Origin of the sequence: Coprococcus sp. HCN-4056, assembly GCF_037892645.1 — a bacterium.
GTDB lineage: Bacteria > Bacillota > Clostridia > Lachnospirales > Lachnospiraceae > Coprococcus > Coprococcus ammoniilyticus.
This window is the reverse complement of the sequence record NZ_JBBKBL010000001.1, coordinates 173,014-403,699: the sequence shown is the minus strand read 5'-3', so window position 1 is coordinate 403,699 and position 230,686 is coordinate 173,014. Positions and strand designations below refer to the sequence as shown.

Genomic DNA, 230,686 nt, shown 5'->3' with positions numbered 1-230,686 from the left:
GTGTCTTTATTCTCTTCATAGGTACACTTCTCCTTTTTATGTCATATAGCGAAATTATAACACAACATGCTTTAAAGTCAAAGTATTTTTACGAAAAACTTGTCTCTAACCCAGCATTCCGCCAAGCATTCCGGCTGCGAGACACAGGATCACATTCGTCAATGTCCCTCCGGCAGAGATGTGGATTGTACCGTTCATAATGAAAGATACAATACCGATCACCAGCACATAGCACACTCCGAGCATCAATCCCCAGATATATTTTTGCTCCTTTACCATCTTGCCGGTAAGAAAACCGCCAAGGAATACAGAGATGCCATGAATGATGATAATACTCAGATGAATCACCGTCTCACCCAGTCCCAGCTTGTACATGAGGAATGCCGTTACAAGCAACAGGATTGCCGTTATTATGTAAGATACCGCAAGTGCCTTTAACAGGCTGAAAATTTTCTGTCCAGTAATCATAAAAACCCTCCTGACACTACTATATGCCGGAAGGGTTTCTTTCATTCCAGAGATCATTCTCTATTCTGCTATATCGATCATTTTCAGATGTCATTTTCGAAGTCAAACTGCTTCATCAGTCTTCAAATAATTCCGTCAGCTCAAATATATCGTTGCTGATACGGTCTGCTTTCTTCTTCGTTTCTTCGTCCGGCTGGATCAGATCGATCACCATGAGAGTATACAAGCCTGCCGCATGGGAGGCGGTCACACCATTAATGGAATCCTCTACCCCAACTGTCTCCTCCGGCTTCGTACCAAGCTTCTCACAGGCTTTCAGATAGATGTCCGGATATGGTTTTCCGCGCTCGATCTCATCCCCACAGATCACATCATCAAAATACGGAAGCAATCCGCTTCGAACCAGTTTATCCTCTGCCCGTTCCCGATCCGTCGAAGTTGCAACCGCCATCTTGATTCCTCTTTCCTTTAAAGTCTTTAGTGTCTCGATCACGCCATGCTTTAATTCAACGCCATGCTCATTCATATATGCTTCGACCATATCCACTGTACGTTGTCTGAATGCAAGATAGTCAAAATCTTCGCCCATCTTTTCTTTCATCACATGTGCATTTGTCTTCTTGGTTCCACCTGCCATCCGGTCACAGATCTTCGACATCTCATTCTCCGGGATACCGATGGACAATCCATTCTTCAACCAGCACATTCTGTATACCTTCTCGGAATCAATCAGGACTCCATCCATATCAAATGCTACCGCTCTTAATGCCATTTATGTCACCTCATTGAAAGACCACGCCTGTTCGGGCGTGGTCCCTTTCTTTCTATAGTCATGTTTTATTTACTGCTGTGGCTGTTTCTTCTTTTTTTGATGATCAGAAGAAGGATCACTGCCACAACTGCAAGAATTGCAAGAATAATGATAACGATCAGGATCGGTGATGTCTTTTCCTTTAACTGGAAGGAGAATACCTCATCTGTTGCACTGTCATAGGTCGATGTAACATTTCCCGCTGTATCTCTTGCAGATACCCGAACCTTATAATTACCATAGTTCTCAACCTGGAACTCATACGAATTCGTATCCTCATACAGTGCCGGATCAATAGTATCTCCGTTGATCACGATCTCTGTCAGCATATCATCTGCATCTTCCAGACCGATCTTCATGGTAAACGGATTTCTTACAACGCTCTTATCATCAACGCCTGTGATAATGATACGAGGTGCTGTTCCATCATAGGTAAAGTCAAATGTTTCAGTTGTCACATGACCAACCTCATCGGTAACGGAAATCGTCATTGTATGATATCCATCTGTCAGATCTGAGAAATCTACAAAATCAATACCATCCAGCTTTACACTTGCCTTAAATACAGATGTATCATTAACTGACCAGAGTGCATCATATCCCTTTTCCTTGATATCCGCAAAATCCTGACTGTTCAGAAGAAGTTCTCCATCTTCTGATCTTCTCTCAGTAAATTCAGCCATCTTTGCAGTCTTGTCAATTGTTGGCGGTGTATTATCTACCGTAAATACCATGTTGTAATCATCTGCCTTGTTGCCAAGTGCATCTTCTGCTGTAACTGCTATGGTATATACACCATCCTCATCAAATCTCTGGCTTCCACGGCTGACTGCCGCATTACTGCCAAAGTTTGTAAAGTAAGAGGAAGATACGTCCTCGCCATCCTTCTGTACAGATATATTTACCTTATTCGAAGCAAAGAAGGACTCTGTTACTTCTATGTTCATATCTACATAATCTGTGTTGTTTACAGAGCTTCCACCAACTGTCTCATACTCATTTACGACACCGTTCTTGCTGTTCACTGCTGATACCTTAAGCTCTGGTGCTGTCTTATCTACCTTGAATGTCTTAGTAACAGCCGTTGCAACATTACCTGTCATGTCCTTTGCATTAAAAGTGATTGTATATTCACCATCTTCATCAAAGGTATAGGTCGCAGTATGCGGATTACCGGATGAAAAATTACCGGTATTTAAGGTTGCAACTGTTGATGCTCCTGTTCCATCCGTCTTTTTGGTGATCGTTGCCGTAATGTCAGCACTGTTCATTGCTTCTCCATCATAAGAGAATGCAAATGCCTCATTTACTGTCAGTGTCGCCGTACAGGATGTATTCTGTGAATCTGCAACACCTGTTATCGATAATACAGGTGCTGTCTTATCAATCCGGAAGGATACATTCTCTGCGATCTGTTCATTACCAGCCTTATCATCCGCAGAAACAGTGATCTCATAATCGCCCTCATCTGAGAATACGATCTCCGGATTTACAGAAGTGTTATTCCATTCTACTGTTCTGTAATCTCCGTCATATGCAACTGCACCGGAAGCATCCTTCCGTTTTACATGTACGGTATAGGACTTTCCTTTATAATTATCTGCAAGGTTCACATTAAGTGCTACATTTCCATTATTCAGCTTATTCACAGTTGCAATTCCGATCGTAGGCTTTGTCTTATCAATTACAAATGCAGCCTCATCCTCTGTTACATTTCCAAATGCATCCGTAACTGTAACCTTCAGATTATAAATTCCCTGTGCATTCCGTTTCACTGTATAGGTTCCGCTCGTTCCCTTCATTGTGAAAGTGTCATCCGCATCACCATTTGTATCTTTATTCTTATCGGAAACCACGATCTTGTGTGTTTCAGCAAACTGTTCTTCTACTGCTATGTCAAATGCGATATCTTTATTGTAATAACCGTCATTTGTCTGCTCCAGCCGTGGTGTGATCGTTACCTTCGGCTTTGTTGCATCTACCTTGAAGCGGGAACCTGCTATATCGTATGAAACCTTATTGCCTGCCTTATCCGTTCCTGTTACCTTGAAGTAATAGGAGCAGGCTTTTCCCTTCTTCTGACCGCAATATGCAGAAGCCTCCAGTGTCTTGCCATCCACCTTCTTGATCGCCAGCTTCTTCTGTGTATATTTGCTTTCATCAAAGCATTTGTAATACTCTGTGATCTGGAAATCCTTCAACAGCAGCTTCTGATTATCTGTAACTGTGATCTTCACATTTGTACCCTGTGTCAGACCATTCTCCGGTACACCTTCAATTGTCGCTACCGGGCTTTCCTTATCGATCACAAACTTAATATCTCTTACATAGTTTACATTTCCAAATGCATCCACTGCCTTGATCGTCAGGTTATATACACCAGGTGTTTTTCTCTTTACTGTGTAAGTTCCGGTTGTCTCATTCAGAATGTATGTCTCATCTTCGTCTCCATTCACGTCCTTGTTCTTATCACTTACTGTGATCTTCGTTTTTAATGGAAACTGCTCTGTTACTGTGAACTTGAAGCTTACATTCTTGTTGTAGTAACCATCATTCTCAGAATCCGGATAGCGATCCAGCACGATATCCGGAAGTGTGGAATCGACCTTGAATCTGGAATCATTGATTTCATATTCCACATCATTTCCGGCTCTGTCTTTACCGGTTACCTTAAATACATAAGAACATGCCTTGCCGCTCTTCTGTCCGCAGTATGCAGATGCCTCTAATTCCTTTGCACCTACCTGCTTGATCTTGAGTTCCTTCTCAATGTATTCTGTACCATCAAAATATTTATAACACTCAACGACTTTAAAGCTTTCCGGATCCAGTCTCTCATTATCTGTGATCACAACACGGATCGTTGTACCGGTTGACTTCTTGTCATCCGGAACACCTTCAATCTCGACCAGAGGCTTCTCTGTATCGATCGTGAACCGGATATCGGATACTGTTGCTGCATTTCCGGATGCATCTACTGCTACAACCGTCCATTTATACCGGTCAGCCTTTGATACAGTGAAACCAAATGTTTTCTGCTTTACATCTTTATAAGAAAATGTCTTATATGCTTTTGCAGCATAATCGGCTTCTGATTTACAGTTCTTATAGTCGTCTGTATTTAACACATATACATTTGCGCCAAGTTCAAACTGCTCTGCCACTGTAATATTGAATCTGACCTTGTCATTATAATACTTTGTTCCGGTACCTGCGATTGCCGGTTCTACCGTTACTTCCGGTTTATATGGATCATAATAGAAGGTCTTGCTTCTCTTTTCTGAGCTGTTGCCGGATCTGTCAGTTGCACTTACCGCAATGTAATATTTCATTGGCTTTCCATCAATAACCTTACAGTTTTTGATCGTAGCTGTAACTGTCTGATCCGAGCTGTTCTTTGCTGTGATGATCTCTTCACCCTTTACTCCGGCACCTGTCGTTGCATCATAGTCGTAAGTTTCATACACTACCTTCACAACCACATCGGAAGCTGCGATGCCATAATCATCTGCTGCCTTAACTGTAATCGTCTGTGTACCATCATTTTTATAAACACCACTTACCGGAATACCGGAGAAGCTGATATCTGCCAGTTCATTGTCGATAACAAAGGTACACTTTGCAGTCTTTGTGTTGCCAACCTCATCATATGCTGTTACTGTAACTTCATATACACCGGCTTTTTTGTAAATAAAGGATGCATTCATGGTCTGGCCGATCGTTTCATCCTCCAGATCCATCTTCTGCTCCTGATCTGCAACAGCCTTACTGTCACAGGTTGCTGATGCAGTAATCCTGCTGATCAGAAAATTATCAGATGCAGACGCCTTTACTGTTACATCTGAACCATTCCAGTACTGCGTAAGCTTCAGACTGTCTGTGGATTCTTTATCTGCAATATCAACCGCTGGCTTTTCAGTATCAACCGCAAACCGGTATGCAACCCCATTTTCATTGGATTTTGTTGCAATATTTCCTGATTTATCACTGATATAGAATATGATCGTATAAATCTTATTCTCTTCAATTCCATTTGTTAATACAAGTGTTTTATCAAATGTTTTATCCCCATTCGCAGCTATATTTCCTGTAAGAATGGTATTTCCCACCTGATCTGTGACCTTGTAATCACCCAGTGAAAACGCATCCTCAGCCGTTATATGAATGGAAGGATCTTTACTGAAATAATAAATACCATCTGCTGATGCCTTTGCTCCGGCAAATTCCATTGCTGCTATTGATGGAGCTGTCTTGTCATATAACACCTGAATGGATGCATCCGTTGTGTTTGCATCTTCATTCGCAGCCACATAATGATGCTTTGATGTAAAGTGGAATGCATACACACCCTCTGTCGTCAGATCATAGGTCAGTGTAACGGTTTTCAGATTTCCATTTGCTGATATATCTGTTCTGGACGGTGCTACTTCAATACCGGCAGCAGACGCTGCGGAATCCGGAGCCTTTCTTGTTACCGTCTTTACAATATCATCGGCATCCAGATCCAGACCTGTTACTTTATATGTAACCGTTGTTGCACTTCCATTATGTCCGGCATATACCAGTGCCTGATCCTTTGCATCTATTGTTTTCCCCTCGGAGGAAACTGTCAAAGAATCCTGTAATGTTTCTTTATTCACATAAACGGTTACCGTTTTCTTTGTTGTATTTCCGGCACAGTCATATGCGTCAAGTGTTACTTTATACACACCAACATCCGGCAGTGACAGTTCATCTCCGGTCAATGTAACTTCCTCACCATTTACATAGACCTTTGTTTTAGCCGTATCGATCTGACTGTCAGCATCAGAAATCCGGAATATCAAAGTCTCTCCTGTCTTGGCTGTTACAGTATATTCTGCCTGATCCTGCAGTGATACACCACCATTTGCCTGACTCAGGATAAGTGCCTGTGGAGCTTTTGTATCCAGATTAAATGTGATCTCTTTGGTACCGGTCTGACCAAGACGGTTTACTGCTTCATATAAGACTGTATGTTTTCCTGCTTTATCTGTCAGTTCGGAAATCGTAATATCATCATATATATAAGAATACTGATTTGCATCTGCTGATATATCTGTTACAGTTTCAATGATCTCACCATCAAGGCTGATCCTTGCCGTATCGATCGGTGCATAATCCTCAACTGCCGCTACTCCTGTCAGTTCTGCACCACTGAACCATGTATCTGCATCATATGTATAATTCTGGATCGAAATCGTTGCACTATCGTTTCCCTTTATGCCACGGAAAGAGCCCTTTGTAATTTCTGGTGCTTTTTCATCGATATATACAAATGATCCATTTTCATCAAATTTGTAAGTACCGATAGATTCATATATATGATCTGTGACTCTGAAGATTACTTTATAATCCGCACCTGCTACAGACGATTTCGGAATCAATACCGTTTTACTGCAGATACCGGTATCTTCATCTTTATCCATACATACCGACTGCCAGTTATTCATGGTCGTTCCATTCACAAAACAATATTCCAGATCCAGATCTGCAAAATTACTGTCGCCTATATCCTCAAGCGCCGATACCGTTACACGAATACCATCACCCTTTTTATTCAGGAACTCACCAAGTATCCCTTCCGTAATCTTTAATTCAGAATCTTCATCTACCGTTACATCCTGAATCCGAATATCTGAAGTATACCGGATCGTCACCGGAATAAATACCTTTTTTCCTTCCCTGCTATATGCTGTAAATACATATGATCCGGATTCCGGAACCTTTACATCAAAGGCTCCACCATCTTTACCGATTGGTATTTCTTTCTCATTTCCACCATTTAATGTATATGTAAGTTTAACAATATCCGCCGGATCTTCCGGTGTCTGTTTTATATATCCGTCAACCTGTTCCGTTCCATCTGACACATACCCCTTTACAGACACAACATCCCCTTTTTCAGCATAATAAAAACTATCTCCATTTTTATCATTTATCTGTGGAATGCTTTTATTTCCCGCCTCTGCTGAAATATGCATAGTTGGTCCAGCAACAGATAGATTATCCCCATTTTCAGCATTTTCTCCATATACACGTATTATCCCCGCAAATTCATAAGTATCCTTCTCATCTGCTGCTTTATACACTGCATACTGATATTCATCCTCTGAATCTGTGATCCGAATCTCCTCGATCTCCGAAGCCTGCTTTGTGGTCTTCTTATCAGATGCATCACAGGATGTTGCTATAATCTGCTTCTTATCAGATGCATCCAGTTCCTGCATCAGGTAGTCACCCTTAAATGTGACAGCAGTCTCTTCCGGAACAGAAATCTCAACCTCTTCTACACTGCCTGTCTTTACGCTTCCATCTTTATTTTTCTTATATGTAACTTTTTGGGGAATATACGTTTCAAGATTGATCACTTCTTTTGTATATTCGTCTTCTGCTTTCATTCCGATTCTGTTATCAATTACCACCAGTGATAACAGCATAACCGCCGTCATGACCAAAGCCACAAAACGATGTAAATATTTGTTTTTCTTCATTTTGGTCACTCCCTTCTATATCGATTCATCCGTATGAACTACAACAACATCAACTAACAGTGGGAATTTCTCAGCTTCTTCACCCTGTATATCGGTCTCACTACTGTCAGAAGCTTCTGTATCCATAGTGAGAACATCGGTTGCATCATCATCGGTGCTTAATACGTCTGTTGCATCACTGTCTGTACTTAAGACATCCGTTGCCGCATCTGCTTCATCCTCTGATGTCAGAATATCAGTCTCACGCTCATATTCATCATCCGCCCGAAGAACATCGGTCTCTTTTTCATAATCCTCCTCTGATCTCAGGACATCAGTTTCTTTCTCATAATCCTCTTCCGGTCTCAGGATGTCGGTTTCTTTTTCGTAATCCTCTTCCGGTCTCAGGATGTCGGTTTCTTTTTCGTAATCCTCTTCCGGTCTCAGGATGTCGGTTTCTTTTTCGTAATCCTCTTCCGGTCTCAGGATATCGGTTGCTTTCTCAGAATCTGCTTCTTCCAGTCTGGTATGATGATGGCTTCTGCTCTTATTCAACTCATCCACAGCCTTCTTATATCTCTCATTTCCTTTCCTGGAAACTTCTTCGGATGCTGACTTGCCCTTGATATCACGCACCTCGATCTTACTGGTACTGCCCTTTGATTTGATCGCATCTTTTTTGGAAGCACCGCTTCCCTGTAAGCTTTCATAACCCTTTTCGCGGATCTCTTTAATCTGTTTTCTGGCTGTGCTTCCGGAAAGATCTCCGATCACCTTCGGGATATCCAGTTTTACAAATAATATAACTGCTATCACTGCAAAGACAACTGCAAGAGCTATACCGCCGAATAACATTACATTACATATCGTTTCATTCATTGTTATCACTCCTCACTCCCTGTCACTGCAGTATTTCCATTTATAATATCAGAAATTGCAGAGTTTACGATCAACGAGTTCCATTCATTATTACCACGGGAGGCAAGAATATTGATCTTACTGCCCGCATCGTATACCGCTTTGATCTTCTGGATGCCATCCTGCTTCCAGCGTTTCGGATTGGATCCGTATTCTCCGGAATACCGGTCATACAGATATGTCAGATGACTGACATAAATATCGGCTGCATTATCAACCGTTCCCATGCTGCTCTCTGCGGAACTGTATACCTTTTCAGCCTGATCATAATAATCCTTATTGTCGCTGATCTTTTCAAGCGCTATGTAAGTTTCCGCTTCTTCCTTCATATATTTTACATATGATTTCTTTGTTGTATCCGGAAGATTTGGATCCGTGATATCGATACTTGCCAGATAACGGTTAAGTGAGTCGATTGCACTCAGATAATAGTTTTCCTTCTCTGCATCTACATTTGTATTCTTTGCCTGATAGGAATATACGGAATACAGGATTCTCGCATACTGTGCCGTGTAATATTTTACATTACGATCCTCCGGAAGTGCATTGGAAAGTGCTGTACTGTTTTCATCCAGCTTTTCGTTTGCCTCCGTCAGCAATGCAATCGTTCTCTGCGGCATATCTGCCGTATCACTTCCCAGATTATCAACATAGATAGAAGCGATATTCAGATAATTTACATATTTGCTTGGATTTGTATCTTCCAGTTCCTCACTGTTATAAGTTTCAAAATTAACCAGATTCTCTTTACTGTTTGCAAAATTGGAATTCTTCTTGATCTTATTCTCGCAAATTGCCGAATAGTATGCAGCCTGTGCTGTCTCATCCGGGAAGTTTGCCGAATCATTTACCTGATTAAAATACTGCATTGCAGCTTTGTAATCCTGGATTTCGTTGTAATAAATGATCGCAACCTCATAGACAACATCTGCATTTACCTTGTCAATATACTTGGTGACGTAACGTACACCTAATTTTGCTCCACTGTCCACGTTCTCGGACACAGTGTCAGTGTTCTGATCCATATCATAATAATATGCATACGTATCAAGAAGTCCCAGATAGGCATCTGAGGATGATTCATCCAGAGCAATTGCTTCTTTATAGATCTTGATTGCTCCATTTATATCATTATCCTGCAGCGCATCCTCTGCCTCCAGTATCTTGTTGCTGTAGTTCTTCTCCTTGATCTCATTCTTCTTTACCCCGCCAAAAATGGCACAGCCAACAGACAGAAGGGATAATCCTGCCATCACGCCAAATGTGACCAGCTTTTTCTTTGCCTTTGCTCTGTACTCATTGTCCAACTCATTGTAATGATCCAACGCATACAGAAGTTCTGAACAGGACTGATATCTGTCATTTGGATTAGACTGGCAGCACTTGATAATGATCTGCTCCAGACCAGATGAAAGCATTGGATTCCACTGACGGATCGGTTTAATCTCATATGGTGGCTCACATGGATTCTTTCCGGTTACCAGATGATATAGCGTCGCACCCAGATTATAAATATCCGTTCTGGCATCAGTATTATAGATACCACGTCCCTGCGCATCACCGAACTGCTCCGGTGCTGCATATCCTCTGGTACCCAGTGCTGTCGTATCTGCGTTATTTTCAATTATGTACTCTTTTGCTGTTCCAAAATCGATCAGCTTTACTGAACCATCCGGCTTTAACATAACATTGGATGGTTTCATATCTCTGTATATGATCGGTGGATTCATGGAGTGCAGATAATCAAGTGCACTGGCAAGCGCACGACCCCACTCAATTACATCGGACTGCTTCTGTGCACCCTCTGCCTTCAGAACTTCATTTAACGGCTTACCTTCTACGAAATCCATGATTACATAAATCGTTCCATTCTCATTTATGATATCAACGATTCGAGGCAATACCGGATGATCCACATTTTTCAGGATGTTTGCTTCGCGCTCCAAGCCTTTTAAAAGTGTTTCTACACTCTTGGAACCATCATTCTTTATCTCTTTTACAGCCCACTGTTTATTCAGACGGTTATCCATCGCCAGATAAACAATTGACATTCCACCCTGACCAACTTTTTTCAGTATTTCATATTTTCCATCTAATACTGTTCCTAATTCTGTCATCTTATCTCCCCACTACTCAGCCTTGACCAGCAATACTGTTATATTGTCTGTTTCCTTCCTGTACTTTACAAGATCTGTTAAAAAAATACAGCCCTCTTTCATCTTATCTTCATCTGGTGCTGCCAGCGGACTGAGTTTCGCCATAATCTCATCTCCGCTTATCTTATGTCTGAATCCATCCGAACATAACAAATAAGATGCATTTTGTGTAATATAACCTCTGATAAAATCAGGTTCCACTACCGGTGATGCGCCTACACACTGTAACAGTATGCTTCGTCTGCTATCTGTTTCTGCCTGCTCCGGGGTCAGTCTTCCTGCTGCGATCTCCCTTGCAACCAATGTCTGATCCTGTGTAAGCTGCTCCATTTTATCTGTCAACTCATATACCCGGCTGTCGCCCACATGTATAATATAATATCTGTCCTCATACATAAGAATGGCTGACAACGTGGTTCCGATCATAATTCCCCGGCTTTCACCATATGCTTTCAGCTTTTCATTCTCTGTTACAGCTATGCGATCCCACTGCTCCTTCAAGATCGCTGTATTAAATGTTCCTGTTCTGACCAGTTTTACAAAATCATGTTCAAACCAGCCACAATATGCATTTATGACCTCTTTGCTTGCAAGCTCTCCTTTTGCCAGTCCGCCCATGCCATCACAGATAATCGCAAAGGCTGCCTGTCCATTCGGAGTCTCTGCAATCTTGATTGCAAGAGAGTCCTGATTATTTTTCTTTTTTATACCCACATCTGTGTGATATGCCGCTCTATATTTCATACGCTTCTCCTGATTATTATCCCCATATCCTTATCTGACAAAATAAATGAAACCTTCATCACCCAGAGAAACCTTTGCATTATTTGTCAAAAATACATTTTCCTGTCCAGCTATGTTCTGTCCATTCACAAATGTACCATTTGTGGAGGCATTATCTCTGATATAGCTGACACCATTCTTTCTCTCAATGATGCAGTGGATCCGGCTGACATCTGAATTGTCTGTTACTGTATAATCTGCTTTGGTTGCAGATCTTCCTATTGAAAATTCCGGTTTATTTATATATATTTTTTCATTTGTTGCTATTCTTAACAGATACGGCACTGGCACCTGAGGCTTCTTCTCCTCAACCGGCGGTACCGGTGCTGCCTCCGGCTTCTTCTCCGGCATCGGTGGTACCGGTGCTGCTTCCGGTTTCTTCTCCGGCATCGGTGGTACCGGTGTTGCTTCCGGTTTCTTCTCCGGCATCGGCGGTACCGGTGCTGCTTCCGGTTTCTTCTCCGGCATCGGTGGTACCGGTGCTGCCTCCGGTTTCTTTTCCGGCATTGATGATGCCGGACGATTTGGGATTGGCGGCACAATTGGTTTGCCATCCGGTCCCATCTGCATTGGCATTGGTCGTCCCGGCATTGGCCGACCGTTCATTGGCTTGCCATCCGGTCCCATCTGCATTGGCATTGGCCGTCCCGGCATCGGCTGTCCGTTCATTGGCTTGCCATCCGGTCCCATCTGCATTGGCATTGGCCGTCCCGGCATTGGCCGACCGTTCATTGGCTTGCCATCCGGTCCCATCTGCATTGGCATTGGCCGTCCCGGCATTGGCCAACCGTTCATTGGCTTGCCATCCGGTCCCATCTGCATTGGCATTGGCCGTCCCGGCATCGGCTGTCCGTTCATTGGCTTGCCATCCGGTCCCATCTGCATTGGCATTGGCCGTCCCGGCATTGGCCGACCGTTCATTGGCTTGCCATCCGGTCCCATCTGCATTGGCATTGGCCGTCCCGGCATCGGCTGTCCATTCATTGGCTTGCCATCCGGTCCCATCTGCATTGGCATTGGCCGTCCCGGCATTGGCTGTCCGTTCATTGGCTTGCCATCCGGTCCCATCTGCATTGGCATTGGCCGTCCCGGCATTGGCTGTCCGTTCGGCATCGGTGGTACCTGACGGTTTGGCATTGGTGGCACTGATCCTCTGGCAGAAGCACCAGGCTGTACCATCTTTGCATTATTCTGCATAACACCAATACGGCTTACCTTGTCGTTTGCAGTTTTTTCTTCTTTTTTCTCTGTTTTTTTCTTTTCTTCCTCTATGTGGATTCCCATATCAATCAGAAGCTGATTGACAAATTCTTTCATATCACCAACTGAGAATGTTCCAAGTTTATTCGTAAATGTGATCAGTCTTGCTACATAATTATCCCGATCCATCTCAAAATAATGTGCATTACAGATAACATCTTTTACAAAATTGCGAACCTCATTCAGATCCGTGATCTCCTTATCGACACCTGCAACAATAAAATAAACATTCAGGCTCTCAGGAGCAACAAACACATACTGGATATCCTTGGCAACATAGCTTAATGAGATCATATTCATTCCAAATGCTTCCAGACCGCTTAAAAGGTTATACAGTAATGTCAGCATCTGCTTCTTGTTGATCTCTTTCTTGAGGAACTCGGTCAACTGTACCTTGTTGCCAATCTCATAAATAAATTCTCTCTGATTATCTTTCTCTTCCAGTCTGCACGGTATGATCTGTGGAAATTTTCCACTCACACCCTTATCTACCTTTTCATCAATAATATCAGTCTGATCCAGCACATATCTGCAGTTATATGTATCTCCCGTTTTTGTAAGTAATACTTTGTTCTTCTTCATGTCCCTCTCTCCATTCATGATCCGGAAATCCCAATACTGTCCGGATAATTATTTTCCATGTATACACCAAAAGCAGGTATTCCTACCTGCTCGTGTTCACCCGATCCGGGTGATAATATATATTAGCTTAATTTGAAAATGAAATCTTCTCCGCCGATTGTGATCGTCGCATCATTCTTAAGCTTAACTTCCTGACCTTCTTCCAGCTTCACGCCATCTACCAGTGTAGCATTTGTCGCTTTGTTATCCTTCAGGTAACAACCGTCATCTCTCTGATAAATGATCGCATGTACTCTGCTGATCGCACCGTTTCCGTCAATTGTGAAATCAACACCACGGTTTGCCTTACCAAGCTTAAATACTGCCTTATTTACCATAACACGTTCCTTTGTGTTTACACGGATAATATATGGCATTGCCTTCGGCACACCCGGTGCAGGTTTCTTCTCTTCCTCCGGTGTCTGATCCTGTACAACACTCATGCCACCTGTAAGTTCAACCGTTGTTCCGGTCGCTCCTGTTTCAGGCTCTTCCTTTTCTTCAACAGGAACCGGTGTTGTAAGAGTTTCAGGCTCTACTGCATCCGCCTCATCTACGTCACCCGCTCCCCGAATCTGCTCCGTTGGATTATCAATAACCTCATCATCCTCCATCTCAACAGAAGCCTTCTGAATGATCTTTGCACGGTTGATTCTTATGTTCTTCATAACCGGTGGTTTCTCGATCAGATTATCCAGATCCTGAGTATCGATCAATACCGGTTTTTCTTCCATCTTACTTTCAGCAGAAATCTCTGTCACACCCTCAGCAGTATGTGCAATCTCCTTGATATTAAATGCATGTGGCTTTTCTTCACCGATGTCCGCCAGATCAGCACCCGTCAGCATCTCTGTCATACCTTCTGACTCTTCTGTCTCCTCCGGTGTCTCTATCGGAATCTCTGTCGCAGGCTTAATATCTTCTGCCTCTGCTTCTTCTGTTTCCGGTTCTGCCTCATCATGAGCCGTTTCTTCTAACTCTGCATCTTCATCCAGTGTAAGCTCTTCCAGATTACTCTCATCGAACAGATCCATATTTACAGAATTCAGTGCGCTGTCAACATCTGCATTCAAATCCAGATCTTTGAAGATCGTATTCTCTTCTGTCGGTTCTTCCTCGTACATCTCAAGGCCATCATCGTCATCATCGTCAAATGATATATCCTTAAATTCCGGAAGATCATCCAGAGAGGTATCACCCTGTGGAATATCCACACCCTGAGAAACCTCCACGCCGGAATCTCCAACATCCATAAATTCTTCTTCTACCTGTAATCCGGCAGCCTCCATCAGCTCTGTGATCTGACTTACAAAACCACGGATCGTGAACTTCTCTACATTCAGCATATTTATAAGCTTAGCAACATAATTACAATCTTCATCGTCCGCATATGTTGCATTCAGAATCAGGTCTTTTACAAAAGCCTTAAATTCCGCATTTGCTGCCACATCCGATCCTACCGGAATACAGATCATCTTTACATCAAATGTCACCGGATTTACATATGTAAAATCCTTATTCAGAATAACATATGAAACAGGGATTCCCAGATCACGCATATTCATAATTCCTGATGCAACCCCTCTGATTATACCCAGCATCATCTCTGCATGTACCGTGCCTGAAAGGAGTGCTCCAACTGTTGTTCTGTCCGTTATATTGTATGTAAGATAATCATTCTCATCATCTTCTTCATAAATGATATCAATGAGTTCTGCAATTTTATTATCATCAAGGTAATCAAGCAACTCTTCATCCAGATCTGTCTCATCATCCAAAACATAAGACAAATACTTTTCAGAGCCTATATTTCTTACTTTGAAATTCACTTTTCTCATCAAACAATCCTCCTATCACACGTTCTGCTGTGCATATAAGGTAACAAATTATCCCATTGTTCATGCATACTCTATAAGTATATATAATTTCACCATATATCGCAAGTCTTTTTAAAAAGAAATCGGCAATCTGCCCAATACATTACTGCGTATTAATATGTTCATCATATGTGGATGAGAAGATATGGCTTCCATCTCCGGCATCACTGGTATGATAATATAGATAATCGTTCTCATCCGGATATAATACAGCCTCTATCGATGCCTGACCCGGATTGCAGATCGGTCCTACCGGAAGTCCGGTATTTTTATAAGTGTTGTATGGTGATTCGATCTCCAGATCATCATAAGTAACCTCTGACTTATCATACATTCCGTCTGTCAGAGGGTACAGAACCGTCGGACACATCTGAAGCATCATATCGATCTTTAAACGATTATAGATAACACCTGCAATGATTGGTCTCTCACTGTCAATCTTTGCTTCACGTTCCACGATTGATGCCATGATCAGGATCTGATAATCTGTATATCCAAGATCTGCTGCCTTGGCACTGTATTCTGAGGTATAAACGCTCCGGAATTTTTCCAGCATCGTATCAATCAGACTTGCCGCAGTCGTATCTTCATAAATATCATAGGTTGCCGGAAACAGATATCCCTGAAGGTCATACTTCACACCATCTGTATTCATATCTCCGGTACTGAACGGGATCTGATGGTTCCCATTCTTTACTTCATTCAGGAACTCATCTGCACTGCAAATACCATGTTCCTCGCATTTTGCTGCGATCTGTTCAATACTGTAACCTTCCGGTATTGTCAATGTATCAACGACTTCCTTGACAGGTTCTACATAACAAAGATCCTCTATCATTTCAAGTGTGCTCATTCCGGTATTCAAAGTAAATGTCCCAGGCTGGATCCGTCCTCTGTATTCTGATTCTTTCACTCGTAATACAAATGCATATTCATACTTGATCAGTCCGGCGTCATGCAGGATCGCTGCCACCTTCTTTGACGATGCTCCTTCCGGAATCTCGATCGTTACATCTGTTCCCGATGCGCTCTCCGTCCCCTTGTACTCATCCATAAATCCATCATAGACATTTTTAATCTTTAATCCGCCTATCACAACAAGGGCAATAACGACGACCAATACAATAATTACCTTAATACCTTTTCCGTTCTTCACTCTGCGTTTCTCCTTTTTCTGTTTGTAACTTTTTATTCCCCAATAAAAAATATACCCCAACCCAAAACAATGCATCCAACATTGACTTTGTAAAGCCTGTAATGATATGATAGCCTCATCATAAATGAAAGGATGCGATTTATTTTGGCAAATCCAATAGTAACAATTACAATGGAAAACGGTGATGTTATAAAGGCTGAGCTGTACCCGGACATTGCTCCTAATACAGTTAATAACTTTATCTCACTCGTAAAAAAAGGCTTTTACAATGGTTTGAACTTTCACCGTATCATCAATGGTTTCATGATTCAGGGCGGATGCCCGGAAGGAACCGGAATGGGCGGACCAAACTATAGCATTAAAGGTGAATTCTCACAGAATGGTTTCAAGAACGACCTGAAGCACACTGAAGGTGTTCTCTCCATGGCTCGTTCCATGCGACCGGATTCTGCAGGTTCCCAGTTTTTTATCATGCACAAGGCCGCTCCTCATTTAGACGGTGCATACGCTGCATTTGGCAAAGTAATCGAAGGAATGGATGTTGTAAATAAGATTGCAACAACCCGAACAACTTACGGTGATCGTCCTGTAAAAGAACAGAAAATGGCTTCCGTAACTGTTGACACATTTGGTATTGATTACCCGGAACCTGAAAAAGCCTGACTAAAATTCAGTATAAACTAAAACAGCCATTTTGGAAACACATATTTCTCCAAAATGGCTGTTTTTTTATGTTTTTTCTATGACCGTCACTGCAACTTTCAGCAGGCTTAAGCACTCTTATTTTTCGTTCAAATCTACATCCCAGAAACCGTCTAATGTAGCAAAATAATCATCCGGTGTCTCTGCCCTGCGGATCAGTTTGGTACTGCCGTCTTCACAGAGGAGAACCTCTGCGGATTTCAGTTTGCCGTTATAGTTATATCCCATTGCAAAGCCATGTGCACCTGTATCATGAATTACCAGAACATCTCCCATATCGATCTTTGGAAGCATACGATCAATCGCAAATTTATCATTATTCTCACACAGCGAACCTGTTACATCGTATTTGTGGTCGCATGGTTCATTCTCTTTACCAAGAACTGTAATATGATGATATGCACCATACATGGCAGGCCGCATCAGATTAACTGCACATGCATCTACACCGATATATTCCTTGTGTGTATGTTTCTCATGAATCGCTGTTGTGATCAAATGGCCATAAGGAGCCAACATGAATCGTCCAAGCTCTGTGTAAAGGGCTACGTCACCCATTCCTGCAGGAACCAGGATCTCCTCGTATACCTTTCTTACGCCTTCGCCGATCGCAAGGATATCATTCGGCTCTTTATCCGGTGTATACGGAACACCTACGCCGCCTGACAGATTGATAAAGTCAAGCTTTACGCCTGTCTTTTCCTTAATCTCAACTGCTACCTCAAATAAGGTTCTTGCAAGAACCGGATAGTAGTCATTCGTCACTGTATTGCTTGCAAGAAATGCATGCATTCCAAATCTCTTTACACCTTTGCCCTTCAGGATACGATACGCCTCAATGATCTGATCCTTGGTCATGCCATACTTGGCATCTCCGGGGTTGTCCATGATCGTTGTGGAAATAGAGAAGGTTCCACCCGGATTATATCTGCAGCAGATCTTCTCGGGAATTCCTGCTGTCTTTTCAAGGAAGTCAATATGTGTGAAATCATCCAGATTGATCGTTGCACCAAGCTTCTTTGCAAGGATGAATTCCTCTGCCGGCGTATCATTGGATGAAAACATGATCTCGTCTCCGGTAAATCCCAGTTTATCTGACATCATAAGCTCTGTCAGTGATGAGCAGTCTGTACCGCATCCTTCTTCCTTTAAAATACGAAGAATAGTAGGATTTGGGGTTGCCTTTACCGCAAAGAACTCCTTAAATCCCTTATTCCATGAAAATGCCTGATATAACTTTCTTGCATTTTCTCTGATTCCTTTTTCGTCATAAAGATGAAATGGTGTTGGGTATTTCTTAATCATCTCATCAACCTGTGCTTTTGTTACAAATGGTGTCTTCATGATCATCTTACCTTCCTGTTGTATTTTGTAATTCCGACTATATATTTAAGCACACACATCTGGATTTGTAAAGAATACATATCAGGTTCTGCATTCTTTATCTGTATAATACCACGATCTGTGATCTCTTTATGCATTATTCTCGGCTGCAACAAGGTTATCGCTCTTATGCTTCTTACGAAGGAGCGGCTTCTCGATCTTACCGGTTGCATTTCTCGGTACATCCTCAAAAATAATTCTTCTTGGTCTCTTGTATCTTGGAAGCTCCTTGCAGAATTCATTGATCTCATCTTCGGTACATTCCACACCGTCCTTTGTCTCGATGATCGCTGCCGTGATCTCACCAAGTCGTGGATCTGCAAGTCCTATAACTGCTACGTCTTTGACCTTTGGATATTTACTCAGGAAATTCTCGATCTGTACCGGATAAATATTCTCACCACCGCTGATGATAACATCCTTCTTACGGTCAACCAGATAGATGAAGCCATCTGCATCCTGCTCTGCCATATCTCCGGTATACAGCCATCCATCCTTTAATGTTTCAGCCGTTGCTTCCGGATTCTTATAATAACAGGTCATAACGCCAGGTCCCTTTAATAGCAGTTCTCCAACATCTCCCTGCTTCACATCTTTACCATCTTCATCTACGATACGCACCTGCCAACCATATCCCGGCACGCCGATTGCACCAACTTTATCGATATTCTCTACGCCCAGATGTACCGCACCCGGTCCGATAGACTCTGACAGGCCATAGTTTGTATCATACTGGTGATGTGGAAAATATTCTTTCCAACGTTTGATCAGGCTCTGTGGAACCGGCTGTGCTCCGATATGCATCAGTCTCCATTGATCCAGCTTATAATCTGATAATTTTACTTCACCTGATTCTAATGCCAGCAGCAGATCCTGTGCCCATGGTACTAACAGCCATACAATGGTACACTGTTCATCGGATACAGTTTGAAGAATCGTCTTTGCATTAACACCCTTTAACAGAACTGCTTTTCCGCCTGTGATCAGGCTTCCGAACCAATGCATCTTTGCACCTGTATGATATAAAGGCGGAATACATAAGAATACATCATCCTTTGTCTGTCCATGGTGCTTCTGCTCAACTGTAGCTGCATGCATCAAGCTCTCATGGTTATGTAAGATTGCCTTTGGAAAACCTGTTGTTCCTGATGAGAAATAGATCGCTGCATCGTCACTGTCTTTAATATCTCTCTTTTCAAAGGTACTGGAACAGTTTGCTGTCAGCTTGTCGTAGTCCTCTGCAAATGTTGGGCAGTTGCCACCGGCATATAACAGAATACGCTTCTCTGCGATCTCATCTACAACTGTCTCAACTCGCCCGATAAATTCAGGTCCAAATACAAGTACATCCACATCCGCAAGCTCTACGCAGTATTTGATCTCCTCTGCATCATAACGGAAATTAAGCGGCACTGCCAAAGCTCCTGTCTTTAATGCTCCAAAATAGATTGGAAGCCATTCCAGACAGTTCATCATCAGGATACCGATCTTATCTCCTTTCTGGATTCCCCTGGAAACCAGAAGATTTGCAAAACGATTGGCTTTCTCGTTAAATACATTCCATGTGATCTCCCGTCTATACTGACAGGTTGGATTCGCCTCGATCAGCTCATATTCTCTCCATGTCACTCTTCTCGTCTCTGTGACATCCGGATTAATCTCAACCAGCGCTACATCATCCCCAAATTCTCTGGCATTTCTTTCCAGATAATCTATAATTGGCATACCTATATTCCTCCGTATATTACAACTTTTTCGCTCAAACGCTTTAACGCGTTAAACATCCATACCCTTTAGTATACTCAATCTCATCCGAATACACAAGCAGTTTTTTCTATAAATAATATCAGCTCGGGATTTATCTCTTTACATCTCCGGGTTCATTGCTGCTTTCAAGAAATCAATATACCGGTTCATGAGATTATTTCCACAGAATAATGTAATAGCCAGACCTACGCTTAAGAAAGGACCAAATGCAAAATGATCGTTTTTACCATGGCTTCTGCGAACCAGACAGATCACGCCATAGATTCCGCCAAGGATCAGTCCGATAAAGAAACCAACTACTGTTGCCTTCCAGCCAAGCAAGAAGCCGGCAGCAAACATCAGCTTGATATCTCCGCCGCCAAAGCCTTCCGGAATAATAAGAACGATCAGATATAACGGAAGACTGATACAGATCATACCGATCAGTCTGGATACGATCGTAACCCCATCCATTGCAAGGAACTCAGATCCCGGAGCTGCATCGGACACGAACTGAAGGATCAGAGATACCACACCCATCACGAAAATAATGACATTCAGTATAAACGGGATCTCCATGGTATCCATATCTATAAAGGTCACTACCGTAAGAACCGCCAGAAACAGGAAATAAATAATCCCCTGTAACCCCATTCCGAAAAATCCGGTAAATAAAACTGCTGCCAGACCACCAAATATAACGATCCCTGCATTTCTGAACTTTCCCGGTTCATGCAGCCGCTCTAACTGCTGTTTCTCCGGTATCCGGTAGATCACCTTTGTCAGCAGATAGAAGATCACCATACCTGCAATAAAAAATCCAAGGCAGGCTGCCACCCTGCCAACTGTTCCTGATATCTCCAACCACGTCATATGCTTATACCCCTTTCACCTTTCATCTGTTTATAATTGCCTGCAAATCACCATTTTTATCTCACATGATTCATTCCGGCATGAACTTTACAACTATTTATTTCTATCGCATAACCACATTATATACTTCACGCTTTGGAACGCCACGGTCTGCTGCCGCCTGTTTGATCGCATCCTTCTTCGTCATGCCCTGTTTCTCATACATGGCAACATGTTCTTCTATCGTCATCGAAAGAAATTCCTGCTGCTTTTCTGCTTTTGCCGCAGCCACATCCATGCCCTCGATCACCATCACATATTCACCTCTCGGCTCATGCTCTGCATAATAAGCGATCGCTTCCGACAACAGAAACTGTTCGATTGTTTCATGCCGCTTCGTAAGTTCCCGGCAAAGTGTGATCCTGCGGTCACCAAGTGTATTAAATAATTCCGCAAGTGTCTTCTGCAGCCGGTGTGGTGCTTCATAGATCACCATCGTTCTGGTCTCATCCTTTAATCCTGCAAGAACCTCTGCCTTTTCTTTCTTGTCCTGTGGCAGAAATGCTTCAAATGTAAACCGTCTGGTCGGCAATCCCGATGAGATCAGCGCCGTGATACAGGCGCATGCCCCCGGTACAGCTGTTACGGTTACTCCTGCTGCAAGTGCCTGCCGTACCAGCTCCTCGCCCGGATCCGAGATACCCGGCGTTCCTGCATCGGTTATAACAGCAATATTTGTTCCTGCAAGAAGCTTGTCCACCAGAACCTTCGCCTTATCATATTTATTAAATTCATGGTAACTGGTCATTGGCGTTTTAATCTCAAAATGGTTTAACAGCTTGATACTGTTTCTCGTATCCTCTGCTGCGATCAGATCCACTTCGGACAGTGTACGCACCGCCCGGAATGTCATATCCTCGAGATTCCCGATTGGTGTAGCGACCAGATATAATATACCCGCCATGTAGATTCTCCTGTTCTGTCTGTTTTATTTCTTTGCTTCTCCTTCATACGTGGCAAGAAGCTGTTCCGTGTAAACGCCCGGTTCTTTATAGACGATCAGCGGCGGCTCGATCTTGATTCTGGAATTACCGCCCTTTACGCCCTCTACGATCACCATATTCGGTTCTTTATCAATATATGGATGAATGAGCTGCATCCGCTTCGGTTCCAATCCATTTGCAAGCAGCCCTTCAAAGATCTCCGCCAGCCGGAATGGTTTGTGTATCATATAGAAACTGCCGCCCGGCTTCAGCAGATATGCTGCTGCTTCGATCACATCCGAAAGCGTCACGCAGATTTCATGTCTGGCAATATTCTTCGGTTCATCCGGATTCGTCAGTCCATGATTTCCGCTGATATATGGAGGATTCGATGTCACAATATCAAAAAAGGCCTTCCTGTAATTACAGGAGACCTCTCTGATATCTCCATGATCGATTCGAACCTTTTGTTCCAGATCATTTAATCGGACACTTCTTCCAGCCATCTCTGCACAGGCATCCTGAATCTCCAGACCGATAAATTGGCAGGTGCCGTCAGACGGCTCTTTTGCCGCCAGCAGGATGGGTATCACACCGGTTCCTGTTCCCAGATCCATGTACATGCCATCCCGTCTGTGCTTTACAAAATTTGCAAGCAGCACCGCATCCATACCAAAGCAGAACATATTCGGATTCTGTATGATCTGATGTCCCTTGCATTGCAGATCATTGATTCGTTCATCAGGGAGAAGATCAATCATCAAACTTGGATTTCCCTCCCTTATCTTCCAGTGCTTCCAATGCCTTATATTCTTCGTCGCTGATACGCTCTGTACTTCTGCGTTTCTTCGGCTTGAATTTTAATTCACTGACCGGATATTCCATAACCTCTTTATTGTCATCCTTATCCGTAACAACAATTCTTACCTTCTGGCGAAGAACGCTTACAGATAAGACTTCACCTTTGTTTCCATCTGTTGTACGGACAAAATCGCCAACATTTGGAAGTTTTTCATTCAAGTATTCATATGTGTCCTGTTCATGCTTCAGACAGCACATCAGCCTGCCGCACACACCGGATATCTTTGTCGGATTCAGAGACAGATTCTGTTCCTTTGCCATCTTGATCGATACCGGAACAAATTCCGAAAGATGCTTATGGCAACACAGCTCCCTGCCGCAGATACCGATACCGCCGACCATCTTGGTCTCATCACGGACACCGATCTGCCGGAGCTCGATCCTGGTCTTGAATACAGATGCCAGATCCTTTACCAGCTCACGGAAATCAATTCTTCCATCTGCTGTAAAATAAAACAGCACCTTGTTATTATCAAATGTATACTCCGCCTCGATCAGCTTCATATCAAGCTTATGCTTTGCGATCTTTTCTTTACAGATCACAAATGCTTTTTTGCTCTTTTCCTTGTTATCTTCATTTTTCTTCTTATCTTCATCTGTAGCTACTCTTATGATGGTCTTTAAAGTAGATACGATCTTGCCATCGTCTATATTTCTCTTTCCCAGAACCACTTTGCCGAATTCAACGCCACGGGCAGTCTCCACGATAACAAACTGTCCACATTCTACATCATGATTTCCCGGTGAGAAGAAATAAATCTTGCCGTTCGGTCTGAACCGGACTCCTATGATCTCTTTCATTATTTATTCTCCTTTATAGTCAGAAGCATAAGTTCCATAGCCACATCAAAATTAACATTTGCTTCCAGACGGATCTTCGCCTTATCCATCGCCTTTAAAACATTCTCGATACCCTCATAGGAAATATGAGCTGACTGTTTGCGGATATCTGTATAATATTCCTTAAACATCAGTCGTCCGGCATTTCCTGTGATCTTTAACATCAGGATGTCACGATACCACATCATCATCAGATCAATATAATCACTGATCTTCAGCTTATGATGGTTCATATTCTTGATCGCAAATATAATATCATCGACTGTCATATCCGGGATCCTGCGGAGAATTCCTGTTACATCCTCTATGATCTCTTTATATTCTTCACTGGTCGCAAGCCGGATCGCCTTACCCAGATTTCCCTGCGCAAAGTCCATACAGAAATCTGCTTTTTCCTTTGGAAGCTTCAGCTCATTCATCAGGTAATCCAGTACATCCCGCTCTCTGACAGGCTTGATATTCAGTACGATACATCTGGAAATGATCGTCGGAAGGATCTTGTCAATATTGCTGGTCAGCAGGAAAATGATCGCATACTCCGGTGGCTCCTCGATTGTCTTGAGCAGAGCATTCTGTGCATTTGCATTTAAAAGCTGTGCATCGTCGATCACATAGATCTTGTACCGGCTGCTATACGGTTTGATCGTTATATCTTTATTTACCTGATCACGAATCTCCTCTACCGAGATCACATTTGGCTTGTCATGTGTGACCCATGTAACATCCGGTTGATTATCCGTATCCATCTGCTTGCATGATTTGCACTTGCAGCATGGTTCCGTTCCGCCTTCTTCACACTCCAGAGTCTTGATTATGGCACGCGTCAGAGTCTTCTTTCCGCTGCCTTCTTCTCCATTTATGATATAGCCCTGGGATACCTTTCCCATCTCTATACTTCTCTTAAAATGCTGGATTATATCCTCATGTCCGATAATTTCAGAAAATTCTATCATGCTATTCTCCTTGCTTATGCTATGGTCTTGCCAGCCATTTTTCTACATACGAAGTTATTATATCATGTATTGCCTCTTTTGGCAAAGCTGCATCGACTTTTACGATACGATCGGGACTCATTTCTGCAAGACTTCTATAACCCTCAACAACCTTCTTATGGAAGTCCAGACTTTCCTGTTCCATACGGTCAAGCTCTGCCTGATTTTTCTTTCTGGCAATACCGACTTCTGCATCCAGGTCCATTAAAAATGTCATATCCGGCAGGATGCCCTGCAAGGCAAATTCATTTACTTTATAAACGGTATCAATTCCAAGTCCCCGTCCGATTCCCTGATATACGGCTGATGAATCCACAAAACGGTCTGCGATAACTGCTTTGCCTGCAGATAATGCCGGCTTGATATTCTCCTTTACAAGCTGTGCTCTCGCTGCTGCATATAATAACAGCTCTGTCATATATCCCATCTCTGTAAAATCTTTATTCAAAATGACCTCACGGATCGCTTCACTGACAGCATTTCCGCCCGGATCTCTGGTGATAAGTACATCATATCCCTTTTTATTCAGATAATCCTTTAACAGTTCGATCTGTGTTGTCTTACCGGCTCCGTCCGGACCTTCCATCGTTATAAATATTCCCTGCATATATTCCATGCTCCTTTATGTGTTTAATCATATTTGTAAATGAATGATCGTCATCTAAACATCTGAACTTTTGATGTTTTCTTTACCGCACAGGTTCTGTAACCGGAATATAGATCCCATCCGTCTGATATTCGACTCCGATCATATTCAGACCAGTTTCCACCATCTGCGTAATATCCCGGATCACCTGCCCGTCGATCTTCTCGCCCGGTGTTATAACTGCAATTCCAGGTGGATATGCATATACATAATCTGCCGCTATGCTTCCTTCCGCCTCTGCCAGCTTCTCTCTGCTGCTATCCAGTCTCCACGCTGCTCCCGGCGTCATAACCTGCTCCGGCAGATGAAACCCTGTACTACATAAAACGGCATTCTCCATATCCGGTAGCACCGACATGGAATCTGCATGGTTCATCTGATCTGCATTTCTTCCTGCTTTATCCGCTGCTTCTGTCAGCTCCGAATCTATATGTTTCAATATCTCATAGAGATGCTCAAATGCCTTTTTCTTATCTGCAAATGAGGTCATCAGGATCACATGATGCGTTCCTGCCATCTCAACCACCTGCTGATATTCCGCCGCTAATACATGCGCAAGCCACGGTCCTGTAGCCGGAATGTCGTTTCGGCTGTCCGTTCCCGGTTCTGCCGGGTGCACACCTGATACAGTAAACACAAGCTTACCTTTATCATAAGCATAACATGTCTGCTTCGGTTGTAACAGTCTGATATGCCTTAGTTCCTTACATTTTTTTCGAAAATGCTTTAGTCGTTTTCTATATGCATCAAATACTTCCGGATGATTCCCCGCATATACGACTGCTTTCTCCATGCTCTGTGTGAACAGATAAGAGGGTGATGATGTCTGAAAAATATGCAAATACCGCTCCACCTTCGGAACCAGCTCCTTCCGGTTCACATGAAGAAGTGCTGTCTGTGTCAGTGAAGGAAGCGTCTTATGCGTACTCTGTATGACCAGATCTGCTCCTGCTGCGACCGCTGACAGATTTCGTTTCGGCAAAAACGGGAGATGTGCTCCATGTGCCTCATCTACGATCAATGGAATATTATATGGCTCAAGCACATTTTTAATCCCACAGATATCTGATATCACGCCCTCGTACGTTGGGGATGTGATAACAACCACAGCCGGCAGCCTATCCGTTTTTTTTAGTTCATTTAATGCCTGTTCCATCTGTTCCGGTGTGATATCTGCAAATATATCCGTTCCCGGCAGCAACTCCGGTACGACATATTCCGGCTTCAGATTCAGAAGACTGACTGCATGGCAAACCGATTTGTGACAATTCCGTCCCATCAACACAGATGCCCCCTCCGGTGCACAGGCATACAGGGCTGTCAGGATGCCCCCGGTGGCTCCATTTACCATCATATAGGTTTTCTCCGTACCATAAAACCGCCGCATCTGCTCCAGACTGTCCTTCATGAACAGCTCCGGTTCATGAAGATCGTCCAGCCCTTCTGCTTCCGTAAAATCCCGGAGAAACATATTTTCCCAGAAATCATCTTTAAATACATCCTGCCTTTTATGTCCCGGCATATGCCATGGGTAATAATCCCCTTTCCTGTATCTGTCCAGATATTGATTAATATATTCTTTCAAGCTGATCTCTCCTGTTCTATAAGAAGAAAGACCGGAGAATCTTATCTGCAAAAAAATCCCTGTTCTCTGCAAATAAAACCATCCAGTCTCCATCCTTCATCTTTAGCTGCCAATTATATTATGTATCATTTCCAGCTGACTGCGAAGTGCTTCTACATCGATCTGCCCCGGTGCAGAAGGGATTCCCGCAGTTGCGAATGAGATACAATTTCCGTACATTTCTCCGGTCGTTCTTGTGGATACACCAAGCTCACCCATCGAAATAACGATCAATGGTGTCTGATTTCCAGATTCCTGAAGCTCCTTTGCAGCCTGCATCATATCAACAACCTGCGAGCCATCTTCCGGCATCATTGCAATCTTTGCAATATCTGTTCCGGTATTGATCATATCTTTAAACCGGTTTACGATCTGCTCCATCGGTAGCGTAGTCTTAAAATCATGATTCGATACGATAACCTTTACGCCATGTGCATGTGCTGTCTCGATCACTTCCGTCACGAATGGAATATCATAGAAATATTCTACATCGATCAGATCCGCATATCCGCTTTTGATCACATGCAGAAGCATTTCCCGGTACTGATCCGGTGTAATATCATGACTGCCGCCTTCACTTCTGGTACGAAATGTGAAAATGATCGGGAACTCAGATAACTTATCCTGAATCTTTTCCAGCGTCTTTGTTAATATATCCATATCCAGACAGTCCTCAAAGCAGTCTGCCCGGAATTCTACCAGATCTGTCTTAGATCTTTTGATCGTACGGATCTGCGCATCTACATCATAGTCTGTCGGTGCAACCATCGGTACGCAGATCTTAGTTGCGCCCTCACCGATCCTTACCCTTTTCACTTCTACTACATTCATATCATCTGTGCTCCCGGAATTCTTTTCTCCTGCTATTTCTGTATATCAATGACCTGATCATTTACAAGCTCATCTGCTATGGCTGTTATATCTGCCTTTACTTCTTCGCCTTCTCCGTCTGCCCATACATTGACATTTACAACCAGGTAATCCTTGTCGTTGACAGGATAGAAGTAATAATAATCACGGATATTTGTTCCGTAAACTTCTGAATTTATTACATAGCAGTCCAGTGTCTGGCCATTTGCACCTGTAACCTGCTCCATCTTCTTATCAACTACTTTGCCATCTTCTCCAAGATAATCAAAATATGCTTCAAAGTTCTCGCATTCTTTTTCTTTATCACAGTCCGGTGTCAGTGTGTAGTATACATTGTACTTATCATTGTAAATATCAACTTCAGAATCATCTGCATATCCACGGTCATAGCCGGACGGATCCTTGATCGCGATCGTATAGCTGTCGCCTGACATCTTGATGCCGGAATAGTCCTGATCATCAATATCAGCACTGTCTACGACCATCTCAGAATCATCCTCAATGTCTGAGATATCTCCAAGATCAATATCAGAAGATGTCAGATCTCCAAGACTGATATCATCCTTTATATCTGCTGATGAACCAAGTGCCTTTTTCCATGCAGATACGATCTTTTCCAGATTGTCTGTGTTCATATTATTCTGCATGTAATCATCTGTCATTTCTGTATAATCGATCACATTCTTGGAAGAATCCGGTGTCTTAATCTCAGTACCAAGATCACCTAATTTAATCTCCCCGCTCAAATCTGCATATACAGTAGAATCACCGTTTGTTACCTTCAGGGAATCTATAGCAACTGTATAAGACTTTCCTTTGTTGATATCCTTCAGGCTTCCTGTCAGATCATAAGCAAATACAGGCTGTTCTGCTGCTGAAACTGTCATATGGCTCTCAAATGCATTTGTTGATTTTACAAATGAACTGTTCTGTGTAAGGGTTGCGGTCGTTTCTCCATTTACAACAACTGTCTCTTCCAGCTTCTTTGTATATGAACCCTTGCCATTCTCACTCTTGTCACTGATCGTAACAGATGCAAGTTCTTCTTCATCCTTTGTAACAGAAAGTGCTGCATAGATATCATCAGCCGGACTGTCTGTACCCATAAAGTCAACTGCCAGTGAGGCCTCCGCATTAAGTACAGTAAACTTGTAATCCATACCCAGTTTAACAACTTCATTATGCTTTACATATACATTTAATACAAAATCTCTTGAGAACAGCATACCATAATAGGTTGGTACATAATTAAATATCTGTGCAAGATCTGATCTTGTTATGTCAGCAGACTCAAGCTGCTCATCTGTTATAAATTCAGATGCATATGCATTCAGATAATTACATAATGCGGTAACATATGCCTTTACATCTGCAGTTGGAAGTGTAACTGTATACTGTTTACAGGAAACAGAATCTCCATTGTGATTCTCTACTGTTGCATTTCCGACCTTATCAAAAGAAATTGCCTTCTTAAGATCCTCATTTGCAGGAGTCATATATTTCTCATACAGCTCCTTCACTTTATTCTGTGTATCTGTATCAAGATCAGATGTATCAAGTGCATCCATCATAGATGCCAGATCCATCTTAAACACATCATTGTATAATTCCGGCAATTCAAAATAGATCACCCGGTCAACACAATACACACTTGCGGATAATGCCTGATCTGCGATCGAAAGAGAACCATTCAGATTCATATTATATGAATTGTCACTCTGCTTCTCAAATGCACCATTCAGATCCAGATTAGATCCTGCGATACCATCCATCTGATAGATACTATTGACTGTCATATTGACATCAAAATCCATCTTGTCATCACTGAATTCTGAAATACCGGTTGCCTCCTCCACCGGAGATTTATCTACCGTATCAGTAATTGTTTTCTTGATCGAACTCTTGATCACTTCTTCCGGTGTTTTTCTTACAAGGAAGAATACAACAGCAACAATTGCAGCAACTAATACCACTGCGATAAGTGAGATCAATGCGATCTTGCCGCCTTTTTTCTTCTTTGGTGCAGGAACCTGATATGGAACCTGATCTCCATATGCATTCATTTCCGGCTGTACATAACCGCCATTGCCTGCGTCTGCATTATAGTCTGCATAGCCACCCATATTCGGATCCGCATTATAACCGCCATATGCATTTCCATTTGGATCTGCGTTGTAACCGCCATATGCATTCCCATTTGGATCTGCGTTGTAATTGGCATATTCCCCATTATTCGGAGCTGCCTGATAACCGTCTGGATTTTCTGGAAATCCCTGATTCATATTATTTTCGTCCATTTGTCTTTCCTTTCATAATAAATATGTTACAGAAATCAGCTTTCTGTTTATATTTGTCTTAAGCCCTGACAAATCTTACATTAGTAGATATCTCCGGATTTGTCAAAGCATTTGCCTGATTTTAATTTACTTTTAATACCTCTATATTCCTTTAATCCTCATCAGACAAGCCAAGCTGCCCGATCAGGCTCTTCGGAACATACGCCTCCACGAAAATGCCATCCTCCAGATATTCTTCTGTGATCATTTCGCCATATTTTCGGATAAGCCCCGGTTTTCCCGCTTCCTGATAGGAAAATGTATGGCGGATATAGGTTTTCTGATCCCGGAGAACTTCTTCGATCACCGACAACAGCTCCGGTATACCTGCTCCGGTTCTTGCCGACATATAAACCATACGATCCGCTCTCAGATCCTTGATCGATGACTGATCGGCATCCTCCGGCAGCTTATCGATCTTGTTAAATACCGTGATCACCGGCCGGCCTTTCTCGTCATCAATATTCAACTGTCTGAGCGTTGTATATACTGTAGCAACATGATCATCCCAGTTCGGATCCGATGCATCCACCACATGAAGGATCACATCACTGTATCTGGCTTCTTCCAGTGTTGACTTGAATGCCTCTACCAGATGATGCGGAAGTTTTCGGATGAATCCGACTGTATCCGTAAATAACACCTGCTGCCCCGCCGGAAGCTCCGCATTCCTTGTTGCAGGATCCAGTGTTGCAAATAGCTTATCTTCCTCCAACACTCCGGCATCCGTCAGTTTGTTCAACAGGGTGGATTTTCCTGCATTCGTATATCCTACGATGCTGATAACCGGGATTCCGGTCCGGCTTCTCTGCTTTCGCTGTTCCGTCCGTCGGTTTTCCACCTGCCGCAGATCCGCTTTCAGCTTGGATATACGGTCTCTGATCACTCTTCGGTCAATCTCCAGCTTTTTCTCACCAGGTCCTCTGGTTCCAATTCCGCCACCCAGACGTGACAGGGAATCCCTCATTCCGACCAGTCTGGTCGCACGGAACTTCAACTGTGCAAGCTCGACCTGCAGCTTGCCTTCATAACTGCCTGCATGTGCCGCAAATATATCAAGGATGACCATTGTACGATCCATAACCTTGATCTCCAATGCATCCTGCAGATTCATCAACTGTGCCGGCGACAGCTCATCGTCACACACCACTCCGGTCGCATCATACATTGCGATCATGCTCCGAAGCTCTTCTACCTTTCCTCTTCCAAGATACAGGTCACTGGCTGCCCGGTCCCTGCTCTGGATCAGACGTCCAACCGACTGTGCTCCTGCTGTCTTTAACAGCTCCTCCAGTTCGTCCAGCGACTTTTCTGTTTCAGAAACCTCCACACCATCCATCGCTGCAGCAAACAGGATAACCCGTTCCTCTGTTTCCGCCAGAACCTCGTAGCCGGGTTTCTGTTCATTTTCTGACTTAATCTCCAATTATGCTTCTCTCCTTTATATCAGGATATCTTCAACCATTGTTTATTCCAGTTCGATCCATATTGTATAACTTTCGGATCGGTTGCCTGCCGCATCTTCTGCGTAACAGGATATCTCATAGCTTCCCGGTATATCCTCCACCCTGGAAAGATCTATAACAAGCTCTGCATCCTCTGTTGTATCCTTCTCTGGTGTCCATCTGTATTGGATGATCTGTTTCTCATTGTCATAAGCAGTAATATTTCTGGCGATCAGGTCTGCCAGTTCTTCTTTATCTCCATGATATCCGGCCAGATATAACCGGTCTGGCAGCATCGTAATAACCGGAGCTTCTGTATCAACAACCCGGATAAATATATCCCGCTCTATTTTCTTTCCATTGTCATAGAAAGAATACGCTAACTTATATTCCCCCGGTATCTGATTATCCACCGTACCATCTACCATAAGCCGGTCTGTTACATTCTGTCTGTCCGATGAAAATGCCATGACACCTGTTCTGCTGTCAAACGGTTCACCAATCTTGATCGTATGATCCTCTGCGCCATAGATCGCTGCCGTTCCTTCATACGGGCTGCCATCTGCCGTATCTGTCGGATCCCATCCGGTTTCAGACACATCTGCAAATGTATATGGCTGCTGCGGTCTGCCAAGCGGTCCCGGATAGTCACTGTTAAACAGATAAACCTGTGTCCCCGGCAGACAGTTCTCATAGATCCACTTGACATCTGCCACACATAACCGGATACAGCCAAGGGATGCACCCTCACCAAGCTTGTTATATTCCCATGTTTCCAGCTTATCATGTTTATTTTCTGTATATGGCACAGAATGGAAATAAATTCCTCCATGAATCTGATATGCATATTGTCCATATACATTTCCCTGCAGAAATGCCCATTCCAGACGCTTCTCTGTCGTCGTAAACAATCCGACCGGTGTTGTATCATCCAGTGAGATCGAGCACCGCATTGCTCTTACCGGCACTGTATAATATCCCTCATCATCCAGACTGTATACCGTTACGATATTCAGTGTCCGGTTGATCCTGATCGCATAAGGCATCCCGTTATCATCCAACCGCAGACCATTATATTCCTGTTTCTGCGGAAGCTCTGCAACTTCAAGGATCTCTGCCTCTCTTGTCAGATGAAGTACCTCCTGCAAGGTCTCTGTTCCCTGCCCGGTTCCATCCTCCGGTGTTGCCTCTTTATATATGGATATCTTTCTTCTGCTTGTTTCTCCTGCTCTTGTAACAGCCATCACTCCGATACCCACCAGTACCAGAATATAGACTACAAAAAATAAAAAGCCTTTTTTCTTCATATGTGACCAGACCTTCCAGTTATTTTATTCTAGCATATAACTATTTTATCAAATCTAAATTTATCTTACATATCCGGTTACCCGGTTTTGCTGCGCATTTATTTTCCTGCATCAGAAATCATTTTCTTCCGCAAACCGTCATTTTCACTAAATTACCTCAATCATTTTCTCCATACCTTTTTGCCGTATAAGCTATTTACACTTTTACAAAAATGTATATAATTCTATAAAGCAGAAAGGAGGATGCAGCAATTTTAAATGCTGCCGTTTATATATATGAAAGATTTAACCGAAGGAAAACCAATAAAAGTAATCTGGCTCTACGCTCTTCCAATGATCCTAGGTCAGATCGCACAGCAGCTTTATAACTTCTGTGACTCCGCTATCGTCGGAAACTGTATCAATCCGGAAGCACTTGCCGCAGTTGGAGCGACCAGTGTTATTTCCAACACCCTGATCGGCTTCTTAAACAGTGCCACTCTGGGTCTGTCCATACCGATTGCCCGATATTTTGGTGCGCAGGATAAGAAAAATATGAGAAAATGCATCGGTGTTTCTGCCATTCTCACACTTGTCTCCGCCATTGTACTTACCATCGTAGGATTACTGTTTATCTATGACCTTTTGGTGCTTCTTGATACACCTGAGGAAATTATACATATGGCTGACAACTACGTCAAATATATTTTAGCCGGACTGATCTTCTCCGCTGTTTATAATTTTGGTGCAAATCTGCTGCGTGCTGTCGGTGACAGCAAAACACCGCTTATCTTCCTGAGCATATCCGTTGTATTAAATATCGGTCTGGATCTGCTGTTCATTCAGGTCTTCCAGTCAGGCGTTGCTGGTGCTGCCATCGCAACTGTCATCTCGCAGGCAGTCGCAGGAATTGCATGTTTTATCTATATATTTACAAAGTGTCGTTTTCTGATTCCGGAAAAAGACGAATTCCGTGTTGCCCGTGCAGATTTTAATGATCTGGTACAGTCCGCTCTGGCTATGGGCTTCATGAGCTGCATCGTTAATTTCGGTACTGTCACCTTACAAAGCTCGATCAATAAATTAGGAACAAATATCATTACCGCACATACGGCTGCCAGAAAGATCTTCGACATTCTGGATGTCGTTCTCTATATCATCGGAAATGCAGTTACAACATTTGTCAGCCAGAACCTGGGTGCAAAGCGGATCGACCGTGTAAAAACAGGTGTCCGTGCCGGCATCATTATCAATACGATCGCAACCACGATCATCATTCTGATCGGATTCCCTGCTTCCCCGCTTCTGATCCGGCTGATCGCAGGAACAAATGACCCGGCAGTCATCGATCCGGCAGTTATGTATATAAGGATCAGCGTCTGCTGCTTCTATGTCCTTGGGCCTTTATTTGTTCTCCGCTGTGCAATGCAGGGTATGGGAAGAAAGATCGTACCGGTTCTTTCCAGTACCATGGAAATGGTAGGAAAAATCCTTGCTGTTCTGTTCCTTGCTCCTGCACTTGGCTATCTCGGTGTTGCGATCACAGAACCGATCATCTGGGCAGCCTGCACGCTCATGCTTACGATCATGTACCTGTCCAATCCTCCGGAGAAAATGTTTGCTTCTATTTTAGGATCTTCTTCAGCATATGAACACGATTAAATGGGAATGAGAAATAATATCCGTCTGCAAAATCATCTGTCACCGCCATGAATTCTCTGGCGATCTGGACACCACAGGCTTCTCCTTCTTCCCGGCTCATATCTTCCCGGTATCGTTCTATGATCGTATCCGGTATCTCAATACCGGTCATTTCGTTTTTCATAAATACCGCATTTTTGCGGCTGACAAGGGGCATCAATCCAACCAGGATCGTTGCCCCGGTTTCTTTTTTCATCTTCCTTATAACATCTGCCTGCTCGGCTGAAAAGATCGGCTGTGTCATAAAGAAGGTCGCTCCCGCTGCCATTTTTCTTCTGATCCGTTCTGTTTCTGCCTTGGTATTCATCCGGTTGTGATTGATCGCCCCGCCATAGGTAACCGGATGGTCGGTAAATGTATCACTGTTCATCTCCTGAACAATCTTCATCATTCCAACCGAATCAAAGTTAAATACACTCTTTGTTGTCTGACGGAACAGTACCGGAACCGGATCCCCTGTCAGCAAAAGGAAGTTCGTGATGTGGTTCAGACTTGAACCAAGGATCGTAGAACGGATCGCAATCGCATTCTTATCCCGACAGCAGATATGCGGCATTACACATAATCCGGTCTCCAGCCTGATCTTCTCTGCCATCAATACGGAATCCGCTCTGGTTCTTCCGGATGGGGAATCCGGGAAAGTTACAACATCGACCTCTGCATTTTTTAATATATGCGCCGCATCTAATAGCTTTTCATCATTTGCATTCAATGGTGGCACCAGTTCAACTGCGATCAGTTTGTGGGCAGGCTCTTTCACCCGGCGTTCCATAAATCCATATGCCGGATGCTCAGAGACAGTAATCTTCTCTGCCTCTGTTTCTGTTTTCCTAACCGGATGATCGGCTGATATGCCTGCTGCGATCCTTCGGATATACTCCGGTGTTGTACCGCAGCAGCCGCCAAAGATACCGACATCAAGAGCTGCGATCTCTTCCATCTTCTCAGTAAAATATTCTGCATTATCTGTGAATGTCAGACGATTGTTCAGATACTTCGGGTATCCGGAATTTGGAAACACCGACAGAAATGTCGTATCGTCCGGTACGATCTTCCGGATCAGCTTCTCCATATGTCCGGGACCGACACCACAGTTTAAACCGGTACCATCAATATACGGGCAGGCATTTGCCTCTGCGATCAGACGTTTTGCAGACAGCCCTGTATTGCTGTAACCAAACTGATTCACGCTGAAATGTACCAGGATCGTACAGTCATGGTTTTCTTTCAGATATGTAACCGCCGGAAGGATCGTTTCGAGCTCCGGGAAGGTCTCAAATAACAGGATATCGATTCCCTGACTGAGCAATGTTTCTCCAATCGCAATATATTCCTGTGTCAGCCGGTCAGAATGCAGCATACCTTCGACAGGAATCGGTCCGATATCACCTGCAAGATAAATTTCCCGATCCACTTTGCCCGCTGCCATTTTTGCACACATAACCGCTGCACGGATATTCTCTTTCACTTTTTCCATATCAGCAGAAAGACTCTTTGTATTTGATGCAAATGTATTCGTCCGGACAAACTGTGCGCCGGCCTCTATATATTCTGTATGGATCCCGATAACACGCTCCGGCGCTTTTATATTAGCAAGCTCCGGAAGATTGGAAAGTCCTGCACCATTTTCTGCCCTGCTCCCATCCCCATATAACGATATATAATAAGTACCAAACGCTCCATCTGCAATGATACGTTTTGTCTGTATGTATTCCTTTAATTTCATAAAAATCTGCTTATCTCCTTGTTCGTTTCAAAATCCGACTTGCACAACATTATAAATCAAAAAATGATCTGCATGCAAGTCTGTCATTTCTGACTATCCTGCCTACAGATCATTTCATTTAATCAGAACATTATGATACCTTTATCATCTGCTCTTTTTCAGCAACGTACTTCATCATCCGAAGCACATAGGATGGCATCTTTCTTTTTCCTGCCTCCCAATCCTGCACGGTACGATATGGAATTCCATAATAGTCACAGAACTTTTTACGGTTCATTCCCATACTGTCTCGAAGTTTCCGGACTTCATTTCCATATACTTCTCTCTCATCCATTCTTGTTTCCTCCTTAACCCATTTGTATTCGTCCCCAAAACCAATACAGCATCAGTTTACAAAAATACCGGTCAATTTGCAATAGTCCCTGCAAAAATGTCCCGTTTTCTGTCTTATTTTACCGTTTTTTAGTCGTTTCAGGAATATATTGAACCCAGACTCCCTTATCAGAGTCAGATCAACTGTCTGTTTTTTGCTTCCAGTACTGCACCAGCTTTATCTTTTACACCTAACTTTTTATACGCCTGTGCCATATGATATTTTACATTTGCTTCCGTCATATCGAGCTGCTCTGCAACCTGTATTCTGGAATATCCTTCTGCCAGAAGTTTAATGATACGGATACCGGTTTCATTTAACCGGACCTCAGCCTTTCCTGCTTTGAGATACCCCGGATACGACTTTGCAACATTCTCCGTTTCCTTCATTACCTGTCTGTAATACTGGCGGTGTGTTTTCACCAGTTCTGCATCCTCCTCTGCCTTACCCTCGTCATCCGGAAATGCCTGTAGCAATGGATATATAGCCGCTCCTTCTCTGGATATCACCCTTACAAAATGGTACTCTTCCGCTTCTGCAAGACCTTTCTGAAGAACCACTTTCCAGTCATCATTTCCCATCCGGTACAAAGTAACCGCCATCAACAGATTACATTCTATCCGGATATAAGTACGCTTCATGACATCTGCATAATATTGCAGCTTTACTAGCAGATTATATGCCTGATCATATTTTCCACGCTGGATATATACCCGCACCTTCGTTATATATAAGAAACGCTCATAGATCGAAAATTCCACATTTTCATCTGCCGTCTGTTCCATCCATCGGTTCACTTCTGACCACTCGCCCTTGTACAATGCACACCGGATCAGAAATGCCTGTATATTCGGAAGTAGCTTTTCTGCACCTTCCTTTTCTGCTTTTTCATAAAAGCTGCGCAGAATCTCTTCCGCCTCCTGAACTTTTCCATTTATGATATGCAGCCATGCCAGGATTCCATCTGCTACAAAGCACTGCTCGATCTTGCCGCCTGCTTCTGCCTGCATCCGTCCTTTATTTGCAAGGACAGCAACCTCGTAATTGTCTTCGCCTTTTTCAAAAAAGCTCTCTGCCAATGCCAGATTGACCAACCCTTTGCCGTATTTGCCAAGAACAAATTCCACAAGCTTACCTATCTTGCCTGCCAGTTCGCGGTCTTTTTTACTCCATTCACAGAAATCCTTGCCGCCGTTCATCATCGATGGCTGGTTGGATGTAACTGATAATTCTCCAAGCGTTGCCTGCCGGTCAAATACCAGCCGGTATGCCTGCTTCATAATATTGACCATATCCACAGAACCTCTGTGCGGCAATCCGATCTCCAGATACAACAGATTATTTTTTGCGATTCTCCGGCTACTGCCCTGATGACTGTCTGCATATGCCCGCAGTTCCTGATACCACCGTTCACTTTCTTCCGGATTCAGCAATAGCGATTGCAGCATACTCATGCCACACATAAGCTCCGGACTTTTTTTCACGCTCTCTTCCGGCAGTGCGAGATAATATTGCTTCAATTCATAAAAATATGCGCTGTTTGGTGATTTTCTTGCATTGTCGATCAGGATAGAAAGCATCCGTTCTGTTGAACCTGCTTTCTCATACATTGTAAGTGCCTGCATTGGATCACCAGCTAACTGATAGAACAGTCCGGCATTTTCATATACATTTTTTATCTGTTCCTTTGTGTACTTTCTGTGCATCCTGCGCTGCATGGATAACCGCATATGATCTCGAAGCTTATAGATTTTTTCTCCGTTTGCTCCCATCTGTTCATCTAAGAAATTACCCATCCATCTTGCATGTTCGATCAGATTTTCTGCATCATTTGTTCCTGTGATCATCTCTGCCAGACGAACCGTAAATGTATCCACGATCGATATCTTCATCAAGAATTCCTGCATACGGATATCCCACTTGTCGTATACATGAAATTCCAGATAATTCCACATCTGCTCTGTTACTTTTCTGGAATATTCATCATACTCTGAATCAGTCAGTCCATTTGTATATCCCAGTTCATAATACATGGACATTGCCACGCACAATGCAAATGCCATACCTCCGGTTTCGCGTGACAGACGCTGCTTCTGGGCTTCTGTTAAAACCATCTGTGTCTGTTCCACATATTTTAATATAGCCTGCATGTCCATAATAAGCATGGTTTCATCTATGATATAGAAGCCTTCCCGAAACCGGATCGTGGTAAGCCACGGCGGAACCGGGCATCGTCCTGACAAGATCACCCAGACATCTTCCCTCACGATCAACCGGAAAATAGCATCCTGGATTGCATCATCTTCTTCCCAGATCAACTCATGCAGATCATCGATCACTATGATCTTCCGCACCGCTCCTTCCGGAATCTGAAGTTCCTCCAGTGTTATCGTTCCTGCATGAAGCATTTTGTATTTTCTCTTTCCAAGATAGCGAGTGATCAGGGTGCTTTTTCCTGTTCCACTGACTCCATATATGTACGCGGTTACATTCTCATCATCTGCTGTCTTTAATAACCGCCACGCTTTTTTCGGTTTGATATAACAGTCTTTTTCTATTAATCTTGTTCCGTTCATAACCGCTGTCCTTTCGTTTGTTCCTTCTTCTCCGTGAATATCTGCGATTTCTCCGTTCTTCGAACTCCCGAAATCGCCACAGGCATTCGCATTCCGGACTTTCGTCCTTCTTGCTCATGTCTGTTTGCCCGGCAAATAATTACACAGCTTCGCCTGCTAGCAGGCATGCTGTCATTTGCATATTTCTTCTCCGTGAATATCTGCGATTTCTCCGTTCTTCGAACTCCCGAAATCGCCACAGGCATTCGCATTCCGGACTTTCGCCCTTCTTGCTCATGTCTGTTTGCCCGGCAAATAATTACACAGCATGCCTGCTAGCAGGCATGCTGTCATTCGCTTATTTCTTCTCCGTGAATAACTACGATTTCTCCGTTCTTCGAACTCCTGAAATCGCCACAGGCATTCGCATTCCGGACTTTCGTCCTTCTTGCTCATGTCTGTTTGCCCGGCAAATAATTACACAGCTTCGCCTGCTAGCAGGCATGCTGTCATTTGCATATTTCTTCTCCGTGAATATCTGCGATTTCTCCGTTCTTCGAACTCCCGAAATCGCCACAGGCATTCGCATTCCGGACTTTCGCCCTTCTTGCTCATGTCTGTTTGCCCGGCAAATAATTACACAGCATGCCTGCTAGCAGGCATGCTGTGTAATTGCTTGCCGGGGTTATTCACTCATTATATCACTTGTTTTGGTACACTGTACACTGGACAAACGGCTAGTGTTGCACGCTTTTTTATAATTTTTAATTCTTTCTAACAAAACACTTGCTTTTTTCAGGAGAAATATTTATACTAATACAGGTGTTGGGAACCATACATTTGAGTATGGATTTTCTTTCGGCGCGTGGCTCAGCTTGGTAGAGCGCTTCGTTCGGGACGAAGAGGTCGCAGGTTCAAATCCTGTCGCGCCGATTTTTTTGTGCTCTTTTTTACGCACAGTTATAAAACAATCCGTTTTTCCAAATCTTAAAAATGGAAGAACACATTACCCATTATTACGCAAGACGTTTGCACTCTATTCTAACGCAACGGTGCTAAGTTCCCCGCCTTTGGCGGCTCACTAAGAACCGGCGTTAGAAAAGGCTTGCTGCATAATAGTAATGTATCCTTCCATTTTTGTATTTCAACACAAGAAACGGATTGTTTTATAACCGCACATACAGGTAAGCGAATTTTTAACAACAGAAGCTGTTGCATCCACGGATGATAGTTCAACAGCATCTGACGCTTCTTCCGGTCAGTCTGGAGACCAGAACGCTCCATCCGATTCGAATGGTACTCCACCGAAAAAACCGGACGACGACAATGCACCGGAAGATTCCAATGGCACTCCTCCTGATAAGCCGGATGGTGACAACGCAGGTCAGCTCGGCAGTGGATTTGGCGGTTCAAGCGAAGTAACTCAGTGTAATAGCGCAAATACGATTGATTCCGCCGGAACCTACAGCAACGAATCTTATACCTCTACCGGCGATGATGAGAACGCTCTCCGGGTGGATGGTGCAACTGTTACGATCAAAAATGCAACCGTCACTTCTTCTGCCCAAAACGGAAACGGTGTTGAAGTAAATTTCTGAAACTATATACAGTACGCAAAGTATTTTTTGCTCAAATTATATACAGTGCGCAAAATAACCCGCTTCATAATTTAACCAGCTTGGAAGCGCTACATTTCTTCTAACAGTTCTTGTATCAATTTTTCGTCTATATTCTGCCGAATCAACATCCACAAAAGAAACAATGGTCTCACCTTCTTCAGCAAATGTTCCACTACTAATATCTAACTCTGTTATTCTGGATGGATCAGGAATATCCTCTTTATCATCCTCCATGGATATACATTTCAATTCAATAGCATCACGAGCCATATCAATGGCTTCGTTCATATCCCTTCCCTCTGTCAAAATATCGAAATCTGGAACTTCAACTAATATATTTTTTTCTGTCTTTGTAAAATAAACTGGATATACATTTCTCATCCTTATTGCCTCAAGTTGTCTAATTAAATCCGATCTTTTCACCCAGTATTATCCCTCCTTATAATATTATTTATACACAACAATTGTGTAATGTTAATATATTTTCGTTCGTTCAATTCTTCCATCCTCTATCCTGTACCGGATCGGACACCGCATCGCAACCTTTGGATCATGCGATACGATAATGATCGTTATCCCCTGTCTGTTTAGTTCCAACAATAAATCCATAAGACTATCGGTATTTTCAGAATCTAACGCTCCTGTCGGTTCATCTGCAATGATTACTTTTGCATCCATTACCAATGCTCTGGCGATCGCAACCCTCTGTCTTTGTCCACCGGATAACTGATTTGTCTTTTTTTGCTCTAACCCTGAAAGCCCGACAGCCGACAATATTTTCTTTGCTTTATTTTCAAATTTGCGATTATATCGTCCTCCGATCACTTCGGGCAGACATACATTCCGCAGAACTGTATCGTTTCCAAGAAGTCCAAAATCCTGCATGATCATCCCTATCTTTTGATTGCGTATTCTGCATCTTTCTTTATCAGACATATCAGAAACCAGTTTCCCACAAAAACGATATTCCCCTGAACTCGGCGAATCAATTCCTGCAATAATATGCAGCAGAGTTGATTTTCCGGAACCGGAAGGTCCGGTAATGGCAACCATATCCCCCTCTTCTATTCTCAGATTAATATCCTTTAATGCATGCGTCTCGGTTGCTTTTCCTGCATTATATATTTTTTCAATCTTTTCTAATTCGATCATATCAGTCACCACCCTTTAATAATTCGATCTCTGCCTGTTTTCCGGTTTGCCGGAATCCCATCCATATGCTCAATAGCAGAATGAACAAAAGCACACCTGCTGAAAATCCATAACTAAATATCCCTGTGTATCCGTAACTCTCCTGTATTTTTAATACCGTTTTTGTAAACCATGGATATAAAAGTGCCGCTATTCCAAATGACACTGCCAGCAAAATTGCACCGGATGAGAAAATAACCGCTATCATCTTCTTTCTTGTCATTCCTAATATATAAAATACTGCAAACTCATTTTTCTTCTGTGCGATCATAAGATACAGATACCCGCCATATCCAAATACTGCGATCAAGGTCAATAAAGCAAATGCAAGCACATACCATGCATTTTCTTTCAGCATATTCTTAAAAGCTCCTGCTGCTATCGTCCGATAAGTATTTAAAGTTCCATAATTTCTCATTTTGCTTTGCAAAGAGGTTGCCAGATTTTCTCCCGATATATGTTCATCCGGTTCTATCAGGAAATTAACATTTGTCAAACGAGCAAATAATTCATCCATAGCCTTGCCAAATACAATAAATCTGTATTCCGATAAATCTTTCGACGGAACTGCCATATCTCCCAGTTCCATGATATCTCCATAACTGAAAACCACAGGAACCGCACTGTCTTCCTGTAAGATACCTGCCACCTCACACGGTATTTTTATCGTATCATCAAAAGCAAGATTGATTTCTGTCTTTGTTCCAACCGGTAATTCCTCTGCCATAGAACTGCTGACCAATATCGGAACATATCCTTCCGATACATTTTTCAACGCCGCCGATTCCGTATTTAACCGGATAACATCTAACATTTCACTCGAATATAAAACCAGATTTGCACTGCTCATCTTCCCATCCGTCTGCATATAAGTACCATTTTCAAATGCACAACGATCTACTTTTTTCACACCGTCCGACTCCCGCAGCAGCTCATAAATCTCTTTTGCCGCAGCTCTATTTCCTTTCATCTCTTGTTCATATATCAAATTATTTTTACTAAAATGCACCATAGAATCGAGGTCTGATACATATGCCGCCCTTAATTGTTTTTTCTCCATTAAATATGAATCAACCGGTTTTAATACAACAAACGACATTTCTAACATACATATTAATTGAACAAATAAAACAAACTCCCCCCATAACCTTTTTGTATATAAATACCTGCATATCCGAAGAAAATTCATACGATCTCCCCCTTTGTATATAAACGAACGACTTTTCCCATTGGTCTTAACGTACATAATATCGAAAATCCAAACATAACAGCTAATATATATATCAGGCTGTCAGACATTGGGAATGCATTTCCATAGACATATTGAAGTAATGGAAATGTAAGATATTGCAGAATAATCGCAATGATACTGCCAACGCCATAATATAAAAGCCAGTGTCCATATATCAATAACATGCACCGTACTTTTGGCATCCCGCACAACCACAAAACGGTGATCTCTTTTTTATAAGTTGTGATCCACTCTGCCATGAGTCTGATCACTGTTATCCCGGCGATCATACACAAAAGAAATGCAAGTATTTCATATTGCGTCCGTCCTTCTTCCAGCACATCATCGGAATTGCTATCGGGTAAATATACCTGCATCGATGGAAACATATCCTGTATTTTTTCTGCATATTTCTGCAAATCCTCATAAGATGCATAATTGAATTGCGCCAGTATCTGTTCCGGTTGAAATTCTTCTTTATAACATTTATATGGGATCAACATATATTGCATTTTCTCACCGGCTTCTTCCCCTAAAATGTCGATCTGTGACTGTGATGATCTGGCTGAAGCGAAAGACCATGGAACGATCCAGCCCATACCAATTACTTCATATGTATGCTCTCCTGCCTCAAAACTTCCGCTTCCGGCTATTGCATTTTTCATATTATCAGATACAAAACCAACATATTCACCTGCTACCTGTTCCTCTTTGTTAAAAAAATTTCCTGAAGTGATTGGAAACCAATTGTTTCCTTTTGTTCCATCCCAGCCTACCAATATTTTTTTACTTTCCAATCTTGTGAAATATAATACATTTACCATTCCTTTTTTTGAGATGCTGTTCAGATATGCAGACAACTCATCCATATTTACACCGTTTTTCCCGTCTATATCGATCGTCAGAGATGCTTCCGTATTGCTGCAGGTAGCCAACTGATATTGTCCAACTGCCAACCCCAGCATGATACTGATGCAATATACACATATGACAACGCCTGACAATAACAACCCGGATATGACAGGATTCATGCTTATGTGTTTCTTTAATACATGTCCGAATATCATAGATATGCCCTCCTTCCTAAATAACCATGCAAGTAAATGATTTTGCAGCCACCTCTCACCCCGTACACCTGAAAGATCATCCCTTGCAAGTAAATGATTTTTCATCATCATACCATCTACATTCCCCTGTTCAAGGCACGCCGGCGCAAACAACATCCTGCCGGATGCAAACAACATACGGAAATGAAATTATAGTCTTCACAGCAAAGGCTGGTATGTTACAATAAATATTGTAGAAGTGTAGATTTATCGAAAATGAACACAAACGATATGGGAATGCGAGGGGATATTTTTGAGTGACTATATTGTAGAATTTATTATAAATATCTGGGTATCATTTCTTTTTCTGATACTTGCAAATGGAAAATTAAACCGACGAAACTTGAAATATTCTTATCTGTTACAGATCCTGTCGGTTCTCGTATTGGCAGAATGTGCCTTATTACTGGATGTTATGCAGGCTCCCGTTATCATCAAATCCCTGACTATACTATTGGTCTTACATTACCTGTATACCTGTATATTCTTTACGTTCCAGATCAGCAATCTGTTCTGGGTCGTTATATTCTGCATAGTAGAACTTGCTTCCAAATTCATAGCGACCATATTCCCTGTAGAATGGCTGCACACAGATGCCGATGGGATGCTGACGGATCATGCAGTACAAAGCTCGGTTACGATCCTGTATCTTCTGACCCTTACGGTATTGACATCCATTCTGCTCTGTTTCTCATCCAGAGCCTTCAAGCTCTCACGAACAGAAAAAATAATCTTCGTTCTGTTGTCAGTCTTATGCATCGTGATTGAAAATCTTATCGTTGCCGGTCAGGTAAATATCCATACCGGAAGCCCGGAAACCTATGCAGATCTTCTGTCTGCCATCTGTTTCCTGATCTTGATCTTATTTGTCTCCCTGACAATATACCTGTACCATCTCGGCATAGAACGTGAGAAAAATATCCAGTTGTCCAGACAACAGCTCCTATCAGAAATGGAGCGTAAGCAATACGACCAGATCATCAGCTCCATATCAGAGCTTCGCTATCTGAAGCATGACATCAGCAATCATCTGGACACCCTTCACGCCCTGATGGTAAATCATGCATATCCGGAAGCAGAGGCATTTATCCGGGACCTGACCGCAACCGTAAATAACAACCACTACATTCTTGCGAGTGGCAACTCCACGGTAGACAGCATCCTCACAAATAAACTGATCCAATGTAAATCTGCACAGATTCAGGTTGAATACTCGGTATTTCTGCCGGACAGCATTCCGCTATCGGATATTGAATTATGTTCCTTACTTGGTAATTTATTTGACAATGCCATCGAAGCATGTGAACAGCTTCCGGAAACAGAACAACGCTCGATTGATTTTTCGATGAAACCATTTCAGAATATGCTTTCCATCGTCATAAGCAACCGGACAAATGGAAATTACAGAATAGATAAGAAGAATCATTTCCTATCAACGAAAACCATAGAGGATACACCCGAACATGGATTGGGGCTGTCGAGAATCCAAAGTATTGTAAACGATCATAACGGTATTTTTAACATTCAACCAACGACGGATACCTTTATGATCCAGATATTATTACCACTTAAATGAAAGGATGAACCAATCGGATGAATATAAATATCGCTGTACTGGAAGACATTCCAAAACATTATAAACAATTAGCGGAAGTTATACATAACTGGGCTGAGAAAAAGGAATATGCTGTTTCTGTCAAATGGTTTCACGATGAAACTTCTATTTTAGGATCAGCATTTATGAAAGATTGTAATTTGCTGTTTTCCGATATTGAACTGAAAAATGCCGACACGAATATACCTGCCGATGATCACATCAAAAATGGAATCGATATCTGTACACAATTAAGGAAAAACGGATATCAAGGAAATATTATTTTTCTTACAGCCTTCCGTGAATATGTCTTTGACGGATATCAGGCACAGGCGATCAACTATTTATTAAAACCTGTTTCACCTGAAGCGATCGAGCGTTGCCTGGATCAGTATATTTCACTGCATTCTTCAGACTACTATTGCCTGCATAAGGACAATAACATCACACGGATTCCGTTCAATGATATCATTTCCATAAGCAGGCTGGGGCATGACTGCTGTATCACAACACCTTCCGGCCTATACACAGAACGAACCTCGCTGAAAAACATGGAACAGCATCTGCCCGAACCATTTATACGGTGTCACAAATCCTGCATTGTCAATATAAATCATGTCACTTCCTTATCCGGCTCCACGATCTATCTTGCAAATAAACAGACCCAGACGGTCGGAAGAAATTATCTGGATGACATACGAAAAGCATTGCTGCGAATCGCACAATAAAACAGCACCCTATAAGCATGATACCTTTCAAGCAGTCAATGAAAATAACCAATGTCTGCTCAAAAACGTATCACTGCCCACAGAGTGCCTGAAATAATACATCTTCTACTGATTCTTCACATTCTCCACAAATCTCAGGATCTTCTCCCGGTCTTTGCCGATTCCGGTGTCGTTCTCCACACCGGAGCTGGTGTCTGCACCATCCACATGAGTTGCGGCAAATGCCTCTGCCACATTGTCAGGATTTAAACCTCCGGCAAGAAGGGCAAACTTCTCATCATGTGGAATATCGGAAAGTACAGACCAGTCAAAGATCTTCCCACTGCCCGGTGTCTGTGCATCAAAGATATATCCTTTTACTATATCAGCCTGATGATATTTCTCATAGGAAGACAGATCATGTACATTAAATGCTTTGATAACAGGAATATGGATCTCCTGCAGCAGTTCCTGGCTGATATCCCCATGAATCTGGATCATCTGGATTCCGGCAGCTTTGATCTCCCGGATCTGATCGAGCGTCGGTTCTACCGTTACCGCTACGGATGTGACCGCAGGGTTCAGTTTTTTTATAAGGGAAGATGCTTTTTCTACTGTGATATTCCGCTTGCTTTTCGGAAAGAACATCACCATTCCCATAAAATCCACGCCGGCTTCATTTACATATTCAACTTCCTGTTCTTCTGTGATTCCACAGATTTTTACCAGACTCATAGTTTCTCCATTCTGTCATTTATATGTACGACCTCTTTATCATAGTGGTAGAACAATACTTCTATATAAGAATCGATTATTTACACAGTTCATCTGCCAGTGCATCGATCTGTGCAAGGCTTGCGTCATTTAATGCCGCCTTGATCTGAACTGTTGTATCAGTAAATGTCAGATTCTTGCTGTTTTCAAACATACCCTTCATAACCTTTGCAGCCATTGGAGCCCATGCGCCATTCTCGATCAGACCGATCGTGCGGTTCTGGAAATTACGCTCTGTCAGGTGATTGATGAACTCTCTCATAAATGGGAAAATGTCACCGTTATAGGTCGTTGTTGCAAGCACCAGTTTGCCATAACGGAACGCATCCTCTACTGCCTCTGCCATATCACAACGGGCAAGATCATTGACTGCTACCTTTGGGCATCCCTTCTCGGTCAGCTTCTTTGCAAGAAGCTCTGCTGCTTCTTTTGTATGTCCATAAACAGATGTGTAAGCGATCACTACGCCATCCGTTTCCACTCCATACGATGACCATGTATCATATAAACCGATGTAGTATCCGAGATTCTCTGTCAGAACCGGTCCATGAAGCGGACAGATGATCTGGATATCCAGTCCTGCTGCCTTCTTCAACAATGCCTGAACCTGTGCACCGAACTTTCCTACGATTCCGATGTAGTAACGGCGAGCCTCACATGCCCAGTCCTCCTCTACATCCAAGGCTCCGAATTTGCCGAAGCCGTCCGCGGAGAATAATACCTTATCTGTGCTGTCATAGGTCACCATAACCTCCGGCCAGTGTACCATCGGAGCCATGACAAATGTCAGCTCATGCTTTCCAAGTGATAAGGTATCTCCCTCTTTCACCATCATTCTTCTATCAGCATAATCTTTTCCAAAGAAGTTCTTCATCATGTTAAATGCTGCCGCTGTTGCAACAACTGTTGCTGTCGGATATTTCTCCATGAAATTTGCAAGATTCGCCGAATGATCCGGCTCCATATGCTGAACTACGATGTAATCCGGTGTCCGGCCTGCAAGCTCCGTTTCCAGCTTTGCAAACCATTCATCTGTAAAATTCTGATCCACCGTATCCATAACGGCAATCTCCTCATCCATGATCACATAAGAATTATATGCCATGCCATTTGGCACAATATACTGTCCCTCAAACAGATCGATCTCATGGTCATTCACACCGATGTACTTAATATCATTTGTAACTGTCATTCTTTTCTTCCTCCTGTCATTTCATTTATATATTTTCTGCCTGCAATCACTCTATACACCTGCAGTTTTCTTATAACATATGGTATCAACACAGAACCCGATACAATATGTTCTTTGCATTTTTATCTTATCCGCTTTAATCCACAGACTTCAAGGACTCCGCCATATTGATCCGCTCCAGTCTCACCGACATGAACAGGTTGACACAGCCATTAAAAGCAAACGTCAGGATAATGCTGTACACATAACTAAGCGGTGAAATGTAAGTGTCAAATGAAACCATATCCACACGAATCTGATCCATAACAAAGCTATGCAGAAATACTCCGAGCACCAGACCGACCGCTATTCCGATTGCCGTCAGCACCCAGTTTTCACGGAACACATAAGATGAGGTTTCATTTCTGAAAAATCCAAGCACCTTTACGGTTGCAATCTCCCGGATTCGTTCTGTAATATTGATATTTGTCAGGTTATACAGCACGATAAATGCCAGTGCTGCCGCCGACAGGATAACGACCAGAACGATATAGTCCAGACTCTTCATCATATTGCTGATACGTTCGCGCATATCTCCATTCACGACTACTGCAGAAACTACATTTCCTTTCATAAGATCGGCAGCCACTTCATGTGCATCCATATCAGGCTTCAGATTGAAATAGACGGAATGATATACCGGAGCTTCTCCCATCTGATCCATGTATGTTTCCGGCGACAGATATACATAATTATATACATAATTTTCAAAGATGCCGGAAATCTTTGCCTTGATCTCTTTCATATCACTGTTCCGGATCGTAATGGTATCTCCAACGGACAGATCATACCGGGTTGCCAGAGCACTGTTGATAATCGCCTCATCCTTGCCCGGATAAGCGACCTTCTCATTCTTACTGTTGTGAAAATCCATGTATTTGTCCGAATGCTCCGGTTCCTTCATAATAACCAGATTAATGCTCTTAATGCCATCGGACTCTATCAAATCCCAGCTTGTCTCACCAACAAAATCATAGTCCTGCATATATTTGTCTAATTTATCATACAGATCACCGGCTGCCGCTGATTCCGAACCCGTCTGCGTTGCTTCCTGCTGATCCTTCTGATTTTCCTCAGAAGCTGCATTCGTTTTCTTCACATCATCAACACTCTCTGCAAGGGTCATCGTTCCGTCTGAGATCTGGATCTCATCATACTGACGATCTGCAAAGCCGGCGATCGAATCATTGATACCAAATCCGGTCAGAAGCAGGGCTGTGCATCCGCTGATTCCTATTACCATCATAAAGAAACGCTTCTTATACCGGAAGATATTTCGAACCGATACCTTATGCAGGAATTTTAACCGTTTCCATACAAATGATATTTTCTCAAGAAATACACGTTTGCCCGCCTTCGGTGCCTTCGGCCGCATCAGACCTGCCGCAGTCTCCGACAGCTCATACCGGCAGGTAAACCATGTCGTTCCTACCGAACATGCCAGAGATACCAGCATAGCAATTCCTGCCAGCTTCCAGTCTACAATATATTTTAAGCTAATATTCAGATACATCATATGATATGCTTTCCAGATTACCCGTGGGAATGCATACGTTCCAGCAAAAAAGCCTCCTATACATCCGATAACTGCTGCCAGCCCTGAATAGATCATATATTTGCTCATGATCGTATGCTCACTGTATCCAAGTGCCTTTAGCATTCCGATCATTGTTCGCTGTTCCTCGACCATACGATTCATCGTCGTCATACAGACAAGCACAGCAACCAATACAAAGAACACCGGAAATACCTTTGCTACACCATCCACGATATCGGAATCACTCTCAAAACAGACATAACCGACATTCGTCTCCCTGCCAAGAATATAATAACTGACATCCGGTGCGTCATCTATGGTTACGCCGGCAACCATATCTTCGGTAAGCCCGGTCTGCATCAAAAGCGCCTGATATCGTTTCGTAACACGCTCATGACAGATAGCATCCCATTCATCCTTTTTCTCGTCCATATAGGTATCGTACGCATCATTGTATAACGCATAGTCCTGATCAAACCTGACATAGACGTCAGTGTAGCATTCACAGTCGAATGCTTCCGGCTTCATATATACAAATCCACTTAATTTACCGGTCCCGAGAGTAGTCGTTCCACGTTCAAAATTAATATAAAGGGAGGACTGTACGGTTCCGGTAACCGTAAATTCCCTATAGCGGAGCTTTGTCTCAGTGGCATCACCATTCGTATCTGCCACGGTAATGACATCACCGATTCTCACATCTGTCAGCTTGTCATCCACTACGCATTCATCATCCTCTTCCGGCAGTCTGCCATCCACCAAGCGGATGTCATTCACATGCTCCGGCAATGACAGGGTTTTGAGTGCACGTTCATTATCACCCATACCATCATAAAGCACATCAAATGAATAGCTGCCCTCTGCATACCGGACATCATCCTCACCCGCAAATGCTTCCACATCCTCATCTGTATAGCCAAGAGTAGACACCAGATGCAGATCATAGAATTCCGAATCACTGAGGAAATCCGTAATCGTCTTCACCATAGCCGGCTTGGTCATCTTCAGGCCTGAAAAGAAACCAACACCTAACGCTATGATTGCGAGAATCGCTGCAAACCGTCCAAAACTGTTTTTAATTTCTCGAAATGTCGTACGACGCATCATTGATTTCATAAGACATACCTACCATTCCAGATCTTCTACATTTTTAATGTTATCATTCAGAACAACCTTCTCTACTGTTCCGCTCTTAACTGTGATCACACGATCTGCCATTGCTGTAAGTGCCTGATTATGTGTGATAACGATAACCGTAGTTCCGGTATTCCTACAGGTATCCTGAAGCAATTTGAGTACGGATTTTCCTGTATTATAGTCCAGCGCACCGGTCGGTTCATCACATAAAAGCAGCTTCGGATTCTTTGCAAGTGCTCTGGCGATCGCTACCCGCTGCTGCTCTCCACCGGATAACTGTGCAGGGAAATTTGCCATACGATCCTCAAGCCCTACCTGCTTTAATACCGTTGCCGCATCTAACGGGTCCTTACAGATCTGTGCCGCAAGCTCTACATTTTCCAGTGCCGTCAGATTCTGCACCAGATTATAGAACTGAAATACAAATCCTACATCATATCTCCTGTATGCCGTAAGCTGCCGCTTGTTCAGCCCGGAGATTTCTTTTCCGTCCAGATATACACTGCCGCCGGACAGCGTGTCCATTCCGCCCAGGATATTCAGAATCGTTGTCTTTCCCGCTCCTGACGCTCCAACGATGACACAGAATTCTCCTTTTTCAATCTCAAAGTTCACATCCCGCAGAGCATGGATTTCAACCTCACCGGTCTTATATATTTTCTTAACATCCTTAAACTCAACATATGCACTCATGCCGCCTCGCTCCTTTCTGTTATTCACTTCTAAGTGCTATTACAGGGTCTTTCTTCGCTGCCATCTTAGATGGGATAAGACCGCCGATCAGAGTAAGCACAACACTAATGACCACAAGGATCACCGCACCCTTTACCGGAAGTGAAGATACATTTGGCACATTTACAAATTTCTCTATCACCTTGCTGATCGGGATATTTAACAGCACCGTAACCAGAATACCGATCGCACCGGATACCAGTCCGATAATAAATGTCTCTGCGTTAAACACACGGGAAATATCCTTTTTCGACGCTCCGATACTTCGAAGAATACCGATCTCCTTCGTTCTCTCCAGTACAGAGATATAGGTGATGATTCCGATCATGATCGATGATACGATCAACGAGATAGCTACAAATGCGATCAATACATAAGTGATCGCATCGATGATCTTCGTAACGGAAGATAGCATCAGCCCGATATAATCGGTATAAGTGATCTCGCTGTCTGAATGTGAATCATTATATTTGTCGATCAGATCTGTCAGCTTATCCTTGTCCGCGAATTCTGAACAATACAGGCTGATAACGGACGGCTTTGCCAGATCCGCAAATCCAAGCTTCTCGATATTATCATCATAGGTTGCGGTAGACTGTGCAAAATAGCCCTGTTCCTTTAACATTTCAAATAACTGCTCATCAGACATCTGTGAAATATATGCCTGCTGTTCCTCTGACAGGTTCATAGATGCAACGATCTGCTGCATGTCCACCTGACTCATGTCGATATCTTCTCCGTTTGAAAACGGAAGTCCTGTAAATACATCGGTATCCGGATTGTCAAGCTGTCGTTTTACGATCTCCGATTTTTCATTTTCGGATACAACATACTCTGCAAGTTCAGCGGTATAACCGATCATTCCCGCATCGATCGATGCTGCATAAGAGGATTCGCTCTGACGGATGATACCACAGACCTGAATATCCAGACCTTTGCTGATCACATCTGCCATATAATCTTCATCGGAACTCTTGTCTGCCCATGTTCCGTCTGCATTTTTTTGGTAAATGTCACTCGGCAGAATGAGCTTGAATTTGAGATTTAAAAGATCATCATAGGAGAAGCTCATTTCCTCCGGTGCATCGTAATCTTTACCTGCCATGATCTTCGGAACCATCTCTCCAAGATCAGAAGCATTTCTGACACCTAATGTATATAAGGTAAAATCACTGATCTCGTTATTCTTATCAACGACCAGTACAACTTCATTTTTATTCTGAGGCCAGTGTCCTGCAAGCACATCGTACTGCTGTTCCAACAGCTCCCGATTACTCATTAACTGCTTCCACATATCCATGGAATTATTTCCGTAACTGAATGCCGACATGAAGCCTGAAAGGGATTTCTGGGATTCTTCCATATCGCCAAATCCCATCTCTCGCATCATGATACTTGGATTTACCTGCTGTGTACCGCCTGCTGCATTTTCGTTAAATACATACATCGGAGTATCATAGGTATACTTGATATCACTCACGATATCCTTGAATCCATTTGTATCATCTTCAATATATTTCTTAAATGTTTCCAGATCGTTTTCCTTTACCTCTGAGAGCATGGACACCATCATATCGCCCATGACATCACCGGAGTATACACGATCCGGGTCATGATCACTCAGATCTTCTTCCTTTGTATTACCCGCCATTTCCGAGATCAGGTCAGAATAATCCATTGCCTTTTTCTGGATCTCGATCGGATAGGATGACAGGGTTTCCTCCTGCACATCATTGATATAGCCCTGGAATCCACTGGATAATGACAGGATCAGCGCGATACCGATGATACCGATACTTCCGGCAAATGCCGTTAAAAGGGTTCGTCCTTTCTTCGTCAGCAGGTTATTAAAGCTGAGGGAAAATGCCGTAAATACAGACATAGATGTCTTTCTCGGTGCATATGCTTCTTCTGATTCTTTCGCTTCGTCTTCATCTGAAAATGGTGCGGAATCATCTATGATCTTACCATCTAACAGCTTCACGATTCTTGTAGAATATTTGTCTGCAAGCTCCGGATTGTGTGTTACCATGATGACCAGCTTTTCTTTTGCGATCTCCTTTAACAGCTCCATAATCTGGACACTGGTTTCGGAGTCCAGGGCTCCGGTCGGCTCATCTGCAAGCAGGATATCGGGATCATTGATCAATGCTCTGGCGATCGCTACCCGCTGCATCTGTCCACCGGACATCTGATTCGGCTTCTTATAGATCTGATCGCCCAGACCAACCTTTTCCAACACCTCTTTTGCACGTTTTCTGCGCTCGGATTTGGATACACCGGATAAGGTCAGCGCTAGCTCGACATTTGCAAGAACCGTCTGATGCGGAATCAGATTGTAACTCTGGAATACAAAACCGATCGAATTATTCCGGTATGAATCCCAGTCTCTTGCCTTAAATTCTTTTGTTGATCTGCCATTGATAACCAGATCACCACTCGTATACTGATCAAGTCCGCCTATAATATTAAGAAGCGTTGTCTTACCACAACCGGACTGACCAAGTACCGATACGAATTCATTCTTTCTGAAATTAATGGAAATGCCTTTTAACGCCTTTACCACTTCATCTCCAGTCTGATAGTCCTTCACAATCTTCTTTAACTGAAGCATATATTGTTTCCTCCATGAATTATATTATAAATAATTTTACCATCCCGGTTTTAGCATTTCAAGGAAATGGCGGATTCTTTTATAAATGTTTTACATAATGATAAAATACTACGCCGCGATATCAGGGTTATTATGGCGCAGTATTTTTTTATTTTTATCAAGTTTTTGTAAATGGCTTTTATTTTGGAAATAAATAATGTATAATGGCGACAGAGTAGGGTTATCTAACCGGATTTTTACATTATAAATGTGGACAATTCGGGCAGATGAAAGCCCAAAATAATTTTTTTAATGGAGGAATTTATAATGTTAGTTTCAGCAAAAGAAATGTTGGAAAAGGCTAAGGCTGGAAAATATGCCGTTGGCCAGTTTAACATCAATAACCTTGAATGGACAAAGGCTGTTCTTCTTACAGCTCAGGAACTTCAGTCTCCTGTAATCCTTGGTGTTTCAGAAGGCGCTGGAAAGTATATGACTGGATTTGAAACAGTTGCAGCTATGGTTAAGGCTATGCACGATTCTTTAGGAATTACAGTTCCTGTAGCTCTTCACCTTGATCACGGAACATATGAAGGATGCTACAAGTGTGTTAAGGCCGGATTCACATCTATCATGTTCGATGGTTCACACTATCCATTCGAAGAGAACCTTGCTAAGTCAACAGAGCTTGTTAATGTTGCTCATCAGCTTGGTCTTTCTATCGAGTGTGAAGTTGGTTCAATCGGTGGTGAAGAAGACGGTGTTATTGGTATGGGCGAGTGCGCAGATCCAGAAGAGTGTAAGATCATCGCTGATCTTGGCGTAGATATGCTTGCTGCCGGTATCGGTAACATCCATGGTAAGTACCCAGCAAACTGGAAGGGTCTTTCATTCGAAACACTTGATGCTATCCAGCAGAAGACAGGTACTATGCCATTAGTTCTTCACGGTGGTACAGGTATCCCTGCTGACATGATCAAGAAAGCTATCTCACTTGGCGTTTCAAAAATCAATGTTAACACAGAGTGCCAGTTATCATTCGCAGATGCTACAAGAAAGTACATCGAGGCTGGTAAGGATCTTGAAGGTAAGGGATTTGATCCTAGAAAGCTTCTTGCTCCTGGTTTCGAAGCTATCAAAGCTACTGTTAAAGAAAAGATGGAACTTTTCGGATCAGTTGGCAAAGCTAACGACTAATTTCTTTCGTAATACGAATATCGTATAACAACAATATGCCCCATATGGATTTATTTCACAGACCACTTGTGTTCTGTTGTATAAACCATACGGGGCATATTGCTTTTACCAGATTCCCATAACATGCTGCATAAGCAGGCTAACCAAGGTAATGCCGATCCAACAGCATGCACCTAACAAAATCGGCTTGCCACCGGTTTTGATCAGCTTAATAACATTGCTGTTCAACCCGATTGCCGCCATAGCCATGATAATGAAGAACTTGGACAACTCTTTCAACGGTGCAAATACATCCGCATTTACGCCCAGACTGATACAGATTGTTGTGATTATAGATGCGATCACAAAATACAGAATAAACATTGGAAATGCTTTCTTTAAGCTAAAGCCATTTGTCTTCTGCTCTATCTTTGCCGCCTGTCTTGCACGAACTGCCGCAAGCACTAATGTGATCGGTATAATTGCCAGTGTTCTGGTCAGTTTTACCGTTACTGCCTTATTGAGAGTCTCACTTCCAAGATTCCACATGCTGTCCCATGTTGATGCCGCCGCTGTTACAGAAGATGTATCATTGATGGCTGTTCCCGCAAATATTCCAAATGCATCACCGGATGCCGTGTCAAATCCTATTACTTTTCCAATGATTGGGAAGAAGATAGCCGCAAGCACGTTAAAGAAAAAGATAACAGAAATAGCCTGTGCGACTTCATCGTCATCTGCATCTATAACCGGTGCTGTTGCTGCGATTGCGGAACCACCACAGATAGAAGATCCAACACCGACAAGAATCGAAGTATTTGCCGGAACCTTCATCACCTTTCGAAGGATCCATGCGATCAATAAGGATATACCGATCGTACAGATAATGATCGGAAGCGACTGTTTTCCTGTCTGCAGGATTACTCCGAGATTCATGCCAAATCCTAATAATACAACGGCTGTCTGCAAAACAATCTTTGATGTCCATTTGATACCGGCTTCTGCCTTTCCCTTATCCGTCCATACAAGTGCGATCAACATACCGGCTAATATCGCAATGATCGGTCCGCCGACAACCGGAAACCGTTTTCCAATTAACCATGAAGGAACTGCTATGATAAAACACACCAGAATTCCTATCCAGTTTTTCTTAATAAAATTCATTTATTCCTACCTCACTGTGTTTTTTGCGGATGCTATTATAACACCCGCATACTAAAAATGCCATAAAATTGATTGACATTTTCTATCAACTTGGTATAATAGGCACGAATCGGACGGTATATATGATATACCTTGCAAGGTGTTCTGAATGTTATTCAGGATTCCCGGATGGACATGAATGTTATGAGCCAGATAAGATTATCTTATCTGGCTCTTTTTTTTGTGAACAGCACAGCATAGGAGGACTTATAATGGATTTATTAAAAGACAATCTGAAAAAATTATACTTCAAATTCCTGATACCATCACTTGGAAGTGCCATGGTTATGTCTATTTATACACTGACAGATGCGATCGTCATTGGAAAAGGTGTCGGCGCAGATGCTCTTGCTGCCCTAAGTATTACAACACCACTTCTCTGCATCCTGATGTCAACCGGAATCCTGTTTGGTGTCGGCGGCTCTGTACAGATGAGTGTTCACAGGGGAAGTGGTAATCATCAGAAATCCAATCGTTATTTTACGATTTCTTTTTTCCTGATTACGGCTGTTACTGCCCTTTTATGGCTGATCTATGCCACCTGCATGCCTAAGCTGCTTCATCTGATGGGAGCAAATGACACCTTATTCCCATACGCCATGTCCTACATGCGTTATATCAACATTTTTCTTCCGGTTGCTGTATTTTCAAATTATGTAGCAATCTTTATCCGTGCCGACAATGATCCAAACCGTGCAATGGCGGGAGTTCTGCTTGGCGGCGTCGTAAATATCGCACTGGATATCATTTTTGTATTTCCTATGCATATGGGAATGGGCGGTGCCGCATTCGCTTCCGTTCTCGGTATGACTATCCAGGTAATTGTCGGTGGCTCACACTTTTTCTCACGCAAAAACGGTCTTCATTTCATCCGACCGATTCACACGATTCCCAGTATCCGTCATATTATTGTCGGTGGTATCCCAAGTTTTTTCAATGAATTTGCAAATGGATTCATCGTACTGCTGTTTAATATCCAGATCCTGAAATATTGCGGTGAAAATGCACTCTCGATCTACAGCGTGATCTCAAACTGTGTAATCCTGTTCAACTCCCTGTTTACCGGAGTCGGTCAGTCGATCCAGCCTGTTATCTCTACTAATTATGGTGCAGGAAATGGGGTCCGAATCAAAGGAATAAAAAAGATGGCATATACCACTATCCTTATAATGGGTGCCATCTTCTCGCTTAGTGGAATCTTATTCCCGACTGCGGTCTGTCGTATTTTTATTAAAATGAATCCAACACTGACTGATATTGCAAATCTGGGTGTACGAACCTACTTTTTTGCATTCCTGCCATTTGGCATTAACCTGCTGACTTCTTACTATTTTCAGGCGATACTGCAATCTGCACAATCCCTGTGCATCTCACTGCTCCGAAATATCATCTTAAGCAGTATCTGTATCCTTGTATTTCCATTGTGTCTGGGTGCATCCAGCCTGTGGTTTGTTATGCCGATCGTTGAAGTCGTAGTGTTATTTGTCAGCCTTGGCTGCCTGAAAAGCAAATCTATATAGAACATAAACGCTAAGATATAACTGTAACTCTATCTGCAGTTCTGCTCTTAAACAGTTTCGGCTATATTATGGAAGTCGCTCATTAAAGACTCGTATGCAGCTTCGTCCATGCCATAGGAAAAGCATGCAAGTGCACGGAAACAGACCTCAGGTAATCTCTTAAGATTTCCGCTGTTATACTGTTCTGCCACCTGCTGTAATTCATTGATTATGTCATGCTTACGCTTCTGTTCTTCCAGGCTGCCATTCCAGAAACAGCTCATATCATAATCAGATGTATTCCCGCATGGAGCCGTACAGGTGGAACACCCGGGAGAAAGTCGGTATTTCTCCCGGTGTATTTCCTCTATTGTCTCATCATTGTCTTCCTGTAATAACGCACTTGCGATCGTCTGATCTGTTTTCTCTGTCCAGCCGGAATTACCGGCCGCACCTACAAGGCCGATCAATGCGCCAATGATCTTATCATTCCTCATGTTGCTAATTCCTTATGTTTCCAAATTTCTATATCTCTAATTCCTCTATATCAATTCTACACATTCTATAAAACTGATATCTATATAAGAGCTTAATTGTATTCTCTATCTTCACACTTTATAAATACCGCTTCAGATATTGTCCGGTATATGAATTCTCACATTCTGCGATCTCCTCCGGTGTTCCCTGTGCGATCACTGTTCCACCGCGAACACCGCCTTCCGGTCCCATGTCGATGATATAATCGGCAGTCTTTATAACATCCAGATTATGCTCGATAACAACTACGGTATTTCCACTGTCACTAAGTCTGCGAAGAATATCCACCAGACGATGAACATCGGCGAAATGAAGTCCGGTCGTCGGTTCATCCAGAATGTAGATCGTCTTTCCGGTTCCACGTCTGGCAAGCTCCGTCGCAAGCTTTACTCTCTGTGCCTCTCCTCCGGATAAAGTGGTAGATGGCTGTCCCAGACGGATATAGCCCAGACCAACATCCTTTAACGTTTCGATCTTTCGCAGAATGCTTGGAACATTTGCAAAGAACTCGCAGGCTTCATCCACAGTCATATCCAGAACATCATAAATGCTCTTACCTTTATATTTTACTTCCAGTGTCTCACGATTGTACCGCTTGCCACCGCATACCTCACAAGGAACATAGACATCCGGCAGGAAATGCATCTCGATCTTGATGATACCATCACCACGGCAGGCTTCGCATCGTCCACCCGATACATTGAATGAAAATCTTCCCTTCTTATATCCTCTTGCCTTGGCATCCTTTGTATTTGCAAACAGGTCACGGATCATGTCAAATACACCTGTATAGGTTGCCGGGTTCGATCTCGGGCTTCTTCCGATTGGAGACTGATCGATATTGATCACCTTATCAAGTGCATCGTAACCCACGATGTGATCATGATGTCCCGGTTTGATACGGCTCTTGTTCAGTCTTCTCGCCAGCTTCTTATATAAGATCTCATTTACAAGTGAGCTCTTTCCCGAACCGGATACACCAGTCACGCATACCATAATACCCAGTGGTATATTCACATCGATATGCTTCAGGTTGTTCTCATAAGCATTCTGAACGGTCAGCCAGCCCGTTGGCTTTCTTCGTACCTCCGGTACCGGAATCTTTTTTCTTCCGCTTAAATAATCACCGGTGATCGAGTTCTCATTTTTCATGATCTCCTCTGCCGTACCTTCCGCAACGACATAACCACCATTTTCACCGGCTCCCGGACCGATATCTATAATATAATCCGCAGCACGCATCGTATCTTCATCATGCTCTACTACGATCAGAGTATTTCCAAGATCACGCAAATGCTCCAATGCTCCGATCAGCTTATCATTATCTCTCTGATGCAGACCGATACTTGGTTCATCCAGAATATAAGCAACGCCCACAAGCCCAGAACCGATCTGTGTCGCCAAACGGATTCGCTGTGCCTCGCCACCGGACAATGTGCCTGTAGAACGATAAAGTGCCAGATAATCAAGGCCTACATCGATCAGAAAATGCAGTCTCGCCCGGATCTCCTTTAAAACTGCCCCGCCGATCAGCATCTGCCGGTCTGTCAACTTAATATTATCCATAAAGTTTGTAAGATCCTCGATCGACATTCTGGTCAGATCATCAATATTCTTATCGGCGATCGTAACAGCCAGTGCTGTCGGTTTCAGACGTTTTCCTTTACATTCTTCACATGGCGTGATCGTCATAAAAGTCTCATACTCGGCCTTGGTCGTCTCACCTCCGGTCTCCCGGTATCTTCGCTGGACATTCTTGATCAGTCCTTCAAATGTAATATCATAGACGCCTTCTCCACGCTGTCCTTTATAGTGAACCTTTACCGGACGGCTGTTCTTGCCATATAATAACAGATCTTTGATCTCATCACTGTAATCCTGAAATGGTGTGTCCAGTGAGAAATGATATTCCTCTGCTAATGCACGAAGCACTGCATTTGTGAAACTCTTTCCATCATTACAGGACTGCCAGCCCAGCACAACAATTGCCCCTTCATTGATCGACAGCTTGGTATCCGGTATCATCAGATCCGGATCAAATTCCATCTTAAATCCCAGACCGGCACAACATGGACATGCGCCAAATGGATTATTGAATGAAAAACTTCTGGGCTCGATCTCATCAATGCTGATTCCACAATCCGGGCAGGAAAAGCTGTCAGAGAAATTCAAGATCTCATTTTCTCCATCTGCATTTATAACCTCAATCTTCATCAGACCTTCTGCCATCCGCAGAGTTGTCTCTACAGAATCTGTCAGTCTTCGTTCCATATCAGGACGAACGACCAGACGATCCACAACGATATCAATATTATGCTTCTTATTCTTATCCAGCTTGATCTCCTCGGATAACTCATACATACTGCCATCAATGATCGCACGGACAAAACCGCTCTTTGCCGCCTTCTCCAACAGCTTCACATGTTCCCCTTTTCTGCCTCTTATAACCGGTGCGAGTACCATGAATTTTGTCCGTTCCGGCAATTGCATGATATCGTCTACCATCTGATCCACGCTCTGTTTGCTGATCACTTTTCCACATTTCGGACAGTGTGGGATTCCTGCTCTTGCATATAACAGACGGAAATAATCATAGATCTCTGTTACTGTTCCGACTGTGGATCTCGGATTCTTATTCGTCGATTTCTGATCGATCGATATCGCAGGCGACAGGCCCTCGATCTTCTCGACATCCGGCTTCTCTGCCTGTCCAAGGAATTGTCTTGCATAGGAAGATAAGGACTCCATATAGCGTCGCTGGCCTTCGGCATAGATCGTATCAAATGCCAGTGAGGATTTGCCCGAACCGGACAGACCTGTCACAACGACAAATTTATCTCTCGGAATCCTCACATCTATATTCTTCAGGTTATGTTCTTTTGCACCTTTAATCGTAATATACTTAATATCACCCATTTCGGTTGACCTTCTTTCTGCTCATTTTATTTGAATCTTATAAACATGTATGATCATTATATTTATTATTACTTTTATACAATATGAAAGATACATTACATATTATTCCGTAAGACGCTTCCGCTCGTATCCTCGTGCAGCGGTACATAAAGTTGCAAAAAACGCAACTTAAGTACCGGCCTCGGATAAGGCTTACTTCATAATAGTAATGATATCTTTCATATTAGTTTAACAACTAATATTCAAACAAATAATATTATGATCATACATGTTTATACACTTTCAATTAGTACGACAGCATGATCTGTATTGTATTTTCTACTTATCATAGTCCCGAAGTGCTTCTTTATACTTCTTCAGCTCATCACGGACGATCGCTGCCATTTCAAAGTTCAGGTCCGCGGCTGCCATGTTCATCTTCTTTGTCAGCTTATCGATCATTGCTTTCAGCTCTTTCTTCGTCATGGATTCAATATCTTTCTCAGCATCCACAACCGGTTTATCTTCTGTGACTTCATTTGTAATAAGATCACGGATACTCTTCTGGATCGTCTTCGGTATGATCCCATGTTCCTTATTATAAGCATCCTGAATCTTTCGACGACGATTTGTCTCCGAGATCGCACGTTTCATGGAGTCTGTCATCATATCTGCATACATGATAACGTGACCTTCTGAGTTTCTCGCAGCACGTCCGATCGTCTGGATCAACGATGTCTCCGAACGCAGGAAGCCCTCTTTATCTGCATCCAGGATAGCCACCAGTGTGATCTCCGGAATGTCAAGTCCCTCACGAAGGAGGTTGATACCAACTAATACGTCAAATACACCCATTCTGAGATCACGCACGATCTCTACACGCTCCATTGTATCAATATCGGAATGAAGATATTTGACCTTAATGCCATTCTCACGCAGGAAATCTGTCAGATCCTCTGCCATACGTTTTGTAAGTGTTGTAACCAGAACCTTGTGTCCCTGTTCTGTCTCTTTCAATATCTCTGACATCAGGTCGTCGATCTGTCCTTCTACCGGACGGACATCCACCGGTGGATCCAGCAATCCGGTCGGTCGGATGATCTGCTCGGCCCGGAGCAGCTCATGTTCTGCTTCATATTTGGATGGTGTCGCCGATACAAATAACACCTGATCTAACTTCGATTCAAATTCTTCAAAGTTTAACGGACGGTTGTCCAATGCGGATGGCAGACGGAATCCATAATCCACCAGATTCTGTTTTCTGGAACGATCGCCTGCATACATTCCTCCGACCTGCGGAATCGTCATATGCGACTCATCTATGATCAACAGGAAATCATCACCGAAGAAATCCAGCAATGTGCTCGGAGTCTCCCCGGATTCTCTGCCGGATAATGGCCCTGAATAATTCTCGATACCGGAACAGAAGCCTGTCTCCCGCATCATCTCTATATCAAAATTTGTCCGTTCTTCAATCCGCTGCGCTTCGATCAGCTTATCATTTTCCTTAAAATACTGTACCCGTTCAGCCAATTCTGCTTCGATCTTTGTAAGTGCACGTTCCAGTTTCTCATGTCCGACAACATAATGAGAAGCAGGAAAGATACAGGTAAAATTCAGGCTGCGCCTGATCTCCCCGGTCAACGGATCAAATTCACAGATACGGTCGATCTCATCACCAAAAAATTCAACCCGCACAGCATCTTCAAATGTCGATACCGGAAGAATCTCCAGCACATCCCCGTGTACACGAAATGTTCCACGGTGGAAATCCATATCATTTCTGACATACTGAATATCCGTCAGTTCATCGATCACCATATCCCGATCCTTGATCATGCCGACACGGAGCGACAGCATCTGCTCCCGGTATTCATCCGGATCACCGATACCGTAAATACAGGATACCGAGGATACGACCACAACATCTTTTCTGTCGATCAAGGCCGCTGTTGCACTGTGACGCATCTTGTCAATATCATCGTTGATCGCAGAATCCTTCGCTATATAAGTATCAGTCGATGCCACATATGCTTCCGGCTGGTAATAATCATAATAAGAAACAAAATATTCTACCGCATTTTCCGGAAAAAATTCCTTCATTTCCGAATATAACTGTGCCGCCAGCGTTTTGTTGTGCGCAAGCACCAGCGTCGGTTTATTCAGTTGTGCTATTACATTTGCCATGGTAAATGTCTTACCGGAACCGGTTACACCTAACAAGGTTTCAAACTGGTTTCCCTCTTTAAATCCATCCACCAGCTCTTTGATCGCCTGCGGCTGATCACCGGTCGGCTGATATTCTGATACTAATTTGAAATGATCCATTATGTTCTCCTGATATATCTATCTAAATACAATCAATATTCTTATTATTGTTCTCTGTCTAATATATCATTCCATTTAAAAAAAGTACAGAGCAAATCGAATATTTGTTCTTTATTCTATAAGAACCTTCCGCTTCCCACTGTGTCATCCGCAAAGCGGATTTAAAAACCATGCCATCCATGATATACTATGTCTTATCAAAAAAATGAACGAGGTGTAACATGAGCGCAATCGTAACATTAAAGAAGGGCGAGGGCAGAACCATCAAAGCCGGCGGCGCCTGGATTTATGACAATGAAATAGATACCATCATGGGGAGTTTTGAAAACGGGGATATCATCATTGTAAAAGACTTTGACGGATATCCGATGGGAAAGGGATTTATCAATACGAATTCCAAGATCACTGTCCGTATGCTGACACGACACGTCGATACCGAGATCAATGAAGATTTCTTCCGCATGCGTCTGCAGGCAGCATGGGATTATCGTAAGAAAACCGTGGATACAAGCAGCTGCCGTATCGTATTTGGTGAGGCAGACTTCCTGCCCGGTATTGTGATTGACAAATTTGAAGATGTGCTGGTCGTTGAGTCACTTGCACTTGGAATTGACAGAGTTAAAAATTTGTTAATAAATATTTTAAAAAATGTCCTTAAATCGGATGGTATAATAATCAAAGGTGTTTATGAGCGTAGCGATGCTAAAGTTAGAATAAATGAAGGGATGCAGCCATTCAAGGGATTCATTGGGGATGAATTCGACACGAACGTGGAAATTATTGAAAATGGCGTACACTATATTGTTGACGTAAAAGACGGTCAGAAGACCGGCTTCTTTCTTGACCAGAAATACAACCGACTTGCGATCCAGCGTCTTTGTAAGGATGCAAAAGTTCTTGACTGTTTCACACACACAGGCTCTTTTGCGCTGAACGCCGGAATTGCCGGTGCCGCAAGCGTACTGGGTGTAGATGCTTCCGCACTTGCGGTCAGACAGGCACAGGAAAATGCAAAGCTGAACCATCTGGAGGATTCGGTTACATTTATCTGTAAAGATGTCTTTGATCTGCTCCCTGAACTGGAAGAACAGGGCGAGAAATTCGACGTTGTAATTCTGGATCCACCTGCATTTACAAAATCACGCAACTCAATTAAAAACGCTGTAAAAGGTTATCGGGAAATAAATCTGAGAGCCATGAAGCTCGTTAAAGATGGCGGCTTTCTTGCCACCTGTTCATGCTCCCATTTCATGGACTATGAACTCTTTACAAAAACCATCGGGCAGGCTGCTTCCAACTCTCACAAACGACTGAGACAGGTTGAATTCCGTACTCAGGCTCCTGATCATCCGATTCTGTGGGCTGCAGATGAATCATATTATCTGAAGTTCTACATATTTCAAGTAACCAGCGACAAATAGCTGGAGTTTCAGAGATTGGTCCTCTGTCATTTATCTTACTTGTAATACTTTTGGGAGGTAAACATGAAGCTAATACAGAGAAATAGGGATGCAGCATATCTACAGTATGATAAATATGTCGATTTCGACAATCCCATGGTTATGGAGAAGGCTATGGATCTTACCAAAAACTGCAGATCTGTTTACGAAAAAATAGAAACCATATATTATTTTGTCAGAGATGAAATTGATCACACCTGGGACGCCAAAGATTCCACGATCACGATCTCTGCATCAGATGTTCTGGAAAAGAAAACCGGTATCAGCTATTCAAAGGCAAATCTGTTAGCCGCACTGATGCGTGCAAATGGTATTTACACCGGATTCTGCTACCAGAGGATCAAACGATTCACATATGATAACAAGCTGGCACTTCATGCACTGAATGCAGTATTTGAACCGGATGTCAAGAAATGGATCCGCTTGGACGCCAGAGGAAACAATTACCAGTTTCAAGCTGATTTCTCGATCAACGAACGAAATCTTGGATATGAGATCCGACCGGAGCTTGGTGAATTTGAATTCGACGATCTGATCGCGGTTCCTCTTCCATCGACAATGGCAGTTCTGGAAAAGAGCACAAATGCGATCAAAATGTACTATAACGATCTGCCGGACTACAACGATTAATATTATATTTTACAAAATCATCGGTCCTGCCGACCGACAGTTTTTCCTGATCATTCTAAAAACTGTTCTGTTGGCGCGGTCGATGATTTTTTATGTCTGTCTGAAATGATTTCCGTTGATTTTTCCGGTATCGCAGGGTTTAATTTCCTGTTGTCTTATGGTAGAATTATACACAGTTAAAAATTTTACGAAAAGGGGTTACCGATATGAGTAATGTCACAATTATGAATCATCCTTTGATCAAACACAAAATATCAATGTTAAGAAACGAGAACACCGGAACAAATGAATTCCGTACACTTGTAGAAGAAATCGCTATGCTTATGGGCTACGAAGCACTTCGTGATCTGCCTACAGAAGATGTAGAGATCAAGACTCCGATTGAAACCTGCAAATCTCCTATGATCTCAGGTAAGAAGATGGCAGTTGTACCGATCCTCCGTGCCGGGCTTGGCATGGTAAGCGGCATCCTTGCTCTGGTTCCATCAGCAAAGGTTGGACACATCGGGCTCTACAGAGACCCGAAGACACACGAGCCGCATGAATATTATTGTAAACTGCCGGATCCTATCGAGCAGAGAACAATCCTTGTTGTTGATCCAATGTTAGCAACCGGCGGTTCCGGTTCCGAAGCTGTTTCATTTATCAAACAGCACGGCGGCAAGAATATCAAATTCATGTGTATCATCGCTGCTCCCGAAGGTCTGGAAAGACTTCAGAAGGATCACCCGGACATCCAGATCTATGTTGGTCAGCTTGACAGATGCTTAAATGAAAATGCTTACATCTGCCCGGGTCTCGGTGATGCCGGCGACAGAATTTTCGGAACTAAATAACAGGAAGGCTTACATTATGAGATATATACACGAGCTTCGCGAAGGCGAAATGGTTTCAGAGGTTTACCTCTGCAAAAACAAGATCACAGGAAAGACAAAATCAGGTAAATCCTACTATTCTCTGCAGCTGGTAGATGCCAGCGGAACAATGGATGGTAAGATCTGGGAACTAAACAGCGGAATTGGACATTTTGAATCCATGAACTATGTTAAGGTTGACGGTCAGGTTACCTCATTTAACAACACTCTCCAGTTGACAATTAAGAAGATCCGTATCGCTGAAGAAGGGGAATACGATATCAACGACTATATGCCATGCACGAAGAAAAATGTCGATGAAATGTTTGACAAGCTGCTTGGCATTATCGCAACGATCGAAAAGCCTTACTACAAAAAGCTTCTGGAAAGCTTCTTTGTAGAGGACAAAGCTCTTGCAAAAGAATTCAAAAAGCATTCGGCTGCCAAATCCATTCATCATGGATTTGTCGGTGGTCTGTTAGAGCACACTCTGGCAGTTACCAGCATGTGTGACTACTACACTACATACTACCCGATCTTAAATCGTGACCTGCTCCTGACTGCTGCCATGCTTCATGACATCGGCAAGGTCTATGAGCTTTCAACATTCCCGGAAAACGATTACACAGATTCCGGTCAGTTACTTGGTCACATCGTAATGGGTACTATGATGATCCGCGACAAGATCCGTGATTCTGTTCCGGAATTTCCTGCAAAGGAAGCAAACGAACTGGAGCACTGTATCCTCGCCCACCACGGCGAACTGGAATACGGCTCTCCAAAAAAGCCTGCCCTGATCGAAGCACTTGCATTATCATTTGCCGATAATACAGATGCCAAGATCCAGACATTCATGGAAGCATTAGACAGCAAGGACGAGACCGGCTGGCTTGGTTACAATAAAATGATAGAAAGTAATATCCGCAGATCTACAAAATAAAGGATACGATATTTATTTTATGGAACTTAAAAAAAACAGTATATATACAATAGAAATAACGGACATGGGAAATGAGGGAGAAGGCATCGGCCATCTCTCTCTTTCTGATGTAGCAAATAACAAAACAGGCACAGACATTTCCACGAAAGCTTCATCCGAAGATGGAAATAACGTGCAGAATATCACTGTATTTGTCAAAGATACAGTGATCGGTGACGTAGCCGAGATCTCGATCATGAAAGCAAAAAAATCGATCGCCTACGGACGGCTGGTTCGCCTGATCACACCATCCCCTTACCGCGTAACTCCGGTCTGCCCGGTCGCAAAGAGCTGTGGCGGATGCAGTCTTCAGCACATTTCCTATGAGAAGCAGTTAGAATACAAATGGAACAAGGTAAGAGAATGTCTGCGCCGGATCGGCAAGATTGAGAATCCCGATACTCTGATGGAACCGATCTATGGTATGAAAGAACCATACCACTATCGAAACAAAGCACAGTTTCCGGTTGGCAGAGACAAAAACGGCAATATCGTGATCGGCTTCTATGCCGGCAGAACCCATTCGATCATCGATTCCGATACCTGTGCGATCGGTGCAAAAGTAAATGATCAGATTCTGCCGATCATCCGCACATTTCTCACGGAATATAACATTTCCACTTATAACGAAACAACCGGACAGGGTCTGGTACGTCACATTCTGACCCGTGTTGGTTTTACAACCGGCGAGGTCATGGTCTGTCTCATCATAAATGGGAAAAAACTACCTCATGCAGATGAACTCATCTCCCGTCTGACAAAGATTTCCGGAATGACTTCAATCTGCCTGAACATCAATACAGAAAAAACAAATAAGATTCTTGGACCAACCTGCAAAACACTGTGGGGCAGTCCATACATCACAGATTATATCGGAAATGTAAAATACCGGATCTCACCTCTGTCCTTCTATCAGGTAAACCCTGTGCAGACTAAGGTACTTTATGAAAAAGCATTGGAATATGCAGATCTGAACGGCGAGGAAACCGTCTGGGATATGTACTGCGGCATCGGAACCATTTCCCTGTTTCTTGCTCAGAAAGCAAAACAGGTATACGGTGTGGAGATCGTTCCTCAGGCAATCCTGGATGCCCGTAAAAATGCGGAACTTAACGATATCCATAACGTCGAATTCTTTACCGGAAAAGCGGAGGAAGTTGTTCCTTCCATTTACGAGAAAGGGGGCGACGGGTCCCATGCAGATGTTGTCGTTGTTGATCCACCAAGAAAAGGCTGTGACAAGATACTCCTTGACACCCTGATCCGGATGAATCCAAAACGACTCGTCTATGTAAGCTGCGATCCCGCAACCCTTGCCCGCGATATCGCCATCCTCACTCCCGCCGGCTACCACCTGAAAAAAGTCGCTGTCGTCGACCAATTTGGCCACACCGGTCATGTTGAGTCCGTAGTTCTGCTGTCACGAGCATAGCGAAGTGAGAGCAGATTACGGAGGACCATGCAAGGCACGCCCAAGAGAACGAGTTGAAAACGAAGTTCGATTGGATGCGGGCTACTGCTGAAACTTGCGTTCTCTTAGAGAAGACAAGTGCAACGCACGAAGTCTGAACTTAGAAACGCAGTTGTTCTGGTGAGCGAAGCGAGAGCAGAACTTCCTTGAACCTTGTCAAGGAGCGTTAGCGACGCAGAGAAGCATTAGCACTGACCATGCGATAGCTGTCCACGATTGGCGAGCACGAAGTGCGAAGACAGCGTGGGAAAGAGGAACGTGTAATGCTCCAGATTATGTCCTTAGGCTGTTGGCATACTATATTAAAACGGAAAACATGGTGAAAGATAAGAGCAACGCGAAAATATGAGAAATTTGGAAATGATACAGTCTGGTTATCACTTGACCAGATGGCAGAACTGTTTCAAAGGGATAAATCAACTATATCGAGACATATCAAAAAGATATTTGAGGAAAGAGAATTGGATGATTGTCAGACATTCGGAAGATAAAAAATTATATCTATAGGAGATACAACAATGTTATACATCATGCGACATGGAAAAACAGACTGGAATGCCATGCGGAAACTACAAGGTCGGACAGACATTCCATTAAATGAAGAAGGACGCCAGATGGCGGAGCATGCCAGAACAGAATATGCCGATATCCATTTTGATATCTGCTACTGCTCTCCCCTTATCCGAGCAAAGGAAACAGCCGAGATCGTATTAAAAGGGCGGAACATTCCGATCATAACGGACGACCGGTTAAAAGAAATGAGTTTTGGCAGCTATGAAGGAACCGCAAACTGCATAACTACTCCCGGCTGTCCAATAAAAGATCTCTTTCTTGATCCGGCAAACTATAAAGTTCCAAAGGATGGTGGAGAAAGCTTTGAACAGCTATTTGCGAGAACAGGAGAATTCCTAAAAGAGGTTGTAAAACCACAATTAGACGAAGGAAAAGATGTCCTGATCGTCGGACATGGAGCTATGAATTCCAGTATCATCTGTCAGGTCAAAGGGATCCCGCTGTCAAAATTCTGGAGCGCAGGAATCGAGAACTGCAAACTGAAACGCATACTATAAATATCATTTATAAATCCAAACAAAGGCAACACATTTCATTCAATAGCAAATGAGGAGATATTTGAAAATGAAGACCTACAACTTCTACGGTTGGGAACAGGCAACCGTTTCTGCCATAACAAACAAGTATAAAGGAATCCATACACCACAGGATCTGTATGACAGATTATCTGATATCTGGTGCGCTGATACTTGCGCACCAAGACTGCGTGATGGCTGGACACCGGAGAATAAAACCTTGGGGCAATGTTCTATCACAGCATTTCTGGTTCAGGACATCTTTGGCGGCAAGGTGTATGGCATCTTGCGTCCCGGCGGAAACTATCATTGCTATAACGATATCGACGGTCATATCTTTGACCTGACAAGTGAACAATTTGGTGACGAGGTTCTTTCTTATGAAAATAATCCGGAACAATTCCGGGAGATACATTTTGCAAAGGAAGAAAAATACCAGAGATATGAATATCTGAAACAGCAGTTGGAACGCTCGCTTGACGATTCCTGTGAAACCAAGTATGCTAAAGGAACAAAAATACCACAGAAAGGAACCCGGACTATGATAGGTTTAATCGTTGCTCGTTCAAAAAATAATGTAATTGGAAAAAATGGACAGATCCCATGGCGGATCAAAGGAGAACAGAAACAGTTTAAAGAACTGACAACAGGGAATACTGTGGTTATGGGACGTAAGTCATATGAAGAGATCGGACATCCTCTCCCGAACCGAATGAATATCGTTGTATCAAATACTGTCAATTACTCCGGTGAAAACCTGCTTACCGTTCATTCTTTACAGGAAGCTCTTGATTCTGTAAAAGAGGGAAATGTCTATATCTCCGGTGGATATGGTCTGTTCAAAGAGGCACTTCCACTGGTTGATACCATGTATATCACAGAAGTTGATACTGTCGTTGAAAACGGAGATGTCTTCTTCCCAGAATTCAACGCAGATGAATTCGATATTACAACCGGTGAATCCGGCGGTGACGACATTACATTTACCCGTATGACCTACACCCGCAAGAAACTGTAAACAGGGACAACCCACATGAATACACAGACAACAAATGAAAATCCTCTCGGCTCTCAGCCCGTAAAAAAATTATTAATGCAATTTGCCATTCCAAGTATAGTAGCCATGCTGGTTAGCTCTCTTTATAACATTGTTGACCAGTTTTTCATTGGGCGAAATGTCGGCGAACTTGGTAATGCTGCGACCAATATTTCATTTCCACTTTCCATATCCTGTATCGCGATCGCTCTGCTGTTCGGCATCGGCGGCGCATCTGCTTTTAACCTGGCTATGGGAAAAGGAGAAAAGGAAAAAGCTGTTTATTATATCGGCAATTCCGCTGTTATGCTCTTTGGCTGTGGTGTGATTTTAACTACGATCACCCTGCTGTTCTTAGAGCCTCTGCTCCACTTCTTTGGATCTCCCGACAATGTACTTTCCTATGCAAAAACTTACACAGGCATTGTTGCAATCGGATTTCCTTTTCTGATCCTCACAACCGGAAGCGGTCATCTGATCCGGGCTGATGGGAGACCGAAGATCAGCATGATCTGTAACCTCACCGGAGCCGTGATCAATACGATCTTAGATGCACTGTTTGTATCCGTTCTCCAGATGGGTATGGCAGGTGCAGCCATCGCAACCGTTATCGGTCAGGTAATCTCCGCCGGTCTTGTCATCTGGTTTTTATCCCACTGCAAGACTGTAACGATAAGAAAAGAACATCTCCGCATCAGCAGATCGATCATAGCGAGAGTCTCATCCCTTGGTACTGCTCCTTGCAGCAACCAGCTTGCCATGATGATCGTACAGATCATTATGAACAAATCTCTCAAATACTATGGCTCCCTTTCTATCTATGGCGAAGCAATCCCTATCGCCTGTGCCGGAATCATCACAAAAGTAAACCAGGTATTCCTATCCCTGATCATCGGTATATCACAAGGCTTACAGCCAATCACCAGCTATAACTATGGCGCAGAAAAATACAAACGGGTAAAGTCTGCCTATCTGTTCGCCTCTACCTGTGGATTTGTGATCGCGCTCATTGCATTTCTGTTGTTCCAGTTTGTGCCAAGGCAGATCATATCCATTTTCGGAAATGGCTCCGAAAGCTACTTCCAGTTTTCGATCAGCTATTTTCGTATTTTTCTGTTCTTTACGTTTATAAACTTTATGCAGCCGATCACTTCGAACTTCTTTACATCGATCGGCAAACCGAAAAAAGGAACATTCCTGTCATTAACCAGACAGATCCTGTTCCTTCTCCCATTATTAATTATTCTGCCGCTATTTATGGGCATTGATGGCATTATGTATTCCGGCCCTATCGCCGATGGACTTGCCGGAGTGGTCGCCATTTTCATGGTCTGGAATGAATTTCGCACCAGACCTTTCCGCTAAAAAGATTAAACCGCCTCCAGCCCTTTATTTATCAGGGTTAAAGACGGTTTTATCAACACATTTTGTCCTATAGCTCGGTCTTTATATATGATGATATCCACAGCCATTGTTCACACAGGCAAGTTCACTTTGTTTACTCACACATCGGGAAACGGACAATAAAACGGGTGCCGATCTCCGGACGGGATACAACCTGGATCGTGCCGGAGTGAGCATCAACGATCCATTTGGCTATGGAAAGTCCCAGGCCGGAACCGCCGGTCTCGCCGTTTCTCGCTTCGTCCGATCGGTAGAATCGTTCAAAGATATGAACGACATCTGACGATTCCATTCCGATGCCCTCATCCTGGATCATATAACTGACATAACCGGATTCCAGCATAACTCCTAATGTAATATCCGCACCATCCGAAGAATACTTTGCCGCATTCTGTACAAAGATCCGGATGGACTGTTTGATCATGGCTATATCACCTGTCATATATGCAGGATCTGTTCCACGGAACAGATAGCGGTGCTTCTCATCGATCATCTGGGATTCCTCCCAGACCTCACTGACCATCTGATTCAGATCCAGTTTCACTTTATTCAGAGTATTTCTTCCGCTGTCACCCCGCGCAAGGAACAGAAGCTGTTCTACCAGCTCCTTCATGTGCTGAGACTCATTCTTAAGGGCTTCGATGGATTCTGTCAGAACCTTTTCATCCTCTTTTCCCCATCGATCCAGCATATTCACATATCCCTGGATCACAGCAATAGGTGTCCGAAGCTCATGTGATGCATCCGATACAAACCGTACCTGCCGCCTTTCGTTTTCCTTCATATTCCGAAGCAGGTTATTCAACGCGATCTCAATACTTTTCAATTCCTTGTCTCCGGTATGGACTCCCTGTTCGGCATCATCCGGAGAAATATGTGATATTGCCTGTTCCAGATGATCCATCTGATTCTGGTCAAACGTCTTTGCAGACTTCTTATCGGAACGTTTCTTCTGATCCTCCATACCATTTTGCTCAAATGACATCTTACTGATCTGTTCTGCCTTTACCGCCAGATCATTTAACGGCTTCAGCTTTCTTCTGACAACAGAAGTCCGGAATAACGCAAAAAACAACACAAATCCTTCTGCCGATAACAGTATGATTCCCGGTACAGCTACCAGATCCCTTACATCCCGGAAATCATATGCATATGATTTCCGGTCACTTCCATCGATCACATATTCCAGTGTATGCTTTTCTTTATTGACATTAAAATAATAATGCTCACCTGTTACCTGATCCGGAAGCTTTGTTGTACACCAGTACATCCAGGTTCCCATAATAAGAAAGGCAATGATAATATTGATTCCTATTACATTGCCTACTTCCTTCAGCCAGAAGCTGATATTTATTTTTCTGGCGATCGAGGTCATCCTCTTATTTTCATTCATCCGTGATACCTCTTCTTATACATTCTTTCAATCTTGCTCTTGTTTCTGCATCTACCCTTATCATCAGACTGTATACTCTATCCCGTTACACCTTCCTATGATTCCCTGATCACATAGCCTACGCCTCGTACCGTTGTGATCAGCTTGATACCGAACCGGTCATCGATCTTCGTACGCAGATACCGGATATATACATCTATGATATTTGTCTCACCGACATACTCATAACCACAGACAATATTCATCAGCTTTTCCCGATCCATGACGATATTCTTATTCTCCATCAGCGTATGCAGCAGTTCAAATTCCCGATTGGTAAGCTCCACCGGTTCTCCCGCCACCATAACCTCGTGCCGGTCAGTATCCAGGCTGACTCCATGGATCTCTAGCTTATGTGTCTCCTGCCGGTCTGTGCTTTTCCGCTTCAGCGCTACACGGATACGAGCCAGAAGTTCTTCGATCGCAAATGGCTTTGTAATGTAATCATCCGCTCCCGCATCCAGCCCAGACACCTTGTCCATTACCGCATCCCTTGCAGTAAGCAGCAGGATCGGTACAGTATTTCCTTCTTTACGAATACGGCGAAGAACCTCCAGACCATTTAGCCTTGGAAGCATAACATCCAGCACGATCAGGTCAGCATGTTCTGATAGTGCCAGATCCAGACCTGTCCGCCCGTCAAATGCCTTTATTACTTCATAGCCTTCATGAACCAATTCCAGCTCTACAAATCTGGCAATCTTTTCTTCATCCTCTACAATCAAAATCTTCCGGCTCATCTCTACTCCTTGTTGTGACGATTTATTTTAAGGGAGTATCTTGAGTACCTATGTCCATATTCTGACATACTATTATTCCGCAAGACGCTCTCGCTCTGTTGCTCATGTAGCGGTTCTAACCGCTCCACTCCGTGGATCGCTAAGTACCGACATTCGCAAAGGCTTGCTGCATAATAGTATATCAGAACATGGACAATGTATTTTCGTTTCATGTCCCTTAAAATAAATCTGTGTATTGTAAATTAATCTCTCGAATTAGTGCTTATTGATATCTGTTTTAAGTGTGTCTACAGTATCTGCAACCTTGTCGCAGGCACTGTTCAAGTCTACATTGATATTGTCGATTCCTGCGAAATGGTATCTACATTCACAGAATAAACCGACCACTAATAATGGAATCGTGATCCAGAATGCGAAGATGATCGCAAGTATCAATACCAGAACAGGTACATTCACCATAGTGCTACCGCGTCTTTCTATGATGAACTTGGAATCCACGCTTTTCTTTAAAAGTCTTCCACACCAGGAAAAAAACTGATCCATCATCTGACCAAAGGTCTTTTTATTGCAGTCTCTGGTATATTCCTGCTGTGCCTGTTCAAATTCTGTTGATGTCTGCTGTGCCTGTTCCGTCGTGTAACTGGTAACCTCCGGTGCTTTTACCTTACCGTTCTTTTCCAGATAAATGATCGCATCCAACACATCATAATTCGTTGCTTCCAAAGCGGCCTTGGCTTCTTCATAGCTGACACCTGTTTTTTCTCTTAACTTCTCTACTTTTTCTAAATTATCCATATCTTTTTCCTTCTTTCTCTATTCTCTCCTCAGCTGATGGTATTACTATACCAGCCACGAATTAATCTAAAATAGGAGAAAGATTAAAATCAGATTAATAAACTAACCTTCTATTTCAATGCAGCTTTCTCGATCGAATAGCTCCCGATCAACTCATCATCTTCATCATAAACAGTAAATTCACCAGTCAGCGTTGTCATTGCTTTCACGTCGGACACGTCACAGAATAAGGTTGCATATGTATGCCCCATTGCATCTGCCACATAAGAAATTTCTTCTTCTTTTCCATTTACAAGAACTGTGTCAAATGTTGCCTGTATCTTTTTATCCGTTTTATTGTAAACCTCAAATGCCAGTACTTGTTCTGCGTCATCGCCATCACTGTCATTCTCAATTCCAATATAAGATACTGTAACCTTGTCATTATCAAGAATCGTTACAGCTCCCTCTTTTACAGTATATTCCTTTGTATCATCTTTTTCATTTGAAAGGGCAACGTCATCGATCTCATATGTACCGATCGTATAACCTTCCATGTCATCCACACATACAATACCAGTCAAAGCAGCCGGTGCTGCATCACAATCCACCAGACAAATCTGATCCTCACTTGTCTGTGCTTCCACATCCAGTCCAAACATTGGCTGAAGCGTCTCTCCATCAACCACTACATCACTGAAATACACATTTACCATCTGATCATCCGATTTATTTGTAATCGTAAACATCATTCCATGAACTTCCGGATCATATCCATTATATACCAGTGCAATCTGATCATTATCCAGCACTTCTACTGCAACCGTTCCATCCTCTGCCGTTGTTATCTCTTCGGAGGTCTGCTGCTTTTTATCTCCGCATCCGGATACAAGCCCTGCCAGAATACACAAACCTGCCGCCAGAATACAATGTCCTCTTTTCATAATCATTTATCCTCCACATTTCTTTCAAAACCAGAACCCATCCGCTTTATCTTTAACCAATGCGCCCTATTATAAAACAAAACCGCACCCCGTATATCCCAGGCAGTCACCATAACCCGGTACAAACACAGGTTCTGGTTCGTTGCTTACACACAATAAGGATATACAGTGTGCAGTTTCATTATTTTTTATTCTTCCGTCTTCTGTTCGTCTAAAACTGTAATGTCAATACCAAGCTCTTTGAGCTGAGCCTCATCCACATAGTCCGGAGCATTTGTCATCAGGCAGGATGCATCCTTTACCTTAGGAAATGCGATCACATCACGGATAGAATCCTGTTTTGCCATAAGCATGACCAGACGATCCAGTCCATAAGCCAGTCCTGCGTGAGGTGGTACTCCATATTTGAATGCGTCTAACAGGAAACCAAATCTTTCATACGCCTGTTCCCTTGTAAATCCAAGACATTCAAACATCTTCTCCTGAATATCATCCTGATGGATTCTGACAGATCCACCACCAATCTCGTTACCATTTAATACGATATCATAGGCCTTTGCACGAACCTTACCCGGATCTGTATCAATGATCGCCAGATCCTCTTCCATCGGCATAGTAAATGGATGGTGCATAGCTGTGAAACGGTTCTGTTCATCTGACCACTCAAGAAGTGGAAATTCTGTGATCCATACGAATTCAAATACATTCTTGTCAAGCAGTCCCATCTGGTCTGCAAGGTGGCAGCGGAGTGCTCCAAGTGTATCCCATACAACCTTGTTCTTATCTGCTGCAAATAACAGCAAGTCTCCCGGTTCACCGGAAAGTGCTGCTACGATATTGTTCATCTCATCTTCAGTCATAAACTTTGCAAAAGATGACTTGTAAGTGCCATCTTCATTAATGGCAATATATGCAAGACCTTTTGCTCCGTATGTCTTTGCAAATTCAACCAGAGCATCAATCTTCTTACGAGGCATTGCTCCCTGTCCCTTTGCATTGATACCACGGACAGATCCGCCATTTTCAAGTGCACCTGTAAATACGCCGAATCCACAGCCCTTAACAACTTCGCTGATATCCTTTAATTCCATACCAAAACGAAGATCCGGCTTATCAGAACCGAAACGGTTCATTGCTTCGATCCATGTCATACGGCGGATTGGAAGTTTTACATCTACATCCAGAATCTCCTTGAATAATTTTGCAAGAAGTCTTTCATTTACATCAATAACGTCATCCACATCTACGAAGGATAACTCCATATCCATCTGTGTGAACTCCGGCTGTCTGTCTGCACGAAGATCCTCATCACGGAAACATCTTGCGATCTGGAAATAACGGTCATAACCGGAGCACATCAGAAGCTGCTTGTAGATCTGTGGAGACTGTGGTAATGCATAGAATGTACCCGGATGGATACGGCTTGGTACGAGATAATCTCTTGCGCCCTCCGGTGTTGACTTACATAACATAGGTGTCTCAATCTCAAGGAAACCTTCATTTGCCATGAACTGTCTGGCAATAGTCATAACCTTGCTCTTCATAACCAGATTTCTCTGAAGATCCGGTCTTCTCAGATCCAGATATCTGTATTTCAAACGTAATTCTTCTTTTGTCTTGCTGTTCTCTTCGATCGGGAATGGAGGTGTCTCGGCCTCTGATAAGATACGAAGGGAAGTTGCCACAACTTCAATATCTCCGGTTGTCAGATTCTCATTTACTGCACCGACACGCTTGCAGACGGTACCTTCGATCGCTGCTACAAACTCACTCTTAAGCTTTGTTGCTTTCTCAAAGCACTCGTTTCCGCATTTGGATTCCTCAAATATAATCTGAAGAATACCGCTTCTGTCTCTGAGATCGACAAATATGATTCCACCTTTATTTCTGCTCTTCTGAACCCAGCCCATTACGGTTACTTTCTGTCCTTCAAGAGCGTTTGAAACCTCTGCACATCTGTGGGAACGCTTCAATCCCTGCATTGATTCTGCCATTTTTCTATATCCTCCTATGGTTCTTATCTTTCTTCTAATACACTTGCAAGCTGATCCAGCGCAATCTCGGTCTGCTCGCCCGTTTCCATATTCTTGATACGACCGGTATTGGTCTCTAATTCATTATCACCAATAATGATCGTGTATCTCGCATTTAATTTATTTGCATATTTCATCTGCGCCTTTACGCTTCGATTCATGTAATCTGTCTCTACGATATAACCGGCCAGACGAAGATCATATACCAGCTTGTACGCTTTTGCCTTTGCGGAATCACCCATGATGCCGACATATAAATCAATCGGTTTTTCCGGCGCGAGATTGATATTTTCTTTCTCAAGGAAATACAGGATTCTTTCAATTCCCATACCGAATCCAACAGATGGCTGTGCCTCTTTTCCATCAATCTCATATACCAGATTGTCATATCTTCCCCCACCGCATAAGGTGAAGCCCTCTTTATTTACGAATTCAAATACTGTCTTTGTATAGTAATCCAGGCCACGAACGATTCCGGTGTCAACCTCAAATGGAATCTCAAGCTCTGTCAGAAGTCTCTGAAGCTCCTTGAAATGAGCATCGCATTCCTCACACAGATAATCAATTGTTCTTGGAGCATCCTTTACGATCGCCTTACAACCCGGCTCTTTACAGTCGATTACACGAAGCGGATTCTTAACCATACGCTCTTTACAGGTATTGCAGAGTCCTTCTTCATGACCTTTCAGATAAGAAATCAGTGCATCATTGTACACTTTCTTACATTTTGGACATCCGATACTGTTAATGTGAAGCTTTGCATCTGACAGACCAATCTGTTTGATGAGAGTTGATACCAGTGTCATAACCTCTACTTCTGCCATTGGATTTGGAGATCCGACAAACTCAACACCAAATTGATGATGCTGACGAAGTCGTCCGCTTTCCGGCTTCTCATAACGAAATGCCGGTGTAATATAGAACATCTTGACCGGCTGTGGTTCTGCATATAATTTATTCTCAACATAAGCACGGATCGCACCTGCTGTACCTTCCGGCTTCAATGTGATACTTCTTCCACCCTTATCAACAAAGGTGTACATTTCCTTCTGTACTACATCGGTTGTCTCTCCAACACCACGCTGGAACAGCACCGTATGTTCAAATACAGGTGTGATTACTTCCTTTATATTGAATTTCTCACACAGATTTCTCGCCATTGCTTCTACCTGTGTACGTGTTCTCATCTTGTCACCGAACCAGTCACTGGTTCCTCTTGGTGCCTGGGTTATCATATTCCATCCTCCATCTATTGTTCATATTTTTATACTATACATCAACTGATCCGTGATTCATAGCTCCCTTTTAAAATTAACTGAACCTCATCTAAAATATCAGTTGTATTTATAATTCTCTGAAATGCGAGAAATACTTTCATGTCAAAATGCCGCACCTCATCGATCACCATCAATAATGCGATCTTTGGTTCAAATGCTTTCCGGTATGCACGGTCACTGATCAGCGCGACAAATACATCACACACACGAATAATCCTTGCTCCGATCGGGATCTCCTCTCCCTGAAGACAGTACGGATAACCGGAACCATCATAGTTCTCGTGATGATACAAAATAATATCTGCAATATCATCCCCGTAGCCTTCTTGCCTTGCGATATCTGCCCCAAGCTTCGCATGAAGTCTCACATACCGCATTTCCTCAATCTTCATGGAATTGCCACGGCCATATATATACGGTGTGATGCGGAGCTTTCCGATATCATGGATCATACCGGCAACTGCGATCTTATGAATCTCTTCTTCCGGGAGCCCCAGTTCTCTGGCAAGCTCCGAAGACAACCGGCTGACACACATTCCATGACGGATGGCATCGTCCAGATCCTGTTCATAGTATTCTATTTCTTTATCTGTGTCTAAGTTTATAACTTTATCTGTCATTTTGCAAACGCCTGCTTTTTTCTGTCAATCATTTCATCAATTCTTGCGATATAATCGTCTACACTCTTACAATTTTCCACACGGTCGATCCGGTTTCCTATAACCGTCTCTCCTGTAACCGGATCCAGATCTCCCTCCCGGCGGATCAGCTTGCTGGAGCTTCCCGCACCGATTCCTATAATGTCTGTCCGTTCTTCCATGATCAGAATATTATAGAGACATTCCAGTCCATGTCTTGCATATCCGACATTTTCCAGATTTCCCGCCATATTCTTCTGTCTGTACAGATAATATGGTGCAAGTCCCAGTTCTTCTGCGGCCTGTCCAACCAGTGATAACTGCTCATCTACATCACCTGCAAAGCTGTATTTGTCCATCTCCTGTTTCAGATGCGCTGCCCGTTTGATTGCAAGTGTGTGAACCGTAAGGCTCTCCGGTGCAAGCTTCTTCACCTTTTCCAGTGTCCGCTTCACCATCTCTGCATCTTCACCCGGAAGACCTACGATCAAGTCCATATTAATATTGTCAAAGCCAGCTTCTCTGGCTCTCATAAATGCTTCTTCTGCCTGCTCCGGTGTATGTGCTCTTCCGATCAGCTTCAGTGTCTCTCCATTCATCGTCTGCGGATTGATACTGATACGATCAACGCCATGCGCTTTCATCACCTGCAGCTTATCTGCTGTTGTACTGTCCGGACGACCTGCTTCGATCGTATATTCCCGAACCTGCGACAAGTCAAAATGCTTCTCGATCATGCTGCACAGACGATCCATCTGCTCTGCACTGATCGAAGACGGCGTACCGCCACCAATATAAATGGATGCCAGTTTCTTCTCGGTATAACTTTCCGCAATATACTCCATTTCCTTTTCCATTGTATCCAGATAAGCATCGACCTTATCCTTATAAACACCGATCGGATAAGAGGTAAAGGAGCAGTACAGACATCTCGTCGGACAAAACGGTATGCCGATATACAGGCAGTATTCATTTCGCTCATCGATCGTCTCGATAATTGCTTTCTCACGTCTGGCGATCTTCACACAGGCTTCTGCCTTTTCCCGGCTTGCCACATAAGTTTCCTGATACAGCTTTTGTATCTCCTCATCTGTACATCCACGTTCTACCGCTTCCATTGCAATCTTCACCGGACGTACGCCGGTCAGACTACCCCATGGCAGAACTCTTCCGGTTCTCTCTGACAACATCCGGTACATGGCACGCTTCAGAACATTACGGAATACCTTTCTGTCATGATAATCCTGATCGATCACGATATCCGGTTTTCCACAGACTTCTCCCGCAGACCAGTCCTGCTGTTTATCCTCAGAAGCTCCTTCTGATTTCACATCCAGACCGCCGTCCTTCATCCAGATCTTTGTCTGACCTTCTGCAAATTCTGCCACAAGGGTTGCAGCAACATCTGCCCCAAGTTCAGGCTTCTTTTCTATATTCTCCGGTGTGATGATCTTCACACCCATGTAAAACGCCATGAGGATCACTCTCAGGTCATTATTATAATCTTCTACATTCTGAATCAGACAAATCATGTCAACCAAGTTCCTTATCGTTATTTATGAAAAAAATGGATTGAATTTTCTTTCTCTGCCAATCCTTGAAGTTCCGTTATGTCCCGGATACACAGCTGTTTCCTCCGGTAATACAAGAAGCTTCGTCTCGATCGCCTCTAACAGATCCTGTTCATTTCCGGTTGGGAAATCCGATCTGCCAACTGACGATGCAAATAATGTATCTCCGGTAAACAGCAGATGTTCTTCTGCGAAATAATAACACATGCCACCTATCGTATGTCCCGGCACACTGATACACCGTACCACAGTTCCTAAAACTGCAACCTCCTGTCCATCCTGCAGATAAATATCCGCTGATGTTTCAAGCGGATGGCCAAACACCGCAGACAGATTTCCTGTCCTGCTCTCAAGCACCTGCTTCTCGTTCTCGGAAGCATATGCCTTTACTCCTGTCAGTTTTCTCAGATCATCCAATGCTCCGATATGATCATAATGTCCATGTGTCAGGAAGATTCCTACACAGGCAAGTCCTGCATCTGTCAGACTCCTATAAATAAAATCTGCATTATCTGCCGGATCAACTACGATTGCTTCCTTTGTTTCTTTATTACTTACGATATAACAATTGGTTCCCAAATCACCCAACTGATATAATTTCACTTCTAATTCTGCCATCCGGATCTCCTATCCCACTGTTCTCTCTATATCAATAATGCTCTCCACATTTCGTATCTTTGCAATGATCGTATTCAACTGGTCGACCGATTTGATCGAGAAGCTGATCGTGATTGTCGCCTTACCCTGCTTGCTTGTACGGCTGTTAATACTGTTTACACTGATATTTGCCTCACTTAAGATTTTCGTTATATCAAAGAGGATTCCGCTTCTGTCATCCGCATAGATATTGATTTCTGTAAGGTAAGTATTCTCTGCAACTGCATCCTGCTGCCATTCCGCATCAATGATCCTGTTTCTGTCTTCCTCGCTCATACAGAGCACATTAACACAGTCTGTACGATGGATCGAGATGCCTCGTCCTCTGGTGATAAATCCGATGATCTCATCACCCGGTACCGGTGAACAGCATTTGGAGAAACGAACCGCTACATCATCTGCACCCTTTACGATGATTCCACCCTGTCCGTGGGAGGAATGCGGTGCCCGCTTCAGTGCATATGCCTCCAGAATTTCCTTGTCATCCGGCTGTTCCGTATGATCCTTGTTGTATTCCTCGATCAGCTTGTTGACAACCTGACCTTCCTTGATTCCCCCATGACCAACAGCCGCCATTGTAGCTTCCCAGTCATTGAAATTATATTTTTTATAGACACGTTCCTGATATTCCGGCTTGGAATACAGGGAGTAATCCAGTCCCTTTGATTTACAGTATGCAAGGATCAGTTCCTTACCGCGGCTGATGTTCTCATCCTTAAACTGATGCTTGAACCACTGATTGATCTTCGTCTTTGCCTGTGCACTCTTTACGATATTCAGCCAGTCTCTTGATGGTCCTGCCGAATTCTGGGATGTTATGATCTCTACCCGGTCACCATTATTTAACTTGGTATCGATTGGAACCTGTCTTCCGTTAATCCGCGCACCCACCATCTTATTACCGACTGCCGTATGAATGGCATAAGCAAAATCGATCGGTGTCGATCCACTTGGCAGATTCTTGACATCACCTGCCGGTGTAAAGCAATATACCTGTTCTGCAAACAGATCCAGGTCTGTCTTAACGAAGTTCATGAACTCCTTATTATCTGAAGTATCTCTCTGCCACTCCAGAATCTGACGAAGCCATGATAACTTCTCCTCTTCCTTCTGCATAACCGTACCGGTTATGTTCTCTTTATATTTCCAGTGTGCAGCAATACCATATTCAGCCGTCCGGTGCATCTCAAATGTACGGATCTGTATTTCAAATGGCTGTCCCTCCGGTCCGATCAGCGTTGTATGAAGGGACTGATACATATTGGACTTTGGCATTGCGATATAATCTTTAAAACGTCCCGGAATCGGCTTGTACATCTCATGGATGATTCCCAGTGCCGAATAACAGTCCCGGACGGTCTCCACTTTAATCCGGACTGCAAAAATATCATAAATCTGATCCAGTGTCTTGTTCTGGTTCTTCATCTTCTTATAAATACTGAACAGATGCTTTACACGACCGTCGATCTCTGCATCCAGATGCGCATTGTCAATATGCTTCTTTACATCCGCAACGATACGTTTGATATAGGCTTCCCTTTCATGCATTCTCGCATCGATCTGTGCTGTCAGATCCTTATATACCTCCGGCATCAGATACTTCATGGACAAGTCATCCAGTTCTACCTTGATCTTGCTGATACCAAGACGATGTGCGATTGGTGCATAGATATCCATTGTTTCACGCGCTTTTTCCACCTGTTTCGCAGGAGACTGATACTGTAATGTTCTTAAGTTATGCAGTCTGTCTGCCAGCTTGATCAGGATAACGCGAATATCTTTTGCCATCGATAAGAACATTTTTCTCAGGTTTTCTGCCTGTACCTCAATCTTATCCGTTGTCATCTTCAACTGGGTCAGTTTGGTAACACCTTCCACCAGAAATGCCACTTCTTCCGAGAACTCTGCTGCAATCTCCTCTGAAGTCATGACCGTATCTTCTACTACATCATGAAGGATTCCGGCAACGATCGTCTCCTTATCCAGCTCCAGTTCTGCAAGAATAATAGCAACACAGAGTGGATGCATGATATATGGCTCTCCCGACTTACGAAGCTGTCCTTCATGCGCCTTGGATGCCACCTTATATGCCTTCTCAATCATCGAAATATCTGTTGATGGATGATAGGTCAGGATCTTTTTGATCAGTTCCTTATACAGATCCTCCGGCGGAGTAAAATCCGCAGGTGTAGACAGATCGATATCCCGTTTTTCCCGCATTGGTTTATTCTCCATTGCACCCGCCTTTGCCGCAAGCTCTTTTAATTCATCCATGCTTCCTGCTTTATCTTTTACGTTTTCCATGATCTTCACCACTTTTCCCAATTCGAATTTTTCTATTTCAGACCCATCTGAAGACCAGATGATCATTTTTATTTGCCATCATAGCAAATAACAGAAGCTACATCATATTTGGCAAGCTTCTCTCTGCCCTTTAAACCTGCAAGTTCGATCAAGAATATGATCTTTACCACTTTACCGCCAAGTTCTTCAACCAGCCTTGCAGCGGCTTCCATGGTTCCTCCGGTTGCGATCAGATCATCTACAAGGACAACCTTCTGTCCCGGTTTGATCGCATCCTTATGCATCTCGATCGTTGCACTGCCATATTCCAGATCATAAGATGCTTCAATCGTCTCCCTTGGTAACTTGCCTTTCTTTCTTACCAATGCAAATCCTTTTCCATTCTTATATGCAAGTGGTGTTCCAAAGATAAAGCCTCTGGACTCTGCTCCGGCTACTACGTCATAATCTACGCCTTCAAGCAGGTCATCTAATGAATCAATCGCCAGCTTCAATCCATCCGGATCTCCGATCACGCTTGTAATATCTCTGAAAATAATTCCCGGTTCCGGAAAATCCGGTATACTTGTAACGTATTCTTCTATCTTTTTCATAATCTTCCTCCTGCATATATATGTATATTCTACAATTATTTACATTTTCCTTTTCTGCCCACATGATATCAAACTATCAGCAAAGCCTTTATTCCTCATGTTTCCGATATTCCAGCAACCGGATCTGCAAAATTCTTCTTCCCGCAAATTCATTGATATCCGGATAATAGGCAACATCCAACACCACATGACTGGGCATTCCTTTTAGTATTTTATCACATTCATTTGTTCCAAACCACTGTTTTATGTTAGAAATAAACACTTCCGGGTCAAAACTTATGCCTTCGATCGTACCACCGTTCTCCATCAGGAACGAAACCCGCAGAACATTCTGTCTTTTTCCCATGATCCTTGCGCTTTTTACACGCACACCACTCTGTGCAAATACCGGCTTCTCGTTGCCTTTTCCAAATGGCTCCAGAACCTCCAGTTCTTCGGTCAGTGGAATACTTACATAATCGAGCGGCATCGGCACATCGATCCGGAGCTTCGGTGTCAGAAGTTTTTCGTCAAGCGTACAATTCGCATTCATTTTTTCCCGAAGTCTGGCCAGATTCCGCTTCTCCATGGAAAAGCCCGCTGCCATCTCATGTCCTCCGAACTTCGTGAAATAATCACTGCATTTATTGATCTCATCATACATATTATAGCCTTCGATCGAACGACCGGAGCCCTTGATGATTCCTTCTTCTTCGCTGTCCGTAAATAACAGCACCGGACGATAATACCGTTCCTTGATCCTGCCTGCGATAATCCCGACCAGACTTTCATGCAGTTTCGGAATATACATAACAAGTACCCGGTCCGACAATGCCGCAACTCCTGTCTCCGGAACTGCTCCCATAAGCAGATGATCCGAAGTTTCAAGCAGCCCGATTGCCGTTTTTGTTCCCTGCTCTGTCATATCTTTTCGGGTATTATTGATATTTAACAGCTCAATCGCACGCTCATTTGCCTTAAAGCTGTCTGTTTCAAGCAGGAATTCCAGGCTGGTCTTCGCATCTCCAAGTCTGCCCGCTGCATTGATACACGGTCCAATGATAAATCCCAGATCAAATGCTGACAGCTTCTTACCATCCCTGCCGCTGTTTGTGATCAGTGCCTTCAAACCATAATTACTACTGTCAGATAACCGGTGAAGTGCCTCTCTTACAATGATACGGTTCTCATCTACCAGATTCATAACATCACATACGGTTGCAATTCCAAGGATCTCTATAAATGCCTCACACTCCGCTTCCGGTATCCCGCACATCCGATATAACAACTGGATAAATTTGTATGCCACACCCGCTCCGCACAATTCCTTGCACGGATATTCACAGCCCGGCTGCTTGTGATCGATCACCGCATCCGCTTCCGGTACTTTGTATACCCGAATATCATTTTCATCTGTATCATATGGAATATCATGGTGATCCGTCACGATTACCCGCATCCCATATTCTTTTGCTTTTCTCACCGCATCAAATGCCGCAATCCCGTTATCACAGGTAATGATCATACTGACCTGATCGGCTGCCGCCGCATCTACCATACGGATATTGATTCCATATCCATCATAGATCCGGTGCGGAATATCATAATCGATCCCGTCTCCTGCAGGCAAACCATTTTCATGCTCCCACACACGCTGTAAGCCTTTATACAATATGTAGTTTGAACTTACACCATCCACATCATAATCCGAAATGATCCGTATCCGGTTCCGACTCCGGATCTCCTCCAGCATAAGGCTGCAGCCCTTCTCCATATTCTTCATCATCACAGGATCATGCAGCCGGTCAAGCCCCCCATTCAGATAGGTATCAATCTCTTCATCTGTTATCACATCCCGGTTCCGAATCACCCTTGCAGTTACCGGATCAATATGAAAACGCTCTGCGATCCCAAAGAAATCAGCCCGCTTTCCATACATTGTCCACACCATATCATATTTTATCGGAGGTTTTATCTCTGTTGCCATTTACTCTTACTCCCATCCATATCTATTCTTCCGCTATTCCTGATCGCAAAGGAATTATACACCAGTAAAAAATCGACCGTCAACTTCTTACATTCCGCCGCATTGCTGTAATACCGTAATTCACCTTTCAGGTTGTGTTCTTATACACCTCACAGGTTGTTTATTTGTTTTTTTATTCAAAATATAATGTAGTTTGGAGGTATTTTTATGGAGAACTTATACGCACAGATCGGTCAGAGGATCGTACAGATCCGGCGCTCAAATAACCTTACGCAGTACCAGCTTGCAGAGATGCTCGATATCTCTGTCAAACATTGCAGCGCCATAGAACGGGGAAAATCCAGTCTGTCCCTTGAAAAAATGATTGATTTCTGTGATCATTTCGGCGTAGATCTTGATTATCTGATCCGCGGGATCAAAAAATCGGATACAATTTTATCCTGCATTCCACATACCGTAGTCGAGATCATGACTTCTGACGACGAAAAAAGAAAGCAATTATTTATAGAATACATAGAAATGTTCAATTCCATTTCCAATTCTGATTAACAGCTATTCCTATTGATATAATGGCATATTTCCATATCATAACAAAAAACGAATCTGAAAGCCTTTTGCTTACAGGTTCGTTTTTTATATCTGTTATTTGAAATATTTGTTGATGATCTCGTTTGCCTTATCCGTATCATCTGTTACACAGTATACAACATAATTTCCGTCCTCTTTTATGATCGCCTTGTCAAGACGTCCGGTTTCGGATGGCTTGTAATCTGCATATGATGTTGTCTGTTTTTCTTTTCTGTCTTCACAGGCTGTTTTTACCTTGTCAGCCGCATCTGAATCTGCTGCCTCGAATACTGCAATCTCCTCAGCAGTTGCTCCGGTCGATACGATTATCACGCTGTCTTTTACGCTGTCTGCATCAATTCCGTAATATGTGAGTGCCATGCCTGTATCAAGTTCTGAAAGCGTATCTTCAAATGTCAGCCCGCTCTTCAGTTCATTTGCCATGTCCTTAACATTTATATTCAGATCTTCCTTTGAACCACCTGCTCCACCAACCGTTGTTCCACAGCCTGCAAGCATTCCTGCCAGGCTAAAAATTGCACATAACTTTACTAATTTCTTCATCTTGTTTATTCTCTCCTATTACTTCTGTCTGATACTGTTATGATGATCCGAATATCTCTATCCGGGCATTTACTTCTTTATATATACATTCTGTCGGATGTAATCCAGCCATTTCTCGCAATATTCCTGATTGCAATGTCGTCCATCGGTACTGGCATCTGCCGGGAGAACTCCGTCTACCGTCACACTGCTTGCAACATCCAGATAAATGATATCGCCATAATCCTTACACATCCGTTTCAACAGCTTGTTGAATGCTTTAATGTTGGAGTTATTATAAATCTCATCTTCATCTGATAAAGCCTTGGATACCGGAAGAATATTCTCAACATAGATCGTTGCATTTGGCTGTATCTCTCTTATTGCATCAATAAATGCTTTATAGTCTTCAATGAATACATCCTCATAGATCCATCCAAGCTCGTTAATACCAAATGAAATGTATATATTCTCATAATCCTTCTGTTTCAGTGCTTCCAGTGCCGTCAACATTCCGTCACTTGTAGAAACAATCGGCTCTGTCATGACCTTTTCGATATTCAGCCCCTTAGAACAGAACGCGTCCAGATTCGACATTCCGGTATAAAGACTAAGTCCCTCGGTTCTTGAATCACCGATCAATACCGCTGTATCAAAATAAGCATCATCCGTTACATTTCCCGGCGTATACAGTTTCTTATCGTACCAGTCATTTCCCTTAGATGATGTATCCGGGTCCTCGATATTCACATATTTTACTGTTGAACCGCCTTCCTCGGATGATGCGGCAGTCGTTGTTTCTTCCGTTTCCGATGCTTCCGTTGTTACCTTTTCCGTAGTCGGTTTCTCTGTTGTCGCTGCTTCCGTTGTTATCTTCTCCGTCGTTTTTTCCTCGGAAGCCTCCTCCGATGCATCCGATCCGGTCGCAACATTTTCTATCTGATGGTCATTTCCATTTTCTCTGTCAAAGTTCCATATATCCTGTCTGTATCTTGTCGCAAATATCGCTATCGAACATACCAGAAATACGGCAGCCACACTGCTGATCTTTATCTTATCGCACCGCTCACTTTTTATCCTGGTGCTATATCTTTTCTCATTGTCCATTCTCTTATTCATTCCTCTTTTTGCCTTACATTTTATAAAAGGAAAGGGTCTTATCCCGTTAGCTTCGATTATAGCATACCACTTTACATAAGTGTACAGATTTTAAAATTTCTACATAATTCGCAGTTTTAGTCGTTTTTCGACTTTTCTGATTGTTGAAATTAACAAATCTTGTTTCATTTTTATGGACACTTTTTAACTTAAGTGTTACTATTCTATTAGATTTTTGAGATGGGTCTGTTTTCACACTTACACATACATAATATTATCTTGCAGACTTTTTCCGTTTTATGTATCTTAAATACAAATACTTATCACTTTATATGGGAGGCTACTATGAGTTTTAGCGCAAAAAACTATGATTTTAAAGGCGAAACCTGTATCGAACTTATCGCAGGAGATTTTCGTGCATTGATCGCACCTTTTAACGGAAGTAATGTAATGAAGCTTGAAAACACAGCTCTTAATATTGATATCTTAAGAAATGATCTGTCACTTTCACCGGAAGAACTGAAGGCTGCTGCCGAGGTATACGGTATGCCTACTTTATATCTTCCAAACAGATTATCTCATGGAAATCTGAAAACCTCAGATGCCATGTATCATTTTCCTTGCAACGATCCGCTGGGCAACCATCTGCATGGTTTTCTTCACAAACGCTGCCATACAATTGATGACATGTATGTAGAGGGTGAAAGTGCTGTTGCAAAGACTTCTTATGTATATGATGAAAATGATGAATTTTTCGAAACTTTCCCTGTCAGCTTCAAGGCAGAATTTGTCTTTACACTGACAGCAGACGGACTGGATTATTCCTTTACACTGACTAACCTTTCCAAGGTTCAGATGCCTTATGGTGTATGTAACCATATCGCATTCAAAGCACCGTTTACAAATGGCGGAAGCGGCGCAAATGTGCGTCTGCAGGTTCCGATCGGTGACAAATGGGAACTCAGCGACACCTGTATTCCAACCGAGAAAACACTGCCGCTTACCAGATATGATATGATGTACAAAGAGGGTGACATGGTTCCTGTTCTTCAGGACATCGACAACGACCTCTATACCGCTGAAATGAACGAATTAGACGGCAAGCCATTCTATGGTGTCATCGTAACCGATAAAGTTACAGGCGTCCGTGTCTGCTACGAAGTATGTGATGTTATGAAATACTGGATCATGTGGAATGATCACGGCATGAAAGAATTCTTCTGTCCGGAACCTATGAGCTGGAACATTGATGCTCCAAACCTTTCCGGTGATCCTGCCGTAACCGGCTACACCGAACTGGCTCCCGGCGAATCCAAAACCGTAACCGAGAGAATTTTTGTAAGATAAAAAAGTCTATCGGGATATGTATTCTGTGTAAAGAATAGCATATGCCATGTTTTCATATAAGGCTCGGTCTTATTCGGTCTCTACCGTTCCACCGAGATACCATTTGCCGCCCTTCTTGTAACAGATCAGTGACATCTTGTCATCCTCTGTCTCTTTCTCTCCAAGGTAGTTTATTGTCATGGTATAATCAACATCACAGATATAAGCACATCTTACTTTGCTTGCTACAGATGTATCACCATACAGACCTTCGCACATATTCTTGATAGTTGCTCTGTTTGCCTTCTCTGTTGATGTGATCTTGTAATCAATAGAATACTCAACCCCCATAGAGGTCAGAAGCTCGAAGCTGCTGGATAATGTTGCCACATCATTGTCTGCAACACATTCTTTATCAACAAGTGATACGATCTTATCTGTATCTGCTTCTTCAATTCCGGTCATAAACTGATCTACTAATTTCTTGCTCTTCTTGGCTCCCCCAAGCGAACCTGAAAACAGGAATATAACTGCTGCTGCAATTACTGCAAGTGCAACAATGATTCCAATAACTGCTCCTGCGCCGGATTTCTTCTTTTTTGGTGGCTGCTGATAACCTACGCCATTATCAAATCCCGGTGTACCATATGCATTTCCCGCATAACCATTCTGCATTGGATCTCCCTGATACTGTGGTCCACCATACTGTGGATCCATCCCCATTCCCTGCTGTGGTTGTGCACCATATGCTGCATTTTCCGGCTGCTGTGGCTGATCATTCCCTGCAAGTGCGAATCCACCACTTGTACCTACTGCTGCCCCACATACAGGACAAACAGATTCATTTGTCTCTGCTCCGCAATTTGGACAATTCATAATCTCTCCTCCTAAAAGTAAAAAATAATAAATAGTATTTGTGAACTTTTTGTGTCTGCTCACATTTTGAGTGTATCAGATGAAGCTTCTTTTTACAATGATTAATTTTCTACTGTTCCACCAATATACCATTTACCTTCCTTCTCGTAGCAGATCAATGACATCTTATTATCTCCTGTCTCTGTTTCGCCAAGGTAGCTCATGGTTATAGAAAAATCAACATCACAGATGTAAGCACAATTTATCTTGTCTGCTTCAGATGCATCATTATAAAGAGTTTCACACACATCCTTTATATCTTCCTCATCTGCTTTTTTGGATGAAGTGATTTTATAATCTATCGTATATTCTACACCCATAGACTGCAAAACTTCAAAGCTGCTGGATAACGTCTCAATATCATTATCAGAGACACATTTACTATCAACAAGGGATACGATCTTATCTGTATCCGCTTCCTCTATACCTGACATGAACTGATCAACTAACTTACTGCTTATTAACTCTCCACATTCAAACCCGTTATCATCAGAACAGTATATGTACCATTTGTCCCCTTTTTTATAACATACAAATGATAAATTTTCCGTATCAGACCTTGTCTCATCTGTATATGATATTGTGTATTCCGTTTTACAAACAAATGCAGATTTTATTTTATCAGAAACTTTTGATTCCTCATATAGATTATCACACAAATCCTCAATGGTATCTTTGTCTGCCTTTTCAATGGATTGAATCTCATAATCGAATGAATAATGAATCCCTATTGATTCTATATATTCCAGATTCTCAATCATATCAGTTACCATATTAGTACCGGTTCCTGATTCATCTATACATTTTAATACATTGTCAATATCCGCATCATTGATGCTCCCATAAGCTGTCATTACTTCATTGACCAGGCGTTCACTTTCCTTTGGACCTATATAAAAATCACTTTTAAAATATATGATCACCGCTGCTATAACCAAAACAAGAATACCTGCTGCAAATCCTATTATCAGACCTGCTTTTGATTTTTTCTTTTGTTTCTGTGGTTGATTTCCGTAATCCGGTATAATCTGCTGTGCTGATGAATTTTCATAATACATAGCTGCCTGCTGATTTGGCTGGCTGTTATAATACATCCCTGCCTGCTGATTTGGCTGGCCGTTATAATACATCCCTGCCTGCTGATTTGGCTGGTTGCCATAATACATTTCCGCCTGCTGGGTATAAGTCTGTGGCATTTTCATTCCACATACCGGACATACCTCACCTTCTATTTCTGCCCCACAATTTGAACAATACATATAAACTCCTCCTCATATGTAAAAATAATACTTATATTGTATATAAGCCTATCAAACTGTGCTTCTTTTTACAATGATTATTTTTCCACATTTTATCATGGGTTTTGTTGTCAAATATCCTATTTTATTATATAATATGTCTATATGGCTGTTTTTATAAAGGGCGTGTTATGTCCTTTGTAAGGGAGAGATCATGGAGCAGTGGATACTGCCTGATAACGGCAGACACTACTTATCTTAATACACATGAAAGGAAGGTATATATTACATGAAGTTTGGTTATTTTGATGATGCCAACAAGGAGTATGTCATCACATCTCCTAGAACTCCTTATCCTTGGATCAACTACCTTGGAACACAGGATTTCTTCTCACTGATTTCAAATACAGCGGGAGGTTACAGCTTCTACAAAGATGCTCGTCTTCGTAGAATTACAAGATACCGTTATAACAATGTACCTATCGATATGGGTGGTCGTTATTTCTATATTAACGAGAATGGTACAATCTGGAATCCGGGCTGGTCACCGGTTAAGACAGAGCTTGACGAATATGAATGCCGTCATGGTATGGGTTACACAGTGATCACCGGTAAGAAGAACAACTTAAAAGCAGAGGTTACCTTCTTCGTACCTCAGAACTACGCTGGTGAGGTTCAGCAGGTTGTTCTTACAAATGAAAGCTCAGAAGAGAAGACTTTCTCATTCTTCTCATTTGAAGAGTGGTGTCTCTGGGATGCACAGGATGACTGCACAAACTTCCAGAGAAACTTCAGTACAGGTCGTGTAGAGGTTGTTGGTTCAACAATCTACCACAAGACAGAGTACAGAGACAGACGTGATCATTTCGCATTCTACACAGTAAATGACGAGATCGACGGTTACGATACAGACAGAGATTCATTCATCGGACTTTACAATGGGTTCCACAACCCACAGGCTGTTGAAGCCGGCAAGTCAAATGATTCATTTGCAGATGGATGGTCACCAATCGCTTCACACTACAAGAAGATCACTCTTGCTCCGGGCGAGACAAAGACTCTTGTATTTATTCTTGGATATGTTGAGATGCCTGTTGACCAGAAGTTCGAAGCTGATGGCAAGACGATCAACAAGGTTAAGGCTCTTGAGATGATGGAGAAATACAACACTCCTGAGAAGGTTGCAGCAGGTCTTGCAGAACTCAAAGAGCACTGGAACAACCTCTTAAGCATCTTAAATGTTAATACTCCTGATGATAAGGTTAACCGTATGGTTAATATCTGGAATCAGTATCAGTGTATGGTTACATTCAACCTTTCACGTTCAGCATCATACTTCGAATCCGGTATCGGCCGTGGTATGGGATTCCGTGATTCCAACCAGGATGTACTTGGATTTGTTCATCAGATTCCTGATCGTGCAAGAGAAAGAATTATTGATATCGCTTCTACACAGTTCCCGGATGGTGGATGCTATCATCAGTATCAGCCACTTACAAAGAAGGGTAATGCAGATATCGGTGGTGACTTCTCAGACGATCCATTATGGCTGATCCTTTCTGTATCTGCATACATCAAGGAGACAGGCGACTGGGGTATTCTTGATGAGATGGTTCCATATGACAACGATATGTCCATCGCTAAGCCAATGCTTGACCACTTAAAGGTTTCCTTCTACAAGATCGTAAACAACCTTGGACCACACGGACTTCCACTTGCAATGAGAGCTGACTGGAACGACTGTATCAACCTTTCATGCTTCTCCGATACACCGGGTGAAAGCTTCCAGACATACACCAACCCTAAGTTCGCTGCTGAAGGCGGATACTCAAAGGTTGCTGAGTCAGTTATGGTTGCTACACTCTTTACATATGCAGGTCCTAACTATGTTGCTATTCTTAAGCACCTTGGAATGGACGCTGAAGCAGAAGCTGCTCAGGCTAAGATCGATAAGATGAAAGCTAACATCATGGAATCCGCTTGGGATGGTGACTGGTTCTTAAGAGCATACGATGCAAATGGTGAGAAGATGGGATCTAAGGAATGTGAAGAAGGACAGATCTTCATCGAGCCACAGGGCTTCGCTATTATGTCAGACATTGGTAAAGATCAGGGCTGCGACAAGAAGACACTTGCTGCTATTGATGAGCGTCTGAATACACAGTACGGACTTGTACTTAACAATCCTGCATTCACAAAGTATTACATCCAGTATGGTGAGATCTCAACATACCCAGGCGGATACAAAGAGAATGCCGGTATCTTCACACATAACAATGCATGGATCATCTGTGCTGCTGCTTACGCAGGCGCCGGCGATCAGGCATTCAAATATTACTCAGAGATCGCTCCTGCTTTCACTGAGGAGACATCCGATATTCACAAGACTGAACCATATGTATATGGTCAGATGATCGGTGGTAAGGATGCCGGTTCCGATATTGGAAAGCCGGGTAACCACTTTGGTCAGGGTAAGAACTCATGGCTTACAGGTACAGCAGCCTGGAACATGGTCGCTATTTCACAGTACATCTTAGGTATCTCAGCAGACTTCGATGGTCTTAAGATCGATCCATCTATTCCTGCTGCATGGGATGGTCTGAATGCTACACGTCAGTTCCGTGGTGCTACATATGATATCAAGGTTACAAATCCGAATCATGTAAATAAGGGTATCAAGAGTGTTACTGTAGATGGCAATGCTATCGAGAGCAATGTTCTTCCAGTATTTGGTGATGGCAAGACTCATACTGTAGAAGTAGTAATGGGGTAATCCATATATCAGATATTGATATAAAAAACGAGACACATATGACTGTATATTGCAGATCATATGTGTCTCATTTTTATTTCTATTCATCTTCCGTTTCTGTAATCTCAACTGCCATTGGATCCAACCGGCTTCGGTCATAAGCTTCCGTATTGATATTGGTCTGATCGATCTCTTCATATCCATCATCCAGATAATCATCTACAACCCCATCTGTTCCAAGATCTCCGGCAAAGGAAGATACCCTGTAGCGAATCTTTCGATATATCTTTTTAATTACCTTGATCACTAATACGATGCACCAGTTAATGATATAAGCCAGAATGATACTGATAACTATATCCTTACCACTGTCTCCAAATCTCTTCTGGATCGGAGTTCCAATATAACGGATCACAAAATACTGGGTCAGGTAAAAATCAAATACCATAGAGCTTAAGATTCCAAATGGTGATAATGTAAATATATGAGAAATCATTCCACCGTCATAAGAAAATACCATCACGATCAGCACATACAACAGCAATCTCAGAAGTGCTGCAGGAATTCCATATTTCCCAACTGTTCCCAGATAAATGAGAACCGCTGCCACAAGCACTACCAGCTCTGCTCCGGTCAGAAGATTTCTTCCAGCGGAACGATCTGTCTCGATCCGAATATTCAGTCTGAAATTTGCAAGCCAGACACCAATACAGAATAAAATAAGATTCATCAGAAACAGATATGGCATATCCTGCTTCAATACCATTGCATCAGCAAGTGGTCCTGCAACAATTATATATACAACGATCAGCCCGACTATCACCAATCCGCTTCTTTTCAGATCCCGCTTCATTCTTGCCGCCAGCATACCGATCACCGGAGCCAGAAGATAGATCAGAAAGATTGCTGATACAAACCAACTGACCGGATTCAGTGCCATATAATATCCAGCCTTCGGTATCATTGCCTGAAGCATCGGTATACTGATGATATACTTCACGATCAGTGTTTTAATTTCCTGTGAACCGGGATGGCTGCACAATGCGAGGATCAGGAATACTGTCTGCATGATCATATAAAGCGGATACAGAATCCCCAGCTTCTTTCCAAGAAATTCCAGATAATTCTTCTTGTTCAGATTGATAAACTTCTTATGATAATGAATACCGATTCCAAATCCTACCAGAACAAAGAAAAATGCCATTCCAAATATCCCATTATCCAGATATTTGTCATAAACTGCCTGCGCTTTTTCTCCTGGCATCATCCCCACACAATATGATAAAAAGACAAGGGTAATCATGATAACCTTCCATGCCTCAAATGATTTTGCTTTTACCTTCATATTCCTTCTCTCCTGTGCAATAAAACTTTTTTTGCTCATTTGGATTTATTATAGCATCTAACAACATACATATGCAAATCTTATATTTTCAAAAGCACTGGCAGATTCCTTGACACTCCATTCTCCCTGAACTAAAATTAAAGAATACCGTTTTGCCAGTTCATATGGCAGCGGCACAAGGAGAAGTTATATGAAAAAAGTGAATCTGATCGTTCCCTGTTACAATGAAGCGGAAGCACTTCCTTTATTTAAGGACGAACTAAACAAAGTAATCCAGACTCTGGATCAATATACATTTGAGATACTTCTGATCAATGATGGTTCTACAGATACAACCCTTTCCGTCATGAAAGAAATCTGTGATACGGATTCTCATTACAAATACATATCATTTTCAAGAAACTTTGGAAAAGAAGCTGCCATGTATGCCGGCTTCTGTAATTCAGATGGTGACTATGCCGCCATCATGGATGCAGATATGCAGGATCCCCCTGCCCTACTGCCTGATATGCTCCACTGTCTGGAAACCGAGGATTATGACAGCGTTGCCACCCGGCGGGTATCGAGGATCGGAGAACCAAAGATCCGTTCCTTCTTTGCAAGGAATTTTTATAAGCTTATCAACAAGATCTCGGACGCAGATGTTGTCGATGGTGCCAGGGATTTTCGTCTGATGAAGCGTGAAATGGTAGACAGTATCGTCGCCATGTGCGAATACAACCGATTCTCAAAGGGTATCTTTGGCTGGATCGGTTTTAAGACCAAATGGCTGGAATATGAAAATGTAAACCGCATTGCCGGAGAAACAAAATGGAGTTTCTGGGGCTTATTCAAATATGCGGTCGATGGAATCATCAATTTTTCCGAAACCCCGATGTCCCTTGCATCCGGGCTTGGCATTTTTCTGACGATCTTTTCCTTTCTTATGGTTATTTTCATTATTATAAGAAAAGAAATATTCGGAGATCCGGTTGCCGGCTGGCCATCTCTTGCCTGTATCATCATCTTTATTGCTGGACTTCAGTTCCTGTGCATGGGTATTATGGGTAAATACATTGCCAAGACATATCTGGAAGTAAAAAACCGGCCACATTACATCGTATCGGAAACAAATAAGGATCATGTAGATCCGATCCATTAGGAATAAAAACAAAGAAGGCGTATATATAATGAAGAAACTTACATATATTATTTTGCATCTGCTGATTCTTCCATTGCTCCTCTACGGATTTTCTTTTTCTGTATCTGCGGAAGAAACCAGTTCCGAAGACACTGTTATACAGGTTACTGCGGAAGACGGCAGCGACATATCCCAAAAGCTGAACGAAGCGCTGATCAATGCCAGAGATCTTGCCGAAAGCTCCGGGCAGATTGTTACAGTCAGGGTTCAAAAAGGTAGTTATCTTCTTTCCGCTGCGCTGCATATTTACAGCAATACAACGCTGGATGTCACGGATGTTCACTTTACATTTGCCGGTTCCCATCGGTTCAATATGCTGATCACCGGTCCATCATCAACAGAAAATTACAAAGACTATGACGATTACAACAACAGTGAAGCCTGCTCCGGCTATGATGCCTATAAGAATATCACGGTTCTGGGCGGAATCTGGGAAAGCACCGAAGCCAATCTGAGTTGTATCGTTCGTATCTTTCATGCTACTAATATTACCCTTGACGGTCTTACTTTCACGGGCGGCGGATGCGTACATCAGCTAGAGGTTGCTGCGATCGACGGCTTTTATGTCAGAAACTGCACATTTAAAAACCACGGCAAACGTGCTGACGATACCAAAAACTTTGAAAAAGAAGAAGCCATACAGCTCGATATGCCATACAGTGAACTGGTATATCCCGGCACTTATCCGGACGGAACCCCTATGAAGAATGTGGAGATCACACACAATACATTCCAGAATATTGCCCGTGGTGTCGGAACACACACCATGCTCTGCGGTGCATATCACGAAAATATCAAGATCAACAATAACACATTTATCAATGTGCTGGAAGAATGTGTTGTCTGCTTAAACTATGTAAACTGTGAAGTAAAGAACAACACGATCACCAACTGCGGCGGCGGTATTCTGGTTCAGAATGCCAAGGAATACGAAGTATCCATGAACACAACGGTTTTAAATGGCGCAAAGAAGATCGACAACGCTGTTATCAACAATGCAGTAACAGAAGTCAGCGGCAACACCTTGAAGCTGACCTACCATCCGACAACATTAAAAACTGCCGGAATCTTCGTTTATGGAAGAAAGCTGAACAGCAACATCACAGGAGGAGATGGATTTCCTCTGCCGGATGAAGATTTCTATATCAGCTCCGTTATTATACGAAACAATACGATCATCACACCGGGAGACGGTATCACCTTATCCGATGCAAGAGATTGCGAGGTATCCGGTAATACAATCAATGGATATAATTTCTCGCCGGATGACAAATTACGAACTTCCAGAGATGGCATCCGTATTGATCAGTCCAGTAAGAATATCTCCGTAACCGGAAATGAGATCAAGAACATGCCGCGTTATGGTCTGTATATTACGGACAACAGTACCGCCTCTGCGATTGAAAATAACACCTTTAAAAACTGTACCGGAACCGGAATCTTTCTGACAGACTCCAGTGCATGTATCTATGATATTGCAAACAACATTGTAAAAAACTGCAAAGCCGGCGGTATTCTGGTTGGGAACAACAGCCGTGTCACGAACATAACAGGAAATGCCTTTGGTGCTGTCAGTGGCAATCCGGCGATCAAAGTATACAGCAACAGCCGTACCGGGCTGATCTCGACAAACCGGGTACGTGACATGGGTGATAAAACAAAAGCAACCGTTGCAAATGCAATTGAGATTACCGGACGCTCTTTTGCAAAAGAGATTTCATCCAACCGGATCTATGCATCAAAAACGGACGTCTCCTCCGGAATGGGAATTCTGGTTGATAAGGCCTCCAAAATTGCAGGTTCCGTAAAAAACAACACGATCTCGGATGTAGCCCTGTATGCCGTATCTATTGCCAATCATTCCAAGGTTGCAGAGCTGGTCAGTGAAAATGTGCTCTCTTCCATTGGCAAAAGTGCGATCGCAGTAAATGGAGCCAGCAGCATCGGTCAGAACATTGAGGGAAACTCTATCAATGGAAGTGGAACCAACGGTATCCTTCTGGAAAAAGAAGCAACGGTCTGTGGCGGCATCAACAATAATACAATCAGTGAGTGCAGCAATTACGGCATCAATGTCCAGAGCATCAATAACGATACAACTATCTCGTATAACTATATTTCCGCAAAAGGCAATGCCCCAATCAACATTGCTGCACACAGTAATTACCTGCTGACAGTTGTCAAAAATACCTTATGTGGATCTGCATCATTAAATGGTATGCAACTATCCAAATGTAATGTAGCTATTTCTGACAACGATATTACTGATTTCAAATATGGTATTGCTGCTTCCTCATCCGTATCCGGTGCGATCAGCAATAATATATATAACGATATAGCAAATAAAGATCTGTCGATTAATGACACTGACCAGAAAATATGCGGTACGGTAACGGATCTCACCTGTTCTATGAATACAGCACGCAATCAGGCAACCTTATCATGGAAGAAGGTCAAAGGAATCAGTGGCTATGAAGTACAATACAGTACAACCGATCATTTTTCCGGCAAATCTACAAAACAGCTTGGCAAGGGACAGACATCCTATGCTTTACAGGATCTTCCAAAGGGCAAAACAATCTACTATCGTGTTCGTGCCTATCGTTCCTTTGGAAATCTCAGCATCTATGGTTCCTATACAAGCGGAAACTTTACCGCCTGATCCTGTCAGGCAGATACTTAGTGGCATCTGTTTTTTTAACAGTCAACCAGAACATCTGATATTTTTGAAAGGGGAAGTTTTATGAAAAAACATCTTATCTCATGTATGGCGGGAGCAGTCCTTGCATCCGGTCTTATCTTCGGAACTGCATTTCGCTCAAATGCTGCAATGCCGGCTTCCGGTTTTACAACAGCGCCGGTCTTTGCCGCCGCATCGAATGACGACATGCTTATCTCTGACAGTGTGATCACACTGACTGTTAAAAACGGAACTGACATTACAACAGAATTAAACACAGCTTTAAAAACTGCCAGAGATATGGCAGATCAGACGGACAGTATCATTACTGTAACCGTTCCTTCCGGTTCTTATACCCTGTCATCGACAGCCCGTATTTTCAGCAACACCACATTAAATCTGAAAGGTGTTACACTGACCTGTGCAGACAATGGTAAATTCAACATGATCATATCTGGTACTCCCGGCTCCTACAAAGACCAGACAAACTACAACAAAAGTGATCTCTGCACCGGATATGATGGATTTAAAAATATAACGATCAATGGCGGAACGCTGATCGGAAACAGTGAGAATACTTCCAGTATGATCCGTCTCTTTCATGCAACAAATGTGAATCTGTCCGGTATCACCCTGTCGGGCGGCGGCTGTGTGCATCAGATGGAGGTCTGTGCGATCAATGGCTTCTATGTAAAAAACTGCACTTTCAAAAATAACGGACGGGAAACCGGTGTGACAAATGCTCACGTCAACCAGGAGGCCCTTCAGCTTGATACTCCGTGTAAAGAAGCCGCATTTCCGGGTGTCGTTCAGGATGGCACAACAATGAAAAACGTTGAGATCACCGGATGTAAATTTCAGAATGTCATCCGTGGCATTGGCAGCCATACACTTCTTCTGGGTGCTTACCATGAGAATATCAAGATCAATAACAATACCTTCAATAATGTTATGGAAGAATGTATTATCGGACTTAACTACCGCAACTGTGAGATCAAAAACAATACGATCACAAACTGCGGCGGCGGTATCCTGTTCCAAAATTTCAAATCCTACGAAGGCTCTGTTATTTCTACCATTCTGGACAGTAAACAACCATACAAAGGAAAGATCATCTACGATCTGAACTCTGTCATCAGCGATAACACAATCACCTTAAAGTATTCTCCATCCTGTGAAAATCCTGCAGCTATTAAGGTATTTGGCCACAACCAGTTGAAAAAAATGAAAGGTGCGGACGGTAAATATTTCCCTACCGGAAATTATTACATTACCGGTGTAACCGTATCCAATAACAATATCACAACAGCCGTTACCGGCATCCACATCACTGATGCCTGGAACTGTACCTTTACAAACAATACCGTTACCGGAAAGGGATTCAGCACAAAGGATCCTCTGAAAAATGAACGAGACGGCATCTTTATTCAAAGCTATGCAAAAGGACTTGTCCTGTCAAACAACAAGGTCTCCGGAATGACCGGACACGGTATTGCCATTCATTTCTCATCAACGGCTAAGAATATTATCAGCAACACAATTTCCAACTGCGGCGGTTATGGTATCCACATCTATCAGAACAGCGGTTGTACCGGTTTATTATCCAAGAATAAAATAAAGAAATGTGCAAGCGGCGGCATCAGTCTCAGTACAAACTCTACGGTGGCAGATATTCTATCCAATACCATCACCGGCGGCTGTACAGATACAGGTATCAGCCTGTACAATAACTGTGAAGCCGGAAAGATCAAAAACAACACGATCACAGCCATCGGCAAAAATGCTCCTGCGATCAAGCTGTCTCAGAAGTCAGCCTCTAAAACCATAACCGGAAACAAGATTCAGGCAGGAACTGCAAAATATTCCTGTGGAAGAGCAATCTTCCTTTATAACGGTTCCAAGGTTCGCGGTTCCATTATAGGCAACGCTATGGAAAACAGCAGCGATACTGCGATCTGCATCTCCACAAAGTCAACCGTAACCGGAGGAGTTACAAACAACCAGATCCTGTCAGCCGGAAAATACGGTCTTCAGGTCTTCAACGCATCGACTATAAAGAAAACGGTTTCGGGGAATACGATCAAGAAGGCAGCAACAAGCGGTATTAATATATGCAGTACCAAAAATGTGCTGACCATCGATAAAAATACAATATCCAGAAGCTCCAAGGCAGCCATCTATGTACAACCGGCTTCCACACAATATAAAGTGACAGTTAAAAACAACACTATTACCGGCAATAAAAAAGGTCCTGGTGTCTCAGCTCTCCAGGCAAATATCAAAGTGACCGGCAATAAAATATCCAAAGTGACCTTCGGTGTATATGCAGACCAGAAGTGCAAAGGCAACATCTACTCAAATAAAATTTCCAAAGCCTCCCGCCGCAAGATATACACTGCCACTAAAAAAGTGAAGCTAAAAAAATAACCCCACTGAAAATGGAGATATCACTTATTGAAAGCCCCCTATAATACATTTATTCCGCAGAACACTTTCGTTCTATTCTCACGTAGCGGTACTAAGCTCCCGCCATTTGGCGGGTCGCTAAGGACCGACGTTCGAACAGGTCTGCTACATAAAGTATATAGGGGGCTTTTCTATAAGTGATATCTCCATTTCTTATAGAGCAATTAACTCCCATTCTTTATATATTAGTTCTACTCCATAAAAGAACACCGCCTGCCTAAAACAACATAAAAATATTACTATTCCTATATGTAAAAACAGACCGGCGATCAATATATAAATACACTGTTATGTAGCAAGCCTTATCCGAGGCCGGTACTTAGGTTGCGTACTTTGCAACCTTATGTACCGCTGCACGAGGATTAGAGCGAAAGCGTCTTGCGAAATAATATGTGTATTATATACTGGTCGCCGGTCGTTCGTATATTATATATTAGTCTAATGTAACTTTAACCTTTTTGAGGTTCCAGATCTCTTTTGCATACTCTTCGATTGTTCTGTCTGATGAGAACTTACCGGAGCATGCTGTATTCAACATAACCATCTTAGCCCAGTTCTTCTCATCTCTGTAAAGAGTATCGATCTTTCTGTGAGCTTCTACATAAGAAGCAAAATCCTTAAGGATGAAGTATACATCTTCGTTGATAAGTGAATCATACAGATCTCTGAAACGATCCGGATCATCAGAAGAATACATACCATTGATAAGCTGTGTAAGAACAGTTCTTACTGCTGCATCATTGTTGTAGATATCCTTTGGATTGTATCCACCTTCACGCTCATACTTCATAACTTCTTCAGCTCTTAAACCGAAGATAACTGCATTTTCTTCACCAACTTCTTCAACAATCTCTACATTTGCGCCATCCATGGTTCCAAGTGTAACTGCACCGTTTAACATGAACTTCATATTACCTGTACCGGATGCTTCTCTGGAAGCTGTTGAAATCTGCTCGCTGACATCTGCTGCTGCGAAGATCAGCTCTGCATTGGATACTCTGTAGTTCTCGATGAATACAACCTTGATCTTACCCTTGATAGATGCATCATTGTTGATAACATCTGCAACAGAGTTGATCAGCTTGATGATAAGCTTTGCTCTCTTATAACCGGCGGAAGCCTTTGCACCAAAGATATATGTTGTTGGATACATATCATATGATGGATTTGTCTTCAGCTCGTTGTACTGATACATAACATGTAAAATGTTAAGAAGCTGTCTCTTGTACTCATGAAGTCTCTTAACCTGTACATCAAAGATAGAACGAGGATCTACATCCACGCCATTATGCTCCTTGATATAATTTGCAAGACGGATCTTGTTCTGGTACTTAATATTCATGAATTCCTGCTGATACTTCTCATCAGTAGCATATACTTTTAACTTCTTCAGATTTGAAAGCTTAACGATCCATTCATCACCGATCTTATCTGTGATCCAGCTTGCAAGAAGCGGATTACCATGAAGAAGGAAACGTCTCTGTGTAATACCATTTGTCTTATTATTGAACTGCTCAGGTCTCATCTCATAGAAGTCCTTCAGCTCTCTCTCTTCCAGAATCTTTGTATGAAGTGCTGCAACACCATTTACAGAGTAAGAACCTGCGATAGCAAGATGTGCCATCTTAACCTGACCATCATAAAGGATAGCCATGTTCTTAACCTTATCCTGGTTGCCCGGATACATAGACTGGATCTTCAGTACAAATCTTCTGTTGATCTCTTCTACGATCTGATAGATACGAGGAAGTAATCTTGAGAATAATTCGATCGGCCATTTCTCAAGAGCTTCAGCCATGATCGTATGGTTAGTGTATGCACATGTTCTGGTTGTGATATCCCATGCGTCATCCCACTCAAGACCTTCTTCATCCATAAGGATTCTCATCAACTCTGCTACTGCAACTGTTGGATGTGTATCATTCATCTGGAACGTGATCTTTTCCGGAAGCTTATGGATATCACTGTTCTTCTCCTTGAATTTCAGGATTGCTCTCTGAACAGACGCTGAAATGAAGAAGTACTGCTGTCTCAGTCTTAATTCCTTACCTGCATAGTGATTATCATTTGGATAAAGAACTTCAACGATCGTCTTAGCAAGGTTCTGCTGCTCAACAGCCTTTTCATATTCACCCTTATCAAATGAATCAAGACAGAATTCCTGATCTGCTTCTGCATCCCAGATACGAAGTGTATTTACAACATTGTTGCCATAACCGACAACCGGAACATCATATGGTACGGCACGAACTGTCTGATAACCATCCTGAATAAAGTAATTTCTTCCATCTCTGTTCTCAACTCTTACATAACCGCCAAATTTAACTTCTACAGCATACTCCGGGCGCTTGATTTCAAATGGGTTGCCATCCTTTAACCAGTCATCCGGCAGCTCGATCTGATAACCATCCTTGATCGCCTGCTTGAACATACCATAACGATAACGGATACCACATCCGTATGCTGGATAACCAAGTGTTGCAAGAGAATCCAGGAAACATGCTGCAAGACGTCCCAAACCACCGTTACCAAGTGCTGCATCCGGCTCCTGATCCTCAATCAGATTCAGATCAAATCCAAGTTCATCTAATGCTTCTTTTACTGCATCATAGTATGTCAGATTAATCAGATTGTTTCCCAGGGCTCTACCCATCAGGAACTCCATGGACAGATAGTAAACTGTCTTAACGTTCTTCTTCTCATATTCCTTATGTGTTGCTATCCATCTGTCTATTATGTCATCCTTAACAGCGTAGCTGACAGCCTGGAATACCTGCTGTGGAGTTGCCTCTTCGATTGGTCTTCTGTACAATGTTTTCACATTTGTAATAACCTCTTTTTTGAAGCCCTCTTTGTCGAAATCAATCAACTTTTTCATTTATCGTATCCTCCTTGAAAATTGCACGCCAGAATGCATCCCTGACGATTTTTCTATTATCAGATGCCGGTATTATCCGGATCCTTTATATCTCTTTCGTCCTGATTCATCATAATAACCGATTTTACCATGAGAATTTTTGGAAGAAACCTATATTATTTTAACAAAAAAACATGTATTTCTCAATACATGTCTTAATTTTTTGTAGAAAAATACATATTTTTTAGACCAAAGTCTAATTAATCTTGCAATTTTACAATGATTTTTCAATTATTTTCTGTTTTTATAGTTATTTATACGCTCTTGCCCTATGCAACATACCAATATCTTAACAGTTTCATAAGGGTTTTCCCTTCTAATAACCGCCTGAATAATAGCCGCCACAAGGGAAACAGCACATATTTCCACCACAGCAGGAGAGACAAAGCAGGGTAGTGCAGAATGTATTACAGCATTTTGTCATATCCCGGCCTGACATATCCATGCCGTAGCCCTGTCCCTGATCCATATACCATTTCGATCCGCTCTTGATCTGTTCGTACGCCTGCTTGTATTCCATATTATCCGGCTCTAACTGTATCGCTCTCTGAAGCATCTCAAGCGCCCGGATCTGATTACCAAGTCCGGCATTGCACACACCGGAATAATAATGCCATTTTGCATTATGATCCTGAATCTGGTTCAATACTGTTCTTGCTTCCTCATAGCTGCCTGACCGCAGATAGTTTCTGGCTGCCTGAAAATATCTGGAATCCTGATCGTTTGGATCATATTCCTCCCGTCTTCCGCCGGTATAACCGCCGAACCCACCAAACGGTCCAAAGCCGCCATAGAATCCGCCAAACGGATCTGACTCATCATAAGTCGTTCTTCCACCGCTGTTGCTGTTTCGGTAACTGCCTGAACCATATGAACCATTTCCATATGGGCTGCCATATCCACCTGCTCCGTATGAATTTCCATAACCGGTATCACCATCCATGATCGCCTTATATGCCTGCTGGATCTCTTTGAACTTCTCCTCAGCCTCGGCTTTATTTGGATTGTTGATATTCGCATCCGGATGATATTTTCTGCTCAATCGTCTGTATGCACTTTTTACTTCATCATTACTGGCACCATGCGGCAATCCCAGTACTTCATAAGGATCTTTCATTTATTCTCCATTCTGCCTGTTATCTGCTTTGCTACCGCATCTTTCGGCAGTTGCTTTATAATAATTATTCCATATGCCAGAATACACGATATTCCTGAGAATTTCCACATTTTTTATAATCGGAAGCTTCTCAAATTCTCTGGCACATTCTGCCGCCTGCATCATCAGGACTTCTTTTACCCAGTCTGCAAGCTTCTGCCATTCCTCCACCGGAATGTCCTCTGTCTTCATTTCTTCACTACATGTAAGCTTGTGTATCAATGGATTAAAGCTGTGTTTTTTTCGGTCCTTTTCAATATCATCGTAAGCGTCCAGAATATATACAAATCTTCCAAGATAATAACCGATCTTTCTCAGATTTTCTTCCCATGCATCAGCTCTTACGGCAAATATCTCTGCCAGCACTTCACCAAAATATCCTGATAACCGATCCAGATCTTCACTGTTTTCTTTCTCAAGCCCGCTGATCTTTGCAAGCCGATCTGCAATAGTATCAATCTTTTGTCTGTAATCATATAATCGGCTGTCTTCCTTTTCCAACTCTTTCTTCGGTATTAAAAGCTCCGCATACAGCTTACGAAACAGCTTCTTATCATCTGTCCAGTCATCCATGCATTTGTAATATGTAAGTATACGGTTCATATCCGCTGCATAATCGGAGTACAGATTTCTGGCATATTCATGCTTTGTCATCGGATGGACCACACACCTTTTTGTACCCCGCTCCTCTGACGGCTCATACAATCCGGTAAGCAGCAGCACCAGAAATGTCATATCGTAGCTTAATGACAACTGGCCTTTTGCGCCCTGATCTTCTTTTAATGCCCTGCACAACCCGCAGTAATACCTGTGGTATTCGTCAAATTCTTTAAATTTCATTTCCTGCTGGTTTACTACTATATATCCAAACACTCGCCTGTCTCCAATCAGCTTTTCTTAATAAAAGTATTCCCACATTTCGGACATCTTATCTCGATCCTGCCCTTGCCTCGTGGAATCCGGATCATCTGCTCACAACGTGGGCAGGTGAAGATCTTATAATCTTTTCCGGCTTCTTTGCTTTTCTTCATCCGTTTAAATACATTTCGAACGCCTGTCGTGTGGCTTAGAAACCACTTATTTTCTGCCGCACGTTTGTCATATTTCTTAGAAAAGATGCGCACATATCCATAGATAAAAGAAGCAAGTCCAAGGAAATACAAAACTCCTGTCTTCGCCCAGACATCTATGATGATCAGGATCAGTCCCATCCAGGTCAGAAATGATGAAAACTGATCATTTCCATATCTTGTTCGCATAAAGTTGTAAATCTTATCTCTCATATAAGCACCACTCTTTCTTTACCCTGCAGATCTGCTGCCATTTCAGCACCTTCAAATCATGTATTCTATCTATATATTTCCGATCCGACGATCGTAATATTCTGCCTATCCAAGGATCATTGCAGATTCCTGTAACTGTCTGTAAGCACCCTTTATATTGCCCGCTTCTATATCCGTGATCCGGTCAGCATCCGTCCGACATACCAGTTTCTTTAAGTATTCCAGATCTCTCCGAATCTTCTTGATCTGAGCCTTATCCAGATTCTGACTTTGTACCTCTAACTGATTTTCTACTTTATATACATATGCTTCAGCTTCGTTCCAGATATCCATATTTTCCTTGTTGCCCTGAGTCTCTTCCTCATACCGCATGGCATCTTCCCTTGCCCGACGGATTTCTTCCTCTGAAAGATTCGTGCTGGATGTGATCACGATCTGCTGTTCCACGCCTCTGCCAAGATCCTTTGCAGATACCTTTAGGATACCATTTACATCAAGGTCAAATGTAACCTCGATCTGCGGAACTCCTGCAAGTGCTCGCTTGATTCCACTCAGGCGGAAGTTACCAAGCAGCTTATTATCTCTGGTATATTTGCGTTCGCCCTGATACACCTTTACCTCTACATCACGCTGGAAATTTCCGGCCGTCGTAAAGATCTTGGATACCCTGGTCGGAATTGGTGAGTTTCTTGGGATCAGTACATTTGCAACACCACCTAAAGTCTCGATTGACAGAGACAATGGCGTTACATCCATCAGCAAAATATCATTTACCTTATTCGTAACGGTCAGACCACCACTGAGCTTTCCTCCTTGAATCGCAGCTCCCATCGCAACGCACTCATCTGGATTGAGATTCTTCGAAAGCTCTTTTCCGGTTATCCTCTTAACCTCGTCCATAACGGCAGGGATTCTGGTTGACCCACCAACCAATAATACCTTATCTAAACTTCCGGCTGATATACCTGCATCCCGAAGTGCCTGATTGACCGGACCGTCTGTCCGTTTTACAAGATCATCTGTCAGCTCATTGAACAACTCTCTGGTTATGAGCATATCGAGATGCTTCGGCTCGTTCTTTACGACCGTGATAAACGGAAGATTAATATGAGTCTGCAGCGTACTGGATAATTCCTTCTTTGCCTCTTCGCATGCTTCCCGGATACGCTGTACCGCTGTTATATCTTTCTCCAGATTGATCCTTGTTTCTTTCTTAAATGACTTTATCACATACTGCACCAGACGCTCGTCAAAATCATCACCACCAAGATGATTGTCGCCTGCAGTTGCAAGAACCTCGATCACATGATCTCCGATTTCGATCACGGATACATCAAAGGTTCCGCCACCAAGGTCATATACCAGAATCTTCTGTGCCTCTCCGTTATCCAGACCATAGGCAAGTGCCGCTGATGTCGGCTCGTTGATGATTCGAAGTACATTTAACCCTGCGATCTTTCCGGCATCCTTCGTCGCCTGTCTCTGACTGTCATCAAAATACGCCGGAACCGTGATGACCGCATCATGAACCGGCTCACCTAGATAGTTTTCTGCATCCGCTCTTAACTTTGACAGAATGATTGCCGATATCTCCTGTGGTGAATAATCTTTTCCATCTATTCTTTTTCTATACGCTGTTCCCATTTCTCTCTTGATCGATGCAATGGTTCTGTCTACATTTACCGTAAGCTGTCTCTTTGCAGCATCCCCCACCAGTCTGTCGCCATTTTTCGTAATGGCTACTATCGATGGTGTGGTACGGTTGCCTTCGACATTCGGTATGATTGTCGCCTGTTCGCCTTCCAGAACGGCCACGCAGCTATTTGTCGTTCCTAAATCTATTCCTATTACCCTGCTCATGTATGATCTCCTTTTCTATCCGGACGAAGATATCTATACTGATATATCCTGTATTGTGTAATATCTATATAAATAGTATCTACTTTGTTTTTTCTAAAAGTATGATAGACAAGTTTTTTGAATAAATTGTGTATAGTTTATAAAGCAAGTATAAAGTGTTTCATAAAACTTTGGCTGGCTTTTGAGTTAAGAAAGAGCTATGATATCTAAAGAGTTTTACAGAAAGTGGTGTTTTTATATGCGAGAGAAAACAAAAGCAATTCTTTATATAATTCTGGCCGGTGTCGGTTTTTCTTTTATGAACGTATTCGTACGATTATCCGGCGATCTTCCTACGATTGAAAAAGCATTTTTCCGCAATCTGGTCGCAGCATTCATCGCGCTTGTTGTCCTGATCCGAAGTGATCTCGGACTGCATTATGAGAAACGGCACATTCCGATGCTGTTTATGCGGTCGATCTGCGGCACACTCGGTATCATGTGTAACTTCTATGCAGTCGATCACATGAACATCGCCGATGCTTCGATCCTGAATAAGCTGTCACCGTTTGCCGCCGTTATCTTCTCGATCTTCCTGTTAAAGGAAAAGGCAAGTCTGAAACAATATGCTGCTCTGATCGGGGTATTCATCGGTGCTTTATTTGTTATCAAACCATCCCTGAACTTCGCTGATTTTGCTCCGGGTCTCATCGGTTTTACCGGCGGTATGGGTGCAGGCGCTGCTTATGCGGCAGTAAGATATCTAAGCAACCACGGTGCAAAAAATCCACAGATCGTATTCTTTTTCTCCGCATTTTCGACTCTGGTCATGCTGCCATTTGTGATCGCCTTTTATAAACCGATGTCATTTTTCCAGTTGTTCTGTCTGTTCATGGCAGGTGCCTCCGCTGCTGTCGGTCAGTTCTCGATCACGGCTGCTTATTCACATGCTCCGGCAAAGGAAATATCGATCTTCGATTATTCGCAGATCATCACCTCGGCAATCCTTGGTTTCATCTTCTTCAGCCAGATACCGGATGCATTGAGCTTTATCGGGTATGCCATTATCATCGGCATTTCTTATCTGAACTGGCGCGCAGGATTAAAAGCAGATGCAGCCGGCAAGTAAATTTAGATACTTTTTTATAATTATTACTATAATATTTCTTATTATTTATATGGCTAACAGATTTGTATTAAACGAAACATCTTATCATGAAGCAGGTGCGATCGCTGAGATCGCTACAGAGGTCATCGGCCGTGGCTTCAAGAAAGCATTTGTCTGCTCTGATCCTGATCTCATTAAGTTCGGTGTTACTAATGTTCTGGACAACGCTGGTCTTGCATATGAGATCTATTCCAACATTAAACCAAACCCAACCATCGAGAATGTTCAGTCAGGTATTGCTGCTTTTAAGGCTGCAGAAGCTGATTACATTATTGCGATCGGTGGCGGATCATCCATGGACACAGCAAAGGGCGTTGGTATCGTGATCGCAAATCCGGATTTTGCTGATATCAGAAGTCTTGAGGGCGTTACTCCTACCAGGAATAAATCCGTACCTATCTTCGCTGTACCTACAACAGCCGGAATTCCAGCCGACTTAAAAGATATCGTAAAACCGGAGGATATTCCTTTCCTTGCTCAGTCTGCATATGATGATGCATGCCGCCCAGGCAATCTAAAGGAGACAAGCGTAGAGGATATCACCAAGCTGTACGAGTCATTGATCTAGGATTTATATAAAAACAGGGATGTTACATCGAGGGCATCATAATCATTATGATACCCTCAACGTTACATCCCTGTTTTTTATTTTATCTACATCTCACGGAATCTCTTATATCTTGCAGCAGCAATCTCCTCGCCGCTCATTCCATCGAATTTCTTCAGGAATTCCTTGGCATTCATTTTAATGAATTTACCGATATATGGAACGGATTCTTTATCTGCTCCGCCATACTCAGGAATAACCTTCTCGATCACACCAAGTCTTGAAAGATCCTGTGCGGTAAGCTGCATAACCTCTGCCGCCTCCTCTGCACGGTTACTGTCCTTCCAGAGAATTGATGCATAGCCTTCCGGTGAAAGAATGGAGTATACTGCATTTTCAAGCATCCATACTTCATTACCAACTGCCATAGCAAGTGCTCCACCGCTGCCGCCTTCACCGATCAGGATACAAAGTACAGGAACTTTAAGGGCTGACATCTCGTAAAGGTTTCTTGCGATTGCTTCACCCATACCACGCTCCTCTGCTTCCAGTCCACAGAATGCACCGGGTGTATTTACAAATGTGATGATAGGACGGTTGAACTTCTCTGCCTGTTTCATCAGACGAAGAGCCTTACGGTATCCATCCGGAAGCGGCATACCGAAGTTACGCTCCATACACTCTGTCATGCTGGAACCCTTTACCTGTGCGATCACGGTTACAGGCTGTCCATCGATATGACCGATACCACCAACAATCGCTTTATCGTCATTCATTGTTCTGTCTCCATGGATCTCATGGAAATCTTCACAGATATAATCAATATAATCAAGTGCGCAAGGACGAGTCATCTGTCTTGTACCACGAATTTTCTCCCAAGGAGTCTTATTCTCAACAGAAGTCAATCTCTCCTTTAAGATCTCGCTGATATCAAACTTCTCGTCTTCTTCCTTATCGAAGTTTGCATAACCGGTTCTCTGTTTATGCGTAACGATCAACTGATACATGGTATCCTTCATCTTATCTCTGGTGATAATACCATCAATAATACCATGCTCTACCAGGAACTCAGAACGCTGGAAGCCTTCCGGAAGATCCTGTCCGATCGTCTGTTTGATAACACGAGGGCCTGCAAATCCAACCAGAGCACCGGGCTCACCTAAGATGATATCGCCAAGCATTGCAAAGCTGGCTGTTACACCACCGGTTGTAGGATCTGTAAGGATCGATACATATAACAATCCGGCTTCTGAATGTTTCTTCAATGCTGCGGAGGTTTTTGCCATCTGCATCAGGGAAATGATACCCTCCTGCATTCTGGCACCACCGGAACAACAGAACATGAATACAGGAAGCTTTTCTTCTGTCGCACGCTCAACCGCTCTGGCAATCTTCTCACCAACAACATAGCCCATACTGCTCATCAGGAATCTGGCATCACAGATACCGATCATAGCCGGCTCACCATTGATCAGAGCCTTACCGACTGTAACCGCTTCTTTCAGTCCTGTCTTTTCCTGCGCAGCCTTAACCTTATCTTCATATCCGGCTGTATTTAACGGATTTGACATCGGCATATCTTCAAACCATGGTTCAAATGACTTTGGATCTGTTACCATCTTGATACGGTTCTTTGTCTTAACACGGAAATAAGAACCACATTCATAACAAATATATTTTGCCTTTACAACTCTCTGCTTATCAAGCTCAGCTCCACATTTCGGACATTTTACAGTCTCCGGTTTTGGCTGTTCTGCTTCGACAGCCTTCATTTTTTCCATCTCGGCTTCTTTTGCCTTTTTCTTTATAAATAACATTTCTTTTTACTGCTCCTTATATTTCTGTAAAAGAATACATGCGTTATGTCCACCAAATCCAAGAGAATTGCTGATCGCACAGTCAACCTCCTGCTCATATGGCTCCTTACAATAATCAAGATCCAGTTCTTCTTCACTCTCATGAAGTCCACGGGTTCTGTGGATATAGCCTTCTTCGATCGTCTTTGCTGTAACGATACATTCGATTGCACCTGCTGCACCAAGAAGATGTCCTGTCATAGACTTTGTAGAATTGATCTTGATGTCCTTTGCATGATCGCCAAATGCTTTCTTGATCGCTCTGGTCTCAACCAGATCGTTTAAATGTGTACTGGTTCCGTGTGCATTGATATATGCAACATCCTCCGGTGATACGCCCGCATCCTTTACAGCATTTAACATTGCTCTTGCAGGGCTCTCGCCTGAATCTTCCGGTGCTGTGATATGGAATGCATCACTGGAGCATCCGTATCCGCTGATCTCGGCATAGATCTTTGCGCCACGCTTCTTAGCATGTTCCAGTTCCTCAAGAATAACGATACCGGAACCTTCACCAAGAACGAAACCATCTCTCTCTTTATCAAATGGAATTGAGCATCTGTCTGGGTTATCAGATGATGACAACGCTGTTAACGCATCAAATGTCGAGATACCGATTGGTGAAACTGCTGCTTCTGTACCACCGGCGATCATTACATCTGCATCTCCATACTGAATTGTACGGAATGCTTCACCGATACTGTTTGTACCGGATGCACATGCTGTAACAACATCAATACTCTTTCCCTTGCAGCCAAGCTGGATCGCAATATTACCTGCTGCAATATTGCTGATCATCATAGGTACTGTAAATGGGCTTACACGATTCGGTCCTTTTGTCATGATCTTCTCATATGCACTTTCAAGCTCCTGAAGACTTCCTACACCGGAACCGACACAGGTTCCAACCATGTATGGATCTTCTGCTGTCATGTCAAGCTTTGCATCTGCAACTGCTTCCTTTGCTGCTGCAACCGCGAACTGTGAAAATCTTGCCATTCTTCTTGCGGCCTTTGGATCAATATAATCTTTTGCTACAAATCCTTTTACTTCACCTACAACCTTGCACTTATATTCTGATGCATCAAACTGTGTAATCGGTCCAAAACCATGTCTGCCTTCTTTTAAGCCATTCCAGAACTCATCCACATTCAGACCAAGTGGAGTAACCGCTCCCATTCCTGTAATCACTACTCTTCTACTCATATTCAATAATTCTCCTTAATATAAAGTATGATTTCCATTTTCTTCCATATATATACCATCCAGATTATCTGTGAAAGATATAGAAGAAATCCTGCATTGTTAAATTCTATAAAAATTTACTTTGTCAGCTTATGTATAAACCACACAGAATGCATGGTTACGCCGATATTGTACTACATTTTACAAAAATATGGAAATAAATCTTGTAAAGTTTTTATTAATTATCTCACGATTTCGCGGCATACTTCGTCTTCCGACAACATTTCTCCGCTATTTTTCTTTTCGTATTGAATGGAAAAGATGAATTTCTTACTGATGAAATAATTCAAAAAGATCACAAGGATAGATGTAAATACCTTCACTCCCATCGCATTCCATTTCAGTCCGGTAACAAGCGCAAAGATAATCCCCGTTTCGATCAGAAGTGTAGATATCCGGCTCAGATAGAATAATCCCAGTTCAATAAAATATGCCTTTATCGTTGCAGCCTTTGTGTGGAATACAGATTTGCGGTTTGTCGCAAATGACACATAGTTGTACAGAATCCACGACATATAATTGGCATAGATCTCATTTATCCCGCATTTGTACATAAAAACCCAGGCAGACCCTAAGTTCACTGCCCCTACGAGTATGCCCCATGCGATATATATGTATATTTCCTTTGGTATTTTGCGTAAAAGTTTCATACCATTCTCCCTATAGTCCTGATATCGGAAGCTGCTTGAGTGTCGTCTCTTCTTCCGGAAATTCCCGGACGATGCGATCATACATTTTACGGTTAAAAGCTTCCCTTTCTTTATAATTGAATTTTAGAATGTTCTTATAGCCCCATAAATGTGTGAATATATCCTGGTTCTCGATCTGTGCCGAACCGGGAAAAAAAGATGATATCTGCTTTCCCTGCTTCTCTGCACACATCGCAAGAAGCCGCTGTTCCGCAAATACCATATGACAGAGATTCTCCTCTGTCTCCAGACAATTCTCCATAAATGTGATTGAACTGTCAACATAATAATTCTTAAACGCTTCATCCGCGATATATAACATACAGGTATTGACCGGAAGAACCTCAAAGCTCCAGTCCGGGTCAAACCGATACTCCGGCTTCATATGGAAAAACTCTTTTCCCGGATACACATCAGGGAATATCCCTTCTCTGTGTATTGCACAGATATCCGTATCTTTTATAATATTCCGTATATCCTTCCAGATGATCAGATCCAGATCCACCATGACCGCAGGCATCTGCATTTTTTTCAATGAATATAATTTGCCGGCTGCCCAGAACACCTTTTCCGGTACCGCTTCCGGCACTGTAATTTCCTCGATTCCGAGATTCCAGATGTGCGCAAGTCCCAGCTTCTCGATAAATGCTCTTGCCTCTTCATCCGCACACAAACGGATCCCCCCATTGTATTTTCTCCACATCAATGCCGAAAGAATCATCGTAAGGACTTCATAGTCCTGCATCCAATATTCTTCCGCTTGTTTTCCCGCCATATATGGTTTTGACCATAAGGAATGAAATCCGTCCATATGTTGTCCTTTCAAGATAATTGAAAACCGACTAAATATTGATTAGTTACAGGCTCTTGACCTTCTCAGCCAAGGGACGCTTCCGCTCTATATTAAATCCAGCCCATAGCCAAATGTGCTGTTTCCGCCTTTTCTGCTGCATGGTCGTTTTGACCGGTTTATAAGCTGCCATTCCGGCGGCATGTAATACCAATGCGGAATATCATAATCATCTGCTCCACCATCTGTTGCCTGATAAAATGTCGGTGTGTACCGGCTGCCTGCTAAAAATCCACGCTGACTGCCATTCTCGTATTCCCACTCATACATCCAAGGTCGATTACTGCTTGTCCAGAATTCACGATTGCTGCCCGTCAGATAGCCTCGGTTGCTGCCATAGAAAAAGCCGTTCCGGCTTCCAAAAAAGAAGCCCCGATTGCTACCTGTCAAAAACTCCCGCTGACTTCCAAAAAGGAATCCCTGCTGACTTGTCCCCCAAAATCTACCTTGACTTCCAAAGAAATTTCCACGTTGACTTGTACTAAACAGACTTCTCTGACTACCACCGAATAGACTTCTCTGGCTGCCATTCTCATATTCCCACTCATACATCCAAGGTCGATTGCTACTCGTCCAGAATTCACGATTGCTGCCCGTCAGATAACCTCGGTTACTGCCAAAGGAAAAGCCATTCTGACTTTCAAAAAAGAAGCCCCGATTACTATCTGTCAAAAATCCTCGCTGACTGCCAAAGAAGATTCCACGCTGGCTTGTGCCAAACACCCCTCTCTGACTGCTCATCTGACTTCCAGATACATCCGTACGATTTCCTTTACCGCCATTCTGCGAACCCTGTATCCTCACGTTCTCTGCTTTCTTCTTATAATCAACCGGGATTAATATATTTCCGTTAAATTCCACACTAAAAGGCCTGCCATTCCACATCACATATGTGCGATACGGATACAGCCTGCCCTCATGTGCGATCAACTTCATATAAACAGGAATTCCACCTGTTTTTTCTTCCAACTGTCTTGCCTGTTTTCCTGTTGCCTTTATAAAATAACCACCCGAAGGCAGTCTGTCATTCAGGATGGAATTCAATTCCTCATTCCACTCTATATAAACATTAAATTCCCCATTATCATTACGATAGTTTCGCATATCAAAAAAAACCAGACCGGCAGCCACTGGAAGCATGTTAGAAATTCTGTTATCAAATTGTGAAAGTTCCTCTCCGGCTCTCTTCAAAAACAATGAATACACGAAACTCATTCAAATCTCCATTCTGACACCCACAAATATGCTGTCCCAATTTTTCTGTCTCACAGGCGTCATTTGTTCGCCCTTCACGCTAAAAAAACGCTACAATCCCATACTAAATACTCATGATATTATGGTAAACCATTTACCCATTTATTTCAAGAAAAATCACACTTTCTTGCAATGAAAAATCAGCAGAATCAGGACTTCAAAAGCCACAAATATTAACAGCCGCAGAATTCCTGCAAATAGAATAATCATCTTTAGACAATAGACAAAAGCCGGACACTATCTCTTTAAACCAAAGATAGTGTCCGGCTTTTATCTATCTACAATTTATGCATCTTTATTATCTGCTAATGCTGCTGTGATGATCGCCATAGAATAAACCTCATCTGCTGTACATCCTCTGGACAGATCGTTGATAGGAGAATTAAGTCCTAACAGGATCGGGCCATATGCTGAGAAGTTACCCATTCTCTGTGCAATCTTATAACCGATATTTCCTGCATTGATATCAGGGAAGATAAAGGTATTTGCATTTCCTGCAACCTCTGACTGTGGACATTTCTTCTTTGCAACTCTAGGTGATACGGCTGCATCGAACTGAATCTCACCTGAGATCGGAAGATCAGGGTTACGCTCCTTTGTCTTTCTTGCTGCATTTCTCATCTTATCCACATCTTCGCCCTTACCAGAGCCATAGGTTGAATAGCTTAAGAATGCAACCTTTGGATCTACACCGAAGATTCTTGCACAACGAACCGTCTCCTCTGCGATCTCAACCAGCTCATCTTCATTTGGCTTGATGTTGATACCACAGTCACCCATAGCGAACACTTCATTACCACCTGTTGCAAACGGACGTACCAGAATGAAGCAGGATGAAACCAGTGTGTTGCCCGGTCTTGTCTTGATCAGCTGTAAAGCAGGTCTTACTGTATCTGCAGTTGAATATGTAGCACCACCGAGAAGCGAATCTGCAATTCCCATCTTAACAAGCATCGTACCAAAGTAGTTGTTCTGATACAGGATCTCTCTTGCCTGCTCCGGTGTCACACCCTTGCTCTTTCTGAGTTCACAGAACATCTCAACCATCTCATCCATACGATCAAAATTCCTTGGATTAATGATCTCGGAACCTCTTATATTAAAACCGCTTTCCTCTGCAACTTCATAAATCTTATCAGGATCTCCTACAAGAATCGGATGCAGGAAGTTACTTGCAAGAAGTCTTGAAGATGCTTCCAGAATACGGGGATCAGTACCTTCAGTCAAAACAATTGTTTTTGGATTTTTCTTCAAAATATCGATCAATACACCGAAACCAAAATTTTTACGTTCTTCCACGATTATAGTCCTCCATTGATTATTTATACGAATCATATATCATGCATTACATACACGTTCCGTATATTTTCAGTATTAAAAGCTATACTTGCGCATAGCGAGTCATCTTACTTTTATTATAGTGATTTTTAACGAATAAACAAGGTTTTCCATCGAAATAATTGTACCTTTTTTTGAACAATTATAAAATTAGTTCTTGACAAATATATCATACCGGTGCAATATGAATACAATAAAACAAACCAATGAGCAAGAAGAGTAGCTTATGAACAACATGTCCAGAGAACTGCAGGTGGTGAGATTGCAGTGATGATTTCTTAAGTGAATGGACTTGCGAGGGCAAACCGAACGAGCGAATCTAGTAGGGGCGACGGAGACTTCCCGTTATAGAAAGTACATATATGTTAGTATATGGTTGAGTGCATCAGATTTTGATGAATATAGGTGGCACCGCAGGAGTGTTGTATTTGTATCTTGTCCTATAAGCGTTTTGCTTTTGGATGAGATTTTTTTATGCAATCTTCTGATGGTGCTTTTTCTTTTTATAAAAAGCAACTTAGGCAAAGCGCACCTCACCATACATCAACAATTTCAAACAACTTATTAAACTATTATTTATGAACGAGGTGAAACATATGATACGACCAACACTTAGCGAAGCAAAAGAATACGCCGAACAGGGATACCACATGGTTCCGGTCTGTTATGAGATGCTCTCCGATATCATCACTCCGATCAATCTGCTAAAGAAACTAAAAGCGGAAAATGAGCATTGCTACATTCTGGAAAGCGTGGAGAATCAAGAGCTCTGGGGAAGATACACTTTCCTTGGATACAGTCCAAAACTGGATATCATCTGTATGAACGGAACCCTGACATTAAAGGATGAGAACGGAGCAGTCATCAAAGAGACCTCCGGCATCCATCCGGAAATCTTCATCCGTGAGGTTTTAAAAGATTATAAGAGCCCTAAGATCGAAGGCTTCCCTACTTTCACCGGCGGACTGGTTGGATATTTCTCTTATGACTATCTGAAATACAGTGAAAAGAAGCTGGTGCTTGATGCAAAGGACGAGGAAGGATTTCAGGATGTCGACCTGATGTTATTTGACAAGGTGATCGCATTTGACAATGTAAGATCCAAGCTGATCCTGATCGCAAATGCCGGCACAGCAAATATCGAAGAAGGATATCAGAAAGCCTTACAGGATATCAAAGAAATGAAAGAACTCATTCTCCATGGCGCAGAAGCCGATATTCCTGCTCCTGTTCTTAAGACAGAATTCAAACCATTATTTGACAAAGAAGCCTACTGCCGGATGGTAGAAAAGGCAAAGCACTATATATATGAAGGAGATATTTTCCAGGTCGTGCTTTCCAACCGACTGGAAGCCGAAATGGAAGGAAGCCTGTTCGATACCTACCGGCTGCTCCGAAGCACAAACCCATCTCCTTACATGTTCTACTTTGACGGTGACACGATCGAGGTTGCCGGGGCTTCCCCTGAAACTCTGGTCAAGGTAGAGGATGGCGTTCTCCACACATTTCCTCTGGCAGGCACAAGACCAAGGGGAAAAACAAAGGTCGAAGATCTGGAACTGGAAAAGAGCCTGATGGCAGATGAAAAGGAACTTGCAGAACACAATATGTTAGTGGATCTCGGAAGAAATGATCTCGGAAAGGTCAGTCAGTTTGGAACGGTCGAAGTCGAACGATATATGTCCATCCAGCGTTATTCACACGTTATGCATATCGGCTCTACCGTACGCGGAACACTCCGTGAGGATCTGGATGCGATCTCCGCTGTCGATGCGGTTCTTCCGGCCGGAACCTTATCCGGTGCACCGAAGATCCGGGCATGTGAGATCATCAACGAGCTTGAAAATAACAAACGAGGTATTTACGGCGGCGCGATCGGTTATATCGATTTCTCAGGAAATCTGGATACCTGCATCGCGATCCGAATCGCATACCGCAAAGGAAATAAAGTATTTGTCCGTTCCGGTGCCGGCATTGTAGCCGACAGTGTACCGGCAAATGAATTCCAGGAATGCATCAACAAAGCAAAAGCCGTAACGGACGCATTGATTAATTCTCAGAAAATACGAGGTGACGAAGCATGATATTACTGATCGATAATTATGACAGCTTTTCCTACAATCTGTATCAGCTTGTAGGAAAGATCAATCCTGACATCAAGGTGATACGAAATGACGAATATACCTGTCAGGAGATTGAAGCAATGAATCCGGATAAGATCATCATTTCACCGGGTCCCGGAAGGCCTTCCGATGCAGGTATCTGTGAAGAAGCCATCTCCTATTTTGCCGGCAAGGTTCCGATCCTTGGTGTCTGTCTCGGACATCAGGCAATCTGTGAAACCTACGGTGCAACGATCACATACGCCAAAAAGCTGATGCATGGCAAAATGTCCGTTGCAAATGTCGACATCAACTGCAAACTGTTCAAGGGACTTCAGAAACGGATCGAGGTTGCCAGATATCATTCTCTTGCCGCTTCCGAAGAAAACTTCCCGGATGTTCTTACCGTTATTGCCCGAACCGACGATGATGAGATCATGGCAGTCAAACACAAGGATTATGAAATATATGGTGTCCAGTTCCATCCGGAATCGATTCTGACACCAAAAGGAACGATCATCTTACGAAACTTTTTAGAGGCATAACCAGACATTTGCAGGTTACAATACACTACTTAGATTAAACATTTTTGCCATTACCAACCAGGGAACGCTTCCGCTCATTTCCACTCTGTGTAACTTCGAACTAACCTCGGCTTAAGCCTCGCTAAGGTCTCAGTTACCCCTGCAGCGGTACTAAGATGCTGCTAATGCACCATCAAGTACCGACGGACTCAAATGTCCCTGTCTTGGTAAGTCAAAATGTTTAATCATAACAATTCTATACAGAACCTGCAAATGTCTTATTAAAAGATAATATCAAGGAGAATTTCAATATGATTACAGAAGCAATTGCTAAAATAGTTAAAGGCGAAAATTTAGATAAAGAAATGGCTGCGGCCGTTATGGATGAAATTATGAGTGGAGAAGCAACACAGGCACAGATTGGAAGCTTCTTAACAGCACTTCATATTAAAGGTGAAACGATCGATGAGATCACAGCATTTGCTGAGATCATGAGAAAACACTGTGGTGAATTTACACCGGATGTCGATGAGGAGATCGACATCGTAGGAACCGGTGGAGACTGCGCAGGAACCTTTAACATCTCAACTGTTTCCTCATTAGTAACAGCCGCAGGCGGTGGTAAGGTGGCAAAGCATGGCAACCGTGCAGCATCCAGCAAATGCGGAACAGCCGACTGCCTAGAAGCCCTTGGCGTCAACATCGCAGCAGACTGTAAAGTCAGCGAAGCCTGTCTGAAGGATCTTGGTACCTGCTTCTTATTTGCACAGAAATATCACACAGCAATGCGATTTGTCGGCGCTCCAAGAAAAGAGATCAAGATTCCTACAGTATTCAATATCTTAGGACCTCTTGCAAATCCGGCAAAAGCAAATCTACAGTTACTTGGTGTCTATGATGCCTCCCTCGTTGAACCGCTTGCAAAAGTACTCAGCAACCTCGGTGTAAAACGTGGTATGGTCGTTCATGGAAATGACGGTCTGGATGAGATCTCAGCGGTTACAACAACAACTGTATGTGAATTCAACGATGGCACATTTAACACCTATACCTTAGACCCAACCGCATACGGCTTCACCCTCTGTGACAAGTCTGAGCTGGTCGGTGGCACACCGGAAGAAAATGCACAGATCACAAAGGATATCTTATCCGGCAAGATCACAGATGGCAAACGTACAGCCGTTATCTTAAATGCCGGTGCAGCTTTGCATATCACAAACCGGATCTCACTTGAAGAAGGCTTCGCCCTTGCAGCCGATATTCTGGCAAATGGCAGCGGTCTGAAGAAGCTGGAAGACTTTATCGCAGCAACAAACGCATAATTATTGGTAAATGCAAAACACATAACCGGCTCGAAATCTTCAATCTCCGGGCCGCTATGGAGGAATATATATGATCTTAGATGAAATAGCAGCAAAAACAAAAGAACGGGTTACCGGATGCAAAGAACAGATTCCATTTGAAGAAATGAAGGCAAAAGCTCTTGCGATCGTAGAAAAGGAAACAGAGAACGGAACAAAACCTTATACCGTTTTTCCTTTCCGTGACAATCTGGCAAAGCCGGGAATCTCCTTTATCTGCGAAGTAAAAAAGGCTTCCCCTTCCAAAGGACTGATTGCACCGGATTTCCCATATATCGAGATTGCGAAAGAATATGAAGCCGCCGGTGCTTCCGCCATATCCGTGCTGACCGAACCTTTTTATTTTCAGGGAAGCAACGAATATCTGACAGCGATCCATGAATCAGTATCCACTCCGATCCTGCGGAAGGATTTCACCGTCGATCCTTATATGATCTATGAAGCAAAGGTGATCGGTGCCTCTGCGATCCTTCTGATCTGTGCGATCCTTACCGACGAGCAGCTCAAAAGCTATTACGAGCTTGCAACAAGCCTCGGGCTGTCCGTTCTGGTAGAAGCACATGACGAAAAAGAAGTCAGACGGGCGATCGCGATCGGCGCAGACATTATCGGTGTAAATAACCGCGATCTGAAGACCTTTACCGTTGACATTATGAACAGTGTAAGACTTCGGACATTGATCCCGGATTCGATAAATGGTAAACCGGTCGTCTATGTATCCGAAAGCGGCATCCGCACACCGGAGGACATCGACCGTTTAAAGGGAAATGGCACAGATGCAGTATTGATCGGAGAAACCTTTATGCGAAGCCCTGATAAGAAAGCCGCATTTGCATGGTTACGGGGGTGAAGATGTAGAATAGAACCTAATCCTGTTTCTGCAGGAACAACGGACTTTATTAGAAAGCACTGAAGATATTTTATAATATAGAAACAACACATACAGGAGGAAACATATATGTCAAAAGGACGTTTTGGAATCCATGGCGGACAGTACATACCGGAAACACTGATGAACGCCATGCTTGAGCTTGAAGAAGCATATAAGAAATACAAAGATGACCCGGAATTCAACCGGGAGCTGACAGAAATGTTAAATGAATACGCTGGCAGACCTAGCCGTCTGTACTATGCCAAGAGAATGACAGAGGATCTTGGCGGTGCAAAGATCTACCTGAAGCGTGAGGACTTGAACCACACCGGAGCACATAAGATCAACAATGTTATCGGTCAGATGCTCCTTGCAAAACGAATGGGTAAGACAAGAGTTATCGCCGAGACAGGAGCCGGTCAGCACGGTGTTGCAACTGCTACGGTTGCTGCCATGATGGGTATGGAATGTGAGATCTTCATGGGCAAGGAAGACACCATCCGTCAGGCTTTAAATGTCTATCGTATGAAATTATTAGGAGCAAAGGTTCACCCGGTAGAAACCGGTACCGGTACATTAAAGGATGCCGTTTCCGAAACCTTCCGTGAATGGACTTCCAGAATCGATGATACCCATTATGTTCTGGGTTCTGTTATGGGACCTTATCCTTTCCCTGAAATGGTTCGCGATTTTCAGGCTGTTATCAGCAAGGAGATCAAGGAACAGCTTATGGAGAAGGAAGGCAGACTGCCGGATGCCGTTCTCGCCTGTGTCGGCGGCGGTTCCAATGCGATCGGCGCATTCTATAACTTTATTCCGGATAAGAGCGTTCGCCTGATCGGATGTGAAGCGGCCGGACGTGGAATTGATACATTTGAGACAGCTGCAACGATCAACACCGGAAGACTTGGTATCTTCCATGGTATGAAATCCTACTTCTGTCAGGATGAATTCGGACAGATCGCACCGGTTTATTCTATTTCAGCAGGTCTTGACTATCCGGGAATCGGACCGGAACATGCATACCTGCATGACATCGGCAGAGCAGAATATGTCGCTGTTACAGATGATGAAGCTGTTGATGCATTTGAATATCTGTCCAAGATCGAGGGTGTTATCCCTGCGATCGAGAGTGCTCATGCAGTTGCCTATGCAATGAAGCTTGCACCACAGATGGACAAAGACCAGATCATGGTTATTAACATTTCAGGACGAGGCGATAAAGACGTTGCCGCCATCGCCAGATACAGAGGGGAGGATCTCTATGAGTAATATTAAAAATGCATTCAAAAACGGAAAGGCGTTCATCCCATTTGTTACATGTGGTGACCCTGATCTTGAAACAACAGAACAGATCGTATATGCCATGGTAGAAGCAGGTGCAGACCTGATCGAACTTGGTATCCCATTCTCAGATCCAACCGCAGAAGGCCCTGTTATCCAGGGTGCAAATATCCGCGCACTAGCAAACCATGTTACGACAAATGATGTATTTGACCTTGTAAGAAAGCTCCGTAAGACAGTTACCATCCCTATGGTATTTATGACTTATGCAAATGTTGTCTTCTCTTACGGCTCTGAAAAATTTATCGGCATTTGTAAGGAGATCGGCATTGACGGACTGATCCTGCCGGATATCCCTTACGAAGAAAAGGATGAGTTCGACGGCATCTGTAAGAAGTATGATCTGGATCTGGTATCCATGATCGCACCAACCTCCCATGACCGGATCAGCATGATCGCAAAAGAAGCAAATGGATTTATCTACTGTGTTTCTTCTCTCGGTGTTACCGGAACAAGAAGCAAGATCACGACCGATATCGGTGCTATGACCAAGCTGGTCAAAGCCGTAACGGATACTCCGTGTGCGATCGGCTTCGGAATCTCCACACCGGAGCAGGCAAAGGAAATGGCTGCTCATGCTGATGGTGTGATCGTCGGCTCTGCCATTGTCAAGCTCTGCGCCAAATATGGCAGGGACTGCGTGCCTTATATCAAAGACTATGTCGCAAACATGAAGGACGCTATCCGATAGAAGGACACCCATGTGAAACTATACAATCTATATAAAAGAACTGCCTTACTAAGACATTAGTGAGGATTTCGTAATGAGATGCATATACGAGCAAATGTGGGTGCCTGTCTGAGCCTGAAAGGCGAGTTGGCACAGGAACATTTGCGAATCACGTATATGCAGATCATAGAAACCACAGCGAGTCTAAGTAAGGCAGTTCTTTTATATAGTCACATGGTTTCACATGGGCTGATTTTTTCTCATCTCCTTAAAATCCTATATTGGTAGTCTTAATACTGCTGTATATCTGTATATGCCTGCCGATATTGTAACTATACACACAATCTATATATTTTCCTATTTCTTAGCCATTTTCTCACAAATATTTAATATTTAATCTGATTGACACTACCATACGTTAACTTTATAATTGTTACGGCGACAGAAGTCGACATAATAATGAAGTTAGTTGGGGTATCACATGGTTTTTTCCAGTTTGACATTTTTATATATATTTTTACCGGTTACACTGGTTATCTATTATATTGTCCCGAAGCAGTTACGGAACCTGTTCATCCTGATCAGCGGACTGTTCTTCTACGCATGGGGCGAACCAATCTATGTATTTGTACTGATCGCATCGACAATGATCGATTATTTTGCAGGTCTGGTCATTTATAAGGCAGGCGAACGTCAGGCACTTCGAAAGCTTGCACTGATCGTATCGATGGTCATGAATCTGTCCTTGCTTGGCTTTTTCAAATACAGCAATTTCATCATAGAAAATATTAATAACATATTCGGAACGCACTATGGTTCACCGACCTCTCTGCTTCCGATCGGTATCAGCTTCTTTACCTTCCAGTCCATGTCGTATACGATCGACCTGTACCGGAAGAACATCTCTGTTCAGAAGAATCCGATCACCTTTGCAGCCTTTGTCACGCTGTTCCCACAGATCGTAGCAGGTCCGATCGTTCGTTATGAAGATGTGGCTGCCGAGCTGAATGAACGTGTGATCAACATCGACCTGATCTGGGATGGTATTCTCCGCTTCGCGGTCGGTCTTGGCAAGAAGGTTCTGATCGCAAATAATATCGGTGTTGTCTGGACAAATGTCAAAGCTATGGACTTATCCGAGCTTCCGGTTGCAACCGCATGGCTTGGTATTGCCGCTTATACCTTACAGATCTATTTTGATTTTTCCGGGTATTCTGATATGGCGATCGGTCTGGGTAAGATGCTCGGTTTCCATTTCCCGGAAAACTTCAATTATCCGTATATGTCCAAGAGTATCAGTGAGTTCTGGCGCAGATGGCATATGACACTCTCCGGCTGGTTCAAGAGCTATGTCTATTTTCCTCTCGGAGGAAGCCGCAAAGGACTTGCCCGTACGATATTCAACACTGCAGTTGTCTGGTTCTTAACCGGTGTCTGGCATGGTGCAAGCTGGAACTTCATTCTGTGGGGTTCTCTGTACGGTGTTCTGATCATTATAGAAAAGCTGGTTACAACCGCACTGACAAAAGCAGGAAAACAGGATATCTTTACAAAGATTCCTTCTATTATAAAACGTATTTATGCGATCGTTCTCGTCATGCTTGGATGGGTACTCTTTGATACATCAACGATCGCACAGGCATTCTCCTATATGGGACGGATGTTCCGCTTTGGCAGTAACTTCTATGACAGTTATACCATATATATCCTTGTGAACTTCGGATTATTATTCATCATTGCGATCATCGGTTCTACGGATCTGCCAAAGAAGCTGGCTGTTAAGCTCGCAGACAAAGTTCCGGCTGTCGGCAATTACGGAAGCGTCATTTTGATGGCGATTCTGATGCTGCTTTCCACCGCCTACCTTGTCAATGCAAGCTATAACCCATTTTTGTATTTCAACTTTTAAAAAAAGAGCCATGCACCAGATGAGACTTTTCAAAGTCAACGTGAGCTTGCTCACAGGTAACTTTGAAAGGATCAGATGGTATACGGCGAATGCCGCAAACCGAGCCGCCAGGCGAGGTTGGCATGGCGTTTTGCAAACGCCTATTTATAGAATTTTGTGAGGTGAGCCCTTATGCATAAAAAAATCGGAATTATCATATTTGCATGTATCATCATCGCTCTTCCCATTTTGACACTTGTTAAGCTGCCAAAAGAGAAAGCGCCTTTTTCCGAAAATGAAAATCGTTATCTGTCGGAATTTCCAACCGTCAGTCTTTCCTCCATCAAGGACGAGACATTTATGAACGGTTTTGATTCCTGGTTCTCTGACCGGTTCTATGGCAGGGAACAGTGGATCTCAGCCATGAATGATTCTGAACGGTTGATGGGCAAAACAGAGATTTCAACAGTATATACAAAAGACGATCGGATGATGCAGGTACTTTCAGATTATGACGATATCGGTGCGGCATATGATGCTGATAAGATCCATACAAATCTTGCTGTCATTAACAGCTTCGCTTCAAAGCATCCGGAGGTTCCAACCTACTTCATGCTGTGTCCGACCTCTGTCGGTGTCTATGGAAATTCCCTGCTGCCTTCGGCTGTTAAGAATGTATCAGTTGATGAAAAAGACATGATCGAATCCTGTTATAACGAACTATCCAGTGTGACACCGATCAATATATATAATGCCTTAAAGGAACATGATAGCGAGTATATCTATTATCGTACTGACCACCACTGGACATCCCTTGGTGCTTACTATGCATATCAGTCTGCCGGAGCAGAACTTGGATATACTCCTTATGAATTGAAGGATTTTACAAAGGAAACCGCCAGCACAGAATTTCAGGGAACCCTGTTCTCAAAGACCTTAGATCAATCTGTTACAAAAGATGAGATTGATTTCTACACTCTGGCAGATAATAGTGCAACACCATCCATGACAACCTCGAATGGACTTGATAAAGAAGCTTCCTATGACTCCATTTTCTTCCGTGACTATCTGGACGTCAAAGACAAATACGCATCTTATACCGGACAGAATGTTGCAGTTGCAACGATCAGCCGTAACAAAGCATCCGATGCGGCAAATGATTCAAATATTTCGGATTCTGAAAACCGTTCCATTCTTGTGATCAAGGACAGCTATGCGAATTCAATGATACAGTTTCTGATCAATAACTACGATACCGTGACCATGATCGACCTGCGGTACACGAATCAATCGATCAGCAATCTGGTAAATGTCGAAGACTACGATCAGGTATTATTCTTATATAACTGCATTACTTTTTCCGATGAAAACGACCTTATAAAAGCAGGCTTATAAAAATAAAGGTACCTCAGGATGTCATACAATTATGTTAAACATTCTGAAGTACCTTTTACTTTATGAATAAAATATACAATCTGTTTCTAAATACCAAAGTTCTGAACGTAGTAATATTTATATCCACAATTATCACTGGATACTGCTACAAATACACCAACACCAATTTTACTGAATAGTGGCAATTTCATATTTGCATCATGTCCCGGTGAATTTTTCCAGGCTGTCATTGCTGCATCTGCAGAAGGATAGCCGGCTGCAATATTTTCGCCATTCATTTCTGATGAAGCAGTAAAACACTGAGTACCATCCGGTCTTGTATGTGAGAAGGAATAAGAGCACTCATATGCTCGTACTCTTGCAGAATTCATCAAGCTCTGTGATCTTGTCAATTCATTAAGACCATTTGCCTTTCTGTAAGCATTTAACTGACGGATGATCGCATTTTCTGCATCATAATCAAAATATCCATATACCTGCTTTGTACTGCCATTACTAAGCTTGATCGTATACCAGCCGGTTGCAGAATGTCCGGTTGTTTCTTTTACAGGTGTTCTGGAATCCGTAACAACTCCCTGTGAATTTACATAGATCTCTTTATCTGATGATATCCTATACCAACCGGATTTGGTAACACGTACACCATCGGAACCAAAATACAACAGATATTTACCAATGTATTTTGTTGTATTTCTCCACATTACATATTTGCCATTTTTGTATTCATAGCATTTCATGGACTCCACATAGTAGATTCTGGATGCCTTTCCGGTTGCATCAAAGTAATAGATCTTGCCATATGCCTGTGCCCACTTGCTTCTGAACTTATCCCAGCCTTTCTTTGTGCTGACATAACATTTCCATGCACCGTGATCCTTCTTCAACAGATAATCTACGGTATCGGAACCCTTTTCGCCGACCAGAACATGACGATTATCATTGATCTTATACCAGCTATGCTTCGTCTGACGGATACCATTTGCACTGAAATAATACACGTTCCCATTTGCCAGACGCAAAGTATCATTCTTCACATATTTCCATTTACCACCGGAATACCGCTTTGCCTTTTTGCTGGCACCATAGTAGATCGTGGTGACCTTGCCTTTTGCATTCGCATAATACTGGTTATGTGAGATTGTCACCCATACCTTTTTCTGCGCTTTCCATTTGCCATTCTTTTTCAGATAATAACGGAAGAACCCATTCTTCTTCACCAGTTTCTTCGTTACCTTGCCTGCCTTGCTGTAATATTCAAAACGGCCGGAACTCTTCTTTACCCAGCCTGAACTTGCAGCAAGTTCTGCACTTTCATCTGATCTGTTACAATTGATATACCGGACATTTCTGCATTATACCCCTTCATTTGTAAATGGAGGTATAAAACTTTCTGATGCCGTTTCCCCTTCCTGGATGAAACCATTTTCTACACCGATCGAAATCGCATAATCAACCAGTTCATCATACTCCCGTTCCGTCAGTTTGCGGTTCAGTTCCGGGAATTTCTTACCGATACCCTCCATCGGCGTATACTGGTTCATAATACTGATGTAAATATTATTTCCATATGTTTTATATAAGTAACGAATGACAGCCTTGGAATCCTCGATACATCCCGGAAGCTCCAGATGACGGACAATAACACCACGCTTCATGATGCCATCCTCGTCAAATGTCGTCTGATCTCCTCCAACCTGCCGTACCATCTCCGCCAGTGCCGTTTTCGCCACCTCCGGATAATCCGGTGCGTGACTGTATCTCGCCGCCAGTTCTGCCGACATATATTTAAAATCGGGCAGGTAAATGTCAATGTATCCATCTAACAGCTTCAGGGCGTCGATCTCCTCATATCCACTGCAATTATAGACAAACGGAAGATTGAACCCCTGCTCCTTTGCCATATCGATTGCCTCTATGATCTGAGGAATAAAATGATCTGGCGTTACCAGATTGATATTATTGGCTCCCTGCTCTTTTAACTCAAAGAAGATTTCCGATAAGCGCTTTATCGTGATCTCTTTTCCATTCAAGCCCCCGGATATATCATGGTTTTGGCAATATGCACATCCAAGTGAACACCCGGAAAAGAATACCGCGCCCGATCCATTCTCTCCGGAAATGCAAGGCTCCTCCCACATATGCAATGCCGCCCTTGCGGCTGATATTGATAATGTTTCATTACATGCCCCTGTCTGTCCGTTTATGCGGTTCACCCCGCATTTTCTCGGACACAGGTGGCAGCTTTCCAGTAATTTTCTAAGTTTCATCCTATCTTTCCCACGATCGTCTGTGCGAATTCCTTTAGCTTTGATTCCGGCATATCCTCGATCTTACCTTCATCCATCAGCCCGGCAAGTGCAGGGTCGATTGGAAGCTTTACGACCGTCTCGATACCGAAACGATCCTGTATCTCCTCTACTTTACTCTCACCAAAGATGCTGTGTTCTTTGCCGCAATCCGGGCATTTGAAATATGACATATTCTCAACCAGACCTAAGATACGGATTCCCATATCGTCTGCCATACGGACTGCCTTCTCCACAATAAGAGACACCAGATCCTGAGGTGTTGTAACAATAACTGCGCCATCAACCGGCAGAGACTGGAATACCGTAAGCGGTACATCTCCGGTTCCGGGCGGACAATCAACCAGCATATAATCAATATCTCCCCAGACAACATCTGTATAAAACTGTTTTACTGCTCCCGCGATGATCGGACCACGCCAGATAACCGGTGCCGTCTGATCTTCGATCAACAGATTGATCGACATCATCTTGATTCCGGTCTTTGTTTCAACCGCATACAGGAAATCATCGCCTCTCTCCGGTTCTTCATTTATTCCAAATGCTGTCGGAATCGAAGGTCCGGTAATATCTGCATCCAGAACCGCCGTTTTATAACCAAGACGATTCAAGGTAACTGCAAGGGATGTCGTTACGGATGATTTTCCAACACCGCCTTTTCCACTGATAACTGCTATGATATGTTTGATCTTTGTTCCTTCATGTGGTGTTTCAAGTAAACTCTGAGGAGCAGTTCTTGATGAACAGCTCTCTCCACAACTACTACAATTATGATTACAACCTTCTGCCATTTTCTTGTACTCCAAATTTCATTTCATATTTTTTCAAGTCTTACAAATACATATACTTTCTATATGAACCGCCATGTACTTATTCATACTGACGGAACCATGCACATTCTTCCTCATTGCACTGTACGCCTTCCGGGTTTTTCAGATTAATGTGAAATACATGTCCGCTGTCCGGATGTTTCTCTCCAAATGACCGGATCACATGCCGGATACCCAGCTTCTCCATTCGTTCATCCAGATGAATGGTCTGAAATCTCAGATCATCATTTACACTGTACATCAGATATGCCGGTGGAAAATCTTTCGTCAGATACTCAAGCTGTGAAAGGAACAACTTTCTCTGCTCTTCAGATACTGCATAACTTCCATCTTCCTTCTTCATATACCAGTCAGAAATATTATCCTCCCGCTTGTCCATCTCATATGCTCCGCAGTTCAGGCACACAGCCTTTGGAAGTCTGTCATATGTAAAGAAATCCAGCTTGCTCCGATACGCTGCATTCCCGGCAATAATACAGTAATTTGCCGTAAGCTGCGCTCCTGCTGAATCCCCCAGCATATAAAACTTTTCCGTATCCAGATGAAGCATCTCTGCATTCTCGTGAATATAATGGATAATGTATGCCACATCCTCAATCGCTGCCGGATATTTGTTCTGAGGTGCCAGCCGGTAATTAAAATTTACAACCGCAAATCCCTTTGATGCCAGATGGCAGCAATAATAACTATACAGCTCTTTATCTCCATAGAACCATCCCCCGCCATGAACGCTGACGATCACCGGATATGTTGTCTGCGCATCCGGCTCAGCCGGATAATATATATCAAATAAACTGTTTGATGCATAACGTTCAGAATCAAGATTCGAAGCATCGTCCGGTTCATTATAATAGAAAATCCGACTATACTTTTCCGATGTCTTTTCCCCTATAGTTCTCTGTGAAGCTAATAATTCAACTGCCTCACACCACTTCTGATGATCCGGCTCTTTTTTATAGTCCAAATTCTTGATCTGAATTACATTATCCGGATATGCCAATCCTTCATCCCGCTTTGCATCATTGGCACTCCATGCATGCCGCATATTTAACCATGCCGGAAGCTCTGCATTTTTATTTCCTTGATTTATAATTTCTGAAACATTTTTCATGTTATTCTATTTCCTCTAATATCACATAATATATGAGTCTATCTTACTCTCTGACAAATACGAATGCAAGAAAACAATAAACTTCCAGTAAAGATTTAATTAAATTAAACACGATTCTCTTGTAATCAACAGTTTTCTCGTGTAATATTTGACCATAGTAAAAAATGTATATGACAGAACAGGAGGCTTTTATATGAATAAACTAAAAACCATCTTTCGTTCCCTACACTGGAAAAATATCCTCGGGCTGACCATTGCCGGGCTTATCAATGCCTTCGGTATTACGATATTTTTAAGTCCTGTTAATCTCTATGACAGTGGCATATCCGGTACTTCCATGCTGCTAAGCCAGATCACTCCGGAACACCTGTCACTTTCTGTTTTCCTTATTATTTTAAATATTCCACTTTTCTTATATGGCTGGAAAAAGCAGGGATCTACCTTCACCATCTATGCGATCTATGTAGTTGCGATCTACTCTCTGGGTGCATGGTTGATTACAGATGTCCTTCCTGTCGATGTCCGATTTGTATCTCCGCTTGCAGGCTCTGATCTGCTTCTGTGCGCACTCTTTGGCGGTCTGATCTCCGGTGCGGGAAGCGGACTTGCGATCCGTTTTGGCGGTGCAATGGACGGTATCGAGACACTTGCGATCATATTTGCCAAACGCCTTGGCATCACCGTCGGAACCTTTGTTATGGTCTATAATGTAGTGCTTTATATCATCTGCGGCATCATCCTGAACAGTTGGATCTTACCTCTTTATTCCATCGTTACATATATGGCTGCACTTAAGACCATCGACTTTATCGTAGAAGGTATTGACCGTTCCAAAGCCGCCTATATCATTACAACGAAGCCACAGGAAATCTGTCAGGAACTCTCGGATACATTTTCCTGCGGTATAACGACGATCGATGCAAAAGGCTTCTATTCAGATCAGGAAAAGACCATGATCTACATTGTTGTAAACCGTTTCCAGATTGGAAAAATGAAGAATATCGTCCATGAACTTGACGATAAAGCCTATGTCTCCATCAGCGAGATTGCCGAAGTTTACAGCTTTAACAAACAATAATAACATCCTGATAACTTATCTACATAATCGAAACAGGCACCGGTAACAATACCGATGCCTGTCTTGTGTAAATACTTATGTGTTTATCTGCCTGCGAATTATTCAGCAAGCTTTTTTAAAGAGATATTTGATACTGTGATTGTAGATGCAGGGGTATCAACATCCGCAATCTTACCCATAGAGAGGAAGAATCCAGCATCAGTATCTGTCTCTTCATTCATTGTGAATGTAATGGTTTTTACAACCTCTTCATTCTTTGGAAGAACAATTGTTTCTCCACCATACCATTTATAAGTGTTGCTCATGAAATTCAATAATACCGTTCTTGCTTCGGTTGACTTTAAAGTAATACTTGCTTCATAGGTCTTTCCATTTTCCAATGCCAGTCCCGTCTGCTTCAACTGTACATTCCAGTCAGCAGTTCCAACATCTGATAATTCATAAGTGATAACACCCTTATCAACTGTCTGTGTTCCAACAGCATCACCCATAATACCACCTTCCCAGTTTGAAAGTCCATTGTCTCCCTCTGAGAAATCTGCGTTCTTGATCAGATTCACATCTGACTCCGTCTCATCAACCTTTGGAGCATCAATTTTCTCAAGAATAATATCATCAATACAGATTCTATGCTGCTGTTTGATCTGAACACCGCCTACAGCACCCATAGAAATACTTAAAATTGTTCTAGGATCACTCTTGTTCTTCATCTTGAACTCAACAACAATAGACTGATATTCATCTGTAAGATCAACTGTCTTTGATCCTGAATATGGTGTCCAGTCATCATCAGATGAACCATCTCTCTGAAGTGCAACCATAAGCTTACGGTTCATATCTGATTTTGCCTTTAATGATAGTCTGTACCACTGACCTTCTTCAAGACTAATATTGTTCTGCTTTAACTGGATCATCCAGTCCTGAGCACCTGTATCCTTGATCGTAAAATCTGCTGCACAATCTTCTGTCTGACTGTCGACTACATAAGATACATCTGTGCTGCCTTCTGCATATACTTCGTAACCAGAGAAACCTGCCTTAAAACTTCCGTTCTTAATCAGTGTATTTTCAACAACGCGAACATTGTCCAAATAGATCGTTCCCTTATTTCCAAGGAAATATGTTATCGTCTTAAATGCATCAGTTAACTCTTCCGGTGTTTTAAATACATAGTTAAATGTCTGTTTGTCTGTTGTTACATCTGCAGTAAATGTTTCACCTGCAATAACTACATCAAGCTGCATATCTGTATCTGCCTGTGCGTCAAAGCTCAATGCATATTCTGTCTCAACGTTAAGTGGAAGACCATCCTGTGAAAGGATTACATCCGCTTTATTCTTTGTATCAGCCTTTACCATAAGACGACGGCCATCTGCCAATCCTGTTACGCTAACTACTGCCTGGCAGTTATTTGTCACAGTCCAGTCACCGAGACGATTCTTACCTTCCTGAAAACCACCATTGTAAATATAGTTACCATCTGATAAAGGTTTTTTACTATTATCAATTTCCTTCTGTGCTGTCTTTTTAATTGATACATTTGTAATGTATACAGTAGCTGTTGAATCTGTAGCACCGAAATTGAACTCCAGACGTGCATTTGCATCCGGCTTATCCGTCATGGTGTATGTATAAGTATAGGTCTGCTTCTCTGTTGTAAGGTCAACAACCGTATCATTCAGATAACGCTTGTAGGAACGATCTGGTGCAGATACATCTACTTTCATAGTACGTGCTTCATCTGCCCATGCATCAAATGTTACTGTATATTCGCCGCCTTTTTCTGCAGGAATTGATGGCTGAACAAGCTGAATACTGTAATCAACTGTTCCGGCTTTATCTGTATGTATTTCAATTGCCTTGTTTTTAATAACTGCATTTCCTTCTCCTTCTAAAGTGGTAAGGAATTTCCAGTCTATGTCATCTGTGAGATCTTCTGTCTTAGCAAAATCTCCATTGTTTACATAGTTTCCATTTGCATCCGGATCACGGATAATTACTTCGTTAACAGGTTTTTCTACATCTTCATTATAGCTGTCCTTCTGATATACTTTTACATAATCAATACTATAACTCTGAGTATTGATATAATCTGCATCATCATCCGGATATCCAACCCATGATCCACCAACTGCAAGATTTAAGATCATGTAAAATGGCTGATCAAATGGTGCAGGATAAGCAACCTCTGTTTCACCCTCAACGGCTGTGAACCAGTCACTTGTCTCATGATATTTTATTCCATCTACATACCATGTGATCTTACCCGGCTGCCAGTCACATGAAAATGTATGATATTCATCTGCAAAATTTCCATTCTCTAATGTATATGTTCCCTGCTTTTCCGCATGTGGACTTCCATAGTGAATCGTGCCATAAACCTTATCTGTTTCCTGCCCCATAACTTCCATAGCATCAATCTCACCACATCTTGGCCACTGTCCATACAGATTTTCATCTGTTGGCATCATCCAGAAGGCCGGAAGGAAACCTTTTCCACTTGGAACCTTAGCTCTTACCTCAAACAATCCATATGTAAAATCATGCTTACCCTGTGTATTGATTCTTCCTGAAGTAATAGAATATGAACCATCTTCATTCTTTGTCTTGACAGGCTGGATAACCAGCTTTCCATCCTTTACATATACATTCTGATCAGACTTTACATATGCCTGTAATTCACTGTTTACCCATCCTGGTGCATGCTCTTCATAATTCCAGTCATCCTCATTTAACGCATCACCATCAAAGTCATCTTCCCATTTCAGATTATATCCATCATAAGAAAGCTTGTTGTCTTCATCGCCCTTGTTATCCTGGTCGTCTTTATCATCCGGCTTGTTTGGTGTTACCGGCTTGTTTGGTGTTACCGGCTTGTTTGGCGTTCCCGGCTTGTTTGGTGTTCCCGGTTTATTGGATGGCTCAGTTTTCTTCTTTTTAATAGTAATTGTACATTTTGCCTTCTTTGCACTTCCATCTTTAGCCGTAGCTGTAATTGTAACTTTTCCAGCCTTTTTACAGGTAACAACACCCTTTTTACTTACTGTTGCAACCTTCTTATTGCTTGAAGTAAACTTTACACCCTTTACACTGGATTTTTTAGGTGAAACTGTTGCTTTTAATTTTACCTTCTTGCCAACCTGTGTTTTCACCTTGCTTTTATTGAGCTTTACAGATTTAACAGGTGTTCCAACAATAACCTTCAAGGTTGTCTTTTTCTTCTTATTTACCTTGCTTCTTACTGTTATAGTTGTTTTTCCCTTTTTCAATGCCTTGATTTTACCGTTTTTACTTACGGTAGCAACCTTTTCATTTGAAGATTTGTAGGTTACTTTCTTACTGATTTTTCCATTTACAGTTACTTTTGTTTTCAACTGGTATGATTTCTTTGCTTTTAAAACAAGCGTTTTTGTCTCAGGCTTTACAATCGATACCGTCTTGATTGTTGCTTTTTTTGTTGTTGCAGCCATAACCGGCATCTGGATGGTGCTTACTAAAAGTGTAAGAGCCATTAAAAAAGCAATAATCTTTTTTGCATTTTTCATGAATACATACCTCCCGTATAAATTTTTGTTATGCAAATAGTATAAGAAGACTACTGTTTTCTTTATATCGTTTATATTACTTTTATATCGTTTTATTGACCATAGTCATGTTTTATGATACAATTTATACAAATTTACTAATAGTCTTATTGTTTTATCTGTCATATTTACTATATAGTCTTATGACTGTTTTATACGAACGGGGATAGAATATGCAACTGAAAAAAGAACTTGTATACCGAGAATTTGTTCAAAGGGAAAATAATCTTCTGCGGGCTCCATACAATCCGGAGGTTTCCTTTTATACAGCGATAAAAGAAGGAGATGTAGCAAAGGTTGAACAGCTGTGTCAGGAATCCTTATTAGATAAAGAAGGATTAGGCACCTTGTCCGACCACTATCTTCAAAACATAAAATACCATTATGTCATTACAACAGCAATTATTGCACGTTACTGCATTGAAGGTGGTATGGAATTGTCAAATGCCTACAGTCTGAGCGATTTCTATATCCAAAAAGCGGACCGTTGCAAAACGCCAGAGGAAGTTGCAGCACTTCATCCTGCCATGTGTATGGATTATGCGAAACGAATGCGAAACCTTCGAAAATCCAAAATATCATCACTCCATATTGCTGTCTGTCTGGATTATATCTATGATCATCTTCATACCCATATCACAGCAGAACAACTTGCTAAGCTGACAGGATTAAATATCTCCTATCTATCCCGGCTTTTTAAAAAGGAAACCGGTCAGACAATCAGCAACTATATTCGTGATAAAAAAATTGAAACAGCGAAAAATATGTTACTTTATTCTGATTTCTCGCCTTCTGAAATTGCCTCAATTCTGGCATTTCCCAGCCAGAGTTATTTTACAGAAGTATTTCGAAAGACAACTGGAGTCACTCCAAGAAAATATCAGGAATCTTTTTTACGAACAACTGCCCTTGGAAAATAATACAACAACTATCTGTGCATATCTTGTGTTATACTGGATATGCACATTTTATATTGTAAGCTTATTTCAAGGAGGCACATATGTCTGTATTATCATCTATAGAACCACAAAATGTATTTCATTATTTTGAAGAAATCTGCTCCATCCCACATGGCTCCGGTCATACCGATGCGATCAGTAATTATCTGACAGCATTTGCCGAAGCGCATGAACTGAAATATATCAAAGATGCTTCCAACAATGTCATTATCTTTAAGCCGGGAACCTCCGGCTATGAGACTTCTGCCCCTGTCATACTGCAGGGACATATAGACATGGTTGCTGTGAAAGAAAAGGACTGCCCGATCAATATGGATACCGACGGTCTGAAACTCAAATTGGAAAATGGCATTATCAGCGCAGAAGGCACGACCCTTGGCGGTGATGATGGAATCGCTGTCGCATTTGCACTTGCAATACTCGACTCCCACGATATTCCACATCCACCATTAGAAGCTGTCTTTACGGTTGACGAGGAGATCGGTATGCTCGGTGCGGCGGCTCTTGACTGTTCGCCACTCTCATCCCGTATCATGTTAAATCTTGATTCTGAAGACGAAGGCTATCTTCTTGTCAGTTGTGCAGGCGGCGCAACCGCAGATGTTCAGATTCCTGTTAAATGGGAAAATACGAATGCAAAAGCATCTGCTTATAAACTCTCTGTCTTACATGCCTGTGGCGGTCATTCCGGTGTCGAGATCAACAAGCAAAGTGCAAATGCCAGCAAGGTATTAGGGCGTGTTCTGAACGCACTTGCAAATGATTATGATATGAAATTATCCACGCTCTCCGGTGGCTTAAAGGATAACGCCATTCCGACCGATGCAGAAGCTGTCGTTATCTTTTCTGATACCGATATGTCTGACATAAACACACCAGACCATGCAGATATTTCATCAAATTCTGTGCACTCAAGCCTTCAGGATCTCATCTCCAAATGGAATCAGATCATCCGTCATGAATACACCCATACAGACCCGGATATCTGTATCACCTTAGAGCCTGTTGATCTTCCGGCAGCCACAATGACAGATACATCTACCCATACCGTGATCGATGTCTTAATGGCTTATCCAAATGGTGTCCGGAAAATGAGCAAAGATATCGCAGGGCTGGTTCAGACTTCCCTGAACCTCGGTATCCTGTCAACGATCAAACCAGACGATCCATCAACAAATGGCATGGTATCTTTTAAAAGCTCCGTCCGAAGCAGTATCGGAAGTGAAAAAGCTGCCCTGCTTTATAGCCTAAAATCTCTCGCCACGCTGGCAGGCGGAACCCTGACCGTAACCGGAGATTATCCCGCATGGGAATACCGAGAGGATTCTCCTCTTCGCGATCTGATGGTAAAAATATTCAAACAGCAATATGGAAAAGAACCTGTAATACAGGCACTCCATGCCGGTGTAGAATGTGGAATCTTTGCTTCTAAACTGCCGGGACTTGACTGTGTATCCTTCGGACCGGATATGGATGATATCCACACAACCAATGAATCCATGAACGTGGAAAGTGTCCGCCGGACATGGGAATACACCTTAGAGATATTGAAAGAATTAAAATAATACATCTTACAAAAAGGAGCTGACACCTAACAATTCTATTGTTATCGTGTCAGCTCTTATCATAATTACCCTCCCTTATTCCTCTCTCAGATCCTTTAAGATTCTTTGTCTTTTTAATTGAATAACATCCATAAAAATTGCCACTATCTGAATAAACAGAACAAATGCAAGCACCAGTGCTATGCTTTTCCAGCCATCAACCAACACAATATTTTTTGTTATTTCTGGCAAATATAAGCGGCACAAAAGTGTCACTATAAAGACAGCTACAATAGATACAACAATTCCCTGACCAATCTTGGTCAGAAGCATCGGCAAAATAATACTGCTGTCTGTGCGGCCAATTGCCTTCAGGATGGCAAAGTTATGTCTGCGTCGAACGAATGTCAGTGCATGGATATATAAAACTGCCAGGAAATTAATTACCATAATGATTACAAAAATTCCATAAGTACCACCCTGAATCGTTTTCTTATTATCCTGATCCCGGATGTAATCTGTCAAAGTATCAAAGAAAGAATATTCATATACAGGTGCATGTGTATTCAGAAACTCTGCTGCCTTTAACTCATAACCCGACTTTACATTTATATTAATAAGTACATTTGTATAATCGAATTGTTTTTTAAACAGCTCTTCAGGAAGAATGATAGCGATTCCATTCTGATCCTTCCAGTTTAAGAATCTGCTCCTTCCGAAAACCGGCACTTCTCCCTCTGAAAATACCGGTCCTTCTTCCTCCTGACGACCCGCATACCTTAGTGTATCCGGGATATCATTTAAAATACAATCTTCTGTATTCTTATAATTATCAATTATGATCACTCCTCCAGATTGGACAAACTTATTATAGCTGACCTCCTGTGACATCTCTATTTTTCGGTTATATTGTTTTTCACTGACACCAACGATCTCACACCACACACCCTTTTCATCATCTGAAAATATCAAATCATCTGCATAGTCCATATTGATAAGAGAAGGATCAATGAAAAACTCACCCATAGTATCATAAACCTCATCATAGTAGGAAACGCCCGGTATGAGATTTTCAAAATCATCCATATGGCTGACATCATCGGATATTAGTGAAAACTGTACATCCTGACTTTCCTCAGACAATAACTGATATGATACATAACGATTTACCATAAGAACCAGCATCGTTACCATTCCGATCAGGACAAGAGACAGGAATGAAAATACCTTTTCATAATCTCCGGTATCCCGAATGGAATACCGCATCATGATATTTCCTTTTTCAGATCCACGTTTATCCTTTACCTTATAATTGTTTCTGCCGCCTTTCATAATATCGATCAATTTCATTCTTGAACGATATATTAATACAGGACAGATTCCAACTACAAAATCCAAGACACAGATTCCCAAAATGACCAAATATGAAATTGGCTGGAACTGTGGAGCAAAATGCTCCAGTGGGATGGTTCGTAATGACTGTATAAGTTTAAAGATCAAAATGGTTATATATCTTCCAAGTATAAGTCCAAGCACACATCCAATGATTATCAGAATGAAACTCTCCAGGAAATATGCCGAAAAAATATAGCCATTTGAAAATCCAAGACTCATAAGGATTCCCTGCTGATTATTTCTTTCACTCATATACGACAGGAAAATATGAATACCAAGAATGAGTGAAGTGAGTATGATCAGTATGATAAAACCCATGAGGAGTTGTCCAATATTGGTATCCTCTAGTCCGCCTGATCTGTCAATCTCTATCGCGTTCAGATCTCCATTTGTGATCATATGGTATCCTTCCATAAATCCATGGGCGGTATCACCATTAAAGATCTGCTTAGTACTCAGATCCAAATATTTTTTTATTGCTTTATATCCCGGCTGATAGTCCCGTCGATCATTAAAATGAATATAGATGTTGTATAAATTTCCCCGTGTACTTCCATTTACGATCGCAACCTTATAGACATCCTGTGTACTATAATCATAATCATTTAAAATTCCACTGATCATATAGGTCTGATCCTTGAAGGTAACTGTGTCTCCCAGATCAAATTGTTTTGCAATATAAACATTTTTGTATTTGGCTGTTGCCGATATAGCAATCTCATTTTCTTTTTTGGGAAAACTACCCTTTTCTAATTGGTAATGATTCATAGTGATCGAAGCTGCATCACTATCCACGATACATAATTCATTATTTACATTTGCAACTATTTTTTCTACACCAAGTGTTGCCTGATCCTTATACTGCTCCAATATCCAGTCACGAACCTTATATGTTACATTATGTAAAGTAATATTGTATTCTCCATTTGTCTGATACGCATTTTGCAGCCGCATATCCTGAAATGATATATATGCATTGATCGAGGAAAAGATAAGCATAACAGAAAAACAAATACTTATAATTGCCCGAACCGCTTTTTTCCTGTTGTGCAGGATATTGTGAAATATCAATCGGCACTTCATATTGTTTCCCCTCCTTAATTCTGCCGGATTCTTCCGTCAACAAGATGAATACAGTGATCTGCCTGCTTCGCAATATCAGCATCATGCGTCACCATGAGCAAAGTCATGCCATATTCATTTGTTGTCTGTTTCAACAGATCAATGACACGTCTGCTGTTCTCCGAATCCAGATTACCGGTTGGTTCGTCTGCCAGTATGATCCTAGGCTGATTGATCAACGCCCTCGCGATCGCAATCCGTTGTTGCTGTCCACCTGATAACTGATCCGGATATTTATTTAAAAGATCTTTTATATCTAATTGTTCTGTCAATGTATCAAAATAATCCTTCTTACATTTCTTTACACATTCGTTTGCGATCATAATATTATCCCGACATGTAAGAACCGGCATTAACTGAAAAAACTGGAATACCATTCCAATCATTTCCCGACGATATCGTAGACAGTCTTTTTTACCATAGTCCAATATATTCCTGTCTTCAACCAATATGCTTCCAGAATCCGGCTTATCAATCAATCCGATCATATTTAATAATGTTGTTTTTCCGCTTCCACTTTTGCCTGTAATAACTGTAAATGTATTTTCCTGAATATCTGCACTAACGTCATTAAGCGCCAGACAACAGGAATCTCCTTCTCCATACTTTTTTGTCAAATGTTCTATTTTTATCATGATATCCACCTCTCTGCGCTCAATATTTTTATTTAACAAAAGCACGTCATATTTTCCATTTACAGTCGATTTTTCTTATTATAAATAACATGGAAAATATAACGTGCTTCATTATTTGAAGAATCGCTTTCTGCTTTTATCCCCTCAATTTAGATCTCTGACTATCTGCAAATGCATCTAATCCTTCTGGTTCTTCTGCCTGATAATACTTATTCTTACATACATCAGATACCAGTGGTGCAATGACCATAGCTACAGCACAAAGCTGTGTTCCAAACTTACAGATCAGTCTGGCTATTGCCTTCTTCATAAGCATCTCCCCCTTTCTTATTATTTAGCCTTTGTTTATCACGGCTAAAACCCAAACCGTAGTTATATTCTAGCATATTATTTGCAAATTGTGTTGATTTAGGAGTGAGTGGTCGAAATTAAGGAGTGAACGGTAGTAGTTATACCATTTACTCCCTAATTTCGACCGTTCACTCCAAAAAAATGCACTTTTTTTAAAATCATGTTATACTGGCTTTATCTATAAAAAGGGGGACAATACACATGAAACAACTCGGAACATATCTGGCAGATACCTTAACCGAAGATGGACAGATATCAAAAGAACAACAGGCAATCTATGCTTATCTGTTTGATTATCTGATTGAAGCCCTACTATATGATATAGTTGTTCTTATTATCGGTTTACTCGTACACCGCCTCGACCTAACGCTCTGCTATCTTCTGGTCACCATTCCTCTCCGCCACTTCGCAGGTGGATTTCATGCAAATACCAGACTTGGCTGTACCATACTATCCTATGGGATTTATCTTATAACTATTTTTTCTTGTTCGCTTATTCTTAAACATATAAAGCCTGTCTGGATATTTATCCTATATCTGCTCACCTGGTGTATGATACTTCCGGTTGCACCAGTAGATACAAAAAACAAGCGTTTATCTGAACATCAGAAAAAGAAATTATTTCACCGATGCCTGATAACCTGTTTCATTTTAACAATCTTAACAGGTTTTCTATATCTACATCACCAGATCACCTATTGCGGAATTATTATGCTGTGTATGGTCGAGGGTGTAATAAGTGTATATATTGGCATCTGGAAAAACAGGAGGAATTTATGATATTACGAATCGGCATCTGTGATGACACACAAACAGACATTATTCATTTGGAAAAACACATTAAACATTATATGGCATCTTATAATATTGAATTTGAAATCGAATCCTTCCGTTCTGGGGCAGCCCTTCTGCAGGCACAAAAGGAGCAGCCATTTCACATTTTACTGCTTGATATCGAATTGCCTGAAATTAATGGTATGATGGTCGCCCGATATCTACGTGATGAATTATATGATGATGTTTTCATTGTCTTTGTAACATCCTATCCACAATACATGCAGGAAAGTTTTGATGTACAGCCTTTTCAGTTCCTTACAAAACCTGTTAGTTATACAAAAATAGAAAAACTACTTTCCGATATCATCCATCGATATAAACATTCTCATATAACTAAAATTGTAATTGACTCACATGGAAAAGAACATTTGATCCCTGTAAACAATATCTTATATATTCAGGCTGTTAAAGGAGAAAAACGATATCTGGAATACCATTTAATTGATGCCATATTAACAGGAGAAGGAACGATTCAGGATTGGGAAAATCGCTTATCTGATCATGATTTTTGTTCTCCTTACCGTGGATATCTGGTAAATATACGGCATATTCAAACAATTCAGCCTTCAAATATTGTAATAGCTAATGGGACTTTGATTCCTATAAGCAGAAGAAAAGTAACAACTTTACAGCAACTTTATGCCAACCGTATTATTCACGTTTTAAAATAGAAAGAAGAGGAAATCAAACATGATAGTTCTAATAAGCGTGCTTAGTTTTATATTTGATAATTCATTATTATATATCTTTTTTCAAACTATGTTTGAAAAGAAAAAAAGAGATTACAATCCATATTATATTTTATTTGCCTTTATAATAGCTGACTCTATCTTCTGGATAATTTCATATTCACTGGTAGGAAATGTTTCATATTGGGCTTCTGCTACAAGGACAATGCTTACAAATATTATAAATTTATGTCTCTCTTTATTTTTTACTTCCGGAATTATTTATAGAATTTCTGTCATTTTAAGTTATTCTATAATAATTTCCATCTGCGAAGAAATGGCATATTATATTATTTCACATTTTACAGATATAACCATACAATTTGACTCCTTACCTGAGATCGTATTCACGTCTATTTCTCTTGTTAGTGATTTATTAATTCTGCTTATCATTATAATTCTTCATGTCATTCGAAAGCAAAAGGCTGGAATCAAATCTAAAAAATATAGCATTTTACTATTGATCATCCCATTACTTTCCTGCACACTTGTATTACTTCCTACCTTTTTCAGTTTGAATAAAACCAACCCAAACACTTACCTGATCCTTGTTATCTTTCTGCTTATTATTAATATCGTAAACTACATTCTTCTTCAGAGCGTCTTAAAAGCTGAATCACTTGCCCAGGAAGCAGGACAGCTTACCGAGCAGGTAAACTATCAGCGACAGAAATACCAGCAGCTTGGAGATGCCTATAAAAACATTCGTGGATTCATGCATGATATCAAGAAGCATTTATTCTATATTGAGACCTGTGTAAATGAAGAACACTATGATCGTATCATTCCATATGCCAGAGAAACCATGTCCGATCTGGAAGCCAGATATTGTACTGTAAATACAGGGAATCTGGTCATCGACGCTTTTATAAGCAATCTGATGCTTCGGACTGCCCGCCACAACATCAAACTCACAACCAAACTAAAAATCGACAATGACCTTGTTCCATGTGACGATTATCATATGACTATTATTCTTGGAAACCTGTTAGATAATGCATTAAATGCCTGTCTGGAAGAACAGAGTGGCGAGATCAATATCAATATTCAGACGATCGAGCATACCTTTACGATCTATATTACAAATACCTACCATTTTCCTATCGGAGAAAAACCACCGGAAGATATAGAAAATCTGGACTTTATTCATGGATATGGTTTGAAGAATGTAAAAAAATCTGCTGAAGCCTGCGGCGGATTTTGCCTGATCAATTACGAAAATGGAATCTATTCTGTAACGGTTATTATTCCTGAAAAAAAGAGAACTACCTGAATCATATATGATATTTTCCTGCCAGACAGGAGGTATCCATATGTTTCCGGTAGTTTTCTTTTTATCAGAATATATACCCTTAAGCCGAAAAAAAGCCCCAACCCAGCAGCTTCAAATATCTGCCAAATTAGGACTTTTGTAGTGGGCCGCCGGGGGCTCGAACCCCGCACACCCTGATTAAGAGTCAGGTGCTCTACCAAATGAGCTAGCGGCCCGAAGTCGTTTTTATTTTGTTATCTCGCCGACAACGAAATTGATTATATAACATAGTTTATCCAAATGCAAGCATTTTTTTCAAAAAATTTTAACTTTTTTTAATATCGGTTATTTGCATAGATTTTATGCGCATTTTTGTACTATTTTCCTATTGATTTTTATCTTCTTCTGTTATAGCAGCGCGGTTTCTTTTCTCTCTTGCAGCAATCCTGATTCAAAATTTTTTTCACTTCCTCATATCCCCTGTATAAACAAACACACCATTTGTTAAATCCTTTTTTGCAGTAACAGCATGCAGTCACCTTTTTCTGAAATTTATGATCTCCCATTCACAAAAACACCTCCGCTTTTCGTTCAACCTCTGACGGACAAAAATCTCTTCCCCACCAGAAAAAAAGCCTCCTATACCATATTATATGAAGAAACCAGAATAAGTTCCCGGTAATTCCTGATTTCACCATCAAAACCCACGAAAAAACATAAAAAAAACAGCCCCGCTATTTACTTTAAAACCCTAATATTGATATAATGGAACAATGAGCAATGCAGAATTATATATATGTAGAACGAGCGAAAGCTTGCTTACGGCGAGTTCTATATATATATATAATTCTATAGTGCGAAGCACTACAACGAGCCGTCAGGCGAGGTGGCATTGCGAATTGACCACATGGTGGGCATTGCGAATTAAGATTATTTTGGAGGAACACCCTCGTGAGACTTAGAAACGTAAAAGGCTCCAGAGAGACAATTGCCGACAACAAATACGTCGTGCACGACGAAGAAAGCATGAAAGGCAAATGGAGCGAATTTTTTGGAAATACAAATCCCATCCACATCGAGATCGGTATGGGAAAAGGACAATTTATCATGGAGCTTGCCAGACGGAATCCGGATATCAACTATCTCGGTATCGAGAAATATTCCAGCGTTCTGGTGCGCGCCATCGAGAAACGTGAACAGGAAGAAGACATGACCAATCTTTATTTTATAAGAATGGATGCCGAATATATCGAGAATGTCTTTGCAGAGAATGAAGTAGCAAATATCTACCTGAACTTCTCTGATCCATGGCCAAAGGATCGCCATGCCAGGAGACGACTGACTTCAACTCACTTTTTCGAACACTACGATCATATCCTTGCGCCGGACGGACGTGTTATGTTCAAGACAGATAACCGCCCATTATTTGACTTCTCTTTAGAGCAGGTACCGGAAGCAGGATGGACACTTGAAAACTACACATATGATCTGCACCATTCCGAATACAACGAAGGAAATATCATGACAGAATACGAAGCAAAGTTTTCTGCTCTTGGTACTCCGATCAACCGGCTGGTTGCATATCGAACAAAAAAATAGCATTGGAGAATAACCGTTCATGAAGATAAGAAAGAACCCGAAGAAAAACAGGACAAGGCATGCAATTCCTGTCGTTATCCTGTCCACTGTTCTGTTATTTACCATGAGCGTTTTCTATATAGACAGCACGTCATCCTCTGCTGCCGGAACAGACCATTTGTTTCTTCCAGACAGTACAGTTACGAATACGGCATCTGATGACTCTACAAACGAAGGATCAGATAACAGCACAGATGAGGATGGAACAACTGAATACTTAGTTACAACCGAGTACCCTGATGAACCGGGCAAAGCACCGGAGCTTGCGTCCAACTATGCCATCGTACTGGACGCAAATACTGGGAATATTCTATATCAAAAAAACGCTTTTGATAAACAGTACCCGGCAAGTATCACGAAGATTATGACCTTCTTACTTGCCATTGAAAATACAAAGCTGACCGATACTGTAACAATGTCACACGATGCCGTCTTCGGCATTGATCGAGGAAGCAGCCATATCGGTCTGGATGAAGGTGAACAGATCTCTATGGAGGATGCCCTCTATGGTATGATGCTGGAATCCGCAAATGAAGTTGCATGGGGCATCGGAGAATTTGTCTCTGGTGGGAGCATCGAAGATTTTGCTAAGATGATGAATGAACGTGCAGTCAAGCTTGGCTGCCTTGGCACTCATTTTGTAAATGCAAATGGTCTTCCGGACGAGAACCATTATACAACCTGTTATGACATGGCATTAATAACCAAAGCCTGTCTGGAACACGATGAATTCCGTAAAATAACAGGTACCAGAAATCATGTCATTGGACCGACAAATATTTGTGAGGAAGAACGTCAGCTCTGGCAACACTGTAAGATGACAAATCCTGACAGCAAATATTACTATGAATACTGCGAAGGCGGTAAGACCGGTTATACAAATGATGCATTAAATACCCTGGTTACTTGGAGTAAAAAAGGTAATACCGAACTGATCTGTGTTCTGATGAACTGCAACGGTGCGGCAAATACCTACACTGACAGCAAAGCCATCTATGAGTATTGCTTCCGGAATTATAGTCTCCAGACCCCTCTGGCCGACTATACCTTTGACAGTACCCAGACATCACAGGCACTTGATTATCTGAACTCCTATTACAAAGCTGATTCCGGTTCTGATATTACATTGCAGGTTGATAAGGACTATAAACTGAATTTTAATAAAAATTATGATATTAAGAAATTAACTTACAGTATCGAATACAACAAAGAACCGGTAAAAGATGGAGATACTTATACCGTGGGGCATCTGATTCTCTCCTATGGCGGAAATATGATAGGAACAACAGATCTTACCGTAACCGGCTATAACCCGGATGGGAAACAGATTTCATCAAATAACACAGAACATGCAGCCGATGCAACAGTTGCAGCCTCTGCAGCAAAAAAGAAGCTGTCGATCCATCCATTGTGGATCATTCTTGCAGTTCTGCTTCTTCTTGCCGTATTGTTTGTGGCCTATCTGATCCATATACAGAAAGCAAGAAAGCATCAACGCGCGCTTCAGGCAGCAAGAAAAAAACAATATGAAGAACGCCGACGACAGCTTCAGGAAACATTTGATAATGACCTTGACGAGTAAGGTACAATAGAAACAACAAAACCTCTTAACAGATATAGAGGAGAATGGAGAATATCATGGATATTTCAACAACGGAAAATCTGAAAACAGTGCGGGATTCCAATCAGGAAATTCTGGACTACTTCAACGAACTGTATGTAGAGAAACTGGAACAGATCCAGACTCTGAAAACAGAACAGTTTGAATTAAAGATCAAAATTGATGAACTTATGAAAACACTGGAGGTCTACTCCTTTAAAAACAGTGCCGGACATAATGTCTTTTCTCCATTTTCTACAACGACAACAACGCAGGAGGAAAAAGCTGCACAGATTGAACAGGAATTAAAAGAGCTGAACGCTTCTAATGCTGCTCTTACAACAAAGATCCACTGCTTACAGGCAGATGCCGACGAGCTGAAGGGCAGGATTACACGCATCCATACAGCAACCAAAAAGCTGGATGCTTTTCTGGATGAAATGGCAGAAGAATTCACAAAGGAAGCGGTTGCATTGGAAAAAGAGCCAATTGAAGAAGACCTTCCGGTTATCAATCATGGCTTCAATATTCTTCGTCTGAAAAAATACGATCAGGATAAATTAGTACAATCCTTACATACCGATATTCTGGAGCAATTAGATCGAACCAGACATACTCTGGATTCCCTGTCATGGCTGATCAAGTCGGATGTCAACCGGGCAAAGGTCACACTTGATGAACTCATCGACTCAACTGCATCCATGGAAGATTCTCTGAATGCTATCCTTTTGGGACTTACCGGTGACATTGATGCAACTGTACCGATTGAAACCTTATTAGAAGATACCATTTTCCGATACAAAGATGCTTATCCAGAATGTGTCATTGAATCTGACATTGACTGTCCGGATGCTTCGATCGAGATTCCGGAAATTATCACGATCAGTCTGATCCGTATACTGTGTGAATGTCTGGACAATGTATATAAGCATGCAAATGCAAATCGTGTTGGTATCAACATTCAGATCTACAGTGATCAGATATCGGTACATATCAATGATAACGGCATCGGCATTGATGAGAATTACAGTCATACCTCTCCATGGAACAGTGGACTTCACCGCATTCAGGAGATTATTTATTTGTTAAATGGACAACTTAAGATAGAAGGTGATATCATCAGTGGAACAGATATCCGTTTTTCTATCCCGATTGAAATAATGTAGATTATGGGTTCTCCCCCTTAATTATGAAATGAAAGAAAAATAAGGACATTTCCTTAATATATAAGAAAGAATTTGAAAGGACAACCTTAATTATGAAAGAAAAAATCGTAAATCTGATTGCAAATCATGTAGAAGGCATGACTGCTGAAGAAATTGCAACTTTTATTGAGATACCACCAAAGCAGGAGCTTGGCGACTATGCATTTCCTTGCTTCAGACTGGCAAAGACTATGCACAAAGCACCAAACCTGATCGCAGCCGATATCAAAGAAGCTATTGGTGATATTGATTTTCTCGATAAGATCGATGTTCAGGGCGCATATCTGAACTTCTTCGTAAAGAAAGATATCTTTGTCCAGACCATGATCGAATCAGCATTAAAGGACAACTTCGGCGGTTCCGATGAAGGTGCAGACAAGGTTATCTGTATCGATTACTCCTCGCCAAACGTAGCAAAGAACTTCCACGTTGGACACCTCAGAACTACTATCATCGGTAATTCCCTCTATAAGATCTATTCCAAACTCGGCTATAAAGTAATCCGTATCAACCACTTAGGTGACTGGGGTACACAGTTTGGTAAGCTGATCGTTGCATATAAGAACTGGGGAACAAAGGAAGCAGTTGAGAAAGATGGTGTTGCCGAGCTTATGCGTCTCTATGTGAAGTTCCATGAAGAAGCAGACCAGAATCCGGAGCTTGTAGATGAAGCAAGAGCATGGTTCAGTAAGATGGAGCATGGGGATGAAGAAGCACTCTCGATCTGGCAGTGGTTCAAGGACATCAGCCTTGTAGAATACAAACGTACCTATGACCTTCTGGGTATGGATTTTGATTATTATCTCGGTGAAAGCTTCTATCGTGACAAATGTCAGGAAGTTGTTGACCAGTTGACAAATGCGAACCTGTTAAAGGAAAGCGAAGGTGCTATGATCGTAGATCTGTCCGACTACGATATGGCTCCATGTATCGTTACAAAGAAAGATGGAAGCTCCATCTATGCAACCCGTGATCTGGCTGCTATTTTCTATCGTAAGAATACCTATCATTTCACAAAATGCTTATATGTAACCGGACAGGAACAGAAGCTGCATTTTGCACAGGTATTCAAGGTAGTTGAGCTTCTTGGAAATGACTGGGCGAAGGATTCTCTGGTTCACATTCCTTATGGACTGGTAAGCTTAGAGGGTGCAAAGCTTTCAACCAGAAGCGGAAATATCATTTATGCAGAAGATATTCTGCATGATGCAATTAAAAAGAGTTTTGAAATCATCTCAGAAAAGAGCCCGAACCTTCCTGATAAGGAAGAAGTTGCCAAGATCGTTGGCGTTGGCTCTGTTCTGTTCAATGACCTTTATAACCAGCGTATCAAGGATGTATCCTTTAGCTGGGATAAGGTATTAAACTTTGACGGTGAGACCGGTCCTTATGTTCAATACACACATGCAAGATGCTCCAGCGTTGTAAGACTTGCTGAGAATTTCGATCCTGCAAAGCCGGTTGATTACAGCACGATCTCTGAACCGGATGCTATGAATCTCTTAAAAGAGATCAGCCGTTTCCCTAAGGTTGTATCGGATGCAGCAGAGAAATACGAACCATCTGTTGTTGCAAGATTCGCTGTCGATGTTGCTCAGGCATTTAACAAATTCTACAACTCCACACGTATCAACGTACCGGAGGAAAATGTAAAGAATGCCCGTGTCATGCTGACATACCTTACAAAGAAAACTCTTCACGATGCATTAGAGCTTCTCGGAATCAATGCACCGGAAGCTATGTAAATCAGGTGATCTTTCATGTCGAAACGATTAAATAAGACAATTAAATGGGATAAACTCGATAACACTGCCAACCTGTTTCCTGTCATTGTAAGCGAAAATGTAAGCAACGTTTATCGTATTTCCGTTACATTGACAGAAGACATAGATGCAGAGCTCCTGCAAAAGGCACTGGATAAGATTCTTCCATTTTTTGATGTGTTTAATCACAAACTAAAAAATGGGATCTTCTGGTATTACTTTGAAGCAAATGAACGACCTGCTCCAAGGGTAATGCCGGAAGACACATACCCTTGTCTGTATATCAATCCCTATACAAATAATGAATATCTGTTCCGTGTTACCTACTATCAGAAACGGATCAATCTGGAAGTCTTTCATGTCTTAACAGATGGAAATGGTGCTCTTATTTTCCTGAAGGAACTGACTTATCAGTACCTCCGGTACAAATACCCGGAACTTGCTGAAAAAGCAGGTAATACCTTAAATGCAGATTCCTCGTTGGATATCGAGGACAGCTACAAGAAGAACTATATAAGACCTGCCAAACGTTCCTATAAAACGGAAAAAGCAGTTATCTTAAAAGGTGAAAAGCTGCCTTTTAATCATTTTGCTATCCTGCACGGCTATATCCCGGTTTCCGAGATCAAACAGGCGGCAGCAAAATATGGTGTAACCATCAACCAGTATCTGCTTGGAACATTTACATGGGCAATCTACAAAGAATACCTGAAAGGGCAGCCTTCCAAGCGTCCGATCAGCACCGTTGTTCCTGTAAATCTTCGCCCATATTTTAATTCCAATACAACGAAGAACTTCTTTGCCGTTGTCTCTGCTTACTTCAAGCCGGAGAAGGATACTTATACATTTGAAGATGTTCTGCACATCATCGCAGATAGTCTGAAGGAACAGATCAATAAAGAAAATCTGGAGAAGCTGTTATCCTATAACGTTTCCAATGAAGTGAATTTTATCATACGTGCTGTTCCGCGTGTCTTTAAGAGCATCGCCATGCGCCGTATCTATAAAGCTTCGTTAAAAGCAAATACATCAACGATCACCAACCTTGGAGTTGTATCCGTTGATGATATGTATAAGGAATATATTGACCGCTTCCATGTTGTTCTGTCGATGTCCAAAGGACAGTTCATCAAAGGAAGTGTCATCAGTTATAAAGATACATTGGTCTTCACCTTCAGTTCTGCCATTCGTGAAACATTTATACAGAAAGAATTCTTCCGCCAGATGGTTCGGGATGGAATTCATGTATCGATAGAAAGTAACGGGGTGTATTATGAGTAAATGTAGACGTTGTAACATAGATGTTCTGGACCACTCCCTTTCATGCCCTTTATGTAACGGAGTTCTGGAATATGATCCGGTGAAAGATCCGGAAAGCGAAAAAGACTTTCTTGACCATAGTCAAGAAACTGGTGAAAAGTCAAAATCTGTTATGTATCCGGACATCACGCCTGCAATGCGTCGTATGCGATTTGTTATCAAACTGACAATTTTTTGCAGTATTGTTGTAGAAGGAATTCTGATCCTGATCAACTACCTGACATATTCAAAGGTCAAATGGTCAGCTCTTTGTGGAATCGGACTTGCGTATGCCTGTTTCTCACTGATCTATTCATTTAGGCACAATAAGAGTCATCGAAAGAAAATGCTGGTACAGGCAATTTTTATCATGCCGGTTCTTGTATTGATTGATTATATCCTTGGATATACCGGATGGTCAATCGACTTTGCAATACCTTGTGTTATTGCAATGCTCGACATTGCAATTCTTGTATTGATGATTATTAATACATCAAACTGGCAATCCTATATTTTATTACAGATATATATCATTATTATCTGTGTGATCCTGACAATACTTATGCTTACCGGAAAGTTCTTTAAACATGATTTCTTTATGATCATTGCAGATATTATGAGTGCTCTGTTGCTCGGTGGTACACTGGTGTTCGGAGATCGACCTGCAACAACAGAACTAAAACGTAGATTTCATGTATAGAATTAAGAATTATATTTCAGGCATAGATATTATTTTATAAATGACATCACAGATAATAATCTACAAATATAATTTTTTTAATTACAAATTATCTTATAGTAAAAGCAGTGCCAGCAATTATTTTTCGTTGTGCACTGCTTACTATTAACTAAATTTAGAAAGAGAGATTTTATTAAATGGCACTTTTAGATAAATTAACCTCTGGTTCTTCTACCCCTCCTGATACTTCAGGAATGAGCAAACAGGCAAAGCTTGTATGTGAACTGGTCGCTGATTTTAACAGCAATAATCTTCTTACGCAGATCAGAAATAACAATCGTTCCAAAAGCGACATTGATAAAACATACAAATATCCCGATCACTTCACCAGTGAATTGATTGAAACCAAAAACTTCAAAATGGAGCTGTTAAAGTGGAAAAATTCTCATAATCCATATGTTGTCCTGCAATTTCATGGTGGTGGTTATGTTGGAGCTTTTAAAACACAGTATCGTATGTTTGCCGGATTATATTCAGAACTTGGAAAAGGTGCATCCGTCTTATCCATTGACTATCGGGTTGCTCCTGAAAATCCATATCCTGCAGCATTAAATGATGCTTTATATGCATATGATTGGCTGCTAAATCATGGATACTCGGAAAACCATATTATTCTGGCTGGTGATTCTGCAGGTGGCGGACTGGCTATGGCTCTCTGCCATTATCTCACAGATCGTGACCGTATTCTTCCTGCCGGAATCGTAGCTATGTCACCATGGACAGATCTGACTGCAAGCGGATCATCCTATACAGAAAACTTTGAGATTGATCCTCTCTTTGGCAATACAAATGAAAGTCTGATCTATAACAGTGTATATCCCGGAAATCACGATCTGACAGATCCATATATTTCACCATTGTTTGGAGATTTCACCGGTTTTCCTCCAATGCTGATTCAAGTTGGATCAAATGAGATGCTTTTATCCGATTCTGTTCTGGTTGCTGAAAAAGCCAAGTCACAAGGTGTAAAAGTGCGCCTATCGATCTACGAGAATATGTTTCATGTATTTCAAATGGGTATGACTCTTATGCCCGAGTCCAAAAAGGCATGGGTGGAAGTTTCCAAGTTTTTAGAGCAGATGATGGTGTTATAGAATGTTTCACGTGAAACACTCTATATAAATTTTTTCAACATTTTACAAAATAATAGTAGATATTTCTACACAATGGTGTTATAATAAGAACATCGAATACGCAGTCTACGTTTCGATAAGATTGATGTGACTACACATGATATAGCAAAATTTAATCCCCCCCTTTTTTTAAATTGCTCTTTCCGGAGCCGCTATATTATGTTAAGTCACATCTTTCCTTTTTTATTAGACTATTACAAAATTCCCGTTCTACTGATTATTAAATAATTAGTGTAACGGGATTTGTAATATATAGAGATATTTTCATTTCATTAATCCTATTATAGTGATATAATGGAACACGGAATCAATAAACAAACATTTAATCTGTTGGCATAATACAATAAAATTACATATTATGAAAATCATATATATTATTATATGAATAAAAGAATATAGGAAACAGCTACATATCTTCTTTAGCTAATAATCACTTTATTTTATTATTATATAATATATATGTTCACATATGTAGAGAAAACAATTATTGGAAATATAGAATGTTTCACGTGAAACACAAAAAGGAGAATATCAAGTGGGAAGAATTATCGCAATAGCCAACCAGAAGGGTGGCGTAGGAAAAACTACAACTGCAATCAATCTTGCGGCATGTCTTGCAAAAAAAGGAAAGAAAGTCTTAGCAATTGACATGGATCCACAGGGAAATATGACCAGTGGACTTGGAGTTGATAAGAATTCCCTTGAGTACAGTGTTTATGATATGTTAAACGGTGACTGCAATTTAGGCGAATGTATGCTTATCGACGTTTACCCTGATATCAAAGGACTGAATCTTCTCCCAGCCAGCAGAGAGCTTGCAGGTGCAGAAGTAGAATTTGTTACAGTGGAAGATCCACAGTATATTCTTAAAAACCATATCAAGAATGTAAGACGTAAATTTGATTATATTATCATCGACTGCCCTCCTGCTCTTGGAATGTTAACAGTAAATGCCTTAACAGCAGCCAATACTGTATTAGTTCCAATTCAATGTGAGTTCTTTGCATTAGATGGATTATCCCAGTTAATTTATACCGTTAATCTGATACGGAAACAATTAAACAGACTACTTACGATTGAAGGAATTGTATTTACCATGTACGATTCCCGTACCAATCTGTCAATGCAGGTTGTAGATAATGTAAAACAAAATCTGAATCAGCATATTTACAACACTATTATTCCAAGAAATGTTCGTCTGGCTGAATCCCCAAGCTATGGAATGCCAATCATTGCATATGATCCACGATCTGCCGGAGCTGAACATTATATGATGCTGGCTGATGAAGTCATAGCAAATGATTATTACAAATAGAAAGAAATCAAATGACTCACAGGAGGAAATAAAATGCCTGTAAAAAAAGGCTTAGGCAGAGGTCTGGATCAGTTAATTCCTACAAATGATCCACCAAAGAGTAAATCAAAATCTGCTTCCAGTGGGACAACAAAAACTGTCACAAAAGAAGTTGTGAAGGAAGTTGTAAAAGAAGTAGAACAGAAAATTAAAATAACACAGATTGAACCAAACCAATCACAGCCAAGAAAGCAATTTGATGAAGATGCTTTACAGGAACTGGCTGATTCTATCAAACAATACGGAGTGTTAGAACCTCTTATTGTAACAAAAAAAGGAAAATTCTATGAGATTATTGCCGGTGAAAGAAGATGGCGTGCTGCCAGGATGGCCGGAATAAAGGAAATACCTGTTGTAATCCGAGAATACACAGACCGTGAAATTATGGAGATCTCTCTCATAGAGAATATTCAGCGTGAGGACCTGAATCCGATTGAAGAAGCAATGGCATATGAAAGTCTTATCAACGAATATAGTCTTACACAGGAAGAAGTAGCTGAAAAGGTTTCAAAGAATCGTTCAACGATTGCAAACTCTCTTCGACTTCTGAAATTATGTGATGAAGTTCGTCAAATGATCATTGAAGACAAGCTGACAACCGGACACGCCAGAGCGTTAATTCCGATTGAGGATGCTGCTCTACAGACAGAAGCTGCAAACTTTATATTTGATAATAAATTAAGTGTTCGTGATACAGAAATCTATGTCAAGAAACTACTTAGTGCACCAAAAGAACCAAAGCAGAATAATGTAGATACAAAAGATCTTTCTATCTTCTACAATGATATTGAAAGCCGTCTGAAAAATATTTTGGGTGCAAAGATTGAAATCAAATCAAAAAACAATGATAAAGGAAAAATTGAAATAAATTATTATTCTCAGGAAGAATTGGAAAGAATAACAGAGATGTTATATTCTATTCACAGAGAATAATTGGAAAGGAAATATCAGAATGAACAGTTCTTTACTAGATAAGATTGGTATTGACCCTGCCATTATTTTAATCATACTTCTTGTACTCGTCATCGTTTTATTTGGACTTGTATTCTATCTTATGGCGAATATAAAGAAAAGAAATAAAGATATCAAACGCCTTTTAAGTGGTAAAACGGCAGGTGATATGGAAGAAATTATATTGGATCGATTTGCTGAAATGGATGCTGTGAAGAACAATTCCAAGCGGCTTACAAAAGAACACAAAGAGATCCAGGAAACACTTGCAGCATGTATCAGCAAAATCGGACTGGTCAAATATGATGCATTTGAGGGAATGGGCGGAAGTCTAAGCTTCGCAGTTGCATTTCTAGACAGTCGTAACAATGGTGTAGTTTTAAATTGTATGCATTCCAGAGAAGGATGCTTCGCTTATGCAAAAGAATTGATCAAAGGTGAATCCTATGTAGCTCTTTCTGATGAAGAAAAAGAAGCCATTGAACGTGCAAAAACGCTTGATGAAGAGATTGCTGATATTATGGAAGAAGAATAATGAATCATAATAAAAAACAATTAACTACAATTAATTATAATTGAAAATGATTAAAAATAATTGAATATAATTAAAAATAATTATAATTGACTATAGTCAAAAAATATAAAAGCATGTGAGAATAAGTATAAACAACCTTATTCCATATGAACCAGGAGGAATATCAAAAAATGATAGACATTAAATTTTTAAGAGAGAATCCAGATGTAGTAAAACAGAACATTAAGAACAAATTTCAGGACAGCAAACTTCCACTTGTTGATGAAGTAATTGACCTTGATGCCCAGGCAAGAGCAACTCAGCAGGAGGCTGACGATCTGAGAGCGAATCGTAATAAGCTCTCCAAACAAATCGGTGCATTAATGGCACAGGGCAAAAAAGAAGAAGCTGAAGAAGTAAAAAAACAGGTAACAGAACAGGCAGAACGCTTATCTGAATTACAGGAAAAAGAAACTGAACTTCAGGCAAAAGTAAAAGAGATCATGATGGTAATTCCAAATATCATTGATCCATCTGTTCCTATAGGTAAAGATGATTCCGAAAACGTAGAAATTGAACGTTTTGGTGAGCCGGTTGTTCCTGATTTTGAGATTCCATATCACTCAGAGATCATGGAACATCTTCATGGACTGGATCTTGATTCAGCAAGACGTGTAGCAGGAAATGGTTTCTACTATCTGATGGGTGATATCGCAAGACTTCATTCTGCTGTTATCTCTTACGCAAGAGATTTCATGATTGACAGAGGATTTACCTATTGTGTTCCTCCTTTCATGATCCGAAGTAACGTCGTTACTGGTGTTATGAGCTTTGCAGAAATGGATGCCATGATGTATAAGATTGAAGGCGAAGACCTTTACCTGATCGGTACATCTGAACATTCCATGATCGGTAAATTCATCGATCAGATCATTCCGGAAGAAGAACTTCCAAAGACACTTACAAGCTATTCGCCTTGTTTCAGAAAAGAAAAAGGTGCTCATGGTATTGAGGAACGTGGTGTATACCGTATTCATCAGTTTGAGAAACAGGAAATGATCGTTGTCTGCAAACCGGAAGAAAGCAAAATGTGGTTTGATAAATTATGGCAGAACACCGTTGATCTCTTCCGTTCACTTGATATTCCTGTACGTACACTGGAATGCTGCTCCGGTGATCTCGCAGATCTGAAGGTTAAATCACTGGATGTAGAAGCATGGTCTCCACGTCAGAAGAAATACTTTGAAGTAGGAAGCTGCTCAAATCTGGGTGATGCTCAGGCAAGAAGACTTCAGATCCGTGTAAAGGGTGAAGACGGTAAGAAGTATCTTGCACATACCTTAAACAACACAGTTGTTGCCCCACCTAGAATGCTGATTGCTTTCCTTGAGAATAATCTTCAGGCAGACGGCTCTGTAAGAATTCCGGAAGCACTCCGTCCATACATGGGTGGAAAAGATAAGATTGAAGCTTAATTCCATATTTATTAATTAAATATACTTTTTTGACCATAGTAAAATAAGTTAAGAATCAGAAAGGAGGTGTCTGTGTGCACAGTTATTTACGTTCCATTGGATTTTCCGACATTAAAAACAGACGGCAGTTAACTCCGATCACAAAGGAGATCATTGCCAACCCAACAACAAAAAACATTGTAACTGTTGATGCAGACACCCGTCTGGTTCAATTAAATAAGGACTTTGGAAAACACTTCGGTATCTCTCTTGTCGGAGAAATGGACATCGATAATACCATTTCATTTGAATACTATTTTCCCTATGTCCGCAGTTCTTTCATTATGAATCAGGAACGGATCTATATAGAAAAACATGGTGATAAAGAATCCTATGCCGGTGTCTGTGAAGACTATAATCTGGGCATGACACTCATCTTCTTTCTGACAAATATTTCTGATTATGCAAATACAAAATGGATGAACTATTCCAACCATCTGATCACTAAGGCTTATATGTCCGGACTGTCAACAAGCGGTAAAGTTATTCTTGATATTGAACAGCTTCCACCTGCAAACAGAGAACATAAATGTTCCTCTGTTAACCGAAACAAACTGATCGAAGCTGCCAGACAAGGAGACCGTTCCGCCATGGAAAGCCTTACATTAGATGATATGGATATCTATACACAGGTAAGTCGCCGTGCACATTACGAAGATATCCTTTCTATCGTAGAAACGAATTTCATGCCATATGGCATTGAAACAGAACATTATTCTATCATAGGAAATATTCTGGACTGCAGCCTGTGCGAAAATGATTATACAAAGGAACCTGTATACCTTCTGAATGTGGAAACAAATGAAATGCTGATGGCTATAGCGATCAATGAAAAAGATCTGCTTGGTACACCTGCTCCAGGTCGCCGGTTCAAAGGCGAAATCTGGCTCCAGGGAAATGTTATTTTTTAAGAAATTGACATTTCTTACATTCTTGGGTATCATAGTAATGTTGGGTTTATAATATATTTTTCCCTTCTGCATTTGTAGCTCAGCAGGATAGAGCGTCCGCCTCCTAAGCGGAAGGCCGTGGGTTCGAATCCCGCCAGGTGCATTTTAGTGCATATAAATTAATTTGAAAGTATACGACAGTTATTTTCATATAACAAATCAAAGGATCAATACACATGAACTATATCGTAATGGATCTTGAGTGGAATCAAAGTTATTCCGGTCATATCGGAGAACATCCCCGAATGCCGTTTGAAATAATCGAAATCGGTGCGGTTAAAGTAGATAAGAACTATCGCATCATTGATGAATACTCCAGTTTGATAAAACCCCGGATCTATAAAAAATTACATTCAAAAATCAGAACCATTTTAAATTATGATGAAACGGATCTGGCAAAAGGAAGAGGATTTAAAGAAGTCTGTACGGAATTTCTGGAATGGTGCGGTAAAGATTATATCTTCTGTACCTGGGGTCCCATGGACCTTACCGAATTACAGACAAATATGGCTTTCTACTATATGGACAAGCTTCCTCGTCCTTTGAAATTTTTAAATCTTCAGCAGATATATGCAAACATGGTCGACCCAACCGGTTCTACCGTCAGTAAACTGGAAAAAGCAGTTGCAGATTTTAATATACCGGAAGATGAACCTTTTCATTCTGCTGTAAACGATGCCAGATATACCGCTCTTGTTTTAAAAGAGATGCATCCAAGAAATTTGAAAGATTTATACAGCTTCGATCTGTATATTCATCCTACAAAAAAGGAAGAGGAAATTGTAGCCATACATAATAATCAGTATGAATACATTACAAGAGAATTTTCAAGCAAGCAGGAAGCAATGGACGATAAAGATATTGCCTGTATAAGATGCTACAAATGTAACAAGAAGATCAATAAGAGGCTTGAATGGTTTTCAAACAGTCCGTCTTCTTACATCTGTGCAGGGAAATGCTGGCACCATGGTTATTTCAGTGGAAAGATAAAATTTAAACCACTTGATAACGGAAAATACTATGTTGTTAAAACAATTAAACCAATAGATAAAAACGGTGTTGAAGCTATCAAACAAAAACAGACAGAAATTCGAGAGAGACGTAAAGAAAAACGGCACACTCGTGCTACAAGATAATATTCTAACATTTGATAATAAAACGAACAGATCATTTTTCTGTATATTTTCCTAATAAAAATGGAGCAGGTTTACAAATACCTGCTCCATTTTTATATAATGTCTTTCATTGATATTATATATTTTTCATTTCTACTATACTTTTTTATTTTTCTTTCAATCCAAGAGGCTTCTTTGTCGCTGTTCCTGCTTTTCTTGGATACTCCTCCGGTGTTGCTGCCATCTTCTTTACAAATACAAAGCAACGCTCCATATCCGTATCCGGGATCGTTGTATGGAAGATATTTTCCACCTGTCCTCCAAGGATACGAATCGCCTTTTTTCCTGCATGTATCTCTTCATCCAGTCCGGATGCCTTATATGGAATAAAATATCCACCTGTCTTAACAAATGGCATACAAAACTCTGATAAAGAGGATAAATTTGCAACCGCTCTTGATACCGCAAGATCATACTTCTCACGATACTGTGCATTTCTTCCACCATCCTCAGCTCTGCTGTGAATAGCTTCTATATCGTCCATCTCAAGTGTCCGGATAACCTCATTTAAGAACTTTACACGCTTATTCAGGGAATCCATTAATGTTACCTTTAAACCCGGAAAAGCGATTTTAAGCGGTATTCCGGGAAATCCTGCTCCGGTCCCTACATCTATGACTGATAAAGATTCATCCAGCTTTTTATATTTTGCAAGCAGAAGACTATCTGCAAAATGCTTTATAATGACATCTTCCTTCTCTGTGATGGCTGTCAGATTCATAACCTTATTCCACTCTACCAAAAGCTCATAGTATCTCTGAAACTGCTCTAACTGATGATCATTTAATTCAATATCTATCTTCTTTACTACTTCATATAGTCGATCCATATTTATGGTATCCTTTCTATATATTTCTGAACATATATATTACATCTCAAATTATATGCTTTCAAAAATAACACTTACCTACAGATAATTTTATATTATCTTCATATCTGCTTTTTTATTTATTTTTTGATTCTACGTCATGCTGCTTCATCTTCAGATAAACCAGCAGCACAGATATATCTGCCGGTGATACACCGGAGATTCTGGATGCCTGACCGATATTTTCCGGCTTGATATCCTTTAACTTCTGTCTGGCTTCTTTTCGAAGATTCGATACATCATCATAATTCAGATCAGCCGGGATCATCCTCTTTTCCAGCTTTTTAAACTGATGTACCTGTTCTGTCTGTCTCTTGATATATCCTTCATACTTGATCGATATATCAATCTGTTCGATCACATCCGCAGGCAACGGATGTCTGTCCGGATCAATCGGTACAATCTTTTCATAAGAAAGTTCCGGTCTGCGGATCAACTCTGCAAGACTTACTGCTGTCTTTAACTCCGTTGTCTCCATAGAACGTAAGAATTCCTGAATCTTACTGTTTCCGCCAACCATCGTTTCATTTAAACGCTTTGTTTCTTCTTCGATCATTGTACGTTTCTGACAGAATTTCTCATATCTCTCATCGTCGATCAGACCGATTTCATGACCGATATCGGTCAGTCGAAGATCCGCATTATCCTGTCTTAACAGCAGACGATATTCTGCTCTGGAAGTCATCATACGGTATGGTTCTTTTGTCTCCTTTGTAACCAAATCATCGATCAATACACCGATATAAGCCTGTGAACGATCCAATACAACAGGCTCCTTTCCAAGTACCTTTCTGGCTGCATTGATACCTGCCATAAGACCTTGCGCTGCTGCTTCCTCATAACCAGAGCTTCCATTTAACTGACCTGCGCCAAATAAACCTTCCACATCCTTAAATTCCAGTGAATGTTTCAAATTGATCGCACTGATACAATCATACTCGATCGCATAAGCATTTCTTACGATCCTGACATTCTCAAGTCCTTTCATGCTCCGTATCATCTTATACTGAACATCCTCCGGAAGAGAACTGGACATTCCGCCCATATACATCTCATTTGTAAATTCACCCTCCGGCTCTATAAAAATCTGATGTCTCGTCTTATCCGGAAACTTCATAACCTTGTCTTCGATCGAAGGACAGTATCTTGGTCCTGTACCCTCAATCACACCGGAAAACAATGGAGAACGGTTGATATTCTCACGAATTATCTCATGTGTCTCCTCATTTGTATAACAAAGCCAGCAGGATACCTGATCCCGCTTGATATCTTCTTCTGTATTTGTAAAGGAAAATGGAACGATATGCTCATCACCTTTTTGTTCCTCCATCTGAGAGAAATCGATTGTCCTCTTATCCAGTCTTGCAGGTGTACCTGTCTTAAACCGGCGGATACCGATTCCGGCTTCTTTCATGGAATCAGACAAATGATTGGCTGCCATAAGTCCATTTGGTCCTGTATGATTTACGACATCTCCATAGATACATCTTGCTTTCAGATAAGTACCTGTACAGAGAACTACTGCCTTTGCATAATAGGTTGCACCGGAAAATGTCTTAACACCCTTAACAACGCCATCTGTTACCATCAGCTCTGTTACCTCAGCCTGACGTAATACCAGATGATCGGTATTCTCTAATGTATGTTTCATTGTACGGGAATAATTTGACTTATCTGCCTGCGCACGAAGAGAATGAACAGCAGGTCCTTTTGATGCATTTAACATTTTGGACTGAATATAAGTCTTATCAATATTCTTACCCATCTCTCCACCAAGTGCATCCAGTTCTCTTACCAGGTGTCCTTTTGAGCTTCCGCCTACATTTGGATTGCAGGGCATCATGGCAACACTGTCCATACTCACTGTAAACAGAATTGTTTCAAGTCCAAGACGGGCAGAAGCAAGTGCAGCTTCACAGCCTGCATGACCGGCACCCACAACTACCACATCATAATTTTCTTCAACCACTGGCATTTATCCATCCTCCTATTTACCCATGCAGAATTCTTCAAATATCTTATCTGCAAGATCATCTCTGTTCGTTTCTCCTATAATAAGCCCCAGATGTTCATAAGCATCCATCAGGTCGATTGAGAAGAAATCCTCCTCCATACCCATATCAATGCTTTCTCTTACCTTTAAAAGGCTTTCTCTGGTCTTCATCAGTTCTTCTTTATGTCTCGCATTTGTAATGTACAACTGGTCATTATACTCCAATTCGCCGGAAAAAAATTTGTCATTTAACAGATCATATAATTTTTCTTTTCCATCTCCTGTAGAAGCAGATAACTCTACAATATCACAACCAAGCTCGCATGTTATCCACATTTTATCCACAACTGTTTGTAAGTCATTTTTATTCATAATAGCAATAACATTTTTGCCCTTAATCTCTGATATTATCTGCTTATCGTTGTCATCTAACGGTACAGATCCATCGATCACATATAAGATCAGATCTGCCTGTGATGCAAATTCCAGTGCCTTATCCACACCCATCTTTTCCACAATATCTTCGGTATCCCGGATACCTGCTGTATCCACAATGTTCAGTATAATACCATTTATGTTGACAACTTCCTCTAAGGTATCTCTTGTCGTTCCTGCAATATCCGTAACGATTGCTCTGTTTTCTCCCAGAAACATGTTGAGAAGTGAGGATTTTCCTGCATTTGGCTTACCTACGATAACCGTCTTGATTCCCTCTTTTAAGATCCTTCCATTATCAAAAGTTTGCAGTAATTTATCCACATTATCACCCAACTTATCCACAATTGTCTGTAGTTTCTGTGGGTAACCATCCAGACTGTAATGTTCCGGATCATCAAGTGCTGATTCTATAAACGCTACATTATATAAAATCTGTTCTCTCATATCTATGATCTGATTCTTCAGATCACCACGAAGCTGCATAAGAGAAGATTTCACCGCAAAATCATTCTTGGCACTGATCAGATCCATGACGGATTCTGCCTGTGACAGATCAATTCTTCCATTTAAGAATGCCCGCTTGGTAAATTCTCCCGGTTCTGCGAGTCTTGCACCATTTTTAATTACTGCAGCAAGTACATTTCTTAATACAACCATTCCGCCATGACATTGTAACTCACATACATCTTCACAAGTATAAGTATGTGGAGCACGCATCAGAAGCAGAATACCCTCGTCCAGCTCTTTATCACCATCATATACCTGTCCAAATGCTGCTGTGTAGCTTTTCATGCTTTCTATTTTTTTCTCTTCATTTGCCGGCCTGAACACCTTTGAAGCGACTTCAACTGCATTCTTACCACTGATCCTTATAATACCAACCCCGGCATTTCCCATACCGGTTGCGATCGCTGCGATCGTATCATTTACAAGCATATGATTTCTCCTGTTTCTATCTGATCAATATTCTATATATCATTCACTGACATAACAAATAACATATATTATCATATCACTTTATTTATACTAACATACTTTTAGATAATACACCTATACATACTTTTTTTCTATCCCTAAAAAAAATTTCCGGAAGCCGATTCATCAGAGCCGTTACCCTGATTCTTCATTTTCCGGAAATCATATTTTTCAGAAATTCATATTTACATATGTTTTTCTGTTTTTATACAAGTATCTGTTAGCAAAATACTTTATTATTTGTTATTTCTGTCGTATTTCTTTAAATATACAATAACCTTACGATATGGTTCTTCACCCTCGCTTCTTGTAGATACATACTTATCATTCTGTAAAGTAGCATGGATAATTCTTCTCTCATAAGGATTCATTGGTTCAAGTGCAAATGAACGCTTTGTTCTCTTTACCTTGAATGCAATGTTCTTGGCAAGATTTTCAAGAGTTTCTTTTCTTCTTGCTCTGTAATTCTCTGTATCAAGCTTTACTCTGATATAAGAGTCGCTCTTCTTGTTTACTGCGAGGCTGATCAGATACTGAAGTGCATCTAATGTCTGACCTCTCTTACCGATCAGAATACCCATCTCAGGACCTTCTACATCGATATCAAGAAGATTTTCTGTCTCGTTAAACTCGATCTTGATGTCAGCCTGAATATCCATAGCCTTGAATAATGTTTCAAGATATTCTCTTACATCATCCACAAATGTTTTCTTCTTTCTGGCACTGATGACAAATGGTTTTGAACCGATCAGCCCAAGAAAACCTGTGCTTCCCTCACTGACTACATTATATTCCAGGTCTGTACTGGCACATCCAAGCTCTACACTTGCCTGCATAAGTGCCTCATCTAAAGTTTTACCTTTAAATTCTACAAACTCCATTATTTATTTCCTCCCTTATCATTACTCTTATTCTGATACTGAAGCATGATATTTGCTTTGGAACCAATGCTTCCAGATTTGTAATGAACGTTGTTTTCTGACTGTTTCACTTCATCAACTGTCGGATTCGTATAACTTTTCAGTCTTGAAGATGCCATTCTGTTAATACTTTCAGACTGGGTGCTATCTGAACTTACATTACCATTCTGAGCGTCCATCATTTTCTCATAAAATGACTTCTTACCGGGATGCTTTGCTTCTTTCTTTGCCTGCTTCTTAGCTGCTTTTACTCTACATTTCTCAAGAACTGCTTCTTTATCACACTTCTTATAATAATTGTTGATAATAAGCTGTGTAATAATCGTGATAACAGAACCTATGATCCAGTAAAGACCAATAGCGATTGGCAGATTAATACAGATAAATAATGACATAAGCGGCATACCGTAAGTCATCATATTCATCATACTGTTTGCCTGTGCTGCTGTAGGATCATTTGAATTTGTGTTAGAAGCACTCATGCTGATCTTTGAAGATACAAACTGCAATACTGCTGACAGGATTGGAACGATCAGTGCTGCTGAAAGCTTCAGTCCGGGAGCATCTGCGATATTCAGATTAAATAAAAATCTGTTCATATTTTCAAAGTTATGAATATAATCTGCTTCTTTTCCACTTGTAAATCCAAAAATATCCTGTAACTGCGACCAGTCATGTGTGGATATCTTATCCAGTACATCGATAACTTTATTATCTGTAAGATTACCTTTTGATACTGCATCCATCATCTGATTGGAAGCTGTAACAGCTGTAGATACCCTGCCATCTGAATCACTTGCTACTGCATTGATGATATCATAATAATTTGCACTAGAATCAAGCTTAATTGAACTTAATTTAGAAGCATCAATCTTATCAATAGCCACTTTCTGCATACTTTCTACAATATACTGGTACTTATCCTTCATATCTCCTACATAAGCAGGGATATTCTGGATAACACGGTACAAACCATAGAATACAGGAAGCTGGATCAGAGTTGGCAGACATCCGGATGTAAGACTTACACCATACTTCTTCTGGATTTTCTGTGTCTCCTGCTGCTTCTTCATCAGGGATTCCTGATCTGTTTTATTGTTATACTTCTTTGTTGCCTTATTAATCTCCGGCTGGATAAAACTCATAATCTTAGAAGATTTCTGCTGCTTGAAATTCAATGGAAACAAACAAGCTCTTATGAAAAACGTAAATAAGATAACGCAGATACTAAGATTAACATATCCTATTCCCATGCTGTTACTGATAATCTCGATCAATTTATACATCAGATCGAAAATCTTACCGAATAACCAACATATCGGTCCTAAGATCATACCGTCTTCTACTGTTAGAAACATCTTGTCCTCCTTTATGGAACGGGATCATATCCTCCTTTAGAAAAAGGATTACATCTAAGTATTCTCCATACAGCCAGGAGGCCACCTTTTATCACTCCATACTTTTCCAAAGCTTCGATCGCATATTGTGAACAGGTTGGAAAATACTTGCAGGTAGGATGTCCTTTTAACATGGACAAATACCTCTGATAAAATCTGATTAAACCAATTAACATTCTTTTCATTTTTAATTTTCACCATCTCTGACTATCGTCAGCTTCTTCAGCCTGAACAGATGCATCATAGCACTTTCTATCTCATGATACCCCTTGTCCTTCGCTGTTACTCTGGCAACGAACACAATGTCATAACCACTGCAAATACAGTCTTTGTTTAATCGATAAGCTTCTCTAATCAATCTGGTTACCCTGTGTCTTACCACACTGTTACCAACTTTTTTACTAACAGAGATTCCAAGTCTATTGTATTCCAAGCTGTTGGCTCTCAGATACATAACTAAATATTTATTGGCCACCGAATCCTTTGTGTTATAAACACTGCCAAACTCTCTGCTGTTTTTTAACGTAATAAAATTACTCATAACATAACCACCAAATCATTGATTGAAAATTAGAAAAACTAAAAAAGGCCACAACCTTGTGACCTATGCTGATAATTTCTTTCTACCCTTAGCTCGTCTAGCGGCCAATACCTTTCTGCCATTAGCAGTGCTCATTCTCTTTCTGAAACCATGAACCTTTGATCTCTGTCTCTTTTTAGGCTGGAAAGTCATCTTCATATCTACACACCTCCTTTATTTATTATGACCATTATTTATCCACATCCATTCGTTTCCTCTGTTTATAACAGACTCAAACGAACACATACAGATACCTACAAAGTCCTTGCATATTATAAATAAATAACCCCATACAGTCAAGTTTTTTTTGAATTTTTCCTTTAAAATCAAGGGTTTTCATATCATAAAACACTTAGTTAGAAAAATGTGATTTTATATTTTTCAAAAATTGGTGTCTATATAATTTTCAAATACAAAATCTAGTGGTTTTTCTTTTTCTCCACATTTATCCATTGATATGAACTTTACCATAATCAATTTACATAATGTTATCCACAAATTGTGAATAACTTGTGGATAACATCTTGATTCATTGTTTTCTTTCTTCCATAAATCCATATTTTATCTTATTTTTTGATGTTCACAATTTATAAGGTAACATTTTTTTTACTTAACATAACAATACTTTTTCATAATTATTATGTAACTTATACACCTTCTTTTTCAAAACAGTTTTTTAACATATATCAAAATGAGTTTCTTCCTATTATATAAAAAATTTTTCTCATATGTCTGTCAGAGGGTAATAAAACTTGAAAAAATGGTCATTTTGTTATAAGATATAAATACGTGGTTCTATGCCTATAACTCCATAGACACAACGACTGGACGGAAAGGATTTTCGGAAGAATGGAAGAATTAATTTTATCAAAATGGGACGAGATACTCTCTCTTCTCGAGACAGAACATGGATTATCCCCTATTGTTGTTAAAACATGGATCAAACCTTTGAAGTTATATTCTGTCGAAGGAAAAAAACTGTATTTTGCAGTTGATGATAGTATGGGTTCAAGAGCCATCGATTTTATTAATAAAAAAATGTACGATATGTTCCTGGTTACTTCTATAAAAGAAGTGCTGGATGACGATTCTATCGAGATTGTAATTGACGTAGAAAGTAATCTGAACAAAACCTCCAAAGAAGAGGTTACCAAAGAAGAATACAACGAAGCGATCACCAAGAGCAATCTCTATCCAAAATATACATTTGATACATTCGTTGTAGGTGAGAGCAATAAGCTCGCTCATGCAACATGTCTTGCTGTCGCAGATTCACCGGGACTGGACAAATTCAACCCACTGTTTTTATATGGTGGAGCAGGTCTTGGCAAAACACATCTGATGCAGTCTATTGCACATTATATTTTACAGCATAATAAGAATATGAAGGTTCTCTATGTACCTTCCAATAAATTTACAAATGAAATCGTAGAAGCGATCAAGAAAAACAAAACCGACGAGTTCCGGGAAAAGTATAGAACCGTTGATGTATTACTGATCGATGATATTCAATATCTTATCGGTAAAGAGAGTACCCAGCAGGAGTTCTTTGATACCTTCAATGCACTTCACGATGAAGGAAAGCAGATCATTCTGTCATCGGATAAGCCTCCTAAAGAAATTAAAACTCTGGAAGAGCGTTTCCGTTCCAGATTTGAATGGGGAGTGCCGATCGATATTCATGCTCCTGATTATGAAACCAGAATGGCAATTCTCAAAAATAAAGTTGAGATGAACGGATACAAGAATATCAGTGACAACATTCTGGAATATATTGCAAATAACGTTACCTATAATGTAAGAGAACTGGAAGGAGCATTAAACAAGATCAGTGTATATGCCGAACTTGGAAATGTTACGATCACAGAGGATCTTGCAAAGAACATATTAAAAGATATGATATCCAAGGAAACCAACGTTACGATCACACCTGATCTTATCATTAATACCGTTTCCGAACACTTAAATATCAGTGTTGATGATATCAAATCTTCAAAACGTAGTCAGGATGTAGCCAATGCAAGACAGATATCCATGTATCTATGCCGTAAGTTTACAACAAAGGGATTAAAGAGCATCGGAGATGTATTTGGCGGTAAAGACCATTCGACTGTTTTAAGTAATATCAACAAAGTAGATAAGAGGATTGAAAGTGATCCTGAATATGCAGAGACGATTGATGTCATTATCAAAAAGCTCAGTCCTCACAGCTAATGTTATTTATATGTGGATGAATGTCTGTACTATTGTTATGAAATGTTAGTATCTGACAATTCAATCAATTCAGACGATTTTCAAATGTTTATAAGTCCACTTACAATAACATTGAATATCAGGAAAATTAACATAGACACATAATTGATTTCATAAGAATTAATAAGGATATTTTGAAGTTTCAACAAATCCACACCTACTACTACTGTTATTACTACTTTTATTATTAAATATATATCTACAGACAACCGGGAAAGGAGTTTATAAACAAAATGAAGATTTCGTGTATGAAGGGAAAATTGATGCAGGGAATTAGTAATGTATCAAAAGCTGTATCTACAAAAACCACACATCCAATTCTCTCATGTATTTTCATTGAAGCTGAAAATGGAAATATAAAACTCACAGCAAATGATATGGAAATTGGAATAGAATCTTATGTTGAAGGAACTGTTATCGAAGAAGGAAAGGTTGCGATCGAAGCAAAGCTTTTATCGGATATCGTAAGAAAGCTTCCGGATAGTGAGATACATATGGAAACAAATGAAGATTTCAAGACAACTATCAAATGTGAAAAATCATTATTTACCATTGCAGGAAAATCAGGAGAGGATTTCTCCAGTCTTCCGGTTGTTGAAAAATCCAAATATATTACAATTTCACAGTTTACATTAAGAGAGATTATCAACCAGACGATCTTTTCAATTTCAGACAGCGAATACAATAACGTTATGACAGGTGAATTATTTGAGGTTTCTAATAACAGACTTCGTGTTGTAGCTATTGACGGACATCGTATCGCTATCCGTAATGTAGAATTAAAGGATGAGAGTCAGGATGTGAAGGTTATCGTTCCTGGTAAGGCACTCAGTTATATTAGTAAGATTGTAAATGGTGGAGTAGATGATGATGTAAATATCTACTTTGCAGATAATAATATATTATTTGAATTTGACAGAACAAAGGTTGTATCTCGTCTGGTAGAAGGCGAATTCTTTAGAATTGATAATATGTTAAATGTTGATTATCAGATCAAATTCACTATCAACAAGAGAGAATTTCTTGATTGTCTGGATCGTTCATCTCTTCTAATCAAAGAATCTGATAAGAAACCGATCAAGCTCACGATAGAAGATAACATGTTATATCTGAAGATAGATTCTCTGATCGGTTCAATGAATGAAGAGATAGAGATTCATAAAGAGGGAAGCAATATCATCATTGGATTCAATCCAAAATTCTTAATGGATGCGATCCGTGCAATTGACGATGATGATATTACTATATACATGAATAATACAAAATCACCTTGTGTAATCAAGGATGAAGAAGAGAATTATATTTATCTGATCCTTCCAATGGGTATCGGAAGCAGATAATCCAGGATTGGAGATAAGAAAAAATGGAAATAATCAAGCTGAGAGATGAATTTATAAAACTAGGTCAGGCATTAAAGGCAGCCGGTTTTGTAGAGTCAGGAGTAGAAGCAAAAGAGGTTATATCTCAGGGTCTTGTTATCGTAAATGGTGAGATTGAGACCAGAAGAGGAAAAAAACTGTATGATGGAGATGAAGTAGAATTTGATGGAGATAAGATCAGTATCCAGAAATAATTCTACACATGTGGCTGGTAGATAGTATGTATGTTGAATCACTGAATATTAACAACTATAGAAATTATGATGAGTTATTCATTATGTTTGATAAGAATACCAATATTTTATATGGCGATAATGCACAGGGAAAAACAAATATACTGGAATCTATTTATATGGCAGCTACAACCAAGTCCCACCGTGGAAGTAAGGATCGGGAAATCATAAAAATAGGTGAAGAAGAGTCACATATACGTCTTTGCATCAAAAAAAGTGATATAAGTCATCGGATTGATATGCATTTGCGTAAAAGCAAGAATAAAGGAGTTGCTATAGATGGACTGCCTATCAGACGTACAACTGAACTTTTTGGTTTATTAAATGTGATATTTTTTTCACCGGAGGATTTATCTATCATAAAAAACGGTCCTTCTGAGAGAAGAAGATTTCTGGATCTGGAGTTGTGTCAGTTAAGCAGATTGTATTATCAGAATCTGTCTTCCTATTCCAAGATATTGAATCAGAGAAATAATCTGTTAAAGCAGATTGCTTATAATAAAAGTCTGATGGATACTTTAGATGTATGGAACATGCAGCTTGTGGATTACGGAAGAAAGGTTATAAAAGAAAGACAGAATTTTATAACGATGTTAAATGATCTGATCGGAGAGATCCATTTGAAGCTGACTTCCGGAAAAGAAAAGCTGGAGATCATCTATGATAAGAATGTTGGTGAAGATGAATTTGAACAGGTGTTGTCAGATAAGGTTCATGTAGATCTGAATTATATGAGCACCCAGACAGGACCTCACAGAGATGACATCATGTTTATGATAAACGGAATCGATGCAAGAAGATTTGGATCACAGGGACAGCAGAGAACAGTCGCTCTTTCTTTGAAAATCGCAGAGATAAAGTTGGTAAAGAATATTATAAATGATAATCCGATACTTCTCTTGGATGATGTTATGTCAGAGCTTGACAGCAGCAGAAGAGAAGCGTTGTTAGAGGAAATCAAAGATATACAAACAATTATAACCTGTACAGGTTATGATGATTTTATAAAAGAACAAGTAGTGATCAATAATGTGTATCATGTTATAAACGGAACCGTTACGAAGATATAAGTTTCGTTTGTTATGGAATATTAAGGAGGAAAAAAATGTCAAATAATTATGATGCTGAACAGATACAGGTTCTGGAAGGACTTGAAGCTGTCAGAAAAAGACCGGGAATGTACATAGGAAGTACGTCTACAAGAGGATTGCATCATCTTGTTTATGAGATTGTTGATAATTCTGTAGATGAAGCTCTGGCTGGTTATTGTAATCACATAGAAGTTTTTATTAACCCTGATAATTCCATAACGGTTGTTGATAATGGACGTGGTATACCTGTAGGTATTCAGGAGAAGACAGGAAAATCAGCACTGGAAGTAGTATTTACCGTTCTTCATGCCGGTGGTAAGTTTGGCGGTGGAGGATATAAGGTATCCGGTGGTCTTCATGGTGTAGGTGCTTCTGTTGTAAATGCTCTTTCCGAATGGTTAGAGGTCGAAGTTACAAGAGATGGTCATATATATAAGCAGACTTATAAGCGTGGTAATGTAGACAGTGCATTGCAGATCATTGCCGATGCACCGGAAGATAAATCAGGAACAAAGGTAACATTTCTTCCGGATAAGACGATATTTGATGACTGGATTTATGATTATGATACATTACGGACAAGACTTCGTGAGACAGCATTCCTTACAAAGGGTCTGAAGATTACATTAACAGATTTTCGTGTAGATCCTCCAAAGGAGAGACATTTCCATTATGAGGGCGGTATCAAAGAGTTTGTTGAATACATGAACAGACACAGAGAAGCACTCTATGACAAGGTAATCTACTGTGAGGGACTCAAGGATGGTGTATATGTAGAAGTTGCTATGCAGCATAATGATTCCTATAACGAAATGATACACAGTTATGTAAATAATATTAATACACCGGAAGGTGGTACACATTTAACAGGTTTTAAGGCAGCCATTACCAAGATTTTCAATGACTACGCAAGAAAGAATAATCTGTTAAAAGAAAAAGAGGATAATCTGTCCGGTGAAGATCTGAGGGAAGGTATGTCTGCGATCGTATCTGTAAAGATCGGTGAACCTCAGTTTGAAGGTCAGACAAAGCAGAAGCTTGGAAATTCAGAAGTAAGACCTGTTGTAGAAAGTATCGTAAGTGAACAGCTTACTTATTTCTTAGAGCAGAATCCAAATATAGCAAAAATAATTATAAATAAATCTGTAATGGCTCAGCGTGCGAGAATTGCAGCAAGAAGAGCCAGAGATGTAGCAAGAAAAGCAAATCTTGCAGATAATATGGCACTTCCAGGAAAGCTTGCAGATTGTTCCGATAAAGATCCGAAGAATTGTGAGATCTACATCGTAGAGGGAGATTCCGCCGGTGGTTCTGCAAAGAAAGCAAGATCCCGTGCAACACAGGCTATCCTTCCACTCCGTGGTAAGATATTAAACGTAGAAAAAGCAAGAATCGACAGAATCCTTGAGAATGCCGAGATCAAAGCAATGATCACAGCATTTGGTACAGGTATTCATGAGAATTTTGATATTGATAAGCTCAGATATAATAAGATCATTATTATGACGGATGCCGATGTAGATGGTGCTCATATTGCAACTCTGCTTCTGACATTCTTCTATCGGTTCATGCCGGATCTGATCCGAAAAGGACATGTATATTTGGCGCAGCCACCACTTTATAAGCTGGAGAAGAATAAGAAAATCTGGTATGCCTACAGTGATGATGAACTGAACAGTATCTTGAATGAAGTTGGACGAGATCAGTCAAATAAGATCCAGCGATACAAAGGTCTTGGTGAAATGGATGCAGAACAGTTATGGGAGACAACCATGGATCCGGAAAAGAGAATTTTATTAAAAGTTGCGATTGATGATGATGATGAATCAGAGATTGATATGACCTTCAATGTACTGATGGGAGATAAAGTTGAACCTAGAAGACAGTTCATAGAGACAAATGCCAAGTTCGTTAAGAATCTTGACATTTAAACGAAAGGGAGAAGAACATGGATGACGATAAGATTTTTGACAAAATAAGTGAAGTCGGGCTCAAGAAGACCATGGAGCGGTCTTATATAGATTATGCCATGAGTGTTATTGCAGCACGAGCACTTCCTGATGTAAGAGATGGTTTGAAGCCTGTTCAGCGAAGAATCCTTCACTCAATGATAGAACTGAACAACGGTCCGGATAAGCCACATCGTAAATGTGCCCGTATCGTCGGTGATACCATGGGTAAATATCATCCACATGGAGACAGTTCCATCTATGATGCTCTCGTAAAACTGGCTCAGGACTGGAATACAAGATATCCATTGGTAGATGGTCATGGTAACTTCGGTTCAGAAGATGGTGATGGCGCTGCTGCGATGCGATACACAGAGGCAAGGTTATCAAAGATAAGTATGGAAATGTTAGCTGATATCAATAAAGATACAGTAGATTTTGTACCAAACTTTGATGAGACAGAAAAAGAGCCAACGGTACTTCCATCACGTTTTCCTAATCTATTGGTAAATGGTACAACCGGTATTGCGGTTGGTATGGCTACCAATATTCCACCACATAATTTGAAGGAAGTAATCGGTGCAACTGTAAAAATCATTGATAATCGTATAGAAGAAGACAGAGAAACCTCCATTGATGAGATCATGCAGATCATAAAAGGACCTGATTTTCCTATGGGAGCAGAAATCCTTGGACATCGTGGAATTGAAGAAGCATACAGAACCGGTCGTGGTAAGATCAAGGTTCGTGCCGTTACAGATATCGAGACAATGCCAAATGGTAAGCATAAGATTGTAGTAACGGAGCTTCCATATATGGTAAATAAAGCTTTACTGATTCAGAAAATCGTAGAGCTTGTAAAGACCAAACGTGTAGATGGAATCACGGATGTAAGAGATGAATCATCCAGAGAGGGTATTCGTGTTGTCATCGAATTAAAGAAAGATACAAATGCAAATGTACTTCTGAATCAGTTATATAAGCATACACAACTTCAGGATACATTTGGTGTTAATATGCTGGCACTTGTAGATGGTGTTCCAAAGATCTTAAATATCAGCCAGATGCTCGGATATTATCTGAAGCATCAGGAGGATGTCGTAACCAGACGTACAAAGTATGATCTGAATAAGGCAGAGGAACGGGCACACATCTTAAAGGGATTGTTGATCGCACTCGATAATATCGATGAAGTTATTAACATTATCCGTAGTTCCAAGAGTGTACAGGATGCAAAGAATTCATTGATCGAACGATTCGGGCTGACAGAGGTTCAGGCACAGGCAATCGTAGATATGAGACTTCGTGCTCTGACAGGTCTGGAACGTGAGAAGTTAGAGGCAGAATATAAAGAACTGATGGATAAGATCAGTTATCTGAAAGCAATTCTTGCAGATGAAAAAAAATTACTTGGAGTTATCAAAGATGAGCTTCTTGTTATTTCTCAGAAATATGGTGATGAGAGAAGAACCGCTCTTGGCAGAGATGTTGACGAAGTAACAGACGAAGAACTGATCGAGAGAGAAAATATCGTCATAGCCATGACAAAGCTCGGTTATATCAAGCGTATGCCGGAAGACCTCTTCAAGGCACAGAATCGTGGTGGTAAGGGTATCCGTGGTATGCAGACGATCGATGAAGATTACATTGAGAATCTGATCGTAACAACGACACATAATTATTTGATGTTCTTTACAAATACCGGTAGAGTATACCGTCTGAAGGGATATGAGATACCGGAAGCAGGAAGAACAGCCAGAGGTGTTGCAATCGTAAACCTTCTTCAGCTTCAGGCAGGTGAGAAGATCACAGCAGTCATTCCGTTAAAGAGCTACGAGGATGGTAAATATCTGTTCATGGCAACCAGAAATGGTATGGTAAAGAAAACAGATATCTTAGAATATCAGAATGTGAGAAAGACAGGACTTACAGCTATTGTTTTGCGTGATAATGATGAATTGATCGAAGTGAAAGCAACAAATGGAGATGATGATATCTTCCTGATTACAAAGAAGGGTATGTCGATTCGTTTTAATGAAAAAGACGTCAGACAGACCGGAAGAACTTCCATGGGTGTAAAGGGTATCCATCTTGGAAAAGATGATATTGTAATTTCCATGCAGATGAGTTCACAGGGAGAAAAGATCCTGCTTGTTACCGAAAATGGTATGGGTAAGAGGACATTAATCTCAGAATTTAACGTACAGAACCGTGGAGGTAAAGGTGTTAAATGTTATAAGATCACTGAAAAAACAGGTGATCTTGTAGGAGCGAAGATCGTTACCGATGAAAATGATGTTATGATCATTACCACAGAAGGAATCATTATTCGTACAAGCTGTGATGGAATATCCACACTTGGACGAGTAACCTCCGGTGTAAAGATTATCAACCTGAACTATGATAATAATGTCAAGGTAGCATCCATGACAGAAGTACAAAAAGAAGAATTTGACGATGAGGATCCGGAAGGAGAAAATCCGGAAGAAACAGAAGAAACAGAAGTATCAGAAGAACAGTCATCGGAAGAAGATTCAACAGAAGAATAATATAAAGGATACCGGCTGAATAAGATCAGCCGGTATTCATAAAGAAGGTAAAAAGTTACTAAAAATTGGAGGTGGGATATGCCAGTTAAAATATATTTGGGGTTATATAATGCTATCAACGGCATTGTATTTAAAACAGCAACAACAGAGGCAACAACGGAAGCACAGAATATTATTACCAAAAATGACAGATTAAGTAAATTTTTGGAATCATCCAATAATACGGCAGGTCTTTCCAGTTATATTATGGATATCCTGTATATAATGATCGTACTGGTCATTGCACTGGCATTTTTGACACTGATGGCTCATATATACAGATATATGAAACGAAGAAAAGATCCATATTACAAAAAGAATGATGATGATTTTCTGGATAACTAAAAAAAGAGGATAAGAAAATGCGTACAATTAATACAGATGAGATTATTCAGACTGTAAAAGAAATGTGTATTGAGGCAAATCTGAAGCTGTCAGAGGATATGGAACAGGCAGTCAGAAATGCTGCAGAAGAAGAGGACAGTGTACTTGGAAGACAGATTCTTTCGCAGTTATGTGAAAATTTGGATATAGCAGCAGAGGATCAGATACCGATCTGTCAGGATACAGGAATGGCGGTATTTTTCATTAATGTCGGACAGGATGTTCATGTAGAAGGCATGAATCTGACTGATGCAGTGAACGAAGGAGTCAGACAGGGATATACAGAAGGATATCTTCGTAAATCTGTTGTAAGAGATCCGCTGATCCGTGAAAATACAAAGGACAATACACCGGCAATCATACATTATGATATTGTACCGGGCGAAAATATAGAGATTACGATCGCACCAAAGGGATTCGGAAGCGAGAATATGAGCCGTGTGTTCATGTTAAAGCCTGCTGATGGAGAAGAAGGCGTAAAAGCAGCCGTTCTTCAGGCAGTCAAGGATGCAGGTCCCAATGCATGTCCTCCGATGTTTGTAGGTGTAGGTCTGGGCGGAGATTTTGAAATGGCTGCAAAGCTTGCAAAGAAAGCTCTTACCAGAAAAGCCGGAGAACATTCACCATATGAGCATATTGCAAGAATTGAGAGTGAGATTCTGGATGCCGTTAATCATACAGGAATCGGACCGGGTGGTCTGGGCGGTAAGACAACAGCACTTGCAGTTAATATCGAGACTTATGCAACACATATCGCAGGAATGCCTCTTGCAGTAAATATGTGCTGTCATGTCAACAGACATGTAACAAGGATTCTGTAATGGATCTCAAAGACTGTCATTAAGGTCAATACATGGCAGATATGAATTACAGAATTTATTTTATAGAAGAATAAAAAGAGAGAGATGAGAAAAATGGATAAGCATATTACAGCACCATTTGATAAAAAACAGGTAGAAGAACTTCATGCAGGAGATTATGTATATATATCAGGTGTGATCTACAGTGCCAGAGATGCTGCACATAAGAGAATGTATGATACATTGATCGAGAATGAAAATGATGCATCAAAGCTTCCAATCCAGTTGGATGGAAATGTGATCTATTATCTGGGACCAACACCTGCAAGAGAAGGTCAGGTCATTGGATCAGCAGGACCAACAACCAGCAGTCGTATGGACAAATACACACCACTCATTCTTTCAAAAGGTTTGAATGGAATGATCGGAAAAGGAAAGAGAAGTCAGGCAGTTATTGATGCCATCGTAGAAAATAAGGCAGTATATTTTGCTGCGGTAGGCGGTGCAGGTGCACTCCTTTCCAAATGTATCAAGAAATCAGAGGTCGTTGCATATGATGATCTGGGAACAGAAGCCATCCGTAAGATGACAGTTGAAAATCTGCCTGTTATTGTAGTAATTGACAGCAAAGGAAATAATCTGTACGAAACAGCGGTTGCAGATTATCTGAAACAGCAGGAATAATATAGAATAAGGCTGTTTTCGTTCTATTATATCAAAATTGATATATTAAAGAATTATAATAGGGATATTCACAGCTATACATAATTATGTGCATCAGGTTACAATAGCATTGTGATGTTCAAAGCCATTTAAATAGTAAATGTTTAAGAGAGATGCGCTGGGATGTTCCTGGCGCATTTTTTCCGTAAAAAAAGGAGAGTGATGGATATGGGTAAGAACAAAAAGAAAAAAGAAAGTTATTATGATGCAGACCAATCCGGCAGAAAATTTGGTAAATGGAATTTTATCATGCTGGCAGTAATCATCGTAATAGAAGCAGTATTATATTATGTATTAACGCCGACAATCAATCTTCACAGTGTTGAATTCTGGATATGGATGATCGTAACAGTTGTTGCACTTTTTATTTGTACATTGAATTTAAAGGCAGAACAGATGGATGATATGCCTGTATCACCAAAACTGACGAAGATATTTGGTATTGTGATCGGAATCATGATTCTGGCAGCACTTGTTGGATGGATCGGATCATCCAAATTATTTGCATCTTCCAAATATGCCGGACTGATACAGATCGAAGATGGTGATTTTGAGACTGATATCGTAGAAAGCAAAGAGATCAATGATATAGCACTGATGGATACAGATACCGCAGTTATTATCGGTGAACGTGCGATCGGTTCTTTATCTGATGTAGTCAGCCAGTACGAAGTAAGCAGTGACTACAGTACGATCGATTATAATGGAAGTCCGATGAAGGTAGCAGCTCTGGAATATGCCGGATTCATCAAATATATGAATAATAAAAAGAGCGGTATACCGGGATATGTACTCGTCGATCCGGTAAAGAATGAAGCAAAATATGTAAAGCTTGAAAAACCAATGATCTATTCACCTTCTGCATATTTTAATCAGAATTTGTACCGTCATGTGCAAATGGCATATCCGACGGCTATGTTTGAAGGCTTTTATCTGGAATTGGATGATAACGGAAATCCATATTATATCTGTCCGGTACTGACAGCAAATGCAGGTCTGTTCGGAGCAAAGGATGTAAAGGGCATCGTAATCTGTGATCCATGTACCGGTGATACTGAATATCATGCAGTCGGTGATGTACCAAAATGGGTAGACCGTGTCTATGACGGAGATCTTGCATGCAGAAAATATGACTGGTACGGAAAATTATCCGGTGGCTACTGGAACAGCGTATTTGGAAACAAGGGATGTAAAACGACAACAGATGATTATGGTTATAAGGTCATGAACGGAGATGTGTGGGTATACACCGGCGTAACTTCCGTAAATGGAGATGAATCCAATATCGGTTTTGTTATGATCAATCTTCGTACCGGAGAGAGTAAATATTATTCAATCGCAGGAGCGGAAGAGCATTCTGCCATGGCATCAGCAGAAGGTCAGGTACAGCACCTTGGATATAAAGCATCCTTCCCTTCATTAATAAATATTGGCGGTATTCCTACTTATATTATGGTATTAAAAGATAACGGTGGCCTTGTCAAAATGTATGCACTGGTTGATGTCGAGAAATACAACATCGTAGCAACCGGAAATACACAGAGAGAAACACTGGCATCTTATAATAAACTGCTGGCACAGAATGGATTAAAGACGGGCAAAGATCTGTCCGATGATCTTCCAAACAAGCAGATCACGGTCAAAGACATTCAGTTCATCCAGTTAGAGGATAGTACCTATGTGTATATTACAGATGAAAAACGAAATGTCTACAAGCAGGATTTTGCTGAAAATGAAAGTCTGATCCTCATTCAGCCGGGAGATTCTATCAAGGTATTCTATCAGGAAGGAGAGGATGCAATCAATCAGTTGATCTCGTACGACAAATAAATCATTTAGAAAAAATACTGTATAAAAAGGAAATGCTTTGAATGCGTACACTTATATAAAGTACATGCAAGGTGTATTTAAAATCTGTGTAAACGTGTACAAACTGCATAAATAAAATTGGCAGTATTCACTAATCACATCAAATTGACACGAGATCAAATATATCGTAAACTATTATTATAGGCTGATTCTTGGGCTGAATCAGTTGATGCAAAAGGTTTTAAACAAGAAAAAAGGAGAGTTCTATGGAAAAGAAGAGAGTATTCAGTAAATCACTAATTTTACTGGCAATTACAAGTATTATGCTGTTCGCGATGAGCATTACATCTATGGCAGCGACAAATGTTACAAACATCAGGCAGACAGAAGTAGGGCAGAATAGAGCCAAGATAGAATTTAATGGTGCTGATGGCGCAAAAGGATATTACATCTATTATTCATCAAATAATGGTGCTAAATGGACAAGAGTAGATGATGATATTTATCCAGATAGTTATAAACCAGAGTATACTTATACTGGCTTAAGTGTGGGATGTACATATAAAGTAAAAGCCGTGCCTGTATATGAAACATATGTAAGTGGCACTGGTTATGTTTATAATGCAAAAGAGAATTTGGCAGCTACAGGTGAAATTGTTACAGCACCGTCATCAGACGCACTGGGTACAGTTAAACAGATTGGTGCAACATATAATTCAGTAACAATAAAGTGGTCACCTTCTTATGGTACTACAAAATATGTTATATATCGTGATAATAATATGACAAATGGTGTAAAGGTAGCAGAAGTTAAGGGCTCACAGACTTCTGTAAAGATTAAAGCTAAAGCAGGAACACAAAGCACATATTATGTATATCCTGTAAGAGTATCTTCAACAGGATATGAAGCAATCTATAGTTATAATTATGAATCGATATCTGGTGTTAAAACTGCACCTAAGGCTCCTGTTAAAGTTGCAAGTTTAGCCTATAATAATATAAGTTGGGATAAATATAGCAGAACTAAAGTAACAGTTGGTTGGGATAGAAATGATAATAATAAGTTCTATGAACAGGGATATAGAATTGCTGTTTATTCAGTTGATGGTAAGAAAAAGCTGAAAACATATAATATTACCAATTCATATACAAGAAGCAAGACATTTAGCTTGAAGACAATAAAGAATAAAGGATTCAGAGTAAAGGTTTCAAGTTATGTTGTAGTAAATGGTAAGAAGTGTTACAGCAAATGGTCAAAAACTAAGGTTGTAATTCCTCAGGCAGAAGTTAAACTTACAAGAAAGTCAAAGACTTCTGTAAAATTATCATGGAAGAAAGTTTCAAATGCTACAGGCTATACTATCTATGCATGCAAGAATGCAGGTTCATTTACCAGCAATAAAAAATGGTATAAGGTTGCAAAAGTAGGAAAGAAAACAACATCATATACTGTTAAAAAGCTGAAAACCGGTAAGTATGCAGGATTTTATGTTATACCAACTGTAAAGATCGGTAAGAAGTCATATAAGGCAGATGCCACATGGTATATGAGTATGTACATGAGCAAGTATTATTAAAATTTTACTTTAATAATCATAAAAGTATTTAGTTGAAAAAACACTGGAGAAATCATAAGTTTTGATGGTTTTTCCAGTGTTTTTTATAATTTCAATCTTATAATCAGGGACTAGGATTCAAGACCAGAATGATATATAATAAAGACCATAAAAAAGACTAAAATGAAATAAATATTGACTATGTATCAGAAATTTGATATTTTTGTAATATAATTTTAACAAAAAGGAAATGATTGGCATGAAAAACAGAAACTTATCAATATTAAAGGCATTTATATTTGTTATGATGGCAGTATGTTTTTTTTCAAACGGAACATTGAAGGCATCTGCAGCAAGCGAAGTAAAGGGACTCACACAGACCCGGTCAGAAGAGGATTCGGTTACGGTGAGCTGGAAGAGCCTGAAAAATGCATATGGTTATGATGTGTTTATTTCATCAGGAAATGGAAAATATAAGCGCCTGACAAATAAAACATGTGATGTTGTAGGAAGTAAAAATACAAAGAAAAAAATTAGTAACCTTACGTCAAGCAGAACATATTATGTAGTTGTAAAGGCTGTTTATAAAAAAGAAAATGGAAAATATAAGATCGGACCTGCAGGAAAGAGATTAGAAGTAGTAACTTCGCCATCTAAGACAGCAAAATCTACGATCAAGCAGATCAAGGCGACTCCTCATTATATCAGATTTAAGTGGGATAAGGTGAGAGGTGCAAACCGTTATATTGTATATGTAAATGATAAGAAAAAAGCGGTTGTAAAGAAAAATGCGGTATCGATTCGTGTCAGAACCGGATCTGTTAATAATGTCCGTGTTGTACCTGTAAAGCGTTCCGGCTCCGGCTTTATGGCAAAGGGTGGAAATATCGAAGCATATGATTTCTATTCATCACCAAAAAGACCAAAGAGAGTGGCGGCATTCCGGTATAACAATTTATTGTGGCAGCCAACAGAAAGCAATACTGTAACAATTGGATGGACAAAAGCGGCTGGTGATAAGTATGATCCAACCGGATATCAGATGGAAGTATATTCACTGGAAGGAAGAAGATTGAATTTGTATTATTCTACAAAAACAAAGCTCAGTATCAACATTCCTTCCGTTGAAAATAAAGGCTTCAAGGTTCGTGTCAGAGCCTATGTCAAGATCAATGGCAAGAAGTATTTTGGTAAATGGACAGATATGCAGACTGTGATCCCACAGGCAAAGATCAGTATGAAGCGTACCGGAAGAAATTCTGTAGAGATCAACTGGGAAAGTGTAAAGAATGCAACAAAATATCATGTATATGCATGTAATGATATCAAGGCAGAAAAGCCGGAATGGTATGAGGTTGCAACGGTTGGTGCCGGAACAAATTCCTATGAATATAATAATTGTATTGAGGGAAAATATACAGCAATGTATGTTATTCCAGAGGTTCAGGTTGGCAGGAACACATATAAGGCATCCTATACATGGCATTTATATATGAATATCGAGTAAAAAAAACTTGACAAACAATATATCCTTTGTTATCATGTACTAGCGTCAAAATTTAATATCCCTGGTGGGAACATTTCATTTAGGCATTTTGCAGAAGTACTCAAGTGGCTGAAGAGGCGCCCCTGCTAAGGGTGTAGGCCGTTCGCGCGGCGCGAGGGTTCAAATCCCTCCTTCTGCGTATTTTATCTAAATGATAGAATTCGTAGGGAGATGGCATTGCAGGAGCCCTGCTGGATGGATTTTGACGAAGGATATTCCTCGATAGCTCAATGGTAGAGCACTCGGCTGTTAACCGAGGGGTTGTAGGTTCGAGCCCTACTCGGGGAGCTTAAAGCGAAAGCTTTAAAACTTAATAAATGGCGCGATAGCCAAGTGGTAAGGCCCCGGTCTGCAACACCGTCATCGCCGGTTCAAATCCGGCTCGCGCCTCTTGAAAAGAGATTGGAATGTTTCCAGTCTCTTTTTTGTTGTGCATTTACTTTTACAAAGTGGTTTGTTATAATAACTCTGGGAGTTTGTCCCATTTTCTGAAACTATTTTTGAGTAACAGAAAAGGGGCGTTCAGGAGACATATAAATGAAAGATTCCTTTGTGGAGGAGGGCTTTATGACGCAAAAGAGCAGGGAACAGAGAGTTCGTTACAAATTAGATGAATCAATGACACTGAACCAGGAAGAGATAAAGATATATAATGTGCCTTTTGCGGGAAATACAAATACCTGTAAAGAAACATTTGTAAAAGGTGAAAGAATACTGGAATACTGTATCGAAGGTGATCTGACGATGGAACAGTTGATCGGGAAGCCGATATTCCGGGATGAACTGGTAGAGTATTTGTACAGTATCAGCAGACAGATGGTGTCTATGGTACATAACGGTCTGAAATTGGGAAAGATCGTATTTGACCTGAAATATATGTATGTAAGATTGAATGATTTCAGTGTACAGTTGATATTTCTCCCATTTGATAATCCATCAGATATGACAGGTGTAGAAGAGTTTATCAGAAGTTTTCTGTCAGTGCTTGTCTATGCACATACACCGGCGATCGAATGTGCAAATCAGATCATAGAGTATCTGAATGGACACAAGGAATTCAATGCGATCCAGTTCAATCTGTTTATCCGGGAGTTACGGGCGCAGAGCCAGTTGCTGGTAAATACGGAGAAAACATCATCAAAGACCAAAGAGATTGCAGCAAATCATGCGAAGATGGAGATTAATATTCTTCGTGCCGAGGAAGCTGCCAGAAATGCCGAGATCGCAAGGCTCCACGCCGAGAGTGAGGCAAAACGGCTGGCAGAGTATGCAAAACAGCAGGCAAATGTTGCCAGATCTGCAGAGGAGATGCGGATGCTCGCTGAAGCTGCCAGAATACAGGCAGAGATTGACAAACAGGCCGCAGAAAAAGAATATAATAACAAATCACAGACCGCAGTTTTATATGCATGTAAGATGCGGGAAGCGGAGGATGAGAATTCTAAAAAAGAGATAAATACAGCCAGATTACTGGCAGAGGAACAGGCAAGTCAGGCGGAAGAAGAATTCCGGAGAGCTTCGGCAGAAGCAGAAAGACTGGCAGAAGAAGTTCGGTTGGCACGGGAAGAAGAGATGCGCGCAGAGGAAGCCAGAATGCGTGCAGAATATGAAGCCAGAAAGAACAATGAAGAAGCCAGAAAACTGGCGATGGAGGTTCGAAGAAGAAACGAAGAGATTGGCAGACTGTCCGAGGACAGACAAACCAGAAAGCCGGATGACAGCGAGGATGAGACAACAGTATTGTCGAAATCATTAAGTGATGGTCTGAAGCGTCCAATTCTTGTCAGAAAAAGAACCGGAGAGAAGATTTATATTAATAAGCAGGTATTCTGTATGGGTAAGGCAGACCAGGGTGTTGATTTCAAGATTACAGACAATAAATCTGTCAGCAGAAGACATGCTTATATTACAAATATAAATGGTGTTTATTATTTAAGGGATAATAATTCAACCAATCACACATACCTGAATGGGGAGATGCTTTACAGCAATATTGAGGTTGTGATCCCGGATAATAGTACGATACAGCTTTCAAATGAAGAATTTTTCTTCAAGATTAAATAAGGAGGAACTGTCATGTATTGTGATAATTGTGGTTGCGAACTTGGACCGGATATGAAGGTTTGTCCTGTTTGCGGGAAAAAAGTTGAGGATATGGCAGCTGACAATGGTAACAGTGTCAGAATGGAGGATGTAGCTTCCCAGGTAGCAGATGTATCAAAAAATGAGGATATAGGAAAGGAATTGCCGGACATCAGCAAAGAGGCAAATGCTGCTGTTGTTGATACAGATGAAATGGAAGAAGAAGGGACGACTGTATTAAAGGCAGTTGATCTGGATAAGAAGGTTGAAGAAAATGAGGATGAAGAAGGTACAACGGTTCTGTCAGCCGATATGCTGAAGAATCAGGGAATGCCAATGCCGAATCCGAACGGAATGCCGATGCCGGGACCAAACGGCCGCCCAATGCCGGGACCAAATGGCCGTCCGATGCCGGGACCAAATGGGATGGTTCCGCCATTCCAGCCAAGACCAATGCAGGGTCAGCCGGGTGCAGCACCACAGAATGGGATCCCGCCATTTCAGCCAAGACCAATCCCTGGCCAGCCAGGTGCTATGGGTGGTATGCCTGTAAACGAAAAGGATGAGAAAAAGAAAAATAAAAAGTCAAAAAAGGAAAAGGCTCCGAAACAGCCGAAAGCTCCAAAGGCTTCAAAAGAACCAAAGACACCAAAGCAGCCAAAAGAGAAAAAAGGCAAGGGTGGAAAAGTAGCACTGATCATTATTCTGATCGTAGTTGTTCTTGCTCTTGGCGGTGGAGCTGCTTATGTTGTTCCAAAGTATCTGAATTATAACAAGGCAGAAGAGGCTTATAAGGATGGACGGATCGATGATGCAGTTGAACTGTATAAGAAAGCCGGCTGGATGAAGGATGCAGAGACTAAGGTAAATGGCGGCGTATATTATGAGTATGCAGCAAGTCTTGCAGAAGAAGGCAATTATATTGATGCGGCGGCATCTTATGAGAAAGTAATTGCATTGGAAACAGTTGCAGATGAATATAAGGATGCCGCAGATAAGGCAAAAGAGTGTTATTTCAATCAGGCAGAGAAGCTCTACGGTGAGAAGAAATATACAGAAGCTGCTGAGTATTATACAAAGGCAGGAGATTATACCGGAGCGGCAGAAAAAGTAAAAGAGTGTTCTTACATGAATGGTGAGACACTTGCAGAGCAGAAGAAATATGATGAGGCAGTCAAGGCATACGAGACAGCCGGAGATTATAAGGATGCCGCAGATAAGATCAAGGAATGTTACTACAATAATGCATCTGACAAAATGGAAGCTAAAGAGTATGCGGCAGCAAAAGAGCTGTTCCTGAAATCAGAATATTCCGATTATTCCGATAAGGCAAATGAGTGTCTGATCAAGCAGGCAGAGGCATATCTGGCAGATAAGAAGTTTGAGGATGCGATCAAGACTTACGGTGAGGTGGATTCCAAGTATAAAGATTGCACAAAGAAGATTGACAGTGCTTATACAAAATGGGGAAGCTCTCTTTACAAGAGCAAGGATTACAAGGGTGCTGTTGAGAAATACGAGCAGGTTACAAAGAAAGATGTAACGGATAAGATCAACAAGGCAAAAGCAGCTTATGTAAAGGATCATAAGGATCGCAGTGATGAGACAACGATGAGTTATCTCTGTGATCTTCGTTATGCAGATTATGGTTCGGCAGAAGATGATTATACAAAGTTGATCGGATGGACAGTAGAATCATTTGTAAATGATAAACTGGATGATTACAAAAATAAGAAGACATCTGCGGATTCCAGCAAGACGATCTATGTACATACTATGTATCTGAATGAAAATGATGCATCTATGAGTCTGAAAGGGTATGTAATATATTCAGATGGTACAAAGAGCAATGACATTACATTTGGAGAGGTAAAGGATCGTTATACAACATGGATGAGCATTGATCCGTCATCTGCGATCAAGGGAGAAGCAACCTTATATGTATATGATGATACCGATAAGCTGGTTGAGAAATTTACATTTACTATTAAATAAAAAATTCGTTAAAGTGAGAAAGGGGTAACCATGGTTTCAAACGGACAGGATATGAGTGTTCGGGGAAAAGTGGAACAGAACGGACAGATAGAGAAAAAAGGATATACCTATACCCCAGGAGTAGAGATCAAGATCGTAGTTGCAGTTGTATTCCTTATGGCATTTGGACTTATTATGATCTTCAGTGCGTCCAGTTATACATCGTCGATCAGCAGAGTCACGAATTACGATTCGGCATATTACTTTAAAAAGCAGTTGAAGGTAATGGCACTTGGAGTTATTATTGCTGCATTCCTTAACTGGGTTCCGTATAAGCTGATCAAGAAATGTGGAATCCTGGCGTATGTTATATCTCTGGTTTTGATCGTTATGTTAAAGACACCACTTGGTATTAATTCCGGTGGTGCGACCAGATGGCTGAATCTGGGATTTATGCAGCTTCAGGTTGCGGATGCAACAAAGGTCTGTATGATCGTTTTTATGGGCTGGTATGTGAACCGTTTCTGGAAGGAATTTGATAAATTCAGATATACCTTGATCTTATGGCTGTTAGTTGCACTTCAGGCAGGACTGATATTGAAGATATCATCCAACTTGAGCAGTTGCCTGATCCTTATGCTCATGGTATTTATTCTGACATTTATTGTTGGAAAACATCCAAAAATGCATCTGATCATTGCAGCGGTTGGTATTGTAATGATTGTTATCTTTATCATGTGGTTAAAGGCGAATATGCCGCTTGACAGTGAGATGGACAAATACCCATATCAGATTCGGAGATTCTTCGGATGGCTGGATCCGGAACGGTATGCAGGTACGCTTGGCTATCAGCCATTACAGTCTCTGTATGCGATCGGAAGCGGCGGATTGCTTGGCAAGGGACTTGGAAATGGTACACAGAAGCTGAGCAACATTCCGGAAGCACAGAATGATATGATCTTTGCTATCATCTGTGAGGAGCTTGGACTGATCGGTGTTATTATTATGTTTTTGATGTTTGGATATCTTTTGTATCAGATGGTTATTGTTGTGAAAGAGTCCAGAAATATATATGCAAGTGTGGTTGTGATCGGGGTGATCTTACATATCATTTTCCAGATTATAGTCAATGTCTGTGTGGCTGTGAATTTCTTTCCGAATACAGGTGTATCGCTGCCATTTATCAGTGCAGGTGGTTCTGCCATCATATGTACATTAATGGAGATTGGACTTGTGATCGGAATACGGAGACAGCAGGTGAATCGAAAATATTCAAGAATATCTTAGATGAGGAGAGAACAATGAAAAAGATACTTAGAGGTTTACTGGCGGTGATGGCATTTGCCGTATGTATGGCAGGAGCAATATCAATACCATCCAGAGCGGAAGAGGCTTATACATCTGAAAATGAGGCAGAGGCTACGGATGCAGAATTACAGACAACAGCCGGTGCAGAACTGGCAACAGTGAAAAACGGCTGGGTAAATGTAAAAGGCGGACGGAAGTATTACGAGAATGGAAAGGCAGTAAAGGGCTGGAAGGTTCTTTCCGGAAAGACCTATTATTTCAGTAAGAAAAATGGTCAGGCAGTTACCGGTAAAAAGAAGATCGGTGATGCCAGATATTTCTTTGATAAGTATGGCAGAATGCAGAAGAAGGTCTGGAAAGTAGTCAATGGTAAGAAATTCTTCTTTGGCTATAACGGACAGGCAAAAACGGGCTTCTGTACGATTAATGGCAACCGGTATTACTTTAATGATAAGGGTGAGCTGCAGAAGAGCAAATTTTTCAAGGTAAATGGAAAGACTTTTTTTGTTGGATATAAGGGACATACGTTTTCCGGCCTGAAGAAGGTAAAGGGAACTTATTATTACTTCAGCAAAAAGGGCAGAATGGCAGTTAAGACCTGGAAAACGATCAACGGCAAAAAGTTCTACTTTGGCTATGATGGAAAGGCAAAGACAGGTTTCTGTACGATTGACGGACATCGTTATTTCTTTAATAAGAATGGCGTACTTCAGAAAAGCAAGTTCTTTACAGTAAATGGAAATATTTATTTTGTTGGATATAAGGGATATACATTCTCCGGTCTGAAAAAGGTAAAGGGAACGTATTATTATTTTACAAAATATGGAAGAATGATCCAGAATGAATGGCGCACGATCAATGGCAAGAAGTTTTATTTTGGCAGTAACGGAAAGGCAACAACCGGACTTGCAACTGTCGATGGACATACCTGTTATTTCAATAAGAATGGTGTGCTCTACAGAAATCAGTTCATAACATATAATGGAAAGCTTTATTATATGGAGGATACTGGATATGCGGCAACCGGACTGAAACAGATCAATGGCAAGTATTATTATTTTGAATCTGATGGTGCGGCTGTGAAGGAAGCATGGAAGACCGTTGACAAGAATAAGTATTATTTTGATAAGAATGGAACGGCATATACAGGTCCACATACGATCAGCGGTAAGATCTATATTTTCCGGACAGATGGAAAACTTGCAAATGCGACAGGGCTTGTCACTATAGATGGAAATACATACTATTGCGATAATAACGGACATCCGCAGACAGGTTATAAGAAGATCAAGGATGCCTATTATTATTTCGGTACGGATGGTGTGATGTACCGCAAGAAATGGGCATATGTGGATGGTTATAAGTTCTATTTCTGCTCAAACGGAAAACGTGCGGTAGAAGTGGATGATGTTATTGGCAAGCAGGATTCTTATGAGATCATTGTAAATAAGTATTCAAATGTTGTTACGGTATATGCGAAGGATGGAGATAAGGGTTATATCATTCCGGTCCGTTCCTTTATTTGTTCTACAGGTCAGAGCACACCGCTTGGAACCTTCCATACACAGAGTCACTACAGATGGCATGAACTGATGGGACCTTGCTGGGGACAGTGGTGTACCGGTATCTATGAAGGATATTTGTTCCATTCCGTATATTATAATGATGTAAATAATAATAACGCACTCAGTGTATATGCATATAACAAGCTGGGGACAACCTGCTCTCACGGATGTGTCCGACTGACCGCCGGAGATGCAAAATGGTTATATGATAATTGTGAGGTCGGAACAAAGGTTACGATCATAAATAAAAAGGGCAGTGATCCATTTCCAAAGCCAACTGCATATAAGCTGCCATCCTGGCACACATGGGATCCAACCGATCCAAATATGCAGTATAAGTGCAAGCAGAATGGCTGCCATTAGGAGGAAATAACGTGCAGAAGTTCAGAAAATGGATTTATAGTCTGTGCATTTTAACAGGATTACTTGCGGTCTGTACTGCTTGTGGAAAAGCCGACAGTCAGCCAAAAGAAGAGACAACAGAGGTTGTAACTGACGGCCCGGTCAGTGGTCCGGAGGATTTTAAGCGGCTTGGCATGATCATTGATGTTGCTTCTTCAAATATGGTTAAGGATGTTTCATACGAGATCAAAAATAAAGAGATCGCCTGTATAAAATTTGTTTATAACGGAATTGATTGTCAGTTCCTTGCGTCTGCGGTATACAGTGATTTTGATCTGGCAGGGGTAACGAATACCGGTACCGGAGATATGCTGGTATCAGGGGTTCAGGGATACAATGCAACGTATTATAAGCTGAATCCAGGCAGGGTTGTTTTCTGGAGTGATACGAATATTCATTATTGTCTGTACATCTATGTAACAGCAGAGGATTCAGTTGTAGACAGTATCCTTCCGTTGCTTTCATTTGAGGATCATTATGATGAGAGAGAAGATGTAATTGAGCATGCAGAGGCGGAAAGTAAAGCATTTGCACAACAGATCATAACGGTGTTCCAGAATAAGGATGTCAATGGCTTGTCTGAGATCCTGAACTATCCGCAGGAACTTGGAAGCGGAGAGTCCATTGCAAATATAGATGAGCTGATGGCGATCCCGGCTGATCAGATCTTCACAGATAAGCTGTTGGAGGCAGTGGGAACTGATGCAATCGATAACCTGCGGAAGAGCAGGGATGGTGATGCATGGCTGATCGGTTCAGCAAGTAAGAATATTTATTTTCGCATGACATCGGATGGGGTTTATAAGATCGTAAAGATCAATAATTAGCCTGCAAATATATGATATTACATCCCGGTTGGAGATGTTGCCCGGAAGCTGAAAAGGAATCCGGATAACGTTCTGACCGGGATGTATTTTTATGTAGAAAGCTGTAAAAAGAATGCTCACGATAAGAATTGTAGAGAGGGGAAGATAAATGTAGAATTATTTTGTGAAGTGGACAGGCCTTCTGGGAGGTTCACAAAAAATATCAGGAGGGTGCTATTCAAATGGGAAATAAATATCTGATAAAAGAGGCGGCAAAAATGGTGGATGTTGAACCACATGTGCTTCGCTACTGGGAAGAAGAACTGGATATGAGGATCAAGCGAAATGATATGGGACATCGGTACTATGATGAGCAGGATATCAGAATTTTGAAGAAGATAAAGGAGCTGAAGGATCGGGGGATCCAGTTAAAGGCGATCCATGAACTGGTGCAGAAAATGTATGATATTCTGGAAAATGGAGTTCCGGTTGAAACGGCATCGAAGGAGGTTGAAACAGATTTCACCTCGGAACTGGTCAATACAGTTACCCAGATCACGGAGGAGCCGGGTGAGGATCAGGAGCGGATTGTTGATTTTAAGCTGGTACAGTTCCAATCGATGATGACGAAGATTGTGGGAAATTCGATAAAGGAGAATATCAAGCCGATCAGTCAGGCAGTAACTGCGGAAGCAACAGAGCAGATCGCAAAGCAGATGGATGTTATTATGAAGGAACAGGATGAGCGGGCAGAGGAACGGTATCAGAGACTGGATACCGTGATCCGGGAAATGCAGCAGACCAGACGGGAGATCGCGGCAGCAGAAGCCGGAGGAAAAAAGAAAAAACGATTATTTGGTAAGAAGAATAAATAAGAACATATGCCAGCTTCATCTATCTGCTAGTCTTTCTTTATAAAAACTTCATATAAGAGAAATTGAATCCGTGATATAATGAGCGTATGCCGAGCAATGCCAGATCATAAAAATAAACCAGGTTGTGCTTGCACAAGACCTGATTTATTTTTATGATCTGATAGTGCGAAGCACGGACATCGAGTAATCTGAAAGATTACGAGATGAGCAATGCGAGAGTAATCCGAAGGATTACGAGATGAGCGATGCGAGAGCAATCCGAAAGATTACGAGATGAGCGATGCGAGAGAAATCTGGAGCAATGCGAGGAAAAACAATTATAAAGGAAAACATATGAAGATCATAAAAAAAGTTAAATGGGCGTTGGTTTCCGTCTGGATCTTTATCGTGCTGATCATGTTGGTAGGTACGATCGTGATTGGACGAAGTTATTTGTCAGAAATGTTCGGTGACGGTTACAGTATACAGTCATTATATTCGATCAGCGATCCGATTAAGGAAACATACCGGAATCTGTCGATCATCATGTCGGAAGTGCAGGAGGATCTGCAGACAGATCCGGGCAAATTCTATGATAAGAAATATCTGGACAGTCTGAACCAGAAAGCCGGAAATTACAGGACATCGGTGCTTGTCTATATTGATGGTGAATTTACATATTCCGGTATAAAAGATGAAGTAGAAAAACTGGAAGCGTCTTTACTTACCAAACGTGCAATCTATATAAATGGTGAGAAGGGAATCAAGCAGGAGGAAGTAGAAAACAGTTCATCAGAGTCCGGTTCCGGGGAAATGGGCGATCAGGGTTCATATGCATTTGGAAAATATGGCAAAACTTATGAATATATGCTGACATCTCCACAGGCATATCTGTGTAATGAGATCGATTATCAGATCAATGGCAAATCGATCAGTATTTTCCTGGTTACATATTATGGTAATTACGTCAGCCAGTTTAAGAGTGCGCTGGTTGGATTTATCCTTATGATGTTCTTGATCATGCTGGTTCTGACAACTGCTTTGTCGACACTGGTATATGTACAGTTCATCCGTCCGCTGGTTCGTCTGAAGGAGGCAGCAGAGGAGATTGGTACCGGGAATCTGGGAGAGCCGGTAGAGGTCAGTGATGGAAGAAAAGATGAGATTGGAGAATTATGCCGGTCATTTAACGACATGAGAGAGCGCCTGAATGAATCGGTTGAGCTTAAGATGCAGTATGAGGAAGAAAACAGGGAGCTGATCAGTAACATTTCTCATGATCTGAAAACTCCGATCACAACGATCAAAGGATACGTTGAGGGTCTGATGGATGGTGTGGCAGACACACCGGAGAAGCAGGATCGTTATCTGAAGATGATCTATAATAAGGCAAATGAATTGGATGCGCTGATCAACGAATTGTCGCTATATACCAATATCACGAACAATGCGATTCCGTATGAATTCCACAGAGTATCGGTAAAAGACTATTTTAATGACTGTATGGAAGAGGTTCGGGCAGATCTGTTATCACATAATATGACACTGAACTATAACAATTATTGTGCGGAAGATGTAAAGGTTGTTGTTGATCCGGATCAGTTGAAGCGTGTTATCAACAATATTGTGACAAATGCGATCAAGTATACAGATAAAGAGGAAGGTCATATTGACATTTCTATAGAAGAAAGTGAGAAAATGATCAAGGTATCGATCAATGATGATGGACGGGGGATCGACAAAGAGAGCCTGCCGCATATATTTGACCGAACATATCGTGCAGACAGTGCAAGACGTTCCAGAGGTGGAAGTGGACTGGGGCTTGCTATCTGCAAGAAGATCGTGGAAGAACATGGTGGAAAGATCTGGGCGACCAGTAAGAAAGGTGAAGGTACAACGATCTATTTCACATTGAAGAAATACATCAAGGAGGAAAATAAAGATGAGCAGAATACTGATAATTGAAGATGAACTTAGCATAGCAGAGCTGGAGCGGGATTATCTGGAGTTGAATGATTTTGAGGTTGAGATAGAGACAAATGGAGCAAAGGGTCTGGATAAGGCATTAGAGAATGATTACAGCCTGATCCTGCTTGATCTGATGCTTCCGGATCTGGATGGATTTGAAATCTGTCGTCAGATTCGTGAGAAGAAGGATATTCCGATCATCATGGTTACAGCAAAGAAGAATGATATTGATAAGATCCGTGGACTTGGACTTGGTGTTGATGATTATGTAACAAAGCCATTCAGTCCAAGTGAGCTGGTTGCCAGAGTAAAGGCACATATTTCCAGATATGAGCGTCTGATTGGTTCAACCGCATTGCAGAATGATGTCATTGAGATCCGTGGATTAAAGATTGACAAGACCGATCGTCGTGTCTATGTGGATGGAGAAGAGAAGGTATTTACAAATAAGGAATTTGATCTTCTGACTTTCCTTGCAAGCAATCCGAATAAGGTATTTTCAAAGGATGAACTGTTTAACAAGATCTGGAATATGGAGAGTATCGGAGATATCGCAACCGTTACGGTTCATATCAAGAAGATCCGTGAGAAGATCGAATTTGATACATCTAAGCCACAGTACATCGAAACTGTATGGGGCGTTGGATACCGATTCAGAATGTAGTGAAAAAGTGTGAGGACAGAACCTGCACAGATGGGAGAGTGTGCATCAGAGCTTTGGATTTTGATAGGTTCTGATAAGGAGATAACAGATGAAGATAGAAGTATTATATGAAGATAATGATATATTGGTTGCGGTGAAGCCGTATGGGCTGCCATCCCAGCCGGACAAGAAGAATTCTGAAAATATGGTCAGTATGTTGAAGCTTCGCATTTTTGAGAAAGAGCATCGGACAGAGGAACCATATCTGGCTCCGATCCATAGACTGGATCGTCCGGTTGGCGGCATTATGTTATTTGCCAAGAACAAGGAGGCTGCTTCGAAGCTGTCAAAGCAGAGTGAAGATGGCGAGATGGTCAAATATTATCAGGCAATCTTAACCGGAGAACTTCCGAATGATGCCGGAACGATTACGAATTATCTGATTCACGATAACAAGACAAATGTCACAAGAATTGTGGATAAAGATACACCGGGAGCCAAATTAGCGGAGCTGGATTATGAAGTGTTAGATGTCATGGAGACAGATGATGGAATCTTAAGTTATGTTCTGATCAATCTTATCACAGGCAGAACCCATCAGATCCGTGTACAGATGGCTGGTAAAAAAGCCGGAATCTGGGGCGATACAAAGTATAATCCAAAGTTCCAGAAAACAAAGAAATCTTATAAGCAGATCGGTCTGCATGCATCCAGACTGGAATTCGAGCATCCGGTGACGGGTGAGCATATGATCTTTAAGAATGAGCCGGAGGGCAAAGCCTTTGAGATCATCGAGCTGGATGAATTTTAATATTATTTTGTAATTGGAATGGTATTCGGAATAATGACTTCTTCAAAGCCATTATAGCTGTGTACCCATTTTACGGTTCCATCTGAACTGGTTTTCAACAGATAACTCAGATCTTCTTTTTTGAAATGCATGATCAAAATGTCGTCATCTGTTACTTCATAGGTTCCAGTTTCGGTGGAGCCTTTCTTTTTGATCACTTTGTTGTCTTCTGTGAATGTGAAACTGCCAAGATCTTCTATTGTCCATTTTGATTCACAGAGAAGCTCCTGCATGGATTTGTCGTCGTGTGGCTTCAGATTCCGGAGATGTGTGGACAGGAAGTAGATACCGGCAGCCAGGATCGCAAAGATTACAACAAGTGTTATGGTTTTCCGGATGATTGCAAAGGTATGGCGGTTCTTGCGCTGTCTTGTCAGAGATGCCTGTTGTTCCCGAACTGCCTCGTGGTAGGAGGTGCTGATGCTGTGCGTGGCACCGGAGATACCATTTGCCTTATTTGCAAAAGTTTGCTCCGCTTTTAAACGAAGAATGGCTGTCTCTGTCAGACCTTCTGTTGATATATCTGTCTGATTTTTTAATTGTTCTGTCTGATCCTGGATTTCCTTATCTTCCAGATATTGTTCAGAAACCGGAAGTTTTCCGGTTTTTGTTGATTTGTCTTTCAAATGGAAAGATGTATTTGACTCCTGTTTATTCATTATTTTACCCTCATTATTTGTTTGGAATATGGAAAGATCATCCGTTGCAGACAAATGATTTTTCATTCCTGTGTTTAGTGCTTTTCATCATGGATAATATATACAGAAACAGTGCAAATTGCAAGAAAAAATGTTTTACATTCTGGCAGAACCGGCAAAAATCCCTTGAAAATATCAGGTTATATCTATATAATGACAGAAGGTATGTAACTTTTTAAAGGACAGGTATAGATGTCAGACATATTTAAAAGGCTGCACGATAGAATTATTTTATAAGTATATAAAGGAGAAAATTGAGATGGCTAATGAAAAGAAATTAGTAGAGGCTATTACTTCCATGGACGAAGATTTTGCCCAGTGGTACACAGATGTTGTAAAGAAAGCAGAGCTTACAGATTATTCAAGTGTAAGAGGATGCATGATTTTACGACCGGCCGGTTATGCCATCTGGGAAAATATACAGAAGGAACTCGACAGAAGATTCAAGGAAATAGGCGTAGAAAATGTATATATGCCATTGTTCATTCCTGAAAGTCTTCTTCAGAAGGAGAAGGATCACGTAGAAGGATTTGCACCTGAAGTTGCATGGGTAACACAGGGTGGCTTGGATCCACTTCCGGAGCGTTTATGTGTAAGACCTACATCAGAGACTCTGTTCTGTGATCTGTATTCGAATATCATTCATTCATATAGAGATCTTCCAAAGGTTTATAACCAGTGGTGTTCAGTTGTTCGTTGGGAAAAGACAACCAGACCTTTCCTTCGTTCGATGGAATTCTTATGGCAGGAAGGTCATACGGCACATGCTACAGCAGAAGAAGCAGAGGAAAGAACCATCCAGATGTTAAATGTCTATGCTGATTTCTGTGAGCAGGTTCTGGCTATTCCTATGATCAAGGGACGTAAGACAGATAAAGAGAAGTTTGCAGGTGCAGAGGCTACTTATACGATCGAAGCTCTGATGCATGATGGTAAGGCACTTCAGTCCGGTACAAGCCATAATTTCGGAGATGGATTTGCCAAGGCATTTGGCGTTCAGTATACAGACGCAAATAATAAATTACAGTATGTACACCAGACTTCATGGGGTATGTCAACCAGAATTATCGGCGCGATCATCATGGTTCATGGTGATGACAGCGGCCTGGTGCTTCCACCAAGAATCGCTCCTACACAGGTTATGATCATTCCGATCAACCAGAAGAAGGAAGGCGTTCTTGAAAAGGCACAGGAGATCAAGGCAGCTCTTTCTGAGAAGTTCACAGTTAAGCTGGATGATTCTAATAAGAACCCAGGCTGGAAATTCTCTGAGCAGGAGATGCGCGGCATTCCGGTTCGTATCGAGATCGGACCAAAGGATATCGAAGCTGGTCAGGCAGTTATCGTACGTCGTGATAACAGAGAAAAGACAGTTGTGTCATTAGATAATATTACAGAAGCAGTTGGAGAAATTCTTGAGAAGATGCAGGCAGACATGCTTGCAAAGGCAACTGCTCACAGAGATGCCAATACACATGAGGCTCATAACTGGGAAGAATTCACTGACATTCTGACAAGAAAGCAGGGATTCATCAAAGCTATGTGGTGTGGCGACAGAGCCTGTGAGGAAGCGATCAAGGATGAGACCGGTGCAACAACCAGATGTATGCCGTTTGAGCAGGAGCATTTGTCCGATGTCTGTGTACATTGCGGTAAGCCAGCAAAGACTATGGTATACTTTGGCAAGGCATACTAAGAGGAACATCGGCTATTAGCAGATGATAGATAAGTAGTGTATTTGATTTTGCGGAATTTATGATACTTGCAATAGGTGATAACAAACATATTAATAGATTGTTATCACCTATTTTAATGTAATATATATTTGGAATGGAATATGCTGTTTTCAATTGATATCATGAAATATATGGCATAGATGGTGGCGCAATCATGAAATATGGCATAGATGGTGGCGCTTAAGGGTATATTGGATGAAAAATCTTGTTAATACCCCGCCGAAGGGTAGGCGCGTGGGTATGACAGCTAGAAAACAGAAGTGATACCCAAGTGAAGGATAGATCATAGGGTATAATAGAAGAGAAGATGAGAGATACCCTATCAAAAAAATAAAGTAATGATATTGTGTACAGAAAGGCATAGAAATACCCAAGGAGGAGGTTGTGATATGGAGATCAGGATGCCGGAGAATGCGAAAAAGGTAATAGAGACACTGGAAGCTGCCGGGTATGAAGCCTATATTGTTGGTGGATGCGTGAGAGACAGTATTCTTGGCAGAGAACCGGGAGACTGGGATATTACGACAGCAGCAAGACCGGAACAGGTAAAGGCGTTATTCAGACGGACGATCGATACCGGAATTAAGCATGGTACGGTTACGGTTATGTTTGGTAAAGAGGCATATGAAGTAACCACCTACCGGGTGGATGGAGAATATTCCGATCACAGAAGACCGGATTCTGTGGAATTTACTGCGAATTTAGAAGAAGACTTGAAGCGTAGGGATTTTACGATCAACGCTATGGCATACAGTCCTTCAGCAGGTGTGATCGATCTGTTTGGTGGAATGGATGATCTGGACAATAAGGTCATCAAGGCGGTCGGTGATCCGCTGGCACGATTTGATGAAGATGCTCTGAGAATCCTTCGGGCGATCCGGTTTGCAGGCCAGCTTGATTTCACGATCGAGAGGGATACCAGAAAGGCGATGATCCTGCGGGCACAGTTCTTACAGGATATCAGTGCCGAACGTATCCGCGTGGAGCTTGACAAATTGCTGACTTCTGCGCATCCGGAGAAATTGATGGAAGCATATGTGACAGGCATAACAGCATATATCCTGCCGGAATTTGACCGAATGATGGAACAGCCGCAGAATAATCCATACCATAAATACAATGTAGGCGTTCATTCAATGGAAGCAGTTAAGGTTATCGAGCCAACTACAGTATGCAGATGGGCTGCGCTGCTTCATGATGTGGGAAAGCCGGAATGTCATACCGTGGATGAAAATGGTATCGACCATTTCTATGGACATAATGAGAAGGGGGCAGAGATTGCCCGTAAGGTGCTTCGCAGACTGCGGTTTGACAATGAAACGACAGATCTGGTATGCAAGATGGTACTGTGGCATGATTATGGTTTAGGGGAGATGTTGAAAAAGACAACCTTCCGAAAAGCACTCAGCAGGATGGGAGCAGATTTCTTCCCTTATTATATCAAGATCCGCCGGGCGGATATGGCGGCGCAGAGTGATTATAAGTTAGAAGAACGGAGAGGCAGCATCGAGCATCTGGAGAAATTGTATCAGGAGATCACGGATGCGAAAGATTGTCTGACGATTAAACAGCTTGCCATCAATGGAAAGGATTTGATCGCACTTGGCGTAAAGCCGGGAAAAGAGATCGGCGATATCCTGCAGGAGCTTCTGAATCAGGTGCTTGGCAGTCCTGAGTTGAACAACAGAGAAACGCTGCTGTCTATGGCAGAGTCATATATTAGAAAATAGAAAAAATAAAGGTGGAGTTATAACTGCATCCAGTTAATTATATATTGACATTACCAAAGATTTCGTAATGAGATGCATAGTGCCGGTAAATACAAGTGCCTGTTTGAGTCCGAAGGTAAATGTGACTTTTTATGTGAAAGACCGGAAATCATTTAAAACAGATAAAAATATGGAGGTGTGGAATGAGACTGAGGAATGTGTTAATTGTTGTGAAAGATATTGAACGGTCAAAGCAATTTTACCATGATCTGTTTGGACTCGAACCAATATTAGATAATGACGGAAATCTGATCCTGACGGAAGGACTTGTATTGCAGGATGAGAGGATATGGAAAGATTTTCTAAAAAGAGATGTGATATCCCACAATAATTCCGCCGAGCTATATTTTGAGGAGCGGGATATCGAAGCTTTTGTTGAAAAGCTGGAGCGGTTATATCCATCGATTGAATATGTAAATCCACTTATGGTTCACAGTTGGGGACAGAAGGTGGTTCGTTTCTATGATCTGGATGGAAATCTGATCGAGGTTGGGACGCCGACGTAACCGGAAACAGACAAAGAAGCATTTGCAGATGCCGCATATGGAGATATTAAAACAGATAAAAGAAAAATATGTCTTTGATACAGTAGTAACAAAAAGATAGGGTTTATATAATGGGGAAGGGGAAATTACTATGTGGAAAATATTTTTAATTTTATTCGGATTGCTTTTCAGCATATTTATTCCAAAATCAATATATGAGAATTATACAGATACAAATAGGGAAGACAGTACTTATGAAGAAGATTCATATGCAGACTCAGAGGACAGTGTTAATGAGGACTATGATCCGACAAAAACAGACTGGGAAAATTATGGGGATACCGGTTCGATCATGGAGATTGCGGACACGGACTGGGCATTAGAAAATGCTCCCGTGTTTCATGTAGAAACAAAGGAACAACTGGCTGGAGTTGTATATTATGTCAATGCAGTCAAAGGGTATAATGATTCCGTGGAACTCTACCTTGAGGCGGATATAGATCTTGACGGCTTGGAATGGGTTCCGATGGGCGGATGGTACAGACCGGACAGATATCTTGAGCACACTACATTTGTGGGACTTATAGATGGACAAAACCATATAATAAAAAATATGCATATAGATACAAAATACGGTGGACATTGCGGATTTGTAGGATATTCTTATTCCTTGCAGATGAAGAATATCACTTTTGAAAAGGCATATGTGTCTGGAGGAACGTATGTAGGAATTGCAGGCGGAGAAATTTATGGTTCTGAAGACTGGATAAATGTAAATGTATCAGGTATGGTTGGAACACCCGGACCTGAAACCGGCTCGATCGTTGGCAGGGAAGCCGGTATTAATTTCAGAGACTGCGATGCGACGGTTGTGTATAAAAAGGAAAACGGAAGATTTGGAAGTATCCGGTATTTTTCACACAGATATCAGTTAATTGCAGAAACACCGGTTGTTGAAGCATTTACCCTGACTTATGAAAATGGCGTGATCACAAGAGATGAGGTCGAAGGATATGATAATCTGGGCTGGCATATTGAGCGGGATGGTTCGCTTCTTTTGGACAGAGCAGCAGAAGGTGAATTGCAGCTGCCGGCAGAATATACATATCCGGATACATCAATCTGGCTTGAGGCATATATAAATGGAACGTATATCAGAGTCAGCAATATAATCGAAGTGCCTTGATCAGATAGCGTTATTTTGTCCGGTATTTCAGGAGAAAGGGAAGTATATTATGTGTTTGCGGAGTGGTGGTGTTTCAGATATTATAATAATATACTTAAATTTGGAGAGCAAAAATGGTTGTATATAAATATGGTGATCCGGAAGCAAATATTGTATTGATCCAGCCAGTGGGAGATCATGATGTGCATGATATAGAAAATGAGGTTTCAGAGATAATGAAGAGGACTTCTCTGGAATTTCGGATGATTGCAGTTAAGGTGGATAGATGGAATCAGGATCTGTCTCCTTGGAGAGCACCTGCTGTATTTGGAAATGAAGACTTTGGCGAGGGTGCGTCGGCGTTACTGGCACAGATATTGGAATTGTGTAAGGATGAAAGTAAGACTTATTATCTTGGTGGATATTCCCTTGCGGGGCTGTTTGCACTTTGGGCATCCTGCCGGACGGACAGGTTTGCCGGGATAGCGGCAGCATCTCCGTCGGTTTGGTTTCCGGGATTTCTTTCGTATGTGAAAGAATATGGGATTGCAAGCCCTGCTGTTTATCTGAGTCTTGGCAATCGGGAAGAAAGAACGAAGAATCAGGTTATGGCTGCGGTAGGCGATTGTATCCGGGAATTGTATGGATGGCTACAGGAGCAGGAGATTGACAGTATACTGGAATGGAATCAGGGAAATCATTTTAAAGAACCGGGAATCCGGACGGCGAAAGCATTTGCATGGGTGATGGAAAGGACAAAAGGAACGATCAGAGGAAGGTGATACTTTATGAATATTACGATGCTTGGAACAGGAAATGCACTTGTTACGGAATGTTATAACACCTGTTTTGTGTTGCAGGAAAATGAGGAATATTTTATGGTGGATGGTGGCGGTGGAAGTGCCATTCTGCATCAGTTAAAGCATGCCGGAATTGACTGGAAAGAGGTTAGAACTATCTTTGTGACACATAAACATATCGATCACATTACGGGTATCATATGGATGATCCGTATGATATGCCAGCATATGAAGCAGGGCGAATATGAAGGCGAAGCTGTGATATATGCACATGATGAAGTCATTGATCTGCTGCTTGATCTGGCCAGAAAACTTCTGCCAAAGAAAGAGACAGATTTTATCGGTAAACGGCTGCATCTGATAGCAGTTAAAAATGGAGAGTCTGTTGAAATTTTGAATAAACGGGTTACATTTTTTGATATCCAATCCACAAAAGCGAAACAGTTCGGTTTCTGCATGGAACTGGGAGATGGAGAGAGATTAACCTGCTGCGGAGATGAACCATACAATCCATGTGAAAAGAAGTATGCAGAGAACAGTACATGGTTGTTGCACGAAGCATTTTGTCTGGATGGTCAGGCGGATATATTCCATCCATACGAGAAGCATCATTCAACAGTGAAAAATGCCTGTGAGTTTGCAGAAGAATTGCATGTGAAAAATCTGCTGCTGTATCATACAGAGGATCGGAATCTTTCACATCGAAAAGAATTGTATTATGAAGAAGGAAGAAAATATTTCAGTGGGAATCTTCTGATCCCGGATGATCTGGAAACGTTTATAATTTAATATGGTGCTCCGGACGGCGAAAGCATTTGCATGGTTGATGAAGAATATGCTAATATAGTTAGCAGAGACTAACTGCATTGGCATATTTTTTTTATAAAGGAGAATAGATATTATGTTACAGTGGAAAATATTTATGGTGATGGCATTGATCGGGCATATATTGTGTGGGATTTCAGATGGATTTCTGACATATGCTCCAAATGGAAAAGTCGATCTGACAAATTTTAAGGATTATGAAAAATCCAAGGTAGCCTTTCATGGAATGCCACTGAAGAATCTGTCGGTTGCGATGTTGTTGGGCGTGTGTGCAATGACGCTTGAGATATTCGGATACATAGCTCTTTGTGACTGGATGCGGCAGCATTTTTTATTGCTGTTGTGACAGGAAAAACTTCACTTCCGGCATGGGCATGTATTTTTAATCTGCTGCCGCTTGCAATCGTGATCCTGCCAACAAAACTTCCGGCAAAAGCAAATGTAATCGGGGTGATCATGTTTGCCGGGTTGCTTTTTCTTATATAATGGTCACGTTCGAGAGCCGGGAACTATCGGCGTTCTTACTTTATAGAAATTATCTTGTAAAAAAGTATAAAATAAAGGAAAATATAAAAAAAAGTATAAAATGAGGTAATATATGCAGAAGCCATTTACAATTACATTTAGTAAAGCACCGAAAAACGCATGTATTCATACAGATAAAACAGCATATTATCATTTGCCGGGACTGTTCGAATTCTATGAGCTGTATCGTATCTTCCTGCCATTGTTCCGTGAGCACAGAGAATATTTCTATGACTGGTGCGAGATCGGTTCGATCTATGGTGCTCCGGCGGACTGCCTGTGGGGTGGCGGACGTGTTGGATATGGTGATTGTGATCCGGAGGATGTTCGGGAATTGATGGACGAGTATGGAATCTCAGCCCGGCTGACCTTCAGTAACTCGCTGCTTTGCGAGGAGCATCTGGCAGATAAGAGATGTAACGAGCTTTGCAGATTATTTGAAAAAAATGGAAAGGCAGAAAATGGGGTGATCGTCCATTCGGAGCTATTGTTAGATTACCTAAAAAAGCAGTATCCGGGTTTTTATTTTGTATCATCGACTACAAAGGTTCTGACAGATTTTGAGGAGTTGGTAAAGGAGACAGATCGGGAAGATTTCCGTTATGTTGTGCCGGATTTCCGATTGAATAAGGCATGGGACAAATGGGAAACACTGACACAGTCGCAGAGGGATAAAGTGGAATTCCTGTGTAATGAATGTTGTTCCTTTGGCTGTAAGGACAGACGCAAATGTTATGAAACGGTCAGTCGCAAGAATCTTGGAGAGGACTGCCCGGAGCATGAGTGTACGGCTTCAGATGTCATGGGCGGTTATCGTTTTTCAAAGGCAATGACAAATCCGGGATTTATCGGAATCAATGATATAAAAGAAACATATCTGCCGATGGGATTTTCTCATTTTAAGATTGAGGGGCGGAGTCTTGGCAGTGCGTTGGTCCTGGAATTTTTGCTTTATTATATGACAAAACCGGAATATCAACTGCACGTCCGGGAGGCTGTCTATCTGGATAATATGCTGGATCTTTTTTAGCGAAGCAATTGCGAATCAGAACCTGTAATGTTAATATAAGGCTATATGGGTAAGACAAGGCAGGTGACATTCGTGAGAGCAGAAGAAGTTATGCAGGAAGTTGCAAAGCTGTGCAGAAGTTTTCATGCAAAAGAAATAATATTATATGGTTCAAGGGCAAAAGGTACAGCGATGGAAAGAAGCGATATTGATATTGCTGTTTCGGGTGTGGATAACTTTGAATCACTTGTTGAAAAAGTGGAAGAATTGCCAACACTTTTCAGTGTGGATTTAGTGAATATGGATACCTGTAGGAATCAGTTATTATTGGAGGATATCAGGCAATATGGACGAGAAATTTAACAGACGGTTTTTATCTTTCTGCAATTCACTGGATGCATTGTCGGAGGCAAGGCAGAGAGATCTTTCGGATTCTTTTGTGTTAAGCGGAACCAGTGCAAAGTTTAGTATTACATTTGATCTGGCATGGAAGGTCATGAAAGATATATTAGTGCAGTATTATGCGATCACAGGATTTGTAACAGGTTCACCAAGGGAGGTACTAAGGGAAGCTTATAAGGCAAATCTGATCTCGGATGATGACTGGATGGAAATGCTGAAAGTGAGAAACGAGCTTGCGCATGATTATGATTGTGAGATTGTAAAAACACATTGTGATAAAATTGTAAAGACATACATTGATCTGTTTTATGATTTTGAAAATGTAGTAAAGCAGTTGATCGGGTAAAATATAGAAAAAGAGTGCCAGATGAAATAAATAAAATTTATATTTGTCTGGCACTTTATTTTTTATTATCTTGAAAAACTATCGCTGTAGAGATACAATATATGCAGTCGAAAACGGAGAAATTTAATATAGGGAGATGAAATAGATGTCTGTTAGATTGTATCATGGTTCGGAAAATATAATAGAAAAGCCTGAGTATGGAAAAGGGGCGCGCCATAATGATTACGGAAAAGGATTTTATTGTACGGAAGATATAGAACTTGCAAAAGAGTGGGCATGTGCAAAACAGAAAAATGGATATGCCAATATATATGATCTGGATATGACAGGGCTTAAAGTATTGCACCTAAATGCTCCTGAGTACAATATTCTTAACTGGCTGGCAATACTTGCAGATAATAGGACATACTGGCAAAATGGCAGTATTGCAGAGCAGGCAAAGAATTATATAAAAGAGAACTTTTTACCGGACATTTCAGAATATGATGTGATAGTTGGTTACAGAGCGGATGATTCTTATTTTTCATTTGCACAGGATTTTGTAGCAGGGGTTATTTCTTTACAGAAATTATCAGAAGCCATGCGTTTTGGAAAATTGGGAGAACAGATTGTATTAAAGAGTCAAAACGCATTTGAGCAGATAACATTTGTCGGCTATGAAGATGTGGATGCAGTAAAGTATTATGTCAAAAAGCGTGCGAGAGAGCAGGAAGCGAGAAAGGAATATAGGGCAAGAAAGCAGGATCAGGCAAATGTGAATGATCTGTATATATTGGATATCATGAGGGAGGAGATCAAAGATGGAGATGCGCGCTTATTCGTATGATTATCTGATAACGGCACAGCGGATCATGGGAGATATGCTTGATTTTGCGGTGAATACCTGTGATATGGATGTAGACAGGTATTTTGCTATGTTCCTGGTGTCGGATATTTCTGTGCAGTTTCAGAATGGAAATCCAACCTATATAGCTGGAAAGACAGGATGTGAGATTGTAAAAGAAGTTGTTGAAGAATCGGGAATCCAACCTGTCATTGTTGAAGATGAAATGTATCTGGACAAATCGCCGGAGTATTGGACAGGCTGGGCACTCGCATATTATCAGTGGTTCACCTGCCGACCGTTTATGAAGATTAATGAAGCGGTGCCTATTCATAGGATTGTACAAATGTATGATGTATATCATGAGATGGATATTACACATTTTGTTGATACTATGAATGAATTATGGGATCAGTATTATAAGGAGACGAATCTCAAGAGGATTCGGAAGATTTCCGGTTTATCGCAAAAGGAACTGGCAGAAGCGTCCGGCGTTCCTTTGAGACAGATCCAGTTATTTGAACAGCGGCAGAGAGATATTAACCATACACGGGCGATCGACGTTGTAAAAATGAGTCGTGTGTTAGGATGTAAGGTAGAAGATTTATTACAGATATAAGGCGCGAGAGGTCGCAGCCGTGATGGGGTATGACCAATTTTTCGTTTGACTTTTTCGAAAATGAGAAATATAATAACGTCTTGAACGAGTAGCAAACATGCGTAAATCCAGTTTTGCTGCTCGTTTTTTTAATTATATATTGTCATTAGAAAGTGTGTAGCTTATCAGCGTAAGTCCAACTTATAAGATAAGTACACACTTTTTTTTGTGTGAAAAAGGAGGATTAAATTAAGATGGCAGAAAGTAATAAGATGAGGGAGACGCCGGTAAATAAGCTGATGGTTCAGATGGGAATACCGATGATCTTATCGATGGCATTGCAGGCGGTCTATAATATTGTGGACAGTGCATTTGTAGGCAATATGGAGGTGGGGAGTGAAGCGGCATTAAATGCACTCACACTGGTATTTCCGGTTCAGATGCTTATGGTGGCTGTAGGAATCGGAACAGGTGTAGGAACAAATGCACTTCTTGCCATGACACTTGGGCAGAGAGATATGAAAAAAGCAGCAAAAGTCGCAGGCAACAGCTTATTTCTTGGTGGAATTATTTATGTGGTATGTCTGTTATTTGGTATCTTTGGAGTGAAAGCCTACATCTCATCTCAGACCGTTGATCCGGAAGTTATCTCGATGGGAACAACATATTTGCGGATCTGCTGTGTGTTGTCCTTTGGCATTATCTTCTTTTCATTATTTGAAAAATTATTACAGGCAACAGGACGTTCCCTTTATTCAACAATCGGTCAGGTTGCGGGAGCTGTTATAAATATTATTCTTGACCCGATCATGATCTATGGTATTGGACCTGTTCCGGAAATGGGAGTAGCGGGAGCCGCATATGCTACCGTCATAGGACAGATCGTATCTGCCGGTTTGCTTCTGGTATTTCATCTGAAGTTAAATAAGGAATTTGAACATGGAATAAAACATATGAAGCCGAGTGCCAGAACTATGAAAGAAATCTATTCCATTGGTCTTCCTGCAATCATTGCACAGGCACTTATGTCAATTATGGTTTATGCGATGAATCTTATTTTAAAATTCAATCCTTCCGCCCAGACGGCATATGGATTGTTCTATAAGGTGCAGCAGTTTGTATTGTTCCTTGCCTTTGGACTGAGAGATGCGATCACACCGATCATAGCTTTTGCATATGGCATGGGAAGCAAGAAAAGGATCAAAGATGGAATCCGCTATGGTCTTATTTATACCATAGCATTGATGATCCTGGGCGTTCTCATCACAGAGATTTTTCCAAATGCCTTTGCCTCGCTGTTCAATGCAGGTCAGTCAAGAGCGTATTTTATCGGTGCAATGAGAATTATCTCGATCAGTTTTGTATTTGCCGGAATCAATGTGGCATATCAGGGCATCTATCAGGCATTGAATGGCGGTCTTGAGTCGCTGATAATATCACTTCTCAGACAGCTTGTGATCATATTGCCATTGGAAGCTATTTTTTCTGTTTTTGTAAGAAATGACCAGATGGGTGTTCCGTTGATCTGGTGGGCGTTCCCGATTACAGAATTTGTCTCATGCTTAGCGGGATATGTATTTTTGAAGAAAATACAGAGAAACAAGGTAGAAAAATTAGGTTAAACTATGAATGTGGTATCTGTAAGCTCGGTAAGAGGGAAAACTGTTTTGAATTTGTTCCGTGTCTGTGCAATATGGATGAGCGGAACTCAGGACAGGTGAATGAAAAGTCTAATCCTTCAGCTTTGTAAGATTGACAAAAACAATACAATGCAGTATATATAGAACAATATAAATGCTTGTCTCGGCGTTAAAGAAGACTATAGATTTTGCTGTTTCTGAACACAACAGTATGCTCTATAGTCTTTTTTATTTATGTAATTACAGAAGATGGAGGAAGAACATGATGTCATCAAAGAATTGGTTGAAAAAAATAGTGATAATTATAGTAGGTTCTGTTATTGCAGCTTATGGAATCACACTTGCCTTGTATGCGGGATTTGGAGGCGCAACACTTGCAGTTTTGTGGCAGGGTATTTCAGAAACATTTCATATAAGTATCGGAATGGCTTCGTTTGTTGTAGCTGTTGTGATGATCTTATTTGCGGCTATTTATGACAGGTCGCAGATTCATATAGGAACATTTTTGTATCAGGTTGTGTACAGTGGGTGTGTGGATTTGTTTGCAAAATGCCATATATACAGCAAATATATGTGGATAAATTTCTTCATTATGCTGGCAGGGGTGATCTTATTTGCAGTTGGAACAGGTTTGTATGCATCTGCATCTCTTGGCAGAGGTTCTTATGAAGCAGTAACCTTTGCATTGGCAGAGAAAAATAACTGGCAGGTTAAGATCGTTCGTATGATATTAGATATTTTAATGGTCGTGACAGGCGTGCTTTTGGGAGGAAAGTTTGGAGCATGTACGATCATCACAGTTATAATTTCAGGACCGGTTATACAATTTACAAATGGCAAGGCAAAGCAGATTTTGATCTAGCAGACAGCAATGCTATATATCGAATGGGTGTTACCGTTCAGGTTAATCTGACTTTTGAACTTGCCTGGAAAGTATTGCAGGTTTTACAGATCTTGAGGAGACATTGCAGGAAAAACTTATAGAAGTAGATGAGTGGTAATCGTCTTTAATAAACTCCGGTTTGCAATAGTGAAATGAATAAGTTCTTGCACAAACACCCTGCATAAGGTAAAATAATTTTATATGAATATTTGTGAACTGGGGGCACCACTTTTCACAAGGAAGATAACAGGCGCCGGATCATACGTTATGGTTGTATGATCCGGTGCCTTTTTGTGTTACAGGGCATATGTCCTGTAGTGCAGAAAATGTGTAATTATGAAAGATAGGAGAACATACATGGTAAAAATCAATGGTGAAGAAAAAGAGATTGCCGGTAAGAATCTTCTGGAATATTTGAAGGAAGCCGGATTTGAGCCGGAACGTGTCGTTGTAGAACGGAATCTCGACATTATTCCAAAAGATGAACTTGGCAATACGATCATTCAGGATGAAGATGTGATCGAAGTATTACGATTTGTTGGTGGAGGTTGAGACATGACAGAGATGCAGAAGAAAATGCAGGAGCTGATCTCACAGGAAGAACTGGATCGTGCATTTGATGCACGATTTCCGAAAGAAATGCAGGTAAAGTTACGTGCGGCGAAGGTGGCTGTTGCAGGTATCGGTGGACTGGGGTCAAATATTGCAGTCATGCTTGCGAGAAGTGGCGTCGGACATTTGCTTCTGGTGGATTTCGATGTGGTGGATGTGACGAATCTCAATCGTCAGATGTACTTTATATCCCAGCTCGGGAAGCCGAAGACGGAAGCCCTGCTCGAAACCCTGTATCAGATCAATCCATATCTGACGTATGAGACAGTGCAGACGAAAGTAACCCCGGACAATGTAAAGGAATTATTCGGTGGATATCCGATCGTGTGTGAAGCATTTGACAAACCGGATCAGAAGGCAATGCTGGTGCGTGAACTACTGATGCAGTGTCCGGATGCAACTGTTGTATCAGGAAATGGCATGGCAGGGTATGCAGATACGAATGCGATAAAAACGCGCCAGATGATGCGCCGCCTGTATGTGTGCGGAGATCAGAGCACTGATGTCGGCGACGGTATAGGACTCATCGCTCCGCGGGTAGCTGCCTGCGCAGCTCATGAGGCAAACAAAGTATTACAGCTGATTATGGAAAATTAAAAGGAGACAACATGGAAGATAAATTCATTTTAGGCGGCAAGGAATTCAAGAGCCGTTTCATTTTAGGATCAGGCAAATACAACCTGAATCTGATCAAGGCAGCAGTCGAACAGGGAGGGGCAGAAATTATCACCCTTGCATTACGACGTGCAAATACACAGGAAAGTGAGAATATTCTGGACTATATTCCGGAAGGAGTTACCCTGCTTCCGAATACTTCCGGTGCAAGAAATGCCGAAGAGGCTGTCCGCATTGCAAGACTTAGTAGGGCAATGGGCTGTGGTAATTTTGTAAAGGTAGAGATCATGCGTGATGCGAAATACCTCTTCCCGGATAATTATGAGACTGTGAAAGCAACCGAGATCCTTGCAAAGGAAGGCTTCGTGGTACTGCCATATATGAATCCGGACTTAAATGTAGCAAGGGATCTTCAGAATGCAGGTGCGGCTGCTGTTATGCCGCTTGCAGCACCGATTGGAAGTAATAAGGGGCTTGCAACAAAGACTATGATCCAGGTATTGATCGATGAGATCGACCTGCCGATCATCGTGGATGCCGGCATCGGAAAACCATCTCAGGCATGTGAAGCGATGGAAATGGGTGCGGCTGCGATCATGGCAAATACAGCCATTGCAACAGCAGGTGATGTACCGGAGATGGCAGCAGCATTTAAACTTGCGATCGAAGCCGGAAGAAAAGCATACCTGACCGGAATGGGTCGTGTCCTTGCAAGAGGCGGAAGTGCTTCCGATCCTTTGACAGGTTTCTTGCGTTAGGAGGCAGTCGGAAATGAACGAAGAAAATCAAGTATATTTTGTTGACAGTGACAAGCTTCCACAGGAAGCGCTAGCGCGTAAGCATCGTCTGGAACAGGATGCATCGTTCCGGACAAATCATATGGAATATATGGAAGGCATGCAGGTGATCGATTCGGATATCAAGGACAAAGTACTTGCGGCTATGGATGCATATGACTATGATTCCTATACTGCGGCAGATGTAGAACGTGCGCTGTCACATGAGAGCTGTACGATCGAGGACTTTAAGGCATTGCTGTCACCGGCAGCAGCACCGTATCTGGAACAGATGGCAAGGAAAGCAGAGGAGATCACGAAGAATCATTTTGGAAATACGGTTTATATCTTCACACCGCTTTATATTGCAAACTATTGCCAGAACTACTGCATTTACTGTGGTTTCAACTGTTATAACAACATTCGCCGGAAGAAGCTGACGATGGAGGAGATCGAGCATGAGATGCAGGTTATTGCGCATACCGGCATGGAAGAAATTCTGATCCTGACAGGCGAGAGCCGGGCATATTCGGATGTTACATATATCGGGGAAGCGGTGAAGATCGCAAGAAAATATTTTAAGAATATCGGAATCGAGATCTACCCGGTAAATGTGGATGAATACAAATATCTGCATGAATGTGGTGTTGATTATGTGACTGTTTTTCAGGAGACATACAACACGGACAAATACGAGACCTTACATCTGATGGGACACAAGCGCGTCTGGCCATATCGTTTTGATGCGCAGGAGCGTGCGCTGATGGGCGGCATGCGTGGAGCCGGATTTTCAGCACTTCTGGGACTGGATGATTTCAGAAAGGATGCACTGGCAACGGCACTTCATGTCTATTATATCAACCGCAAATATCCACATGCAGAATTATCATTGAGTTGTCCGCGCCTGCGTCCGATCGTGAATAATGAGAAGATCAATCCAAGGGATGTAGGAGAGAAGGAGCTTTGTCAGGTGCTTTGTGCATATCGGATGTTCCTGCCGTTTGTCGGAATCACGGTATCGAGCCGTGAGAGCGCAACATTCCGAAACGGAATCGCAAAGATCTGTGCAACAAAGGTTTCTGCCGGAGTATCGACCGGAATCGGTGATCATGAGGAGAAATACGAAGGTAAGGAAGATGCGGATGTAGGAGATGAGCAGTTCGAGATCAACGATGATCGTTCCTTTACATCCATGTATCAGGATATGGAGAAGGGCGGCTTGCAGCCGGTTTTAAACGATTATATCTATGTGTAAATGTTATGAGCACGCGATTGTGATCACCAATCGCGCGCTGGTAAACGGAGATTTTCTGGAACAGCTTCAAAAGGTCGCTCAGGTGCATCCGCATGCATTGATCCTGCGGGAAAAAGACTTGCCGGATGCAGAATATGAGAAGCTTGCAGCGAAGGTTTTAGAAATATACAGAACGGCAGGCGTACCTGTCTTTCTGCATTCCAGAATGGAGATTGCAGCACGGCTTGGCTGTGAGAATATTCATTTGTCGATTCCTGTGTTGCAGGATTTGTCAGATGTCTGGCGTGATGCACTGACAACGAATTTTAAAGAGATCAGTGTGTCCTGTCACGGCATGGAGGATGTCGAGCTTGCAGTTAAGAGCGGAGCGACACAGATCGTACTTGGAACGATATTTGAGACAGAATGTAAGAAAGGGCTGAAGGGCAGAGGACTGGAATTCGTTCGTGAGATCTGTGCGAATTGTCCGGTCCCGGTATATGCGATCGGTGGTATCAATGAAGAACGCCTGCCGCAGGTGATGGAAGCCGGTGCGGCAGGCGGTTGTATGATGTCCGGATTTATGCGGATGTAGGGAGATATGCCATGGTATACAGCGTGATATCATGTGCCATCTTCTTCTCGGCAGTTTTCGTCATGCCGCAATGTTCGTATTTGACAACCTTTTGGATGTTGTCGGTGTCAAGAATGCAGGGGCAGCCACGTTTGGCGGCTTCTGCAAATGGCAGCTCCAGAACCTTCTTCATGAAGCCCTGTCCCTGGTAAGCCTGTAAGACGACTACCATTGAGACGGCGATATAATCTTTTTCTTTGCGGTATAATTTCTTATATTGCTCGTTTGATCCGGTTGCGATATTTAATAATGATTTAAATGGAATCTCGCACAGCATTCTCCAGATCATATGTAGGGCAGGCCCGAGTGGCTGTCTGGTATTCTTATCCCAGTATGCAAGGAAGCCTTCATATTTTTCGGAGGTTGCATATAATGTACCCATCCGGTAGTAGAATTCAGTAATGATCTCGAAAGATTTGACGAGGTCATCATGTGGTATCGTCTCGGCGATTCCGGGAGATGCGGCAAATGCTTCCCCAATCCGTCTGCCGTAATTTGCTATGTCTTCTGGTGACCGGTTTTCAATCTTTATCATATCTTTTTATACCTCCCAAATTTTTATTCAATATGTTTGAAAAGTCAGCATGGTTTTCCATAATCTGAATGAGTTTCACATATGGTTCATTCAATGTATTTTGAAAAATAAAATCTCTGCAACGTAGAATATACCATTTTTTGAAATGTGAGTTTGAACTCATATTTGTATGGCTGTAGAATATCACGCCGGGATTTTGCTGTCAATAGAAATGTGAGTATATACTCATGTTTTATTGACTTTATTTTTTTATATGCTTATACTGGAAACAGTAAAACTATATGAACGGAATTGTTTTTTACATAAAGGAGTAACACATGCCGGAAGAAATTCGTATCCCAAAACAGAAAAGAAGTATTGAGAAAAAAGAAGCACTGAAGAAAGCGGCGGTCGAGCTGTTCTCGACAAAAGGGTTTCATAACACCAGCAGCAACGAGATTGCAAAGAAAGCAAATGTGTCGATCGGCACATTTTACAGTTATTTTGTTGATAAGAAGTCGTTATATGAGGAATTGATCACGGATCTTTATAATGAATCTTTGCAGGAGATCACGATCATGGATGTGTCCGGGTTCACATCTCCACGGGAATTTGTCAGAAAATACGTTGCTCTGATCCTACATAATCATGAATACATGACAGCATTCCAGAAGGAGATATCCGCCTTGTCCCTGCAGTATGATGACTTGCACGAACTGGAAGCAAGGGCGCGCGCGGGTGCATTTCAGACATTTTTCTCGCTGCTTGAGACAAATAAAAAAATGCTCAGAATCTCTGATCTTAAGACCACATCCCTGATCCTTCAATGTGCGTTGGAGTCCGTTGTGCATGAGGTGACTTTCTATGAAAATGACTATGATAAAGAAAAAGTCATCGATGCGCTTACGGATCTGATCTGCCGATATTGTATTGCAGATGAATATGATAAGAAAATGTAAGAAAGTGTGGAATCTGGCAGTCATTTAGAGTATACTGTCCATGGATGTTAGAATATACTAACTTGTGTTAGAGACAGGAGAATAACATGAAAAAACAATTTTTTGAAAACGAAAAAGATGGATTTTATGGAACGTATTACGAAAATCCCAAAGGGGCGGATTGTGCCGTGATCGGATTATTTGGGGATGATCCGAATGATTATATGGCGAAATGTGGAGCAAAATGGCTTCACAGACAGGGTGTAAATGCTATGTGTGTATCTCCGGGCAGAAAAAATTACAGTCATGTTAACAATCCGCTGGAAAGAATTCAGACCGCAATAAAGTGGTTACAGGATCATGGAAACCGGAAAATCGGTATTATGGGGATGAGCACGGCCGGAATGGATGCAATCGTTGCAGCATCTTATTTCCCGGATATTACGATGACGATTGGGCTTACTGCCAGTGATTTTGTATGGCAGGGATTTGAACAGGGAGAAAAGGATGGCTGTAAGGAATGGCCGATACCGAATGCATCCACACTTTCATGGCAGGGAAAGCCGCTGCCTTATATGCCATTTGTCTATGAACATCCGGTGTATTGGCAGAAGATTGAGGAAGAAACAAAAGGCTCCGGTGATATCACACGGTCGACCTGCTTGTTTATAGATTCGGAAAAGGCAAGACCGCATACAGAGGAAGAAATGGTAAAGGTTGAGAATATAAAAGGCCGCTTATTCCTGATCGGTGCGGATGATGACAGCTTCTGGGAGGCTGGCAAATATGTCCGCCGTATGGATCAGCGTTTAAAGGAACATCCACATACATGTGAATACGATGCTCTTGTTTATGAACATGGTACTCACTTTGTATTGCCGGAAACTTTGCTTCGGATCGCACTTCCGGTTGGACTCAAATTTGTATTGAAATTTGTCTTTAAGGCTGCAAAAGATTATCCAAAGGAATGTGAGGCAACCAGAAAAGATATTGACCGCAGACTGTCCGCAGCGTTAAAGGAGTGGACAGCGGATTAATATCCGTATTTGCTCTTGTTTTTTACCAGGAAGGTCACAGTGATAATAAGGGTTACAAGCTGAGATAACACCATTGTTAAGACCAGTGAAGAAGCCCGAACCAAATATATTAAATCCACAGAACAGGAATGAGGTAGAGTAAAGCATCATTCCTGTTTTTGTCATTTCACAGAGTTCTGCCTCGTAGCCGACAAATATCTTTGCGATAAGCAGGGGATGCTTGTCTGATAACACTATACTGGAAATCGTATTTCGTCAAGAGATAAGTGAACAAGATAGTAAGCAAGATAATAACCTGAATGGTTCCCTTCATTTATGCCAGATGCTTTTTGCTGAGGAGAATTTGGATATGTCAGAGACGCAAATGGATGCTTATCTGAACTATGTATATCAGGAAGAAGAAAAAGGCGTGCGTTTTGCAGTTGTGGAAGAATTGGTGGAGGACATATCAGAATTTACAGGCGATGTTGTATTTCCGGGAGATCCGGTCTGGCATGGAGGTGTTCGCTGGATATCGAAAGCGTTATCACTGGTCTTATGGGGAGTGCTGATCATCTGTCCGGTTACCCATGTTGTTGAAGTAATAAATGGAAAGAGATCATTGAGCATTCCGCTCTTATTGATCTACGGATTTATCATTGCTGTATATTCGTATGGGTTTGTTCGATTTCGGAAAACGAAGAAACGAAGAAATCCTGCAGGCAGTAAAACACATTGGACAAATAGACATATTATGATATAATTTGCATATAATATAAACGGAGGTGGTTTTTATGTTAACATTAAAGGAATCAATCAGACCATCGGCTGATTTAAGAAACCATTATAATGATATTTCAAAACAATGTAAGGAAAATAAAGAAGCGGTAATTATTACAGTAAATGGCAGAGGTGATACGGTAGCCCTCTCATATGAAGAATATAAAAATATGAAAGCTCGTATAGAGTTACTTGAAATATTAGCTGAGGCAGAGGATGATATAAAAAATAATCGTGTTGCACCGATAACTGAAACATTTGATGATTTGCGTAGAATGCTTCAGGAGGGCTAAGTATGGAATATGAGGTAATACGAACTGATACTGCGGATGCAGGAATCAGAAAAATAATTTTATATATAGCTCAGAATTTTGGCAATGAAGTAGCTTTGGAACAACTTGATTATATAGAGAAAAAAATTCTTGAACTTGGAAATGATCCATATATTGGAACAGATCCAAGATACCTTGTTCTTAAACGACAAGGATATAAAGTCCTTATACTAAAAAAGAATCTGTTTTTTTATAAAATTAATGAAGAGAAGAAAACGGTTATTGTATATGCGGTAGTGGATGGCAGACAAGACTATTTGAATATAATACGTGGATTATAGAAAGTGCGCAAATTTTCTGGACAGAAATTAAGAATGAATTTGAAGGTTCCCTCATACAATTACTTATCGGGATTTCCGATTCATACAAAGTATGAAGACAATTCAAGGAGGGGATTTTTTGTCTGAGAAAATGAGTGAAGTCTACGAAGCATATGACATGGAAATACTGGGTGCCGTCAGAGGCCGGGGATCTATGATCCTGAAAACGGATCGGGGAATCAGGCAGATATCTCCATTTGACGGCAGCGAGGAGCGGCTGGAGCAGGAACGGGAATTTAAGGAAAATCTGTATGAGACAGGATTTCACCATATTGACTGCTGCGTGCCGAACCGGGAAGGAGAGCTGATCACCTGCGACCGCTACGGGAATCCATATGTGATGCGGGAATATTTTGAGGGACGGGAATGTAATTCCGGAAGTATCTGCGATCTGAATCAGGCGGCTGCAAATCTTGCGGTATTTCATATCCGGGGGCGTGAGCTGTATGCAAAAGAGGGGAGAACGTATGCGTACCGTGAGCCGGGCAACTTCAGACGAAAAACGCAGGAAATGAAAAAAATCCGGAGCTTTATCTCAAAGCGTCCGACGAAGAATGATTTTGAACTCTTATATATAGAAGCATATGACGCATTTTACAGACAGGCAATCGACTGTCAGGCGATGATGGATGCCTGCGACCGGACAAATATTGCCGGGCATATCGGATATTGCCATGGAGCATATAATTACCACAGTGTGTTGTTTTGCGGTGGGTATCTGGCGACTGTGAATTTTGACCGGTTTCATGTCGGATATCAGTTGATCGACTTATATCAGTTTATACGGAAGGTCATGGAAAAGAATAATTATAACTTCAATATGGCGGTGAAGATCATAGAAGAATACGATCGTATCCTGCCGCTTACCATAGAAGATTATCGATATATCTACATATTATATAGTTATCCGGAGAAGTTCTGGAAGGTCAGCAATCGCTATATGAACTCCAGAAAATGCTGGATTTCCCCTGCAAATCTTGAAAAACTCAGTAAACTTATAACAGATGAACAAGAAAAACAAAAATTTTTGAGTGATTTTTGCAATCATTATGGGTTCACAAGTTAGGAATTTGAATGTATAATGTCATGTGTGAGAAAATCTAACTTTGGGATTTAGGAAATATATTAAGTGTAATGTTTTAAAGGAACGCACAGGAGGAAATATTAAAATGAGCGAACGCAATTATATGGAAGTATATGAGCAGTGGGTCAACAATCCATTATTTGGTCAGGAGACTAAGGATGAACTTCTTTCAATCAAGGATGATCCAAAAGAGATAGAAGAAAGATTCTACTGTGATCTGGTATTTGGTACTGCCGGACTTCGTGGTATTATCGGTGCCGGAACAAATAGAATGAACAAGTACGTTGTCCGTAAAGCAACACAGGGTCTTGCAAATTATATCATCAAGCAGGGCAAACAGGATAAGGGTGTTGCTATTGCATATGATTCCAGAAGAATGTCACCGGAGTTTTCCATGGAAGCAGCATTATGTCTTGCAGCAAATGGAATCAAGGCATACAGATTCGAGTCTTTACGTCCAACACCGGAGCTGTCATTTGCAGTTCGCTATCTGGACTGTGTAGCAGGTATTAATGTAACAGCCAGCCACAATCCACCGGAATACAATGGTTATAAAGTATACTGGGAAGACGGTGCGCAGATCACACCTCCACATGATACGGGAATCATGGCAGAGGTTAAGGCCATTACAGATTTTGCAGATACCAAGACAATGGAAATGATCGATGCGATCAAAGCAGGACTTCTGGTAACGATCGGTGCAGAAGTTGATGATGCATATATGGGCGAACTGAAGAAGCTGGTTCTTCATCAGGATGCTATTGATAAATATGGTAAGGATCTGAAGATCGTATATACACCACTTCATGGTACCGGAAATATTCCTGCAAGAAGAATTCTTTCTGATCTTGGATTTGAAAATGTATATGTTGTTCCGGAACAGGAACTTCCGGATGGTAATTTCCCAACAGTTGCTTACCCAAATCCGGAGGCAAAGGAAGCATTCGCCCTTGCTCTTGATCTTGCAAAGAAAGTAGATGCAGACCTCGTTCTTGCAACTGATCCGGATGCAGACAGACTTGGTGTATATGCAAAGGATTCCAAGACAGGCGAATATAAGGTATTTACCGGTAACATGTCAGGAAGCCTTCTGTGTGAATATGAAGTAAGTCAGATGAAAGCACGCGATGGCAAGCTGCCGGAGGACGGTGCGATCATTAAGACGATCGTTACAACAAATATGGTTGATGCGATCGCAAAATATTACGATACAGACCTGATCGAGTGCTTCACAGGTTTCAAGAACATTGGACGTGAGATCTTACGCTTCGAGCAGGAAGGAAAGGGAACTTACCTCTTTGGTTTCGAAGAGAGCTACGGCTGTCTGATCGGAACACATGCAAGAGATAAGGATGCCATCGTAGCAACAATGGCACTTTGCGAAGCTGCTGCATTCTATAAAGGACAGGGTAAGACTTTATGGGATGTTATGATGGATATGTATGAGAAATACGGCTACTATGTAGATGATATCAAGACTGTAACTCTGAAGGGTGTAGAAGGTTCCAAGAAGATCGGACACATCATGAATGTACTTCGTGACAATACACCGGCAGAGATCGCCGGATATAAGACAAAGGTTGTTCGTGACTACCGTCTGGAGACGATCAAGAACCTTGAGACTGGCGAAACTGTTAAGACCGGTATGCCGAATTCAAATGTTCTCTACTATGAATTAGAGAATGATGCATGGCTTGCAGTAAGACCATCCGGTACAGAGCCAAAGATCAAGTTCTACTATGGAATCAAGGGCAGCTCATATGATGAGGCTCAGAAGATGTCCGCAGAAGCAGGCGACAAGATCATGGATCTGATCTATGATATTTTAGAGAAATAATAAAAGTTTAATTTAAATATAAAACACAGGGATTGCCCCTGCACAGACCATAAGCCCCATTATAAATGACTCGCTACGGTTTCTGTTCAATGCATATGCCTGATTCGTAAATACTCCTGCGCTAACTCGCCAACTAAACGTTGGCTCAGACAAGCGCTCGTATTTACTGGCAATATGCATTTCACGACGAAACCGTCACTGATGTCATATTATAATGGGGCTTATGGTCTGTACAGGGGCAATCCCTGTGTTTTCTGTTAAAAAAGAAGGGCACAATGTCTCTAAAATATCAAAATGAAAATAGCCTTGATCTGTAAATGTTAGATATCGATATCTTAGAGAAATAATTAATATAAAAAAGGCTCAGCCCCTTGATTACAAGGGGTTGAGCCTTTTTTATAGAAAACAAAAATTATTTAACGATTACAACGTTAGTAGCTCTTGTTCTTGAACCACCCTTAGGATCTTCCTCTGTGTCGAATGTAACCTGCTGACCTTCAACAAGTGTCTTATATCCTTCACCCTGGATAGCTGAGAAATGAACGAATACATCTCCGCTTCCATCATTGTTTGAGATAAATCCATAACCTTTTTCTGCGTTAAACCATTTTACTGTACCGTTGTTCATGTGGGTACCTCCTTATATATTTCTTGCTTGTACCCAATGAAAACGTGCATCATTTATGAGAGAAATACGATTAAAACCTTAATCCATACGTCCGCTTAAAAGCGATTACATAGTTAATCTTGAATACGCTCTCATAATAGTATGGGCGCACCTATTTGTCAAGAAAAACAAGGTAAAAATAATGATAAAATCCGGTAAAAAATGATCCATGGGTTCTTGGCAGAAAAGGAAAAGTAGGATACTATAAATACAGGAAAAATGCAAAAACAGGAGGAGAGTGTATGAGAAAGGGAAAACGTCTGATTGCATGGATCATAGCAGTTGTTATGCTGTTTACAATCTGTGTATTTGGTGGAAATGGAACGGCGGAAGCGGCAGCTACAACACCGGTTGCAAAGCATGGAAGACTGTCTGTAAAGGGAGCAGACCTGGTCGACAGTAAGGGAAATAAATTCCAGCTTCGCGGTATCAGCACACATGGAATCAACTGGGATGTCGGATCGCCATATGTGAATAAGAAAGCATTCAAGACACTCCGTGACGATTGGGGCGTGAATGCGATTCGGTTGGCGATGTATACCGAAGAATACAATGGCTATTGCAGTGGCGGCAGTCAGGCAAAGCTTCGGAAACTGGTGGATAAAGGTGTCGGGTATGCGACTGATCTTGGTATGTATGCGATCATCGACTGGCATATCTTAAGTGACGGAAACCCGAATAAGAACAAGTCACAGGCGAAGAAATTCTTTACCACGATGGCAAAGAAATATAAGAACAATAAAAATGTTATTTATGAGATCTGCAATGAGCCAAATGGCTGTAGCTGGAAAGAGATCAAATCCTATGCGACAGACATTATCAAAACGATCCGCAAATACGACAAGAAAGCAGTTATTATCGTGGGAACACCAACCTGGTCACAGCTTGGAACGGATGGAACGTCAAATGAAGTTGCAGACAGCCCAATCAAGGGATATAAGAATATCATGTACTCCCTGCATTTCTACGCAAGTGAGTGGGCGCACAATGAATATCTTCCGGCAAAGGTTGCTTATGCAAGAAAGAAGAAGCTTCCGATCATTGTATCTGAGTTTGGTTTATCACCGGCCAGTGGCGACGGAGCCATTAACAAGGCATCCGCAGACAAATGGATGAAGCTGCTTAACAAATATAACATCAGTTATTTCTGTTGGAGCCTCAGTAATAAGAACGAGTCGGCATCTTTGCTTAAGCCATCAACAAAGAAAACCTCCGGCTGGAAGTCAGGTGACTTATCCACAGCAGGAAAGTATATCAAGAAGAAATATCTTGCAAGAAAGAAAGCTCTTGGCAAGAAAGCATAGTGATCATGTATATGAGATAAACAGTAATATCGGCAAACAGCCGGATGGTCTGTTTGTATAATGAATCAATCATATTTTGCATCTGTGCATCATAGAATAAATAATACAGGAAAATCGTATGAAGCGAATCGGGTTTTTCCGGAATGATGACAGGACAGGATGTGATGGTATGAAGAAAAATAACAGGATTCTAGCCTGGTTCACCATGGTTTTGTTAGCATTTGCAATTCCATATGTGGGAACCAGGCTTTTTGTGCGTTATCGGGATGTGTCGGATGCACGGATCGCGGCACTTAGTAGCAGCCGGGATGTGTGTATCCTGCAGAATGGCAATTACAGGCTGATCGACTGTGAAGAATATATTTTGTATGTCCTTGCCGGATTGTATGATCCGTCGTGGAATGTGGAGATGGCAAAGACAATGGCAGTTCTGACCCGGACTGCGATCTATTATGAAATGAACGATCAGGCGGATACTGCTAATGGCGGAGGCAAGATCATCAATGAAGGAGACTTGAAAGAGATCCGGATAGAGAAAGATGAATTAAAGCAAAAATGGGGGAAAGAATATAAGCAGAATATGGAAATGGTATATCAGGCTGTGAAGGATACAATGGGACAGGTTATCGTTTATGATGGCAGGCTTATTATTCCTGTCAGTCATGCAGTCAGCATCGGTGTGACCGTCAGTGCAGAGGAATTATATGGTACTGCGATTCCATATCTGGTATCCGTTGACAGCAGCCAGGATATCCAGTCACCGGAATTCTCATCGACAAAGATCTACAGTGCGCTTCGTATAAAGAAAGAATTTGGCATGAATGGAGAGGGGAAAGCGTTCGACGGATCGGAAAATCTGGGTCAGACCGGCGTGGATGGTGAAAAAAACAAATCAGAGACGGCTGGTTCAGCACAGAACGAGGAACAGGCAGTGGATGCGGATGCACTGACTGTGCTTGAGGCGACGAAATCAGGATTTGTCCGAAAGGTAAATGTATTCGGTACGGTCGTGACGGGAGAGACATTTGCACAGACCCTGTCACTTGGAACGACAAATTTTCATATCGATCAGGTCGAGGAGGGATATCGGATCATCTCGATCGGTAAAGGCTCATCCCTTGGAATGTCGATGTACGGAGCCGGATGGAAAGCCGATCAGGGCAGTACATATCGTGAGATCATCACATATTATTACCCGGAAACTTCGATCGCAGATGGGGCGGCATATTAAATATCCGCGAAAACATATAAGGATAATTACCAATATATTAAGGATATTTGAAAGCATACAGATGGAATTGCAAAAGTGGTTGCTTTGCAAATCATTTCATTTCGCTGGTGGCAGGATACGACAAAATGCATAAGATATAAATAAAAAGCTTGTGGAAAATATTTGCCTGTGTATATAATCCGGAAGTTCAGGCAACAATATCCATGAGGTGATAAACATGAAGAAATTTTTGAATGTTATTAAGAGAAATATTTTCTACATTGCCCTGATCGCCGGAATGGTGGCACTTGTAGGACTTGTAGCTCTATATAATGTGAAAACCCAGTCAGATGATGAAAATGCTGTCAGCTCGGAGGCAGTAGAAGAAACCGCAGACAGAAGTAATCTCGGAACAACAGAAGCAGTAAAGGAAACACTTGGCGGTACCGCCAAAGCAGAGGACAAGACAGAAGCAACAACAGAGAAAAGCTCAGAAGTAGAAACCGGAGCAAATGCTGCCAAGGTGGAAGAACAGATCGAACTGAATTATGACGGCAGTACAGCTCTTATGTGGCCACTAAACGGAAATGTGATCATTCCATTCAGCATGGACACCACAGTATTCTACGAGACATTAAACCAGTACAAATGCAATGCCGGAATCGTATTGGAAGCAGCAGAAAATGACAAAGTTTCAGCCGCTTACAAATGCAAGATCACAGAGATCACAAGCACACCGGAATTTGGAAATGTGGTAAAGGCATCCCTTGGAAATGGCTATGAAGTCATGTATGGACAGCTTAAGGATATCAATGTTTCTGTTGGTCAGGTGGTAGATGCCGGCTGCACCATTGGCACTGTAGCAGAACCAAGCCGTTATTATTCAAAAGAAGGAACAAATCTGTATTTCGCAATTACCAAAGATGGCAAACCTGTCGATCCTGTATCATTGATCGAAGGGGAATAATCAGAACAATCCATATAAAGTATAAGAACAGACGCATGTCGTATCCGCAGGGTAGGGTGTGTGTCTGTTTTTATATAGATATAGATATTGACAGGTTAAATGAAAAAGTAAATTCCACTTGGAATAACATTCATTTTGCTTTTGATACTGATCTGACGGCACTTCTTTTTATAGCGATAATCTGGTTTATTAATAATTTGAGTTATTTATTATGCGCAGCAAGATTGGAAAGAAGAAAATAGAAAACAATAAATATTTAAAGCGAAACTTTAAAAATGTATTGACATGCTTTATATATGGTGCTATATTGTCTTTGCCGGTAAATTTAAACTAAGACTTTAAAAAAGAAAAAGGAGAATTTAATATGGATGATAAAATGAATAGTTTAAAGAATAGAACGAAGGCGGATATGGTATTTAGTTTTGTAGTTGCAGTGATAGCTGCAGGAGTGGCGATAACCGAATTTTGGGTATATTTTTCAATGGATGGATCAGTTGAAAAATATTTGACAAATGGTATTTATGCTATATTTATAATGGGAATTGCATTGATACTTGCATTTATGCTGCTCGAGGTTCATAAAAATGGAAAGCCATTTTCAAAGAGAATTATAAATGAATTACGAATTCTTGCTGTTTTTATAATTATAGGGGGAATTCTTCCTGATGCGATTTCAAATCTTATAAGTAATGCAGTTCATGGAACATCTACATTGATGAATACTGAAATGATATTAAACGCAAAGAATGTTATTGTAAGTGTAATAGGCGTTGTGATTGGAATTGTTTCCGAAATATTTGTATATGGTTATGAATTGCAGGATGATATGGATTCAATTGCATAAGGGAGAAATGGAATATGGCTATAATTGTTAGACTTGATAGAATGATGGCAGATCGTAAAATGTCATTAAATGAATTGGCAGAGAGAGTTGGGATGACAAATGTTAATCTTTCAAATTTGAAAAATGGAAAAATGAAAGGTGTTCGTTTTGAAACAATGGATTCAATTTGTCGAGTGCTTAATTGCCAGCCGGGGGATTTATTTGAATATACAGAAGATGATAATGTACAAAATTAACTTGAATCGACTTTATACGTCCGTGTTATTATAATAGAAGTAGAGGAGGGCTTGATCGTGATACAGAATGAAAAAATTAAGAATTCCAATGAGTTAGAATTTGCTATATTTTGCATTGAAAATGTTGCAGCAAGACTGGGCGTCGATGCAGAGCGGGTGTATCAGGCATTTACTCAGAAAAGTGATATTTTGAATGGATATATTGTGCCGGAATATGAGATTTTACATACTCAGAGTTTAGATTATATTGTAGAAGATATCCTTGATGTGATGAAAGAAAGGGGCGTGGAAGTATGATTCTTTATCATGGTTCTTTTTTAGAGATAGCCAAACCGGATTTAGTTCATTCTCGCTCTAATGTAGATTTTGGACGTGGTTTTTATGTTACGCCATTACGTGAACAGGCAGTAAAATGGTGTGGCAAGTTCAAACGCCGGGGAAAAGATGGTGTTGTATCCAGGTATGTATATGATGAATGCCGTGAAAACGAATTGAAAATATTGAAGTTTGATTCATATTCAGAGGAATGGTTGGATTTTATCTTAAATTGCCGCAGAGATAACGATACAACAGATTATGATCTGATAGTGGGTGGCGTTGCAAATGATAAGGTATTTAATACTGTGGAATTATTTTTTGATGGGTTAATTGATAAGACAGAAGCAATTGATCGATTGCGATATGAAAAACCAAATCTGCAAATATGTTTTCGGACAGAGAAGGCACTATCATTGTTACATTTTGAAGGGAG

At 41.4% G+C, this 230,686-nt stretch carries 190 protein-coding genes, 6 tRNA genes, 3 pseudogenes and 1 other annotated feature (2 of these 200 running past the window's edge); of the genes and pseudogenes, 112 read left to right on the top strand and 87 right to left on the bottom strand.

Features of this window, described 5'->3' with window-relative positions; translation table 11 throughout:
* The 10 genes from scfA to mltG all read right to left on the bottom strand — a co-directional run.
* A protein-coding gene (scfA, locus tag WKT03_RS01675; RefSeq protein WP_008401634.1) for a six-cysteine ranthipeptide SCIFF crosses the window boundary here: on the bottom strand, positions 1-19 show its 5' portion. 131 nt of this gene lie to the left of the window's left edge; only the first 19 of its 150 coding nucleotides appear in the window; it begins with the start codon at positions 17-19; the stop codon falls past the left edge of the window.
* Positions 20-105: 86 nt separating this feature from the next.
* Positions 106-468, bottom strand: coding sequence for a TIGR04086 family membrane protein (locus WKT03_RS01670; protein ID WP_340390824.1), 363 nt, complete (start codon positions 466-468; stop codon positions 106-108).
* Between the two features lie 115 nt (positions 469-583).
* Positions 584-1,240 carry an HAD family hydrolase gene (locus WKT03_RS01665; RefSeq protein WP_340390823.1) on the bottom strand — a complete coding sequence of 219 codons (657 nt, stop codon included), beginning with the start codon at positions 1,238-1,240 and terminating at the stop codon, positions 584-586.
* A 65-nt stretch (positions 1,241-1,305) separates the two neighbouring features.
* On the bottom strand, positions 1,306-7,791 hold the full coding sequence (locus WKT03_RS01660) for an Ig-like domain-containing protein (RefSeq protein WP_340390822.1): 6,486 nt from the start codon (positions 7,789-7,791) through the stop codon (positions 1,306-1,308).
* Positions 7,792-7,806: 15 nt separating this feature from the next.
* Positions 7,807-8,649, bottom strand: coding sequence for a hypothetical protein (locus WKT03_RS01655; protein WP_340390821.1), 843 nt, complete (start codon positions 8,647-8,649; stop codon positions 7,807-7,809).
* 5 nt (positions 8,650-8,654) lie between these two features.
* Positions 8,655-10,805 (bottom strand): protein kinase domain-containing protein, encoded by a 2,151-nt coding sequence (locus WKT03_RS01650; protein ID WP_340390820.1) that lies wholly within the window; start codon positions 10,803-10,805, stop codon positions 8,655-8,657.
* 12 nt (positions 10,806-10,817) lie between these two features.
* Positions 10,818-11,588: a PP2C family protein-serine/threonine phosphatase gene (locus WKT03_RS01645; protein WP_021944561.1), complete on the bottom strand. Its 771-nt coding sequence runs from the start codon at positions 11,586-11,588 to the stop codon at positions 10,818-10,820.
* Positions 11,589-11,618: 30 nt separating this feature from the next.
* Complete coding sequence (locus WKT03_RS01640) at positions 11,619-13,469, bottom strand: FHA domain-containing protein (RefSeq protein ID WP_340390819.1); 1,851 nt, start codon at positions 13,467-13,469, stop codon at positions 11,619-11,621.
* 122 nt (positions 13,470-13,591) lie between these two features.
* Positions 13,592-15,346: an FHA domain-containing protein gene (locus WKT03_RS01635; RefSeq protein ID WP_117784637.1), complete on the bottom strand. Its 1,755-nt coding sequence runs from the start codon at positions 15,344-15,346 to the stop codon at positions 13,592-13,594.
* Positions 15,347-15,488: 142 nt separating this feature from the next.
* Positions 15,489-16,541 carry an endolytic transglycosylase MltG gene (gene mltG / locus WKT03_RS01630; protein WP_340390818.1) on the bottom strand — a complete coding sequence of 351 codons (1,053 nt, stop codon included), beginning with the start codon at positions 16,539-16,541 and terminating at the stop codon, positions 15,489-15,491.
* Between the two features lie 144 nt (positions 16,542-16,685).
* Between mltG and WKT03_RS01625 the strand changes: the two genes are divergently transcribed.
* Positions 16,686-17,204: a peptidylprolyl isomerase gene (locus WKT03_RS01625; RefSeq protein ID WP_021944557.1), complete on the top strand. Its 519-nt coding sequence runs from the start codon at positions 16,686-16,688 to the stop codon at positions 17,202-17,204.
* A 117-nt stretch (positions 17,205-17,321) separates the two neighbouring features.
* Here WKT03_RS01625 and WKT03_RS01620 read toward each other — a convergent pair whose 3' ends face one another.
* The 13 genes from WKT03_RS01620 to WKT03_RS01560 form a co-directional block, all read right to left on the bottom strand.
* Positions 17,322-18,590: a diaminopimelate decarboxylase gene (locus WKT03_RS01620; protein ID WP_340390869.1), complete on the bottom strand. Its 1,269-nt coding sequence runs from the start codon at positions 18,588-18,590 to the stop codon at positions 17,322-17,324.
* A gap of 126 nt (positions 18,591-18,716) precedes the next feature.
* The gene (locus WKT03_RS01615; protein ID WP_117784635.1) at positions 18,717-20,351 is read right to left on the bottom strand and encodes a class I adenylate-forming enzyme family protein; all 1,635 of its coding nucleotides are present in this window, start codon (positions 20,349-20,351) and stop codon (positions 18,717-18,719) included.
* A 141-nt stretch (positions 20,352-20,492) separates the two neighbouring features.
* Positions 20,493-21,245: a prepilin peptidase gene (locus WKT03_RS01610; protein ID WP_118663534.1), complete on the bottom strand. Its 753-nt coding sequence runs from the start codon at positions 21,243-21,245 to the stop codon at positions 20,493-20,495.
* Positions 21,246-21,348: 103 nt separating this feature from the next.
* Positions 21,349-22,188 (bottom strand): 16S rRNA (cytidine(1402)-2'-O)-methyltransferase, encoded by an 840-nt coding sequence (rsmI, locus tag WKT03_RS01605; protein ID WP_117784633.1) that lies wholly within the window; start codon positions 22,186-22,188, stop codon positions 21,349-21,351.
* Between the two features lie 24 nt (positions 22,189-22,212).
* Entirely contained in the window at positions 22,213-22,971 is a 759-nt protein-coding gene (locus WKT03_RS01600) for a tRNA1(Val) (adenine(37)-N6)-methyltransferase (protein ID WP_340390817.1), read from the bottom strand.
* Positions 22,961-23,869 carry a PSP1 domain-containing protein gene (locus tag WKT03_RS01595; RefSeq protein WP_118482851.1) on the bottom strand — a complete coding sequence of 303 codons (909 nt, stop codon included), beginning with the start codon at positions 23,867-23,869 and terminating at the stop codon, positions 22,961-22,963. Before WKT03_RS01595 ends, WKT03_RS01600 begins: the two co-directional genes overlap by 11 nt.
* Complete coding sequence (locus WKT03_RS01590) at positions 23,869-24,861, bottom strand: DNA polymerase III subunit (protein WP_021944362.1); 993 nt, start codon at positions 24,859-24,861, stop codon at positions 23,869-23,871. The genes WKT03_RS01595 and WKT03_RS01590 overlap by 1 nt, the downstream gene beginning before the upstream one ends.
* Positions 24,862-24,880: 19 nt before the next feature.
* Positions 24,881-25,507 (bottom strand): dTMP kinase, encoded by a 627-nt coding sequence (gene tmk, locus WKT03_RS01585; protein WP_117822480.1) that lies wholly within the window; start codon positions 25,505-25,507, stop codon positions 24,881-24,883.
* An 82-nt stretch (positions 25,508-25,589) separates the two neighbouring features.
* Positions 25,590-27,131, bottom strand: a complete 1,542-nt coding sequence (locus tag WKT03_RS01580) for an aminotransferase class I/II-fold pyridoxal phosphate-dependent enzyme (protein ID WP_182429549.1) — start codon at positions 27,129-27,131, stop codon at positions 25,590-25,592.
* A gap of 102 nt (positions 27,132-27,233) precedes the next feature.
* Positions 27,234-28,001 (bottom strand): type I 3-dehydroquinate dehydratase, encoded by a 768-nt coding sequence (gene aroD / locus WKT03_RS01575; RefSeq protein ID WP_021944359.1) that lies wholly within the window; start codon positions 27,999-28,001, stop codon positions 27,234-27,236.
* A 32-nt stretch (positions 28,002-28,033) separates the two neighbouring features.
* The gene (locus tag WKT03_RS01570; protein ID WP_118663532.1) at positions 28,034-30,337 is read right to left on the bottom strand and encodes a hypothetical protein; all 2,304 of its coding nucleotides are present in this window, start codon (positions 30,335-30,337) and stop codon (positions 28,034-28,036) included.
* 151 nt (positions 30,338-30,488) lie between these two features.
* Entirely contained in the window at positions 30,489-31,715 is a 1,227-nt protein-coding gene (hflX, locus tag WKT03_RS01565) for a GTPase HflX (RefSeq protein WP_117808126.1), read from the bottom strand.
* Positions 31,716-31,844: 129 nt separating this feature from the next.
* A complete protein-coding gene (locus WKT03_RS01560) occupies positions 31,845-33,128 on the bottom strand; it encodes a L,D-transpeptidase family protein (RefSeq protein ID WP_117807799.1) in 1,284 nt (427 codons plus the stop codon).
* Positions 33,129-33,404: 276 nt separating this feature from the next.
* On the opposite strand from WKT03_RS01560, the gene WKT03_RS01555 reads away from it, so the two are divergent.
* A complete protein-coding gene (locus tag WKT03_RS01555) occupies positions 33,405-34,769 on the top strand; it encodes an MATE family efflux transporter (RefSeq protein WP_117808127.1) in 1,365 nt (454 codons plus the stop codon).
* On the opposite strand, the gene WKT03_RS01550 is transcribed toward WKT03_RS01555, so the two are convergent.
* The 3 genes from WKT03_RS01550 to WKT03_RS01540 form a co-directional block, all read right to left on the bottom strand.
* A complete protein-coding gene (locus WKT03_RS01550; RefSeq protein WP_340390816.1) occupies positions 34,732-36,534 on the bottom strand; it encodes a bifunctional homocysteine S-methyltransferase/methylenetetrahydrofolate reductase in 1,803 nt (600 codons plus the stop codon). The two genes, WKT03_RS01555 and WKT03_RS01550, sit on opposite strands and share 38 nt — an antisense overlap.
* Positions 36,535-36,664: 130 nt before the next feature.
* Complete coding sequence (locus WKT03_RS01545; protein WP_021944353.1) at positions 36,665-36,868, bottom strand: helix-turn-helix domain-containing protein; 204 nt, start codon at positions 36,866-36,868, stop codon at positions 36,665-36,667.
* 173 nt (positions 36,869-37,041) lie between these two features.
* Positions 37,042-39,483 (bottom strand): LuxR C-terminal-related transcriptional regulator, encoded by a 2,442-nt coding sequence (locus tag WKT03_RS01540; protein WP_340390815.1) that lies wholly within the window; start codon positions 39,481-39,483, stop codon positions 37,042-37,044.
* Positions 39,484-40,321: 838 nt separating this feature from the next.
* On the opposite strand from WKT03_RS01540, the gene WKT03_RS01535 reads away from it, so the two are divergent.
* Positions 40,322-40,395 (top strand) — tRNA-Pro (locus WKT03_RS01535).
* Between the two features lie 291 nt (positions 40,396-40,686).
* Positions 40,687-40,884 carry a hypothetical protein gene (locus WKT03_RS01530; RefSeq protein WP_147340896.1) on the top strand — a complete coding sequence of 66 codons (198 nt, stop codon included), beginning with the start codon at positions 40,687-40,689 and terminating at the stop codon, positions 40,882-40,884.
* 212 nt (positions 40,885-41,096) lie between these two features.
* Here WKT03_RS01530 and WKT03_RS01525 read toward each other — a convergent pair whose 3' ends face one another.
* The 4 genes from WKT03_RS01525 to WKT03_RS01510 all read right to left on the bottom strand — a co-directional run bounded on the left by WKT03_RS01525 (position 41,097) and on the right by WKT03_RS01510 (position 44,570).
* Positions 41,097-41,504 (bottom strand): type II toxin-antitoxin system HicB family antitoxin, encoded by a 408-nt coding sequence (locus WKT03_RS01525; RefSeq protein WP_242996048.1) that lies wholly within the window; start codon positions 41,502-41,504, stop codon positions 41,097-41,099.
* A 51-nt stretch (positions 41,505-41,555) separates the two neighbouring features.
* The gene (locus tag WKT03_RS01520; RefSeq protein ID WP_340390814.1) at positions 41,556-42,233 is read right to left on the bottom strand and encodes an ABC transporter ATP-binding protein; all 678 of its coding nucleotides are present in this window, start codon (positions 42,231-42,233) and stop codon (positions 41,556-41,558) included.
* 1 nt (position 42,234) lies between these two features.
* The gene (locus WKT03_RS01515; RefSeq protein ID WP_340390813.1) at positions 42,235-43,242 is read right to left on the bottom strand and encodes an ABC transporter permease; all 1,008 of its coding nucleotides are present in this window, start codon (positions 43,240-43,242) and stop codon (positions 42,235-42,237) included.
* A 215-nt stretch (positions 43,243-43,457) separates the two neighbouring features.
* The gene (locus WKT03_RS01510) at positions 43,458-44,570 is read right to left on the bottom strand and encodes an FtsX-like permease family protein (protein ID WP_340390812.1); all 1,113 of its coding nucleotides are present in this window, start codon (positions 44,568-44,570) and stop codon (positions 43,458-43,460) included.
* 292 nt (positions 44,571-44,862) lie between these two features.
* Here WKT03_RS01510 and WKT03_RS01505 point away from each other — a divergent pair, with 292 nt between their 5' ends.
* A complete protein-coding gene (locus WKT03_RS01505; RefSeq protein ID WP_340390811.1) occupies positions 44,863-46,185 on the top strand; it encodes a sensor histidine kinase in 1,323 nt (440 codons plus the stop codon).
* A 17-nt stretch (positions 46,186-46,202) separates the two neighbouring features.
* Positions 46,203-46,931 carry a LytR/AlgR family response regulator transcription factor gene (locus WKT03_RS01500; RefSeq protein ID WP_340390810.1) on the top strand — a complete coding sequence of 243 codons (729 nt, stop codon included), beginning with the start codon at positions 46,203-46,205 and terminating at the stop codon, positions 46,929-46,931.
* A 105-nt stretch (positions 46,932-47,036) separates the two neighbouring features.
* Here WKT03_RS01500 and WKT03_RS01495 read toward each other — a convergent pair whose 3' ends face one another.
* The 5 genes from WKT03_RS01495 to WKT03_RS01475 form a co-directional block, all read right to left on the bottom strand.
* A complete protein-coding gene (locus WKT03_RS01495) occupies positions 47,037-47,645 on the bottom strand; it encodes a phosphoribosylanthranilate isomerase (protein ID WP_340390809.1) in 609 nt (202 codons plus the stop codon).
* Positions 47,646-47,721: 76 nt separating this feature from the next.
* Positions 47,722-48,876, bottom strand: coding sequence for an FprA family A-type flavoprotein (locus WKT03_RS01490; RefSeq protein ID WP_117807821.1), 1,155 nt, complete (start codon positions 48,874-48,876; stop codon positions 47,722-47,724).
* 136 nt (positions 48,877-49,012) lie between these two features.
* On the bottom strand, positions 49,013-51,568 hold the full coding sequence (locus WKT03_RS01485; RefSeq protein WP_181986507.1) for an FtsX-like permease family protein: 2,556 nt from the start codon (positions 51,566-51,568) through the stop codon (positions 49,013-49,015).
* 9 nt (positions 51,569-51,577) lie between these two features.
* Positions 51,578-52,282, bottom strand: coding sequence for an ABC transporter ATP-binding protein (locus WKT03_RS01480; protein WP_008401792.1), 705 nt, complete (start codon positions 52,280-52,282; stop codon positions 51,578-51,580).
* A 19-nt stretch (positions 52,283-52,301) separates the two neighbouring features.
* Entirely contained in the window at positions 52,302-54,935 is a 2,634-nt protein-coding gene (locus WKT03_RS01475) for an ABC transporter ATP-binding protein/permease (protein WP_118482873.1), read from the bottom strand.
* Positions 54,936-55,241: 306 nt separating this feature from the next.
* Between WKT03_RS01475 and fba the strand changes: the two genes are divergently transcribed.
* A complete protein-coding gene (fba, locus tag WKT03_RS01470; RefSeq protein ID WP_021944348.1) occupies positions 55,242-56,111 on the top strand; it encodes a class II fructose-1,6-bisphosphate aldolase in 870 nt (289 codons plus the stop codon).
* Positions 56,112-56,216: 105 nt separating this feature from the next.
* Here the strand turns inward: fba and WKT03_RS01465 are convergent, their stop codons facing one another.
* Complete coding sequence (locus tag WKT03_RS01465) at positions 56,217-57,254, bottom strand: YeiH family protein (protein ID WP_340390808.1); 1,038 nt, start codon at positions 57,252-57,254, stop codon at positions 56,217-56,219.
* A gap of 251 nt (positions 57,255-57,505) precedes the next feature.
* Here WKT03_RS01465 and WKT03_RS01460 point away from each other — a divergent pair, with 251 nt between their 5' ends.
* Positions 57,506-58,813 (top strand): MATE family efflux transporter, encoded by a 1,308-nt coding sequence (locus WKT03_RS01460; RefSeq protein WP_340390807.1) that lies wholly within the window; start codon positions 57,506-57,508, stop codon positions 58,811-58,813.
* Between the two features lie 47 nt (positions 58,814-58,860).
* Here the strand turns inward: WKT03_RS01460 and WKT03_RS01455 are convergent, their stop codons facing one another.
* The 3 genes from WKT03_RS01455 to uvrB form a co-directional block, all read right to left on the bottom strand.
* Positions 58,861-59,289: a hypothetical protein gene (locus tag WKT03_RS01455; protein WP_008401785.1), complete on the bottom strand. Its 429-nt coding sequence runs from the start codon at positions 59,287-59,289 to the stop codon at positions 58,861-58,863.
* A 118-nt stretch (positions 59,290-59,407) separates the two neighbouring features.
* A complete protein-coding gene (gene uvrA / locus WKT03_RS01450) occupies positions 59,408-62,245 on the bottom strand; it encodes an excinuclease ABC subunit UvrA (protein ID WP_340390806.1) in 2,838 nt (945 codons plus the stop codon).
* 318 nt (positions 62,246-62,563) lie between these two features.
* Positions 62,564-64,552, bottom strand: coding sequence for an excinuclease ABC subunit UvrB (gene uvrB / locus WKT03_RS01445; RefSeq protein WP_008401782.1), 1,989 nt, complete (start codon positions 64,550-64,552; stop codon positions 62,564-62,566).
* A 221-nt stretch (positions 64,553-64,773) separates the two neighbouring features.
* On the opposite strand from uvrB, the gene WKT03_RS01440 reads away from it, so the two are divergent.
* The 10 genes and pseudogenes from WKT03_RS01440 to WKT03_RS01400 all read left to right on the top strand — a co-directional run bounded on the left by WKT03_RS01440 (position 64,774) and on the right by WKT03_RS01400 (position 73,435).
* Positions 64,774-65,973, top strand: coding sequence for a class I SAM-dependent rRNA methyltransferase (locus tag WKT03_RS01440; protein ID WP_117807836.1), 1,200 nt, complete (start codon positions 64,774-64,776; stop codon positions 65,971-65,973).
* A gap of 63 nt (positions 65,974-66,036) precedes the next feature.
* Complete coding sequence (locus tag WKT03_RS01435) at positions 66,037-66,642, top strand: transglutaminase-like domain-containing protein (RefSeq protein ID WP_008401776.1); 606 nt, start codon at positions 66,037-66,039, stop codon at positions 66,640-66,642.
* A 206-nt stretch (positions 66,643-66,848) separates the two neighbouring features.
* Positions 66,849-67,478: a uracil phosphoribosyltransferase gene (upp, locus tag WKT03_RS01430; protein ID WP_117784619.1), complete on the top strand. Its 630-nt coding sequence runs from the start codon at positions 66,849-66,851 to the stop codon at positions 67,476-67,478.
* Positions 67,479-67,494: 16 nt separating this feature from the next.
* Positions 67,495-68,436: a 3'-5' exoribonuclease YhaM family protein gene (locus WKT03_RS01425; protein ID WP_021944344.1), complete on the top strand. Its 942-nt coding sequence runs from the start codon at positions 67,495-67,497 to the stop codon at positions 68,434-68,436.
* Positions 68,437-68,455: 19 nt separating this feature from the next.
* Entirely contained in the window at positions 68,456-69,907 is a 1,452-nt protein-coding gene (gene rlmD / locus WKT03_RS01420; protein WP_340390805.1) for a 23S rRNA (uracil(1939)-C(5))-methyltransferase RlmD, read from the top strand.
* A gap of 392 nt (positions 69,908-70,299) precedes the next feature.
* A pseudogene (locus WKT03_RS01415) lies at positions 70,300-70,410 on the top strand (virulence RhuM family protein); the annotation flags it as partial.
* A gap of 54 nt (positions 70,411-70,464) precedes the next feature.
* Positions 70,465-71,016 carry a histidine phosphatase family protein gene (locus WKT03_RS01410; protein ID WP_021944342.1) on the top strand — a complete coding sequence of 184 codons (552 nt, stop codon included), beginning with the start codon at positions 70,465-70,467 and terminating at the stop codon, positions 71,014-71,016.
* Between the two features lie 49 nt (positions 71,017-71,065).
* A pseudogene (locus WKT03_RS12615) lies at positions 71,066-71,500 on the top strand (YunG family protein); the annotation flags it as partial.
* A 75-nt stretch (positions 71,501-71,575) separates the two neighbouring features.
* Positions 71,576-72,052 (top strand): dihydrofolate reductase, encoded by a 477-nt coding sequence (locus tag WKT03_RS01405; protein WP_117784738.1) that lies wholly within the window; start codon positions 71,576-71,578, stop codon positions 72,050-72,052.
* Positions 72,053-72,067: 15 nt separating this feature from the next.
* A complete protein-coding gene (locus WKT03_RS01400; RefSeq protein ID WP_340390804.1) occupies positions 72,068-73,435 on the top strand; it encodes an MATE family efflux transporter in 1,368 nt (455 codons plus the stop codon).
* Positions 73,436-73,568: 133 nt separating this feature from the next.
* On the opposite strand, the gene WKT03_RS01395 is transcribed toward WKT03_RS01400, so the two are convergent.
* From WKT03_RS01395 to recJ, 12 genes are all read right to left on the bottom strand, one after another.
* On the bottom strand, positions 73,569-74,867 hold the full coding sequence (locus tag WKT03_RS01395) for a sensor histidine kinase (protein ID WP_340390803.1): 1,299 nt from the start codon (positions 74,865-74,867) through the stop codon (positions 73,569-73,571).
* 95 nt (positions 74,868-74,962) lie between these two features.
* Entirely contained in the window at positions 74,963-75,646 is a 684-nt protein-coding gene (locus WKT03_RS01390; protein ID WP_021944338.1) for a response regulator transcription factor, read from the bottom strand.
* Between the two features lie 255 nt (positions 75,647-75,901).
* Positions 75,902-76,441: a DUF4342 domain-containing protein gene (locus tag WKT03_RS01385; RefSeq protein ID WP_340390802.1), complete on the bottom strand. Its 540-nt coding sequence runs from the start codon at positions 76,439-76,441 to the stop codon at positions 75,902-75,904.
* A gap of 110 nt (positions 76,442-76,551) precedes the next feature.
* On the bottom strand, positions 76,552-77,364 hold the full coding sequence (locus WKT03_RS01380; RefSeq protein ID WP_021944336.1) for a hypothetical protein: 813 nt from the start codon (positions 77,362-77,364) through the stop codon (positions 76,552-76,554).
* Positions 77,365-77,552: 188 nt separating this feature from the next.
* Complete coding sequence (gene aspS, locus WKT03_RS01375) at positions 77,553-79,358, bottom strand: aspartate--tRNA ligase (protein WP_021944335.1); 1,806 nt, start codon at positions 79,356-79,358, stop codon at positions 77,553-77,555.
* A 23-nt stretch (positions 79,359-79,381) separates the two neighbouring features.
* On the bottom strand, positions 79,382-80,632 hold the full coding sequence (gene hisS / locus WKT03_RS01370) for a histidine--tRNA ligase (protein WP_021944334.1): 1,251 nt from the start codon (positions 80,630-80,632) through the stop codon (positions 79,382-79,384).
* 41 nt (positions 80,633-80,673) lie between these two features.
* Positions 80,674-81,294, bottom strand: coding sequence for an HD-GYP domain-containing protein (locus WKT03_RS01365; protein WP_021944333.1), 621 nt, complete (start codon positions 81,292-81,294; stop codon positions 80,674-80,676).
* The gene (gene hemZ / locus WKT03_RS01360) at positions 81,291-82,844 is read right to left on the bottom strand and encodes a coproporphyrinogen dehydrogenase HemZ (RefSeq protein WP_117784612.1); all 1,554 of its coding nucleotides are present in this window, start codon (positions 82,842-82,844) and stop codon (positions 81,291-81,293) included. Before hemZ ends, WKT03_RS01365 begins: the two co-directional genes overlap by 4 nt.
* A gap of 24 nt (positions 82,845-82,868) precedes the next feature.
* Positions 82,869-83,501, bottom strand: coding sequence for an MBL fold metallo-hydrolase (locus tag WKT03_RS01355; RefSeq protein WP_021944331.1), 633 nt, complete (start codon positions 83,499-83,501; stop codon positions 82,869-82,871).
* Between the two features lie 9 nt (positions 83,502-83,510).
* Positions 83,511-85,814, bottom strand: a complete 2,304-nt coding sequence (locus tag WKT03_RS01350; protein WP_117784737.1) for a RelA/SpoT family protein — start codon at positions 85,812-85,814, stop codon at positions 83,511-83,513.
* Positions 85,815-85,912: 98 nt separating this feature from the next.
* Positions 85,913-86,437 carry an adenine phosphoribosyltransferase gene (locus tag WKT03_RS01345; RefSeq protein ID WP_021944329.1) on the bottom strand — a complete coding sequence of 175 codons (525 nt, stop codon included), beginning with the start codon at positions 86,435-86,437 and terminating at the stop codon, positions 85,913-85,915.
* An 88-nt stretch (positions 86,438-86,525) separates the two neighbouring features.
* Positions 86,526-88,403: a single-stranded-DNA-specific exonuclease RecJ gene (gene recJ, locus WKT03_RS01340; protein WP_340390801.1), complete on the bottom strand. Its 1,878-nt coding sequence runs from the start codon at positions 88,401-88,403 to the stop codon at positions 86,526-86,528.
* Between the two features lie 207 nt (positions 88,404-88,610).
* On the opposite strand from recJ, the gene WKT03_RS01335 reads away from it, so the two are divergent.
* Positions 88,611-88,952, top strand: a complete 342-nt coding sequence (locus WKT03_RS01335; RefSeq protein WP_021944327.1) for a helix-turn-helix domain-containing protein — start codon at positions 88,611-88,613, stop codon at positions 88,950-88,952.
* A gap of 93 nt (positions 88,953-89,045) precedes the next feature.
* Here the strand turns inward: WKT03_RS01335 and WKT03_RS01330 are convergent, their stop codons facing one another.
* Together WKT03_RS01330 and WKT03_RS01325 are read right to left on the bottom strand one after the other, a co-directional pair.
* Positions 89,046-89,534 carry a DUF4358 domain-containing protein gene (locus WKT03_RS01330; protein WP_117784610.1) on the bottom strand — a complete coding sequence of 163 codons (489 nt, stop codon included), beginning with the start codon at positions 89,532-89,534 and terminating at the stop codon, positions 89,046-89,048.
* A 69-nt stretch (positions 89,535-89,603) separates the two neighbouring features.
* On the bottom strand, positions 89,604-90,632 hold the full coding sequence (locus WKT03_RS01325) for a GDSL-type esterase/lipase family protein (protein ID WP_117822463.1): 1,029 nt from the start codon (positions 90,630-90,632) through the stop codon (positions 89,604-89,606).
* Between the two features lie 324 nt (positions 90,633-90,956).
* On the opposite strand from WKT03_RS01325, the gene WKT03_RS01320 reads away from it, so the two are divergent.
* Positions 90,957-91,958 (top strand): aldose 1-epimerase, encoded by a 1,002-nt coding sequence (locus tag WKT03_RS01320; RefSeq protein ID WP_117784608.1) that lies wholly within the window; start codon positions 90,957-90,959, stop codon positions 91,956-91,958.
* 69 nt (positions 91,959-92,027) lie between these two features.
* On the opposite strand, the gene WKT03_RS01315 is transcribed toward WKT03_RS01320, so the two are convergent.
* Both WKT03_RS01315 and WKT03_RS01310 read right to left on the bottom strand, forming a co-directional pair.
* Positions 92,028-92,813 (bottom strand): hypothetical protein, encoded by a 786-nt coding sequence (locus tag WKT03_RS01315; protein ID WP_021944323.1) that lies wholly within the window; start codon positions 92,811-92,813, stop codon positions 92,028-92,030.
* Positions 92,814-92,914: 101 nt separating this feature from the next.
* The gene (locus tag WKT03_RS01310) at positions 92,915-94,111 is read right to left on the bottom strand and encodes a hypothetical protein (protein ID WP_021944322.1); all 1,197 of its coding nucleotides are present in this window, start codon (positions 94,109-94,111) and stop codon (positions 92,915-92,917) included.
* A 268-nt stretch (positions 94,112-94,379) separates the two neighbouring features.
* Between WKT03_RS01310 and WKT03_RS01305 the strand changes: the two genes are divergently transcribed.
* Positions 94,380-96,863, top strand: coding sequence for a GH36-type glycosyl hydrolase domain-containing protein (locus WKT03_RS01305; protein WP_340390800.1), 2,484 nt, complete (start codon positions 94,380-94,382; stop codon positions 96,861-96,863).
* Between the two features lie 79 nt (positions 96,864-96,942).
* On the opposite strand, the gene WKT03_RS01300 is transcribed toward WKT03_RS01305, so the two are convergent.
* Positions 96,943-98,187 carry an acyltransferase family protein gene (locus WKT03_RS01300; protein ID WP_021944320.1) on the bottom strand — a complete coding sequence of 415 codons (1,245 nt, stop codon included), beginning with the start codon at positions 98,185-98,187 and terminating at the stop codon, positions 96,943-96,945.
* 190 nt (positions 98,188-98,377) lie between these two features.
* Here WKT03_RS01300 and WKT03_RS01295 point away from each other — a divergent pair, with 190 nt between their 5' ends.
* The 3 genes from WKT03_RS01295 to WKT03_RS01285 all read left to right on the top strand — a co-directional run bounded on the left by WKT03_RS01295 (position 98,378) and on the right by WKT03_RS01285 (position 104,474).
* The gene (locus WKT03_RS01295) at positions 98,378-99,328 is read left to right on the top strand and encodes a glycosyltransferase family 2 protein (RefSeq protein WP_021944319.1); all 951 of its coding nucleotides are present in this window, start codon (positions 98,378-98,380) and stop codon (positions 99,326-99,328) included.
* 28 nt (positions 99,329-99,356) lie between these two features.
* Positions 99,357-102,029 carry a right-handed parallel beta-helix repeat-containing protein gene (locus tag WKT03_RS01290; RefSeq protein WP_117822460.1) on the top strand — a complete coding sequence of 891 codons (2,673 nt, stop codon included), beginning with the start codon at positions 99,357-99,359 and terminating at the stop codon, positions 102,027-102,029.
* An 81-nt stretch (positions 102,030-102,110) separates the two neighbouring features.
* Complete coding sequence (locus tag WKT03_RS01285; RefSeq protein ID WP_117822459.1) at positions 102,111-104,474, top strand: right-handed parallel beta-helix repeat-containing protein; 2,364 nt, start codon at positions 102,111-102,113, stop codon at positions 104,472-104,474.
* 472 nt (positions 104,475-104,946) lie between these two features.
* On the opposite strand, the gene WKT03_RS01280 is transcribed toward WKT03_RS01285, so the two are convergent.
* The 5 genes from WKT03_RS01280 to dnaK all read right to left on the bottom strand — a co-directional run bounded on the left by WKT03_RS01280 (position 104,947) and on the right by dnaK (position 111,729).
* A complete protein-coding gene (locus WKT03_RS01280; RefSeq protein ID WP_008401742.1) occupies positions 104,947-107,391 on the bottom strand; it encodes a glycogen/starch/alpha-glucan phosphorylase in 2,445 nt (814 codons plus the stop codon).
* Positions 107,392-107,746: 355 nt separating this feature from the next.
* Positions 107,747-108,547 (bottom strand): J domain-containing protein, encoded by an 801-nt coding sequence (locus WKT03_RS01275; RefSeq protein ID WP_021944315.1) that lies wholly within the window; start codon positions 108,545-108,547, stop codon positions 107,747-107,749.
* Positions 108,548-109,459, bottom strand: coding sequence for a DUF5685 family protein (locus WKT03_RS01270; RefSeq protein ID WP_021944314.1), 912 nt, complete (start codon positions 109,457-109,459; stop codon positions 108,548-108,550).
* 14 nt (positions 109,460-109,473) lie between these two features.
* Positions 109,474-109,869 (bottom strand): hypothetical protein, encoded by a 396-nt coding sequence (locus WKT03_RS01265; RefSeq protein WP_021944313.1) that lies wholly within the window; start codon positions 109,867-109,869, stop codon positions 109,474-109,476.
* A 105-nt stretch (positions 109,870-109,974) separates the two neighbouring features.
* Positions 109,975-111,729, bottom strand: a complete 1,755-nt coding sequence (gene dnaK / locus WKT03_RS01260) for a molecular chaperone DnaK (protein ID WP_021944312.1) — start codon at positions 111,727-111,729, stop codon at positions 109,975-109,977.
* Positions 111,730-111,967: 238 nt separating this feature from the next.
* On the opposite strand from dnaK, the gene WKT03_RS01255 reads away from it, so the two are divergent.
* Together WKT03_RS01255 and WKT03_RS01250 are read left to right on the top strand one after the other, a co-directional pair.
* Positions 111,968-112,837 (top strand): DMT family transporter, encoded by an 870-nt coding sequence (locus WKT03_RS01255; protein WP_117784602.1) that lies wholly within the window; start codon positions 111,968-111,970, stop codon positions 112,835-112,837.
* A 49-nt stretch (positions 112,838-112,886) separates the two neighbouring features.
* A pseudogene (locus WKT03_RS01250) lies at positions 112,887-113,315 on the top strand (iron-containing alcohol dehydrogenase); the annotation flags it as partial.
* Between the two features lie 215 nt (positions 113,316-113,530).
* Here the strand turns inward: WKT03_RS01250 and WKT03_RS01245 are convergent.
* The 6 genes from WKT03_RS01245 to pta form a co-directional block, all read right to left on the bottom strand.
* Positions 113,531-115,240, bottom strand: coding sequence for an acetyl-CoA carboxylase carboxyltransferase subunit alpha (locus WKT03_RS01245; protein ID WP_262529077.1), 1,710 nt, complete (start codon positions 115,238-115,240; stop codon positions 113,531-113,533).
* Between the two features lie 6 nt (positions 115,241-115,246).
* Positions 115,247-116,485 (bottom strand): beta-ketoacyl-ACP synthase II, encoded by a 1,239-nt coding sequence (gene fabF / locus WKT03_RS01240; RefSeq protein WP_008401733.1) that lies wholly within the window; start codon positions 116,483-116,485, stop codon positions 115,247-115,249.
* 221 nt (positions 116,486-116,706) lie between these two features.
* On the bottom strand, positions 116,707-117,174 hold the full coding sequence (locus tag WKT03_RS01235; RefSeq protein ID WP_262529078.1) for a GtrA family protein: 468 nt from the start codon (positions 117,172-117,174) through the stop codon (positions 116,707-116,709).
* Between the two features lie 10 nt (positions 117,175-117,184).
* Positions 117,185-118,024: a DUF6734 family protein gene (locus WKT03_RS01230; protein ID WP_262529079.1), complete on the bottom strand. Its 840-nt coding sequence runs from the start codon at positions 118,022-118,024 to the stop codon at positions 117,185-117,187.
* An 87-nt stretch (positions 118,025-118,111) separates the two neighbouring features.
* On the bottom strand, positions 118,112-119,278 hold the full coding sequence (locus WKT03_RS01225) for a hypothetical protein (RefSeq protein WP_262529080.1): 1,167 nt from the start codon (positions 119,276-119,278) through the stop codon (positions 118,112-118,114).
* A 324-nt stretch (positions 119,279-119,602) separates the two neighbouring features.
* Positions 119,603-120,652, bottom strand: a complete 1,050-nt coding sequence (pta, locus tag WKT03_RS01220) for a phosphate acetyltransferase (protein WP_008401728.1) — start codon at positions 120,650-120,652, stop codon at positions 119,603-119,605.
* 200 nt (positions 120,653-120,852) lie between these two features.
* Positions 120,853-121,101, top strand: a binding site (T-box leader).
* A gap of 150 nt (positions 121,102-121,251) precedes the next feature.
* Here pta and WKT03_RS01215 point away from each other — a divergent pair.
* From WKT03_RS01215 to WKT03_RS01180, 8 genes are all read left to right on the top strand, one after another.
* A complete protein-coding gene (locus WKT03_RS01215) occupies positions 121,252-122,739 on the top strand; it encodes an anthranilate synthase component I family protein (RefSeq protein WP_117784598.1) in 1,488 nt (495 codons plus the stop codon).
* Positions 122,736-123,302 (top strand): anthranilate synthase component II, encoded by a 567-nt coding sequence (locus tag WKT03_RS01210; RefSeq protein WP_008401724.1) that lies wholly within the window; start codon positions 122,736-122,738, stop codon positions 123,300-123,302. Before WKT03_RS01215 ends, WKT03_RS01210 begins: the two co-directional genes overlap by 4 nt.
* A 290-nt stretch (positions 123,303-123,592) precedes the next feature.
* Complete coding sequence (trpD, locus tag WKT03_RS01205) at positions 123,593-124,603, top strand: anthranilate phosphoribosyltransferase (RefSeq protein ID WP_340390798.1); 1,011 nt, start codon at positions 123,593-123,595, stop codon at positions 124,601-124,603.
* A gap of 70 nt (positions 124,604-124,673) precedes the next feature.
* Positions 124,674-125,492: an indole-3-glycerol phosphate synthase TrpC gene (gene trpC / locus WKT03_RS01200; RefSeq protein WP_340390797.1), complete on the top strand. Its 819-nt coding sequence runs from the start codon at positions 124,674-124,676 to the stop codon at positions 125,490-125,492.
* Between the two features lie 108 nt (positions 125,493-125,600).
* Positions 125,601-126,785 (top strand): tryptophan synthase subunit beta, encoded by a 1,185-nt coding sequence (gene trpB, locus WKT03_RS01195; RefSeq protein ID WP_021944302.1) that lies wholly within the window; start codon positions 125,601-125,603, stop codon positions 126,783-126,785.
* A complete protein-coding gene (trpA, locus tag WKT03_RS01190; protein ID WP_340390796.1) occupies positions 126,778-127,548 on the top strand; it encodes a tryptophan synthase subunit alpha in 771 nt (256 codons plus the stop codon). The genes trpB and trpA overlap by 8 nt, the downstream gene beginning before the upstream one ends.
* 460 nt (positions 127,549-128,008) lie before the next feature.
* Positions 128,009-129,436: an MBOAT family O-acyltransferase gene (locus WKT03_RS01185; protein WP_340390795.1), complete on the top strand. Its 1,428-nt coding sequence runs from the start codon at positions 128,009-128,011 to the stop codon at positions 129,434-129,436.
* A gap of 171 nt (positions 129,437-129,607) precedes the next feature.
* A complete protein-coding gene (locus WKT03_RS01180; RefSeq protein ID WP_117784592.1) occupies positions 129,608-130,810 on the top strand; it encodes a DHHW family protein in 1,203 nt (400 codons plus the stop codon).
* An 86-nt stretch (positions 130,811-130,896) separates the two neighbouring features.
* On the opposite strand, the gene WKT03_RS01175 is transcribed toward WKT03_RS01180, so the two are convergent.
* The 4 genes from WKT03_RS01175 to WKT03_RS01160 form a co-directional block, all read right to left on the bottom strand.
* The gene (locus WKT03_RS01175; RefSeq protein WP_340390794.1) at positions 130,897-132,027 is read right to left on the bottom strand and encodes a CAP domain-containing protein; all 1,131 of its coding nucleotides are present in this window, start codon (positions 132,025-132,027) and stop codon (positions 130,897-130,899) included.
* A 135-nt stretch (positions 132,028-132,162) separates the two neighbouring features.
* On the bottom strand, positions 132,163-133,077 hold the full coding sequence (locus WKT03_RS01170) for a radical SAM protein (RefSeq protein WP_117784590.1): 915 nt from the start codon (positions 133,075-133,077) through the stop codon (positions 132,163-132,165).
* Complete coding sequence (locus tag WKT03_RS01165; protein ID WP_117784589.1) at positions 133,074-133,907, bottom strand: Mrp/NBP35 family ATP-binding protein; 834 nt, start codon at positions 133,905-133,907, stop codon at positions 133,074-133,076. Before WKT03_RS01165 ends, WKT03_RS01170 begins: the two co-directional genes overlap by 4 nt.
* Before the next feature lie 79 nt (positions 133,908-133,986).
* Positions 133,987-135,057: an alpha/beta hydrolase gene (locus WKT03_RS01160; RefSeq protein ID WP_340390793.1), complete on the bottom strand. Its 1,071-nt coding sequence runs from the start codon at positions 135,055-135,057 to the stop codon at positions 133,987-133,989.
* Between the two features lie 193 nt (positions 135,058-135,250).
* Here WKT03_RS01160 and WKT03_RS01155 point away from each other — a divergent pair, with 193 nt between their 5' ends.
* Entirely contained in the window at positions 135,251-136,135 is an 885-nt protein-coding gene (locus tag WKT03_RS01155) for a YitT family protein (protein ID WP_340390792.1), read from the top strand.
* A gap of 98 nt (positions 136,136-136,233) precedes the next feature.
* Here the strand turns inward: WKT03_RS01155 and WKT03_RS01150 are convergent, their stop codons facing one another.
* Positions 136,234-139,680, bottom strand: coding sequence for a carbohydrate binding domain-containing protein (locus tag WKT03_RS01150; protein WP_117784587.1), 3,447 nt, complete (start codon positions 139,678-139,680; stop codon positions 136,234-136,236).
* 212 nt (positions 139,681-139,892) lie between these two features.
* Here WKT03_RS01150 and WKT03_RS01145 point away from each other — a divergent pair, with 212 nt between their 5' ends.
* Together WKT03_RS01145 and WKT03_RS01140 are read left to right on the top strand one after the other, a co-directional pair.
* A complete protein-coding gene (locus tag WKT03_RS01145; protein ID WP_117822447.1) occupies positions 139,893-140,639 on the top strand; it encodes a helix-turn-helix transcriptional regulator in 747 nt (248 codons plus the stop codon).
* Between the two features lie 80 nt (positions 140,640-140,719).
* Positions 140,720-142,243 (top strand): aminoacyl-histidine dipeptidase, encoded by a 1,524-nt coding sequence (locus tag WKT03_RS01140; RefSeq protein WP_340390791.1) that lies wholly within the window; start codon positions 140,720-140,722, stop codon positions 142,241-142,243.
* Positions 142,244-142,318: 75 nt separating this feature from the next.
* Here the strand turns inward: WKT03_RS01140 and WKT03_RS01135 are convergent, their stop codons facing one another.
* The 3 genes from WKT03_RS01135 to WKT03_RS01125 all read right to left on the bottom strand — a co-directional run bounded on the left by WKT03_RS01135 (position 142,319) and on the right by WKT03_RS01125 (position 145,684).
* Positions 142,319-144,700, bottom strand: a complete 2,382-nt coding sequence (locus WKT03_RS01135; protein ID WP_021944289.1) for an FtsX-like permease family protein — start codon at positions 144,698-144,700, stop codon at positions 142,319-142,321.
* A 14-nt stretch (positions 144,701-144,714) separates the two neighbouring features.
* The gene (locus WKT03_RS01130) at positions 144,715-145,374 is read right to left on the bottom strand and encodes an ABC transporter ATP-binding protein (RefSeq protein ID WP_340390790.1); all 660 of its coding nucleotides are present in this window, start codon (positions 145,372-145,374) and stop codon (positions 144,715-144,717) included.
* A 136-nt stretch (positions 145,375-145,510) separates the two neighbouring features.
* Positions 145,511-145,684 (bottom strand): hypothetical protein, encoded by a 174-nt coding sequence (locus WKT03_RS01125; RefSeq protein ID WP_021944287.1) that lies wholly within the window; start codon positions 145,682-145,684, stop codon positions 145,511-145,513.
* 242 nt (positions 145,685-145,926) lie between these two features.
* On the opposite strand from WKT03_RS01125, the gene WKT03_RS12610 reads away from it, so the two are divergent.
* The 3 genes from WKT03_RS12610 (at position 145,927) to WKT03_RS01115 (ending at position 148,563) form a co-directional block, all read left to right on the top strand.
* On the top strand, positions 145,927-146,505 hold the full coding sequence (locus WKT03_RS12610; protein WP_117822444.1) for an accessory gene regulator B family protein: 579 nt from the start codon (positions 145,927-145,929) through the stop codon (positions 146,503-146,505).
* Positions 146,502-147,233: a LytR/AlgR family response regulator transcription factor gene (locus WKT03_RS01120; RefSeq protein WP_021944285.1), complete on the top strand. Its 732-nt coding sequence runs from the start codon at positions 146,502-146,504 to the stop codon at positions 147,231-147,233. The genes WKT03_RS12610 and WKT03_RS01120 overlap by 4 nt, the downstream gene beginning before the upstream one ends.
* Positions 147,234-147,750: 517 nt before the next feature.
* Positions 147,751-148,563, top strand: a complete 813-nt coding sequence (locus tag WKT03_RS01115) for a sensor histidine kinase (RefSeq protein WP_242997311.1) — start codon at positions 147,751-147,753, stop codon at positions 148,561-148,563.
* A 142-nt stretch (positions 148,564-148,705) separates the two neighbouring features.
* Here the strand turns inward: WKT03_RS01115 and WKT03_RS01110 are convergent.
* Positions 148,706-148,778, bottom strand: a tRNA-Lys gene (locus tag WKT03_RS01110).
* A gap of 715 nt (positions 148,779-149,493) precedes the next feature.
* On the opposite strand from WKT03_RS01110, the gene trmB reads away from it, so the two are divergent.
* From trmB to WKT03_RS01040, 14 genes are all read left to right on the top strand, one after another.
* Positions 149,494-150,141 carry a tRNA (guanosine(46)-N7)-methyltransferase TrmB gene (gene trmB / locus WKT03_RS01105; RefSeq protein WP_117784580.1) on the top strand — a complete coding sequence of 216 codons (648 nt, stop codon included), beginning with the start codon at positions 149,494-149,496 and terminating at the stop codon, positions 150,139-150,141.
* 19 nt (positions 150,142-150,160) lie between these two features.
* Positions 150,161-151,762, top strand: a complete 1,602-nt coding sequence (locus tag WKT03_RS01100; RefSeq protein ID WP_340390789.1) for a D-alanyl-D-alanine carboxypeptidase family protein — start codon at positions 150,161-150,163, stop codon at positions 151,760-151,762.
* 56 nt (positions 151,763-151,818) lie between these two features.
* A complete protein-coding gene (locus tag WKT03_RS01095) occupies positions 151,819-152,946 on the top strand; it encodes a sensor histidine kinase (RefSeq protein ID WP_340390788.1) in 1,128 nt (375 codons plus the stop codon).
* A 92-nt stretch (positions 152,947-153,038) separates the two neighbouring features.
* Complete coding sequence (gene argS / locus WKT03_RS01090) at positions 153,039-154,730, top strand: arginine--tRNA ligase (protein ID WP_340390787.1); 1,692 nt, start codon at positions 153,039-153,041, stop codon at positions 154,728-154,730.
* A gap of 15 nt (positions 154,731-154,745) precedes the next feature.
* A complete protein-coding gene (locus WKT03_RS01085) occupies positions 154,746-156,029 on the top strand; it encodes a hypothetical protein (protein ID WP_021944280.1) in 1,284 nt (427 codons plus the stop codon).
* Entirely contained in the window at positions 156,022-156,747 is a 726-nt protein-coding gene (locus WKT03_RS01080) for a DUF6320 domain-containing protein (RefSeq protein WP_021944279.1), read from the top strand. Before WKT03_RS01085 ends, WKT03_RS01080 begins: the two co-directional genes overlap by 8 nt.
* 176 nt (positions 156,748-156,923) lie before the next feature.
* Positions 156,924-157,880: an alpha/beta hydrolase gene (locus WKT03_RS01075; RefSeq protein ID WP_021944278.1), complete on the top strand. Its 957-nt coding sequence runs from the start codon at positions 156,924-156,926 to the stop codon at positions 157,878-157,880.
* Positions 157,881-158,454: 574 nt separating this feature from the next.
* Positions 158,455-159,234: a ParA family protein gene (locus WKT03_RS01070; RefSeq protein WP_021944277.1), complete on the top strand. Its 780-nt coding sequence runs from the start codon at positions 158,455-158,457 to the stop codon at positions 159,232-159,234.
* Positions 159,235-159,267: 33 nt separating this feature from the next.
* A complete protein-coding gene (locus tag WKT03_RS01065; protein WP_021944276.1) occupies positions 159,268-160,206 on the top strand; it encodes a ParB/RepB/Spo0J family partition protein in 939 nt (312 codons plus the stop codon).
* Between the two features lie 19 nt (positions 160,207-160,225).
* Positions 160,226-160,759 (top strand): DUF4446 family protein, encoded by a 534-nt coding sequence (locus tag WKT03_RS01060; RefSeq protein WP_021944275.1) that lies wholly within the window; start codon positions 160,226-160,228, stop codon positions 160,757-160,759.
* A gap of 170 nt (positions 160,760-160,929) precedes the next feature.
* A complete protein-coding gene (serS, locus tag WKT03_RS01055) occupies positions 160,930-162,213 on the top strand; it encodes a serine--tRNA ligase (RefSeq protein ID WP_118675628.1) in 1,284 nt (427 codons plus the stop codon).
* Between the two features lie 74 nt (positions 162,214-162,287).
* Complete coding sequence (locus WKT03_RS01050; protein WP_021944273.1) at positions 162,288-163,163, top strand: DUF3881 family protein; 876 nt, start codon at positions 162,288-162,290, stop codon at positions 163,161-163,163.
* Positions 163,164-163,231: 68 nt separating this feature from the next.
* Positions 163,232-163,305 (top strand) — tRNA-Arg (locus WKT03_RS01045).
* 73 nt (positions 163,306-163,378) lie between these two features.
* Complete coding sequence (locus tag WKT03_RS01040; RefSeq protein WP_021944272.1) at positions 163,379-164,338, top strand: 3'-5' exonuclease; 960 nt, start codon at positions 163,379-163,381, stop codon at positions 164,336-164,338.
* A 145-nt stretch (positions 164,339-164,483) separates the two neighbouring features.
* Here WKT03_RS01040 and rsmG read toward each other — a convergent pair whose 3' ends face one another.
* From rsmG to rpmH, 8 genes are all read right to left on the bottom strand, one after another.
* Positions 164,484-165,206 carry a 16S rRNA (guanine(527)-N(7))-methyltransferase RsmG gene (gene rsmG, locus WKT03_RS01035; protein ID WP_021944271.1) on the bottom strand — a complete coding sequence of 241 codons (723 nt, stop codon included), beginning with the start codon at positions 165,204-165,206 and terminating at the stop codon, positions 164,484-164,486.
* A gap of 115 nt (positions 165,207-165,321) precedes the next feature.
* Complete coding sequence (gene mnmG, locus WKT03_RS01030) at positions 165,322-167,220, bottom strand: tRNA uridine-5-carboxymethylaminomethyl(34) synthesis enzyme MnmG (RefSeq protein ID WP_021944270.1); 1,899 nt, start codon at positions 167,218-167,220, stop codon at positions 165,322-165,324.
* 12 nt (positions 167,221-167,232) lie between these two features.
* Complete coding sequence (mnmE, locus tag WKT03_RS01025; protein ID WP_340390786.1) at positions 167,233-168,612, bottom strand: tRNA uridine-5-carboxymethylaminomethyl(34) synthesis GTPase MnmE; 1,380 nt, start codon at positions 168,610-168,612, stop codon at positions 167,233-167,235.
* Between the two features lie 275 nt (positions 168,613-168,887).
* A complete protein-coding gene (gene jag / locus WKT03_RS01020; protein ID WP_021944268.1) occupies positions 168,888-169,532 on the bottom strand; it encodes an RNA-binding cell elongation regulator Jag/EloR in 645 nt (214 codons plus the stop codon).
* Entirely contained in the window at positions 169,532-170,929 is a 1,398-nt protein-coding gene (locus WKT03_RS01015) for a YidC/Oxa1 family membrane protein insertase (RefSeq protein ID WP_340390785.1), read from the bottom strand. Before WKT03_RS01015 ends, jag begins: the two co-directional genes overlap by 1 nt.
* 11 nt (positions 170,930-170,940) lie before the next feature.
* Positions 170,941-171,153, bottom strand: coding sequence for a membrane protein insertion efficiency factor YidD (gene yidD / locus WKT03_RS01010; protein WP_084770674.1), 213 nt, complete (start codon positions 171,151-171,153; stop codon positions 170,941-170,943).
* A gap of 2 nt (positions 171,154-171,155) precedes the next feature.
* Complete coding sequence (gene rnpA, locus WKT03_RS01005; protein WP_021944266.1) at positions 171,156-171,509, bottom strand: ribonuclease P protein component; 354 nt, start codon at positions 171,507-171,509, stop codon at positions 171,156-171,158.
* Between the two features lie 63 nt (positions 171,510-171,572).
* Entirely contained in the window at positions 171,573-171,707 is a 135-nt protein-coding gene (gene rpmH / locus WKT03_RS01000) for a 50S ribosomal protein L34 (protein WP_004852723.1), read from the bottom strand.
* Between the two features lie 690 nt (positions 171,708-172,397).
* Between rpmH and dnaA the strand changes: the two genes are divergently transcribed.
* The 24 genes from dnaA (at position 172,398) to WKT03_RS00880 (ending at position 200,272) form a co-directional block, all read left to right on the top strand.
* Positions 172,398-173,762: a chromosomal replication initiator protein DnaA gene (dnaA, locus tag WKT03_RS00995; protein ID WP_021944265.1), complete on the top strand. Its 1,365-nt coding sequence runs from the start codon at positions 172,398-172,400 to the stop codon at positions 173,760-173,762.
* 272 nt (positions 173,763-174,034) lie between these two features.
* Positions 174,035-175,141 (top strand): DNA polymerase III subunit beta, encoded by a 1,107-nt coding sequence (gene dnaN / locus WKT03_RS00990; protein ID WP_021944264.1) that lies wholly within the window; start codon positions 174,035-174,037, stop codon positions 175,139-175,141.
* Between the two features lie 23 nt (positions 175,142-175,164).
* Positions 175,165-175,374, top strand: coding sequence for an RNA-binding S4 domain-containing protein (locus tag WKT03_RS00985; RefSeq protein ID WP_008401671.1), 210 nt, complete (start codon positions 175,165-175,167; stop codon positions 175,372-175,374).
* Between the two features lie 26 nt (positions 175,375-175,400).
* Positions 175,401-176,483 carry a DNA replication/repair protein RecF gene (recF, locus tag WKT03_RS00980; RefSeq protein WP_117784732.1) on the top strand — a complete coding sequence of 361 codons (1,083 nt, stop codon included), beginning with the start codon at positions 175,401-175,403 and terminating at the stop codon, positions 176,481-176,483.
* A gap of 35 nt (positions 176,484-176,518) precedes the next feature.
* Entirely contained in the window at positions 176,519-178,435 is a 1,917-nt protein-coding gene (gene gyrB / locus WKT03_RS00975) for a DNA topoisomerase (ATP-hydrolyzing) subunit B (protein WP_021944262.1), read from the top strand.
* Between the two features lie 17 nt (positions 178,436-178,452).
* Positions 178,453-181,002 (top strand): DNA gyrase subunit A, encoded by a 2,550-nt coding sequence (gene gyrA / locus WKT03_RS00970; RefSeq protein WP_118675360.1) that lies wholly within the window; start codon positions 178,453-178,455, stop codon positions 181,000-181,002.
* A gap of 78 nt (positions 181,003-181,080) precedes the next feature.
* The gene (locus tag WKT03_RS00965) at positions 181,081-181,386 is read left to right on the top strand and encodes a hypothetical protein (protein WP_118615750.1); all 306 of its coding nucleotides are present in this window, start codon (positions 181,081-181,083) and stop codon (positions 181,384-181,386) included.
* Between the two features lie 17 nt (positions 181,387-181,403).
* Positions 181,404-182,246, top strand: a complete 843-nt coding sequence (locus WKT03_RS00960; protein ID WP_021944259.1) for a fumarate hydratase — start codon at positions 181,404-181,406, stop codon at positions 182,244-182,246.
* 93 nt (positions 182,247-182,339) lie between these two features.
* Positions 182,340-182,909, top strand: coding sequence for a Fe-S-containing hydro-lyase (locus WKT03_RS00955; protein WP_021944258.1), 570 nt, complete (start codon positions 182,340-182,342; stop codon positions 182,907-182,909).
* Between the two features lie 207 nt (positions 182,910-183,116).
* Positions 183,117-184,778 (top strand): hypothetical protein, encoded by a 1,662-nt coding sequence (locus tag WKT03_RS00950; RefSeq protein WP_340390784.1) that lies wholly within the window; start codon positions 183,117-183,119, stop codon positions 184,776-184,778.
* 245 nt (positions 184,779-185,023) lie between these two features.
* Positions 185,024-186,334, top strand: coding sequence for a fibronectin type III domain-containing protein (locus WKT03_RS00945; protein ID WP_340390783.1), 1,311 nt, complete (start codon positions 185,024-185,026; stop codon positions 186,332-186,334).
* Positions 186,335-186,572: 238 nt separating this feature from the next.
* Positions 186,573-187,820 carry a fibronectin type III domain-containing protein gene (locus tag WKT03_RS00940; protein ID WP_340390782.1) on the top strand — a complete coding sequence of 416 codons (1,248 nt, stop codon included), beginning with the start codon at positions 186,573-186,575 and terminating at the stop codon, positions 187,818-187,820.
* A 90-nt stretch (positions 187,821-187,910) separates the two neighbouring features.
* Positions 187,911-187,998 (top strand) — tRNA-Ser (locus tag WKT03_RS00935).
* A gap of 77 nt (positions 187,999-188,075) precedes the next feature.
* Positions 188,076-188,147: transfer RNA gene (locus WKT03_RS00930), tRNA-Asn, on the top strand.
* A 31-nt stretch (positions 188,148-188,178) separates the two neighbouring features.
* A tRNA-Cys gene (locus WKT03_RS00925) sits at positions 188,179-188,249 on the top strand.
* A 147-nt stretch (positions 188,250-188,396) separates the two neighbouring features.
* The gene (locus WKT03_RS00920) at positions 188,397-189,923 is read left to right on the top strand and encodes an FHA domain-containing protein (protein ID WP_021944254.1); all 1,527 of its coding nucleotides are present in this window, start codon (positions 188,397-188,399) and stop codon (positions 189,921-189,923) included.
* 12 nt (positions 189,924-189,935) lie between these two features.
* Positions 189,936-191,936, top strand: a complete 2,001-nt coding sequence (locus WKT03_RS00915) for a tetratricopeptide repeat protein (protein WP_181985677.1) — start codon at positions 189,936-189,938, stop codon at positions 191,934-191,936.
* A gap of 30 nt (positions 191,937-191,966) precedes the next feature.
* A complete protein-coding gene (locus WKT03_RS00910) occupies positions 191,967-193,202 on the top strand; it encodes an FtsW/RodA/SpoVE family cell cycle protein (protein WP_021944252.1) in 1,236 nt (411 codons plus the stop codon).
* Positions 193,203-193,216: 14 nt separating this feature from the next.
* The gene (locus WKT03_RS00905; protein ID WP_340390781.1) at positions 193,217-195,151 is read left to right on the top strand and encodes a L,D-transpeptidase family protein; all 1,935 of its coding nucleotides are present in this window, start codon (positions 193,217-193,219) and stop codon (positions 195,149-195,151) included.
* A gap of 11 nt (positions 195,152-195,162) precedes the next feature.
* Positions 195,163-196,017: a hypothetical protein gene (locus tag WKT03_RS00900; RefSeq protein ID WP_117807980.1), complete on the top strand. Its 855-nt coding sequence runs from the start codon at positions 195,163-195,165 to the stop codon at positions 196,015-196,017.
* A gap of 221 nt (positions 196,018-196,238) precedes the next feature.
* Positions 196,239-196,871 (top strand): helix-turn-helix domain-containing protein, encoded by a 633-nt coding sequence (locus WKT03_RS00895; RefSeq protein ID WP_021944249.1) that lies wholly within the window; start codon positions 196,239-196,241, stop codon positions 196,869-196,871.
* Between the two features lie 333 nt (positions 196,872-197,204).
* Complete coding sequence (locus WKT03_RS00890) at positions 197,205-198,815, top strand: ATP-binding protein (protein WP_173789101.1); 1,611 nt, start codon at positions 197,205-197,207, stop codon at positions 198,813-198,815.
* On the top strand, positions 198,793-199,482 hold the full coding sequence (locus WKT03_RS00885; protein WP_008399752.1) for a response regulator transcription factor: 690 nt from the start codon (positions 198,793-198,795) through the stop codon (positions 199,480-199,482). Before WKT03_RS00890 ends, WKT03_RS00885 begins: the two co-directional genes overlap by 23 nt.
* An 88-nt stretch (positions 199,483-199,570) precedes the next feature.
* The gene (locus tag WKT03_RS00880) at positions 199,571-200,272 is read left to right on the top strand and encodes an RluA family pseudouridine synthase (protein WP_021944247.1); all 702 of its coding nucleotides are present in this window, start codon (positions 199,571-199,573) and stop codon (positions 200,270-200,272) included.
* A gap of 2 nt (positions 200,273-200,274) precedes the next feature.
* On the opposite strand, the gene WKT03_RS00875 is transcribed toward WKT03_RS00880, so the two are convergent.
* Positions 200,275-200,970, bottom strand: coding sequence for a hypothetical protein (locus WKT03_RS00875; protein WP_340390780.1), 696 nt, complete (start codon positions 200,968-200,970; stop codon positions 200,275-200,277).
* 298 nt (positions 200,971-201,268) lie between these two features.
* On the opposite strand from WKT03_RS00875, the gene proS reads away from it, so the two are divergent.
* The 20 genes from proS to WKT03_RS00775 all read left to right on the top strand — a co-directional run bounded on the left by proS (position 201,269) and on the right by WKT03_RS00775 (position 217,847).
* Entirely contained in the window at positions 201,269-202,705 is a 1,437-nt protein-coding gene (proS, locus tag WKT03_RS00870; RefSeq protein WP_117784559.1) for a proline--tRNA ligase, read from the top strand.
* A gap of 429 nt (positions 202,706-203,134) precedes the next feature.
* Entirely contained in the window at positions 203,135-204,475 is a 1,341-nt protein-coding gene (locus WKT03_RS00865; protein ID WP_021944244.1) for a CCA tRNA nucleotidyltransferase, read from the top strand.
* A gap of 182 nt (positions 204,476-204,657) precedes the next feature.
* Positions 204,658-205,020, top strand: a complete 363-nt coding sequence (locus WKT03_RS00860; protein ID WP_117807987.1) for a VOC family protein — start codon at positions 204,658-204,660, stop codon at positions 205,018-205,020.
* 130 nt (positions 205,021-205,150) lie between these two features.
* On the top strand, positions 205,151-206,185 hold the full coding sequence (locus WKT03_RS00855) for a hypothetical protein (RefSeq protein WP_340390779.1): 1,035 nt from the start codon (positions 205,151-205,153) through the stop codon (positions 206,183-206,185).
* Between the two features lie 113 nt (positions 206,186-206,298).
* Positions 206,299-206,946 carry an esterase gene (locus WKT03_RS00850; RefSeq protein ID WP_340390778.1) on the top strand — a complete coding sequence of 216 codons (648 nt, stop codon included), beginning with the start codon at positions 206,299-206,301 and terminating at the stop codon, positions 206,944-206,946.
* Positions 206,947-206,952: 6 nt separating this feature from the next.
* The gene (locus WKT03_RS00845; protein WP_118663117.1) at positions 206,953-207,753 is read left to right on the top strand and encodes an MBL fold metallo-hydrolase; all 801 of its coding nucleotides are present in this window, start codon (positions 206,953-206,955) and stop codon (positions 207,751-207,753) included.
* 112 nt (positions 207,754-207,865) lie between these two features.
* Complete coding sequence (locus WKT03_RS00840) at positions 207,866-208,135, top strand: DUF6796 family protein (RefSeq protein ID WP_340390777.1); 270 nt, start codon at positions 207,866-207,868, stop codon at positions 208,133-208,135.
* Complete coding sequence (locus WKT03_RS00835; RefSeq protein WP_182430060.1) at positions 208,132-208,275, top strand: hypothetical protein; 144 nt, start codon at positions 208,132-208,134, stop codon at positions 208,273-208,275. Before WKT03_RS00840 ends, WKT03_RS00835 begins: the two co-directional genes overlap by 4 nt.
* Positions 208,276-208,387: 112 nt before the next feature.
* A complete protein-coding gene (locus WKT03_RS00830) occupies positions 208,388-209,344 on the top strand; it encodes a hypothetical protein (RefSeq protein WP_243000305.1) in 957 nt (318 codons plus the stop codon).
* Between the two features lie 72 nt (positions 209,345-209,416).
* Positions 209,417-209,686 (top strand): nucleotidyltransferase family protein, encoded by a 270-nt coding sequence (locus WKT03_RS00825; protein ID WP_173783762.1) that lies wholly within the window; start codon positions 209,417-209,419, stop codon positions 209,684-209,686.
* The gene (locus WKT03_RS00820; protein WP_021944237.1) at positions 209,670-210,071 is read left to right on the top strand and encodes an HI0074 family nucleotidyltransferase substrate-binding subunit; all 402 of its coding nucleotides are present in this window, start codon (positions 209,670-209,672) and stop codon (positions 210,069-210,071) included. The genes WKT03_RS00825 and WKT03_RS00820 overlap by 17 nt, the downstream gene beginning before the upstream one ends.
* A gap of 145 nt (positions 210,072-210,216) precedes the next feature.
* Entirely contained in the window at positions 210,217-210,897 is a 681-nt protein-coding gene (locus tag WKT03_RS00815; RefSeq protein ID WP_021944236.1) for a DUF3990 domain-containing protein, read from the top strand.
* On the top strand, positions 210,872-211,513 hold the full coding sequence (locus WKT03_RS00810; RefSeq protein ID WP_021944235.1) for a helix-turn-helix domain-containing protein: 642 nt from the start codon (positions 210,872-210,874) through the stop codon (positions 211,511-211,513). The genes WKT03_RS00815 and WKT03_RS00810 overlap by 26 nt, the downstream gene beginning before the upstream one ends.
* Before the next feature lie 233 nt (positions 211,514-211,746).
* A complete protein-coding gene (locus WKT03_RS00805) occupies positions 211,747-213,114 on the top strand; it encodes an MATE family efflux transporter (protein ID WP_117822425.1) in 1,368 nt (455 codons plus the stop codon).
* A gap of 283 nt (positions 213,115-213,397) precedes the next feature.
* The gene (locus WKT03_RS00800) at positions 213,398-213,994 is read left to right on the top strand and encodes a YczE/YyaS/YitT family protein (RefSeq protein ID WP_117822547.1); all 597 of its coding nucleotides are present in this window, start codon (positions 213,398-213,400) and stop codon (positions 213,992-213,994) included.
* A 378-nt stretch (positions 213,995-214,372) separates the two neighbouring features.
* Positions 214,373-214,567 carry a sulfur carrier protein ThiS gene (gene thiS, locus WKT03_RS00795; RefSeq protein ID WP_118482982.1) on the top strand — a complete coding sequence of 65 codons (195 nt, stop codon included), beginning with the start codon at positions 214,373-214,375 and terminating at the stop codon, positions 214,565-214,567.
* Positions 214,568-214,570: 3 nt separating this feature from the next.
* On the top strand, positions 214,571-215,224 hold the full coding sequence (thiF, locus tag WKT03_RS00790) for a sulfur carrier protein ThiS adenylyltransferase ThiF (RefSeq protein WP_117784549.1): 654 nt from the start codon (positions 214,571-214,573) through the stop codon (positions 215,222-215,224).
* A gap of 11 nt (positions 215,225-215,235) precedes the next feature.
* Positions 215,236-216,000, top strand: a complete 765-nt coding sequence (locus WKT03_RS00785) for a thiazole synthase (protein ID WP_117784548.1) — start codon at positions 215,236-215,238, stop codon at positions 215,998-216,000.
* Positions 216,001-216,013: 13 nt separating this feature from the next.
* Complete coding sequence (gene thiH, locus WKT03_RS00780; RefSeq protein ID WP_340390776.1) at positions 216,014-217,273, top strand: 2-iminoacetate synthase ThiH; 1,260 nt, start codon at positions 216,014-216,016, stop codon at positions 217,271-217,273.
* A gap of 19 nt (positions 217,274-217,292) precedes the next feature.
* Positions 217,293-217,847: a thiamine phosphate synthase gene (locus WKT03_RS00775; RefSeq protein ID WP_340390775.1), complete on the top strand. Its 555-nt coding sequence runs from the start codon at positions 217,293-217,295 to the stop codon at positions 217,845-217,847.
* Here WKT03_RS00775 and WKT03_RS00770 read toward each other — a convergent pair.
* Positions 217,834-218,421, bottom strand: coding sequence for a GNAT family N-acetyltransferase (locus tag WKT03_RS00770; RefSeq protein ID WP_161117373.1), 588 nt, complete (start codon positions 218,419-218,421; stop codon positions 217,834-217,836). The genes WKT03_RS00775 and WKT03_RS00770 overlap by 14 nt on opposite strands.
* Before the next feature lie 317 nt (positions 218,422-218,738).
* On the opposite strand from WKT03_RS00770, the gene WKT03_RS00765 reads away from it, so the two are divergent.
* From WKT03_RS00765 to WKT03_RS00735, 7 genes are all read left to right on the top strand, one after another.
* Positions 218,739-219,359: a TetR/AcrR family transcriptional regulator gene (locus WKT03_RS00765; RefSeq protein ID WP_021944227.1), complete on the top strand. Its 621-nt coding sequence runs from the start codon at positions 218,739-218,741 to the stop codon at positions 219,357-219,359.
* 86 nt (positions 219,360-219,445) lie between these two features.
* On the top strand, positions 219,446-220,375 hold the full coding sequence (locus tag WKT03_RS00760) for an acyl-CoA thioester hydrolase/BAAT C-terminal domain-containing protein (RefSeq protein WP_118482994.1): 930 nt from the start codon (positions 219,446-219,448) through the stop codon (positions 220,373-220,375).
* A gap of 349 nt (positions 220,376-220,724) precedes the next feature.
* A complete protein-coding gene (locus WKT03_RS00755; protein WP_262529136.1) occupies positions 220,725-221,117 on the top strand; it encodes a hypothetical protein in 393 nt (130 codons plus the stop codon).
* 31 nt (positions 221,118-221,148) lie between these two features.
* Positions 221,149-221,427, top strand: coding sequence for a type II toxin-antitoxin system Phd/YefM family antitoxin (locus WKT03_RS00750; protein ID WP_008399788.1), 279 nt, complete (start codon positions 221,149-221,151; stop codon positions 221,425-221,427).
* A 2-nt stretch (positions 221,428-221,429) separates the two neighbouring features.
* Positions 221,430-221,747, top strand: coding sequence for a type II toxin-antitoxin system RelE/ParE family toxin (locus WKT03_RS00745; protein WP_118482996.1), 318 nt, complete (start codon positions 221,430-221,432; stop codon positions 221,745-221,747).
* 118 nt (positions 221,748-221,865) lie between these two features.
* Entirely contained in the window at positions 221,866-222,852 is a 987-nt protein-coding gene (locus tag WKT03_RS00740; protein ID WP_242996065.1) for a hypothetical protein, read from the top strand.
* A gap of 103 nt (positions 222,853-222,955) precedes the next feature.
* Positions 222,956-224,707 carry a phospho-sugar mutase gene (locus WKT03_RS00735; RefSeq protein WP_117808003.1) on the top strand — a complete coding sequence of 584 codons (1,752 nt, stop codon included), beginning with the start codon at positions 222,956-222,958 and terminating at the stop codon, positions 224,705-224,707.
* A gap of 412 nt (positions 224,708-225,119) precedes the next feature.
* Here WKT03_RS00735 and WKT03_RS00730 read toward each other — a convergent pair whose 3' ends face one another.
* Positions 225,120-225,335 (bottom strand): cold-shock protein, encoded by a 216-nt coding sequence (locus WKT03_RS00730; RefSeq protein ID WP_008402359.1) that lies wholly within the window; start codon positions 225,333-225,335, stop codon positions 225,120-225,122.
* A gap of 281 nt (positions 225,336-225,616) precedes the next feature.
* On the opposite strand from WKT03_RS00730, the gene WKT03_RS00725 reads away from it, so the two are divergent.
* The 7 genes from WKT03_RS00725 to WKT03_RS00695 form a co-directional block, all read left to right on the top strand.
* Positions 225,617-226,678, top strand: a complete 1,062-nt coding sequence (locus WKT03_RS00725) for a glycoside hydrolase family 5 protein (RefSeq protein ID WP_340390774.1) — start codon at positions 225,617-225,619, stop codon at positions 226,676-226,678.
* A gap of 118 nt (positions 226,679-226,796) precedes the next feature.
* Entirely contained in the window at positions 226,797-227,909 is a 1,113-nt protein-coding gene (locus WKT03_RS00720; protein WP_021944179.1) for a SpoIID/LytB domain-containing protein, read from the top strand.
* Between the two features lie 217 nt (positions 227,910-228,126).
* A complete protein-coding gene (locus WKT03_RS00715) occupies positions 228,127-228,855 on the top strand; it encodes a M23 family metallopeptidase (RefSeq protein WP_117784540.1) in 729 nt (242 codons plus the stop codon).
* A 364-nt stretch (positions 228,856-229,219) separates the two neighbouring features.
* The gene (locus WKT03_RS00710) at positions 229,220-229,699 is read left to right on the top strand and encodes a DUF2975 domain-containing protein (protein WP_117784539.1); all 480 of its coding nucleotides are present in this window, start codon (positions 229,220-229,222) and stop codon (positions 229,697-229,699) included.
* A gap of 14 nt (positions 229,700-229,713) precedes the next feature.
* Complete coding sequence (locus WKT03_RS00705; protein WP_117784538.1) at positions 229,714-229,935, top strand: helix-turn-helix domain-containing protein; 222 nt, start codon at positions 229,714-229,716, stop codon at positions 229,933-229,935.
* A gap of 57 nt (positions 229,936-229,992) precedes the next feature.
* A complete protein-coding gene (locus WKT03_RS00700) occupies positions 229,993-230,232 on the top strand; it encodes a DUF3791 domain-containing protein (protein ID WP_117784537.1) in 240 nt (79 codons plus the stop codon).
* Positions 230,229-230,686, top strand: partial view of a DUF3990 domain-containing protein gene (locus WKT03_RS00695; protein ID WP_117784536.1) — the 5' portion only. Its footprint extends 13 nt past the window's final position; only the first 458 of its 471 coding nucleotides appear in the window; it begins with the start codon at positions 230,229-230,231; its stop codon lies off the right edge, out of view. Before WKT03_RS00700 ends, WKT03_RS00695 begins: the two co-directional genes overlap by 4 nt.

Bases quoted from the DNA above. Each gene is read 5' to 3' on its own strand.
- WKT03_RS01670 (WP_340390824.1), bottom strand. From the start codon at position 468: ATGATTACTGGACAGAAAATTTTCAGCCTGTTAAAGGCACTTGCGGTA.
- WKT03_RS01665 (WP_340390823.1), bottom strand. From the start codon at position 1,240: ATGGCATTAAGAGCGGTAGCATTTGATATGGATGGAGTCCTGATTGAT.
- WKT03_RS01660 (WP_340390822.1), bottom strand. From the start codon at position 7,791: ATGAAGAAAAACAAATATTTACATCGTTTTGTGGCTTTGGTCATGACG.
- WKT03_RS01655 (WP_340390821.1), bottom strand. From the start codon at position 8,649: ATGAATGAAACGATATGTAATGTAATGTTATTCGGCGGTATAGCTCTT.
- WKT03_RS01650 (WP_340390820.1), bottom strand. From the start codon at position 10,805: ATGACAGAATTAGGAACAGTATTAGATGGAAAATATGAAATACTGAAA.
- WKT03_RS01645 (WP_021944561.1), bottom strand. From the start codon at position 11,588: ATGAAATATAGAGCGGCATATCACACAGATGTGGGTATAAAAAAGAAA.
- WKT03_RS01640 (WP_340390819.1), bottom strand. From the start codon at position 13,469: ATGAAGAAGAACAAAGTATTACTTACAAAAACGGGAGATACATATAAC.
- WKT03_RS01635 (WP_117784637.1), bottom strand. From the start codon at position 15,346: ATGAGAAAAGTGAATTTCAAAGTAAGAAATATAGGCTCTGAAAAGTAT.
- WKT03_RS01615 (WP_117784635.1), bottom strand. From the start codon at position 20,351: ATGCCAATTATAGATTATCTGGAAAGAAATGCCAGAGAATTTGGGGAT.
- WKT03_RS01610 (WP_118663534.1), bottom strand. From the start codon at position 21,245: ATGACGTGGTTGGAGATATCAGGAACAGTTGGCAGGGTGGCAGCCTGC.
- rsmI (WP_117784633.1), bottom strand. From the start codon at position 22,188: ATGGCGGGTATATTATATCTGGTCGCTACACCAATCGGGAATCTCGAG.
- WKT03_RS01595 (WP_118482851.1), bottom strand. From the start codon at position 23,869: ATGAAAGAGATCATAGGAGTCCGGTTCAGACCGAACGGCAAGATTTAT.
- WKT03_RS01590 (WP_021944362.1), bottom strand. From the start codon at position 24,861: ATGATAGAATTTTCTGAAATTATCGGACATGAGGATATAATCCAGCAT.
- tmk (WP_117822480.1), bottom strand. From the start codon at position 25,507: ATGCAGGGAATATTTATAACGATGGAAGGTCCGGACGGAGCCGGTAAG.
- aroD (WP_021944359.1), bottom strand. From the start codon at position 28,001: ATGAATGTAGTAGAAGTGAAAAGGGTAAGGATCGGTGAGGGCGCAACT.
- WKT03_RS01570 (WP_118663532.1), bottom strand. From the start codon at position 30,337: ATGGACGAAAATAATATGAATCAGGGATTTCCAGAAAATCCAGACGGT.
- hflX (WP_117808126.1), bottom strand. From the start codon at position 31,715: ATGGATGGTGTGGAGGTTTCTGAAACAGAAAAGTCGCTGGACGAACTG.
- WKT03_RS01560 (WP_117807799.1), bottom strand. From the start codon at position 33,128: ATGAAGAAAAAAGGCTTTTTATTTTTTGTAGTCTATATTCTGGTACTG.
- WKT03_RS01555 (WP_117808127.1), top strand. From the start codon at position 33,405: ATGAAAGATTTAACCGAAGGAAAACCAATAAAAGTAATCTGGCTCTAC.
- WKT03_RS01550 (WP_340390816.1), bottom strand. From the start codon at position 36,534: ATGAAATTAAAGGAATACATACAGACAAAACGTATCATTGCAGATGGA.
- WKT03_RS01545 (WP_021944353.1), bottom strand. From the start codon at position 36,868: ATGGATGAGAGAGAAGTATATGGAAATGAAGTCCGGAAACTTCGAGAC.
- WKT03_RS01540 (WP_340390815.1), bottom strand. From the start codon at position 39,483: ATGAACGGAACAAGATTAATAGAAAAAGACTGTTATATCAAACCGAAA.
- WKT03_RS01530 (WP_147340896.1), top strand. From the start codon at position 40,687: ATGATAGTTCAACAGCATCTGACGCTTCTTCCGGTCAGTCTGGAGACC.
- WKT03_RS01520 (WP_340390814.1), bottom strand. From the start codon at position 42,233: ATGATCGAATTAGAAAAGATTGAAAAAATATATAATGCAGGAAAAGCA.
- WKT03_RS01515 (WP_340390813.1), bottom strand. From the start codon at position 43,242: ATGAAAGGAAATAGAGCTGCGGCAAAAGAGATTTATGAGCTGCTGCGG.
- WKT03_RS01510 (WP_340390812.1), bottom strand. From the start codon at position 44,570: ATGATATTCGGACATGTATTAAAGAAACACATAAGCATGAATCCTGTC.
- WKT03_RS01500 (WP_340390810.1), top strand. From the start codon at position 46,203: ATGAATATAAATATCGCTGTACTGGAAGACATTCCAAAACATTATAAA.
- WKT03_RS01495 (WP_340390809.1), bottom strand. From the start codon at position 47,645: ATGAGTCTGGTAAAAATCTGTGGAATCACAGAAGAACAGGAAGTTGAA.
- WKT03_RS01490 (WP_117807821.1), bottom strand. From the start codon at position 48,876: ATGACAGTTACAAATGATATTAAGTACATCGGTGTGAATGACCATGAG.
- WKT03_RS01485 (WP_181986507.1), bottom strand. From the start codon at position 51,568: ATGAAATCAATGATGCGTCGTACGACATTTCGAGAAATTAAAAACAGT.
- WKT03_RS01480 (WP_008401792.1), bottom strand. From the start codon at position 52,282: ATGAGTGCATATGTTGAGTTTAAGGATGTTAAGAAAATATATAAGACC.
- WKT03_RS01475 (WP_118482873.1), bottom strand. From the start codon at position 54,935: ATGCTTCAGTTAAAGAAGATTGTGAAGGACTATCAGACTGGAGATGAA.
- fba (WP_021944348.1), top strand. From the start codon at position 55,242: ATGTTAGTTTCAGCAAAAGAAATGTTGGAAAAGGCTAAGGCTGGAAAA.
- WKT03_RS01465 (WP_340390808.1), bottom strand. From the start codon at position 57,254: ATGAATTTTATTAAGAAAAACTGGATAGGAATTCTGGTGTGTTTTATC.
- WKT03_RS01460 (WP_340390807.1), top strand. From the start codon at position 57,506: ATGGATTTATTAAAAGACAATCTGAAAAAATTATACTTCAAATTCCTG.
- WKT03_RS01455 (WP_008401785.1), bottom strand. From the start codon at position 59,289: ATGAGGAATGATAAGATCATTGGCGCATTGATCGGCCTTGTAGGTGCG.
- uvrA (WP_340390806.1), bottom strand. From the start codon at position 62,245: ATGGGTGATATTAAGTATATTACGATTAAAGGTGCAAAAGAACATAAC.
- uvrB (WP_008401782.1), bottom strand. From the start codon at position 64,552: ATGGATCATTTCAAATTAGTATCAGAATATCAGCCGACCGGTGATCAG.
- WKT03_RS01440 (WP_117807836.1), top strand. From the start codon at position 64,774: ATGAGCGCAATCGTAACATTAAAGAAGGGCGAGGGCAGAACCATCAAA.
- WKT03_RS01435 (WP_008401776.1), top strand. From the start codon at position 66,037: ATGAAGCTAATACAGAGAAATAGGGATGCAGCATATCTACAGTATGAT.
- upp (WP_117784619.1), top strand. From the start codon at position 66,849: ATGAGTAATGTCACAATTATGAATCATCCTTTGATCAAACACAAAATA.
- WKT03_RS01425 (WP_021944344.1), top strand. From the start codon at position 67,495: ATGAGATATATACACGAGCTTCGCGAAGGCGAAATGGTTTCAGAGGTT.
- rlmD (WP_340390805.1), top strand. From the start codon at position 68,456: ATGGAACTTAAAAAAAACAGTATATATACAATAGAAATAACGGACATG.
- WKT03_RS01410 (WP_021944342.1), top strand. From the start codon at position 70,465: ATGTTATACATCATGCGACATGGAAAAACAGACTGGAATGCCATGCGG.
- WKT03_RS01405 (WP_117784738.1), top strand. From the start codon at position 71,576: ATGATAGGTTTAATCGTTGCTCGTTCAAAAAATAATGTAATTGGAAAA.
- WKT03_RS01400 (WP_340390804.1), top strand. From the start codon at position 72,068: ATGAATACACAGACAACAAATGAAAATCCTCTCGGCTCTCAGCCCGTA.
- WKT03_RS01395 (WP_340390803.1), bottom strand. From the start codon at position 74,867: ATGAATGAAAATAAGAGGATGACCTCGATCGCCAGAAAAATAAATATC.
- WKT03_RS01390 (WP_021944338.1), bottom strand. From the start codon at position 75,646: ATGAGCCGGAAGATTTTGATTGTAGAGGATGAAGAAAAGATTGCCAGA.
- WKT03_RS01385 (WP_340390802.1), bottom strand. From the start codon at position 76,441: ATGGATAATTTAGAAAAAGTAGAGAAGTTAAGAGAAAAAACAGGTGTC.
- WKT03_RS01380 (WP_021944336.1), bottom strand. From the start codon at position 77,364: ATGAAAAGAGGACATTGTATTCTGGCGGCAGGTTTGTGTATTCTGGCA.
- aspS (WP_021944335.1), bottom strand. From the start codon at position 79,358: ATGGCAGAATCAATGCAGGGATTGAAGCGTTCCCACAGATGTGCAGAG.
- hisS (WP_021944334.1), bottom strand. From the start codon at position 80,632: ATGATAACCCAGGCACCAAGAGGAACCAGTGACTGGTTCGGTGACAAG.
- WKT03_RS01365 (WP_021944333.1), bottom strand. From the start codon at position 81,294: ATGACAGATAAAGTTATAAACTTAGACACAGATAAAGAAATAGAATAC.
- hemZ (WP_117784612.1), bottom strand. From the start codon at position 82,844: ATGATTTGTCTGATTCAGAATGTAGAAGATTATAATAATGACCTGAGA.
- WKT03_RS01355 (WP_021944331.1), bottom strand. From the start codon at position 83,501: ATGGCAGAATTAGAAGTGAAATTATATCAGTTGGGTGATTTGGGAACC.
- WKT03_RS01350 (WP_117784737.1), bottom strand. From the start codon at position 85,814: ATGGATGAATTAAAAGAGCTTGCGGCAAAGGCGGGTGCAATGGAGAAT.
- WKT03_RS01345 (WP_021944329.1), bottom strand. From the start codon at position 86,437: ATGAAAAAGATAGAAGAATACGTTACAAGTATACCGGATTTTCCGGAA.
- recJ (WP_340390801.1), bottom strand. From the start codon at position 88,403: ATGGCAACAGAGATAAAACCTCCGATAAAATATGATATGGTGTGGACA.
- WKT03_RS01335 (WP_021944327.1), top strand. From the start codon at position 88,611: ATGGAGAACTTATACGCACAGATCGGTCAGAGGATCGTACAGATCCGG.
- WKT03_RS01330 (WP_117784610.1), bottom strand. From the start codon at position 89,534: ATGAAGAAATTAGTAAAGTTATGTGCAATTTTTAGCCTGGCAGGAATG.
- WKT03_RS01325 (WP_117822463.1), bottom strand. From the start codon at position 90,632: ATGAATAAGAGAATGGACAATGAGAAAAGATATAGCACCAGGATAAAA.
- WKT03_RS01320 (WP_117784608.1), top strand. From the start codon at position 90,957: ATGAGTTTTAGCGCAAAAAACTATGATTTTAAAGGCGAAACCTGTATC.
- WKT03_RS01315 (WP_021944323.1), bottom strand. From the start codon at position 92,813: ATGAATTGTCCAAATTGCGGAGCAGAGACAAATGAATCTGTTTGTCCT.
- WKT03_RS01310 (WP_021944322.1), bottom strand. From the start codon at position 94,111: ATGTATTGTTCAAATTGTGGGGCAGAAATAGAAGGTGAGGTATGTCCG.
- WKT03_RS01305 (WP_340390800.1), top strand. From the start codon at position 94,380: ATGAAGTTTGGTTATTTTGATGATGCCAACAAGGAGTATGTCATCACA.
- WKT03_RS01300 (WP_021944320.1), bottom strand. From the start codon at position 98,187: ATGAAGGTAAAAGCAAAATCATTTGAGGCATGGAAGGTTATCATGATT.
- WKT03_RS01295 (WP_021944319.1), top strand. From the start codon at position 98,378: ATGAAAAAAGTGAATCTGATCGTTCCCTGTTACAATGAAGCGGAAGCA.
- WKT03_RS01290 (WP_117822460.1), top strand. From the start codon at position 99,357: ATGAAGAAACTTACATATATTATTTTGCATCTGCTGATTCTTCCATTG.
- WKT03_RS01285 (WP_117822459.1), top strand. From the start codon at position 102,111: ATGAAAAAACATCTTATCTCATGTATGGCGGGAGCAGTCCTTGCATCC.
- WKT03_RS01280 (WP_008401742.1), bottom strand. From the start codon at position 107,391: ATGAAAAAGTTGATTGATTTCGACAAAGAGGGCTTCAAAAAAGAGGTT.
- WKT03_RS01275 (WP_021944315.1), bottom strand. From the start codon at position 108,547: ATGAAAGATCCTTATGAAGTACTGGGATTGCCGCATGGTGCCAGTAAT.
- WKT03_RS01265 (WP_021944313.1), bottom strand. From the start codon at position 109,869: ATGAGAGATAAGATTTACAACTTTATGCGAACAAGATATGGAAATGAT.
- dnaK (WP_021944312.1), bottom strand. From the start codon at position 111,729: ATGAGCAGGGTAATAGGAATAGATTTAGGAACGACAAATAGCTGCGTG.
- WKT03_RS01255 (WP_117784602.1), top strand. From the start codon at position 111,968: ATGCGAGAGAAAACAAAAGCAATTCTTTATATAATTCTGGCCGGTGTC.
- WKT03_RS01245 (WP_262529077.1), bottom strand. From the start codon at position 115,240: ATGTTATTTATAAAGAAAAAGGCAAAAGAAGCCGAGATGGAAAAAATG.
- fabF (WP_008401733.1), bottom strand. From the start codon at position 116,485: ATGAGTAGAAGAGTAGTGATTACAGGAATGGGAGCGGTTACTCCACTT.
- WKT03_RS01235 (WP_262529078.1), bottom strand. From the start codon at position 117,174: ATGAAACTTTTACGCAAAATACCAAAGGAAATATACATATATATCGCA.
- WKT03_RS01230 (WP_262529079.1), bottom strand. From the start codon at position 118,024: ATGGACGGATTTCATTCCTTATGGTCAAAACCATATATGGCGGGAAAA.
- WKT03_RS01225 (WP_262529080.1), bottom strand. From the start codon at position 119,278: ATGAGTTTCGTGTATTCATTGTTTTTGAAGAGAGCCGGAGAGGAACTT.
- pta (WP_008401728.1), bottom strand. From the start codon at position 120,652: ATGATTCGTATAAATAATCAATGGAGGACTATAATCGTGGAAGAACGT.
- WKT03_RS01215 (WP_117784598.1), top strand. From the start codon at position 121,252: ATGATACGACCAACACTTAGCGAAGCAAAAGAATACGCCGAACAGGGA.
- WKT03_RS01210 (WP_008401724.1), top strand. From the start codon at position 122,736: ATGATATTACTGATCGATAATTATGACAGCTTTTCCTACAATCTGTAT.
- trpD (WP_340390798.1), top strand. From the start codon at position 123,593: ATGATTACAGAAGCAATTGCTAAAATAGTTAAAGGCGAAAATTTAGAT.
- trpC (WP_340390797.1), top strand. From the start codon at position 124,674: ATGATCTTAGATGAAATAGCAGCAAAAACAAAAGAACGGGTTACCGGA.
- trpB (WP_021944302.1), top strand. From the start codon at position 125,601: ATGTCAAAAGGACGTTTTGGAATCCATGGCGGACAGTACATACCGGAA.
- trpA (WP_340390796.1), top strand. From the start codon at position 126,778: ATGAGTAATATTAAAAATGCATTCAAAAACGGAAAGGCGTTCATCCCA.
- WKT03_RS01185 (WP_340390795.1), top strand. From the start codon at position 128,009: ATGGTTTTTTCCAGTTTGACATTTTTATATATATTTTTACCGGTTACA.
- WKT03_RS01180 (WP_117784592.1), top strand. From the start codon at position 129,608: ATGCATAAAAAAATCGGAATTATCATATTTGCATGTATCATCATCGCT.
- WKT03_RS01170 (WP_117784590.1), bottom strand. From the start codon at position 133,077: ATGAAACTTAGAAAATTACTGGAAAGCTGCCACCTGTGTCCGAGAAAA.
- WKT03_RS01165 (WP_117784589.1), bottom strand. From the start codon at position 133,907: ATGGCAGAAGGTTGTAATCATAATTGTAGTAGTTGTGGAGAGAGCTGT.
- WKT03_RS01160 (WP_340390793.1), bottom strand. From the start codon at position 135,057: ATGAAAAATGTTTCAGAAATTATAAATCAAGGAAATAAAAATGCAGAG.
- WKT03_RS01155 (WP_340390792.1), top strand. From the start codon at position 135,251: ATGAATAAACTAAAAACCATCTTTCGTTCCCTACACTGGAAAAATATC.
- WKT03_RS01150 (WP_117784587.1), bottom strand. From the start codon at position 139,680: ATGAAAAATGCAAAAAAGATTATTGCTTTTTTAATGGCTCTTACACTT.
- WKT03_RS01145 (WP_117822447.1), top strand. From the start codon at position 139,893: ATGCAACTGAAAAAAGAACTTGTATACCGAGAATTTGTTCAAAGGGAA.
- WKT03_RS01140 (WP_340390791.1), top strand. From the start codon at position 140,720: ATGTCTGTATTATCATCTATAGAACCACAAAATGTATTTCATTATTTT.
- WKT03_RS01135 (WP_021944289.1), bottom strand. From the start codon at position 144,700: ATGAAGTGCCGATTGATATTTCACAATATCCTGCACAACAGGAAAAAA.
- WKT03_RS01130 (WP_340390790.1), bottom strand. From the start codon at position 145,374: ATGATAAAAATAGAACATTTGACAAAAAAGTATGGAGAAGGAGATTCC.
- WKT03_RS01125 (WP_021944287.1), bottom strand. From the start codon at position 145,684: ATGAAGAAGGCAATAGCCAGACTGATCTGTAAGTTTGGAACACAGCTT.
- WKT03_RS12610 (WP_117822444.1), top strand. From the start codon at position 145,927: ATGAAACAACTCGGAACATATCTGGCAGATACCTTAACCGAAGATGGA.
- WKT03_RS01120 (WP_021944285.1), top strand. From the start codon at position 146,502: ATGATATTACGAATCGGCATCTGTGATGACACACAAACAGACATTATT.
- WKT03_RS01100 (WP_340390789.1), top strand. From the start codon at position 150,161: ATGAAGATAAGAAAGAACCCGAAGAAAAACAGGACAAGGCATGCAATT.
- WKT03_RS01095 (WP_340390788.1), top strand. From the start codon at position 151,819: ATGGATATTTCAACAACGGAAAATCTGAAAACAGTGCGGGATTCCAAT.
- argS (WP_340390787.1), top strand. From the start codon at position 153,039: ATGAAAGAAAAAATCGTAAATCTGATTGCAAATCATGTAGAAGGCATG.
- WKT03_RS01085 (WP_021944280.1), top strand. From the start codon at position 154,746: ATGTCGAAACGATTAAATAAGACAATTAAATGGGATAAACTCGATAAC.
- WKT03_RS01080 (WP_021944279.1), top strand. From the start codon at position 156,022: ATGAGTAAATGTAGACGTTGTAACATAGATGTTCTGGACCACTCCCTT.
- WKT03_RS01075 (WP_021944278.1), top strand. From the start codon at position 156,924: ATGGCACTTTTAGATAAATTAACCTCTGGTTCTTCTACCCCTCCTGAT.
- WKT03_RS01065 (WP_021944276.1), top strand. From the start codon at position 159,268: ATGCCTGTAAAAAAAGGCTTAGGCAGAGGTCTGGATCAGTTAATTCCT.
- WKT03_RS01060 (WP_021944275.1), top strand. From the start codon at position 160,226: ATGAACAGTTCTTTACTAGATAAGATTGGTATTGACCCTGCCATTATT.
- serS (WP_118675628.1), top strand. From the start codon at position 160,930: ATGATAGACATTAAATTTTTAAGAGAGAATCCAGATGTAGTAAAACAG.
- WKT03_RS01040 (WP_021944272.1), top strand. From the start codon at position 163,379: ATGAACTATATCGTAATGGATCTTGAGTGGAATCAAAGTTATTCCGGT.
- rsmG (WP_021944271.1), bottom strand. From the start codon at position 165,206: ATGGATCGACTATATGAAGTAGTAAAGAAGATAGATATTGAATTAAAT.
- mnmG (WP_021944270.1), bottom strand. From the start codon at position 167,220: ATGCCAGTGGTTGAAGAAAATTATGATGTGGTAGTTGTGGGTGCCGGT.
- mnmE (WP_340390786.1), bottom strand. From the start codon at position 168,612: ATGCTTGTAAATGATACGATCGCAGCGATCGCAACCGGTATGGGAAAT.
- jag (WP_021944268.1), bottom strand. From the start codon at position 169,532: ATGGAGTTTGTAGAATTTAAAGGTAAAACTTTAGATGAGGCACTTATG.
- WKT03_RS01015 (WP_340390785.1), bottom strand. From the start codon at position 170,929: ATGTTTCTAACAGTAGAAGACGGTATGATCTTAGGACCGATATGTTGG.
- yidD (WP_084770674.1), bottom strand. From the start codon at position 171,153: ATGAAAAGAATGTTAATTGGTTTAATCAGATTTTATCAGAGGTATTTG.
- rnpA (WP_021944266.1), bottom strand. From the start codon at position 171,509: ATGAGTAATTTTATTACGTTAAAAAACAGCAGAGAGTTTGGCAGTGTT.
- rpmH (WP_004852723.1), bottom strand. From the start codon at position 171,707: ATGAAGATGACTTTCCAGCCTAAAAAGAGACAGAGATCAAAGGTTCAT.
- dnaA (WP_021944265.1), top strand. From the start codon at position 172,398: ATGGAAGAATTAATTTTATCAAAATGGGACGAGATACTCTCTCTTCTC.
- dnaN (WP_021944264.1), top strand. From the start codon at position 174,035: ATGAAGATTTCGTGTATGAAGGGAAAATTGATGCAGGGAATTAGTAAT.
- WKT03_RS00985 (WP_008401671.1), top strand. From the start codon at position 175,165: ATGGAAATAATCAAGCTGAGAGATGAATTTATAAAACTAGGTCAGGCA.
- recF (WP_117784732.1), top strand. From the start codon at position 175,401: ATGTATGTTGAATCACTGAATATTAACAACTATAGAAATTATGATGAG.
- gyrB (WP_021944262.1), top strand. From the start codon at position 176,519: ATGTCAAATAATTATGATGCTGAACAGATACAGGTTCTGGAAGGACTT.
- gyrA (WP_118675360.1), top strand. From the start codon at position 178,453: ATGGATGACGATAAGATTTTTGACAAAATAAGTGAAGTCGGGCTCAAG.
- WKT03_RS00965 (WP_118615750.1), top strand. From the start codon at position 181,081: ATGCCAGTTAAAATATATTTGGGGTTATATAATGCTATCAACGGCATT.
- WKT03_RS00960 (WP_021944259.1), top strand. From the start codon at position 181,404: ATGCGTACAATTAATACAGATGAGATTATTCAGACTGTAAAAGAAATG.
- WKT03_RS00955 (WP_021944258.1), top strand. From the start codon at position 182,340: ATGGATAAGCATATTACAGCACCATTTGATAAAAAACAGGTAGAAGAA.
- WKT03_RS00950 (WP_340390784.1), top strand. From the start codon at position 183,117: ATGGGTAAGAACAAAAAGAAAAAAGAAAGTTATTATGATGCAGACCAA.
- WKT03_RS00945 (WP_340390783.1), top strand. From the start codon at position 185,024: ATGGAAAAGAAGAGAGTATTCAGTAAATCACTAATTTTACTGGCAATT.
- WKT03_RS00940 (WP_340390782.1), top strand. From the start codon at position 186,573: ATGAAAAACAGAAACTTATCAATATTAAAGGCATTTATATTTGTTATG.
- WKT03_RS00920 (WP_021944254.1), top strand. From the start codon at position 188,397: ATGAAAGATTCCTTTGTGGAGGAGGGCTTTATGACGCAAAAGAGCAGG.
- WKT03_RS00915 (WP_181985677.1), top strand. From the start codon at position 189,936: ATGTATTGTGATAATTGTGGTTGCGAACTTGGACCGGATATGAAGGTT.
- WKT03_RS00910 (WP_021944252.1), top strand. From the start codon at position 191,967: ATGGTTTCAAACGGACAGGATATGAGTGTTCGGGGAAAAGTGGAACAG.
- WKT03_RS00905 (WP_340390781.1), top strand. From the start codon at position 193,217: ATGAAAAAGATACTTAGAGGTTTACTGGCGGTGATGGCATTTGCCGTA.
- WKT03_RS00895 (WP_021944249.1), top strand. From the start codon at position 196,239: ATGGGAAATAAATATCTGATAAAAGAGGCGGCAAAAATGGTGGATGTT.
- WKT03_RS00890 (WP_173789101.1), top strand. From the start codon at position 197,205: ATGAAGATCATAAAAAAAGTTAAATGGGCGTTGGTTTCCGTCTGGATC.
- WKT03_RS00885 (WP_008399752.1), top strand. From the start codon at position 198,793: ATGAGCAGAATACTGATAATTGAAGATGAACTTAGCATAGCAGAGCTG.
- WKT03_RS00880 (WP_021944247.1), top strand. From the start codon at position 199,571: ATGAAGATAGAAGTATTATATGAAGATAATGATATATTGGTTGCGGTG.
- WKT03_RS00875 (WP_340390780.1), bottom strand. From the start codon at position 200,970: ATGAATAAACAGGAGTCAAATACATCTTTCCATTTGAAAGACAAATCA.
- proS (WP_117784559.1), top strand. From the start codon at position 201,269: ATGGCTAATGAAAAGAAATTAGTAGAGGCTATTACTTCCATGGACGAA.
- WKT03_RS00865 (WP_021944244.1), top strand. From the start codon at position 203,135: ATGGAGATCAGGATGCCGGAGAATGCGAAAAAGGTAATAGAGACACTG.
- WKT03_RS00860 (WP_117807987.1), top strand. From the start codon at position 204,658: ATGAGACTGAGGAATGTGTTAATTGTTGTGAAAGATATTGAACGGTCA.
- WKT03_RS00855 (WP_340390779.1), top strand. From the start codon at position 205,151: ATGTGGAAAATATTTTTAATTTTATTCGGATTGCTTTTCAGCATATTT.
- WKT03_RS00850 (WP_340390778.1), top strand. From the start codon at position 206,299: ATGGTTGTATATAAATATGGTGATCCGGAAGCAAATATTGTATTGATC.
- WKT03_RS00845 (WP_118663117.1), top strand. From the start codon at position 206,953: ATGAATATTACGATGCTTGGAACAGGAAATGCACTTGTTACGGAATGT.
- WKT03_RS00840 (WP_340390777.1), top strand. From the start codon at position 207,866: ATGTTACAGTGGAAAATATTTATGGTGATGGCATTGATCGGGCATATA.
- WKT03_RS00830 (WP_243000305.1), top strand. From the start codon at position 208,388: ATGCAGAAGCCATTTACAATTACATTTAGTAAAGCACCGAAAAACGCA.
- WKT03_RS00820 (WP_021944237.1), top strand. From the start codon at position 209,670: ATGGACGAGAAATTTAACAGACGGTTTTTATCTTTCTGCAATTCACTG.
- WKT03_RS00815 (WP_021944236.1), top strand. From the start codon at position 210,217: ATGTCTGTTAGATTGTATCATGGTTCGGAAAATATAATAGAAAAGCCT.
- WKT03_RS00810 (WP_021944235.1), top strand. From the start codon at position 210,872: ATGGAGATGCGCGCTTATTCGTATGATTATCTGATAACGGCACAGCGG.
- WKT03_RS00805 (WP_117822425.1), top strand. From the start codon at position 211,747: ATGGCAGAAAGTAATAAGATGAGGGAGACGCCGGTAAATAAGCTGATG.
- WKT03_RS00800 (WP_117822547.1), top strand. From the start codon at position 213,398: ATGTCATCAAAGAATTGGTTGAAAAAAATAGTGATAATTATAGTAGGT.
- thiS (WP_118482982.1), top strand. From the start codon at position 214,373: ATGGTAAAAATCAATGGTGAAGAAAAAGAGATTGCCGGTAAGAATCTT.
- thiF (WP_117784549.1), top strand. From the start codon at position 214,571: ATGACAGAGATGCAGAAGAAAATGCAGGAGCTGATCTCACAGGAAGAA.
- WKT03_RS00785 (WP_117784548.1), top strand. From the start codon at position 215,236: ATGGAAGATAAATTCATTTTAGGCGGCAAGGAATTCAAGAGCCGTTTC.
- thiH (WP_340390776.1), top strand. From the start codon at position 216,014: ATGAACGAAGAAAATCAAGTATATTTTGTTGACAGTGACAAGCTTCCA.
- WKT03_RS00770 (WP_161117373.1), bottom strand. From the start codon at position 218,421: ATGATAAAGATTGAAAACCGGTCACCAGAAGACATAGCAAATTACGGC.
- WKT03_RS00765 (WP_021944227.1), top strand. From the start codon at position 218,739: ATGCCGGAAGAAATTCGTATCCCAAAACAGAAAAGAAGTATTGAGAAA.
- WKT03_RS00760 (WP_118482994.1), top strand. From the start codon at position 219,446: ATGAAAAAACAATTTTTTGAAAACGAAAAAGATGGATTTTATGGAACG.
- WKT03_RS00755 (WP_262529136.1), top strand. From the start codon at position 220,725: ATGTCAGAGACGCAAATGGATGCTTATCTGAACTATGTATATCAGGAA.
- WKT03_RS00750 (WP_008399788.1), top strand. From the start codon at position 221,149: ATGTTAACATTAAAGGAATCAATCAGACCATCGGCTGATTTAAGAAAC.
- WKT03_RS00745 (WP_118482996.1), top strand. From the start codon at position 221,430: ATGGAATATGAGGTAATACGAACTGATACTGCGGATGCAGGAATCAGA.
- WKT03_RS00735 (WP_117808003.1), top strand. From the start codon at position 222,956: ATGAGCGAACGCAATTATATGGAAGTATATGAGCAGTGGGTCAACAAT.
- WKT03_RS00730 (WP_008402359.1), bottom strand. From the start codon at position 225,335: ATGAACAACGGTACAGTAAAATGGTTTAACGCAGAAAAAGGTTATGGA.
- WKT03_RS00725 (WP_340390774.1), top strand. From the start codon at position 225,617: ATGAGAAAGGGAAAACGTCTGATTGCATGGATCATAGCAGTTGTTATG.
- WKT03_RS00720 (WP_021944179.1), top strand. From the start codon at position 226,797: ATGAAGCGAATCGGGTTTTTCCGGAATGATGACAGGACAGGATGTGAT.
- WKT03_RS00715 (WP_117784540.1), top strand. From the start codon at position 228,127: ATGAAGAAATTTTTGAATGTTATTAAGAGAAATATTTTCTACATTGCC.
- WKT03_RS00710 (WP_117784539.1), top strand. From the start codon at position 229,220: ATGGATGATAAAATGAATAGTTTAAAGAATAGAACGAAGGCGGATATG.
- WKT03_RS00705 (WP_117784538.1), top strand. From the start codon at position 229,714: ATGGCTATAATTGTTAGACTTGATAGAATGATGGCAGATCGTAAAATG.